This window comes from Streptomyces sp. NPDC090088, from assembly GCF_044747345.1.
Classification (GTDB): domain Bacteria; phylum Actinomycetota; class Actinomycetes; order Streptomycetales; family Streptomycetaceae; genus Streptomyces.
This window is the reverse complement of sequence record NZ_JBIVDZ010000004.1, coordinates 658,674-833,540: the sequence shown is the minus strand read 5'-3', so window position 1 is coordinate 833,540 and position 174,867 is coordinate 658,674. Positions and strand designations below refer to the sequence as shown.

Sequence of the window (174,867 nt, the reverse complement as noted above, 5' to 3'; positions counted from 1 at the left end):
AGGGGGGGGGGGGGGGGGGGGGGGGGGGGGGGGGGCCGCCCGCCCCCCCCCCCCCCCCCCCCCCCCCCCCCCCCCCCCCCCCCCCCCCCCCCCGACCCCTCGACGGGACCACCATGCTGGACCTCACCCACGACGAACTCCTCGGCCGCGCCAAGGCCCTCGACCTGCCCGCACACCACCACATCGACGGCACCGACGAACCCGGCGGCGGCGCCGCGTTCGCCGTGGTCTCGCCCCGCGACGGACAGCTCCTCACCCGGGTCGCCGACGCCGGACAGGCCGAGGTCGACCTCGCCGTGGCCGCCGCCCGCCGCGCCTTCGACTCCGGCCCCTGGCCGCACCTGGCCCCCGCCGAACGCGGCCGGATCCTGCTCCGCATGGCCGAACTCCTCGAAGAGCACCGGGAACGGCTCGCCCTCACCATCACCCTGGAGATGGGCAAGCCGATCACCGAGGCGTACGCCATCGAACTGCGCGCCGCGATCAACACCTTCCGCTGGTACGGGCAGCTCGCCGACAAACTCACCGACGAGTCCCCGCACACCGCCCCCGACACCCTCGCCCTGGTCACCCGCGAGCCGACCGGGGTCGTCGGCGCGGTGGTCCCCTGGAACTTCCCGCTCACCCTGGCGAGCTGGAAGGTCGCCCCGGCGCTCGCGGCCGGCTGCACCGTCGTACTGAAGCCGTCCGAGTCCTCCCCGCTCTCCGCCCTGCTGCTCGGCCGGATCGGCACCGAGGCCGGACTCCCGCCGGGCGTGCTGAACGTCGTCACCGGCGACGGGCCCACCGCCGGCCGGGCCCTCGGCCTCCACCCGGACGTCGACGTGCTGGCCTTCACCGGCTCCACCGCCGTCGGACGGCACTTCCTGCGCTACTCCGCCGACTCCAACCTCAAGCGGGTCTGGCTGGAGCTGGGCGGCAAGTCGCCGAACATCGTCCTTCCCGACGCCCCCGACCTGGACGCGGCCGCCGCCACCGCCGCCTGGGGGATCTTCTTCAACCAGGGCGAGATGTGCACCGCGCCCTCCCGGCTCCTGGTGCACTCCTCGATCGCCGAGCGCGTCACGGACGCGATCGTGCGCCGCGCCGAGGAACTGCGCATCGGCGACCCGCTCGACCCGGCGACCGAGATGGGCGCGCTGGTCGGGGAGGCCCACCTCGGGCGGGTACGCGACCACATCGCCGCCGGTCGCGAGGAGGGCGCCCGGCTGCGCACGGGAGGCGAGCGGGCGCTGACGGAGACCGGCGGCAGCTATCTGCGGCCGACCGTCTTCGACTGCGTCGGCCCCGGGACGCGCCTCGCCCGCGAGGAGATCTTCGGCCCGGTGCTCTCCGTCCTCGCCTTCGACGACGTCGCCGAGGCGGTCCGGCTCGCCAACGCCACCGAGTACGGGCTCGCGGCCGGACTGTGGACCTCCGACCTGTCCACCGCCCACCAGGTCTCCCGCGCGCTGAAGGCCGGCACGGTCTGGGTGAACTGCTACGAGGAGGGCGACCTCACCGTGCCCTTCGGCGGCATGAAGCAGTCCGGCAACGGACGGGACAAGTCCGCGCACGCGATCGACAAGTACACCGACCTCAAGACGACCTGGATCCAGCTGTGACCCGTCCGCCCCGCCCGCTCATCGCCGTACCCGCCCGGTTCTCCGCCACCACCTCGGCACTCCGCTTCGCCGCAGAGGTCAACGCCCGCGCGCTGATCGAGGCCGTCTGGCGGGCCGGCGGCGAACCCGCGAGCATCCACCCCGCCGACACCGACGTGGCAGGCCGGCTCGCCCGCTTCGACGGGGTGCTGCTGCCCGGCGGCGGCGACCTCGCCCCGTACCGCTACGGCGCCGGCGACACCCACGAGAGCGTCTACGACGTCGACGACCTCCAGGACGCCTTCGACCTCGAAGTCGCCCGGCACGCGCTGGAGTCGGGGCTGCCGCTGCTGGCGATCTGCCGGGGACTCCAGGCCGTGAACGTGGCGCTCGGCGGCACCCTGGAGCAGGACATGGGCGGTCCGGACCGCACCCACCGGCACCTGCGCCACCCGGTGACCGTGCGAGCCGGCTCCCGTGTCGCCCGGGTGCTGGGGGAGGAGAAGGCGGACGCCTCCTGCTACCACCACCAGCGGGTGGACCGGCTCGGCGACGGGCTCACCGTCACCGCGACCGCCGCGGACGGCACGGTCGAGGGACTGGAACTCCCCGGCGCCCGGGGCTGGTTCACCGCCGTGCAGTGGCATCCGGAGGACACCGCGCACGAGGACCCCGTCCAGCAGCGGCTGTTCGACGCGCTGGTGAGGGCCGCCGCCTGATCAGGCCTTCGGGCGGCGACCGCTGCGGCGGGGCGCGGGCTCGGCCCCGTCCAGCAGTTCCCGGCGCCGCTCCTCACCGTGCTCCTCCACCTGGAGCACGACCCGCCGAAGCCCCTGCGCGAGGCTGCGGCACTCGGCGTCGCTGAGGCCGGTGGTCACGAAGGCCTCCTCCTCGTTGAACGCCGGGAACACCCGCTGCATCAGCTCCTCGCCCTTGTCGGTGAGTCTGAGCAGCACCAGCCGGCCGTCGCTCGGATGCCCGGCCCGGGCGAGCAGCCCCCGCGACTCCAGGGTGCGCGCCACCCCGGTGAGCGTGCCCTTGGAGATCCCGGCCTCCTCCGCCACATGCCGGGTCTCCGACTCGCCCCACACCCAGACGACCCACAGCACCACGAACGCGGTCCAGGTCAGGTCGGAGCCGCGCAGCACCGAGTTCTCCAGATGCTGGCGCACCGCGGAGGCGGCCCGGTGGATGTTGGCCACGGCCGCCATCTGGTCCCGGTGGATCGGGATGCCGCCGAGCTTCGCCGAGGCGAGCTTCTCGGCTTCGGTGATGGACCGCTGACCGGGCACGGGTGGCTCCTTCGCGAATTTCGTTCGGCCTCAAATTGTACGGAACGCCGCGTGCTCTCAGCGGGCGGCCGGGTGGGGCAGGTCGTGGGCCTCCAGACTGATCAGCTGCTCCGGCGTCGGGGCGGCGAGCTCGGCGACGCGCTGGGCCTGGCGTTCGGTCGTCTCCTGGAAGATCTGCCGGGCCGAGCGGCCGTTGCCGAAGCCCTCGCCCCGGGGCATGGCCTCGAAGAGGCCGACGAGCTCGGTACGGGCCGTGGGCGTGAGCTCGTAGCGGTGCTGCCCGGCCTGGTACTCGACGATGGACACCAGCTCGGCCGGCTCGTAGTCCTCGAAGAGGAGGGTGCGGCCGAACCGGGAGGCCAGACCGGGGTTGGAGCCGATGAAGCGGTGCATGTCACCCGGGTAGCCTGCGGCGATGACCACGACGTCGTCGCGGTGGTCCTCCATCAGCTTCACCAGCGTCGCCACGGCCTCGGTGCCGAAGTCGTTGCCCGCGAAGGCCGGGGCCAGCGAGTAGGCCTCGTCGATGAAGAGCACCCCGCCGAGCGCCCGGTTGAAGGCGGCCGTGGTCTTCGGGCCGGTGTGGCCGACGTACTCGCCCACCAGCGCGGTCCGGTCGACCTCGATCAGATGGCCCCGGCGGAGCAGACCGAGGGCCTTGAGGAGACGGCCGTAGAGGCGGGCGACGGTGGTCTTGCCGGTGCCGGGGTTGCCGGCGAAGACCAGGTGGCGGCTGAGCGGCGGGGCGGGCAGCCCGGCCTCCTCGCGGCGCCGGACCGTCTGCATGAGCTTGACCAGGGAGCCGACGTCCTGCTTCACCCGGTCCAGGCCGACCAGTTCGTGCAGCTCGCCCAGGAGGTCCTCCAGGTTCTCCTCCTCCGGCTCCTCGGCGCCGTCGGCGGCCTTGGCGGCGGACGCGGAGGGCGCGCACGTACCGGGTCTGCCGTTCGCCGGGGCCGCGGCCGGGGTGCCGAAGGTGAGCGGGGTGCCGTCGGCCGTGCAGTCCTCCAGGACCGGCTCGGCGCCCTCGTCGGTGCCCAGCGCCTCCGCGCAGTCCCGGATCCGGCAGTGCCGGAAGAGCGGGTCGGCGCCCTTGGCCACATGCAGCGCGGGGAAGCCCGCACGGGTGACCTCGACCCCGGTGAACGTGCCGCCCGCGCCCTCCGCCAGGAACAGCCCGTTCTTGCCCGGGCGGTCGATGTGCAGGCCGGTCACCTCCGGGCGGGCGCCGGTCCACACGACCGCGCCGGAGCCCGCGCAGTCCTCGACCCGGCCGCCGGCCACCGTCGCCTCGGCGCCCTCGTCGACCACCAGCCCGGCCGCCCCCGCGCCGCTGATCCGGATCCCGGCGAGGGCGGCGGCGGCGCCCTTGGCGACCTGTACGCCGATCTCCCTGGTCCCGGTCACCGTGGTGTCGGCGACCGTGCTGCCGGCCGGCGAGCCGATGCCGATCCCGGCGGCGGACCCGGCGACCCGGCAGCCGGTGAGCGTGGCCACCGCCCGTTCCAGGACGCTCACCCCGGTCATGGCGACGTCGGCGATCCCGCAGTCGGTGAGTTCGACCCGGGCCTCGCCGGTGGCGTGCACCCCGTGCTCGGAGCCGCCCCGCACCCGGCAGTCGGCGAGCCGCCCGACGGCCGCACCGGCCAGATGCACGGCGCTGAAGGTGCTGCGGTCGATCCGGCAGTCGGCCAGGTCCGCCTCGGCCGAGCCGGTGACCAGCAGCCCGTTGGCCCCCGCGTCGGCGACCGAGCAGCCCGAGGCGCTCAACCGGGCCGTCTCCTGGACGACCAGACCGCTGGCGGCCGCCCCACGGATCCGGCAGTCGGTCAGCTCCGCACGCGCCGACCCGGTCAGGTGCACCCCCGCCGCGCCGGGCGTCTCGATACGCGACTCCCCGGCCGTGGCCTCGGTGGCGTCCTCCAGGAGCAGCCCCGCCCGGCCGCTGCCCGCCAGCACCGAGTCGGTCAGCCGCAGCCGCGACCGACCGCGCAGCCGCACCCCGGACCCGGTCGTCCGCTCCAGGCGCAGCCGTACGGCGTCCAGGCTCGCGGTGCCGGACAGCACCACGCCCGTACCGTCGACGCCGGTCACCGCGGTGTCCTCCAGCCGGGCCCGGACACCGCCCGCCAGATGGAGTCCGGCCAGCCGGGCCCCCTCCAGACGGCAGCGGCGCAGCACGACCGCCGTCGTACCGCCCTCCTCGTCCTCCGGGCCCTTGACCTGCACCCGGCCGCCCTCCACCGAGCACTCCTCCAGGACCAGCCCGGCGCCGGGCGACACGCTCACGGCCGGCAGACCCGCGTCGGACCCCCACACGGTGATGTTGTGCAGGGCGCAGTCCGGGCCGTCCACGGTCACCGCGGCGGCCTCACCGGGCGGCGCCGCGATCACCACACTGCCCCGGCCGTGCTCCGCCGTGAGCACGACCGCGCGGTCCAGCACCACGTTCTCGGTCCAGGTGCCGGGGGCGATCACCACCAGATCGCCGGGCGAGGCGGCCCGTACCGCCTCGCCGATGGTCCGGTACGCGCCCCGGCCGCCCTGCCCCTTGGGCGCCACGGTGTGACGGGTGGTCATCTGTGTTCCTCAGTCCTCGGTGATCGCCGCTGCGTTGATCAAGGTGCCTGGTAATAGGTGGGATTGATGCTCGCACGATAGGCACTGGTCAGGTACAGCGACTGGATCGACTTCTCGAAGATCTTGAAGGGTAGCTGGATCCAGAACTCGGCGAAGCCCTGGCGGTGGAAGAGCCGGCTGCCCGCGCTCATCACGAACACGTTCTTGACCAGTCCGGTGGTGGCGGCCGTGGTCACGGAGGCGGCGGCGTTGATCCCGCCCTCCCAGACCGCGTCCCCGCCGTGCAGCTTCACGGTCTGCCCGTCCGCGTTGGTCACACCCCACACGGCCGCGTTCATACTGCCGTTGACCCAGCCGGACAGCGCGCTGCTGAGGACGCCGAACGAGAAGTCGTAGGTGCCGCCGCGCCAGCGGGTCGGCGTCTCGTTGCCCGCCCACTCGTTGACCCAGGTCTTGTCGTGGTTGAGCGGCCGCCGCGTCCACGGCTTGCCGCCGTCGATGTTGGCGATACCGGCCTTGTACTGGCCGAGCTTCTCGAAGCCGAGGGCCCGGTTCTCGTGCACCGCCGTGCTCAGCCCGGTCTTGATGGTCGCGCCGACCGCCGCGTTGGCGAACGACTTCAGCGCGTCCTTGCCGGTGAACGGCTTGTTCTGGACGGCCGCCACGATGCCGTTCACGGCGAGGTTCGCGCCGAACTCCAGGATGAACTCCTGCCCGAACTCCAGCGCCGCCTTCTTGGCCACGCTCTGCCAGTACGGCTCGTAACGCGCCTCGCGCAGCGCCGCGCCGCCGTCCGGCACGACCGTGCCCGACCACGGCATGCGCTGCGCCTCACGGGTGGTACGGCCCCAGCCGCGGATCTCGGTCAGCGCGCCCCGGAAGTCGTACTCGTTGCCGACCAGCCGCCAGGTGTTGAACGTGTCCCGCTCGAACACCAGGCCGTTGTCGGTGCGCTGGGCGATCAGATCGCCGTTCCTGTTGTAGCGGTTCCACTGGCCGCGCCACGCGTCGGTCTCCAGGAACCCGCCGCCGTCCGCCTTGCGTTCCCGCACCACGCCGCCGTGGTCGAACTCCTTCCACACCGAGCCGGCCGGGGTGTTCTGCGTGACGGTCGTGCTGTACGCCCGCACCCGCAGCGGCCCGCCGTTGTGCAGCGGGGTCTCGCGCAGGAGGACGGGCGCGTCCTGGCCGGGCACCCGCAGCTCGTCCCGGAAGTACCGGGCGCCGTCGGTCCACCGGTCCTGCCAGGCGCGGCCGTTCCACCAGCGGCGGACCTGCTCGCCGTCGCCCATGGCCACCGGCGTGCCGTTGCGTTCGTGGGTACTGACGCGCCAGTCGCCCTGGTTGTCCCGCCAGGCGTCGACGTACCGGCCGGAGTCCAGCATCCGGCGCTCGCGGACCAGGTTGCCGTTGCGGTCGTAGTCCCGGTAGGAGTCGTCCCAGGGCAGCCGCGAGTCGTTCGAGCCACGGAAGAACTCCCGTCGGCCGCTGCCGACTTCGGCGCCCTGGGCGTCCAGCTCACGCCAGGTCCAGCGGCCCGAGTCGGCGCGGCCGGAACCCTGCACCACCCGGCCGGCGGTGCCGTCCGGACGGGCGTGACTCTGCCCGACGAGGTTGCCGTGCGGGTCCCGGTCCACCCAGGTGCGGTCACCGGTGAACTCCCGCACGACCCCGTTCGGACGGCCCTCGCGGGCGGTCCGGGTGACGCCGCCGGCGTCCTGGTAGAGGTCCTGCCAGAGCCTGCCCTGCGGGTCGTTCGCGAGCGGTTGGCGGTAGCCCCTGAGATCGCCGGCCTGCCAGGGGTGGTCGGCCGCGTCGGCCGGGGGGTGGCCCGGACGCGCCGCGTGATCGCCGACCTTCAGGGACGTTCCGTCGTGCAGCTTGCCGCTGAAGCGCGCGAAGGTGCCGTCGGCCGCCAGGTCCAGGGCGCTGCCGTCCATGCCGACGTACCGCACCCCGGAGGTGGTGGTGCCGTCGCCCGCCTCCTTCGTCCAGGTGAACAGCTGGTAGGTGTCGTCGCCCCGGACATGGGCGTACGGCGGCCGGGTGTGCTCGGCGCCGGCCAGCCAGCGGGTGCGGACCCAGGTGGGCGGGCGCTGCTCGCGCCAGCGGTCGGTGGTCAGGAAGCCGTCGCCGAACACCTCGTGCTTGCCGACCTCCTTGCCGTGCGGGGAGTGCCGTTCCCAGGTGCCGCGCGGGGAGCCGTCCGCGTTCATGGCGTGCTCCTGGTACTGGCCGGCCCGCTCGGGCCACTCGGCCATGCCCCACTGCCGCTGGGCGATGTCACCGCCCGCGGTGCGGTCGGTCCAGCCGCTGCCGACGTGCTCACGGGTCCGCGGGCCCGAGGCGATCACCCTGCCGTCGCCGTCGTAACGGTGCCAGGTCCAGGCCCCGTTGCCGTCGTGGACGCCCAGGGTGTGCCCGGCCCGGCCGTTGAACTTCTGCAGCCCGTCGCGGTACTCGCGCACCGTGCGGCCCCAGCCGTCGGTGTCGCGCCAGCCGGTGCCCGCCGTGTCGTAGTGCCGGCTGCCCCTGCCGACCGGGGTGCCGGTGTCGTCCCAGCGCACCCAGTGGGTACGGGGGTTGGTGCGGGCGAAGTCGATCGTGTCGGTCCGCCGGAAGGAGTCGACGACGTCGCCGGAGGCACCGGGCAGCACCCGGCGCTCGAAGACCGGCACCTGCTTCTTGGTCGAGCTGAGCAGCTTGATGTGGCCCTGTGCGGCGCCGGAGAGGTCGGCGGTCCCGTGCTGGAAGGACCCGGCCGCCACCGGCGCACCGGACCTGGTGGTCCGTTCCCAGGTGCCCGTGGCGTGGTCGACGACGTACCGGTACTGCGTCCGCCGCCCGCTGTCCAGCACGTTGAAGCCCTGCCGGGCCACGCTGCCGTCGGCGGCCAGGTGCACGAACTCGCCGTGCCGCGGGCTGGTCCGGTCGTCGAACACGATCCGCGTGGTGCCGTCGGGCCGCCGCACGGCGTCCCAGTGCGCGAGCCTGCCGCCCGCCGCGTCCTCCAGCCGGGCGCCGGGGTGCGCCGCGGTCGGCGGGTCCACGACGAGGAGGCGTCCGCCGTGTCCCACGGGCAGCGGGGTACCGGTGGCCGTGACGGCGCCCTGGCGGTCGTAGCGGGTGAACGTCCCGTCGGACAGGGTGGTCCGGTGACCGCCGCCGGGCAGCGGGACCGTCTCCTGGACGAACCGTCCGGTGTTCTGGTCGAAGACCTGGTTGCCGCCGCCGGGGCGGGCGATCTCGATGCGGCCGGCCGCCGGGTCGAGGGTGACCGCCCGCGCCGGATCCGGCGCGAAGGTGTCGTCCAGCCAGTGCGGAGCCCCTACGAGTGGCCGGTCGAGATGTCCGGCCGGTACGCCGTCCCGTCCGGTCAGCCGCAGCCCGTCGCCCGCGAGGTCGCCGTTGGGCGCGAAGGTGTGGTGACCGGTGCCGTGGACGGTGCGGAAACCGCTGTTGTTCGCGATCGCGGTCACGGTGTCGGGCAGCCGGTTGCCGTCGGCGTCGGTGAGACGGAGGCCGCCGGCGCCGTCGGGCTCGGCGAACCGGGCGCCGCGTGGCCCGCCCGCCGGGTCGGCCAGCGCGGTCGACGTACTCACCGGGCGGCCCTCGGGGTCGTGCAGCACGGAGGCGCCGGACACGTCGTCGATCGTGCGCAGCCGGGTGCCGCCGACCTCGACGACCCGCTGCGGCAGTGGCCGCCCGGCGATGTCGGTGAGCCGGTGGCCGCCCGTGCCGTCCGGTACGGCGACCCGGCCGTCGCGGACGTTCGTCACCGGGTCGACCAGGGCCCGGCCGGTGTCCTGGAAGGAGCCGTCGGCCGCGTACCGGGTGGTCGTGCCGGTCGCGTCGTCGGTCACCCGGAATCCGGTGGTGCCGTCCAGCGTGGTCACCGTCTCGGTCTGCCGGGCGCCGGCCGCGTCGGTCAGGAAGCGGCCCGTGCCGTCGTCGGCGAGGAACCACCGTCCGCGTGCGCCCTGCGGGTCAGTGAGCGCGACACCGGTCTCCTGGAGCCGGCCCCGGGCGTCGTAGCGGTCGGAGACACCCGTCGCGTCGTCGGTGACCCGCATCCCGTTCCCGTCGCCCAGGTCCTGGACCCGCAGGTCCAGGCGGTCGCCCGCGAGATCGGTGACATGGACCTCCGTGCCGTCGGTGACCCGCACCCGGTCGGTCCCGGTGGGCACCCCGTCCCGGCCGGTGAGCTGGAGGCCCTCGTCGCCCAGGGTGCCCTGGGCGTCGACGCGGTGGGTGACACCGGTGTCGAGATGGGTGATCCGCGTCGCGTCCCCGGGCAGGACGAAGGCGGCCAGCCGGTCCCCGCCGGGGCCGTCGACCCTCGGGGTCTGCCGGCGCCCGTGGCCGTCGATGTCCGTGTGCAGCCGCGTTCCCGTCGGCTGTCCGGCGCCGTCGTACAGCGGGATGTCGTCGGCGATCCGGTCGCCGTTCGCCGTGTACGTCGTGACGACGTCCGAGGCCGTGTGCCGGACGTCGAAGTGCCCGTCCGCCGCACCGGGCGTGACCGTGCGCCCCGGGTCCGGGTGCAGCTGTCCGTCCAGCACCCGCAGCGTCACCGTGTTGTCGGCGGCCACGGTCCGCTCGATGACCAGGCCGTTCGGCCCGGAGACGCCCGAGTTGTTCAGCCCGATCTGCTCGACGGAGGCCGGGACCGTGTCGGGCACGGTGTTGAGCCTGCCCGCGCCCAGCGTCGCGCCGCGCCGCGTGCCCGCGGACTCGATCTCCTGCATCCGGGCGTCGATGTCGGCCGGGCGGACGCCGATGTCCTCCAGGTTGCGGTAGGCGGTGTCGAACCTGTCCTGGGCGCGGAGCAGTTCGTTGTTGAGCTGGACGTCGTACGCGTTGACGCCCTGCGAGGTGCCGGCGCCGCCCGGCCTCCCCCGCAGCTCCTCCACACGGCCCAGCTCCTGCCGGGCGGACGTCAGCTCGGACCAGGCCTCGCGCAGCGGGCGGCCCTCGCCGCCGAGGAGATCGGTGACCGCCGCGGATTCCGCCGCCCACGGCGTGGTGCCCTGTTGCCGCACGGGCGCCTTGCCACGGTCCTGCCGGACGGGGACCGGCGGGGCGGTGTCCAGCAGGTCCAGGGCATCGGTCTGCCGTCGGGCCAGCCGGGTCCGGTCCAGCTCGTCGAGCATGGTCTGGAGCCTGGTGTGCGTCCCGGGGCTCGTGCCGCCGGCCGCGAGGGCGGTACGGGTGTGGTCGGCGAGGCCGTCCGGGGCACCGCCCGGCCGGTGGAAGTCGTCCAGCAGGTGGTACGCGTTCGCCTCGGCGCGCGCCTGGTCCAGCAGCCGCTCCACGCCGGCCCGGCGGACCGACCCCGGGCGGACCTGGAGGAAGTTCTCGGCGGCGCCGACCAGGTTGTCGAGCGCCGTGGCCCGCTGCCCCAGCCGGTCGGCGGGCACCCGGAGGAAGTCGTCCAGCGCCCGGTCGACGTGCTGGATCTGCGAGCGCGCCCGGATGCCGTGCGCCCGGTACGTACTCTGCCGGAAGGCGGCCCGGTCGAGGAGATCGGGCGTGGCCGGGTGACCACCGCCAGGCGCCGCCGTGTCCCGCGTGGTGTCGGGGTTCCGCCGGGGCGGCGGCCGCAGCATGTCGTCCAGCACGGAGTCACCGAGCGGCCGAGCCGAGCGGCCACCGTCGTGCTGTGCGCTGTCGAGGCGTGTGCCGTCGAGCCGTGTGCTGTCCACCGCCGGTGTCGGCGTGGTGTGCCCGGTGTCGGCGCGGTGAGGTACGGGGGCGGTGGTGTCGGTGTCCGTGGGGCGGGGCGGTGTGGTGGTGTCGGTGTCCTTGGAGAGCGGTGGGGTCGTGTCGGCGTCCAGGCGGTGGGGTGCCGGCGCGTCGGTGTCCGTGAGTCGCGGTGCGGTCGTGTCCGTGAGGCGGGTGGTGGTCGTGCCGGTGTCGAGCGGGTGCGACTGGAAGGTGTCGGTGTCCGCGGGGCGGGGCGGTGTGGTGGTGTCGGTGTCCTTCGCGAGCGGTGGGGTCTGGTCGGTGTCCAGAGAGTGTGGTGCCGGCGCGTCGGTGTCCGCGAGGTGGGGTGCGGGGGCGTCGGTGTCGAGCGGGTGGGGTGCGGGGGCGTCGGTGGTCGGGCCGTGGGGCGGGGTGCCGTCGGTCGTGAGCGTGGGCGGCTTGGTGTCGGGGGCCGGTTGGGCGTGGGGGAGGTGGGGTTCGGCGCGGACGGGGGTCGAGGGGACGTCGGTCGAGGTGCCGGCCAGGGCAGGTGCCGGTGTCTTCGTCTCGGCGCTCGGCGGCAGTTGCAGAAGTGCGCGGCCCTCGTCGGTGAGGTGGAGACCGGCCGGGGTCCCCTGGACCAGTTTCGCGTCGCGCATGTTCCGGAACGCGACATTGAACTCGCTCACGCCGAGGCCGACCGCGCCCTTGGTGTGGGCGGCCCTGCTGGAGTTCTTGAGCGCGCGGAAGCCGTCCGAGTGGCCGAGCGCCCGCGCCATCTGCTTCATGTCGGCGGTGATGCCCGGAATCGAGTCCAGTGCCCGCTCGACCTGGTGCGGGAGTTCGCTCAGGTCGGCCGTGCCCGCGCCGGGACCCGCCGTCGACGTCCCGGCGGCCGGGGTCTTGACGGCCGGGGCCTTGGCCGGCTTCGGGGTGGTCTTGAGCGCCCCGAACCGCGCGTTGATGTTGTCCAATAGCTGAACGCGTTCGTCGAGCAGCGTCTTCGCCAGGTCCTTGCGGGCGCCGTCGGCGATGTCGTGGAACTGCCGCGTCAGCTCGACCGACTGCTCGGCGAGCGGCCGTGCCTTGGTGAGGTTGTAGCGGATGCCCCTGTTGTTGTTGCTCTTGACGGCGTTGTCCGCCTGGCGCAGCCGGTCGGACGCCTCGTCGAACGCCTTGCCGGCGGCCCGCGCGGCCGGGTCGACCGTGCCGTCGGCCAGATAGCGTCCGTCGCCGTCCGCGTCGTGCACCGCGAGCGGCCTCGGCCACTCGGTGTCCACATGGCTCCCGAGCGGGTTGATGGGCAGCCCGGAGCCGAACTTCGCCTCGGGCCGGTACAGCTTGGAGATGACCGAGCCCAGCTCCTCCGGGTGGCCGCCCTCGGCGAGCAGCCTGAAGACGTCGTCCTTGAAACCGCCGCCGATGAGGTGCACCTCGCGCACCACCGACAGGGCGAGCGCCTCCCGCACGTGCGCCCCGTGGAAGACCTCCTGCTCGAAGGAGACGTGCCGGGTGCTGTGGTCGGGGTACTCGTACGTCCAGCGACCGCGCTTGCCGACCTCGTCGAAGCCCTCGTCGTACTTGGCACTGCGGACGACGTCGTCGCCGAACGTCAGCCGGCTCATCGTGTCGCGGTCCAGCGGATGCAGCTGGTCGTGGAGCGAGACCCAGCCACCCTTCTGCTCAAGGACCTTGGCGTCGAAGACGAGCGTGGTCGGGCCGTACCGGGTGGCCATCGGCTTGTCGCCGACGTCCATGCGGAAGAACACGAAGTCGTCGTTGCCCAGGTTGGAGGTGTTGTTGGCGGAACTCTTGCCGGAGGCGAGGAACTTGACGCCGCGACGGCTCAGGTCGCCCTGGGAGGACATGACGCCGCTGTTGGCGATGGCGTGATAGGCCGGGGTGGCGTGCTTGATCCGGTAGGGCAGGTTCTGGAGCGTGTCCCGCAGCTGCTCGAAGCGGGCGCGTTCCGTGGACGGCAGGCCGTCGAGCATCCTGTCGACGTCGGCCCGAAGGTCGGCGATGTTCCGCTCGGACAGCGTGCGTACGAAGTCGTGCTGCTGGGACCGCGAGAGCTTGTCGAAGTCCTGGAAGTCGTCGAACACCCTCTGCCACTGGGCCTCGGTCCCGGGCAGCAGCGCCTTCCACTGCCGCCCGGTGTGCACGTCGCCGAACGCCTGGTTCTCGCGGTAGCGGCGCAGGAGGTCCGGCAGGCCGCGCTGGATCCGTTCCACGGAGGCGTCGGTGCCGAGGAAGCCCTTGAGCACGAGCTTGTCGCCCGGCTCCGCCGCCTTGACGGCGTCGTCGACCAGCTCGGCGAGATGGTGGGCCACGGCGGCGACGGGCGTGTGCTCGTTGCGCAGGGCGTAGGTGCCCCCGAAGCGGGCGGCGTCCTTGACCTGGCCCTGGAGGGCCGCGTCCAGGTCCTTGGCGGCCTGCTCCAGCCCCTCGGCGAGGCCCTTCAGTTCGCTGTGGGGAGCCGTGCCCGCCCGCACCAGGGACTCGAGTTCGCCCGCGAGCCGCCGGACGGTGACCGACTGCGACTCGATCTCCTCGCCGGTGCGGATGAACTGGTCCCCGCGGGCGGCGCCGGGCGCGGTGCGGGCCTGGGCGTCCAGACCCAGAGCGTGTTCCTGGAACCGCAGGGCCCGCTGGATGTCACCGGCGCCGGCGAACTGGTCGACCAGCAGGTTGAGGTCGAACTGGGAGAGCCGGCCGTCGGCCAGCGCCTGCGTCATCTCCTCGTCCAGGCGGACCGTGATCTGAGAGGCCTCTTCGTTCGCCTTGGTCAGGGCCGCCTCCATGGCCGGGCGCTGATTGCCACCGGCGTTGGCGAGGTTGCTCTCGGCCTGCTGAACGCCGCGCTGGGCCTCGGTGTGCTCGCCGAAGGTCTTGGCCAGCCGTTGCGGAGGCGTCAGCGCGGCGGCCGTCTCCGTCTCGCTGTGGAGGGTCGGGGCGGTGTGCGCGGGCGGCGGAGTCGCGCCGCCGGCGGGCAGGGAGGTGCCGCCGAGCGCGCGAGGCCGTTCCTTCAGGCTGAGTCGGCGCAGGGCGTCGAGGTCGGCCTCCATCCGCACCGGGTTGACGTCGAGGTCGGTCAGACGGGTGTGGGTGGTCTCGTACTGCTGCCGGGCGGTGTCCACCCTGTCGCGAGCGCGGATCTCGGCGACGGTGGGGCCGCTGGAGCTGCCCGCCCGGCCGTTGTGCGGCAGGAGGTCTTCCTCGGCCCGGCCCAGGTCGTAGCGCGCCTGGACGTGGTCCCGCCAGGCGTCCCGGCGGGCCTGCCGCAGCGGGTCGTCCGCGTGGCCGAACAACGCGTCGACGCGCTGCCCGTCCCGGAACCAGGCCTCCTCGATCTGGGCCGGCGTGAGCCGCGTTCCCCGCCCCGGCAGCTCCTGGCCGCCACCGGCACGCGATGTGTCCGGCCGCGGTGCGGGCGCAGCGTCGGGGGTCCCGTGTGCCGTGCCCGGTACGGCCGTTTCCGTGTCGGAACCGGTGTGGGTGGTCCCCGGCAGAGCCGTCTCCGTGTCGGGCGTGCCCCGGGTCGGGCTGGGGACCGGCGTGTCCGTGTGTGCCGCGGCGGGGTGGGCCGGGCTCGGCAGCTCCTTGCCCCAGGACGTGGGCGTCGGCAGGGAGCTGAGCAGTTCGTTGTTGTGCAGGACGTGGCCGCGCAGGTCGGCGGCGAGGTCGTTGAAGCCGGTGCCGCTCCACTCCCTGCTGAAGGTGCGGTCGCCGCCGGTGATCGTGACGGAGACGGCGTTGTCGTCCACCTTGTGGGTGACGGTGATGGTCATCTCGTCGGTGTGGCCGGGCCGTCCGACGGTGAACGTCTTCACGTTCGGGCCGTCGCCGCCCTCCCGCACGACCGCGTCGCCGAGGCCCTCCCAGCGGCGCATCGAGTCCTGACCGAAGGCGCGGCCGAAGTCCTCGAAGGCCTCGCCCGAGTGCAGCCCGGACCACTTCTCGTTGATGAGACCGTCGAGCTGGGCCTGCGGGATCTGCTCGGCGCGTACCGGGATGACGGTGATGCCGTCCTCGACCCGGGCCGGTCCGGTGCGCTCCAGCCGGGTCGGCGAGAGGGTGATCTCCCACTGGTCCTGGTTGAGCGCGAGGGCGTCGTCGGCGGCCTTGGTGTACCCCGGCGGGTAGGCCATGGCGAGCTTGCCGTGGTCGGCGGGGACGTCTATCTCGAAGACGACGCGGTTGCTGTTGACGCCGTTCTTCGCCCACTCCGCCTGGAAGGCGCGGTTGTTGGAGGTCGAGGCGGGCAACCGCTCCACGAACACGTCGGCCTGGGCGGCCCGCGGGTCCATCGACACGCCCCGCCACACCGTCATGCGCTGGTTGGGACCCTCGAACATCAGGTCACCGGCGACCTTGTTGAACTGCTCGACCTTGCCGACCAGGCCCGGGTTGGCCTCCAGGGCGCTGGGCTTGACGAAACCGCCGTACCCCTTCTTCGAGGTGAAGGCGCCGCCGATGACGCCCTGCATGAACAGCTTGACCTCGTTGTCGGTCGCGGCCTTGCCCATGTGGCCGCGGGCCGCGTGGGCGGCCGCGTCCCAGCTGTCGGCGGCCTGGCCGGTGAGTCCGGCCGGGCGCGGGGGCAGGGTGACGTCCGGGGTGGCCGAGCGGACGAGCCGGCCGGTGGCCGCGCTGTAGACGTGGCTGCCGGAGGCCGAGGCGATGACGATCTCGCCGTCGGCGCCCAGCTTCGCGGGCCACCGGGCGGCGCCGTCGGCCGGCGCGGCCGACTTGTCGGTGACCTTGACGGTCACGCCGGTGAACGGGCCGTCCGCCAGGCGCACGCTCTGGTCGGCGAGCCCGATCCGCATGCCCACGCGCCGGAAGTTCCAGGTGTGGACGACGGCGGTGCCGCCGACGGCCTCCAGTTGCCGTACGACGAAGCCCGTCGGGCCGTTCTTCTCCACGGTGAACAGGCCCGACCGGGCGGCGTCGCCGTGGAGTTGGGGCTGCTCCCCGCGGGGAGCCCGGACCGCGAGTTCGTGATCGCCGGGGACCTTGACGACGTTGCGGTCCTTGAGGAGTTCGTCGAACGGGACGCCGCCGCCGTCGCCGGCGTTGTGGGGCGCGGGCGCCGGGGTGTGCTGCGCGGGCAGCGGGGTGTGGGTCTGCGGCGGAGTCGGCGCGGGGTGCGCCGACAGGCTCTCCGGGGTGTGCCCGGAGGTGCCGGACGCCGACCCGGCCAGGCCCTTGTCGGCGTCCGTGTGGGCGGGCGCCCCGGCGAGGGCGGGGGTGTCCGTCCCGCGGGCGCTGCGGCCGGTGTCGACGAGGTCGAGGGCCGAGTGGCCGTGCTGCCCGCCCGGTCCGGGGTGCCCGGAGCCGCCGGGGCCGACCGGTCCCCGGTCGTGCGGGGCGGGGGTGGCCGTGAGGCGGTCGGGGGTCGTGGTGTTGACCGTGAGCCGGTCCGGGGCGGCCGGGTTCACGGTCGGCCGGTCCGGTGCCGCCGGGTTGACGGTGAGCCGGTCCGGGGTGCCCGGCGCCGGGTTCGGCGAGCCGTGCGGCAGCTGCTCGGGCGGGGTACCGGGGCGCGGCGAACCCGGCTGGTGGACCAGTTCGTCGAGGTGGAGCCGGGTCTGGTTGGCGTGCAGGGCGCTGGTGGTGCGGTCGGCGAGGGTGCTGCCGGTGCCGGGGGCCACGGGGGAGTCCGGCGTGCGGTGGCCGCCGCCCGCGAGCAGGTCGAACGCCGACACATGGGTGTCCACACTCCCCGGCCCGCCGTGCCCGATGCCGGTCGTGGACGGGTGGGTGACGGTGGTGGGGCCGGTGAGCAGGCTGTTGGGGGCCGTCACGTCGTGCGGGGCGCCGGGCGCGGGCGTCGAGTTGAGCGCGGTGTGGGCGACGTTCGTGCCCGGGGTGCCGGTCAGCGTCGTGTGGACGGTGCCGAGGCCGGGGGTGCCGGGCGCGTGGACGGTGCCCACGCCCGGGTTGCCGGTGAGCGCGGAGTGCAGGGTGCCCGGCGTGGGCGAACCCGGCGTGGACAGGTCGCCGAGCGTGGCGGCCACCGGGGGCGGCGAGGAGTGGGTGCCGGTGAGGATCGAGGTGCCCGGCGCGTGCGTGCTGCCGTGCGCCCCGCCCGGCGCCAGGACGTCACCGGCGGCCGTGACGGTGTGCGGGGTCCCGGGCAGCCCGGTGAGCGTGGTGTGGGCGCCGCCGGAGACCGCCGTGACCGGCGTGTTGGTGATGCCGTGCGTGGCGCCGGGGACCCCGGCCGACGCGGGCACGTGCAGGCCGGACGCGGTGGTGATGGTCGGGGTGGCACCGACGCTCACTCCGAGCTGCTCCGAACGCCCGCCCAGCGAGCCGAAGTTCCCCACGTGGACGTTGCTCAGCTGCACATGGGGCATGTCGACCAGCGCGTCCACCGTGCGCCCCGCCTGGACGCCGAAGTTGCCGCGGTGGGCGATCGCGCCCACGTCACCCAGGTTCAGCGACGGCGGACGCAGCGTCGAGGTGACGTCCAGATGGGTGCTGGGGATGTTCAGGTCGAGGTTGCGGATGCTGCTCTGCCCGGAACCCGCCCCGAACCGCACCTCGTTCAGCTGGATGCGCGGCATGTCGACCAGGGCGTCGACGGTGCGCGGGTCGACCGGGACCGAGCTGATCGTACGGCCGATGCTGCTGGTGATCGGGGCGCCGAAGACGTGCTGCCCCAGCACACCGCGGTCGAAGAGGCTGATGCGCAGGGCGCGCGCGAAGCCGTACTCGCCGATCTCCGCCGCGTCCACCGGCAGGAAGATCCGCAGCCACTTGGTGCCGCCGAACTCCTTGCCCACCCACTCCTTGGTGGTCTGCCAGCCCCGGGAGAGGGTCTCGGGCAGTCCGCGGACGAAGCCGGGGATCGCCTTGAAGCCCTGCACGATCGTCAGGCTGACCGAGTCGACTCCCTTGCTGATGATGTTGGGCAGGTTGTGGATGCCGTCCAGCACCCACAGGCCGCCCTTGTAGACCCAGGTGCTGCCGAGCCGCACCAGGTCCTTGAGGCCGAGCAGCAGGGTGGTGGGCCGGAAGCCGTTGGTGAACAGGTTGCGCAGGGCCTGGAAGGTGCCCCGGGCGATGTTGGCGAAGCCCTTGGCGAAGGCGCTCGTAGCGACGCCCTTGATGATCTGGAAGATCGGCAGCGCCTTGGTGGTGGGCGCCAGGATGCCGAGCCCGGCCAGGAAGAGGTCGAGGAAGCTGGCGTCACCGTTGGCGAAGTCGACGATCGTCTTGATGAAGAGGGTCAGGTTGACGCCGAGGGCGAGCAGCGCGATCGGGCCGCCGAAGATGAGGGCGGGGACGATCAGGATGATCGCCAGCCACTGGAACGCCTCCCAGAAGAGCTGGCACTTGGAGATCGGCAGCTGGATGTCGGAGACGCCGGAGATGCTGCCCGCCGCCGCGGCGGCGCCCTCGCCGTGCTCGGTGCCGGCCTGCCGTGCCGTCGAGGCGTAGGTGTCCCGGTTCGAGTCGTCCTCGGACAGCCCCCGGCCAGAGTTGAGGGCGCCGTCGGCCCGGGACTGGAGATCGACGAGCTTGTCCGCCCAGGTGGTCAGCGCGCTCGCCGCGGTCTCGAAGGACTGCGCCACGTCCTCGATGTGCCCGCGCAGCCGGTCGTTGACCTTGTCGCGCAGCGCGTTGGCGGCCTCGCCGACGAAGACGCTGTCACCGGCGGTGTTCATGACCGCGTCGATCGCCGTACTGATCCGCCGGGCCTCGGAACCCAGGTGGTTGAGCTCGGTGGACAGCGTCCGGATCTGGTCGGGATCGCCCGGTGTGGGGTCGCCGTCGAGCCCGATCGCGTTCCAGTCGGTCGGGCGTGGCATACGAGTTCCTCCCGGAAGCTGCGGGGCTCGGGGCGGTCACTCCCCAACTGACCACGCCACAGCGGCCGATGCGGTTCACGTGATCTGAGTTACACCCTCCGTTTGCGGTGAACCGGCGGAGCGCGTGCGGCGTGGTCCAACTGACCGGAGTCCCGACGGGGAGGCCCAGGCATGGCCGATTCACTCAAAATCGAATACAACGTCCTGAACGACGCCAAGCGGGACCTGGAGACCCTGGCCGGCGACATCGGCCCGCTCCTCGACAACAGCACGTTCTCCCGGCTGGGCCAGACGGACTACGACGGCTACACCTCCAGCGACGCCCTGACGGTCCTCGGCGACCAGTCCCTGGCCGACGCGCTCTCGGGTTTCTACTCCAACGCCAGCAGCACCATGTCCCACGCGGACAAGGGACTCAAGGAACTGGCGGGCGCCTTCGGCTCGGTGGGCGAGGCGTTCCTGTCGTTCGACTCCGAACTGGCCCAGGGCATGGGCATCACGGGCAGCAACCTGGGCCTGCAGAACTACTTCCGGGACAAGGACCTGTGGGACTACAAGCAGTCCCACCTCGACCAGTGCGTGCCGGGACCGGACGGCACGATGCCGGACTTCTGCTCCGCGACCGACCCCGGCGACCCGCCGCTGGACCAGACGATCGACACCGCGCGGGGCAGCGTCCACACGCACCTCACGCTCGACGACCAGCGTCATGTGATCAAGGAGGAGTCGACCGTCACCTACGACGGCAAGACGTACACCTCGGTCACCAACTACTCCAGCGACGGCAACCACTACACCACCGACACCTCGTACCCGGACGGCAGCACCGTCCACTCGGAGACCAACCTCAACTCCGACGGCAGCGGCACGATGGTGACCACCGGCAGTGACGGCGACACCACCCAGTACACCCGTGGCCCCAAGGACGCCAACGGCAACCAGCCGGACTGGCAGCAGGTGGGCGGCAACACCGATGACGACGACGGCGGCGGCGGGAACGACGACTACAACTCCACGCCCGCCGCCTGGTGACCACCCCACAACCGCATCGCGACCGACAGGAACGGACAGGAACCCCATGGCCAGCTACAACGGCATCAACCTCGACTACCACAAGATCGAGGAGGTCGTGAGCCTGCTGCACGACGCCCACGAGAACCTGCTGCCGGTGCTCAGCAACCTGCGCAACCGGGTCAACACCCTCGTCGACGACGGCATGGTCTTCCAGCAGTCCAGCGAGGTCATCCGGACCACCTACAACAACTTCGACACCAGCCTGCTGGCCGCCGTGAAGGGCATCAACGACTTCTCGGAGATGTTCAACGGCATCAAGGAGAACGCCATCCAGTTCGACCAGGGCATCAGCAGCAGCCTTCAGAACAACTCGTAATCCCCCCGCATCCCCCGCGCCTACGGAAGGGGCCTTCCCGGACTCGCCGGGAAGGCCCCTTCCGCATGCCGCCGTGCGGGTCAGGCCCGCAGCGGGGTGAGCGGCACCTGGAGGGCCAGCAGCGTGCCGCCGGGACCGGCCGTCCACGCTCGGCTGGGATGCGTCGTCGCCCGCACCACACTGGGCATCAGCCGTACGCCCACCAGGTCGCCCTCGGTGAGGTTCTTCGGCGAGAGCAGCAGACCGCGCCGGGCCCGCCGGGCCGCGAGCGTCCAGCCGCTCATCCCGCTCTGGAAGCCCTCCGCCGAGGCCGCGTAGACCAGCCCGAGACCCTGGTCCCGGCCCGAGACGGCGATCTCCTTGAGGAGCTTGTCCGCCGCCGAGTTGGTGATCAGGTCGGCGTCGTCGATCATCACGACCCGCGGCCCCGGCAGGGCGTCCAGCGCCGCCCGCACGGTCTCCGCCGACGGGTCGTTCTCGGTGAGCACGGTGGCCGTGCCGTGCCGCTCCAGGGCGCGCAGTGGCGACTCGCGCGGGGTGAGGACCACCAGCGAGGTGCCGCCGGCCAGCAGCGACACGGCGATCGAGGCGAGCGCGTTGCTGCGGCCCGACCCGGCCGGGCCGAACACGCCGAACGCCGACGCGGAGCCCGCGAGGTCCGTGCCGACCGCACCGCCCTCGTCGCCACCGACCCCGAGCAGCCCCCACATCGGCCGCCGGTCGGTCGCGGCGACCTTCTCGTAGGCCTCCGCGAACTCCACCGAGCGCGGCAGCACCGCGACCTGGAACGGCCGCCGGGCGTCCGGGACCTGGGCGTCCCGCTTGCGGGCGCTCTCACCGATCGCCCGCAGCGCCTCGGCCTGCTCGGTGCCGCCACCGGTCGCCAGCAGCGCCACCTGGGTCTCGGTGCCGCTGAGCACGTGCCAGCCGCGGCCCGGCGGAATGTCGGCCGGGATCTTGTTCGGCATCATGCCGACGGCCTGGTAGTCACTGCGGTCGCCCTGCCGCAGCAGCAGCTTGTGGTCGTTGTGCGCGGCCATCCGCCCGCCCAGCAGCGAGCGTTCGGAGGTGGCGACGACATGGATGCCGGCGGCGGCGCCCTCGCGGATGAGCCGGGTCACCTCCTGCACCAGCTGGCCGTGGTCGTGCTCGTCGATGATGACCGAGAGCGAGTCCCAGCCGTCGATGAACAGCAGGATGTGCGCGGGCCGTTCGGCCTTCGGCAGCAGCTTGCGCAGCTCGGCGATGCCGGTCGCGCTGTGCGTCTGCGCCAGGTCCTGCCGCTCGGTCAGCTCCCGGTTCAGCCGGCGCAGCATCCGGCCGAGCCGCTCCAGGTCGTGCCGGGAGACCACACCGCCGCAGTGCGGCAGCGCCCCGAGGGCGGTCAGTCCGCCGCCGCCCGCGTCGATGCCGTAGATGTGCACGTCGGCGGTGCTCGCCGCGCGGGCCGCCGAACCGGCGATGGTCCGCAGCACCTGCGTACGGCCGGAGCGCGGGGCGCCGATCACGTACAGGTGCCCGAAGGTGGCCAGGTCGGCCACGGCGACCCGGCGCTGCTGGAGCTGCGGGACGTCCTCCAGGGCGTAGGGGATGACCAGCCGGCCCTCGCGGGTGGCGCCGAGTCCGTCCAGGTCGTCCAGGGTCAGTTCGCGCTGGAGCGGGGGCAGCCAGGGGCTGGGCTGCTGGGTGAAGTCGTCGAGCAGGTCGGCGGCGGTGCGGATCTCCTCGACCAGGACCTGGAGGTCGGTCGGGGCCGGGCCCTGGGCGGACGTGGTCGTCACCGTCCGCCGCTCGGCGGGCAGTTCGGCCGGGCGGCCGAGCGCGTCCCAGCCCACGTCCACCGCACGCACCGGCCTGCGCGGGCCCGCCGCCTCCGTCTCGGCCGTCGCGGCCGGGGTCTCCCGGGGCCGCTCCGCACCCACCCAGGCGGTCTGGAAGGGGTCCGCCTGCTTCGGCCCGCGCCGGACCAGGGCCCGGCCGGGGGTGGCGGAGGAGATGTCGACGGCGTCCTTGACGTCGATGATGTCCTGACTCTCGGTCATGTCCGTCACCCGCAGCGCGATCCGCAGGTTGGTGTTGGCGCGGATGTCACCGGTGACCACACCGGCCGGGCGCTGCGTGGCCAGGATCAGGTGGATGCCGAGCGAGCGGCCCCGCTGGGCGATGCTGATCAACCCGGGTACGAAGTCCGGGACTTCGCGGACCAGGGTGGCGAACTCGTCGATCACCAGCAGCAGCCGGGGCAGCGGGGCCAGCGACGGATCGGCGGCCCGCTTGGCCCGGTACTCGGGGTGGTCCTTGGCGTCGGCGGCGGCCAGCACCTGCTCACGGCGGCGCAGTTCGGCGCCGAGCGACTCCAGGGCCCGCTCCACGAGGTGGGCGTCGAGGTCGGTGACCATGCCGAGGGTGTGCGGCAGGTTGGCGCACTCCTTGAAGGCGCTGCCGCCCTTGTAGTCGACCAGCACGAAGGTGAGTTCGTCGGGCCGGTTGGCGGCGGCCAGCGAGGCCACGAACGTCTGCAGCAGCTCCGACTTGCCGGAACCCGTCGTACCGGCGACCAGGCCGTGCGGTCCGTCCTGCACCAGGTCCAGGGAGAGCGGCCCGTCGAATCCGGTGCCGATCAGGAAGGAGGTGGAGGCGGGCTCGGACTGCCAGCGCTCCCACAGCGCCTGCGCGTTGGGCGGCTCCTGCTCCAGCAGGTCGAGCAGGCGGACCCGCTGGGGGAGTCCGGCGTCGTGCTCGGGGCTGACGTCACGGATCGGGGCCAGGGCGCGGGAGAGCTGCTCGCACCACTCGGGGGAGACCCGGTCGGCGCGGACGGCGGGCAGGTCCGGCGCACCGGGCCGGCGCACGGTCAGCCGGCCGTCGGCCGCGAGGACGACCCCTGTGCTCTCCTCGGGCAGCAGCCGCTCCTGCTCGTCCAGACAGACACTGAAGATCCGCACCCGCGGGCCTTCCTTGAGCACCTGGACCATGCCGGGCACGTCGCGCAGCCGCCGCGCCCCGTCCGCGATCACCAGCACATCGGGGTCGGTGAAGACGACGTCCCGGTCGTTGCCGGCCTGCCGGCGGCGCGACTGCACCTGGGAGACCAGTTCGCTGATCCGGGCGGCGGTGGACTCGGGGTCGTTGCCGATCAGCACCACCGGCCCGGCGGCCGTACCGGGCTTGAGATGCGGCAGCCAGCGCGTCCACGCCCAGTTGGCCACCCGGTCCGGCTCGGTCAGGACCACGATCCTCAGGTCGCGCGGGCTGTGCAGCACGCCCGCCTGCGCCACCAGCCAGCGGGCCAGCGGCTGCACCTCGGCGGCCGGACCCGCGATGCCCACCACGCCATGGGCGGTGATGTCGACGCCGATCGGCGTGTCGGGGATGTTCCAGCGGATCGAGCGGTGGTTCTCGTCCCGTGCCGGATCCTCCAGCTCCCGTACCGACGGCTGGTCCACCGTGCCCAGGCGCAGCACCAGGTGGTCCGGGTCGCGGCGGCGCCGCTCCCAGAGCCGGCCGCCGGGCCCGGTCGCGATCAGGGCGACGGCGGCCGGGTCCGGGCCGGTCTTGTCGCGTACCCGGCGCTCGCCCACCACCGCGTCCCGGACCTGCTCCTCCAGGACGTCACGGCGCCGCTCGTAGGCCGCGTCCGACTCCAGGAACTGCTTGCGGGCCGCCCGCCGGCCGGTCGCCCAGTTCGACAGCATCATCATCGGGCTGAGGAACAGGAACACCAGGAAGTAGTACGACTTGAAGATGCTGACCATGAACAGACCGAGGACGATCGGGGAGATCATCATCACGGTCGGGAACGGCCGCTTCTGCGGCGGCGACGGCGGCTGCGGCAGCCGGACCCGCTCGGCGTCCAGGTGCGGGGCGATGCGCGGCGGCCGGTTGTAGTCCACGCCGTAGCCGTCGGCGGACGGGGTGACGGCGGCGTCCGGCTCGACGGGCGCGGTCATCCGCAGGAGCAACGGGCCGACGGTGAGATCCTCCCCGGCCGGCCACGGCACCGGGCCGGGCCCCGCCGGGCGTTCGCGCGGCGGCTGGGGGCGCGGGCGGCGCAGCTGGGTGATGGCGTCGTCCGGCGGCGGTGAGGCCAGCCGGGCCCGGACCGCGGCCTCGGGGTCGGCGTCGATGCGCTGCCAGGCCGCGGTGCCGTCCGCGCCGACCGTCACCCACAGCCCGGACTCGGGCACCCCGTCGGCGGGGTCGAGCCGCAGGGCGCACAGCGGGTCGGTGCCGATCTCGTGGCTGCCCGGCGCGAGCCGCCAGGTACGGCCGGCACCCGGCCCCGAGACGAGGTGCACCTCGGCGAGCACACCGTCCCGCTCGCCGTCGTCATGGACCCGGACCAGGTCGGCCGGGCGCGCCGGACCGCCGAGCCCGAGCAGCCCGCCGTCGTGGACCCCGCTGCCGGACACCGGTGCGGCGGGGTCGAGCCGGTGGTCCCCGGCGTAGAGGCCGCGCGTGTGCGGCGCGCCGGCCGTCGCCCAGTCCGCGCCGCCGGTGGCGGCGTCCTCGTCCTGGGAGAGGGCGGCGGCGAGATCGCCGACGGTGGCGTTCGAGGGCAGCCGGACCTGGTGGTCGCGGCGCTGTCCGTCCGTGGCGTCCACGGTGGTGATGGTGAGGTTCACGGCTCCCAGCCGGGCGGTCGTTCGTACGGGATCGGGGGACGGGTACGGCGGTCGGGGCGGCTACGGCGCCTGCGGCGAGGTCGCGGAGACGCCGGCCGTTTCGGAGGTGCTCGGTTCCGCGAAGTCGTCGTCGTCGTCGCCGTCGACGGCCGCGGCCGGAGCCGGGACCGGTGCGGCGGCGGGTGCGGGCTCGGGGGCCGGCCGGGTCGCGGAGACACCGGTCGGCTGGGCGGCGGGGGCCGCGCCGGCGTCGAGGTCCGGCTCGTCCGGCAGCAGGTCGGGGTCGGCGACGGGCGTGACGTCCGCCGGGCGCGCGGCCTCCTCGTCCGGCAGGCCGGGGCCCGGCGGCAGGACGGCCAGCGTCCGGGCGACGGCCCGGGACAGCGGCAGTACGTCGACGCGGGCGGCGGCGGGCGCGCCGTGCACGGTGAGCATCGCGTCCGGCGCGATCTCAAGGAGCCGGGTCCGGCCCCGGGCGACCCCGAGGCTCAGCAGCCGCACACCGGACGGCAGCGCCCGCTCCAACGGCTCGGCGCACACCGCGACCTCGACGCCGGGCTGCCCGACGGCCGCCGCGGCCGGCAGCCCCGGATGCCGGGGATGCACCCCGGCGCCGATGGCGACCCGGCCCTCGGGCAGCCGGGCGTCCAGCTGGGCCGCGAGCGCCTGGAGCACGGCACGGGTGGTACGGGCGGCGCGAGCGGGGCCGTACACCGAGAGTGCGGGCGGCCCGGAGCGCACGTCGAGCAGCACGGCGTGCCCCAGGTCGTGCCCCACGCAGACCAGCAGCGGTGCGACGGACTCCTCGGGCTCGTCCGTCAGGTCGGAGCGGTCGATCCACCACAGGCGCGGGTCGCTCTCGTCCGCCGCCCAGGGCTCGGGCGGCTCGCGCAGGGCCTCGCCGTCCGCCGCGACCAGCACGCCCAGCCACTCGGGTCCGGCCAGCACACCGTACGGCCGGACCCCGGGGCGGACGGCCGCGGCCAGCGCGGTGGCCCGCTCGGCGTCGGCCCACACGGCCGGGTCGCGCAGCAGCCGTACCAGCAGGCGCAGGCCGCGCCGGTAGCGCAGCTCCGTGCGCACCGGCCCGGTGAACGCCCGGACGGTGAGGGTGATCTCGCGGCCGAGGCGGCGCCACAGGGCCTTCCAGCCGCCGCCGCGCCGCACCAGCCAGTGCGTGACGGCGAGCACCAGGACCAGGACGCCGACGAGGCCGAGCAGGGTGGTGATGGTGTCGGAGGTCATCGCGTCTCTTTCCGGAGATGCTCGGCCCCGGCCGGGCGGAAGCCGTGGGATTCGAGGGTGGCGCGCAGTGCGCGGATGCCGTGGTGGGTACGGGACTTGACCGTGCCCGGGGGCAGCCCGAGCCGGCGGGCCACGTCTTCGCCCGGCTGCCCCAGCAGATGGACCCGGGCGACCGCTTCGCGGTGCGCCGGGGTGAGGGTGCGCAGCGCGGAGACCAGGACCCGGCGGTCGCCGATCTGTTCGGCGTGGTCGGGCACCGGCGCCGGCATGGCCGGGCCGAAGTCCGCCGCCGTGATGCCCACCGGAACGCTCCGGTCCCGGCGCCGTCCGTCGACCACCAGGTTGCGGGCCACCCGGAACAGCCACAGCCGGATGGGCCGGTCCCGCCAGTCCAGCCGGTCGGCCGACTGCCAGGCCCGCAACAGGGTTTCCTGGACGACGTCCTCCGCGCCGTGGGGGTCGCGCCCCATCAGGCCGGTCACGAAGCGGCGCAGACTGTCGCGCTCCGCGAGAAGGAGGCCGAGCGTCCGGTCCGCGCCGTCGGCGCGGTCATGGTCGATGAGGCTCACGGCCTCCGCCTTCCGGTGTCGGGTGGTGCTGTGGTGCTGTGTGCTGCCGTGGGGGTGTGGAGCGATGGGCAGGGGGTGTGGTGAATCGCTTCAGTGGCGAACGCTAGCGCGAAAGACGGAAGTTCCCGAAGTCGCCCTTGCCGCGCACTTCAACAAATTCGTCACAGCCAACTCCGCATAGGTGGACGGAAGGTGACGTTCGGAGGGATCTTCGTGGGCGGGCGCGCGGTACGGCGCCGTCCCTTGGTTACTGTTCCTGTGCCCCCGCTTGTCCCGGGCGCTCCGAGACCTTCACGAGACCCGCAGGAGACGACGTGCCGCCCCTTCGCAAACCCCGGCCCTCGGCGGAACGGCCCGGCACCCCGGCGGGACGATTCAGCGACACCTTCGCCCGCCGCCCCGCCACGCCCCGCCGCGGGCTCGTGCCGGGCGTGCGGGTGTGGGCGACCGTCGGCGCGGCGGCCGGACTCACCGTGGTCACCGCCCTGGCCGTACCGCTGCTGAGCCGGGTGGACCTCTTCCCGGACCCGGACTCCACGACGGCCGCCGCGGTGGCGGCGGGGGAGCCCACCACCCTGTCCGCGACCTCCGAGTCCCCCTCGGCCTCCCCGTCGTCGCCGAAGCCCTCGCACACGCCGTCCCACCGGCCCGCGAAGGACACCTCCGGCGGTTCCGGGTCGGCCGGCGGCACCGGCACCGGCTCGACCGGACAGCAGTCCGGCGGCGGGTCGGTCGGCTCGGGTTCCGGCTCGGGCTCGGGTTCGGGTTCGGGTGCGAACTCGGGCTCCACGTCCTCGGGTACGAAGTCCGGCGGTACCAAGTCCTCCTCGTCCGGGTCGTCCTCCTCCGGCTCCTCCTCGTCCAGCGGCGGCAGCAAGTCCACCACCGTCGCCGGCGTGAAGCTGATCGGCACCGGATCGGGCCGGTGCGTCGACGTGACGGGCGGGGGCGGGGACGGCACCCGGCTGCAGATCGCGGACTGCTCGGGCGCCGCCCGGCAGAAGTGGGTCTTCCAGTCGGACGGCACCATCCGCTCGCTCGGTCTGTGCATGGACCTGGCCTGGGGCAACACCGCCGACGGCACCGCGATCCAGGTCGCCAACTGCAGCGGCAACCGCGCCCAGCTGTTCTACCTCAGCTCGGCCGGCGACCTGGTCAGCGCCCTCGCCGACAAGTGCGTCGACGTCACCGACAACGCCACGGCCAGCGGCACCAAGCTCCAGCTGTGGACCTGCGCGGGCACCAGCAACCAGAAGTGGCGCAAGGGCTGACGGCGGCAGGTCACCTCGTCCAGTAGCGGAGGTTGCGGAAACGGGCCTCCGCCCGGCCGGAACCGTGGTTGTACACGCCGTTCTTGAAGTAGCGGGTCGCCGGGCCCCGGTCGTCCACCGTCAGGACGAGGGAGTCGTCGAAGTAGACCCGGACGGTGCCGGTCCCGGTGCTCGCCTCGTGCGCGATCTTCACGTTGAACCAGGTGTCGTACGCGCCGGTGCGGAGGACCGTGCCGTCGTACCGGCGGACGGTGCCGCCGCCGGTGTCGTACACGTTGAGCATGATGTCGGTGGCCGGGGTGCCCGACGGGTGGACGCTGCGCAGGATCTGCACGAAGGACGCGCCGTCGGTGCCGGACGGCAGGTACACGTCGGCGTCCCACAGGTGGCTGCCGGTGCTGTAGTCGACCTTCCAGCGCATCTCGGTGCGCGGGTCGGTGTCGCTGCCCTCCTCGAACGGCTCGTCGGTGGCGTACACCCACATGCGGTGCACCCCGTCGGCATAGCTGTGCCGGTCGGCGAGGCCGAGGTTCCAGGGCTTCTGCCAGCTGTAGGTGAACGAGGTCTGCGTCCAGCCGTCGGTCGGGTCGGCCGCCGCGACGGCGACGCCCGTGGTCAGCGGGAGGGTGAACAGCGCTCCGGCGCCGGCCCGTAAGACGGATCTCCGGTTCATCGAGGGTCCTTTCCGGTGAGGAGGTGCGGGCGGAAACGCAGGCAACCTCAATACATCGGAGGAGTCAAGAACTTGAGTGATGGTTATTGATGTGAACGCTCAGCTCAGAAGCTGATTCTGCCCCAAGTCGGCCCAATCCTCGCACTGTTGGGGTTGTTGACAGGTGTACGCCGGATCCCTAGGTTCCCCGATACACCCGATGTATCGATGATCCGTCAGGTCTGGAGGACGACGATGACCTCGCAGCCGGAAAACCGTTCACCGATGCCCCGCCGAGCCGTGCTCGGCACCGCCCTCGGCGGCGCCGCGGTCGCGGCCCTGCCCACGACCGCCCGTGCGGCACCGGCGGAACCGGCCGACGCCGTGGCCGCCGCCGGGCGCCGCCCCTGGACACTCCGCGACACCATGACCACCGACGGCGCCTGGGACCGCTTCCTGCGCGGCCAGGACCTGCTGTGGAGCAGACTTCCCACCCTCTGGTACGAGGGGCCGTTCCTCGGCGACGGGCTGCTCGGCAGCATGATCTACCAGGAACCGGGCGCCAACCAGGTCCGTTTCACCGTGCAGCACGGCCGGGTCCAGGACCACCGGCCGCAGTTCGGGAGCGGCTGGGGCACCGCCCGCCTCCCGGTCGGCCACCTCACCCTCGAACCGGTCGGCACCATCACCGCCGTCGACTGGCGCCTCAGCCTGTGGAACGCCGAACTCACCGGCACCGTCACCACCACCGCCGGCACCCTCACCCTCGCCGCCCTCATCCACGACGAGGTGCTCGCCGTCCGCGCCACGGCCGCCGGCGGCGAACAGGTCAGCTGGACCTTCCACCCGGAGGAGGCCATCAGCCCCCGGAAGATCCAGGAGTCACCGCCCGCCGGATACACCGCCAACCCGCCCTGGACGACCCGGACCACGGCCGACGGCACCGAGCAGGTGCTCCAGCCCCTCACCGGCGGCGGCCAGACGGCCACCTCCTACCGCCGCACCGGCGACGAACTGCTCCTGAGCGTCGGCCACAGCTTCCCCTCGGACACGGCCGCCGAGGCCGACTCCCGGCGGAACCTGCGAAGTGCCATGTCATACAGCACACTCAGACGGCGCCACACCCGCTGGTGGCACGCCTTCTACCGCAAGAGCTTCGTCTCCTTCCCCGACCAGCGCCTGCAGAGCTTCCACTGGATCCAGCTCTACAAGGTCGCCTCGGCCAGCCGCGCCGACGGCCCGGTCATGGCCACCCCCGGCCCCTGGCTGGAACCCACCCCCTGGCCCGCCGTCTGGTGGAACCTCAACGTCCAGCTCGAGTACTGGCTCATCCACGCCTTCAACCACCCGGAACTGGACTCCCTCGCCACCACCCTGCGCCAGAGCCAGGAACAGCTCACCGCCAACGTCCCCGCCGCCTACCGGACGGACAGCTCCGGCATCGGCCGCAGCTCCGACATGTTCGCCAACCGCGAGGTGGGGCAACCGGGAACCGGCGCCGAGACCGGCGACCTCACCTGGGCGCTGCACAACGTCTGGCTGTCGTACCGCCATTCCATGGACAAGTCGCTGCTCCGCGACACGATCTACCCGCTGCTGCGCCGCACGATCAACTACTACCGGCACTTCCTCACCCCGGGCAGCGACGGCAAGCTGCACCTGCCGAGCACGCTCTCGCCCGAGTACCCGATCGTCCCGCCGCAGGACACCAACTACGACCTCGCCCTGATCCGCTGGGGCTGCCAGACCCTCCTCGACTCCGCCGAACTGCTCGGCATCGACGACGAGTTGAAGCCACGCTGGCAGGAGGTGCTGGCCCGGCTCACCCCGTACCCGGTCGACGACAACGGCTTCATGATCGGCGCCGACACCCCGTACGCGCAGTCCCACCGGCACTACTCGCACCTGCTGATGGTGTACCCGCTGTACCTCGTCAACTGGGACCAGCCCGAGAACCGCGACCTGATCACCCGGTCCGTCGTCCACTGGCACGCGCTGACCGGCGCCCACCGCGGCTACAGCTACACCGGCGCCGCCTCGATGTACGCGATGACCGGCGACGGCGACACCGCCATCGGCTACCTGCGGAAGTTCTTCGACCCCGGCACCCGCTACCCCTGCCGGGCCAACACCCACTACACCGAGGCCGGTCCGGTCATCGAGACCCCGCTGTCCGCCTCGCAGTCCCTGCACGACATGTTCTGCCAGAGCTGGGGCGGGATCGTCCGGGTCTTCCCTGCCGTCCCCACCGCCTGGGCGGACCTCACCCTGCACAACTTCCGTACCCAGGGCGCCTTCCTGGTCAGCGCGGTACGGAAGGCGGGCAGTACCCGGTTCATCCGGATCCGCAGCCTGGCCGGTGAGCCGCTGAAGCTCCGGCACGGCCTGACCGGCCGGCTCACCGTCCTGCTCGACGACGGCACCCCGGCCCGCACCCACGACCTGGGCGACGGCACCCTCGCCATCGACCTGCCGCGCGACCGCGAGGTCCTCGTGCACTCCGGCTCCCGCCCCGACCTCGCCATCGCACCCGTCGCCGTCAGCGAACCGGGCGCGGCGTGGGGACTGCCGTAACCACCGACCGTAAGGCAGGGTTCTCATGGCTGTTCCACTCAGAAGAACCGTCGTCGCGGCGCTCTGCGCCGGGCTGGCGGCCGCCTTTCTCACCACCGCGCCCGCACGGGCCGGCCAGCCCCGGCCGCACGACTGGACCGTGTCCGAAGCCGCACACGCACCCCGCGCCCGGATCTCCCTGGACGACACGACCGGCACACTGAGCCTCTCGGTCACCCGTGACGGCGGTACGGTCATCGAGCCGTCCCCCCTCGGCATCGTCACCGAACAGGCCGATCTCTCCCAGGGGCTGCGCTTCCTGCACCGCAAGGACCGTACGGTCGACGAGCGTTACCGGGCGAAGTCCGGCAAACGCCTGGACCGCAGGGTGCACATGGACGAGACCCGGCTGTCCTTCGCCACCGCCGCCGGCGCCCGCCTCGACCTCGTCGTCCGCGCCTCGGCCGACGGCATCGCCTACCGGTACGTACTGCCCACCGGATACGGCGACGTCCTCGGCGAGACCTCCGCCTTCAACCTCCCGGCGGACGCGGGAGCATGGCTGAGCACCTACCGGGTCGACAACGAGGGCCAGTTCAACCAGTACACCGCCGCCACCGCCCCCACCGCCGCGTACTCGGACCAGGCCCTCTTCTCGACAGCGGGCGGCTACACCCTGCTCGCCGAGTCCGGCCTCGACGGCACCTACTCCGGCGCCCGGCTCGCCCACACCCAGGGCACCGGCACCTACCGCGTCCAGCTCGCCGACGCCCAGGTGCACACCGACGGCCCTCTCGCCACCCCCTGGCGGGCCATGATCACCGGCGACCTCGCCACCCTCACCCGGTCCACCTTCACCGACGACCTCGCCCCCGCCTCCAAGGTCGCCGACACCTCCTGGATCCGCCCGGGCACGGTGCTGTGGACCTGGCTGGCCGGCGGCCGCACGGCGGGCCAGAGCCTCGACGCGCAGAAGGCGTACGTCGACTACGCGGCCCAGCACCACTGGCCCTACGAGGCGGTCGACTCCGGCTGGTACTTCAAGAAGGACGAGTGGGACGTCACCGACCCCGACTGGCAGACGAACAGCTGGATGCCCGAACTCGTCGACTACGCGCGCGCCAAGGGCGTCGGGATCATCGTCTGGATCCACCAGCGCGACCTCGACACCCCCGAGGAACGAGCGCAGTGGCTGCCCACGCTGGAACGCTGGGGCGTCAAGGGCGTGAAGATCGACTTCATGAACTCCGAGGCGCAGTCCATGTTCCAGTGGTACGACACCATCCTCGCCGAGACCGCCGCACACCACCTCATGGTCGACTTCCACGGCGCCACCGTGCCCAAGGGCATCCAGCGCACCTGGCCCCAGGTGATGACCATGGAGGCCGTCGGCGGCGAGGAGAAGCGCACCAACACCGCCACCCACCTCACCACCCTGCCCTTCACCCGCAACGTCATCGGCTCCATGGACTTCACCCCCGGCGGCTTCCAGCGCGTCGGCCAGCGCCCCAACTCCGACGCGGCCGAGGTCGGGCTCACCGTCGCCTACGAGTCGGGGCTGCAGATGTTCGCGGGCACCCCCGAGTCGTACGACGCCCGGCCGCTCGCCCGGGACTTCCTCGACCAGGAACCCGCCGCCTGGGACGACACCCGGCTGCTGGCGGGCAGCCCGGGCCAGGAAGCCGTCCTCGCCCGCCGCAGCGGGGACCGCTGGTTCCTGGGCGGGGTGTACGCGGGCGCCGCCCGCACGGCCACGGTGCCGCTGACCCTCGGCCACGGCCGGTGGCTGGTGGAGACCGTCCGGGACGGCGCCGACGGCCTCGTCCAGGACCGCCAAGTCCTCAACGGCGGCGACGAGTTCACTGTCGACGTCGTCGCCAACGGCGGCTTCGCCGGGATCGCCTGCCGCTGGCACCCGGGCGTCACCACCTGCTACCGCTGAACATGGGCGCCGTTGCCGGAGACCGTCACGGTCTCCGGCAACGGGTCGGCACGGAGGAGGAGTTCATCGCCGAAGGGCGTGGTGGGCGACGCGGAATGACGGCGGCGGTCAGCGGCGTGCCGTCCGGGCGTCGCGGCGGGCGGCCAGCAGCACCTTGAGGGTGCCCGGCAGGGACGGGGACGCCGAGCCGCGCAGCACCCCGGCGCCGCGCGCGAGCACCGCCTCGGCGGTGAGCAGCTCGATCTCGATCAGGGCGCCGACCATCGGCCGGCCGGCGGCCGGGACCAGGTCGAGGAGGTCGCGGGCCGCGCGCAGGTCGGCCCGGGCGGCCTCGGTCTCGTGCTCCACGAGCGACCGGACGGCGGGGGTCGCGTGGCCCGCCGCGAGGTCGTCCTCCGTGACCGAGAAGCGCTTGAGGGTCTCCGCCGGGATGCCCGGCCGCCCCTCCCGCAGGTCCTCGGCGAGGTCGTTGACGAAGTCCAGCCGCTGGCTGCCGTCGATGAAGGTGCGGCACCCGGCGTGGAACGCGCCGTCGGGGTCGGTCTCGGGGCCGATCAGCGCCGCGACCAGGAGGAAGGCCGGAAGCGAGTAGGCGTCCAGGTAGGCCTGGTAGTCGGCCTCGGTGGCGAACCCGGTGAACTCCAGGTCGACGGTGGCGGTGGCCATGAACGACTCCACGAGCCCCCGGTGCCGGGGGTGCGCGGCGACCGTGTGCAGCAGGGTGCGGAGCAGGGGATCGTCGGTCGTCCCCGTCTCCAGGGCCGCGCGCACCCGCTGTTCCCAGGCGGTCCAGGCCGCCGCCCGCTGCGGTTTCGGACCGGTGTCCAGGAGGTCGTCGCCGTGGTGCATCAGGGCCGTGGCGCCCAGGACATGGGGCAGCACCGCCGGTGGCAGCAGCATCCGGCAGGCCAGGTAGGCGCTGCGGCGGTACTGCCGCACCACGCGTCGCTGCATGCTGAAGTCCCGGCGCAGCTCCGGCTCCCGGACACCGGCCGCGGTCAGGCTCTGGTTCCACGTACTCACGGGATGATCGTAGAGGTACGCGGAGACCACGAGCCCGACCGCGGAGGGGCCTCAGGTGAGGGAGTTGAGGAACTCGACGAGCACCGCGTTCACTTCATCGGGCCGTTCCTGCTGGGTCCAGTGTCCGCAGCCCGCCAGTTCGAGGGGCTCGCGCACCAGGTTCGGCATCAGCCGGGGCAGCTGCGCGATGAGTTCGGGGGTGCCGGGGAACGCCGGGACCACGTCGCGGTCGCCGTAGACGTACAGCGCGGGCGGGGTGACGATCGCGTCCTGCCAGGGAGCGGTCAGTTCCCAGTTGCGATCGAGATTGCGGTACCAGTTGAGCGCCCCGGTGAAGCCCTGGGAGAAGCTCTCGGTGAGGGCGTCCAGGTCCGCCTCGGTGAGCCACTCGGGCAGTTTCTCGGGCTCCGGCATGTCCGCGAGCCAGCCGCGCTCGGGGTCGACGAGCGGCTGCGCGATCTCGCCGCCGTCGCCGGCCGCCATGGTGAGGAACTTCCGCAGCGTGGTGCGGGTGTCACGGGCGAACTCGGCGTCCGCGACGCCCGGGAGGTTGAAGTAGTTCCAGTAGAAGTGGCCGCCGAACAGCTTGTTCATGGCCTGCAGCGGCGGCTCCGCCCCCCGGAACGGCGGCGGCACGCTCAGCCCGGCCACCCCGCGCACCAGGTCGGGCCGGAACAGCGCGGTGTGCCAGGCGACCGGAGCACCCCAGTCGTGCCCGACGACGAACGCCTGCTCCTCGCCCAACTCCCGGATCAGCCCGACGACATCACCGACGAGGTGGAAGATGCTGTACGCGTCGACATCCTCCGGGTGGTCGCTGCCGCCGTACCCGCGCTGGTCGGGTGCGACCACGTGGTAGCCGGCCGCGGCCAGCGGGCCGAACTGGTGCTGCCAGGAGTGCCAGGATTCGGGGAAGCCGTGCAGCAGCACGACCAGCGGGCCGGAGCCCTCCTCGGCGATGTGCAGCCGGATTCCGTTCACGTCGATCGTTCGATGCTGAACCATGTGCACGAGCGTACGCGCAATGATCTTCGGCCACCGGGTCCGGCTCCGGCAAGGGGGCGGATCAGGACACCCGCCCGGGCGCGGCGGTCCCGAGCGCCCGGCCCGGGCACACGGCCTCGCGACCGGAACGCCGTAGACCTGTCAGAACGCGGACCGTCCGCTCCGTCCTGCGTGAGGTAAGCGAGCTGGTCCGGTCCGGTCTGACGGACCGGACCGGACCGACGGCGGCCCCGGCGCGGGCTACTTCCGGAGGGAGATCGACGCCCGGGTCGGCCTCCCCAGCGCCCAGAAGACCACGCCGAGCAGCATGAACCCGACGAGCGGGACCAGCTCCGTCAGCAGGTACTTCACCCGCTCGTCGTGGTGCCAGCCGTCGGGACGGTAGTCGGCGCCGAACCAGTGGTCGCCGGCCCCCGGGGCGATCAGCTGCACGCTGGCGAAGACGATCAGCAGCGTGAGCACCGTGCTGATGGCCCACGCGAACGGGGCCCGGTAGGGGCGGGGCGTGTGCGGGAACTTCCGGCGCAGGAACGGCAGCGCCGGGAAGATGCCCAGGTAGCTGATGAGGGTGGTGGAGATGGCGAGCCCGAGGACCGCGCCGAAGAGCTTGGCCGCACTGCCGTTGGTCAGCTCGTGGGCGAGGATCAGCACGCCGGTGGAGACCAGGCCGCTCAGGATGTTCACCCGCACCGGGGTGCCGAACCGGCTGGAGATCACGCCCAGGAAGCGGGGCGCGGCACCGTCGTAGCCGGAGACGGCCAGGGCGCGGTCGGAGCCCATGATCCAGGTGACGCCGGAGGACAGCACCGTGAGGATGAACATGATCGCGGCCAGGTCCCCGAGCACCGAGCCGAACCCGCTGAGGGTGGCCGTGCCGTCGGCGGCGACATGGCCGCCGTACACCGTGAAGACCTGCCGGATCGCGTCGACGAAGCCGCCGAGGCCGGTGATCGCCTTCACCGGCAGGACGAGCAGGATGCCGAGGATCGGCAGCGCGTACAGCAGGACCGAGAGCACGGCACTGCGGAAGATGCCGTACGGCACGTCCTTCTGCGGGTCGGTCATCTCGTCGCCGGCCGTGTTGGGCAGCTCGAAACCGACGTAGTTGAACATCAGGACGGGCACCAGACTCACGAATCCGGCGTACGTCGGCGAGAAGTCGCCGATCCCGAAGCCGTGCAGGCCGTGCTGGACGCCGTAGACCACGACCGTGACCGTGAACAGGCCGAGCAGCAGGAAGCGGCTCCAGGCGCCGACGGTCGGGATCCACTTGCCGACGTCGAAGGAGAGGATCGCCGCGAGCACGCCCACCCAGACGAAGACGAGGGTGAAGACGTAGAAGGCGGGGGCGCTCAGATCCTTCCCGTCGTTGAAGAAGGTCGTGTAGGCGGTGACCGCGGAGACGGCGAGGGTGCCGCCCAGCCACACCGGGTTGGTGATCCAGTACAGGAAGTTGTTGACGGCGCCCGCCAGCCGCCCGAAGGCCCGGCTGGTCCAGATGTAGGGCCCGCCCTCGTCGGGGAACGCGGCCCCGAGCTCGGCGATCAGCAGCGCGGACGGCACGAAGAACACGACGGCCAGCACGATCAGCCAGGTGAACGCCTCGGCACCGGACGAGGCCACGGTGCCGATGGTGTCCACGCCGACGATGGTGCACAGCAGGAAGAACAGGATGTCGAAGCGGCCGAAGTGCTTGCGCAGCTTCCGCCGCTCGGTCTCGGCCGCGGCAGTCGTGTCGACCGGATCGGGAGCGATGGGGCCAGCGGTCACCGGGACCTCCAGCTGACTCGGGGTACGGGCGGGATCCGGCCATGGTCCACTCCGAAAGCACAAGCACACAAGCGCTCGGCCCAAGTCGTGACCATCGCTCCCGCACTCACAGCCGCCGGAAACCCCGGAGAAACATGGGGGGCGTGGTCCGCAGGAGGGAGACTGGTCCTGACCGGTGCTTGATGGGTTCCACGGTGAGGAGGATGCCGTGAACGCGGTCATGGAGAGTGTGCGGATACCCGCCACGGGTGTGCTGCTCGAAGCCGACGTGGCCGTGCCCGGGGCGGCGAGGGGCGTGGTGCTCTTCGCGCACGGCAGCGGCAGCAGCCGGCACAGCCCCCGCAACCGCTTCGTCGCCGCCGAGCTGCGCGCGGCCGGGATCGGCACCGTGCTCGCCGATCTGCTCACCGGGGAGGAGGAGGCCGCCGACGCGGTGACCGGGCGGCTCCGCTTCGACATCGGCCTGCTCGCCGCGCGGCTGACCGGCTTCGCCGACTGGCTGGAGGGCTACGGACCCGCCGCGGGCCTCGGGCACGGGCTGTTCGGCGCGAGCACGGGCGCCGCGGCGGCTCTCGTCACGGCCGCGGCGTGCCCGGACACGGTCCGCGCGGTCGTCAGCCGGGGCGGACGGCCGGATCTGGCCGAGGGCGCGCTGCCGTCGGTGCGGCCGCCGACGCTGCTCATCGTCGGCGGCGCGGACCAGGAGGTGCTGCGGCTCAACCGGGCGGCGATGCGGCAGCTCCCGGGCGAGGCCCGGCTCGCAGTGGTCCCCGGCGCGACCCATCTGTTCGAGGAACCCGGCGCCCTGGAGCGCGTGGCCCACCTCGCCGCCGACTGGTTCACACGCCATCTGCCGATGTGACGCCGTGCCCCGCCCGTCGTCCCCGGCCTCCCGGCCCGCACGACGGCCACCGAGCACCTCGCCCGCGCTGACCCGCCGGGGGGGCGACCGAGAGCGGAATCCTGTACGGCAGGGACATCAACCGCCTGGGCGCCTGACGGATCGTGCGGCGACGAGCATGACCAGCACGGAGGCCAGTGCGATCGCGGCGCCGGTGTACAGCGGGGCCGTGTAGCCGAGTCCCGCGCCGATGGCCAGGCCGCCGAGCCAGGCGCCGAGGGCGTTGCCGATGTTGGACGCGGACACGTTGGCGCTCGCGGCCAGCGCCGCCCCGTGGGCGGCGTCGGTCACCCGGGTGATCATGCCGGGCACGGCGGCGAAACCCGTCACCCCCATCAGGAACACCAGGATCACCGACGCCACGGCGTCGGCGGCGAGCAGACCGAACACGGCCAGGGTGACGGTCAGTCCGAGCAGGGCGAGGACCAGGGTGCGGTCCCGGTCGTGGTCGGCGGCCCGCCCGCCGGCGAGGTTCCCGACGACCAGACCGGTGCCGTACACCATCAGCAGCCAGGCGACGTCCGTCGAGGCGAACCCGCCGACCTCGGTGAAGGTGTACGCGAGGTAGCTGAACGCGCCGAACATCCCGCCGTAGCCGAGCGCGGTGGCCGTGAGGGTCAGCCAGACCTGCGCGGACCGGAACGCGCGGAACTGGTCCCGCAGGCCGGTGGGCGCCCCGTCCCCTGTCCCGGTCCCCGCCCGGCCGGGGACGAGGGCGAGGATGCCGGCCAGCGCCAGCACCCCGATCGCGGTGACGGCCCAGAACGCCGCCCGCCATCCCCAGCGCTCGCCCACGAAGGCACCGAACGGCACGCCCAGCACGTTCGCGAGCGTCAGCCCGGCGAACATGACCGCCACCGCACGGGACTTGCGCCCGGGCGCGACCAGGTCGCGGGCGACGAGCGAGCCGATCCCGAAGAACGAGCCGTGGCACAGGGCGGCGACGATCCGCCCGAGCAGCATCACCGCGTAGGTGGGCGCGATCGCGGAGAGCAGGTTGCCGACGACGAACAGCACCACCAGACCGGCCAGCACCCACTTGCGCGGCAGCCGCGCCGTCGCCGCGGTGAGCGCGATCGCGCCGACGGCGACACTCAGCGCGTACCCGGAGATCAGCCGGCCCGCCGTCGCCTCGGACACCGAGAAGCTCGACGCCACCTGCGGCAGCAGCCCGGCGATCAGGAACTCCGTCAGCCCGATGCCGAATCCGCCCAGCGCCAGCGCCACCAGACCACCCGGCACGCGCGGAGCCGCCGTCCGGCCCTCCGCCCGCTCAGCCGCCCGCCCCCGTCGGTCGTCGACCCCGAATCCAGTCATGGACCGACCCTCACCGCCGTCCGCCGCTCCGTCCATGGACAAAGATCGGCGGGGCTTGGACGAATCAACGGCAACCGCGGTGGACGGATGGGAGGACGCCGTACGCGACGAGCTGTACGGGCTCGGCCAGGTCGCGAAGCACCTCTCACCCGGTGACGTACGCCTGGAGTCCATCACCGACGCCGGGTGACGCCCCGTAGGGCCAGCCCCCCGGTGCGACCACCGGAATGCCGGATGGTGACGGCCGGCCCGATCCACAAGGCTGAGTGGTGTCGCGACCACGCGCAGACAAGGAGAACCGCCTTGCTCACCCGCCGCTCCGCCGTGCTGTCGGCCGTCGCCGCCGTCACCCTGTCCGCCGCCTCCGCCCGCACCGCGTCGGCCACCCCGCGCACGTCCGGACGGGTCCGGCTGACCCTGCCCGCGCCCGGCGGACCGCACCCCGTGGGCACGGTCTCCCTGCGCCTGGTCGACACCGCGCGGGCCGATCCCTGGGTCCCGGCACGGCCGTACCGGGAACTGATGATCAGCGTCCGCTACCCGGCGCGAGCCGTCGGCGGCCATCCGAGGGCACCGCAGATGCTCCCCGGGGAGGCCGCCGGCTTCGCCGCCGTCAACAACCTCACCCATGTGCCCGCCGACCGGGTCGACTGGTCGGCGACCCGCACCCACGCCCACGAAGGCGCCCCCGCCGACCGGGACCACGGCCCCTGCCCGGTCGTCTGCTACTCACCCGGGGCCGGCGACCCGCGCTCCCTCGGCACCACCCTCTGCGACGACCTCGCCTCCCGCGGCTACGTCGTGGTGGCCCTCGACCACACCTACGACGCCGCGGCCGTCCAGTTCCCCGGCGGCCGCGTCGAACGCACCGTCCTGCCCGCCGAGTTCGACAAGGCCTCCCCGGACCAGGACCGCATCACCGCGCTCCTGAGGAAGACCGTGGCCGTCCGGGTGGCCGACACCCGCTTCCTCCTCGACGCCCTTCCCGCCGCCCTGCCCCGGGAGCTGCGCGGCCTGCCGGACTGGGAGCGGCTCGGCATGTTCGGCCACTCGGCCGGCGGCTTCACCGCCCTCCAGGCCATGCACGACGACCCGCGCATCGCGGCCGGGGCCAACTTCGACGGCGTGCTCGCCTACGTCCAGGAGGACGGCGACCGGGGCAACCTCTCCACCGTCGCCGCCGAGGGCCTCGACCGGCCCTTCCTGCTGGTCGGCAAGGACGGCAACGACCTCTCCACGGTGCCCTCCTGGAACTCCCTGTGGCGGCACAGCAGCGGCCCGCGCGAGGGCCTGAGCCTGCGTGGCGCGGAACACGCGACCTACACCGACGTGGAGGCGATGCTCCCGCAGATCGCCCACCGGCTCCGGCTGCCGAGGAAGACGGTCGTCGAGAACATCGGCACCATCGCCCCCGCGGACGCGATCACCGCCGAACGGGCCTGCCTCGCCGCGTTCTTCGACCACCGGCTGCGCGGTCGCGAGGACGCGGGGCCGGGCCTGCCGATGGACCGTTCGCGGGCGCGGGCCTTCTCCGGCTGAGGAGCCGCGGCGAGCGGTCAGGCCGGGAGCCAGGACAGGCCGTCCGCGGCGACCGCCAGCCGCCCGGACGCCCCGGACGGCGCGTCCGGCGGGGCGCCGTACAGGGCCTGTTCCTGGAGGTCGTTGCCGGTGCGGAAGGTGTCGGTGACCACCCGGGTGGTCAGGAGCGGGTTCGTACGGTCGTCGGTGACCGCCAACCGGCCCACCGCGTCCTCCAGTTCGGCCGTCGCGGTGCTCCACCGGGCGCCGAGCCCGCCCGTGGCCGGCAACCCGGTGTCACCCGAGGCCGCGCCCCCGGCGAGCTCGGCGAAGGCGGCGGCCTCGTCGACCTCCACCCGGGTGATCTTCTTCGCCGACCAGAAGTACGAGTCCTCGTTGCGCTCCATGTCGTAGAAGGCGATGAGGAAGTCGTAGAACACCCCGTACTCCCGGCGGTAGCGCGCCTCGAACTCGGCGAAGCCGCGCTCCTCCGCGACACTGCCGTCCAGGGCCGAGTTCACCGCCCGGGCCGCCAACAGGGCGCCGTACGTGGCCAGATGGACCCCCGAGGAGAGCACCGGGTCCACGAAGCACGCGGCGTCGCCGACCAGCGCCAGGCCCGGTGTCCACAGGGTCGTCTTCCAGTACGAGTAGTCCTTGCGCACCCGGACCCGGTCGTACGGCGGCTCGGTCGCGACCGGTACGTCCGTGAGCAGCCGGTCGACCTCCGGGCAGGCCTTGATCATGTCCTGCCAGGCGGCCCGCGGGTCGTTCTGGACCGCCGGGTAGTGCTCCGGCGCGATCACCGCACCGACACTGGTCAGGTCGTCGCGCAGCGGGATGTACCAGAGCCAGCCGGCGTCGAACGCGGCGCAGAAGATGTTGCCGCTGTTCGGCGCGGGGAGGCGGCGGCCGCCCGCGTAGTAGCCGAACACGGCGAGATTGCGGAAGAAGTCGGAGTAGACGCGCGCCCCGCCCACCCGGCCGTGGATCCGGCTGGTGTTGCCGGACGCGTCGAGGACGAACCGGGCGTGTGCCGTGCGCGGATTCCCGTCCCGGCCGGTGTACTCGACACCGCGCACCCGCTCGCCCTCGGCGAGGACCCGGCGTACCGGGCTGCCCTCCCGGACCTCGACGCCGACGCGTTCGGCGTTGCGCAGAAGGATCTCGTCGAACCGGGACCGCTCCACCTGGAAGGCGGTCGCGGTCGGCTCCGGCAGCCGGGGTGTCATGGCGAAGGAGAACTGCCAGGGCTCCGGGTCACGGCCCCAGCGCAGGGTGCCGCCGCGCTTCAGGGTGAATCCGGCCCGGGCGACCTCGTCGGCGACCCCCAGCAGACGGCACACGCCGTGCACCGTGGCGGGCAGCAGCGACTCGCCGATCTGGTACCGGGGGAAGGTCTCCCGCTCCAGCAGGAGCACCCGGTGCCCGCGCAGGGCCACGGCCGTCGCGGCGGTCGAGCCGGCCGGCCCGCCGCCGACGACGATCAGGTCGTAGTCCGAGTCCGAGGTCATCCGGGTTCTCTCCTTCTGGTGGGACAGCGCGGTCGGTCGGTCAGTCGATCAGTCGGTGACCGGGTGGGTCGGTGAGCCGTTCAGCCGTTCAGCCGTTCAGCCGGGCGCGGATCGCCGCGGCCGTGCCTTCGGCGTCCTGCTGGAGCAGCGAGTAGTGGTCGCCGGGGAGGTCGGCGCCGTCGTGCGGCAGTGGCCAGTGCGGCCGCCAGTCCCCGTCGGGAGCGATCCGCAGCATGTCGGCGGTGGGCCGGCCGCGCAGCAACAGGGCGGGAACCGGGGACGGTTCGGGCCGCCAGCCCTCCATCACGCGCGCGTACCCGCCTCCGGCGAGCAGCAGGGAGTCGTCGAGGCCGTCGACCACGTCGTCGGCGAGCGCGGCGCCCGCGGCCATCAGGGCCTGTCCGCGCGCGTCGCCCCGGCGCAGCACCCCCGCGTGGGAGTCGATCAGGATCACCCCGGCCGGCGGCTGCCCTTCCCGCGCCAACTGCCGGGCCACGGCATGGGCGATCGCCCCGCCCGCGCAGTAACCGACGAGCACGGGCGGCCTCTCCACGGGCAGTGAGCGCACGGTGTCGACATGCGCCCGCACCAGCGTGGCCACGCTGTCGGGAACGGCCCGGCGGGTGCCGAACCCGGGATGCTCCAGCAGATGGAGATCGCGTTCGCCGTCGAACCGCCGGGCCAGCGCGGTGGGCAGCCGCAGGTGCGGGGTCAGGTAGTCCGGGAGGTACACCAGCGGAGTGCCGTCGCCGTGGGCGAGTTGGAGCGGCGGGACGGTGTGGCGGGCGCGCTCGCCGTCGGAGAAGACGGGGAGCGCGTACGACGCCAGGAACCGCAGCGCCATCGCCTCCGCCGGTCCCTGCTCCCGCAGCACCCGGTGGTAGAGGGGACTGAACCGGTAGGGGGCGGAGGGGAGCCGGGGTGCCGCGCCGGCCGGTGGCGCCGGCTCGGCCGGGATCTCGCGGGCGCCTTCCGCAGGTGCGGCATCCGTCTCGGTCTCCGTCTCCGCCCCTGTCCCCGCGCCCGCGTCCAGCAGCGCCGCGTGGACGTGTGCCGTCAGTTCGGGCAGCGTGGGGTACTCCAGGACGACGGTCGGGGACAGCCGTACCCGTGTGAACGCGCCGAGCCGGTTGCGGATCTGCACGGCGGACAGGGAGTCGAAACCGAGCTCCGTGAAGGAACGCTCGGCGGGCAGCGTGGCCGGGTCCGGATAGCCCAGGACCACCGCGATCTCGGCACGGATCAACTCGGCCAGGAGGGAAAGGCGTTCGGACGGTGCAACGGCAGCGAGCCGGTCGCGCCAGGCGCCGGGTCGCTGCCCGGCGGCAGCGGCCGGCGGCGCCGCTTCGACGGCGGCCGGGCTCGGGGGCAGCAGGTCGGCGAGGACGGGCGGCGCGCCCGCACCGGCCGCGGCCCGCAGATCCAGCGGCACCGGGACCAGCACCGGGTCCGGCGTGCGCAGCGCGGTGTCCAGAAGGCCGATGCCCTCCCGTTCGTCGACGGGCAGCACACCGCCCTCGCGCAGGCTCCCGGGCGCGACCCGGCCCGCCATCCCCGCCGCGTCCGCCGTCGCCCACGGCCCCCACGCCAGCGCCTGCGCGGGCAGCCCGTGGGCCACCCGGTGCCGGGCGAGGGCGTCCAGGAACCCGTTGGCGGCCGCGTAGTTCGACTGCCCGGGCCTGCCGAGCACCCCCGCCGCCGAGGAGTAGAGCACGAACGCGGACAGGCCGGTCCCCTTCGTCGCCTCGTGCAGATGCCAGGCGCCGTCCGCCTTCGGCGCCAGCACGGCCGCGAGCCGATCGGGCGTCATGGCGTCGACCACGCCGTCGTCCACCACCCCGGCCAGGTGGAAGACCCCGACGAGCCCCGGCCCGCAGGACGCCACCAGGGCGTCCACTGCGGACCGGTCGCTCACATCGCACGCCACCACCCGTACGTCGGCGGGCAGTTCGCCCGCCCACTCCGGGACCTTGCCGCTGCGGCCGGCCAGCACCAGCCGCCGCACTCCGCGTTCGACGGCCAGATAGCGGGCCAGACTCGCCCCGAGCGCGCCGCCGCCTCCGGTGACGAGCACGGTCCCGTCCAGGGCCGGTTCGGCCGTCCCGCCGACCGGTGGATCGGCGAGAGCCAGCCGGGGTGCCAGGACGGCCCCGTCGCGCAGGGCCAGTTCCGGCTCGCCGGACCGCAGCGCCGCCGCCAGGACCGCCGGTGCGACCGGCGCGTCCCGCCGGTCGACCAGCACGATCCGCCCGGGATGTTCGGAGGACGCACTGCGGACCAGTCCGGCGACGGCGGCCTCCGCGAGGTCGGGATCGTCACCGCTCGCGTTGCCGGTGAGCACCAGCAGCCGGCCCGGCCGCGCGTCGGCGGTCCAGTCGCGCACCCGCTCCAGCACCGCGGAGAGCAGCCCGCGCACCCGCTCGGGCACGGTGGCGTCCGACGGCAGCCCGGCGGCCAGCCGCGCCACGTCGAGCAGTTCGTGCTCGGTGCTCACGGCCGCGTCCGGCCCCACGGGCCGCCAGACCAGGCGGTACGTCTCCGCGGACGGCCGCGTCGAGATCGCCCGGGTGACCACCGACTCCACCACGGCCAGGGGCCGCCCGGCACCGTCGGAGAGGGCGACCCGGAACTCGTCCGGACCGAGCCGCCGTACGACCGCCCGCGCGGTGGAGGCACCGGTCGCGTACACCGTCACACCGGAACAGGTGAGCGGCGCCTTGGGCGCACCGGGCTCCTCGGCCAGCAGCGCGGCGTGCAGCGCCGCGTCGAACAGGGCGGGGTGCAGGGTGTACGACCCCGCGGTCGCCGCTTCCCCCGGCGCCAGCGCCAGTTCGGCGAAGACCTCGTCGCCCCGCCGCCACAGCGCGGTCACCGCGCGGAAGGCGGGCCCGTAGCGGTGGCCGTGGGCGGCGAGGCGCGGGTAGTCGACGGCGACCGGCCGTGCGTCCGGCGGCGGCCAGGTCCCGGACGTGTCGCCGACCGGTGCGTCGGCGGGTGCGGTCGTTGCCGGCGGTGCGTCGGCGGGTGTGGTCAGTGCCGGCGGTGCGTCGGCCGGTGTGGTCGTCGCCGTGGCGTGCCGGGTCCACCGGCCTGGCGTGTCGGCCCGCCGGGCCCAGACGGTGACCGGCCGACCGCCCGTCTCGTCCGGCTTCCCGGTCACCACCTGTACGCGCGCCCCGGCCCCCGGACGCAGCACGAGCGGTTCGTGGAGGGCCAGTTCGGCCAGCCGTACCGGGCCGGGGGAGTGGTCGGCCCGCCCGGCTCGTTCGGCCAGTTCGGCGAAGACGGTCGCGGGCACCACCACCCGGTCCCCGATCAGGTGGTCGGCCAGCCACGGCTGGCGGTCGAGGGAGAGGACGGCGGTGTGCCGGATCCCGGGCCCGTCCGCGTCGGGCACCGGCTCGCCCAGCAGAGGGTGGCCGGAGCGTTCCGTCGGCCGGCCGGCGTCGAGCCAGTACCGCTGCCGCTGGAACGGGTAGGTCGGCAGCGGAGCCCGGCGGGCACCGGTGTGCGCGTACACCGACCGCCAGTCGACCGGGACCCCGTGCACATGGAGGGCGGCCAGCGCCTCCACCGTCGTACCCGCGTCCCCGCACGACGGGAACACCGCATCCGCGTCCTGTCCCACGCACTCCTCGGCGGTCACCCCCGACGAGGGTGCGGGACCGGCCTCGACGAAGGCCGTGACGCCCTCTTCGGCCAGCGCGCCCACCGCATCGGCGAACCGGACCGTCTCCCGCGCCTGCCGCACCCAGTGACCGGCGGTGGCGAGCGCGTCCGACGCGATCCCGCCGGTCAGCGTGGACACGACCGGAACGGACGGCCGACGGTAGGTCACCGACTCGGCGACCGCGCGGAACTCGGCCAGCATCGGATCCAGCAGCGGCGAGTGGAAGGCATGGCTCACCGGCAGCCGCCGGTACGGCCGTCCGACGGCGTTCGCCAGCTCCGTCACCGCCTCCTCGGGCCCGGAGAGTACGACCGACTCCGGTCCGTTGACCGCGGCGACCGCGACCGTCCGGCCGGGAACCCCGTCGAGCAGCCGCGTCACGTCGGCCAGCGGGGCGCGGAGCGCGAGCATCGCGCCCCCAGCGGGCAGGGCCGCCATCAACCGGCTGCGCGCCGCGACCAGCCGTACGGCGTCGGCGCGGGAGAACACCCCGGCCACATGGGCGGCGGCCAGTTCGCCGATCGAGTGGCCGAGCAGGTACTGCGGACGGACCCCGAGGTCGGCGAGCAGCGTGTGCAGGGCCACCGCGTGGGCGAAGAGCGCGGGTTGCGCGTAGTCGGTGCGGTGCAGCAGTTCGGGGTCGTCGAGGACCTCCAGGAGCGGGCGGTCGAGCCACGGCGTGAACTCCTCGCACAGACCGGTGAAGGCCGCGTCGAACACCGGGAAGGCCGCCCGCAGCTCCCGGCCCATCCCGGGGCGCTGGGCTCCCTGGCCCGGGAAGAGGAACGCCACCTTCGGCCGCGGGCGCGCGATACCCCGCAGCAGCGCCGGACCGTCCACACCGGCCGCCAGGTCCCGCAACCCCGCGAGCAGCCCCTCGGCATCCGCGGCTACGACGGCCGCCCGGTGCGACAGCGGCGCCCGGGTCGTGGCGAGCGAGTACGCGGCGTCCAGGGCGCCCGTCCCGTCCGCGGTGTCGGTCAGCGCCGCCGCCAGCCCCGCGGCCTGTGCGCGCAGCCCGGCCTCGCCACTGCCGCCCACCAGCCAGGGGGTGACCGGCAGCGGCGCGGCCGGCTCCGAGGTGTGCTCCGGTGTCTGGTCCGTCGGCTCCTCGATGATCACGTGGGCGTTGGTGCCGCCGATACCGAACGACGAGACCGCCGCGCGGCGCGGGCGGTCCCGGCGCGGCCACGGGCGGGCCCGGTCGAGCAGCCGTACCGCGCCGTCCGCCCAGTCGACGTGCGGCGACGGCCGCTCCGCGTAGAGGGAGGCGGGCAGCTCCTCGTGGCGCATCGCCTCGATCAGCTTGATCAGGCCCGCGACCCCCGCCGCGGCCTGGGTGTGTCCGAGGTTGGACTTCACCGAGCCCAGCCACAGCGGGTCGGACGGGTCGCGGTGCCGTCCGTATGTCGCGAGCAGCGCGCCCGCCTCGATCGGGTCGCCGAGCGCGGTTCCGGTGCCGTGCCCCTCGACCGCGTCCACGTCGGAGGGCCCGAGCCCCGCGTCGGCCAGCGCCAGCCGGATCAGGTCCCGCTGCGCCTCGCCGTTCGGGGCGGTCAGACCGTTCGACGCACCGTCCGAGTTGACGGCGGAGCCGCGCAGCACGGCCAGTACCGGATGGCCGTGGCGGCGGGCGTCGGACAGCCGTTCCAGCAGCACCAGACCGACGCCCTCGGCCCAGGCGGTGCCGTCCGCGCCCGCGGCGAACGACCGGCAGCGGCCGTCCGGCGACAGCCCGCGCAACCGGCTGAACACGACGAACGGATGCGGGTTCGACAGCACCGTCACCCCGCCGGCCAGCGCGAGCGAACACTCCCCGGCGCGCAGCGACCGGGCGGCCAGGTCCAGCGCGACCAGCGACGACGAGCACGCGGTGTCCAGGGTCATGGCCGGACCGCGCAGCCCCAGGACGTAGGCGATCCGGCCGGACGCCACACTGGCGGACGAGCCGACACCGAGGTGGGACTCCAGCTCGTGCGGCGAGAGTCCGCGGGCGTACCCGCCGGCGTGCATCAGGCCCACGAACACGCCGGTGGCGGTGCCCCGCAGCTCCGGCGCCGGAATGCCGGCCCGTTCGAAGGTCTCCCAGGCGACCTCCAGGAGCAGCCGCTGCTGGGGATCCGTGGCCAGTGCCTCGCGGGGGGACATGCCGAAGAACAGCGGGTCGAAGTCCGCCACGCCGTCGAGGAAGCCACCGCGGCGGGTGTACGTCGTCCCGAGCCTGTCGGGGTCGGGGTGGTGCAGGGACGCCAGGTCCCAGCCCCGGTCGGTGGGGAACTCGGCGGTCGCGTCGACCCTGTCGGCCACCAGGCGCCAGAGGTCCTCGGGCGAGCTCACCCCGCCGGGGAAACGGCAGCCGACGGCCACGATCGCCACCGGATCGTCGCTCTCCGGGGCACACCGGACTGCGGTTGCGGCGGTTGCGGCGGTTGCGGCGGTTGCGGCGGTTGCGGTGGTGGCCGGTGCGGAGTCGGCCGTGCTGCCGTGCAGTCGGTGGTCCAGGTGGGCCGCGACCTCGGCGGGGGTCGGGTGGTCCCAGACCAGCGTCGCCGGGAGCCGCAGTCCGGTGCGGGTTCCCAGCCGGTGCCACAGGGTCATGGCGTCCATCGAGGTCAGACCGAGATCGGCGAACGCGGTGCCGGGGTCGGCGGCCGTCCCGCGGATCGCCGCCGTCTCCGTGCACACCAGGTCGGTCAGAGCGGCCCGTCGCTCGCCCGGGGTCCGGCCGGCCAGTGCGGCCAGGGCCGGTTCGACCGGGCGGTCGGCGAGCGACCGGCGCAGCAGGGCCCGGCGTGGTTTGCCCGCGGCGGTGCGCGGCACGGCCGGGGTGAACAGCACCTCCTCGGGCACCTTGGGCGCGGAGAGCACGGCGGCGCAGGCGCGCAGCAGCGGCACCGGATCGAGGTCCGGCCGCTCCGGCACCACGAAGGCCACCGGCACCTCACCGAGCAGCGGATGGGCCCGCCCGACCACGGCCGCGTCCCGCACCCCGGACAGGCCCAGCAACACCCGTTCGACCTCGGCCGGGTCGACGTTCTCGCCGCCGCGCACGATACGGTCGTTCACGCGGCCGATGACGGTCAGCCGGCCGTCCTCGTCGAACCGGCCCAGGTCACCCGTGCGGTACCAGCCGTCACGCAGGGCGTCGGCGGTCTCCTCGGGCCGACGGTGATAGCCCAGCATGACCCCGGGACCGCGTACCCAGATCTCACCGTCCCGGCCCGCGGCGTCCGCGCCCGTGAAGCCCAGGTCCGGGGCGTTCCGGCCGGTGGAGTCCGCGTCTGCGGAGTCACCGTCCGTGGAGGTACGGCTGCTGGAGTCCACGGTCGCGGAGCCCACGTCCGTAGCGTCCCGGCCGGTGGAGCCCATGTCCGCAGCGCCCGCGTCCGCGGAGCCGCCGTCCGTAGCGTCCCGGCCGGTGCAGTCCCCGTCCGCGGCGTCCCCGCCCGTGGCGTCCGCATCCGCGGAACCACCGCCCGCGGCGTCCCCGTCCGCGGAGTCCTCGCTCGCGGTGCCGACCTCGACGAGCCGTACCTCCATCCCCGGCAACGGCATCCCGCTGTCGCCGTGCCCGCGCGGTCCGTCGAGCCCCTCCATGGCGATCTTGCCGCAGGTCTCGGTGGAGCCGTAGCCGTCCAGCAGCGGGGCGCCGAGGCGGGCCTCGACCTCCTCCCGCAGCTCGGGGGCGCTGGGCGCGCCGGCCGTGACGCACAGCCGCAGCGAGGGCACGCGGCGCAGCCCGGTGTCGAGCAACTGCCGGTAGGTGAGCGGGACCCCGGCGAGGACGGTCGGCGCGTACGCGGCGGCCAGCCGGGCCAGCGCGGCCGGATCGGCGGTCGCGGTGATCCGGGCGCTCGCTCCGGCCATGGTGGTGCCCAGGACGCAGAGCGAGTGGGCGTAGGTGTGGGACAGCGGCAGTGGCCACAGCACGCGGTCGGCGTCCGACAGCCCGAGCCGGGGCAGGTAGCAGGCGGCCGGGGACCAGAGCGCGGACCGCTGGCTGGAGACCGCCGCCCGGCTGGAGCCGGAGGTCCCGGAGGTATAGAGGAGCCAGGCCGGCTCGTCCAGGCCCAGGTCGTCGGGCGGGGCGGACGACGGTGCCACGGCCAGCGCCTCCCAGGACGCGGCCCCGGGCGGCAGCGGGCCCTCGCCGGTGACCAGCAGCCGCACCGGCCGGTCGGCGGTCAGCCGGGCGACCCGCGCGAGATGGCGCCGGTCGGTGACGAGCACGGCCGGATCGCAGTCGGCCAGCAGCCCGGCGAGCTCGGCATCGGTGGCGCGGGAGCTCAACGGAACTCCCACCGCGCCGGCCCGTACCGTGGCGAGCAGCCCCTCGACCAGCTCCACGCCGTTGTCCAGGCAGAAGGCCACCCGGGCCGACCGGCCCGCCCCCATCCCGGCCGCCAACCGGCCGGTCCTGCGCTCCAGCTCGGCCCAGCTCAGCGCCCGCAGGTCATCGGCGAACGCGATCTTCCCGCCCCGCCGCGCGGAGTTCTCGACGAGCAGTTCCGCGACAGGCCGCACGGCCGGCGTCTCCGCCACTCCCACCGGATTCCCCCTTGGTCCAACACCCCTGAGATACAGGCCTGTTGGCGAGCGTACGTCCCGGTGTGGGCATTGCAGGGGGAGCGACTCGCGGTGCGCGGCGGACCGGCCGCCGAGCGGATCGCCCGGACGACGCCCCAGCCGCCGGCCTCGGTGCGCCACCGGGGGCGGCCCGGACGGCCCGGACCCCGCCCGGCAATCCGCCCGAGGGGGTTGCACCGTCCGCTGGACCGGCGTTTTCTGGAAGTATCCGATGGTGAAACAAGAGCGCCTAGGGTCGCGGCACGGACCGGGGGCTCTGCCTCGACGTGTTTCTCCTGGCCACCGCCTCGGTCTGCGCGGTCCGTCGTCGTCGCCCGGCGTTCGACGCGGAGGTGAGCCAGGTGAAAGCCGTCGTCTACGAGAAGCCCTTCAGCGTCGCCGTGCGAGACGTCGACGATCCGAGCATCCAGCACCCGAACGACGTGCTGGTACGGGTCACGTCGACCGCCATCTGCGGGTCCGACCTGCACATGTACGAGGGCCGCACGGCCGCCGAGTCGGGGATCGTCTTCGGACACGAGAACCTCGGCATCGTCGAGGAGATCGGCTCCGGCGTGACCTCGCTGTCCCAGGGCGACCGTGTCGTCATGCCGTTCAACGTCGCCTGCGGATTCTGCAAGAACTGCCTGGCCGGCAAGACCGGCTTCTGCCTCACGGTCAATCCGGGCTTCGCCGGCGGAGCCTACGGCTATGTGGCCATGGGCCCCTACAAGGGCGGGCAGGCGGAGCTGCTGCGGGTGCCGTTCGCCGACTTCAACTGTCTGAAACTGCCGCCGGGTGAGCAGTTCGAGACCGACTTCGTCCTGCTGGCCGACATCTTCCCGACCGGCTACCACGGCTGTGAGCTGGCCCAGGTGTCGCCCGGCGAGAGCGTCGCGGTCTTCGGGGCCGGCCCGGTCGGGCTGATGGCCGCCTACTCCGCGCTGCTGCGCGGTGCGTCCAAGGTGTTCTCGGTCGATCGGGTGCCCGAGCGGCTCGCCAAGGCCGAGCAGATCGGGGCGATCCCGATCGACTTCACCCAGGGCGACCCGGCGACCCAGATCAAGGAACACACCGGCGGCGAGGGCACGGACAAGGGCGTCGACGCCGTCGGCTACCAGGCCCAGGCGCACGACGCGAGCCACGAGGAACCCGCCGTCGTCCTGAACACCCTCGTCGAGACGGTACGGCCGACCGGCATGCTGGGCGTGCCCGGTCTGTACGTCCCGTCCGACCCCGGTGGTCCCGACGAGCACGCCAAGCACGGCCAGCTGCTGGTCTCCATCGGCAGGATGTTCGAGAAGGGGCAGCGGATGGGGACCGGTCAGTGCAATGTCAAGCAGTACAACCGCCAGCTCCGTGACCTGATCATCGCGGAGCGGGCCAAGCCCAGCTTCGTGGTCTCCCACGAACTGCCGCTGGAGGACGCCCCGAGGGCGTACGAGAAGTTCGACCAGCGGATCGAGGGCTACACCAAGGTCGTTCTGCACCCCGGCCACGCCCTGGCCGCGTAGAACCGCCGTCCACCGTCTCGGCGGGCCTGCCTTCCCGGTCGGCCCGCCGACCGCTATGCCTCCCGGTCGCCGTCCCCGCCCGGCTCGGCGTCCGAGGTGAGCGCGCCGATCCACTCGGCGGGCCAGGGCGCGCTGCCCCGCCCCTCGCGTCGCGGCACATGGACGACGGTGTAGCCGCCGGACGCCGAGAGCCCACGCGGTCGGCCGTCGGTCTCCTCGCCCCACACCTCGAACCGGAACGTCATCGAGGAGGTGCCGATGCGCTCCACGGCGAGGACGGTGGTCACCTCCTGCTGGAACCAGAGCGGAGCGCTGAAGCCGAGTCAATGCCCTCCGGGGTCGGCCGAGGCGGACCCGATCGCACCAGAGCGAAAGGGGCGACGTGAAGCTCGCATCCCTCACCGTCGACGGCGTACGGCGCGTTTCTTCCTCCGGCCGGAGTAGGTCCGCCTCGGCGGACCCCACCTCGCCGCCGGGGTCGTCCGGTCGGCGAGGTGGGGCGTGGGAGCCGAGGGAAACGGCCTAGCCGGGACGCCCGGCGGCCTGGTACTCGTCCGCGGCCGGGGACGGGCCGTCGGTGCCCGCTCCCGGTTCCGCCCGGTCGGCGTGGCCCGGCCACCAGGCCGCGTGGCCGATGAGCGCCGTGAGGCTCGGGGTGAAGAACATCGCCATCACGAAGGCGGCCACCGCGATGCCGAAGGAGACCGCGAAGCCCATCTCCGTGAGCAGCGAGTTGCCCGCCAGCATCATCGTGGCGAAGGTCGCCGCCAGGATGAAGCCCGCCGCGGCCACGGTCGGCCCCGCGTGCCGCAGCGCCATACCGGCCGCCTCGCGCGGATCCCGGCCTTCCCTGGCCTCCTCACGAAGCCGGGCGATCATGAGGATGTTGTAGTCGGTGCCGATGGCGACCACGAACAGGTACATGATCACCGGCAGCATGAACATCAGGCCGGGCTTGTTCTGCGCGTCCTGGAAGATCCAGACCGTGGCACCGAGGGTGGAGCCGAAGCCGAGACCCACCGAGGCGATCAGGTACCAGGGAGCGACCACGCTGCGCAGCAGCAGCCCCAGGATCACCATGATCAGGACGGCGGCCACGGGGAACACCGTCCGGTAGTCGTGGTTGACCGCGGAGTCGATGTCCTTGTAGATCGAGGACATACCGCCGACGAGCGCCTCGGTGCCCTGCGGGGCGTTGTCGTGGGCGACGTCCCGCACCCGGCCCACGGCGTCGATCGCCTTGTCCGTGGACGCCTCGTACTTGAGCGTGACGGTGAAGTCCGCCGTGGTACCGGCCTTGTTGACCTGGCTCATCCGGGCGCTCGCGACACCGTCCACGGAGCCCAGCTTCCGCGCGTACGCGTCGAAGCCGGCCTGGTCCAGCGGCTTGCCGTCGGTGCTGGACAGGTAGACGTCGGTGGGCGCGGCGGCACCCGCCGAGTACGCCTTCTGCATCTCGTCCTGGACGACCATGGACTCCTTGGTCTTTGGCATCGAGCCCGACGCCAGGTCGAACGTGGCCTTGTAGCCGAGCGTGCCGAGCGACAGCACGAGCAGCACGAGACCGGACGCCGCGGCGGCCAGCGCCGGGCGCCGCCGCACCCCACGGCCCAGGGCCGCGAAACGGGCGTTGGCCGGCTCCCGCTGCCAGGACTTCGAGGGCCAGAACACCTTCGGGCCGATGAGCGAGACCACGGCCGGGATCAGCGTCAGCCCCGCGATCAGGGTGACGGAGACCGCGATGGCCAGCGCCGGGCCCATCTGCTTCAGGAAGCCCAGCGTGGACAGCACCAGCGCGAGAAAGGCGATGATGACCGCGCCGGCCGCCGAGGCGATGGCCTCGCCGACCCGGCCGACCGCGTTGATCATCGCCTCCTTGGGCTCGTCGCCCGCGCGCAGCCGTTCGCGGTAACGGAACATCAGGAACAGGAAGTAGTCGGTGCCCACGCCGAAGAGCACGACGATCAGGATCGACGACACGGAGCTGTTGGCCTGCAGATCGAACAGCTTGGTGGCGTACGAGATCAGTCCGTTGGCGATCGCGGACACCAGGCCGATCGTGATCAGCGGCAGGAACGCGAGGATCGGCGCCCGGAAGATGATCAGCAGGGTCACCAGGATGATCACGAAGGTGCCGATGCCGATCAGCGCCTCACCGCGCTTCGACGAGTCCTGCTGGTCCAGGGCCTGTGCGGCCGAACCGCCCAGCCTGACCTCCAGGTCGGTGCCCTTGGCCAGTTGCTTGACGTCGTCGCGCAGCACCTTGGCCGCGTCCGCCTGCACGGGCTGGCCGGCGTTCTTGCTGTCCATCTGGACCAGGGTCAGGGTGTACTTGCCGTCCTCGGACGGCTGGCCGGGGACGACCTTCTGCACCTGGTCGATGTGTTTGGCGCCCAGTTCGGTGGTGATCCGGGCGACGTCCTTCTTGTCGTCGGCGGTGAGCCTGCCGCCGTCGGCGCGTTGGTACAGGGCGATCGCGGACGGGGTGAAGGCGCTGGGGAACGCCCTCTCCTGGAGATCCGCCGCCTTGATCGACTCGTAGCTCTTGGGCAGGAAACTGCTCTCGTCGCTGTTCGAGGGCAGGCTCGGGGCGGTGGCGACGATCGCCACCGCCGCGATCAGCCATGCCACGATCGTCCAGACGGGATGTCGGACGACGACCTTGCCAATACGTCGGAACATGCGGAAGGTCCTCCTGAGTAGGAAGATCACCGCAGCCCGGGGAGCGGACCCTGGCATCGGCGACCTCGACCGGCTCGCATCCGACGGACCGGTCGCATGGTTGTCTTGCGGTCAATATGGTAGGGATCACATACCAAGATCGGTCCACTGGGTTTTCCGTGGCGCGTACGCGGCTTCCGCCCGCGACCCCCGCGTGCCCGGCCCCGCCGTCTGTACGGCGGCGGCCCGGTCGGCGACCATCGAAGACATGATCGCCACTGGGCCAACGGTCAGTCAGTGGCAGCTGCGGGCCGCGTTCGCGGTGCGGCTGTCGGAGATGTACGGGCGGGAGGTGCCCGCGTACACGACGCTGGTGGACGTGTCGCGCGAGGTCAACGAGGACGTCCTGCGCGCGAGGGGAGCCGGCGCCGAACGGCTCGGCTCCCTCGCCCGGGTGACCGCCGAGCGGCACGGCGCCATCCGCGTCGGCACACCGCGCGAACTGGGGCAGGTCGCCAGGGTCTTCGGCGCTCTCGGCATGCACCCGGTCGGCTTCTACGACCTGCGGGAGGCCGCGGCCAGCGCCGTCCCCGTCGTCTCCACCGCCTTCCGGCCGGTCGACGGCGAGGAACTGGCCCGCAACCCCTTCCGGGTGTTCACCTCCCTGCTCACCCCGGCCGACCCCCGCTTCTTCGACGCCGACCTGCGTGCCCGCCTGGAGACCTTCCTCGCCGCCCGCGAACTCTTTCCCCCGGAACTCCTCACGCTGGCCGACCGCGCCGCCGCCGACCGCGAACTGCCGGCGGACGACGCCGAGCGCTTCCTCGAACTGGCCGTGCGGGCCTTCGAACTGTCGAAGGAACCGGTGGACCGGGCCTGGTACCGGACCCTGGAACGGGTCTCCGCCGTCGCCGCCGACATCGGCGGCGTCCGCAGCACCCACATCAACCACCTCACCCCGCGCGTCCTGGACATCGACGAGCTGTACCGCCGGATGACGGACCGCGGCATCGAGATGATCGACACCATCCAGGGCCCGCCGGCCTGGCCGGGCCCCGACGTCCTGCTGCGCCAGACCTCCTTCCGCGCGCTGGCCGAACCCCGCCCGATGCGCACCGAGGACGGCGCCGTCGTCAGCGACGCCCTGCGGGTGCGCTTCGGCGAGGTCGAGGCCCGCGGCATCGCCCTGACGCGCACCGGCCGCGCCCTGTACGACGACCTGCTGGACCGGATCGACACACAGACGTCCGAGCACCCCACCCGCGCCCGTGACGACATCGCACGCACCGTCTGGGAGCGGCACATGCCCGGCAGCGAGGAGGAACTCGCCGCCCGGGGACTCGCCTACTTCACCTACCGGCTCGCCGACGACCGGCCCCGCGACGGCGGCCGGCCGCCCGCCGGCATCGGCGAACTGGTCCGGCAGGGCTGGCTGCGCGCCGAACCCGTCGTCTACGAGGACTTCCTGCCGCGCTCCGCCGCCGGCATCTTCCAGTCCAACCTCGGCGCCGAGGGCACCCGTGACGACGACCGGCAGGGCACCGTCCACGACGCCGACTGGCTCTCCGGCGCACTCGGCCGCGAGCTCCTCGACCCCTTCGCCCTCTACGAGCAGCAGCAGAACCGCTCCCTCGCCCAGGTCGCCCGCACCCTCGGCCTCACCGACCCCCCGCACCGGCTCCGCACCCCTGGAGGACCACGATGACCAGCACCGCGCTGCCCACCACGGACGAGCTGCGCGCCCGCGCCCTGGCCTGCCTGCGGAACATCGGCGCGCGGGTCCCCGAGGGCGAGGACTTCCCGGCCCGCACCCCCGTCACCGGCGAACACCTCCTCGGACTGAAGGCGGCCACCGGCACCGACGTCGAGGAAGCCGTCGCCGCCGCCCGCGCCGCCTTCCTGACCTGGCGCACCACACCCGCCCCGAGCCGCGGCGAACTCGTGCGCCGCCTCGGCGAGTTGCTGCGCGCACACCGGAACGACCTGGCCGAGCTGGTCACCGTGGAGGCGGGCAAGATCCGCTCCGAGGCGCTCGGCGAGGTCCAGGAGATGATCGACATCTGCGAGTTCGCGGTCGGCCTGTCGCGCCAGCTCTACGGCCGTACGATCGCCTCCGAACGCCCCGGCCACCGGCTGGCCGAGACCTGGCACCCGCTCGGCGTGGTCGGTGTCGTCTCCGCCTTCAACTTCCCCGTGGCCGTGTGGTCCTGGAACACCGCCGTCGCCCTGGTCTGCGGCGACACCGTGGTCTGGAAGCCCTCGGAACTCACCCCGCTGACCGCCCTGGCCTGCCACCACCTGCTCGCCCGGGCGGCCGCGGACACCGGCGCCCCCGGAGACGTCCACCGCCTTCTCCTCGGTGGCCGCGACATCGGCGAGCGGCTCGTCGACGACCCCCGCGTGGCCCTCGTCAGCGCCACCGGATCCACCCGCATGGGCCGCGAGGTCGGGCCGCGCGTCGCCGCCCGCTTCGGCCGCAGCCTGCTGGAACTCGGCGGCAACAACGCGGCGATCGTCGCCCCCTCCGCCGATCTGGACCTCGCCGTCCAGAGCATCGTCTTCGCCGCGGCCGGCACGGCGGGCCAGCGCTGCACCACGCTGCGCCGGCTCATCGTGCACCGTGACATCGCCGACGCCCTCGTCGAACGCCTCACCGCCGTCTACGGCAGGCTTCCCGTCGGCAACCCGTTCGACGACACCACGCTGGTCGGCCCGCTCATCTCCACCACCGCCCTGGACACCATGCGGCACGCCCTCACCCGCGTGCAGGCCCAGGGCGGCAAGGTCCTGGCCGGCGGCAACCGCCGACTGGCCGAGGCGGCACCCGGGGCCGCCTACACCGAGCCCGTGCTCGTCCGCGTCGACGAACAGACCGACGTCGTACGGGAGGAGACCTTCGCACCGATCCTCTACGTCCTCACCTACGACACCCTCGACGAGGCGATCGCACTGCACAACGACGTCCCGCAGGGCCTGTCGTCCAGCATCTTCACCCGCGACCAGCGGGAGGCCGAGATCTTCCTGTCCGCCGCCGGATCCGACTGCGGCATCGCCAACGTCAACATCGGCACCTCCGGAGCCGAGATCGGCGGCGCCTTCGGCGGCGAGAAGGACACCGGCGGCGGCCGGGAGTCCGGCTCCGACGCCTGGAAGGCCTACATGCGCTCCGCCACCAACACCGTCAACTACTCCGGCGAACTCACCCTGGCCCAGGGCGTCAGCTTCCTCTGACCGGGCGTCAGCCGTCCTCTCCGCGGGGAGGCGTGAATTCGGTTGACCTGGCCAGGGGCCGGTGCGGCAAGGTGTCGTGGCACCACGAGTCGTGGTGCCCGTATCCAAGGAGGCAACCGCCACGATGGAGATCCGTCCCACGACCGACCAGGACTTCGACGTCTTCGTCGACACGCTCCATGCCGCGTTCGGGAGTTTCCGGGAAACGCCGGCCGAGGGCGGTGGCGGGGTCTGGTGGGCGGCGCTCGAAATGGACCGCAGCCTGTTCGCCGTGACGGCGGACGGACGGCCCGTCGGCACGGCCAGTGCGTACTCCTTCGAGCTCACCCTGCCCGGGGAGATCCTCGTCCCGGTGGGCGGGGTGACCGCCGTCGGCGTGCTGCCCTCGCACCGGCGCCGGGGCGTGCTCACCGCGATGATGCGGCATCAGCTCACCGAGCTGCGGGCCCGAGGGGAGTTCCTCTCCGTGCTGCTGGCCTCCGAGGCCCTGATCTACCGCAGGTTCGGTTACGGCCCGGCGACCTATACCCAGCGGCTGACGGTGCCTCGCCACAAGGGCGCACTCGCCCCCTACCGGGCGCGCGGAGCGGCCGACGCGCCGGAGTCCGGCTCGGTCGAGGTGCTGCGGCGCGCCGAATGCGGCGAGCTTCTCGAGGAGCTCTACGACCGGTACCGCCGCGCGCAGCCCGGTGCGGTGTCCCGGCCGCACCGCTGGTGGACGCTGGGCGCGGGGCAGCCGCCGGTCTCGTCCGCGCAGCGGTACGTGGCCGTGCACCGCGACACCGACGGCGTCCCGGACGGGTACGCCAGCTATGCGATCGGCGAGAACCGGACCCTGACGGTCGACGAGACGATCGCCGTCGACGACGGCGTGTTCACCGCGCTGGCCCGGTTCGTGCTCGCACACGACCTGGTCAGCGAGGTCGTTTTCAAACAAGTACCGCCCGGGCACCCGCTGCGCTGGCAGCTCGTGGACTTCAGGGCCGGCCAGGTCAGCGGCGACATGGACTGGCTCTGGGTGCGGCTGCTGGACATCCCGCGGGCACTGACCGCACGCGGCTGGTGCGCGGACGGGGAAATCGTCCTCGACGTCGACGACCCGTTCCTCGGCGAGCACGGGCGCTATCTGCTGACCGTCCGGAACGGCAAGGCCGACTGCGTCCCGACGGACCGGCAGCCCGACCTGTCCCTGGACGTGAGCGACCTGGGCTCGGTCTACCTGGGCGGCACCGCTCCGAGCACGCTGGTGCGGGCCGGGCACATCCGGGCCCACCGGCCGGGCGCGGCCGACCTCGCCGACGCCCTCTTCCGCGCCGAGCGCGCTCCGCACTGCCTGCACTGGTTCTGACCGCGGACCCGCCCGCCAGGGCCTCACCTGGTCGGCGGCGAACGCTCACAACGTGCGCGTCACGGCAGCAGGAACGCGGTGAGCGCGGCCGTGTCGTCCTGCAACTGGTCGTGGCTGTACTCCAGCAGGTCCTGGTGGAGCCGGTCCAGCAGTTCCGGGGGCGGCACCGGGCCCCAGGAACGCAGCCGCTGCAGCAGCGGGTAGAAGGAGCCGGCCGGGTCCCTGGTCTCCGTGACGCCGTCCGTGTACAGCAGCAGCTGGTCGCCGGGGCCGAAGGCGTAGGTGTCGACGCGGTAGGGGTCCCCGACGAGCATGCCGAGGTTCAGCGGCGGCCCCGGCTGTCCGCGGTCCAGCTCGCGGATCTCGCCGGGCCGGATGAGCAGCGGCGGCGGATGGCCGCAGTTGAGGATGCGGACGATCCGCTCGTCCTCGGGGATCTCGGCGAACACGGCGGTGACGAACCGCTCGCCGGTCTCGCTCCCGCCCAACTGGTCGGCCCGGCGCGTCATGCTGATGTCCACCCGCTCCACCAGGGCCCGGAGGTCGGGTTCGTCGTGCGCGGCCTCGCGGAACGCGCCCAGCATCGCGGCCGCGGTCTCCACGGCGAGCAGTCCCTTGCCGCGCACGTCGCCGATGAGCAGCCGTACCCCGTGCGAGGTGGGCACGGCCTCGAAGAGGTCGCCGCCGATGCGGGCCTCCGCGGCGGCGGACAGGTAGAAGCTCTCCAGCAGCAGGTCGCCGATCCGGTGCGGGACCGGTCGCAGCAGGACGCGCTGGGCGATCTCGGCCACGAACCGGACGTCGGCCAGGGTGCGTTCCCGGCGGATCCGGTGCGCGGCCAGGATCGTGCCCAGGGCGCCGACCAGGGCGGTGCACGCGTAGGCGGCCACGTAGTGCCGCTCCCAGACGAGGCCGACGCTGCGCCCGGCGCAGCACGGCGTTCCGGCCAGTAAGAGTTCGAGGCCGACGGCGAAGACGGTGGCGCCGGCGACGACGGCGGGCGGATGCGCGAAGGCGGTCACCAGGGGCAGGGCGATCAGTGCGAAGCTCACCGGCCACTCCACGGGGGTGACCGGCTCGACCAGCAGCACACCGACGACGTACAGGACCGGCAGCCAGCGCATCCACGCGGGGGGCGCGGGCAGGGCTGGGATGCGACCGTCGTGGCTCACCCGGGACTCCTGGCATACGAATCTCGACAAGACGCCCAGCCTCCCGGGCCCTCACCCGACCCGCCGGTGATTGCTCCAGTCAGCGGCATGTTCCCTCACCGCGGCAGCATTCGGACGGAACGTCGAAACATTCGATGATTTTGAGGCTGATTGTTTGATCTTCAATTGGCCGAATTCCGGTTCATGTGATCGTGTGTAGATAATCGGCCGGTGTGAGCTGCTACGACGGGTGGGCTGGTGCGGCGAAGGTTTCGAAATAATCACCGAAACTGTTGACAGGTGACATGCGCAGACCAACACTCCCCACCAAGCCACACCCGCACAGGCCACACGAGGAGGCACCGCATGAACCCGCTCGACCACGCACTGAGCCGACGGAGCGCCGGCGCCCTGCTGCTGGGCGCCACCGCCGGGCTCGCGCTGCCCGGCACCGCCCGCGCCGCCACGGTCGTCACCACGAACCAGACCGGCACCAACAACGGCTACTACTACTCGTTCTGGACCGACGCGCAGGGCACGGTCTCCATGACCCTCGGCTCCGGCGGGAACTACAGCACCAGCTGGAGCAACACCGGCAACTTCGTCTGCGGCAAGGGCTGGAGCACCGGCGCCCGCCGGAACGTCACCTACTCCGGCAGCTTCAGCCCCTCCGGGAACGGCTACCTGTCGCTCTACGGCTGGACGTCCAACCCGCTCGTCGAGTACTACATCGTCGACAACTGGGGCACCTACCGGCCCACCGGGACGTACAAGGGCAGCGTCACCAGCGACGGCGGCACCTACGACATCTACCTGACGACGCGGTACAACGCCCCGTCCGTCGAGGGCACCAAGACCTTCAACCAGTACTGGAGCGTCCGCCAGTCGAAGCGGACGGGCGGCACGATCACCACCGGCAACCACTTCAACGCCTGGGCCAACGCCGGAATGTCCCTCGGCAGCTTCAGCTACTACCAGATCCTCGCCACCGAGGGCTACCAGAGCAGCGGCAGCTCCAACATCACGGTGGCCTGATGCGCGCCGCAGCGGAGCACTCGTCACGCCCCCTGCTGGCAACGGCCGCCGCGCTCGCGCTGGCCGCCGCGGGCACCCTCGCCGTCGGCGCCGCCCCGGCCCACTCCGCCACCTGCGCCGGTTACGTCGGTCTCACCTTCGACGACGGGCCGTCCACCGCCCACACCCCGGGCCTGCTCGGCGCCCTCCGGGCCAACGGGCTGCGGGCCACCATGTTCAACGAGGGCCAGTACGCGGCCGCCTACCCGGCCCAGGTCCAGGCCGAGGTGAGCGCGGGCATGTGGGTCGGCAACCACAGCTACACCCACCCGCACCTGACCCAGCAGACCCAGGCGCAGATCGACTCGGAGATCTCCCGCACCCAGACGGCCGTCGCCGGTGCCGGCGGCGGGACACCCACCCTGTTCCGGCCGCCGTACGGCGAGACCGACGCGACCGTGCGCACGGTCGAGGCCAAGTACGGGCTCACCGAGATCATCTGGGACGTCGACTCGCAGGACTGGAACGGCGCGAGCACCGACGCGATCGTGCAGGCCGTCTCCCGGCTCACCGGCGGCCAGATCATCCTCATGCACGAGTGGCCGGCCAACACCCTGGCCGCGATCCCGCGCATCGCACAGACCCTCGCGGCCAAGGGCCTGTGCTCCGGGCGGATCTCCGCGCAGACCGGTCGCGCGGTCGCCCCCTGAGCGAGCGCCGGCACCCGTGGCGCGGCGGTCCGTCAACCGCCGCGCCATCCTCATGACTTCGGATGAACGGGGAACTTCCACGGAGTCCGCGTCGATAGGTTCGCCACTGTGGACTACTACGACCTGGGCCGACACACCCGGCCCGTGACCACTTCGTCCGCCGAGGCGCAGACCTGGTTCGACCGGGGCCTCAACTGGACCTACGCCTTCAACCACGAGGAGGCCGTCCGCTGTTTCGAGGCGGCCGGCGCGGCGGACCCGGACTGCGCCATGGCCGACTGGGGCGTGGCCTACGCCCTCGGCCCCAACTACAACAAACCCTGGGAGTTCTTCGACCAGGAGGACCTGGCGCGCACCACGGAGCGCACCCACGCCGCCGTGGAACGCGCCCACGCCAAGGCCGCCCACGCCAGTCCCGTCGAGCGCGCCCTCGTCGAGGCGCTGCGCGCCCGCTACCCGCAGGCCGTCGCGCCGGACGCGGCGGCCTGCTCGGTGTGGAACACGGGCTACGCCGACAGCATGCGGACCGTGTACGAACAGGCGCCCGACGACCTCGACATCGCGGCCCTCTACGCCGACGCCCTGATGAACCTCACCCCCTGGCAGCTCTGGGACATCCGCACCGGCCGGCCCGCGGCCGGCGCCCGGACACCCGAGGCCAGGACCGTACTGGAGCGGGCTCTGGCCACCGATGCGGCCACCCACCACCCAGGCCTGCTGCACCTCTACATCCACCTGATGGAGATGTCCCCGACGCCCGAGGCCGCCCTGCCCGTCGCCGACCTGCTGCGCGGCCTGGTGCCCGACGCCGGGCACCTCCAGCACATGCCCTCGCACCTGGAGGTCCTCTGCGGCGACTACCGGCGCGTGGTCTCCGACAACGCCGCGGCCTCCGCCGCCGACGAGAAGTACCACGCCCGAGCCGGCGCCATGAACTTCTACACCCTCTACCGCTGCCACAACCTCCACTTCGGGATCTACGGCGCGATGTTCCTGGGCCGCCGCCAGGACGCCCTCGCCCTCGCCGCGCGGCTCGAAGCCGCCGTACCCGAAGAGCTGCTGCGGGTGGAGAGCCCGCCGATGGCCGACTGGCTGGAGGGCTTCCCTGCGATGCGGGTGCACGTCCTGGTCCGCTTCGGCCGCTGGGACGACATCCTGCGCCTGCCGCTGCCCGCCGACCCCGTGCTGTACTGCGTGACCACCGCGATGCTGCACTACGCCCGCGGTGTCGCGTACGCGGCCACCGGCCGGATCCCCGAGGCCGAGACGGAACGCGCCCGCTTCCGGGACGCCGTCGCCGCGGTCCCCGGCACCCGCATGCTGTTCAACAACACCTGCGCCGACATCCTGGAGATCGCCGCCGCCATGCTCGACGGCGAACTCGCCTACCGCAAGGGCGACTTCGACACCGCCTTCGCCGCCCTGCGCCGCTCCGTCGACCTCGACGACCACCTCCCCTACGACGAGCCCTGGGGCTGGATGCAGCCCACCCGGCACGCCTACGGCGCGCTGCTGCTCGAACGCGGCCGGGTCGAGGAGGCCGAGGCGGTCTACCGCGCCGACCTCGGCCTGGACGACACCCTGCCCCGGCCCCTGCAGCACCCGGGCAACGTGTGGTCCCTGCACGGCTTCCACGAGTGCCTTCAGCGGCTCGGCAAGGACGGCGAGGCACGGATCGTCGCCCAGCAGCTCAAGCTGGCGGCGGCGACGGCGGACGTGCCGATCACGGCGTCCTGCTTCTGCCGTACGGACCCGGACTGCTGCGGCGGCCGCTAGAGCGTCCGCGCCACCAGCAGGGCCACGTCGTCGTGGTCGTCCGGGTGGCGCAGCCCGTGCAGCAGCAGGTCGCAGGTCTCCTCCAGCGGCCGGTGGGGCTCGTCCAGGAAGCCGAGCAGGACATTCAGCCGGTCGTCGATGGGGTGGCGACGGGTCTCCACCAGGCCGTCGGTGTACAGGACCAGCAGGTCACCGGCGGTCAGGTCGACGGCGGTGGTCTCGAAGGGGATCCCGCCGACGCCGAGCGGGGCGGCCGACGGCAGCTCCAGCAGGGTGGCGGCGGCCCCCGGCCGGGCCAGCGCGGGCGGCATGTGGCCCGCGTTCGCGATGTCGCAGCGCCTGGTGTGCGGGTCGTACACCGCGTACAGGCAGGTGACGATGTAGTGCTCCAGGTCGCAGGTGATCCGGTCCAGGTGCTGGAGCACCGCCGCCGGGGGCAGCTCCAGGTCGGCGTAGGCGCAGGTCGCGGTGCGCAGCCGGCCCATCGTGGCGGCCGCGTCGATGCCGTTGCCCATGACGTCGCCGACGACCAGCGCCGTCCTGTCCTGCGACAGCGGGATCACGTCGTACCAGTCGCCGCCCACCTCGCTCGTCGCCTGGGCCGGCTCGTAACGGGAGGCCAGTTCGAGGCCCGTGTGCTGCGGCGGGTGGTCGGGCAGCAGGCTGCGCTGCAGGGTGAGGGCCGTGTTGCGGACGCTCTGGAACCAGCGGGCGTTGTCGATGGCCACGGCGGCCCGCCCGGCCAGCTCGGTGGCGAGGACGACGTCGTCCTCGTCGAAGGGGAGCGGATTGCGGGTGCGCTTGAGGTCGAGGGCGCCGAGCACCTCGCCGTGCGCGATCAGCGGCACCGCGAGATACGAGTGCACACCGGCCCGCGCCAGCAGGGCGCCCGCCTCGGGGCTGCGGGCGATGCGCGGCAGATCGTGCGGGCCCACATGGGGGACCAGGACCGGGCGCGCGGTGTGTACGCAGAGCGTGACCAGCCGGTCGCCGTCGTAGGCGGCCAGGTTGCCGGGCTGGTCCGCGGCGCGCAGGGCGACCGTGGGATGGGCCGCCTTCAGGGCGAGGGCGCGGAACAGCTCGGGGCCGTTGCCCGGGCGCCGGGAGCGGCGCAGGGCCAGCGCCGAGTCCAGCACGTCCACGGCGACCACGTCCGCGAGGACCGGGGTGGCGATCTCGGCCAGCTCGTGCGCCGTGCGCTCCACCTCCAGCGAGGTGCCCACCCGGGTCGAGGCGTCCGCGATGAGCGCCAGCCGCCTGCGGGCCCGGTCGGCCTCGGCGGCCGCGCGGTGCCGCTCGGTGACGTCGACCACCGAGATGGCCGCCCCCAGCACCCGGCCGCCGGGATCCTCCAGCCGGTAGAACGACAGCGACCAGGCGTGCTCGTGCTCGGGATCGGACGGCGGCCGGCCCACGTGGTACTGGTCCAGCAGGGGCGTGCCGGTGGTGAGCACCTGACGCAGCGCCGACTCCACGGTGTCGATGTCCGGCAGCGGCAGGGTCTCCCGCAGATGGCGGCCGATGTGCTCCTCGGCGGGCACGCCGTCGATCCGCTCCAGCGCCGGGTTCACCAGGAGATACCGCAGGTCGGGGTCGAGCAGGGCCAGCCCGATGGGGGACTGGTTGATCAGCCGCTCGCACAGCGCCAGGTCGGTCTCCACCCGCTGCAGCAGGGTGTGGTCGGCGGCGATGCCCAGCGCGTAGACGTCGCCGAGATCGTCCAGCAGCCGCATGGTGCGGAACTCCGTCAGCCGGCTGCTGCCGTCCTTGTGCCGGACCGGGAAGGCACCGGCCCAGCTGCGCCCGGTCTCCAGCACGTCCGTGAAGAGGCCCACCACGGCCTTCAGATGCTCGGGATCGACCAGCAGCCGCGCCGCGTTCCTGCGCAGCGCCTCCTCGGCCGTGTAACCGAACAGCTCCTCGGCCTGCGGGGTCCAGAACACGATCCGCCCGTGCACGTCCAGTGCCACCGCGGCCACGCTCAGGACGTCCAGCAGACCGGTCGGACGCGCTCTGTCGGGGCCGTACTCCTCACCACCGGAGCCGGCGGCGCCACCGGACCGCAGGGAACCCACAGCCATCCCTCAACCACCTCCACCGGCCACGGGCCGATGCCGACGCAGCTGCTACGGCCCTTCCATGCTGCCCCGTACCCGCCGCTCGCCCAACTCCAGACCGGGTACCCCGTCCCGCGCCGGGCTCCCGTCCGCACCCGCAACCTCACCGTTCTCTCTCCTTGAGGGCCGTGCGTGGCGGGCGGACAAGCAGGAACATGGGGTTACGTAGAGGATGTAGCCAATGAATTCTCCGAATTCTCCGCGCGAGGGCTTCGACGTGCCCGCCCCCGCGGGCCCGAGCGAGTTCCTCGACGCCTCCAGCGACGCGGCGGCGGTGCTGTCGGCCGAGGGCGTCGTGATCGGCTGGACCCGGGGCGCCGAGGCGCTCCTCGGCCACCCGGCCGCCGAGGTGGTGGGCCGCCCCGCGGCGCGGCTGCTCGCCATGCGCGCCGACCCGGCCCGCGCCGCCGGTGTCGCCGAGCGCTGCCGCTCCGGCATGGGGTGGAGCGGTCTCATCCAGGTACGCCACCGCGACGGCCGCGGCATCGACGTCGCCCTGCGGGTCTCCGCCTCCTTCAGCATGGACGGCGGGGAGTGCTTCCTCCTCTCGGCCAGGGAGCAGCGGCCCCAGTGGGCGATGGGCCAGTCCGTCCTCGACGGGTTCCTCACGCGCTCACCCATCGGCATGGCCGTGATGGACCTGGACCTGCGCTACGTGTGGCTGAACGACACCCTGGAGCGCTTCGGCGGAGTGCCGCGCGAGCAGCGCCTGGGCCGCCGGCTGAGCGAGCTGCTGCCGGGTCTGGAGGCGACCACCATCGAGGGTCTGATGCGCAAGGTGCTGACGACCCGGGAGCCGGTCACCGACTACGAGTACCTCGGCTGGAGCTGGGCCGACCCGCACCGCCCACGCGCCTACGCCACCTCCTTCTTCCCCCTCGTCGACACCGGCGACTCGGTGACCGGCGTCTGCTACCTGGTCACCGACGTCACCGAGCGGTGGAGCGTCCGCCAGCTGCTGTCCATGGTCAACGAGGCCGGCACCCGCATCGGCACCACCCTCGACGTGCTGCGCACCGCGCAGGAACTCGCCGACTTCGCCGTCCCCCGCTTCGCCGACTTCGTCATCGTCGACCTCCTGGAGCCCGTCCTCAGCAGCGAGGGCCACGGGGCCTGGCTGACCGACGCGGGCCCGGCGCCCGTCAGACCGGTGATGCGACGCGCCGCGCTGAAGACCGTGCGGGAGGGCCACCCCGAGGCCGTGGCGCGGGTCGGCGACCGGGTGGACTTCCTCCCTCCGCCGCACGGCGTCGACCTGCTCATCCGGGGCGAGCCGATCCTCATCCCGGTCCTCGACCCGGACGACCACCTGTGGGTCACCGAACAGCCCGCCCGCGCGGTCCGCATCCGGGAGTTCGGACTGCACTCGCTCATCTCGGTCCCGATGCGGGCGCGCAACACCGTCCTGGGCCTGACCACGTTCGCCCGCTCCCTCAACCCGGTCTCCTTCCAGCCCGACGACGTCCTGCTCGCCCGGGAACTGGTGGCGCGCGCCGCCGTCTGCGTCGACAACGCCCGCCGCTACACCCGGGAGCACACGGCGGCGGTCACTCTCCAGCGCAGCCTGCTGCCGCAGGCCCTGACGGGCGGTACGGCCCTGGAGGTGGCCTCCGCCTATCTGCCGGCGGACGCCACGGACGGTGTCGGCGGCGACTGGTTCGACGTGATCCCGCTCTCCGGCGCCCGCGTCGGCCTGGTCGTCGGCGACGTGGTCGGCCACGGCCTGTCCGCGGCGGCGACCATGGGCCGGCTGCGCACCGCCGTGCGCACCCTCGCCGACATGGAGATGCCCCCCGACGAACTCCTCGCCCACCTCGACGATCTGGTGCTGCGGCTCGGGGAGGAGGAGAGCGCGGGCGCGGGCGCCGAGGGCAGCACCGACACCTTCGTCGGGGCGACCTGCCTGTACGCCGTCTACGACCCGGTGACCCGGCGGTGCGCCATGGCCCGCGCGGGGCACCCGCCGCCCGTCGTCGTGGCACCCGACGGGCAGGTCGACTTCCCCGAGATGCCGCCCGGACCGCCGCTCGGGCTCGGCGGCATGGCCTTCGAGGCCACCGAGATCGAACTCGCCGAGAACAGCCTCCTGGGCCTCTACACCGACGGTCTCATCGAGGGCGCCGACCAGGACGTCGATCGGGGCATGTCCCGGCTGCGCGCCGCCCTGAGCGGCCCGGCCACCGACCTCGACGCGCTGTGCACCTCCACGGTCCAGCGACTGGTCCCGGTTCCCCAGCCCGACGACATCGCCCTGCTCCTGACCCGTACCCACGCCCTGGCCGCCGACGACGTCGTCTCCTGGGACGTGCCCGTCGACCCGGCCGCCGTCGCCGACGTCCGTGCCCGGGCGACCCGCCAGGTCGTGGAGTGGGGCTACGACGAGCTGGCGGTGACCACCGAACTCATCGTCAGCGAACTCGTCACCAACGCCATCCGCTACGCGGAACCGCCCATCCGGCTACGGCTGTTGCGCGACTCCCGGCTGACCTGCGAGGTCGCCGACGCCAGCAGCACCGCCCCTCGGCTGCGGCACGCCCGCAGCACGGACGAGGGCGGCCGGGGACTCTTCCTGGTCGCCCAGCTCGCCCACCGCTGGGGCGCCCGCTACACCGGCGACGGCAAGATCATCTGGGCCGAGCAGGAGTTCCCGCAGTCCTAGGGCGCCGAGGGCCGGAGGACCGGGGCTCTGTCGAATTCGCACGTTTGGCCGTACGCTGTCAATTCATAAGGATTCGGCAGCAATTGGGGGAGCCGCCATGTCCGGGGACACGTACGGTCCGTACCAGGGACCGCCGGATCAGGGACCACCTCCGGGCCAGGGGGGCCCGGATCAAGGGGCGCCGCAGCAGGGTGCCCCGGGGCAGGGCGGACTTCCCGGCCAGGGGTTCGCGTACCAAGGGTTCCCGCCCCCGGGACAGGGGTACCCGCCCCCGGGATCCTTCGCCCCGCCGATGCCCGCCGCCCCGCCGCCCGCGCCGCCGGACGCCCTGCGGGCGGTCGCCGTGGCCCTCCTCAACCTGAGCGGACTCGGTCTCGGCTATCTGCTCGTCCGAAGATGGCTCCCGATGGCCGCGTGCCTGGCGGCGACCGTCGTCCTGCTGCTCGTCGCCCTGCCCGCGGACGCCGACGGCGTGCCCGGAGCCGCGCTCGTCCTCTATCTCGTGTTCCTGCTGCTGGCCGCCCTGCACGGCGCGTTCGTCGGCCTGCGCACCCGGCTGGTGTGGCCGGGGCAGCAGCCCGTCGCCCTCGTGCTGGGCCTCGTCCTGCTCGCCGTCCCGGTCGGCGGCGCCCTCTGGTACGACAGCGCGCGGCAGGAAGCCGTCGAACGCGCGCTCCTGGACCGTCTCGACAGCGCCGACCAGCAGGTCACGGCGGCGGGCAAGGAAGGCTTCGCCGCCGCCAAGTCCGAGTACCAGGACGCCCTGGCCGTCTACCGCGACCTCGCCGTCCACCACTCCGGCTCCCGCGCCGCCGCCCAGGTCCCCGACCGCCTGAAGACCTACTACACGACGGTCGGCGCGGCCTACAGCCACAACGACTACTGCACGGCCGTGGAACCGCTGAAATACCTGCGCACGGTGCCCGACTCGATGCCGAAGGACCAGCTCGGCTCGCTCGCCGACTGGCCCGACGACCGGCTGGCCACCTCGCTGTACGAGTGCGGAGCGGGCGCCCTGACCGACGGCGGGACCGACTGGGTCACCCAATTCGGCGACCTGCTGGGCACCTTCCCCGAGTCCGACCAGGCCGACAAGGTCGTACCCGCCGTCGACGCGGCCGAGAAGAAGGCCGCCAAGGCCGTCTCCGGCAGCGACCCCTGCACCGCCGTCACCCGGCTGCACACCCTCAACACCCAGATCATCCAGCTGTCGAACGACGCGAGCGGCCAGTCCGACGGCCTGACCAAGGTCGCCGCCCGGGCCGACAGCAGCGGTGACGCGGGCGCGTACGAGTGCGGCGTCAAGCAGTACAAGGACGGCGACTTCGAGCAGGCGCAGAAGACCATGCAGCAGTTCGTCACCGACAACCCGCACCACCGGAACCGCGACCGCGCCCGCAAGATCGCGATCGGCGCCGAGGTCGCCCAGACGCTCCCGGCCGCCGGCAAGAAGCTGCCCACCACCGCGGGCGGCGGCGGCATCTCCGTGACCGTCAAGAACGACAGCCCCGACGAGATCACCGTGCTCTACACCGGCCCGGTCACCGGCAGCTTCACCCTGAAGGCGTGCGGGAGTTGCAAGGCCTACTCGTTCGCCAGCTCGCTCATTTCAGGGTGGGAACCCTGCAGCGACAGCGGAAAGAACTACCCGCAGCGCACGATCAGCCTCCCGCCCGGCACCACCTACTTCGTGCACAAACCGAAGAACGACAGCACGGCCACCCCGGGATCCGACACCGCCAAGCTGCGCTACGGCTACATCTACACCGAGTGCGCCTACACGACGCAGTCACTGGGGTCCAGCTACTGAGCGCGGTGCGAGGCTGTCGGTCCCGGCAACTAAGCTCCCGCGCATGAACGACGAGGGCAGAGACAACCCCGCGAGACGGGTCGTCGACGGGCGGTTCGAGCTGCAGGCACGGCTCGGTGGCGGCGGCATGGGCATGGTCTGGCGCGCCACCGACCTGGTGCTGCACCGCAGTGTGGCCGTCAAGGAGGTACGGCCGGCCGACCCCGGGCTCGCCGAGTACGACCCGGAGGCCGCGCGGCTGCTGCGGGAGCGGGTACTGCGGGAGGCCCGGGCGCTGGCCCGGGTCGACCACCCCAACGTGGTGACGATCCATCACATCGTCGACGGCGGCCCGGGCACCTACCCGTGGATCGTCATGGAACTCGTCACCGGCGGCTCCCTGGCGGACCGTCTCGCCCGCGGTCCGATGAACCCCGTCGAGGCCGCGCGCATCGGCCGCGAGGTGCTGGCCGCCCTCCGGGCCGCCCACGAGGCCGGTATCGAGCACCGCGACGTGAAGCCGGCCAACGTCCTGATGCGCCCCGACGGCCGCCCGGTGCTCACCGACTTCGGCATCGCCGCCGTCCGTGAGGCCACCGCCCTCACCGCCACCGGTTCGGTCATCGGCACCCCCGACTACATGGCCCCCGAGCGGGTCTCCGGCAAGGACGGCGGCCCGGCCGCCGACCTGTGGTCGCTCGCGATGATGCTGTACGTGGCCGTCGAGGGCCACCATCCGCTGCGCCGGGGCACCACCCTCGCGACGCTCGCCGCCGTCCTCTCCGACGACATACCGCCGCCGGCCAACGCCGGCCCCTTGACGGACGTCCTCAACCGCGTCCTGGTCCGCGACCCGCAGGCCCGCCCGGACGTCCGACAACTGGACCGCATGCTGGTCGACGCCGCCCGCCAGACCCAGACCCCGTCCCAGACCACCCCCACGTCCTTCCCGCTCCAGCCCCCGGTGGCGCCGCCCCAGGACACCACCGGACCGCAGCACGTGGGCCCGACCTCTCCCGTGCCGGTCGCTCCCCGCCGCCGCTGGACCCTGTTCGTCCTGCCCACCGCCGGAGTGGCCCTCGCGGGCGCTCTCCTGTGGACCCAGCTGCCGGGATCCGGCACACACGACTCCCCGTCCGGGGACTCCACCGGTACGACCTCGTCCTCGACCGCTGCCACCGGCTCTCCCACGGCTTCGGGCACGGGCTCGGGGGAGACCACCACCACGACCGACCTGCTGACCCCGCAAGGCATCCGCACCGCCGTCGCCGCCATCGAGAAGAAGACCGGCCGGGACCGGTTCGGCAAGCTCACCGTCTACCCGGACTACGTCATCGCCTATGTGATGGTGAAGGGCAGCGACAGCGCGTACGACAGCTACACCTACCGCGCGGGTCAGGGCGTGGAGGAGGACTTGATCAGCAAGGGCAGCCTGATCGACAGCCTGGGAACACCCGTCCGCCTGGACGGCTTCGACTGGGACAAGGTCCCCTCGCTGCTGGCCCAGGCGAAGAAGAAGCTCAACGTGCCCAACGTGAACACCCGTTACCTGGTCGTGGACCTCCCGGGCAACGCCTTCGGCGACCCCGCCGGGATGTCCGTCTACCTCAGCAACGAGTACGACCAGAGCGGCTATCTCCAGACGGACGCGAAGGGCAAGCTAGTCCGGGTGGTGGCGAACGAGGACTGAGCCGGGGCAGCCGTGGAGGCGCAGGTCCGGATCACGCGCACCGAGCGGCCTCCCCACGCGCCGGTACGTGGCAGGTGTCCACGTCGGCGATCCGGAACTCCAGGGTGACGCCCCCACGCGCGTTGCCGATCGCCGAACCGGGCACCATCGCCTCCATTCCGCGGAGCGAGGAGAACGACAGCGCGGTCCCGGGAACCGCCACCCGCGCGAAGGGGTCACCGCCCTCGACCTCCGCGTCGAGGATCGGCTGCATGCGCGCATCCTGGGGCGGGGGTCTGACAGGTCAAGGGACGTCCGGGGCGGGCGGCGTCGGAGCCAGGGCAGCGCTTCGGTTTCGTGCTCCGGGCCCGTCGGACGGGGGCAGGCGTCAGCGGCGTTCACCTTAGGTTGCAGGTCCAAGGGCATCTCTGGGGGCGGGGCGTCGGTATACGGTCCGTAGCGCTCGTCCCGACAGAAGTGGCTCACGTCAACGGAGATTCCGGCCGAAACACGCCGCGCAGGCGCCGCGCGGCCGTGCGGCGGGATCGACACGACGGGGGCCGCGCTGTCGGCCCGGCGGCAGAGCCGCGTCCGCCGCCGATGTATGTCGCCCTGTCACTCCACTGCTTCGAGGTGCCCTGTGGCCATGCCTTCTCCTGCCTCGTCCCCGTCCGCGCCGCCCGACACGGGCACCGGCAACCGGCACATCACGGCCACCATCGTGCTGGCCTGCCTCGGGGTGTTCGTCTCCTACCTGCCGGTCGTCGGGGTCTCCGTCGCGCTTCCGGTCATGCAACAGGCCCTCGACGCCTCCACCGTCGGGCTCCAGTGGATCACCGACGCCTTCATCCTGCCGACCGCGGCGCTGCTGCTGACCTGCGGCATGGTGGGTGACCTGTACGGCCGTAAGAAGACGTACCTGGCCGGGCTGGTGCTGTTCTGCCTCGGCTGCCTGGTGTGCCTCACCGCCGGCAGCGTCGTCCAGGTCTGCGTGGGCCAGGCGCTCACCGGCGTCGGCACCGCCGCCCTGCTGCCCTCCACCCTCGCGCTGATCGGGCATGTCTGCCCGGACCCGCGCAGGCGAGCCCGGGCGATAGCCCTGTGGACGGCCGCCCTCGGCCTCGGACTGACCCTCGGCCCGGTGGTCAACGGCCTGATCGTGGAGCACGCGAGCTGGCGGTGGATCTTCCTGCCCTCGCTCGTCGTCGCCGTCGCGACCGCCGTGATCGGCGCCACCCTGCTGACCGACTCCCGGGCCGAGCGCGAACGCCACCTGGACGTTCCCGGGCAGGTGCTGGCCGTCGTCGCCATCACCGGGCTCGTCTACGGCGTCATCGAGGGCGGCAGCGACGGATGGTCGTCGGCGCAGGCCGTGATCGCCTTCGTGGCCGCCGCTCTCGGCGCGGTCGGCTTCGTCCTGGTGGAACTCCGCTCGGCCTGCCCGATGCTGGACATGCGCCTGTTCAAGTCGGCGGCGTTCTCGGGCGCGGCGATCGTCATGGCCGTCACCCTGTTCGCCCAGGTCGGCCTGGTCTTCGCGCTCAGCGAGTACTTCGGGCTCGTCCACCACGCCTCGACGCTGGACATCGGCATCCGGCTCATCGCCATCAACGGCTTCACGGTGGTGCTCGGCCCGCTCGTCGGGCGGCTGATGAACCGGGTCACGCCCGGACTGCTGCTGGTCACCGGCCTGGTGGTCGGCGGGATCGGCGCCCTCCTGGTGAACGCCTTCCAGGCCGACACCGGCACCGGCGAGGCCGCCCTGGTCATCGGCGTGCTCGGCATCGGCATCGCGCTCGCCATGGCGCCGATCACCACCATCGCCATGGACGCCCTGCCGCACCGGCTCGGCGGCACCGCCGCCGCGGCCAACAGCGCGCTCCGCCAGATCGGCAGCGCCCTCGGCCCCGCCGTCTTCGGCGTCGTCCTCACCCACCGCACCCTGGCCACCCTGCCCGGACACCTCGCCTCGTCCGGACTGACCCCCGCCGACCAGGGACAGGTGAGCGGACTGGTCTCGCACGTCGGCATCCAGGCCGGGGCGTTCCTGCAGCTGAAGACCCCGGAGACCACCGGACAGGCCCAGGGCGCCTACGGCGCGAGCTTCACCGACGCCCTGCACACCTGCGCGCTCGTCGGCGGGATCGGGATGCTGGTGGCCGCGGTGATCGCCGTGGCGCTGATCGGGATCCGCCCCGCGCGGGCCCCGCGGACCGCGACGGAAACGGCGCCGCACCCGGCCGGGGCCGCGGGCTGACGCACGGCAGGGAGCGGCCGGCCACCGAACCGTGGCCGGCCGCTCCCCCCCGTCAGCGCGCGAGCAGCTCCAGCGTGTCGATCACGCGGTTGGAGAAGCCCCACTCGTTGTCGTACCAGGCGACCACCTTCACGTGCCGGCCGTCGACACGGGTCAGCGCCGAGTCGAAGATCGACGAGGCCGGGTTGCCCGTGATGTCCGCGGACACCAGCGGGTCCTCCGAGTACTCGAGGACGCCCGCGAGCGGCCCGTCCGCCGCCGCGCGGTACGCGGCCAGCACGTCGTCGCGGGTCACGTCACGGGAGACCGTCGTGTTCAGCTCGACGATCGAGCCCACCGGCACCGGCACCCGGATCGAGTCGCCGGACAGCCTGCCGTCGAGGTTCGGCAGCACCAGGCCGATCGCCTTGGCGGCACCCGTCGTCGTCGGCACGATGTTGACCCCCGCGGCCCGGGCGCGCCGCGGGTCGCGGTGCGGGCCGTCCTGCAGGTTCTGCTCCTGGGTGTACGCGTGCACCGTCGTCATGAACCCGTGCTCGATCCCGGCGAGTTCGTCGAGGACGGCGGCGAGCGGCGCGAGCGCGTTGGTCGTGCAGGAGGCGTTGGAGACGACCGTGTGCGTCTGCGGGTCGTACGCGTCGGTGTTCACGCCGTACGCGAGCGTGACGTCGGCACCGTCCGACGGCGCGCTGACCAGCACCTTCCGCGCACCCGCGTCGAGGTGGGCGCGGGCGGCCTTCGCCGACGTGAAGCGGCCGGTCGACTCCAGCGCGATGTCCACACCGAGCTCGGCCCACGGCAGCTGCGCCGGATCGCGCTCGGCGAGCACCTTGATACGGCGGCCGTCGACGACGAGGACGTCCCCGTCGACGCTCACCGGACGTCCCAGCCGGCCCGCCGTCGAGTCGAAGGCGAGCAGCCGCGCGAGCGCGGTGGGCTCGGTGAGGTCGTTGACGGCGACGACCTCCAGGTCGCTGTCCCGCTCCAGCAGAGCGCGCAGCACATTGCGTCCGATGCGGCCGAATCCGTTGATGGCGATACGAGTCATGAATGGCGTCCCTTCGCTACACCCCCAGGTTCGCGGCCCGCGTCCGGCGGCGACAGCGGCGAGATCGCCATGGTTCAAAAGGATCCCGCCAGCCTTTGGGAGACCTCGCTGCGCGCGGAGCGCCCGGCCGCCGCTACTCGCCCTTGGTGAACGTGCGCCGGTACTCGCTCGGTGTCGTCCCGAGGATCCGCTGGAAGTGCAGCCGCAGGTTGGCGCCGGTGCCGAGGCCGACGTCGTCGGCGATCTGCTCGACGCTCCGCTCCGAGCGCTCCAGCAGCTCCCGCGCCAGGTCGATGCGGGCCCGCATCACCCATTGCATCGGCGTGTACCCGGTGTCCTCGGCGAAGCGCCGGGAGAACGTGCGCGCCGAGACCCCCGCGTGCCGGGCGAGCGCGTCGAGGGTGAGCGGTCCGTCCAGCCGGTGCAGGGCCCACTCGCGGGTCGCGGCGAACCGCTCGCCCAGCGGTTCGGGCACGCTGCGCGGCACGTACTGCGCCTGACCGCCGCTGCGATAGGGAGCCGCGACCAGCCGCCGGGCCGCGTGGTTGGACGCGGCGACCCCGAGGTCACCGCGCAGGATGTGCAGGCACAGGTCGATGCCCGAGGCGGCACCGGCCGACGTCAGCACGCTGCCCTCGTCGACGAACAGCACGTTCTCGTCGACCTTGACCAGCGGATGCCTCTCGGCGAGCGCCCGCGTGTAGTGCCAGTGCGTCGTGGCCCGCCGTCCGTCGAGCAGCCCGGTCGCGGCGAGCGCGAAGGCCCCGGTGGAGATCGCGGCCAGCCGCGCACCCCGCGCGTGCGCGGCCAGCAGCGCGTCCACGACGGCCGGCGGCGGGTCCTCCCGGTCCGGGAACCGGTACCCGGGCACGAACACGATCTCCGCCCACTCCAGCGCGTCGAGGCCATGGGCGACGTGGTACGACAGCCCGTCGCCGCCGGTGACCAGACCGGGCGCCGCCCCGCACACCCGTACCTCGTACGGCATGCTCGCCCGGGTCGTGAACACCTGCGCCGGGATCCCGACGTCCAGGGGCTTCGCCCCCTCCAGCACCAGGACGGCGACGCGATGCAGACGGGTGGCAGGCACACCGCACAGGGTACGAGCCCGTGACCGGCACCGGTGTACGACGCGGTCGCTCACTCGGTGGCGGTGCCGCCGGACTCCTGCGCGGCCATCACCTCGTCGCCGTGGGCGAAGGCCCAGGCTCCGACGGCGTCGATGGGGCCCAGCAACGACTGTCCGAGCGCGGTGAGCCGGTACTCCACGCGCGGCGGGGCCCCGGGGAACGCCCGGCGCGTCACCAGACCGTTGAACTGCAGGCGCCGCAGCGTCTCGGTGAGCACCTTGGAGCTGATGCCCCCGATCCGCTCGCGCAGTTCGAGCGGGCGCCTCGGCCCGTCCCGCAGGGCCCAGAGCACCACGGCGTTCCAGGTGTGCGAGAGCAGGTCGAAGGCGAGGCGGGCGCGGCAGTCGGCGAGGAAGGCGTCGGTCGTCACGTACCAGATGGTGCCCGACGGGCTGCGTAGCGTCGGTGCGAACGACTCAAGCAGGCCTGGAGAAGGAGCGGTTGATGCGGATCGGCGTACTGGGGACGGGCAACATGGCGGACGCCCTCGCCACCCACTGGGCGCGGGCCGGGCACCAGGTCACCGTCGGAGGACGGGACCTCGGCAGGGCGGAACGGCTCGCGGCGCGGATCGGGGCCGGCACCCGGGCCGCCGGTCCGCGCGCGGCGGCCGAGTCCGGTCCCGTGGTGCTGGCCGCACTGCCCTTCGCGGCGGGCGCGGCCGTGGTCGGGGAGCTGCGGGCGGCCCTCGACGGGCGGACGGTGATCGACTGCTCCAATCCGGTCGGCGCGGGATTCCGGCTGCTGACGGAGGGCGGTGCGTCGGCGGCGCGGCGACTGGCCGCGGCGGCGCCGGGAGCCCATGTGGTCAAGGCGTTCAACCTCTGCCACGAGGACGTGTGGCGCATGCGGCCACCGGTCTTCGACGGGCGGCCGCTGGCCGTTCCGCTCTGCGGGGACGACGAGCGGGCGCTCGCTCGGGTGGGCCGGCTGGTGCGGGACGTGGGCTGCGCACCGCTGGCCGCCGGTGGCCTCGACCGGGCGGGGCTCCTGGAGGCGGCCGCCGCGCTGTACATCGGGCTGTGGGTCGGCGAGGGAGCGGACGTCCGGGCCATGGCGCCACCGCTGGCGTACGCGGCCGGTCCTCGGACCTGACCGCCGGGGCCGCCGGGATCGTCGCGCCCGCCGGGACCCGTTCGGGTGCACCCCGATCCGCGGTGATTGCGGCCGGGCGGCGGGCCCGGATGATGGAGTCATGCCTGGAGCGGACGTCGAGGTGCCGGTGCTGATCGTCGGCGGTGGGCCGGTCGGGCTCACCGCCCGGGCGCTGCTGGACCGCTGGGGCGTGCCGACCCTGCTGGTCGAGAAGCACCGCGAGCTGTCCCCCTTCCCCCGGTCCCGGCTGGTCAACGTGCGCTCGATGGAGATCTTCCGGCAGCTCGGGATCGCCGACCGGATCGCGGCGGACGCGTTCGCGCCCGAGTACGGCCGGGTCCGGTTCCGCGACACCCTGTACGACCCCGACTTCGCCACCGCCGCGATGGTCGGGGTGCACGCGCCGGTGCCCGAGAGCCCGGTCGTCGGCACGCTCACCTCGCAGGACCGGCTGGAGCCCGTCCTGCTCGCGGCGGCCGGGGGAGACGTACGGTTCGGGGCCGAACTCGTCGGCCTGGAGCAGGAATCCGAGGGTGTCCTCGCCCTGGTCGCCGACCGGGAACGCGGCATCCGCACCCGCGTCCGCGCCCGGTACGTGCTCGCCGCCGACGGCGCGAACTCCACCGTCCGCGAGCGGCTGGGCATCGGCACCACCGGTCCCGGAGCGCTCGGCAGCTTCACCACCGTCGTCTTCGACGCCGACCTGGCCCGCTGGTGCGCGGACCAGCCCGCCGGGGTCTACTTCACCGCGTTCGGCACCTTCACCCCGCTCTACCCCGACGGCGGCTGGGCCTGGTTCGGCGCCACGCCCGGCGACGCCGAGCACGCCGACTGGTCCGGACTCGTCTCCCGGGCCCTGGGCCCCGGCGCCGAGGTACGGGCGGACGTGGTGCGGGTCCAGCACTGGTCGATGTCCGCGTCCGTGGCCGAGCGCTTCGCCCGGGGCCGGGTCCTGCTGGCCGGCGACGCCGCGCACGCGGTCCCCCCGATCGGCGGCCTGGGCATGAACGTCGGTGTCGCCGACGCCCACAACCTCTGCTGGAAACTGGCCGGCGTGCTCCAGGGCTGGGCCGAACCGGCCCTGCTGGAAACGTACGAGACGGAGCGGCTGCCCGTCGCCCGCGAGACGCTCCGCCAGGCCGTCGGGAACACCGAGCTCCTCATCCAGGTGCAGAAGCTGCGCAACGAACACCTCCGCAGCGGCGCGTCGGCGTCCACACCGGTCGAACTGCCCTGGTCGGAGCGGTACTTCGCACAGCTCGGCCTGGTGCTCGGCGTGGCCTACCGCTCCGGTGCCGTCCTGGCCGACCACGTGGGTCCGCCCGATCTCTCCGGCACCGAGTACGTCCCCACCGCGCTGCCGGGCCACCGTATGCCCCATCACTGGCTCGGCCCGGACCGCTCGACGCTCGACGCCTGCGGCGAGTGGTTCACCCTGCTCACCCCGGACCCGGCCCGCTGGGAGCAACAGGGCACCGCCTCCTGGCCGTTGCGGGTCGAGGCCCTGCCGGGCGAACACGCCGGCCCGGACCGCCCGAGCCCGCGCGGCGGCGCCCTCCTCGTCCGTCCGGACGGCCACATCGCCGCCCGCTGGGACGAACCTCCGTCGAACGGCACCACCCTCCGGCACGCCCTGACCGCCCTCACCGCGCACGCGCCGGCCGGCTGACCCGGGAGACCTGAGGCGCGATCACGCTCCGGCCGGGGCGCCGGGCGGGGCGGTGCTGGCCCGGATCACCAGGTGGGCCGGGACGAGATCGGTGCCGGGGCGGGAGTCGTCGCGGGTGCGGATCTGGCGCAGGACGCCCTGTACGCAGCGGCGGCCGACCTCGGCGAAGTCCTGGTGGACGGTGGTGAGGGGCGGGATGAAGAAGGCCGCGTCGGGGGTGTCGTCGAAGCCGACCACACTGATGTCCGCCGGTACCGACCGGCCCCGCTCGTGGAAGGCGCGCAGCAGCCCCAGGGCCATCTGGTCGTTGGACGCGAACACGGCGGTGCAGCCCGGCTCTTCGGCGAGCACGAGCCCGGCCGCGTAACCGGACTCGGCCGACCAGTCACCGCGCAGCGGCGCCGGGACCGGGCGCCCGGCCTCCTCCAGCACCGCCCGCCACGCCTGGGTGCGGCGCTCGCCCGCGTACGACGTCCCGGGACCGGACACATGCCACACGGTCCGGTGTCCCAGCTCCAGCAGATGCCGTACGGCCTTGCGGGCGCCGTCGGCCTGGTCGGTGTCGACCACGCTGTAGCGGTCCCCGGCATCCGAGTCCACCACCACGACATGGACACCGGGCGGCAGTTGGACCGTACCGCTGTCGAGCAGATGGATCTCCATGATGACGATGACGGCGTCCACGGCCAGCTCGCCCATCCGCGTGAAGGCACCGAGCACGTTGTCCTGGGTGGCCACGTCGATGGGGATGAGGGTGATCGCGTACCCCTCGGCCGCGGCATGCGTGGCGATCGCCTCCACGGTACGGCTGCTGCCCGTGGAGGCCAGGCTGAACAGGATCACGCCGATGGTGTTGAACTGGCCGTAACGCAGGGCGCGCGCCGCGCTGTTGGGCCGGTAGCCCAGCTCGCGCATCGCGGCGAGCACCTGCTCCCGGGTGGCGGCGATCACCCCCGGATGGCCGTTGGAGACCCGTGAGACGGTCTGCGAGGAGACCCCGGCGAGTTCGGCGACATCGGCCATGGAGACCCGCTGCTTGCGGCGCCCGCCGGGCACCCCGGACCCGCTGCGCCGCGCACTGCCCGCGGTCGGCGGCACCCACTGCTCCGGCTCGTTCAGCTCCATCGCCCCACCCCTCAATTCTCCTTCATGCACGGGAAGTCGGGACCGGAAACCTTGACGGCCGCAGGGGCGGATGCCACGATTCCGACGCTTTCGAGTTTACGTAAACATCGTCGGGTGACCAGCCCCGACGGAGATCCCGTCGCAGCGTCGCGCAGCGGATGTTCACGTAAACACACCGCGTCGATGTTTACGTGAACACGTGGTCCGGGGCCGTCGGGCCCCTGCGTCGAGCCGCCGTCTCCTGAAAGGGCACGTTGATGCGCAAGACCCCCGCCAGAACCCGTATCACCCCCCGTACCCGCGCCGCCCTCGCGGCGGTCGCGATCGCCGCGGTGGGCGCCACCACCCTCACCGGCAGCCCGGCCTCCGCCGCCGTCCCGGGCCACGGCACCAGCCAGTTCAAGGGCGTCAACTGGGCCGACCCGCGCGACAACTACGCCGACGACCCGGTGGTCCTCTCCGGTCTGTCGCTCTCCGACAGCTACGCCCAGACCTATGCCAAGGCGACCCGGGTGATCGCGGCGTTCCGCGCCAACCTCGGGGCCAACACCGTACGGCTGCCCATCAACCCGTACACCGTGAACGGCTCGTACTGGAAGTCGTACCGCGGGGTCATCGACGCGGCCTCCGCCCAGGGCTTCAAGGTGATCGTCTCCTACTGGGAGGGCACCGGCGCCAACAAGGACGGCTTCATCGACGACGAGGCCACCTACTGGCCCATGTGGGACACGGTCGTGAAGGCCTACCGGCACGACCCGCACGTCTACTTCGAGCCGATGAACGAGCCGCACGGCTACACCGACGCCGAATGGGCCGACCTCGCCGCCAAGTGGCTGGCGACCTACCCGTCCGTCCCGCACAACCGGGTCTTCGTCTCCGGCGCCGGCTACAACGACCACGTCACCACCGTCTGCGCCGACCCGCGTCTGAAGGGCACCTACCTCTCCCTGCACCACTACGGGTTCTGGAAGAGCTACGCCACCTACGACCAGTGGGTGGCCGACCTCAAGGAGCGCCTCGGCGACTGCGCGGGACGCACCGTCGCCGACGAGTTCGGTGCCCCGATGACCACGGGGCTCGACTACAACAAGCCCGCTCCGGACGACAACTCCGTCAACTTCATCCAGGCCGACACCGACGTGTTCCGCGAGCTCGGCATGGGCTCGGTGTACTGGCCGGGCCTGCGCACCGACGACACGTACTCGATCCAGAAGCTGATCGGCGACGCGTCCCGCCCCTGGCTGGCCACCACCAACCAGTCCGGCGCCGACCGCCTCGCCTGGGCGTGGGGCCGTGGCAGGCCGGTGAGCGGCTGACCGCTTCCCGGAGGGCCGCGGCGCACCACGGGCGCCGCGGCCCGGTGCCGGTCAGGGCACCTCATGCACCCTGGAACCGGCGCAGGTAGCTCAGAGCGGGGCGGCCCGAGAGCAGGATCTCGCCGGTGACGGCGAACCCGTTACGGTCCAGTACGGTCCGGGACGCCGCGTTCTCCTGCCGCGCGGCGGCCCGCAGGGCGGTCAGTCCGTAGCTGTCGGCGGCGAGTCGGCAGATCTCCCGCACGGCCGAGGTCGCCAGCCCGCGCCCGGCGGCGCGCTCCGCGATCCGGTACCCCAGATCGGCCGCGCCGTCCGCCACGTCCACCAGGTTGATCCGCCCCAGCACCTCGCCCGCCGCGTCGACCAGCACATGGAAATAGCAGACCCCGGCCTCCTGTTCGGCCAGCCGCGCGCGGTGGATCTCGTCGAACCGGGCGAAGTAGTCGTCGCCGCGATCGGGGATCACCGCCGCGAAATAGGCGCGGTTCTCCCGCTCGAAGGCGAGGAGTGCGGGGGCGTGGTCCGCGCGGAGCAACTGGAGCTCGGGCATGGGGAGGACGGTAGGCATGCCGGCCCGCCGCCCGCCAGTGGATTAGGACTTGCGCAGGTCCCTGACCCGGCGGAGTTTGCCGAGGGAGCGCTCCAGGGTCTCCGGGTCGACCACGTCGACCTCGACGCTGACCCCGACGCCGTCCTTGACGCCCTGGGCGATGGTCAGGGCGGCGGCCGCGCGGTCGGCGGGGCCGGCGTCGGGCCGGGCCTCCACGCGGACGGTCATGTGGTCCATCCGTCCCTTCCGGCTGACCTGGATCTGGAAGTGCGGGGCCACGCCCGGCGTGCGCAGCACGATCTCCTCCACCTGGCTGGGGAAGACGTTGACCCCCCGCAGGATGATCATGTCGTCGGAGCGGCCGGTGATCTTCTCGATACGGCGGAACCCGGGGCGTGCGGTGCCCGGCAGCAGCCGCGTCAGGTCACGGGTGCGGTAGCGGACGACGGGCAGCGCCTCCTTGGTGAGCGAGGTGAAGACCAGTTCCCCGCTCTCGCCGTCGGCCAGCACCTCGTCGCCCAGCGGGTCCACGACCTCGGGGTAGAAGTGGTCCTCCCAGACGTGCAGCCCGTCCTTGGTGTCCACGCACTCCTGCGCGACCCCGGGTCCGATCACCTCGGACAGCCCGTATATGTCGACCGCGTGGATGTCGAGCCGCTCCTCGATCTCGCGGCGCATCTCCTCGGTCCAGGGCTCGGCACCGAAGATGCCCACCTTCAGGGAGGTGGAGCGAGGGTCGATGCCCTGGCGCTCGAACTCGTCGAGCAGGGTCAGCATGTAGGAGGGCGTGACCATGATGATCTCGGGCCGGAAGTCCTGGATGATCTGCACCTGGCGCGCGGTCATCCCGCCGGACGCGGGGATCACCGTGCAGCCGGCGCGCTCGGCGCCGTAGTGGGCGCCCAGGCCGCCGGTGAACAGCCCGTAGCCGTAGGAGACATGCACCTTGTGCCCGGGGCGGCCGCCGGCCGCCCGGATCGAGCGGGCGACGACGTCCGCCCACATCGACAGGTCGTTGTCGGTGTAACCCACCACGGTGGGGCGGCCGGTGGTGCCGCTGGAGGCGTGCACCCGCCGCACCTCGGACATCGGCACCGCGAACATGCCGAAGGGGTAGGTGTCCCGCAGGTCGGCCTTGGTCGTGAAGGGGAAGCGGGCGAGGTCGGCGAGGGTGTGGCAGTCGTCGGGGTGCACGCCGGCCGCGTCGAACTTCTTGCGGTACAGCTCGACGTTGTCGTACGCGTGCCGCAGTGTCGCGCGGAGCCGGGTGAGCTGGAGCGCCTGGAGCTCCGCGCGGGACATCCGCTCGGCGTCGTCCAGCAGTGCCTCGGGGAGCGGCTCTCCCCGGCGGGTGCCCCTGGGCTCGGGCGCGATCACTTCGCTGCTCATTGCGGCTCCTCTTTCTTCGTGCGCAGGGTGCGACTGCGGCCGCGGAACTCCGCGATCACCTCGTCGCCGCGCACGACCCTCACGTCGTAGACACCGCTGCGGCCGAACCGGACGCGCTCCCGCGCGGTGGCGACCAGGACGTCTCCCTCGTACGCCGGGGCGATGAAGTCGATGTCGGCGCCGGCGGCGACGGTCACGGGGCCGTGGCTGTTGCAGGCGCAGGCGAACGCCGAGTCGGCGAGCAGGAACACATGGCCGCCGTGGGCGATCCGGTGCCCGTTGACCTGGGAGGCGGACACGGTCATCCGCAGGACGGCGGTCCCTTCGCCGTGCTCCAGCAACTCGATGCCCAGCCGCCGGGACGCCTCGTCCGCGGCGAACATCGTCTCGACGGGGCCAGGTGTCGTACCCGGTACCTGGGTCGTCATTTCCACCACCTTGTGAACCGACCGAACATTCGGTTAGCGTGCGGCGTGGTCAAGTAATCCAGCAAGACCCCCGCATGTCAAGAGGGGGAACGAGGCCGTCGAAAGGCGCGCGCGGGGCGCCGTCCACCCCTGAGCCGAGGAGGCTGTCCGATGTCCGACGACGTGTTCCTGATCGACGGGGCCCGCACCCCGCAGGGCCGCTACGGCGGCGCCCTGGCCGCGGTACGCCCCGACGACCTCGCCGCCCTCGTCGTCGGTGAGGCCGTCCGCCGTGCCGGTGTGCCCGGCGCGGCCGTGGACGAGGTCGTGCTGGGGGCCGCCAACCAGGCGGGCGAGGACAACCGGGACGTGGCGCGGATGGCGGTGCTGCTCGCCGGGCTGCCGCACACCGTGCCCGGCTACACCGTCAACCGCCTGTGCGCCTCGGGCCTGACCGCCGTGGCCTCGGCGGCCCAGTCGATCCGCGCGGGGGAGGCGGAGCTGGTGGTCGCCGGGGGAGTGGAGTCCATGACCCGGGCGCCCTGGGTGATGGAGAAGCCCGGCACCCCGTGGGCCAAGCCCGGGCAGGTGCACGACACCGCCCTGGGCTGGCGGTTCACCAACCCGCGTTTCACCGCCGCCGACCGCGCCGTGCCCGCGGACGCCGGACCGGAGGCGGTGCGGGTCACCCTGTCCATGGGCGAGACCGCGGAGGAGGTCGCGGCCCTGGACGGCATCACCCGCGCCGACTCCGACGCCTTCGCCCTGCGCAGCCACCAGCGGGCCGTGGCCGCCCAGGAGGCGGGCCGCTTCGACCGCGAGATCGTGCCGGTCCCGGTGAAGGGCGGCGAGGTGACCCGGGACGAGGGACCCCGTCCCGCCACCACCCTGGAGAAGCTGGGCTCCCTGCGGACGGTCTTCCGCGCGGACGGCATCGTCACGGCCGGCTCGTCCTCGCCGCTGTCCGACGGCGCGGCCGCCCTGGTGGTCGCGGGTGCCGAGGCGGTGGAGCGGTACGGCCTCACGCCCCGGGCCCGGATCGTCGCCTCGGCCTCCGCCGGGGTCCAGCCCCACCTCATGGGGCTCGGCCCGGTCCCCGCCACCGAGAAGGCTCTGGCCCGGGCCGGCTGGCAGACCGGCGACCTGGACGCCGTGGAACTCAACGAGGCGTTCGCCGCCCAGGCGCTCGCCGTCATCCGCCGGCTCAAGCTCGACGAGGGGCAGGTGAACGCAGACGGCGGGGCCATCGCCCTGGGGCATCCGCTCGGCTGCTCCGGCGCCCGCATCCTGCTGACCCTCCTCGGCCGCCTGGAGCGGGAGAACGGCCGCCGCGGTCTTGCCACGCTCTGTGTGGGCGTGGGCCAGGGTGTCGCCCTGCTGGTGGAGCGGGTGTGACCGCCTCCCCGGAGTACGAGACGCTGCTGGTGGAGGAGCGGGCCGACCGGGTCGTCGTCACCCTCCACCGCCCCGAGGCCCGCAACGCCATCAGCGGCCTGATGATCGCCGAACTGCACCAGGTGTGCGAGCGGCTGGAGAACGAACCCAGGCTGCTGCTCCTGACCGGCCACGGCGGGGTCTTCGCGGGCGGCGCCGACATCGCCGAACTGCGCGAGCGCGGCCGGGAGGAGGCGCTGCAGGGCATCAACAGCCGTCTGTTCGAGCGCGTCCGGCGGCTGCCCATGCCCACCCTGGCCGCCGTCGAGGGCTGGGCCCTGGGCGGCGGGGCCGAGCTGGCCTACGCCTGCGACCTGCGGATCGCCGGTCCCGGCGCCGTCTTCGGCAACCCCGAGCCGGGCCTCGGCATCCTCGCGGCGGCCGGCGCCTGCTGGCGGCTGCCCGAACTGGTCGGGGAGTCCGTCGCCAAGCAGATCCTGCTCGCCGGCCGCACCCTCGACGCCCCGGCGGCGCTCGCCGCGGGCCTGGTCATGGCGGTCGTGCCCGCCACGGAACTGCTGGAACACGCCCATGCCGTGCTCGACCGCATGGCGCGCTCCTCCGCCCTGGCCCTGCGGCTGACGAAGCTCGTCGTCGACTCGCCCGGGGCCCATCCCCTCGCCGACGACCTGGCGCAGGCCGTGCTCTTCGAGGGAGCGGACAAGAGGGAGCGCATGACCCGTTTCCTGGAGAAGAGGAGTCGCGCATGACGACGCCACCCAGGACCGTCGCTGTCGTCGGCGGGGGTCGCATGGGCGCGGGCATCGCCCAGTCCTTCGCCGCCGCCGGCTCGGCCGTGACCGTGGTGGAGAGCGGCGCGGAGGCCGCCGCCGCGGCGCTGGAGCGGATCGGCGGCAGCCTGCGGCGGGCCGGGGAACGCGGTCACCTGAGCGAGCCCGCCGAGCGGGTGGCCGGCCGGGTGAGCGTCGTACGGTCGATGGCCGCGCTGCCACCGGAGACCGAGCTGCTCGTGGAGGCCGTACCCGAGGACGCGGCGCTCAAGGCCCGCCTTCTGAAGGCGGCCGAGGAGGCCGTGGGCGACACGACCGTGCTGGCCACCAACACCAGCTCGCTGTCGGTGACCGACCTCGCCGCCGTCCTGCGGCGGCCGGACCGCTTCCCAGGGATGCACTTCTTCAACCCGGTGCCCGCCTCCGCGCTCGTCGAGATCGTCGTCGCCCCCGGCACCGCCGCGCCCACCGTGGAGGCCGCCCTGGAATGGACCAGGGCGCTGGGCAAGCAGGACGTCGTCGTCAAGGACTCGCCCGGCTTCGCCAGCAGCAGGCTCGGCCTCGCCCTGGGGCTGGAGGCGATCCGGATGGTCGAGGAGGGCGTCGCCGCGCCCGAGGCCATCGACGACGCCATGCGGCTCGGCTACAAACACCCCATGGGCCCGCTGCGCCTGACCGACCTCGTAGGACTCGACGTACGGCTCGCCATCGCCGAGTACCTGCACACGACCCTCGGCGACCGCTTCGCCCCGCCGCGACTGCTGCGCGACAAGGTGGCGCGCGGCGAACTCGGTCACAAGACGGGACAGGGCTTCTACACCTGGTGACCGCGGCGGGGCGGCCACCCTTCGGCGTGCCCTGATCGGGCGCGGCCCTTGCCAGATCGGGGAGGGAGCACCTTATGATGAACCGAACGAATGGTCGGTTGGGAGTTGGTGGAGATGACTGAAGCGGCCGGAAGGGACGCCGAGCACGCGCTGGAGTCCCACTTCGAGGCGACGATCGCGCGGGACCAGCGGATCGAGCCGCGTGACTGGATGCCGGAGGGCTACCGCAGGACGCTGGTCCGGCAGATCGCCCAGCACGCGCACTCGGAGATCATCGGCATGCAGCCGGAAGGCGAGTGGATCACCCGGGCGCCGTCGCTGCGCCGCAAGGCGATCCTGTTCGCCAAGGTCCAGGACGAGGCCGGGCACGGCCTGTACCTGTACTCGGCCGCCGAGACCCTGGGCGCCGACCGCGCGGACCTCACCGAGCGCCTGGTCGAAGGCCGCCAGAAGTACTCGTCGATCTTCAACTACCCGACGCTCAGCTTCGCGGACGTCGGCGTCATCGGCTGGTTCGTGGACGGCGCCGCCATCTGCAACCAGGTGCCGCTGTGCCGCAGCTCCTACGGCCCCTACGCGCGGGCGATGGTCCGGATCTGCAAGGAGGAGTCCTTCCACCAGCGGCAGGGCTACGAACTGCTGATGACCATGATGCGCGGCACCGACGCCCAGCGGGAGATGGTCCAGGACGCCGTGGACCGCTGGTGGTGGCCGTCCCTGATGATGTTCGGCCCGCCCGACGACGACTCGCCCAACTCGGCGCAGTCGATGGCCTGGAAGATCAAGCGGCACAGCAACGACGAACTGCGCCGGCGCTTCGTCGACATGACCGTGCCCCAGGCGGCCCGGCTCGGCGTGACCCTGCCCGACCCCGAGCTGCGCTGGAACGAGGAGCGCGGCCACCACGACTTCGGCACCCCCGACTTCGGCGAACTCAAGGAAGTCATCAGCGGCAACGGCCCCTGCAACGCGCAGCGGACGGAACGCCGGCGCACCGCCCACGAGGAGGGTGCCTGGGTGCGTGCGGCCGCCGGCGCCCACGCCGCCAAGCAGGCCGCCCGGACACGCGAGGAGGCTGTGGCATGAGCGACACCGGGAACTGGCCGCTGTACGAGATCTTCGTCCGGGGCAAGCGCGGCCTCAACCACGTCCACGTCGGCTCGCTGCACGCGGCCGACGACCAGATGGCCCTCACCCACGCCCGCGATCTGTACACCCGGCGCAACGAGGGCGTCAGCATCTGGGCCGTGCGCTCGGACCGGATCGCCGCCTCCACCCGGGACGAGAAGGACCCCTTCTTCGACCCGAGCGCCGACAAGGTCTACCGGCACCCGACCTTCTACGACATCCCCGACGATGTCCCGCACATCTAGGAGCCGGTGATGAGCGACGACGACCACGTCTACCTGAGCCTGGCCGAGGGCCACGACGACGGCGACGCCCGCTGGGCGTTCGGGACCGGCTTCGAGGACCCGCTGCACGGCGTCGACACCGCCGTGCCCGAGGGCGTCGACGCCACCGCGCTGGCCGCCCTGTGCCTGGCGCTCGGCGACGACGCCCTGGTCCTGGCCCAGCGGCTCGCCGAGTGGGTCACCCTCGCCCCCGAGCTGGAGGAGGAGGTGGCTTTGGCCAACATCGGGCTCGACCTGCTCGGCCAGGCCCGCCTGCTCTACTCCCGCTGCGGCCAGACGGACGGCACCGGCCGCACGGAGGACGCCTACGCCTACTTCCGCGACCCCGGCGACTTCCGCAACGTCACCCTCGCCGAACTCCCCAACGGCGACTTCGCCTTCTCCGTCCTGCGGCTCCTGGTGTGCGCCAGCTGGCGCCTGGCGCACTTCACCGAACTGGCCGACGCACCCGACCCGGTGCTCGCGGCGATCGCCGCCAAGGGCGTCAAGGAACTCACCTACCACCGGCAGTACGCCGCCGAGTGGGTCGTACGCCTGGGCGACGGCACCGACGAGTCCCACGCGCGCATGCTGACCGCCCTGGAGTCGCAGTCCCCCTACTGGGAGGAGCTGTTCGCCGCACAGGACGTGCGCGAGGCGGTCGAGGCGGACCTCCGGCAGGTCCTCGACGCGGCCGGACTTCCCCTGCCGCACCCCGCGTCCCGGCCCGGCAACGGCCGCGACGGCGAGCACACCGAGCACCTCGCCCCGCTCCTCGCCGAGCTGCAGAGCGTGGCCCGCGCCCACCCGGAGGCGACATGGTGACCACCGTGCTGTCCGACCTCCGGCGGGCCCGGCACCTCGCCGAACAGGTCCCCGACCCCGAACTCCCCATGCTCACCCTCGCCGACCTCGGTGTGCTGCGCGAGGTCACCGTCGCGGCCGACGGCACGGTGGTCGCGAGCCTCACCCCGACCTACTCCGGCTGCCCCGCCATGGCCGAGATGCGCGCCGGGGTCGCCGCGCGGCTGCGGCACGCCGGCTTCGCCCGGGTGGAGATCCGCACGGTCCTCGACCCGCCGTGGACCAGCGACTGGATCACCCCCGAGGGACGCCGCAAGCTCGCCGAACACGGCATCGCCCCGCCGATGACGGCGCCCCGGCACCCCGCCGGTCCCGTCCCGCTGAACCTGTCGCCCACCCGTCGCAGGGTCGCGTGCCCGCACTGCGGGTCGGCCGACACCGAGGAGACCTCCCGCTTCGCGGCCACCTCCTGCAAGGCGCTGTGGCGGTGCCTCACCTGCCGCGAGCCGTTCGAGTACGTCAAGGAGATCTGATGGCAGAGCTGACGGCACCGACCGCCGGTGCCCCCGCGACGACGGTACGGCGCCGCCGCCCGGCCTTCCATCCCCTGCGCGTCGCCGCGGTGCGGCGCCTGTGCGAGGACGCCGTGGCGGTGACCTTCGACGTCCCCGCGGCCCTCACCGAGGAGTTCGCCTTCGGCCCCGGACAGTCGCTGACCCTCCGTCGCGAGGTCGACGGGCGGGACGAACGGCGCTCGTACTCGATCTGCTCGCCGGCCGGCGCGCCGCCCCGCATCGGCGTCCGCGAGGTGCCCGGCGGCCTCTTCTCCTCCTGGCTGGTCCACGAGGTACGCCCGGGCGACACCGTCCAGGTCATGGCACCGACCGGGGCCTTCACCCCCGACCTCACGGTGCCCGGCCACCATGTGCTGATCGCGGCCGGCTCGGGCATCACCCCCATGATGTCCATCGCCGAGTCCGTCCTGGCCGCCGACGACCGCTCGCGGGTCACCCTGTTCTACGGCAACCGGCGCACCGACACCGTGATGTTCGCCGACGAACTGGCCGACCTGAAGGACGAGTACCGCACCCGCTTCCACCTCGCCCATGTGCTGTCCCGCGAACCCCGCGAGGCCGACCTGCTCTCCGGCCGCCTGGACGGCGACCGGCTCGGCGCGCTGATCGAGGGGCTGATCGACGTCCCGTCCGCCGACCACTGGTGGCTGTGCGGCCCGCACGGCATGGTCCGCGACGCCCAACAACTCCTGGCCGCGCTGGGCGTGCCCGGCGGCCGGGTCCACCAGGAACTCTTCTACGCCGACGAGCCGATCGAACCCCTCCGGCACGAGGACGCGGTGGCCACCGGCCCGGCCAGCGAGGTCACCGTCACCCTGGACGGCCGCTCCACCACCGCCCGGCTGCCGCGCGGCACCACACTCCTCGACTCCGCCGCCCGCATCCGCCCGGACCTCCCCTTCGCCTGCAAGGGCGGCGTGTGCGGCACATGCCGTGCGCGCATCACCGACGGCGAGGCCGACATGCGCCGCAACTACGCCCTCGAACCGGCCGAGGTGGACGCCGGGTACGTGCTGACCTGCCAGTCGTACCCGGTCTCCGAGAAGCTGACGGTCGACTTCGACAGCTGACCGGCCGTGCCCCGGCGGGGCGGGCGCGGGAAATGCGTCGCCTCCCGCGCGGGCGAACCGTTAACCTCCGCCTGACCACGGCGCGTTGGGCGCCACTGCGGAGGGAGCCCGCCATGGGGACCGGCCGTCTGGCGGTACTGCTCGACCAGTTCGACTGCGCCAGGGAACGGGCCCAGGTGCGGCTGACGGGGCTCGGCGACGAGGAGTACCTGTGGGAGCCGGTACCCGGCTGCTGGTCCATCCGGCGCCGGGGCGAGGCGAGAACGCCCAGGGCGTACGGACCCGGCGACTGGGTGCTCGACCAGGGCGCCCCGGACATCCCGGCGGGCGAGTACGCCGAGGTCGCCCGGCAGGCCGCCGCCGGCATGACCGTCGCCAAGATCGCCGACGACTGGAGCGTGAGCGTCGAGCGCGTCGAACAGGTCCTCGCCCACACCGGACCGCCGGAACCCGACCGGACCCCGGTCACCACCATCGCCTGGCGCCTCGGGCACCTGCACTCGGGCTTCGCCGGCGACTGGGAGTGGACCTTCGGCGAGCGGCGCCGGGAACCGAGGGAACTGGTCGACTTCACCCCCGACGCGGGCCTGGCGCTCGACCGGTTCTGGGCGGCGGTGGACCGCTGGCGCGACAGCGTCGCCACCGTGACCGACGCACAACTCGACACCGTCGGCTACTCCCAGTACCCCTACGGCTCGAACCCCGACGACGCCTTCGTGGACGTCCTGTGGGGCACCAACCTCGAACTCGTCCACCACATGGCCGAGATCGCCGTCCTGCGCGACCTGTGGCAGGCCCGGTTCAGCCCTCGCCGGGCGGAGCCTGCGCCGGTTCGGGCCGCACCGGACCCATCAGCCGCTCCACCAGCGGGTCGCTGAGGCCGGGCGTCGTCAGCGGCGGGTCGTCCGGGCGCTGCCGCAGGCCGTTCAGGAGGATCTCGATGTAGCGGCGCCAGATGTCGGGCCGCCGGCCCTGGGTGAACTGGGCGGCGGCGATCAGCATCTGCTGCATCACCGGGATGTCGGAGGGGACCACCTCGGCACGCAGCTGCCCGCTGTCCTGGGCCCGGCGGATCAGCGCCTCCAGGTGCGGGCGCATACCCCCGCGGGCCGTCTCGAACGGCTCGGAACTGTGGCTCCCCAGCAGGAGCACCTCGTGCAGACCGCGGTTCTCGGCGAGATCCGCGGTCATCGCCATGAGGAAGTCGACCAGCCCCCGCCAGGGATCGGGATGTTCGAGCGCCTGCCGCGCGGACTCCTGCCGCATCGCGAGATCCTGCTCGAACACGGCCCGCACCAGGGCCTCCTTGGTGGGGAAGCGCCGGTACACCGTACCGACGCCGACTCCCGCGTGCCGGGCCACGTCGTCGAGGGTGACGCCCAGGCCGCGCAGCCCGTAGACCTCCCGCGCCGCGCGCACGATCCGTTCCCGGTTGCGGGCGGCGTCGCGCCGCAGGGGGCGGTCCCCGTCCTTCGCACCGGTGCCCCGGGAACCCTCGGCCATGGCCACATCGTAGTCCTGTGGATCAAGCCCGCCGGGGCGTCCGGGTCAGGAACCGCCGCGCTCGCGGGGGATCTTCTGGCCCGCCTCGATCGCCACCGGCAGCCGGTTCTCGGCGGGCGGCAGCGGGCAGGTGGCCAGGTCCGTGTAGGCGCACGGCAGGTTCGCGGCCCGGTTGAAGTCCAGGACGACCGTGCCGTCGGCCGCGGGCGGGCCGACGGACAGGGACCGGTTGGCGGCATACGTGGTGACCCCGGAGGTCGCGTCGGTGAACAGCACCATCAGCGCGCCGGGCCCGCGTCCGGGGAACGCGGTCAGGGCCAGCTCCCGCCCGTCCAGTGCGAACTCGATCCGGCCGGGGGCGTCGTACACATGCTCAAGGCCCTCCACCGCGGCGCCCACGGTGGTCGGCCGCGGCACGTCGAAGGGGACGTAGCGGCCCGTCACGGCCCAGCGCGGGTCGGGCGCGTAGGCGGGCGTGCCGGTGAAGGCGGTCCGCAGCGGCGCCTCCGGGTGGCGGGGGCGCACGATGTCGTTGCCGCCGCGCTTGGCGACCTCGATGACGGCATCGCCCCACACCGCGTCCACCCCGCCGCGCTCGGGCAGCACACCGAAGGCGTGGGTGCCGCGCACCGGTACTCCGTCGACGAGAAGTTCCTCTCCGTCGTCGAGGGTGACGACGACCCCGTCGGGGCCGGTGTGCCAGGCGCCCGGGGCGTCCGGGAAGCGCTGCGGCCGGTCGTCGAGCCAGTGCAGGCCGGTGATGGCGAGGAAGCCGTGCGGGTCGGCCAGCCGGGCCTCCTGGGCGCGGTGCCACTCCCGCCAGTCCTCGGTGAAGTCCCGGACGTCCGTGGTGACCTCGGTCGTCATGCGTGCTCCTTCGTGGTCGGGGTCATGTGTCGTTCAGCCCGCCTGCCGCCGCTCGGGTGCGGACCGGTGGGTGAGGGGCGGGCGCAGGCCCAGGTGCTCGCGCAGCGTGGTCCCGGTGTACTCGGTGCGGTAGACGCCGCGTTCCTGCAGTTCCGGCACGAGCAGGTCGACGATGTCGTCGAGTCCGTCGGGGATCAGATACGGCGTGACGTTGAAACCGTCGAGCGCGCCGTGCCGAACGAAGCGGGCGAACTTGTCGGCCAGCCCGGACGGGGTGCCGACGTGCCCGCGCTGCGGGCCCAGCGCGATGACGGTCTCGCGCAGCGACCAGCCGTGCGCCTCCGCCTTCGCCCGCCATTCGGCGACCACCGCGCGGGAGTCGACGACGCGCCGGGCGCCGAAGGAACCGTCGTTATCGGCGACCACCGGATCCTCCTTGGGCAGCGGCCCGTCGGCGTCCCGCCCCGTCAGGTCGATGCCCCACAGCAGCCCCGCGATCCCCAGGGCCGTGGCCGGGGTGACCTGCTGGAGCCGGATCCAGCGCTTCTTCTCCTGCGCCTCCTCCTCGGTGGCGCCCAGGATGATCTCGGTACCGGGCAGGATCCGCAGGTCGTCGTCGGGCCGCCCGACCGCCCGCAGCCGCCGCCGGATGTCCTCGGCGAAGGTCAGCGCGTCGTCGAAGTCGGTGCCGTGCGCGGAGAAGATGACGTCGGCGTTGCGGGCCGCGAAGTCGCGTCCCTCGCCCGAGTCGCCGGCCTGGAAGATCACCGGGTGGCCCTGCTCGCTGCGCGGCAGCGTCGGGGCGAGGTCGACGTCGAACTGCGGTCCGCGGTGGCGTACCCGCCGTACGGCACCGGGCGCCGACCAGGCGGGTGCCTCGACGGAGGTGGCCACCGCCTGGTCGTCCCAGCCGTCCCACAGGGCGCGGGCCACGGTCAGGAACTCCTCGGCGCGCCGGTAGCGGTCGGCGTGGTCGAGGTAGCCGCCGCGCCGGAAGTTCGCGCCGGTCCAGGCGTTGTCCGTGGTCACCACGTTCCAGCCGGCCCGGCCCTCGGAGAGCAGGTCGAGGCCGGAGAGCCGGCGGGCGAGGTCGGCGGGTTCGTTGAAGGTGGAGTTGGAGGTGGAGACCAGGCCGATCCGGCGGGTGACCGCGGCCAGCGCGGCGAGCTGGGTGAGGGCGTCCGGCCGTCCGGCCACGTCGAGGTCGTGGATCCTGCCGTCGACCTCCCGCAGCCGGAGCCCCTCGCCGAGGAAGAACGCGTCGAACAGGCCCCGTTCGGCGGTCTGCGCGACCCGCCGGAAGGACGCGGGGTCGATCTGCGAACCGCTGTCGGGGGCCGACCAGATGGTCCAGTGGTTGACGCCCTGGAAGAACACCCCGAAGTGCAGCTGGGCGTGCGGCCGGGGCACGTCGAGGGGATCGGTGCGGGTCATCGGGCTTCCTCCGGGACGGCGGTGGTCGCGAAACGGTTGGCGGGGCGCTCCAGACCCAGGGTCGTGCGCAGGGCCGTGCCGGGCAGCGGGCGGGCGACGAGGCGCCGCGCGGACAGGTCCGGCAGGACGAGCCGGGAGAGCACGGGCAGGTCCTCGTCCAGCACCAGCGGACGCAGCCGTACACCGTCGACCTGACGGCTCAACTCGGCCAGCAGCGCGGCCAGTCCGTCGGCAGACCCGATGTGGCGCAGCCGCCCCCGGTCGGGCCACGGCGTGTACCGCGCCAGGTCGGCGACCCGCTCGGCGCCGGTCGCGTCCGGCGTGTCCAGCGCCACCTCGACCTCGGCGAAGACCCGGGGCGTACCGGCGGCAGCGGCGGCCCCGGCGACCGACGCGAGGTCGCGGCCCTCGACCAGGGCGACGTCCAGCAGGTCGGCCGGGACCCGGTCCGGGCGGCCCAGGACGACGAGCTGCCCCTGGGGCGGGCGCGGCACGATCGCCGGGCCCTTGACCGCGTAGGTCTCCCCGGTGAAGTCGATGTAGTGGAGCCGTTCGCGGTCGAGGTAACGGCTCGTGGCCACGGACCGGATGACCGCGTCGTCCTCCCAGGAGTCCCACAGCGCGCGGGCCACCTCCACCCCGTCCCCGGACTCCCGGGCGCGCTCCGCGGCCCCGGTGACCGGCGGCCGCCCCCAGGCACGGGCGGCCTCCGGCCCGGTCTCCTCCGTCACCACCCACCCCGCCCGGCCGGCGGAGATGTGGTCGAGCGACGCCAACTGGCTGGAGACGTGGAAGGGTTCGGCGTACGTGACCGGCAGCGCGGGCGCGATGCCGATGGTGCTCGTGGACGCCGCGGCGAAGGCGGCACGCTCCACCGCGCCGATCCGGCCCACGGGATCCGGCGCGGTCCCGGGCGGCAGCACCCCGTCGTCCAGGGTGATCAGGGTGAACCCGGCGTTCTCGGCCGTGGCGGCGAGCCGGGCCAGCCGGCGCGGGCCGAGCAACCGGTCGGGCGCGTGGGCGGCGCGGCGCCAGGCCGAGGGATGGGAGCCGTCACCGTCGAGCTCGACGGCGAGGTGCAGGGCGGGGCCGGGCAGAGGGCCGGACAAGGGGCCGGACATGGAGGTTCCTTCCGAGAACACGCGGGCACGCGGCGGCGGGGCCACGACGAGACGGCCGGCGGGCAGGACGCGACGGCAGGACGCGACGGCGGGACGTGGCGTCGGTCCGCCCGCGGGGTCAGCGGACTTCGGTCAGCTTCCCGGTGGCCACGTCGAAGACGAAGCCGCGGACGCGGTCCTTGTGCACGACGAAGGGGTCCGCCTTGATCCGGGCGATCGACTGCCGTACGTCCGCCTCCAGGTCGGTGAACGCCTCCGCGGCCCAGGGCGGACGGATCCCGGTCTCCTTCTGGATCGCGTCCTTGAACCCGTCGTCGGTGAAGGTCAGCATGCCGCAGTCGGTGTGGTGGACGAGGATGATCTCCTCGGTGCCGAGCAGCCGCTGGCTGATGGCGAGCGAGCGGATCTCGTCCTGGGTGACCACGCCGCCCGCGTTGCGGATGACGTGCGCCTCCCCGTCGTTCAGGCCGAGGAGCGCGTAGACGTTGAGCCGGGCGTCCATGCAGGCGACGACGGCGACCTGCCGGGAGGGCGGCAGCGGAAGCGGACCGGAGAAGGTCTCGGCGTAGCGGGCGTTGTTGGCCAGCAGCTCATCGGTCACGGACATGGCGGACCTCGGTTCTCTCTGGGACGGGCGGCGCGGGGGAGGTGGCGCGGAGCGGCCCCGGACGTGCCGGGGCGCGGAGCACGGTCACACGTCCCGGCGACAGAACCCGTCGAAGAGCAGAACGCGACGCGAGGGCCAGAAGCCCGTCAGCGTGGCGGTGAAGGTCGGCACCGCTCCAGTGAAGCCCGCCGGTACCCCGCTGTGCAAGAGAATGGGTGTTCGGCTCACCCCGCGGCCGCCAGCCGGGAGGTCCGTCCGCTCAGCGCCGCCGAGAACCGGTCGGTGACCTCGGCCAGCGCCGTCGCCGAGGCGGGCGCCACGGTCAGCCTGCCGTCGGGGTCCGTGGTGATGTCCTTGTCGAGCGTGAACCAGCCCGGCACGATGTGCGCGGCGCCCATCGAACTGAGCACGGGACGCAGGGCGTAGTCGATGGCCAGGACATGCGCCGTGCTGCCGCCGGTGGCCAGCGGCAGCACGGTCTTGCCGGCCAGCGCGTACTGCGGGAGCAGGTCGAGGAGGGACTTGAGGAGGCCCGAGTAGGCCGCCTTGTAGATCGGCGTGCCGATCACCACCCCCTCGGCCCGTTCGAACAGCGCGGCGGCCTCGACGACGGCCGGGTGCGCGAAGTCCGCGCCCAGCAGGGCCTGCGCGGGCAGGGTCCGCACATCGAGCGGGATCACCTCGTGGCCCTGTGCGGCCAGTCTGCGGTCCAGGTGACGCAGGAGCCGCGCGGTGCGCGAGGTGGCGGACGGGCTTCCGGAGACGGACAGGACAGTGGCCATGAGGGCGGGCCCTTCCAGGGTCGGGGCGGAGAGGTCGGGGTCAGCGGGCGGGGGTGCCGGCGGCGCTCACCACGCGCTCGACGCGACCGCGATCGCCGGGACGAGGTCGTTGCGCAGCGCCTCCAGGAAGGTGACGACCTCGGCCGCCACCGAACGGTGCTGGAGATCGTTCAGCACGTCGTGGTGGCCGCCCCGGACGACCGCGAGACGGGTCCGCGGCCAGGCCTTGACCGCCCGGTCCAGCAGCTCGCGGTCCGCGAACGGATCGGCGTCACCGGTCAACAGCAGTGCCGGTACGGCGACTTCACCCTCGTACGCCGCCGTCAGCAGCGCCTCCGGCACCGGCCCGTCGAGCGCTCCCCGGCGGAAGAGGGAGTCGTCGGTGAGCCGGGCGCGGTGCGTCGGGCACGAGGTGCGGACGTCGAGTTCCTCGTCCCAGGTGCCGCCGCCGGGGTGCGCCTCGGAGCGGCCGGGAAGGCCGGCGAGGACGACGGCGTCCGGCCGCGCGTCACCCGCTGCCTCCGGCCGGCCCAGCAGCGCGGCGATCGCCAGCGCACCGGTGTCCGCCCCGGCCAGGACGAGGGGGCGTACGGCCCCTGCGGCGCCGTCGGGCGCGGTGCCCCCGGCGGCTTCGGCGAGGGCGGCGCCGAAGCGGGCCAGGGCGGCGGGGAGGTCCTCGGCGTCGAGGTCCGGGGCGTCGACCACCCGGACCCGGTAGGCGTCGACCGCGAGGCGCCTGCCGAACCGCTCGTAGGTCGCCCGGGTCTCGCCCCGGCCCGGCACGAGGAGGACGGTGCCGCGGGTGGCCAGACCGGAGGGGGCGTGGTGGTCGGTGTACTCGGGTGTGCTCATGGGGTCACTCCGGAGGTCGGTGGTGGCGCCGCGTGCGCGGCGGGCGGCCACGGACGGGTGCTTGGGGCGGGGCGGGGCGGGGCGACGGCGTGCGCCGGGCGGGGCGGCGGCGTGTGCCCGGCGGGGGCGTTCACCGTGGGCCGGTCGCCCGGGCTCTCAGTCGTTCGCGAGCGCCCGCTCGCGGGTGTGACGGTTGACGGGGACCGGCAGGCCGAGGTTGCCGCGCAGGGTGTCGGCGGCGTACTCGGTGCGGAACAGGCCGCGCTTCTGGAGCAGCGGGACCACGCCGTCCACGAAGAGTTCGAGGTCCTCCTCGGTACGGAAGGCGAGGTTGATGCCGTCGAAGGTGCCGGCGGCGAACCAGCGCTCGACGGCGTCCGCGACGGTCTCCGGCGCGCCGACGAACGGCGAGCGGCGGAACTCGTTGGCGGACTCGGCGACCTGGCGGAGCGTCAGCCGCTCGGTACGGGCCCGCTCGACGACCTTCGCCGCGCTGGTGCGGCCGCCCTTCTCGGCGAGGTGCGCGATGTCCGGGAACGGCGCGTCCAGGTCATGTCCGCTGAAGTCGTAGGCGCCGAACGACCGGCCCAGCAGCGCCAGGTTGCGTTCGAGGTCGTTGTCCTCCTCGAAGATCTCCCGCTCCCGGCGCCGGGCCGCCTCGTCGGTGGCGGCGACGACCGGGCCGCCGTGGATGAAGATCTTGATGTGCTCGGGGTCGCGGCCGTAGGCGGCGGTACGGCGCTTGATGTCGGCGTAGTACTCCTGCGCCTGCTCCAGCGAACCGCCCGGCGCGTAGATGCCCTCGGCGACCCGCGCGGCGAGGTCCCGGCCCTCCTCGGAGACACCGGCCTGGAAGATCACCGGCTGCCCCTGCGGCGAGCGGGACAGGTTGAGCGGGCCCGCGATCCTGAAGTGCTCGCCCTCGTGGTTGAGTTCGTGCAGCTTGCCCGGGTCCAGGAACAGGTTGCGCGCGACGTCGGCCGGGAAGGCGTCGTCCTCGTAGGAGTCCCACAGCCCGCGCGCCACCTCCACGAACTCCAGGGCGCGGCCGTAACGGGTGGCGTAGTCGAGGTGTTCGTCGAGGCCGTAGTTCTTCGAGGTACCGGTGTCGAAGCTCGTGACCACGTTCCAGCCGGCCCGGCCGCCGCTGATGTGGTCCAGCGAGGCGAACCGGCGGGCCAGGTTGAAGGGCGAGTTGTAGGTCGAACTGGCCGTGCCCACCAGGCCGATGTGCCGGGTGTGGGTGGCGACCGCCGACAACAGGGTCAGCGGCTCCAGGCGGTTGAGGTAGTGCGCCGGGTAGGTGGCGTTGATGAACTGGCTGTCCACGATGAACAGGGCGTCGAACAGGGCGTGTTCGGCGGCCTGCGCCTGCCGGATGTAGTAGCCGATGTCGATGCTGGCGTTCTTCGCGATCCGGGCGTCCTTCCACAGGCCGTGCTGGCCGGGGCCGCCGACGCCGTACGGGTGCAGCGCGAGGTGGATCTTGCGGGACATGGACTGTCCTTTCCGAGGGTGCTGGGCGAGGGTGCTGGGCGAGGCGGGGGTGCTGGGAACGGCGTCAGGCGTGCAGCAGCGCGCGCAGTGCCTCGCGTTCGGCGCGGCCGGCGGGCGCGGTGCCCCGGAGCGTGGGCGCCGAGCCGACGAGCAGCCGGGTGTAGGGGTGCCGGGGGCGGGCGATGACGTCACGGGCGGTGCCCGTCTCGACCAGCTCGCCCCGGTAGAGCACCGCGATCCGGTCGGCGACGCCGGCGACGGATCCGAGGTCGTGGGAGATGAAGAGCTGGGCCACGCCCGTGTCGCGGAGTTCCTTGAGGATCTCCAGGACCTGGACGCGGTTGGCCGAGTCCAGGGCGCTCACCGGCTCGTCGAGGATGACCAGCCGGGGCCGGGTGACCAGTGCGCGGGCCACGGCGACCCGCTGGCGCTGGCCGCCGGAGAGCTCGGCGGGCAGCCGGTCCAGGAGTTCGGCGGCGAGACGCACCCGGTCGAGCAGGGCACCGGCCCGTTCGAGGGCCTCCTTGCGCGGGACACCGCGCACCAGCAGCGGCTCGGTGAGGGAGTCCGCCACGGTGAGGTCGGGGTCTAGGCTGCGCAGCGGGTCCTGGAAGACGTACTGCACGACGCCCCGGCGGCGCAGCTCGCGCCACTGCCGGCGGCCGTGCGCGGTGACGTCCTCGCCCGCGACGGCGATCGAGCCCCCGGACGGGCGCACCAGGCCGAGCACGGCCCGGGCGAGGGTCGACTTGCCCGACCCGGTCTCCCCGATGAGACCGACGGTCTCGCCGGGCGCGACCGTCAGCGACACACCGTCGAGGGCACGGCGGCGCGGGCCGTAGTCGACGTCGAGTCCGGTGACGGCGAGGACCGGTCCGTCCGCTTCCGTCTCCGTGGGGCCGCTCACGCTTCCTCCTCTGTATCGGCGAAGCTCTCCGCGCCGACGAAGTTCTCCTTCACGACGGCGTTCTCCGTGCCGAGGAACCTCTCCAGGCCGTACTGCTCGTGCTCGGCGATGAGCAGCCGGGTGTAGTCGTGCCGCGGCTCCCGCAACACCGTGTGGGTGGGCCCCTGTTCGACCACCTCGCCCCGGCGCATCACCAGCACCTCGTCGCACCACTGGGCGACCAGGGCGAGGTCGTGGGAGACCAGGGCGAGGGCGAGCCCGGTGCGCTCGCGCAGATCGGCGAGGAGGTCGAGGATCTCCGCCTGGACGGTGACGTCGAGGGCGGTGGTGGCCTCGTCGGCGATGAGGACCAGCGGGTCGGCGGCGACCGCCGTGGCGATCAGGACCCGCTGGAGCATGCCGCCGGAGAGCTCGTGCGGGTACTGGCCGTAGACCAGTTCGGGATCGCGCAGCCGGACCGCGTCCAGCAGGTCGAGCGCCCGCTGCCGGGCCTCGCGGCGCTTCACGCCGAGTTTGACCCGGACCACCTCGGCGATCTGGGCGCCGACCCGGATCGAGGGGTTCAGATAGGACGCCGGGTCCTGGAACACCGCGCTGACGGTGGTGCCCCGCAGCTCGGTCCAGCGGCGGGCGGACAGGGTCGCGATGTCGGTGCCGGCGATCTCGATCGTGCCCTCGGTCACCTCGAAGTGCGGGGGCAGGATGCCGAGCGCGGCCCGGCAGGTGAGGGTCTTGCCGCTGCCTGACTCGCCGACGATGCCGACGGTCCGGCCGGGAGCGAGGTCGAAGCTCACGCCGTGGACGATCTCGCGGCCCTGGGCCTGGTCGGTGATGCGCACCCCGCGCAGGGAGAGCACCGGGTCGGCCGCCGGTGCGGAGGCACGCGTCCCGGCGGGGACGAGGTCGCCGGACAGGGTCGTCATCACGCACCTCCTGAGGTGACGGGGCCGGCCGCGGCGGCCCGACGGGCCCGCGCCCGGCGGTCGTTGACGAGAGCGCGTCCCGCCTCGCCCGAGACGTCCCGGATCGCGTCGGCCAGCAGGTTGCAGGCCCAGACGGTGACCGTGATCAGCAGCGCGGGGGTGACCGGCGCCCACGGCCGGTGGCTGAGATAGCCGAGGTCGGAGGCGAGCAGCCCGCCCCAGGTGGGCGCCGGCGGCTGTACGCCGATGCCGAGGAAGGTCAGGCTGGAGACGATCACGAAGCCGACGCCGACGGTCTGGGCGAGGGCGACCGCGATGGGCGGCAGCACCTTGGCCCACACGTGCCGGCGCACGATCCAGCCGGTCGAGGCACCGGAGATCACCGCCGCCTCCACGTACGGGGAGCGGGTCACGGCCAGGGTCGCCGCCCGGGCCACCCGGTAGAACAGCGGGGACACCAGCACACCGGTGACCAGCATGGCCTGGGTGATGCCGTTGCCGAGCAGCGCGATCACCGCGACGGCGAACAGCAGGAACGGCAGCGCCACCAGGGTGTCGGCCAGCCGCAGCGTGATCCACTCGAAGACCCGGCCGAGCTGCACGGACAGGATGCCCGGCACGACCCCCACGACCAGTGCGGTGAGGGCGACTTCGAGGGACCCGAGCACACTGATCCGGGAGCCGTCCAGCAGCCGGCTGAGCACGTCCCGGCCGAGGTAGTCGGTGCCCAGCCAGTGCGCCCCGGAGACGGCGGCGAGCGTGTCGTCGCTGGTGGCCAGCGGATCCTGCGGGGCCAGCAGCGGCCCGAGCAGGGCGAGCAGGGCGACCAGGACGAGGACGGCGACGGCGATTCTGCCGGAGGCCAGGGACAGGACGCGGCGGACCATGCTCACACCCCCCGCTGGGCGGCCGGTGTCACCCGGGCCAGCACCAGGTTGACGATCAGGTTGAAGGTGACGACCAGGACGATCGACACCACGAGGACCCCCTGCACGGCCGGTACGTCACCGGCCTGCGCGGAGTCGTTGGCGAACCGGCCGAAACCCTGGAGCCCGAAGATCCACTCGGTGACCACGGAGGCGCCGACCAGCGCGGGGAACTTCAGGCCGAGCGTGGCCAGGGCGGGGCCGAGGCCGTTGCGCAGCACATGGCCGAAGAAGACCCGCCGGGGGCTCAGCCCCCGGACCACCGCGCCGGTCACGTAGTTCTCGCCGTACGCGGCGACCAGGCTGGTGCGCAGCTGGCGGGCGACGTCGGCGACCACGTCGAAGCTGAGCGCCACGGCCGGCAGGGTGATGTGGGCGAGCCACGGGCCGATGCCCTGCGCCGCCGGGATGTACCCGGCGGACGGGAACAGATGCAGTCCGACGGCGAAGACCGCGACCAGCACGATGCCGACGACGAACGCGGGCATCACCGAGATCACGGTGACGAAGCCGGTGATCGCCCGGTCGACCCAGGTGGTGCGGCGCAGCGCGGCGACCGTGCCGAGCACGAAGCCCGCGACCACGCCGATGACGAGGGCGAAGGTCGCCACCGACAGACTGACGCCGAGCCCCAGGCCGATCAGGGTGGAGATGTCGGCGCCGTTGACCCAGCTGGTGCCGAGCTGCCCGTGCAGGACACCGCCGAGCCAGTCCCCGTACTGGACCAGGAAGGGCCGGTCGAGCCCCCACTGGGCCTCGATCCGCGCGATCGCCTCGGGAGTCGCGTCCTCGCCCAGCTGGATGCGCGCCGGGCTGAGCCCGCTCAGCGACCGCAGCGCGAACGTCACGAAGGTCGCGACCAGGAAGACGGGCACGAAGATCGCGACGGACCGGGCGAGGGTGGCCAGGACCCGGGCCGACCCGCGCCGGACCCTGGCCGTGGCACCCCGGTGACGCGGTGCGCGCACGGCCGGGCCGGCCGGAGCTTCCGTTGCCGTCATGGTGTTGCCCCCTCTCTTGTCGGTGTTCTTCCGGCTGCGGACGCCGGTCAGTTGGCGCCGGAGACGGTCACGCCGGTCCAGTCGAGGTGGGCCGGGTTCTTCGGCAGGCCGGAGACCGACTTGCTCTTGGCGAAGAGGTTGGGCGAGGAGTAGGTGAAGACGAGCGCCTTGCTCTGCAGCCCGGCCCTGGTCGCCGCCTGGAGCACCTGGGCGTAGTCCGAGGCGTCCAGCGGGGTCTCCCGGACCTTGGCCACGGCGGCCTCGAAGCCGGCCGGCTCGTACGGCGAGCTGAGGTTCAGCGGGCCGTTCGGGCCGAAGTGCGCGGTGAGGGTCTGCAGCGCCGAGTCGCGGCCGGTGGTGCCGTACACGGAGAACGTGAGGTCCTTGGCGAAGAACGGGGTGGCCCAGTTCTTGTCGATCTTGATCGTGACGGTGATGCCGACCTTCGCCAGCTGCGACTGGACGATCTCCGCCTGCGGGTCCTCCGCCGGGATGACCAGGTTCAGCTTGATGTCCCCGGACTTGTACCCCGCCTCGGCGAGCAGCTTCTTCGACTTCGCCGGGTCGTAGGGGTAGGCGTCCGCCGACTTCGGGTCGTAGGCGATGTACCCCTTGGGGAAGGGCTGGTCGGTGGCCTCGCCGTAGCCGAACGTCAGCTTGTCCACGAACTCCTGACGGTTGACCGCGTACCGGACGGCGTCGACGACCTTGGTGTTGTCGAACGGCGCCTTGTTGATGTTCAGGCTGATGTTGGAGGCGTTGAAGCCCGGCTGGACGAAGACGTCGAGGCCGGCCTTCTTCGCCGCGTCGGCCTGACTGGGCGCGATGTCCGCGAAGTTGTAGACGCCGGTCTGGAGTCCGGAGACGACCGTCGACGCGTCGGGGGCCGAGGTCAGTTCGACGCGGTCGATGTGGATGTTCTTCGCGTCCCAGTAGTCCGGGTTCTTCTTCAGGACCACCTTCGTGCCGGGCACGAGCTGGGTGACGGTGAACGGGCCCGCGCCGACCGGGTGCTGGTCCAGCGTGTCGGGAGAGGCGGCGGCCTTCGGGCTGGCGATCTGCAGGACGCGCTCGCCGAGCAGTTGCGGGATCTGGTAGTCCACCTGGGTGAGGTGGACGACCGCGTCCAGGCCCTTGGCGTCCACCGACTTGATGGACGTCAGGTCGCCGAACAGGGCGGAGTTCTTCTGCTTCTTGGCGCGTTCGATCGCAGCCTTCACGGCGGCCGCGTCGACCGGCTCGCCGTCGCTGAACTTCAGCCCGGGGCGCAGATGGAAGGTGATCTCGTCGCCCTTCTTGTTGTAGTCCCAGCTCTTGGCCAGGTCCGGGACGGCGTTGCCCTTCTCGTCGGTGCGGGTCAACGACGCGTAGACCAGGGCGAGTTCACGGAACTGGGCGCCGCTGCCGGAGACCACCGGGTCCCAGTGGGCGGGGAAGTAGGAGGAGGCCCACTTGAGGGTGGCGGCGCTCCCGGACGCGGCGGCGCCGGTACCGCCGCAGGCGCTCAGCGAGGGCACGAGCACGGTGGCGAGCACGGCGCCGAGGGCGGTGGCACGCAGCCGGCCGGCGGGGCGGCGGGATCGGGTGGCCGGTCTGGGGCGTCGCGGGGTGAGGCGTGCGGACATGGCTGTCTCTCTGCTACGGCCCCGGTCCGCGCCGCGAGGGCACAGCCGGGGGAGGAGGAAGGGCGTCGGGCGGCGGCCCGCGACCGCACCGCGACGGGCGTGCCACGGCGGGGCCGTGACAGTGCGTCGCGGAGGCGGCGGGCGGCGCTCGGAAGACGTCGCGGCGCGAGAAGGGGGGCGCGCAGAGCGGTCGGGTCCGGCGGGGGAGAGAAAGGCCGGTACCGGTGGCTGCGGTCAGGCGCCTGCGGGGCGTGGGCAGGCGGTCAGTGACAGAGTGCGCTACAGGTGCGCCGCAGATCCACATAGCGGCACACCACACCGGGGTGGGTCGTGTGCATGCCCCACATCGTGCGGGTCGCGGGGAGTGGCTGTCAATGGACACCAATTGGTGTCTCATTGGGCGGGACGGTGCTCCTCTGCCGGTCAGGGTGCCGGTCAGGGTGCCGGTGAAGGCGCCGGCCGGGTGGCCGGATGGGTCGCGGCCTCCTCCGGGTGCAGCCACAACGGACCGCCTGCGGTGTCCACTTGGACCGCGTCCGCCGGCGGCCACGCGCCCCGCGTCAGCAGCGCGCGCTCCGGCTCGGTGAGGGTGCGGTACCGGGCCAGCGCCGCCGCCCCGGGGAGCGTCCTGACCTCCGTCGCCAGTCCCGGGCGGACGGCGTCGACAGCGGCGGCGTACGCCTCGTACGGCCGCCACCCGGGCACCGCACGGCAGCCGCCGGGCCCGCGCACCAGCAGCGTCGGCAACGCGTACCGGCGCCCGCCGTCCGGGGTCTCCTTGGCCGCGCCGGGATGCGGCGAATCGGCCCGCACGGACAGCACGTCGGGCACCGGCAGGCGCGCCTCCGCGTGGTCGGCGCGCACGGCGTCCAGTACGGCGGCGGAACCGGCGTCGGCCGCCAGCCGCCGTGCGTCGAGCCCGGGCACACCCCGGACGGCGTCCAGCGCCGAGGCCCCGGTGTCCGCGGGCTCCCCGAGCACGAACACGGTCTCCCGCAGCCGCCGCAGGACCCGGTCGGCCACCTCCGGCCCCTGGAGCTCGGCGGCTTTCGCGACCAGCGAGGACGGCCAGGAACTCGCCGCCACCCGGCTCAGCCGCACCGCCCGGGGTGCCCGGGTGTGACCGCCGATGTCCTCGACGTAGCGCGCGTACCAGGCGGTCTCGGCCGCCGGATCGGGGGCGGGGTCGTCGTCGTGGTCGAAGAGGATGCAGTACACCCGGCGCCAGCGCACCCGCCCGGCCAGCGCCGAGCGCAGCGCGCGGAAGACCGGCTCCGAACCCCAGGCCCAGGGACACAACGGATCGGTGTACTCGACCACTTCGACCGGCGGCCCGGCCCGGTGCCCGTCCGTCACGCGGCCCCCTGGGCGGCACCCCGGCCCGCCGTGTCCGCCAGCAGCAGCCCGGCGATGGTCACCCCCGACAGCACCGCCGTGGCCTCCTCCTCGATCCGCCGCCACACACCGGGCAGCCCCCCGGCGGGCCCCGGATAGTCCAGTTCGGCCAGCGGCTCGCCGCGCAGCGTGATCACCTCTCCGTCGACGGCCCGGGCGACATCCAGCAGCGTGATCTCGGCGGCGGGCCGGCCCAGCCAGTACCCGCCCTCGCAGCCGCGCTGACTGCGGACCAGTCCGGCCCGGCGCAACTCGCCCACCACGGACTTCAGGAACCGGAACGGAATGTCCTGGGAGGAGGCGACCGCCTCACAGGTCAGCGGCCGGTCGGGCTGCCGGGCGAGCTCCAGCAGGGCACGCGCCGCGTAGTCCGCCTTCGCAGAGATGTACATACCTTCATCATGCCGGAACCGCACCGCCCCGCAGCGGGTTCCGGCACGCCCGTCTCCTTCATTGCGGCAACATTGCCGCAGGTGAACCCCAAAGGACACCTCTTGACATCCTTTTCCGTCCGGTCCTAGCGTCCCCGCCATGAGCGAGCCGCTGACAACCCCCGGTGAAGGCTTCCACCCGCATCTCCACGACACCCAGGACCGCCCGGCGGCACCCCTGCGCACCCGGCTGCACCACGTCCGCGCCGACGCCCTCGACGGCGAGACCGCCCAGAGCGGCGGCATGCGCCGGTTCGCCGCGGTCAGCGGACGGACCGTCGGCTCCGAGAAACTCTGGATGGGCCAGACCCACGTCGCCCCCGCGACCGCCAGCTCCGACCACCACCACGGCGCCTCCGAGACCGCCATCTACGTGGTCAGCGGCCACCCCGAGTTCGTCTTCCTCGACGACACGGGCGACCGCCCGGAGGAGGTACGGCTGCGCACCGCACCGGGCGACTACATCTTCGTCCCCCCGTACGTCCCGCACCGCGAGGAGAACCCCGACCCCACCGACGAGGCCGTCGTCGTCATCGCCCGCAGCACCCAGGAGGCGATCGTGGTCAACCTGCCCGGGCTGTACGCGCTGCCGGCGGACGACACGGAGTGACGGACGCCGTCAGGGCAGATCGACGCGGTGCCGTGGCGACGACCAGCGGGCCGCCAGGGACACCGCGCGTTCGATGTCCTCGGCGAGCAGGAGACGGCGTTTCACGAGGTCCTCGGCGGCCGCTCTGATCCGGGTGGCGTAATGGGCCGCGTCCGGGTGGCGCTTCTGGATGCTCGGGCGGGGGTCGCCGGTGACGAGGCGTTCGTCCTCGGTCGCGGCGAAGGGGAAGGTCGAGCCGCTGAACTCGTGCAGGGCGCCGTGCCCTTGGCCGGGGGCACGGGTGTTCCAGCCGGTGTAGGTGGCCAGCGGGACGGCGACCATGGGGGCGCGGACGCCCGCGGTCTCGTTGCCATCGGCGTCGACGGCCGGGACCAGGACGGTGTAGGCACGGGAGCGGTCGGCGACCGGGGGGACGGTCGAACGGTCCACCGGATACAGCTCGTTGGGGCCGTGCGGACGCAGCGCGGACGGCACGGCCGGGAACTGGCGCGACCAGGTCTCCATCGTCACCAGGGTGCCGTCGGCGACGGTGGGCACGGCGCTCGGCGGTGGTTCCACGCCCTCGCTCACCCAGGCGTCGAGCGCGTCCAGGACGGCACGGAAGAGGGCGGAGGTGGCGACCACGTTCTCCGGGTGGTTGCAGACGCCCTTCGCGGGAGCGCCGGCCGCCGGGTCGGCCACGTGCTGGCTCGACGACCACAGGTAGCCCCGGACGTTCGGCGGGAATCCCAGGTCCCGGCCGTCCGTCGTGGTGTGCACGAGCGAGCCGCGGCGCTGCCAGTACTCCGTGGAGGTCTGCGTGTGCAGCACCTTGGGGTCGCTCGTCCGCTTCATGATCGCGTCCCGCGCACCGGTGAGATGGTCCACGGACTCCGCGTAGGCGAAGGGGAACGCGTCGGCCGGGCTCAGGTGGTCCTCGTACTGCTGCCCGCCGGGGACGGTCAGGTTGGTGAAGCGCTCGACGCCCAGCCGGCCGGCGCCGGAGACGTGCGGGAGCAGTCCGTCGAAGACACGGCGGCCTTCGAGGTCCTCGTTGAAGCCGTGGTGGACGAAGTCGCGGATGGCCCGGCCGGTCTGTGAACGTCCCCAGCCGTAGGCGTGCTCGACGGGGCCGATCGGCGAGGCGGGGTCGTGGCGCAGATGGCTCACGAGGTCGCGGACCGCCACCAGGCCCAGTCCCAGGACGAGCGGATCCTCCGCCTCGTAGACGAGTTCGTAGATCCAGCCCGGCCGGAATCCGCCGTCGAGGTGCAGGTCGTGACGGCTCGGCACGAGCGCCGTGGAGCGTCCCTTGAGATCGGGCCCGCCGCCCTGTGTCCGGGCGAACCGCCAGGTGCCCGGGGGGAGTTGTTCCGGTGCGCTGTGTGCGTAGCGCCGGCGGGTGAGGCGTGCGCTGTGCACGCCCCGCTCGCTGACCGGGGAGGACCGGGTGCTCGACCAGCGGGACAGCGGCAGCGAGTCGGTGGGCTCCTCCACGATGAACTCGGCCGTCGTCAGGCCCCGTACGGGCCTGCCGTTCCGTCCCGCGACCGGCGGATTCAGCAGCAGCCGTCCGTCGCCCGGCAGCAGGTCGCCCTGCCAGGCGCCGAAGACGACCGTGTGACCGCGGCGCAGCAGATAGCCGTTGCCGGCGTCGGCGAGCGTGCGGGGCCGGTTGGTGTGCGGGGCGTCGCAGAAGTACTGCAGGGCCCGCTTGTTGCCGCGGTTGCCCCAGTCGAAGAACAGCCGACGGCGGCCGCCGCCGACCGGCCGCAGGATCTCGACGTCACCACTGAACCGGACCAGGCCGGTGTCGTCGCGAGGCGCGAGATCGAGATCGGGGACGGCGCGGTGGGCGGGTACCCGCGGATCGTCCGGGTCGACGGCGTAGCGGGCGGTCGCGGTGAGCACCTCGTACGCGCCGGTGTCGCCGAAGCGGTGGCCCTCGGCGAACGGTTCGCGGGTGTGCACCTCCAGCCGCACGGCCGGTTCCGTACGGGGGCTCACCGGCTCGCCTCCCGCACCGCGGCGGGGGCACCGGCGGGACGCCAGCCGAGTTCCGGTGCGATCAGATGCCGTACGTCGTGCAGGATCTGCTCGTACTCCTCCCGCCGGAACTCGTACGGCAGCTCCAGGCGCAGCTCCGACACCTGGGCGAGGACCGGATCGGCGGTCAGCCGCTCCAGGATCTCCTCGGCGGTCCCCACGACGTCCGGGGCGAACAGGACGCGCTTGGGGCCCTGGGGTGCCAGGGTGCGTTCGTGACGGCTCGCCGCGTAGGCGTGGTAGCGGGCGCGAGTGGCCGCGTCGGCGCTGTCGACGGGCACGATCACCCGGCCCAGGGCCACCCGCGCCGGACGGTCGGCGGGCCGGGCGCGCCGGTACGCGGAGAGCAGGTTGAGCTGGGCGGTGGTGAAGTCGTCGGTCTCCTCGCCGGTGACGATGTTGCCGGACAGCAGACCGAGACCCTGCCCGGCGGCCCAGCGCACCGAACGCAGGCTTCCGCCGCCGTACCAGATCCGCCGCGCCAGACCGGGGTTGTGCGGTTGCAGCCGGGGGCGCTGGACGTTCCCCGGCGAGTGGATCACCGTGTCCGGGCCGCCGAGATAGCCGCCGCCCAGGTTCTCGACGAGCCGGGCGATCCTGCCGTACGACAGGTCGAAGCCGCGCCAGTCCCCGTCGTACACCAGATCGCCCAGCAGGTCGGCGTGCGGCATCCCGGTGCTGAAGCCGATCTGGAGCCGGCCCCGGGACAGCACGTCGGCCAGCGCCAGGTCCTCGGCCAGCCGGAACGGGCTCTCGTAGCCGATCGGGATGACCGCGGTGCCGAGTTCGATGCGTTCGGTGCGCTGCCCGGCCGCCGCGAGGAAGACGGCGGCCGAGCCGACGCCGTGTTCGAGGTGGCGCTGCCGGATCCAGGCGCCGTCGTAGCCGAGCCGCTCGCCGTACTCGAACAGCCGGAGGGTCTCCTCCAGGCCCGGGTAGGGGTCGTCGTCGGCGAAGTTGCCGGGGGTGAGAAAGGCCAAGGAGGTGATGGTGGGAGTGCTCATACGACGCTCGTCCTCAGCTTGTGGTGGTCTCGGCGGCGAGGGGGGCGGGGCCGACGGGGCCGACGGGGGAGGGGGCGCGGCCGCCGGGGATCGCCGCGAGGAGCTCGCGGGTGTACGCGTGGCGGGGGTCGGTGAAGAGTTCCCCGGGCGGGCCCGTCTCCACGATCCGCCCGGCCCGCATGACGGCGACCTGGTGCGCGATCTGCCGTACGACGGCCAGGTCGTGCGAGATGAACAGGTACGCCACGCCGGTGTCCGCCTGCAACTCGGCCAACAGGTCCAGGACTTGGGCCTGGACGGAGACATCGAGCGCGGAGACGGGTTCGTCGCACACCACGAGGTCGGGGGAGAGAGCGAGGGCACGGGCGATGGCCACGCGCTGGCGCTGCCCGCCGGACAGCTCCGCCGGGCGGCGCTCCAGCGTCGAGGCGGGCAGGGCGACCCGGTCCAGCAGTTCACGCGCGCGGGCCAGCCGGGCCGCGCGGTCGCCGACCTTGAACGCGCGCAGCGGCTCGCTGATCACCTCGGCGATGGAGAAGCGGGGGTCGAGGGAGGCGTACGGGTTCTGGTAGACGAGCTGGGCACGGCGGCGCAGCTGCCGGGCCCGCTCACCCGTGGCGGTGGTGATGTCGGTCCCGTCGAACAGGACCTGTCCGGAGGTCGGGTCGGCCAGCCGGAGCACCAGCCGGGCGGTGGTGGACTTGCCCGAGCCCGACTCCCCGACCAGGGCGAGGGTCTGCCCACGGTGGAGCGTGAGGCTGACGTCGTCGACCGCGCGCAGGGTCCGGGTCTCGCCGCCGGCCCGGGGCAGCCTGAACTCCTTGACCAGGTGGCGTACTTCGACCAGGGGCACGGCGTCCGCGGGCGCGGCCGGCACCGGGGTGCGGGGGCGGGCCGTGGTCAGGCTGGGGGCGGCGGCGAGCAGTCGCCGGGTGTACTCGTGCTGCGGGTCGGCGAGGACGGCACGCGTCTCGCCCGCCTCCACGACCCTGCCCTCGGACATGACCACCAGGCGCTGGGCCCGGTCGGCGGCGACCCCGAGGTCGTGGGTGACCAGCAGGATCGCGGTGCCCGACTCCTCGGTGAGGTGCTGGAGATGGTCGAGGATGACCCGCTGCACGGTCACGTCGAGCGCGCTGGTCGGTTCGTCGGCGATGATCAGCTCGGGCTTCGCGGCGAGCGCCACGGCGATCAGGGCCCGCTGCCGCATGCCGCCGGACAGTTCGTGCGGGTACTGGCGCGCCCGGACGGCCGCGTCGGGCAGTCCGGCCCGGTTCAGGACCTCGACCGCCTCGGCCGCCGCCGAACGCCGGGTCGCCAGTCCGTGGACGCGCAGCACCTCGGCGACCTGCTCGCCGATCCGCTTGACCGGGTTGAGCGAGACCGTCGGGTCCTGCGGGACCAGCCCGATCCGCGCGCCTCGCACGGTGCGCAGCTCCGCCTCCGACAGGGTGGCGAGGTCGTGCCGGCCGAAGCGGACCGTGCCCGCGTCGATCGTGCCGTTCGCCGCCAGCAGCCGGGTGACCGCGTGCGCGGTGGTGCTCTTCCCGGAACCGGACTCGCCGACGACGGCGGTCACCTGCCCTGGCCAGACGTCGAGGTCGACGCCCCGCACGGCCGCTACCGACCCGCTCCGGGTGCGGTATGACACGGACAGGTCGCGGATCTCCAGCAGTGGTGTGCTCACGCCTTCACCGTTCTCGGGTTCGTCGGTCATCGCTGCCGGGACCATTCGCCGTCCAGCGCCCGCGCGACGCGGTTGGTGGCCAGGACGGTCGCGGCGATCGCCAGCCCGGGCAGCGCCGTCAGCCACCAGGCGTTGGCCAGGTAGTTGCGGCCGTCGGAGATCAACGTCCCCCACTCCGGGGCCGGCGGCGGCGCGCCGTAGCCGAGGAAGCTCAGCGCGGACACGGCCAGGATCGAGGAGCCGAAGTCCAGGGTGGCCAGGACCACCACCGGGCCGGCCGCGTTGGGCAGCACATGCCGGCCCAGCACCGTGTACCAGCGGGCCCCGCAGGACCGCGAGGCCTCCACGAACAGCGCCTGCCGCACCCGCAGCACCTCGGCGCGGGCCACCCGGGCGAAGGAGGCGACGCTGGCGATACCGACCGCGACCGCCACCTTCACCGTCCCGTACCCGAGCGCGGTGACCAGGGCCAGCGACAGGAACAGCGCCGGGATGGAGAGAAGGACGTCGACGACACGCATCAGCACGTCGTCCACCCAGCGGCCCACGAACCCGGCGACGACCCCGAGCAGGCCGCCCACCACGAACGCGACCAGGACCGCGATCAGCGTGGCCTTGAGGGAGAGCTGGGCGCCGTGCACCACGCGGGAGAAGACGTCGCGGCCGAGTTCGTCCGTGCCGAACCAGTGACTGCCGCCCGGGCCGCGGAAGTTCTCCGACGGGACTCCCTTCAACGGGTCCTGCGCGGTGAACAGGTCCGGCCGGAACGAGGCCAGCACGACCAGCACCAGGACAGCCACCGAGAGCAGCAGACCGGGGCGGCGGACCAGGAACCGCAGCACTCGGCGTACATCGGCCCGGCGGTACGGCCCGGGGGTGGTCGCGGGTCCCGCCTCGACCGACCGGGCGGGACCGAGCTCGGCCCCGGACGCGTTCCCCGTGCCGCCTGTGCCGCCTGTGCCGCCCGTGTCGTCGACAAGGCTCTGGCTCATGCGAGGCCCACCCTCCGGTTCGAGGCCACCACGATCCGCGGGTCCAGCAGCGGATAGACGAGGTCGACGACCAGGTTCGTCGCCACGAAGATCAGCGCACCGAACACCACCACCCCCTGGACCAGCGGGATGTCCTGGGCGGTGACGGCCGCAGCGGTCACCCGGCCCAGGCCGTCACGGGAGAACACCGTCTCCACGACCACCGAACCGGCGATCAGCTGCCCCACCAGCAGCCCGACGACCGTCAGCGCGGGCAGTGACGCGTTGCGCAGCGCATGCCGCAGATGCACCCGCCAGCGGCCGGCGCCCTTGGCCCGGGCGGTCTCCACATAAGCCTGGTCGAGCGCGGTGAGCAGGCTCTTGGCCAGCACCTGGGCGACCAGTGCACCCGTCGGCAGGGCCAGGGTCAGCGCCGGCAGCACCAGACCGCGCAGCCCGTCGTTGCCGAACGCCGGGAACCAGTGCAGCCGGAAGGAGAAGGCCTCCACCAGCAGCAGCCCCACCCAGAACGTCGGGACCGACACCCCCAGCGGCGGCAGCGACAGCAGCAGCTGCCGCAGCCACCGCCGCGAGGTGTACGTCGCCACCACCGCGAGCCCGCCGCCGAGCACCACCGCGAGCACCAGCGCGGCCCCCGTCAGCTGGAGCGTCTGCGGCAGCGCGTCGCCGATCACGGAGGTGACCGGGCGGCCGGTGGAGACGGCGTCCCCGAAGTCCCCGCGCACCGCCCGCCCCAGATACTCGGCGTACTGCACGAGCACCGGCTTGTCGAAGCCGTACTCGTGCCGCAGCGCGGCCAGTTGGGCCGGGTCGACCTGCCCGGAGTCCATGCCGGCACCGGCCATCGCGCTCACCGGGTCACCGGGCAGGAAGTCCAGCACCAGGAACGACACCGTGTAGGCCGCCCACAGCACCCCGACCGCCTGCGCCAGGCGTTTGACGACGTAGCGGCGCATGCGTCAGCCGATCCAGGTGTCGTGCAGCTGGACGCGGCTGCCCGAGTCGAAGTCGAGGTCGTGGACCTTGTCCGACACACCCAGCTGGGTCTGCAGCTCCACCACCGGCACGTTGTACGCGTTCCGCACGAGCAGCTTCTGTGCCTCGGCGACCAGCTGCGCGCGCTTGGCGGTGTCGGTCGTCGCGGCCTGCGCGGTGAGCGCGGTGTCCAGCGAACTGGCGGGCAGGTGGTAGAAGTTGCCCAGCTGGGTGGAGAACGAGGTGCGCAGGATGTCCGGGTCGGCACGGGTCACGTTGCCCCACACCACGTCGAAGTCGCCGGACTGGACCGTCGTCGCGAACTGGGTGACCGGGAGCTGCTTGAGCACCACGTCGATCCCGACGGCCTTCAGCTGCTGCTGGACCAGTTCCAACGCGGGCTGGTTGGTGGCCGCGTTGGGGAACCAGGTGATGGTCAGGGACAGCTTCTTGCCGTCCTTGGTGCGGATGCCGTCGCCGCCCGCCTTCCAACCAGCCTGATCCAGCAGGGACTTGGCCTTGGCTGCGTCGGTGGACAGGTCGGCGGCGAGGTTCGTGTAGTCCGGCGTGGTGTGCGCCAGGACGCTGGTGGCCGGCTGGGTGCCGGTGGGGAAGACGGTGTCGGCGATCTGCTTGCGGTCGACGGCGACCTGGACGGCCTGGCGCACCTTCGCGTCCTTGAACAGGGGCCGTGCGTTGTTGAGGCCGAGCCCGAACACCACACCGGGGTTGGCCCGGCGCTGGAGGGTGACCTGGCCGCCCTTGAGCGCGGCCTCGTTGGCCTTGCCGACGCTGCTGATCACGTCCACCTGCCCGGACTGGAGGCTGCCCGCCCGGACGCCCGCCTCGGGCACCACCTTGAACACCAGCTTGTCCAGGTAGGCCGCGCCCTTCTTGGACCACAGCGAGGAGCCCCAGGCGTACCCGGACCGCCGGTCCAGCGTGACCGACTGGTTCTGGACGTACTGCTTCAGCACGAACGGCCCGGAGCCGACCACACCGTCACTGCACTTCTGCTGCGGGCTCTTCTTGACGCTCGCCGACGACTCGATGCCCAGCGAGTGCGTCGAAGTGGCTTGCAGGAACTGGGCGTTGGGCTGCTTGAAGGTGACCTTGACGGTGAGCGGGTCGACCACGGTGGTGGCCTTGACGCCGCTGAGATAGCCCTCGGCGAGGGTGCCCAGGGCGCCGAGTTTCGGGACCGCGTCGAAGTTGTCCTTCACCACCTGCGCGGTCAGCGCGGAGCCGTCGCTGAAGGTGACCCCCGAGCGCAGCCGGAACGTGAACTCCGTGGCGTCGGCGTTGATGTCCCAGCTCTTGGCCAGCCACGGGACGATCTTGCCGGTCCTGGGGTCCTGGTCGGTCAGGGAGTCCACGAGCTGGCGCACCGAGTAGATGGTGTCGTTGCTGCCGACCTGCTGCGGATCCACGCAGCCGGCGTCGGAACCCACCGCGAAGGTGAGGGTGCCACCGGACTTCGGCCGGCTGCTTCCGCTGCCGGTGCCGCCGTCGCCCGAGCCGCAGGCGGTCAGCAGGACACCGGTGGTCAGCAGGGCGGCCAGGGGCGCCCAGCGGGACGTTCTGGGAAAGGGAAGTGCTGTCACGGAGGGGGTTCTCCTACTCGTGTCACCCGGCAACGGGGTGCCGGGCTTCGGTGCGCGAGGCACGGCCGTGCAGGGGCGTGCGGCCCGGGCCGGAGGGCACCGGCACGGGGAGGCGCTGTACGGAAACGGGTCAGGGAAGGGGCACCCGGAGCGGCGGCGGAGCCGTGCGCATGGGAGCGGTGAGCAATGACCGGCAGAGGCCGGTGCGGTGGTCGGCCGGCAGAGGGCGGCGGCCGGCGGGGGATGCGCTGGTCAGGCCTGACAGAGGCAGCTGGTCGAGCGCTTCAGATCGATGTGACGGCGGCGCGAGAGCCGGGAGAAGGCCATGGCGTCGGTGAAGGGAGCCGGGAGGTCATCGCGCTGCCGCATACCGGTCCTCCTCTTCTCCGGCCCCGCTCACGGGGCCACGCGCTTGCGGGGATCGTCGGTGATCCCGCCGGGCTTTCACCTGGAGCACCCCGCCGCGCGGGAGGGTTGCCGGTCAGCGAGCCAGGGCTTGACGCTGACACTCAATGCCGGTCGCGATGCTACGGAGCGGTTTTGTCGTACGTCAATCCCGGAACCGGGCGTCCTGTTCGAAAGACGGCGCCGTCTCACGGGGCGGGACGCGTGGTGGACGCACCTTCCGCCGTGTGTTTTGATCCGGTCATGGAGACCGCAGGTCAGGCACGCACCGTGCTGCTCGACCCGTTCTGGGTGGGCCGTCGCGCCGATCAGTTCGACGAGACCTGTCGCTGACCCCCGGCCCGTCCCACCGGGCTTCTCTCCCACTCTTGCCTCGTAGCGCCGTCGTCGCGTAGGGCCGTCGCCTGCGAAGCCCCCACGCGGCTACCAATCGCCGTCACCCCAGGCCGACTTCGCGACGAGATCGTCGTACGGCCCTCGCCACCGTGGATCGACCCCTCGGAAAGAGACGCATGGCCGTCAACCGAACCGTCCCGTCAGGGGCGTTCGCCGCGCTGCGGGTCCGTGACTACCGGATCTACTGGAGCACGGGTCTGGTGTCCAACATCGGCAGCGCCATGCAGGGCGTCGCGCTGGACTGGTACGTCCTGACCCTCACCCACAGCGGGACCGCGCTCGGGTGGGTCGCCGGTCTGCAGTTCGCCCCGGTGCTGCTGTTCGGTCTGTGGGGCGGCGTCCTGGCCGACCGCCACGACCGGCGGACCCTGCTGCTGTGGACCCAGACGCTGTACGCGGTGCAGGCACTGCTGCTGGCGGCGCTGGTGTTCTCCGGTCATGCTCCGCTGTGGGCGCTGTACGTGCTGTCCTTCGCCCTGGGCAGTGTGTTCACGGTGGAGAACCCCGCACGGCTGTCCTTCGTCACCGAACTGGTCGGGCGGACGCTGATCCCGAAGGCCGCGGGGCTGAACATCCTCTCCCTGAACGCCGCGCGCCTGATCGGCCCGGCGATCGCCGGGGTGCTGATCGGGGCGATCGGCACCGGGTGGGTGTTCGCCCTCAACGCGGTGTCGTTCACCGTGGTCCTCGCGGGTGTGCTCGCGATCCGGCCGCGCACGGGCGGCGGGCCGGCCACGCCCCGGCCGCCGTGGACGGGGGCGGGGGCGGAGGGCTTGCGCTATGTGGCCGCCCGGCCCGAACTCGTCGGCGTGTTCACGGTCTTCGGGCTGACCGCGACCTTCGCGGTGAACTTCCCGACCACCCTGACCCTGTTCGCCGGGCGTGTCTTCGACGTCGGCTCCCGGGGCCTCGGTTTCATGAACACGGCCCTGGCCGTCGGGACCGTCGCCGGGACGATCGCCGCCACGCGCGGGGTCTCGCCCCGGGTGCGGACGGTCGTCGTCGGCGCGCTGCTGTTCGGCGGGTTCGAGGCGGTGGCGGCGCTGATGCCGTCGTATCCCGCCTTCCTCGTCCTGCTGCTGCCCGCCGGTTTCACGTTGATGACGCTGAACACGGCCGTCAGCGCCTTCGTCCAGTCCGAGGTCAGCGATGCCATGCGCGGGCGGGTGATGGCGGTCTACACGGTGATCTCCATGGGCGGCAGCCCGGTCGGTGCGCCCGTCGTCGGCTGGATCTCCCAACACGCCGGGGTGCGCTGGGGGTTGGCCTCCGGCGCCGCGACCGCGGTGCTGGCGGCGGCCGGCGTGGCGCTCTGGCTGGCCCGCACCGCACCCACGGCAGCCGCCCGGGCGGCCCCGCCCGTCTCCGGGTCCGCCGCCACCGGCCGCCCGGCCCTCCCCGTCCCCGCACCGCAGTGTGAACCGTCCACCGGAGGAACTCCCCATGACTGACCGTCACACCGGGCTGCCCGGGCTGCACCTCGCCCTGGAGGCCGACGGCGGTGGCGCCCACCCGGCCGCCCGGGTCGCCGTCACCCCGAGGGCGCTGCGGCGGACCGCCGTCGCCGCCGAGCAGGCCGGCTTCGCCCTCGTCACGTTCGCCGACGAGCCGCTGCCGCCTGGTGCCGGGCCCGGGTCCGTCGGCCGGATCGAGGCAGGGACGCGCGCGGCGTACGTGTCCCTGCTCACCGACCGGATCGGGCTCGCGCCCACCCTGCACATCACCACCACCGAGCCCTTCCACCTCGCCACCCAGCTGGCGAGCCTGGACCACGCGTCGCACGGCCGGGCCGCCTGGCTGGTGGGAGCGGCGGCCGACGCGGCCGCACTCGCCACCGTGGGCCGGGAACCGGTCCCGGCCGGGGCACTGCGCCGGGAGACCGAGGACGTCGTCGACACCGCCCGCGCCCTGTGGGACTCGTGGGAGGACGACGCGGTCGTCAAGGACGCCGCCACCGGCCGCTACCTGGACGCGGACCGGGTGCACCACATCGACTTCGAGGGCGCCTCCTTCACGGTCAAGGGCCCGCTCATCACCCCGCGTCCGCCACAGGGACAGGTCGTGGTCCTCGCACCGGACGCGCTGGAGATCGACGAGCGCGCCGACGTGGTCCTGGTCGGCCGGCCCACGCCCGCCGCTGTCGCCGCCCGCGCGGACGCCGCCCGGGAGGCCGGCGCACCCCTGGTCTTCGCCGAGGTGGAGATCGTCCTCGACACCGCCGTGCCCGCCGCCGACCGGCTGGCCGCACTGGACCGCACCGCCCCCCGGCCCGCGACCGGCCGACTGCGCCACACCGGATCCCCGGAGCAACTGACCGAACTCCTCGCCGAACTCGCCCAGTTCGTCGACGGCATACGGCTGCACCCGGCCGTCCTCGCCGACGACCTCCCGGTGCTGGCCGAGCAGGTACTGCCCGCCCTGGCCGCCGCCGGACTCCACCACCCGCCCCGGCCCGGCGACACCCTGCGCACCACGCTCGGCCTGCCCCGCCCCGCCAACCGATTCGCCGCCGCGCCCGCCGCCCACGCCTGAGGTGACCGCCATGACCGAACCGTCCACCCGACCCCAGCTCCATCTCGGCCTGTTCTACGCCGGTGTCGGGCCCCAACTGGTCTGGACCGACCCCGACGCCCCCTCGCACACCGCGATCGAGACCTTCGCCGACGTGGTGCGGGCCCTGGAGCGAGGACTCTTCGACGCCTTCTTCCTCGGCGAGGGGCTGCGGGTGCGGGAGAACCGGGGCCGGATCTTCGACCTCGACGTGGCCGGCCGCCCGGACGCCATCACCCAGCTGTCCGCGCTGGCCGCCGTGACCGACCGGATCGGCCTGGTGGCCACCCAGAACACCACCTACAACTACCCGGCCGACCTCGCCCGCCGCCTGGCCTCCCTCGACCTGCTGTCCGAGGGCCGGGCCGGATGGAACATCGTCACCACCGACAACGCCTGGACCGGAGCCAACTTCCGCCGCGGTGGCTGGCTGGAGCACGAGCGCCGCTACGACCGCGCCGGACAGTTCGTCGACGCTGCCAAGGAACTGTGGGCCTCCCGGGACGGCGACGGTTCGGCCCGCCCGGTCGAGCGGGAGACGGACCTGGTACGGCTGCGGGCCCTCGCCACCGTTGCGGCCAGTCCGCAGGGCAGGCCCGTGCTCTTCCAGGCCGGCGACTCCGACGGCGGCCGCGAACTCGCCGCCCGCCACGCCGACGTGGTGTTCTCCAACAACACCGAGTACGGCAAGGCCGTCGCCTACGCGGCCGACCTGCGCGAGCGGCTGGCCCGGTACGGCCGCTCACCGGACTCGCTGCGCATCCTGCCGGGCGCCAGCGTCATCCTCGCGGACACCGCGCGGGAGGCGGCGGACAAGGCCCGCTGGATGCGCACCGAACAGGTCAACGGGCCCCGGGCGATCGCCTTCTTCGAGCAGTACTGGGGCACCGATCTGTCCGGCTACGACCCGGACGGCCCGCTGCCCGACATCGAGCCGAGCGAGGCCGAACTCGACCCGTCCCGGGGCACGATCGCGATCGCGCAGCGCACCGGCAAGCTCGCCCAGATCCGCAAATGGCGCGAACTGGCCGCCGAACGCGGCCTGTCGCTGCGGGAGCTGGCCACCGAGGTCGCTCCCGGCCACCCGTCCTTCGTCGGCACCCCGTCCTCCGTCGCCGACGAATGGACCCGGTACGTCACCACCGGCGCCGCCGACGGCTTCAACATCGTGCCGGACCTGCTGCCGTCCTCGGTCACCGACATCGTCGACAAACTCGTCCCGGAACTCCAGAGCCGAGGCGTCTACCCCACCGAGTACCGCGGCACCACCCTGCGCGAGCACCTCCAGCTGCCACCGCTGCCCACCGCACGGCCGAACTGAACCGGCACCGGCCGCCGACCGGCTGACGGGGGCATCATCCGGCCGGTCGGCATCGGTCCGTCACCGCGGCGGGCGGGCGGCCACAAGCGAACTGTCGGTCACGCGCTGGTCCTTCCCTTCTCCAGAGGCAGCCGGCCGCGCCTCGCCTGCCGGACCGGGTCCGGCACGGGCAGGGCGGCGACGAGCCGGCGGGTGTAGTCGTCCTGCGGGTCGCCCAGCACCCGGCCGGTGGCGCCCTCCTCGACGATCCTGCCCCGGTGCAGCACGAGCACCCGGTCCGCGACCTGTTCGACCACGGCCAGGTCATGGCTGACGAACAGCGCCGCGAAGCCGAGTTCCCGCTGCAGTCCGGTGAACAGGTCGAGAACCTTGGCCTGTACGGACACGTCCAGCGCCGAGGTCGGCTCGTCGGCGACGAGCAGCTGCGGCCGCAGCGCCAGCGCCCGGGCCAGACTCGCGCGCTGGCGTTCCCCGCCGCTCAGTTCGTGCGGGTAGCGGTCCGCGTGGCCGCGGGGGAGACGCACCGCTTCGAGCAGCGACTCGACCCGGGCGCGGATCTCCTCGGCGTCCAGCTCGCGCCGGTGCACGACGAGGGGTTCCGCGACGCTCTCGGCGACCGTGAGGAGGGGGTTGAAGCTGGTGGCGGGATCCTGGAACACATAACCGATCCGGCCCGCCGTGCTCTGCCCTGCCGTCGCCTGCCGGGCCGTCCTCCGCCCGCGTGCCGACGGCGCACCGAACACCTCCAGTCGGCCGCCCGTCACCGTGGTCAGCCCGGCGACGGCCCGCCCGATCGTGGTCTTGCCGCTGCCGCTCTCGCCGACCAGCCCGAGCACCTCACCCGGCCGGATCGTGAAACTCACCCCGTCCACGGCCCGGAACCCCTTGCGGCCGAGCCGTCCGGGGTAGTCGACGACCAAGTCCGAGGCTTGTACGACCGGCGGCCCGTCGTCGGCCGCGACCGGTCGTTCCGGCTCGCGCCCGCTACCGAAGTCCGGTACGGCGGCGAGGAGTTCCCGGGTGTACGGATGCCCGGGTGCCGCGAAGAGCTCGCGTACCGGGGCCTGTTCGGCCACCCGTCCCGCGCGCATGACCGCCACCCGGTCGGCGAGGTCCGCGACCACGCCCATGTTGTGGGTGATGAGCAGGACGGCGGTGCCGAAGTCGGTGCGGCAGCGGTGCAGCAGTTCCAGGATCTCCGCCTGGACCGTCACGTCGAGGGCGGTGGTGGGTTCGTCGGCGACGAGGAGCCGGGTCCCCAGGGCGAGGGCCATGGCGATGACCGCACGCTGCTTCTGGCCGCCGGACAGCTGGTGCGGGTAGTGGCCGACACGGAGTTCCGGGTCCGGGATGCCGACCTTGTCGAGCCATTCGACGGCGAGCGCGCGCCGCTCGGCCCTGCCGCCGCCGCGCCCGTGGGCGCGCAGTCCCTCGGCCAGCTGCCAGCCGATGGTGAAGACCGGGTTCAGCGCGGTGGAGGGCTCCTGGAACACCATCGCGGCGTGCGTGCCGCGCAGGGCGCGCAGCCGGGCCGCGGACGCGGTGAGCACGTCCTCGCCGGGCTCGGCGGTGCCGTCGCCGAGCAGTACCCGGCCACGGGCGGTCGCCGTGGCGGGCAGCAGGCCGAGGACCGAGCGGGCGGTCACGGTCTTGCCGCTGCCGCTCTCGCCGACGAGGGCCAGCACCTCCCCGGGGGCGACCGACAGGCTGACCCCGCGCACGGCGGGCGCCGGGCCCGCATCGGTGGCGAAGCCGACGTGCAGGTCCTCGATGCGCAGCAGGTCAGTCATCGTCCCCGCCTCCGTCCGTGGCGAGAGCGGATCCGGGGACGGCGGCGGAAGCGGCGGCGCCCGGACGGCGCCGCAGCCGTGGGTCGGCCAGGTCGGTGAGGCCCTCGCCGAGCAGGGTGGTGCCCAGCACCGTGAGCACGATGCCCAGGCCGGGCGGGATCGCCGTCCACCAGATGCCCGAAGTGACGTCCGCGACCGCGCGGTTGAGGTCGTAGCCCCACTCGGCGGCGGAGTTGGGCTCGATGCCGAAGCCCAGGAAGCCGAGGCCGGCCAGGGTGAGAATGGCCTCCGAGGCGTTGATGGTGAAGATCAGCGGCAGGGTGCGCACCGAATTGCGCAGCACATGCCGGGTCATGATGCGCCACGGCCCGGTGCCGATCACGCGCGCCGCGTCCACGAAGGGTTCCGCCTTGACCCGGATCACCTCGGCGCGCACGACCCGGAAGTACTGCGGTACGAAGGAGACCGCGACCGAGCAGGCGGCCGCCCCGAGACCGCCGACGAGGCTGGACCGGCCGCCGCTGATCACGAGCGACATGACGATGGCCAGCAGCAGCGGCGGGAAGGCGTACAGGGCGTCGGCGAGCCCGACCAGCAGCCGGTCCGGCCGGCCCCCGAGGTAGCCGGAGACCAGGCCGAGCACGGTACCCGGCACCACGGACAGCAGCAGCGCGGCGAGGATGATCAGCAGCGCGGTCCGCGCACCCCAGACCGTCCGGGACAGCACGTCGTAGCCCGCGATGGTGGTGCCCAGCGGGTGGGCGCCGTCCGGATGCTGCTGGGAGCCGAACAGGCCGCCTTCGTCCCGGAGTTGGGCGTAGCCGTGGGGTGCGAGCAGCGGGCCCAGCACGGCGGTCAGGAGGAACAGCGCGGTCAGGACCGCGCCGGTGAGCAGCATGGCCCGCTGCACCCCCGCGCCCGTGCGTAGCCGCCGGGGCAGTCGTCGTACGAGAACCAGGGCCATGGGTCAGTACCTCACTCGTGGGTCGATCAGCGCGGCGACGACGTCGACGAGGAAGTTCGTCACCGCCACGACCACGGCGAACAGGGCCACGATCCCCTGCACGGCCGGGAAGTCACGCACCGTCAGATAGTGGGCGAGCTCGTAGCCGAGGCCCTTCCACTCGAAGGTGGTCTCGGTCAGCACGGCTCCGCCGAGGAGCCCCGCGATCTGCAGGCCCAGCACCGTGACCACTGGGATCAGCGCAGGTCGGGTCGCGTGTCGCGTCACGAGACGGAGCGGGGCGACACCCCGGGAGCGGGCGGCGTCCACATAGTCGGCGGAGAGTGTGCCGATCAGGTTGGTGCGGACCAGGCGGAGCAGGATGCCGGACACGAGCAGGCCCAGGGCCACCGCCGGCAGCACGGCGTGCCGGAGCACGTCCGCGATCGCGGTGCCGTCGCCGCTGCGCAGCGCGTCGATCAGGTACACGCCGGTCGTGGACGTCTGGTTCTGGAGGAAGAGCTGCACGCCCGTGCTCGCCCGGCCCGAGGAGGGCAGCCAGCCGAGCCAGATCGCGAAGACCAGTTTGAGCAGCAGGCCCACGAAGAACACGGGGGTGGCGTAGGTCAGGATCGCGAACAGGCGCAGCGCGGCGTCGGGGGCCCGGTCCCGGTAGGAGGCGGCCACCATGCCCAGCGGGACGCCGGTCAGCAGGGCCACCAGGAGCGCGTAGCAGGCGAGTTCGACGGTCGCGGCGCCGTAGGTGCCGAGCAGGTGGGTGACCGGCTGGTTGTCGGTGACCGTGCGGCCGAAGTCGCCGGTGGCCAGCGAGCGCAGGTAGTCCAGGTACTGGGTGAGCAACGGCCGGTCGTAGCCCGCCTGGTGGAGCTTGGCCTGCAACTGGTCAGGGGTGAGACGGTCGCCGAAGGCGGCGGTGATCGGGTCACCGGTCAGCCGCATCAGGAAGAAGACCAGGCTGACCAGGACCAGCACGGTGGGGACGATGAGGAGGAAGCGGACCAGCAGATAGCGGGCGAACCCGTACCCGGCGGCGCCGTCGGCCGGGGAGGCGACGGCGCCGGAGGTCTCCTGTGTCAGGGCGCTCACTTCTTCGCGAGTCCCGCCCAGCGGAACTGGTACGTCGCGTCCAGTTCGTCGGGCACCCCGCTCAGGTCGCTGCGGGTGACGATGGCGGTGGAGCCCTGGAGCAGCGGCAGCAGCGGTACCTGAGTGGCCGCCCTGTCCTGCGCCTGCTTCAGCAGCGCGGTCCGCTTCGCGGCGTCCGTCTCGGTCTCCTCCTTCTGGATCAGCGTGCGCACGGCGGGGTCGTCGTAGGCGTTGGCGACCCAGCTGTTGGCCGAGTAGAAGGGCGAGAGGTAGTTGTCGGCGTCGAGGTAGTCCGCGTACCAGCCGAGCTGGTAGAGCGGGTAGAGGTGCTTGACGCGGTCCTTGCCGTACTGGGTCCACTCGGTGGACTGGAGGTTCACCTTGAACAGCCCGGTCGCCTCCAGCTGGGACTTGACCAGCGCGTACTCGTCGGCCGAGGACGAGCCGTAGTGGTCGCTGTTGTACTGGAGGTTGAGGGTGACCGGGGTGCTGACCTTCGCCGCCTTCAGCCGGGCCGTCGCCGCGGCCGGGTCGGGGCCGCCCTTCTTGTCGCCGTACAGCGACTTGAAGGAGGGGGTGGCGCCGGTCAGGCCGTCCGGGACGGAGCTGTACAGCGGCTGGTAGGTGTTCTTGTAGACCTGCTGGGCGAGTTGGGCCCGGTCGACGGAGTCCGCGACGGCCTGCCGGACCGCGAGCGCCTTCTTCGGGTCGGCGTTCTTCGTCTTCGTGCCGTAGGGCTGGGTGGCGAAGTCGAAGACGATGTAGCGGATGCCGTTGCCGGAGCCGGTGTGGACCCTGACGTCCCGCTGCTTGGCGAGGTCGTCCAGATCGGCCGTGGTGAGCGTGCGGTAGACGGCGTCGATGGTGCCCTGCTGCACGTCCAGCTTCAGATTGCCGGCGTCCGTGTAGTACTTCAGCCGCACGTTCTTGGTCTTCGGCGTGCCGAGCCGGCCCTTGTACGCCGCGTTGGCGGTGAAGGACACCAGCGAGTTCTTGTCGTAACTCGCGATCCCGTACGGCCCGTTCCACGGCTTGGCCGCCACGATCGAGGTGTCGTCGAGGATCTTGTCCGCGGGGAACACCTGCTCGTCCACGATCTCGCCGGCGGCCGTGGAGAGCACCTGCGGGAACAGCGTGTCATTGGCCGACTTGAGGGTGAAGACGACCGTCGTCGGATCCGGGGCCGCGACCGACGCGAGGTTGTACAGCAGGGAGGACGGGCCGTTCTCGTCGGCGATCCGCAGATTCCGGTCGAAGCTGAACTTGACGTCGGAGGAGGTGAGTTCGTGGCCGTTGGCGAACTTCAGGCCCTTCTGGAGCGTGACGGTGTACTGCTTGGGCCCCGTCAGCCTGATCCCGGTGGCCAGGTCGGGAGTGACGTCCGCCGAGCCGTTGCGCTGGCTGAGCAGGGTCGCGTAGACCTCGCTCTCCACGGTGCCGGAACCCGCGTCCCAGGCACCGGCCGGGTCCAGGCTCGCCACCTGGTCCGTCGTACCCACGGTGATCGACGAGCCGGAGTCCGCCCCACTGCCGTCCTTGCTGCTGGTGCAGCCGGTCAGCGCCACCAGGAACGCCGTGCCCAGCGACACGGCGCCCAGGCCGCCGGGGCGGAGCGGTCTGTTCGGCCTGGAGCCGTAGGGGAGTGTCATCAGAAGTTCTCCGCTTCCGCGTCGGGGGTGCGCGAGGCAGCCGGGGCACGGGAGCGTGCCTCGGCCTGCGAGATCGCGACAAAAGAGCGAGAAATGAGCGAGAAATCAGCGAGAAAGGAAAGGGGTGGAGCGGTCTATGCGAGGGGGCGGCCCGGTGCGGGCGGGATCAGCCGCGACACAGGGCGCTGGACACCAGCAGCAGGTCGACATGGCGCCGCGAGCACAGCATGAGTGCCGTCACCACGCCGTCCTCCCGGGTCCCGGCCGATCCGGCGGCCGATGCGAGCGCACTTGCAGAAACAAAGAGATCCGCCGAGCCGTCACCTGGGGCACCCCACTGCGTCGAGGGTTGCCGTCCGGCCAGCCAGGGCTTGAATCACCGGAACTCGTAGCTCGCGCACACCGTAGATCGACGTTTCTTCCGGCGTCAAGACCGGTCGGGGGAGGCCGGGACGTGGACGAACTGCCCCACGGAAGCCGGGCGTTCGAGGCGCACAAGTGCGTCCGAAGGGTGTCTCGCCCGCCCGGACGCGTGGTGGACGCGTCCTTGCCGGGTGTGCTTTGATCCGGCCATGGAGACCACTGGCCCGGCACACACGGTGCTGCTCGACCCGTTCTGGGCGAGCCGCCGCGCCGACCAGTTCGACCAGGTCTGTTGCTGATCGCCGTCCCACGGCTCGTCGCGACCTCGTTCCCCTCTCTCCGCCTGCTCCTCCTTCCGTCCGCCCTCGGTCAGAGCCCGTCCCTCCGGGCGGCCGTGCGGGGCGGTCGGCTGCCGTTGCCGCGAAGGAACCCTCATGGCCCAGCCCCCAGCCCTGCCCGTCATCGACATCTCCCGGTTCCGGGACCGGAACGCCGAGGAAGCCGACCGCACCGCCTTTCTCGCCCAACTCCGGGCCGCGGCCCACGAGGTGGGCTTCTTCTACGTCACCGGCCATGGCGTGTCGGCCGCCCTGCGGGACGAGGTGCTGGCCGCGGGACGCGCCTTCTTCGCCCTGCCCGAGGAGCAGCGGCTGGAGATCGAGAACGTCAACTCGCCCCAGTTCCGCGGCTATACGCGCACCGGGACCGAGTACACGGCGGGCAGTGCCGACTGGCGGGAGCAGATCGACATCGGCCCGGAGCGCGCGGCGGTGGAGACCGGCCCGGACGATCCCGACCACCTGCGCCTGATCGGCCCCAACCAGTGGCCGTCCGCGCTCCCGGAGCTCAAGGACATCGTGCTGCGCTGGCAGGCGGAGGCGCTGCGGGTCAGCCGGGAGGTGCTGCGGGCCCTGGCGGCCGCGCTCGGACAGGACGAGGGCTACTTCGACGAGTGGTTCGACGACGAGGCGGCCGTCCATGTGAAGATCGTGCACTACCCGCCGCGCGCCGCCCGGGACGCCGACCAGGGGGTGGGCGCGCACAAGGACTACGGCTACCTCGCCCTGCTCCAGCAGGACGACGTCGGCGGACTCCAGGTACAGGGCGAGGACGGCGGCTGGATCGACGCGGTGCCGGTGCCCGACGCCTTCGTGTTCAACATCGGCGAGATGCTGGAGATCGCCACCCAGGGCTATCTGAAAGCCACTCGGCACCGGGTCGTCAGCCCGCAGCCGGGTGTCGACCGCTACTCGATCCCGTTCTTCCTCGGTCCCCGCCTCGACGCCGTCGTCAAGCCGCTGAGCCTGCCCGCCGAACTGGCCGTGCTGAGCCGGGGCGTCACCGACGACCCGGACAACCCGCTGCTCGCGGCCTTCGGCGAGAACGCGGTCGTCGGCTGGCTCCGCTCGCATCCGCGGGTCGCCGAACGCTGGTGGTCCGACGTCCTGGCCCGGCGGGAGGGCGGCCGATGACCACCGCCGACTGGGCGTTCGAGACCCGGCAGGTGCACGCCGGCGCGGCCCCCGACCCGGCCACCGGCGCGCGGGCGGTCCCGATCCACGCGACCGCCGGCTATGTCTTCCGGGACACCGGGCACGCCGCCGCGGCCTTCGAACTGGCCGACCTCGCCACCCATGCCTACACCCGGCTGTCGAACCCGACCACCGCGGTGGTGGAGGAGCGGATCGCCGCCCTGGAGGGCGGTTCGGCGGCGGTCGCCGTGGCCAGCGGCCAGGCCGCGACCAGCCTCGCCCTGCTCAACCTGGCCCGCGCGGGCGACCACATCGTGGCCTCGTCGGCCCTGTACGGCGGTACCCGGACCCTGCTGGAGCACACGTTCGCCGATTTCGGCATCGCCGTCACCTTCGTCGACGACCCGGACGACCTAGCCGCCTGGTACACGGCCGTACGGCCCACCACCAAGGCGTTCTTCGGCGAGACCCTCGGCAACCCGCGCGGCAACGTCCTCGACACCGAGGCGGTCGCCCGAATCGCCCACGAGGCCGGTGTCCCGCTCGTCGTCGACAACACCGTGCTCACGCCCTACCTGCTGCGGCCCCTGGACCACGGCGCCGACATCGTCGTGCACTCCACCACCAAGTTCCTCTCCGGCCACGGCACCGGCATCGGCGGGGTCGTCGTGGACAGCGGGCGTTTCGACTTCGGCGCGGACCCCGGCCGCTGGCCCGGACTGACCGGCCCGGACCCGACGTACGGCGGACTCTCCTTCTGGGACTCCTTCGGGGACCTCGGCCTCGCCTACGCGCTGCGCCTGCGCACCCGCCTGGTGCGGGACCTCGGCCCGGCCGTCTCCCCGTTCAACAGCTTCCTGCTCCTGCAGGGCCTGGAGACGCTGAGCCTGCGCGTCGAACGGCACGTCGCCAACGCCCACGCGCTCGCCACCTGGCTGGAGGAACAGCCCCAGGTCACGCGGGTGCACTACGCGGCTCTTCCCTCCAGTCCGTGGCAGACCCAGGCCAAGCGCTATCTGCCGCGCGGCGCCGGAGCGGTGCTCTCCTTCGAACTCGCCGGCGGTCTGGAGGCGGGCCGGCGCTTCGTCGAAGGGGTCCGGCTGTTCAGCCACCTCGCGAACATCGGCGACGTCCGCAGCCTCGTCATCCACCCCGCCTCCACCACCCACGCCCAGCTGGACCCCGCCCAGCAGGCCGCGGCCGGGGTCACCCCCGGTCTGGTGCGGCTGTCGGTCGGCATCGAGGGCGTCCACGACCTGATCGCCGACCTCGCCGACGGACTGAGGGCAGCCACCCTGTGAACCCCACCGCACTCGCCTGAGGAGCCCGAAGCAAGACCCGGGGCCGGCAGAGCGTCGTAGGCCCCCTGCCGGCCTGATCCGTGCACGAAGCCTCCATGGACGAGAACGACGTCGCGCGCTCGCGTACTCATGACGTCTCCTTCGGCGTGTCCGACCGGCGCGATCACGTGAAGAAACCTGGGCGGGGGCCGCCGCGAGCGAATCCGTGAAGTGACGTGGTTCGGCGCCCTTGCGGCTTCCGGTGGAAGTTGTCACGCTGGTGGTTCACACCTTTTGCTCCTCCAGCTCTCCGCGGCGTTCGAGAGATCGCCGGTTCCGACCCGTCCCGGCTCGATACGTTCGTGCGCGCTGCTCTCCCTCGCCGGCGCTGATCGCGACCGGGCCGGACGGCCGCCGCCTCACCTGTGGAGCACACCATGGACACGAGCGAGGAGGCCGCCCGCGGCCTGAGCGACCTCCAGGACTACCTGCACCAGCAGGCCCACCTGCGCGCCGCACGCCGGCGCGTGACGGACTTCACCGCCCGGGAGCCGGGACTGACTCCGGAGCAGCGCACCGACATCGAGCGCTGGTACCTGGAGGAACAGACCTACGTGGCCCGCATGGTGACCGAGCACATCGCCACCAGCATCAACGTGGTGGAACAGCGGCACCGCGCCCGCTTCGGGCAGTGGCTGCGGGGAACGCTGACCGCGATGATCCTGATCACCGTGGCGATGGGGCTGTGCGTCACCATGATCCTCGTCGGCGCCTCGTAGCAGCGGCTCCGCCGGCCCCGGTCGGCCCCGTGTCACAGATCCGGCTCCCGCTCCGTCTCATAGCAGAAGCACGACGTGAGGCGATCGGCGAATGGGGTGCTGGGCATCATGGGGGAGCAGAGCCAGGACGACGATGAGCGACGCGGAGGCACGGGCGAGAAGGTCGCCGACTGGGTTGACGGACGTCTCGGTGTCCAGCGCCTTGTCGGGGCGAAGGCGCGCAGAGCCGCCTTCCCGGACCACTGGTCCTTCCTGCTGGGCGAGATCTGCCTCTACAGCTTCGTCGTGCTCGTCGTCACGGGCGTGTATCTGACGCTGTACTTCCATCCGTCCATGAGCCAGGTCCGGTACGACGGCGGTTATGCCCCGCTGAAGGGCCGGATGGTGTCGGAGGCGTACGACTCGACGCTGCACATCTCCTTCGACGTACGCGGCGGACTGCTGATCCGGCAGGCCCACCACTGGGCGGCACTGGTCTTCGTCGGTGCCGCGCTCGTCCATATGATGCGGGTGTTCTTCACCGGTGCCTTCCGCAAGCCCCGTGAACTGAACTGGCTGTTCGGGTTCCTGCTGCTGGTCCTCGGGATGTTCGGAGGGCTGACGGGATACGACCTGCCGGACGACCTTCTCTCCGGGACCGGACTCGCGGTCGTCAACGGAACGATCCTCTCCGTACCGGTCGTCGGAACCTGTCTCTCGATGTTCCTGTTCGGAGGCGAGTACCCGGGCCCCGACCTGGTGGCCCGCTTCCACACGATCCACGTCCTGATCATCCCGGCCCTCATGGTGGCGCTGCTGACCGCCCATCTGATCCTGATGCTCCGTCACCGGCACACGCAGTACCCCGGTCCCGGACGCATCAACGCGAACGTCGTCGGCCTGCCCGTCCGCGTCCGCGCGGTGAAATCCGCCGGGTTGTTCTTCCTCGTCTCGGGTGTCGTCTTCGCCGTGGCGGCGATCGCGCAGATCAACCCCGTCTGGCAGTACGGCCCCTACCGCACCGACCAGGTCTCGGCCGGGTCCCAGCCCGACTGGTACATGGGCGTGGCGGACGGGCTGCTGCGGGTCATGCCCGGCTGGGAACTCACCTTCCACGGCCACACCCTGGCCCTGGACAACCTGGTTCCGCTGACGGCCGGTGTCGGGCTCTTCCTCGCCCTGGGGGCGTACCCGTTCATCGAGTCCTGGGTGACCGGCGACGACCGCGACCAGCACCTGCTCGACAGACCGCGCAACCGGCCGGTGCGCACGGCGCTCGGCGTCGCCTGGATCGGTTTCTACGCGGTGGCCGTGATCGGTGCCGGGAACGACATCATCGCCACCCGCTTCCATGTCTCCGTCGAATCCGTGACCTGGACGGTCCGCGTCGGCCTCCTCGCCGTTCCCGCCCTCGCCTACGCCGTGACGAAGCGCATCGCCCTCGGCCTGCAGCGCGCGGACCGCGACAAGGTGCTGCACGGCCGTGAGACCGGCGTGGTCAGACGACTGCCGCACGGCGAGTTCGCCGAGGTGCACGAGCCGCTCGGCCGGGAGGAACTCCACCTGCTGACCCAGCACGAGCAGTACCGGCCGATCGGCCCCGGCCCGGACGCCGTCCGCGCACACGGTGCCCGGCGCCTGCGCCGCAGGCTCAGCCGTGGCCTCTACGGCGAGGACACCCAGATCACCAAGGCGACCGTGCGGGAGTACCGGGAGTACCGGGAGTGCGAGGAAATCGCCGGCGAGCACACCCGCTGAAAGCCGCCAGGCCGCCAGGCCGTGGGCGGCTCGGCGGCTCGGCGGCTCGGCGGTGCGGGAGAGCGGCCCCCGCCATCACGGCGGGGGCCGCTCTCCTCGCGGATCACCGCTGCCGTGCGAGCCAGTCGGCGAACCTGACCTCGGCGATGTGCGCGTCCGGGCCGGGCAGGAGCGTGTCGTCCTGGAGTTCGGCGCCCCAGTAGGTGGCCGCCGGGTCCGTGACGATCTTGCGCGGGTCGCCCTGGGCGCTGAGGCCCATCCGGATGAACTCCTCCAGCGAGAACGCCTCGGGGCCGGCGACCTCCACCACGCCGTCGACCGGGGCGCCGACCGCGGCGCGGGCGACGGCGGCGGCCACGTCGTCGGAGACGACGGGCTGGATCCTGGCGTCGGGCAGGCGCACGGTGTCGCCCTCGGTGACCCCGTCGGCGAGCCCCTTCGCGAACTCGAAGAACTGCGTCGCGTGGACGATGGAGTACGGCAGGCCGGACGCCTCGATCAGCTCCTCCTGAGCCTGCTTGGCCCGGAAGTACCCGCTCCCCTGGAGCCGGTCCGTGCCCACCACGGACAGCGCCACATGGTGGGCCACGCCGGCCTCGGCCTCCGCCTTGAGCAGGTTGGCCGTGGAGGCGCGGAAGAAGGCCATGACGGCCTGGTCCTCGAACGACGGGGAATTGGACACGTCGACCACGGCCGAGACGCCCTCCAGGACCTCGGCCAGACCCTCGCCGGTGAGGGTGTTCACGCCGGTACTGGGCGCGGCCGCGACCGCCTCGTGCCCGTGCTCGCGGAGCCCGGCGACCACCTTCGAGCCGATCAGCCCGGTGCCACCGATCACGACGATCTTCATGATGCGTTCCTCTCGGAAGTTTCTGTCTGCACCAGTGGTGACCGGACAGCCGCTTCCGCTGTGACACCGTCGCTGGAGGGCTGACCCCGGCAGGCCGGGGCAGCCGGGGCTCAGCCCTCCAGCGACGCCACGTAGGGCGCCAGCTTGGCCGGGTTCAGCACCCACATGAGGCGTTCGATGCCGCGCTCCGACACATCGGCGGTGAGCAGGGCGACCGCGGTGCCGCCGGCCGAGACCAGCACGGCCGGCCTGCCGTTCGCCTCGACCCAGCGGACCTCCGTCGGCGGCCAGAACCGCGGCGCGAAGGCGACCAGGTACTTGGAGACGTGCGGCAGCCCGACGACCGGGATCCTGGACGCCCCGCGCACCCCGCCGCCGTCGGAGTAGCTGACCACGTCCTCGGTGAGGACCTCCTCCAGCACCGACAGGTCACCGTTCTGCGCCGCGGCGAGGAACACCTCCAGGAACCGCCGGTGCTCGGCGGAACCGACCGGCTCCTTGCGCTCCGCCGCCAGCCGCTTCCGGGCCCGGCTCACCAGCTGGCGCGCGTTGGCCTCGCTGGTCTCCACGATGTCGGCGATCCGCCGGTACGTGTAGTCGAACGCCTCCCGCAGCACGTAGGCGGCCCGTTCCACCGGGTTGAGCTTCTCCAGCAGGAAGAGCACCGCCATGTCGAGCGCCTCCGCGCGCTCCGCGCCCAGCTGCGGATCCGGACTCGTGTCGACGGGCTCCGGAAGCCAGGGACCGACGTAGGACTCCCGGCGCACCCGGGCGGACTGGATGAAGTTGATCGCCAGCCGGGTGGTGACCGTGGTCAGGAACGCGGCCGGTTCCTGGACGACCGCGCGGTCGGCGCCCTGCCAGCGCACCCACGTCTCCTGCACGATGTCCTCGGCCTCGACCGCGCTGCCGATCACGCGGTACGCGATGCCGAAGAGCCGGGGACGCGCCGCCACGAAGTCCTTCGTCGCCTGGTCGAGGGAGTCCGCGTGGTCGTCGGAGCGCATGGATGTCCTCCAGAGTTGGATCATCATCCTACAAGCCGGCCCCTGTGCCGCCCGGCGTACCTCCGGCCGCGCCCGCCCTGCCAGGGATCCCCCGCGTGTCCGGTCGGCGGAGAGAAACGCCGCAGGGGATCCGAAGGGTGAATGCGCCTCCGACCGAGGATGTAGTGGTCCCATGGGGCGGTCGACCTACGGAGGTGGAACACCATGGCGGACAAGGACACGGTGCACGGCACCGGCGGGCAGCCCCGTTCGGAGGGGTGGAAGACGGCCGTGACGTTGCTGCAGGACGCGGCACCGATCACGATTCCCGAGGGCGCCTCGGCGATGACCATTCGGGTGGAGTGGGAGCCCGGCGACCCGGGCACCCCGCCGCACCGCCACTCGGGACCCGCGTTCGGATACGTCCTAGAAGGAGCGGTCCGCTTCGAGCTGGAGGGCGAGCCCGAGCGGGTCGTCGCGGCCGGCGGAACGTTCTGGGAGCCGGGCGGCGACGTCATCCACTACCAGGACGGCAACGCGCTCACCGACGCCAGGACCCGGTTCGTCGTGACCATGATGTGCGCGCCCGGCAAGCCCATGCTGGAGCTGGTCGACGAGCAGGAACTGGCCGAGCGCGCCCATCTGCGCGCCCCACGGCCCACCGGCTGACGAAGCGTCAGGTGGATCCGGGGCGCGAGGGTCAAGGAAGGGGCGGCTGCCGGTAAAGGGACGGGCACGTGTCGGTCTGCGCGGTCTTTTGCCTGACGCGTGAGGGCCGTGTGGTCATGTGGTGTTCATGTGGGAGCAGTTGGGCTGGGCCAGGGTGCGGTCGTTGTCGGCTCAGCTGCACGTCGGGAGGGCGTCATGACCACACAGGCAGACTCGTCAGAGGGCAGATCGCCGGGGGGTTCGGAAGGGTTCAGCCGTCGGCACGCGCTGGGCCTGCTGGGGACCGCGGGGGCGGGCGCCGCCGCCACCGGGCTGCTGGGGGCGGGTACGGCACAGGCCGCGCCGCTCGCGGCCCCGGCCTTCCACCTCACCGCGGACTCCTCCGGTGCGCCCCCCGTCCAGGGCCTGCACCTCACCTTCGGCGCCGACCCGCGCACCCAGATGGCGGTCTCGTGGATCACCGACCGGCCGGTGACCAAGCCCGTCGTCCGCTACGGCACCCTGGAGCACGGCTTCGGATCCACCGCCGCCGCCCGCACCGTCACCTATGTCGACGGCACCTCCAACCGCACCGTCTACGTCCACCACGCCGCCCTGAACCGGCTCTCCCCGGACACGGACTACCTCTACCTCGCCACGCACGAGGGGGCGACCCCCGACAGCGGCACGTTCCGCACCGCTCCGCGCGGACGCAGGCCCGTCACCTTCACCAGCTTCGGCGACCAGTCCGCCCCGCAGGTGACCTGGGCGGCCGACGGCACGGTCGGCCTGGACGCGAACTCCACGCCCGCGACCAAGGACATCGTCACCGGCATCGAGCAGGTCGCCCCGCTGTTCCACCTCCTCAACGGCGACCTCTGCTACGCCAACCTGGACGTGGACCGGGTGCGGACCTGGAACAACTTCTTCACCAACAACACCCGTTCGGCGCGCTTCCGCCCCTGGATGCCCGCGGCCGGAAACCACGAGATCGAGAAGGCCAACGGCCCGCTCGGCCTCGGCGCCTACCAGGCCTACTTCTCCCTCCCCTCCACCGAGACCGACGCCGAACTCGCGGGCCTGTGGTACGCGTTCACGGCCGGTTCGGTCCGGGTGATCGTGCTGCAGAACGACGACAACTGCCTCCAGGACGGCGGCGACGTCTACATCAGCGGCTACTCCGGCGGCCGTCAGCTCGCCTTCCTGGAGAAGGAACTGAAGGCGGCGCGCTCCTCCAGCGACATCGACTGGGTGGTCGTGGCCATGCACCAGGTCATCATCAGCTCCTCGGACGCCAACGGCGCGGACCTCGGCCTGCGCGAGAAGTACGGCCCGCTGTTCGACCGGTACGGCGTCGACCTGGTGCTCTGCGGCCACGAGCACAACTACGAGCGGTCCCTGTCCGTGCGGGGCGTGGTGACGGGCAGCGAGACGCTGACCCCCAACCCGGTGTCCCAGGCCACCGACGACATCGACGCCGGTCTGGGCACCGTGCACATGATCCTCGGCGGCGGAGGCGTCTCGGGCACCACGAACCAGAAGTTCTTCACCGACGGCACCGCCAAGGTGATCACCGCCGTCTCGGCGACGGCCGGCTCCAACGGCAAGCGCACCTCCACCTATGTGAAGGAAGAGGCGGTGTGGGTCGGCGTCCGGGACGTCGAACACCCCTACGGCTTCGCCGCGTTCACCGTCGACCCCGGCCGGCACCCCGGTGACACCACCCGGATGCACATCACGTACTACAACGTGAACAAGCCGAACGGCGAACTCTCCGTCTTCGAGAAGTTCACCCTGCACCGCAAGCGCTCCGACGGCCACGCGGGCTGATCCGTCATCGGCACGGGGGGGGGGGGGGGGGGGGGGGGGGGGGGGCCCGCGCCCCCCCCCCCCCCCCCCTCTCCCGCTGTTCGGACGCGAGGCAGGGAGGTTCAGGCGCGGGGTACGGACGTGGAGGTCCGCAGGACCAGTTCCGTCGCCAGTTCGATGCGCGGGGAGGCCGGCGGGCGGCCCTCGGCGAGCTGCAGCAGGACCCGGGTCGCCTCGTGGCCCAGCTCCTCGAACGGCTGGCGCACCGCGCTCAGCGGCGGGCAGGCCATGGCCGCCACCAGGGTGTCGTCGAACGACATGACCGCGAGGTCGTCGGGGACCCGCAGCCCCTGCTGCCGGGCGGCCTCCAGCACACCGAGCGCCTGCGCGTCGCTGGCCGCGAACACGGCCGTCGGCCGCCGCTCGGCGCGCAGCAGCTGCACGGTGGCGGTGAGCGCCTCGTCGTAGTCGAAGTCGGTGGAGCGCACGATCGCCGGGTCGTAGCCGATGCCCGCCTCCTCCAGCGCCGCCCGGTAGCCGTGCAGCCGGGCCGCGCCGGCCAGCGAGTGCGAGCGGCCCGCGACCATGCCGATCCGGGTGTGGCCGAGACCGAGGAGATGGTTGACCGCGTCCCGGGCACCGCTCCAGTTGGTGACGCCGATGCTCGGGATGTCCGAGGAGGGCGCGCTGAGCGGGTCCACCAGCACCACCGGCAGCTGCCGCTCGACGATCCGGCGCTGGTCGTCCTCGGACAGCATCGAGATCACGATGATCAGTCCTACGGCGTCGAGCGCCACGCACTCCTGGAGCCACTGGGAGATGGACCGCCGGCCGGTGGTCCCGGTGACCACGTCGACGCCGAGTTCGCCGGCCGCGTCCACGATCCCGCGGACCACCTCCAGCGTGTACGGGCCGGACAGGTCCCGGAACACCGTGATGATCTGGCGCGGCGGCGGCACCTCGCGTTCCCACGGGCGCACGTACCCGTGCCGTGCCAGCAGCTCCTCGACCCGGTCGCGCGTCCTCGCACCCACGTCACGGCGCCGGTGCACCACTTTGGACACGGTGCTGAGTGACAGGCCCGCCTCCTGGGCGATGCTCGTCAGCAGACCGTACTGCGCGTCCAGCTGTCCCTTGTCCTGAACGGTCACTCCACGTCCGTTTTCCCGCTCGAATTCCCGCCGCAAGCCAACAGCACCGGGCGCCGGCAGACAAGACCGCGGCGCCCGGTGCTGTGCGACTATGCCCTGCTCCAGACCTGGTTCGTGTTGCCCAGGCCGGTCCACAGCTGGACCTTCGAGCCGTTCGCGGTGCCCGCGTTCGTGACGTCGAGCACCAGACCGTCGGAACGGTTCACCACGGTCCCGTCGACCCGGAACGCCCACTGCTGGCTGGTCTTGCCGTTGCAGGCCCACAGGATGACCTGGGTCCCGGCCGTGGTGCCGTCGCCGTTCGCGGCCAGGCACTTGCCGGAGACCCGCAGCTCGCCCGCGGTGGTCCGGGTGATCGTCTGGTTGGCGTTCCCGGAGCAGGTGTAGATCTGCACCTGGACGCCCGTCGCGCCGTTCGGCACGTCCAGGCACTTGCCGGAGCCGCTGCCCTTCAGCGTGAATGTGGCGTCGGTCGGCAGCGGGTCCTGGACGAGCTGCCACTCCTGGGAACCGTCGCCGGTGGCCGCCTGCACGGTGACGGCGCCGCCCGCGGTGGCACCCGTCATGTACAGGCTGGTGTTCTTCACGGACTGGAGCTTGTAGTAGCCGTTCGTCGTGGAGACGAGCGTCCACTGCTTGTCGGTGCCGCCGTCGTCCACCCACTGGGCCAGCTGCTGCCCGGCCGTGGCCGTGCCGGTCCAGATGCCGGCCGCGCGCCCGCCGGTCTTGTTGAGCAGCGTGACGTTGCCGCCCTTGGTGGTGACGTGCCAGCGCTGGGAGGCGTCGGTGGAGCTGACGGCGCCGGTCACGATGTCGGCGACGTTGCCCGTGAGGTTCGCGTCCTGCGTCTTGCCGCTGGCGGGGCTCAGCGCCTGCCCGGTCAGCCGGTTGACGAGGCTGTAGTAGGCGCCGTCGGACTGCCCGAGGTCGACCTCGGCGTACTTCACCGGACCGACGCTCGTGCCGCTCCAGGACGCCTGGAGGATCAGGACGCGTCCGGTGCCGTCGACGTACTGGAGGCCGCGGCTGTACCCGGCGGCGATCGATGTCTGGTACTGCTTCCAGGTGCCGGTGCTGCTGCCGGACTCGTCGACCCAGACGCTGCCGCTGCCGGCCGCGTCGTAGACGATCCGCCCGTCGGGCAGCGAGGTCAGCACCGGGCTGCCGCCGGTCGCGAGCGCGGCCCCGCCGGACGGCACGGGCAGTGCGGTGACCGCCCCGTCGGTGCCCGCGTAGAACTTCGTCGGGTCGTCCGCGATCCGGTACCGGGTGTTGGTGCCACCGCCCCAGTACTCGTACGTCATCAGCCATTTGCCGTCGGTCGTCGGGACGACCGTCGTCATGCCCGGCCGGCCGCCGCCGATCTCCGTCTTCCCGCTGCCCATGCTCACGGTGGAGCCGGGGACGTCGACGACCGGGCTGCTCCAGGACGTGCTGGTGCCGTCCCAGGTGCGGTGCACCAGGACCTGGCCGCCGGAGTCCGTCGCCGTGGCGTTGTCCGGGTCGAGGGTCGGGGCACCGGTGGCGGTGTCGTAGCCGGTGTAGTCGTTCTCGTCGGAGTAGTAGGCGATCAACTGTCCGTTGTGGGCGAGCAGATGGGGTTCCCAGACCGGGTCGACCTGCTTGTTCGTGTTGGCGGTCGAGGTGCGGCCGATGCTGCCCGCGCTGCCGCCCTGCCAGCTGCCGGCGGCGATGATGTTCTTGAAGCTCCAGGTCGCGCCGTCATCGGTGCTCGCGTACAGGGCCAGCGCCACGTCCTTGCGGTCGCCGTCGCTGGTCGGCGTCCAGCCGGAGTTCGCCGCCTTCTGCTCCTCGTAGTAGTAGTCGTCGCCGGAGACGATGCTCGCGAGCAGCAGCGTGCCGGCACTGAGACCGCCGACGGCCTGCGGGAGCACGTAGAGATACGGGTTCGTCCAGTTGCTCGTGTACTTCGCGTACTGGGAGTCGCCGGACAGATAGGCCGGCGCCTTCACGTCGGCGAGTTTCGCCCAGGTCGTGCCGTCGTCGTCGCTCTTGTACACGGGCATCGTCTGCCCGACCGGAGCGGACTCGCTGTCCTCGAAGGTGGCCACGATGCGCCCGCTCGGCAGCTGCGCCGACTTCGGGTAGAGCACGCACGGGCTCTTGTTGCAGGCGGCGGTGTTCGTCGCCGTGTACAGGTTGGCCGGGCTCGGCTGGTAGGCCGAGGCGTCCGACGCGGAGGCGATGGCCAGTGCCACGCCCATGGCTGCGGCTGTCGCCGCAGCGAGAGCCTTTCTCGCCCATGTCTTCATGAATACCGAAACCCTTTCGCGCCCCGCCGGCTCAGGGAATACGAATGCGGCTCACCGGGCCCTGAGTGGATGGGAGCCAGTATTGGGACGCGGTACCGCCGTGTCACCGGCACGTTTCCGAAACTCTTTCGTATTCGGCCGTCGCCGGGTGTTGACGCCGAGGGCGGGGGTGAGGTGGCGGGCCGGCTGTCGACGGGCCACCCCAGCGCCCCTTCTAACCGGCAAAGTCGAATTGACAGGTTAGCTGTGGTGTGCTCGACTGGATGCGTAACCACTGAAGCGCGACAGAAGGGTTAGGGGCATGACTCCCGTAGTCCATCACCGCACTGCCACCATCGACGGCCTGGACGTCTTCTACCGGGAGGCCGGCGGCCCGGGGGCGCCCGTCGTGGTGCTTCTGCACGGTTTCCCGACCAGCTCGCACATGTTCCGCAACCTGATCCCGGCGCTCGCCGACCGCTACCGCGTGATCGCCCCCGACCACATCGGGTTCGGTCAGTCCGCGATGCCGAGCCCCGAGGACTTCCCGTACACCTTCGACGCCCTCACCGACATCACCGCCGGCCTGCTCGACCGGCTGGGCGTCGACCGGTTCGCGATGTACGTGCAGGACTACGGCGCCCCCATCGGCTGGCGCCTCGCGCTGCGCACCCCGGACCGCGTCACGGCGATCATCACCCAGAACGGCAACGCCTACGAGGAGGGCTTCGTCAAACCCTTCTGGGACGGCGTCTTCGCCTACACCGACAACCCCGGGCCGGACACCGAGGCGGCCATGCGCGGCGCCCTCACCCTGGAGGCGACCCGCTGGCAGTACGTGAACGGCGTCGCCGACCCCAGCCTGGTCAGCCCGGACAACTGGGTGCACGACCAGGCGCTGCTGGACCGCCCCGGCAACGCCGAGATCCAGCTCGGGCTCTTCCGCGACTACCCGACCAACGTCGAGCTCTACCCGCGGGTCCACCAGTACTTCAAGGACTCCCAGGTGCCGCTGCTGGCGGTCTGGGGCGCGAACGACGAGATCTTCGGCCCCGACGGCGCCCGGGCGTTCGCCCGGGACCTGCCCGACGCGGAGATCCACCTCGTCGACTCGGGGCACTTCGCCCTGGAGAGCCACCTGGAGATCATCGCCGCGCACATCCGCGACTTCCTCGCCGAAACTGAAATTCTTTGACGTCGGCCACAGCAAGGCATAGGTGAGTCCGAGTACCGCTCGATGGCATCCATAGCGGTGGGTGGTGGGATTTATCTCGTCCACACAACGGGCGGGATAATTCGGGAACCGGTGCGTTCCCGGAATTCCCGCACTTCTCTCTCGGAGGGACCGTCAAGGTGCCTGAGAACAACACTCACCGCAGGTTAAAGAGCAAGTGGAAGCGCGCCGGCGCGGCCTTCGCCGCGGGCACGGCCCTGCTTTTCGGAGCGGTCTACGTCAACGCGAACGCGGCGACCGGCGATGCCACAGCCACAGCCACGGCTTCCGCCACGGCCACGTCCGGGGCCTCGTCCGGCGTCTCGGACGTGGTCGACGCGGCGAACGCCTTCCTGGACACCCTCGACAGTGACCAACAGGCCGATGTGCTCCTCGACTTCACCCAGGCGAACGCCACCGCCTGGTCGAACCTCCCGTGCGGTGCGACCTGCCGGGTCGGTATCGAGTTCAGCTCCCTCAGCGACACCCAGCTGACCGCGGCCAAGGCGGTGGTCGAGGCCGCGACCGGCACCGGCAGCGACACCGGGTACGACCAGGTCTCCCAGATCCTGGCCGCCGACGACTACCTCGGTGAGACCGCCAGCGGCTACGGCAGCGGCAACTACTACCTGGCCTTCCTCGGCACCCCGAGCACCAGCGGCACCTGGCAGCTGCACTTCGGCGGCCACCACCTCGCGCTCAACCTGACCTACAAGGACGGCGCGGTCGAGGGCTCCACCCCGTACTTCGTCGGCGTGGAGCCGACCACCTGGACCGACGACGACGGCACCTCGTACGCACCCCTGTCCGGGATGTACGACGGGATGAAGGCCATGGTCGACAGCCTGACCACCGACGAGCTGACGGAGGCGAAGCTCTCCGAGTCCTTCAGCGACGTGCTGCTCGGCCCGGACGACGACGGCGGCTTCCCGTCGACCAAGGAAGGGATCTCGGTCGGCGACCTCACCGACGACCAGCAGGCACTGGTCCTCGCCGCGATGAAGCCCTGGGTCGACGTGGCGGACGACGACACCGCCGCGTCCGTGCTGAGCACCTACAAGTCGGAGCTCGACGACACCTACATCGCGTACTCCGGCAGCACCGACCTGAGCGCCCAGGGCGACTACGTGCGCATCGACGGGCCGGGCGTGTGGATCGAGTTCGTCTGCCAGGACGGCGTGGTCTATACGAGCCAGATCCACTACCACACCGTCTACCGCGACCACAGCACCGACTACGGGGGAGAGTTCTCGTTCTGATGAGCCGCCTGCCGATCTCACTGTCGCATGCGCTGCGCATGCTGGCCGGGATCGCGACGGCGGTGACGGCGGCGCTGCTCCTGGCAGCGCCGCCCGCGGTCGCGCATCCCATGCCGCACTCCGTGCTCCTGCTCGACGTGCACGAGACGTCGGTGGCCGCCGAACTGGAGCTGCCGCTCAGCGACTTCTCCCGGGCGAGCGGTATCGACCTGGACGACGACACCACGGCCCGGCAGCTGTCGGCGCGCAGGGCCGAGGTCCGCCGCTACCTGGCCGCCCATGTGCACCCCGCCACCCGCGGGGGCAGGGCCTGGACCGTCACGTTCGGTGCCATGGCGCTGGGCCGGACCGAGCAGACCTCCACCGGTCGCTACCGCGAACTGACCGTCCGGGCCACGCTCACCCCGCCCGCCGGCGGGGACCCGCGCCGGTTCGTCCTCGACTACGACGCCGTCGTCCACCAGGTCGTCACCCACACCGTCCTGGTCTCCGTCCGCCAGGACTGGGCCACCGGAAAGGTGGCGGGCTCGAACGACGCGACCCAGGTCGGGGTCATCCGCACCGACACCCGCACCATGACCGTCGCCCCGCTCGACGTCGACCTGGAGAGCGGAAGCGTCTGGAGCGGGACCTACGCCATGTTCCGGCTCGGCGCCCACCACATTCTCGAAGGCACCGACCATCTGCTGTTCCTGCTCGTCCTGCTGCTGCCCGCGCCCCTGCGGGCGGCCGGAAAACGCTGGAGCGGGCTGGCGGACACCCGGACCGCCGTCGGGCGGATCGGCCGTACCACGCTCGCTTTCACCGTCGGGCATTCCGTCGCGCTCGCCGTGAGCGCCTTCGGCCGTCTCGACATTCCGGCGCAACCGGTCGAGGTGTTCATCGCCTTCAGTATTCTCGTCGGAGCCGTCCACGCGATACGTCCGCTCTTTCCCGGGCGGGAGGCAGTGGTCGCCGGTTTCTTCGGTCTCGGACACGGGCTCGCCTTTTCCCTCACTCTCGCCGAGATGCACCTTTCCACCGGACAATTGGCGCTCAGTCTCGCGGGATTCAATCTCGGCATCGAATGCGTGCAACTGCTGCTGGTGCTGCTCGCCCTCCCGGGCCTGATCTGCCTCACCCGGCTGCCCGGGCAGTCCGCCCTGCGCACGGCCTGCGCGGCACTGACCGCCGTCGCCGCCCTCGGCTGGCTGCTGGACCGCGTCGGCCTGCCCAACCCCGTGGCCCGCGCGGCGGACAGCGCGGGGAGCCACACGTCGGGGCTCCTCCTGGTGCTCGTCACCATCGCCCTCCTGGCCGGCGCCAGGCTGGCCACCACCGGCCGGCCGTGGCGATCTTGGCGGTTCGCTCACCGTTCATAACCCCCTCACCTGGGCGAAGGCGGGAGTTCGGGCCACGCCGGAAAGGTCCTCGCGGCCTGTCAGAACGCATCCCCAGGGACGGATTTCGTGACCGATTCACGCGCTCGCCGGTGGCGCCGCAGCCTCCGTCTGTTCCTCGTCGCCGTCGCCGGACCGACACTCGCCGTCGGTGCCCTGACGGCGTCCCCCGCCCACGCGGCGGCGGCCGACGACATCCGGATCAACGAGGTGGTGACCACCGGCAGCGTCAACGACTCGGTGGAGCTCTACAACAAGGGCACCGCCACGGTGGACCTCTCCGGCTGGATCCTCAAGGACGACAACAACAGCTCGAAGTACGCGATAGCCTCCGGGACCACGCTCGCCCCCGGCGGCTTCGTGGCCTTCGACGTGCACAACGCCTTCGGTCTTGGCTCCTCCGACCAGGCGCGGCTCTACCTCGCGGACGGCACCACCCTGGTCGACAGCTTCAGCTGGACCTCGCACTCCGACCCGTCGTGGTCGCGCTGCCCCGACGGCACCGGTTCCTTCGGCTCGGCCGCCCTGACCCTGGGCGCCGCCAACGACTGCGACAGCAGCGGTCTGTCGGCGACCGCGTGGCCGGGCGGCAGCTCGGTCGCCACCGCCGACACCAAGAACGCCTTCGGCTCCGACATGAGCGGCCTCTACCAGGAGGGGAGCGTCCTGTGGGCGGCGCAGAACAGCGGCAAGCTGTGGCGGCTGGTGCCGGACGGCACGACCGCCTGGAAGGCCGACACCGGCAACGGCTGGACCTCCGGCAAGACCCTGAAGTTCCCGGGCGGTTCCGGCACCCCTGACGACGAGGGCGTCACCCTGACGGGCTCCGGCTCCAGCGGGGGCGTGTACGTGGCGAGCGAGCGCAACGCGGACTCCTCCGGCACCAGTCGGCTGTCCGTCCTCAAGTACGACGTGAGCGGCACCGCCACCACGATCAGCGCCTCCACCGAGTGGAACCTGACCTCCGACCTGCCGTCGGTGGGCTCCAACCTCGGCCTGGAGGCCATCACCTGGGTCCCGGACGCCACCCTGACCGCCGCCGGCTTCAAGGACGCCGCCACCGGCGCGGCCTACAACCCCGGCGGCTACGCCTCGCACACCGGCGGGGTCTTCTTCGTCGGCGTCGAGGGCACCGGCATGATCTACGGCTACGTCCTCAAGGACGACGGCACGTACACCCGCGTCGCGTCCGTCAGCAGCGGCATGGACGGCGTCATGGAACTCCAGTGGGAGCCGCAGGCCTCCCGCCTCTGGGTGGTCTGCGACGACACCTGCTCCGGCCAGCACCGCACCATGGCGATCAACTCGTCCGGCGTCCTCGCCGCCACGGCGATCCACAACCGTCCGGCCGGCATGAGCAACTACAACAACGAGGGCTTCGCCGTCTCCGGTTCCGACGCGTGCAGCAGCGGCACCAAGCCCGTGTGGTGGTCCGACGACAGCAACGACAGCGGACACGCGCTGCGCCGGGGCACGATCACCTGCTGAGCCCCTGCCGCCGCGCCGACAGCGCGCTGTATCGTACCCGCGGCACCACCCGCACCACCGGCACATAGCGTCAACTCCCTTACCGGCACGTCGAGTTCACCGACGTGCCGGTTCCTTATCGCGCTTCCGGAGGAACCGTGGCAACCAGCCGCCCCCACCGTTCTCGTGTGCCTCTGACCCGACGCAGATCCCTCGCCCTGACGGCCGCCCTCGCCGCCCTGTGCGGTCTCGCCCTCACCCGGCCCACCCCGGCCCGCGCGGACGCCGCCGCCGACCGCGCCGCCCTCGCCCAGTGGTGGGCCCCCGTGAACTTCCAGGACGTCGACTCCACCGGCGAGACCGCGCTCGGCGGCAAGTCCGACTACCTCACCTCGTACGACTACGACGGCGACCTCAACGGCCGGAACAACTGGGAGGACACCAGCCAGTCCCCGCTCGCCGCCCACGTCTACTACTCGGTCGTGCAGACCCCGTCCTTCTCCTACCTGCTGTACACCTACTTCCACCCCCGTGACTGGTCGGACGGAGTCCTCGACAACTACCAGGAGGACCTGACCGAGCACGAGAACGACGCCGAGGGCGTCCTCGTGGTGGTGGCGAACGACGGTTCGGCGCACGGCCGGTTGAAGGCCGCCGTCACCGTCGCGCACAGCAACTTCTACTCCTGGGTGCCCTCCGGCAGCGACTTCACCAGCGGCCAGGAGAGCGTCGACGGCACCCTGAAGCTCCAGGGCGACCCGCACGACGACGGCCACGGCCGCCCGTTCACCACCCAGCAGCCCAACACCCATGCCACGTGGGCCGAGGGATACCTCTCCAAGGAACGCGACCAGTACGCGAACGGCGACGGCATCGTCTACTACCCCGGCGCCACCGCCGAGGTGCCCTCCGGCTCCGACGACCGGGACGTGCAGTACACGCTGACCGACGTCTTCGCCTCCGGCGGCATGTGGGACAAGCGCACGCTGACAACGTTGTTCGCGACCACCAGCAACTTCGCCGGGGACGACAGCTCCAACCCCTACGGCACCGAGTGCGGCGAGGGCGGTGTCCTCGGCCCGGCCAACGGCGCCTGCGACACCGACGCGGCCAACCCGCCCTGGGCCTGGGACGACGCCGACGACCTGCCCGGCCGGGGCTACCTCGCCACCAACCCCGCCGAACTCGTCTGGGACTACTTCGACTGGCCCGGCAAGCCCTCCGCGCCCGACCTCGCCTACACCTGGGACCAGTACAACGGCATCACCTCCTGACCGGGAGGCCCCGCGCTACCGCGCCCCGGCCAGGTTCGTCATCACCCGGTTCAGCTGCTCCTCGGACAGCGGGGGCGCGGGCAGCGGGTGGGCCGCCTCGGTACGCAGGCCGTCGAGCACGAAGGCGATCCCCCGGCGCCAGGCGTCGGGGGCGCTGTCCTTGGCGGCCCGGGACAGCAGGGCGTTGGTGCCGAAGACGAACAGCAGGTCCGCGTGGGTGAAGTCGGGCCGCAGGGCGCCGGCCCGCTGCGCGCGCTCGATGACGCGCGACGCCGCGGCGTGCGAGCGCTCACACACGGACATCAGGCGGGTGGCGTCCGGATAGCGGCCGGTGACCACGTCGCTGATCGCGGGGTCGGTGACCTGGAGTTCGCAGATCGTCTCGATGTAGTAGGCGAAGCCCTCCCAGGCGTCCTCGTGGTCCAGGGCCTGCCGGCCCGCCCGGTCGAGCCGCTCCGCGGCCAGGTCGGCGACCACCTCGTCGATCAGCGCCTCCCGGGTGCCGAAGAGGTTGTAGAGGGTGCCGTGGCTGACGCCGGCCCGGCGGGCGATCTCCTTCAGCGGAGCCTGGAGGCCGCGCTCCCGGAAGAGCTCGGCCGCCGCGGCTCGCAGCTTCTCCGCGTTGCGTTGGGCGTCGGCCCGCATCCGCCGTTCCTCCTCGTGTGGTCGGGGGTCCATGGTCCCATCCTCGCCACCGACTAACTTGACCCGCTGGTCAGGTTATGTGTTACGGTCGCCGTCATAAATTGACCCTCAGGTCAAGATAGCTTCGGAGGCAAGGAGAAACCATGTCCAAAGTGATCGCCGTCTTCGGCGCCGGATCCGGCCTGGGCGCGTCCGTCGCCCGCCGTTTCGGCAAGGAGGGCTTCCGGGTCGCCCTGGTGGCCCGCCGCAAGGAGCGGCTCGACGCCCTCGTGGCGGGGCTCGCGGACGAGGGCGTCGAGGCCGCCGCCTTCCCCGCCGACCTGTCCGACCCCACCGGCGTGCCCGCCCTGGTGGACGCGATCCGGGACCGCTTCGGCCGGATCGACGTCGTCGAGTACGGCCCGATCGGCGCCGACGCGGCCTTCACCCCTGCCGCCCGGCTGGACGCGGCCACCGTGGAGTCGTACACCCGGCTGCTCCTGCTGACCCCGGTCGAGCTGTTCCGCGCGGTGCTCCCCGAGCTCACCGAACGCGGCGCCGGCGCCCTCCTGATGACCACCGGCTTCACGGCCGTACAGCCGATGGCGCAGCTCAGCGGCCCGGGCCCGGCGATGGCCGCCGCCCGCAACTACGTGTACTCCCTCAACGCCGAACTCGCCGGCACCGGCGTCCACGCCGGCACCCTCTCCATCGCCGCCCTGATCACCGGCAGCGAGCAGGCCGAGGCAGCCGTCAAGGCCCAGGAGGACGTCCGGGCCACCGGTATGGAGGTGCCCGTCGTCCACCCCGACGAACTCGCCGAGCACTACTGGGACATGTACACCCGCCGCGACCGCGTCGAGCAGGTCCACCCCGCGGCGGCCGCCGTATGAGCGCCGCCCAGGTGACGCAGCGGGACCACCCGGTGGCCGACGCCCCGCGGCACGACGCCACCGCCCCCGGCGGCCTCCCGGAAAGCGGTGTTCCGGACGCCGCGGAGGCCCCCGCCCTCACGGTCCTCGGCTCCGACGCCGCCGCCGTCTGCACGGACGGGGTGTGCACGCTGTGACGACGCTCCGCATCGACGTGTGGTCCGACGTCGTCTGCCCCTGGTGCTACATCGGCAAGCGGCGCCTGGAGACCGCCCTCGGCCGGTTCGAGCACGCCGACGAGGTCGAGGTGCACTGGCACAGCTTCCAGCTCGACCCCGCCCACCCCAGGGGCGACCGCCGGCCCGTCCTGGACACGCTCGCCCGCAAGACCGGGGCGCCGCCCGCCCAGCTGCGGGCCATGATCCGCCAGGTCACCGAGCTCGCCGCCGCCGAGGGGCTGCGCTACGACCTCGAACGCGCCGTCGCCGTCAACACCGTCGACGCCCACCGGCTGAGCCACCTCGCCGGGGCACACGGGCTGGGGGCCGAGATGCACGAGCGGCTGCTCCGCGCCCACCTGGGCGAGGGCGAGGCCGTCGACGACCCCGACACCCTGGTGCGGCTCGGCGGCGAGGTCGGCGTCCCCGAGGACGAGATCCGGCGGACGCTCGCAGGCGACGCCTACGAGGCGGCGGTCGCGGCCGACGTCCGCGAGGCCCGCCGGTACGGCGCCACCGGCGTGCCGTTCTTCGTTCTCGACCGCACCTACGGCCTCTCCGGCGCCCAGCCGGCCGACACGTTTCTCGCCGCCCTGCGCACCGCCCGCGCGGGCACCGCGGGGGCGGCGCGGCACTGACCGGGGCTCGACGCGCGCGAACGGTCCGGAGCTGGTGTGCTGGGTGAGGGGGTTTTCGGACCGTTCCCGTCGACCCGTTCCGGGAGAGCCGTATGAGTACCTACCGAGTCGCGCAGGTGGCCGCCGAGAGCGGGCCGTTCGAGATCGTCGAGCGGGAGGTGCCGAAGCCGGGTCCCGGGCAGGTGCGGATCGCCGTGGAGGCCTGCGGGATCTGCCACAGCGACGCCTTCTTCGTCTCCGCCGCGCTGCCGGGCATCACGTTCCCGGTGGTCCCGGGCCATGAGATCGCCGGCCGGATCGAGGAACTCGGCGAGGGCATCGAGCACTGGGGCTGGCAGGTCGGCGACCGGGTGGGGGTCGGCTGGTTCGGCGGCAGCTGCGGCCACTGCAAGCCCTGCAGGCAGGGCGACTTCATCGTCTGCGAGAACCTGAAGGTGCCCGGCTGGACCTACCACGGCGGCTTCGGCGAGCAGGTGATCGCCCCGGTCGACGCCCTGGCCCGCATCCCCGACGGGCTGACCTCGGCCGACGCCGCACCCCTGGGCTGCGCGGGCGTGACGACCTTCAACGGGCTGCGGCGCAGCCCCGCCGAACCCGGTGACCTGGTCGCCGTCGTGGGCCTCGGCGGGCTCGGCCACCTCGGCGTGAAGTACGCCGTGGCGATGGGCTTCGAGACGGTGGCCGTCGCCCGCGGCGCCGAGAAGGCCGACTTCGCCAAGCAGCTCGGCGCGCACCACTACGTCGACTCCACGGCCCCGACCCCCGTCGCGGAGGCCCTCCAGTCGCTCGGCGGCGCCAAGGTCGTGCTCGCCACCGCGGGCAACTCCCAGGCGATCACGGCGGCCGTGGACGGACTGGCCCCCCGGGGCGAACTCGTGGTGATCGGCGCCGACCCCGAACCCCTCGGGATCAGCCCGCTCCAGCTGCTCTTGACCGGCCGGGTGGTCCGCGGCCACCCCTCCGGCACCGCGCAGGACGTGCAGGACACCATGGAGTTCAGCGCCCTGCACGGAATCCGCCCGACGATCGAGACCGTACCGCTGGAACAGGCCGGCGAGGCCTTCCAGAAGATGATGACCGGGGGCGCGCGGTTCCGGATGGTGATCACCTACGAGTGACCGGTCCCGGATTCCGGTGATGACTTCCGTACAAGAGTGGTCACTCCCGGATCGCCCGGGCCGCCAGCAGCGCGATGTCGTCCTCGGAGCCGGCGGCCAGATGGGCGAGGACCGTGTCGAGGATGGTGTCCAGCGGGTCGGTGGGGCTCAGGGCCAGTCCCGTCAGCCGTTCCAGACCGCGGTCGATGTCCTCGCCGCGCCGCTCCACCAGCCCGTCGGTGTACAGGAGCAGCACACCGCCGCGTTCCGGGGTGACCCGCTGCTCGTACCGGCCGAGCCCGCTGCCCAGCGGCGGCCCGACCGGCACCGGGACCAGCTCCATCTCGCCCTGCGGGGTCAGCCAGACCGGTGGCAGATGACCGGCGCTGGCATAGGTGAGGGTGGCGACCTCCGAGTCGCCGAGGGCCAGGAAGCAGGTGGCGACCCGTTCGAAGCCGGAGTCGGCGACCATGCGGTCGGCGTGCTGCAGGATCTGGCGCGGCGAGAGCCCGGCGAGGGCCAGCGCGCGCAGCGTCGAACGGTAGTGGCTCATGGCCACCGCCGCGTCCACGCCGTGGCCCATCACATCGCCGATGACCAGCATCGTGCGGCCGTCGGGCAGGGCCAGGACGTCGTACCAGTCACCGCCGATCAGCGAGCCGTCGTCGGCGGGCCGGTAGCGGGCGGTGGTCTCGACACCGGCGTGCCGCTGCAGCTGGCCCGGCTCGGTCAGCAGGGCCCGCTGCAGCTCCAGGGCCATGGTGTGCTCGCGCTCGAAGCGGACCGCGCGGTCCAGGGCGCGCGCGGCACGGGCGGCGAGTTCCCGGGCCACCGTGGCGTCCTCGTTCGAGAACGGCGCCGACTCCCCGGCCCGGGCCAGCATCAGGATGCCCAGCACCCGGCCGTCCGCGACCAGCGGCGCGAGGAGCACCGCGTGGACACCGGCGGTGATGCACGCGCGGGCCGGCGCCCAGCGCGGGATCAGCGCCCGCCACTGCGTCTCGGTGATCGCGTTGCGCCGCCAGATCCGGCCCGCCGACAGGTTCCGCCGGGTCCCGGTGCCACGCGGCCAGCCGACCAGCTCACCGCGCGCGTCAAGGGCCGCGAGCCCGGTGACCAGGCCGGGACGCGTGGCGTACGCCACCAGCCGGGTCGGGGCCCGGCGCGCCGACGCCGTGTCGGAGGGACCGAGTTCCACCCCGGCCGCGTCCGCCAACTCCGGTACGACGAACTCCGCGAGTTCCCGGCAGGTCCCGGCGACGTCGGTGCCGGTGCCGATCCGGGACGCGGCCTTGTCCAGCAGCGCCAGCCGCCGGTGGGCGCGCTCCAGCTCGTACACGTACTGCTGCGGCTCGCTGATCTCCAGGCCCACCCCGGCGACGCCCACGACCCTGCCGCTGCTGTCGACCATCCGGTGGTACACGCACCGCCACTCGCGCACCTGGTACGGCGAGTCCACCCAGGTCCGCCCGGTCACGATGATCTCGCGCGGCCGTCCGTCGTGCAGGATGTCCCGCAGCACCTGCTCGGGCCGCTGGATGTGCGGCAGCACCTCGTGCAGCTTGTGCCCGAGGTAGGCGGCGGCGGGCAGGCCCGTCATCCGGGCCATGTGCGGGTTGACGTACAGATAGCGCAGGTCTGTGTCGAGGACCGCGAAACCCACGGCCGCGTCCTCGACGATGCCGCGCAGCAGATCGACGTAGCCCATGTCGGCGGGTGGTGCGCCCGGGGTGACGACCGGCCGTGGTGAGGAGGTGTCCCTGTCCACCCGGTCCTCCTCGCCTGCCCCCGCCCTCGGCCGCCCTCATCGTGCACCGGGTCCCCCGGCGGCGCATCTCGGACGGTCCCGCTCACACCGCCCGGGGCGGGTCTGTGCGGCGGCCTTAACCCCCGTTGATCAGGAGCGGTGACGCCGACGTAATCACTGGTACATACGGTCGAGGTCGAATGGAAGAGGCTGACCAGCAGGAACAGGGGGCGCCCGTGGCCGCGTCGGACTCGCGCAGCACCGCCACCGGCAAGGTGCGGACGGTCTGCTCGTACTGCGGGGTCGGCTGCGGCATGGTCCTGGACATCGGCAGCGGCCCCGACGGCCGCCGTACCGTCCTCAAGGCCTCCGGAGACAAGGAGCACCCCGCGAACTTCGGGCGGCTGTGCACCAAGGGCGCCACCACCGCCGACATGCTCGCCGCCCCCGGCCGGCTGACCACCGCGCTGCTGCGGCCCGAGCGGGGCGAGGAGGCCGTCCCCACCGGCGTGGACACCGCGGTCGCCGAGACCGCGCGGCGGCTGCGCGCGATCGTCGACGAACACGGCCCGGACGCGGTCGCCCTCTATGTCTCCGGGCAGATGAGCCTGGAGGCCCAGTACCTCGCCAACAAGCTCACCAAGGGCTACCTGCGCACCAACAACATCGAGTCGAACTCCCGGCTGTGCATGGCCAGCGCCGGCACCGGCTACAAGCTCTCGCTCGGCGCCGACGGCCCGCCCGGCTCCTACGAGGACCTCGACCGGGCCGATGTCTTCCTGGTCATCGGCGCCAACATGGCCGACTGCCACCCCATCCTCTTCCTGCGCCTGATGGACCGGGTCAAGGCGGGCGCCAAGCTGATCGTCGTCGACCCGCGGCGCACCGCCACCGCCGCCAAGGCCGACCTCTTCCTCCAGGTCAAGCCGGGGACCGACCTCGCCCTGCTCAACGGCCTGCTGCACCTCCTGCACGAGAACGGGCACACCGATCCCGCGTTCATCGAGGCGTACACCGAGGGCTGGGAGGCGCTGCCGGAGTTCCTCGCCGACTACCCGCCGGACGCCGTCGCCGCGACCACCGGCATCCCGGAGGCCGACCTGCGCACGGCGGCCCGGCTGATCGGCGAGGCGGGGGAGTGGACCAGCTGCTGGACCATGGGCCTCAACCAGTCCACGCACGGCACCTGGAACACCAACGCGCTGATCAACCTGCACCTGGCGACCGGAAAGATCTGCCGCCCGGGCAGCGGCCCGTTCTCGCTCACCGGCCAGCCCAACGCCATGGGCGGCCGCGAGATGGGCTACATGGGGCCGGGTCTGCCCGGCCAGCGGTCGGTCCTCGTCGACGCCGACCGGGCCTTCGTCGAGGACGTGTGGGGGCTGGCACCCGGCACGATCCGCGCCGACGGCGTCGGCAAGGGCACCGTCGAGATGTACCGGAAGATGGCCGACGGCGAGATCAAGGCCTGCTGGATCATCTGCACCAACCCGGTCGCCTCCGTCGGCAACCGCAGGACCGTCATCGAGGGCCTGGAGGCCGCCGAGTTCGTCGTCACCCAGGACGTCTTCGCCGACACCGAGACCAACGCCTACGCCGATGTCGTCCTGCCCGCCGCCCTGTGGACCGAGTCCGAGGGCGTCCTCATCAACAGCGAACGCAACCTCACCCTCGCCCGCCCCGCCGCCGACCCGCCCGGCGAGGCCACCGCCGACTGGCGCCTGATCGCCGCCGTCGCCCGCGCGATGGGCTTCGAGGACGGCTTCTCCTACGACAGCGCGGAGGAGATCTTCGAGGAGATCAAGGGCTTCCACAATCCGCAGACCGGCTACGACCTGCGCGGGGTGAGCTACGACCGGCTGCGCGCCGCTCCCGTCCAGTGGCCCGCCGCCACCGCCGAAGGACCCGACCGCAACCCCCTGCGGTACGTCGACCCCGACGGCACCCTCACCTTCGCCACCGCCTCCGGCCGCGCCGTCTTCCACGCCCGGCCGCATCTGGACCCCGCCGAGATGCCGGACGACGACTACCCGTTCGTCCTCAACACCGGCCGCCTCCAGCACCAGTGGCACACCCTGACGAAGACCGCCAAGGTCGCCAAGCTCAACAAGCTCAACCCGGGCCCGTTCGTCGAGGTCCACCCCGAGGACGCGGCTGCCCTCGGTCTCCTCGACGGCGACTCGGTCGAGGTGGCCTCGCGGCGCGGCCGGGCCGTCCTGCCGGCGGTCGTCACGGACCGGGTGCTGCCCGGGGCCTGCTTCGCGCCCTTCCACTGGAACGACCTCTTCGGCGAGTACCTCAGCGTCAACGCGGTGACCAGCGACGCGGTCGACCCGCTCTCCTTCCAGCCCGAGCTGAAGGTGTGCGCGGTGTCGCTGACCAAGGTGTCCACACCGGTGACCGTGCAGACGCCGGGGACCGAGGAGACCCCGGCCGCGATCGCCGTACCCTCCGCCACCGCCGTCGTCGCCCCCACGGCCGTGCTGCCCTCCGCCGCCTCGGTGTTCGGCCTCGACCCCGTTCCGCCGCCGGTCCTCACCGATCGCGAGCGGCAGTACCTGGTGGGCTTCCTCGCCGGTATCCCGGTCGGCGCTCCCGGTGTGCCCGTGCTGCCGCCGGACGCGCCCTTCAGCCCCGAGCACGCCCTGTGGGTCAACGGCACCCTCGCCGGCATGTACTCCCGTTCCGCCACGGCCCCCACGGCCCCGGCCACCGCGCCCGCCCCCGGCCGTCAGGTGGTGATCCTCTGGGCCTCGCAGACCGGCAACGCCGAGGACTTCGCCGCCGCCACCGCCGAGCGCCTCACCGCGGGCGGCCACGCGGCCTCCCTCGTCGCCATGGACGAGGCCGACCCGGCCGCCCTGCCCACCGGCGCCGACCTGCTGCTGATCACCAGCACCTTCGGCGACGGCGACGCACCGGACAACGGCAGCGGCTTCTGGGACGGCCTCGCCGCCCTCGACACCGGGCGCCTCACCGGCCGCCGGTTCGCCGTGCTGGCCTTCGGCGACTCCAGCTACGACGACTTCTGCGGGCACGGACGGCGCCTGGACAGCCGGATGGACGAGCTCGGCGCGGTCCGGCTCGCGCCGCGCACCGACTGCGAACCGGACTACGAGACACAGGCGGAGGCCTGGCTGGACCAGGTCCTGATCGCCCTCAAGGAGGAGACCGCGCCCGCTCCCGCCGCGGCCCCCACCCGGTCCCGGCGCCCCGCCCCCGTCACGGCCCGCCTCACCGGCAACCGGCTGCTCAGCCTGCCCGGCGCCGGCAAGGAGGTCCGCCGCTTCACCTTCGACACCCGCGACAGCGAGACCCCGCTGGCCTACGAGGCCGGCGACGCGCTCGGGGTCCGCCCGCTCAACTCCCGTGCCCTGGTGGAGGAATGGCTCGCCGTCACCGGACTCGACGGCACCACCGGCGTCGAGGTCAACGGCGTCGGCGAAGTCCCCTTCGCCGAGGCGCTGTCACGGCATCTGGACATCACCCGGATCACCCCGGACCTGCTCCGCTTCGTCGCCGAACGCGCCCGAGACCCGCGCGAGTTGCGCAAGCTGCTGCGCCCCGACAACAAGGACGAGCTGGCCAAGTGGTCCTGGGGACGGCAGGCGGTCGACCTCGCCGCCGAGTTCGGCACCCGGGCCGGCGCGGCGGAGTGGGCGGGCGTGCTCGGCAGGCTGCAGCCGCGGCTGTACTCCATCTCGTCCAGCCCGCTCACCGACCCCCACCAGGTCTCCCTGACCGTCTCGGTCGTCCGCTACGAGAACCTGCGCGGCAGGCCCCGGCAGGGCGTCTGCTCACCCTTCCTCGCCGACGCCGAACCCGGCACCGAGGTCCCGGTGCACGTCCAGGGCTCCCCGCACTTCCGCCCGCCCGCCGACCCGGCGACCCCGATGGTGATGGTCGGCCCCGGCACCGGGGTGGCGCCGTTCGTCGGGTTCCTGGAAGAGCGGCGCGCCCGCGGCCACCGCGCCCCCAACTGGCTGTTCTTCGGCGAACAGCACCGGGCCAGCGACTTCTACTACGAGGAGGAGCTCACCGCCCTGCTCGCCGAGGGCACCCTGAGCCGCCTCGACACCGCCTTCTCCCGCGACCAGCGCGCCAAGGTCTACGTCCAGGACCGGATGCGCGAACACGGACCGCTGCTGTGGTCCTGGCTCCAGGACGGCGCCCACTTCTACGTGTGCGGCGACGCCTCCCGGATGGCCAAGGACGTCGACCGGGCGCTCAAGGACATCGCCACCGTGCACGGCGGGCTGACCCAGGACGAGGCGACGGCGTACGTCAAGCAGCTGGCCACGGAGAAGCGTTACGTCCGGGACGTCTACTGATTCCTCTACCGGTCCCTCTATTGATTCCTCGTCAGATGGCGCATGGTGAGGGCGAGGTGGAGCCGGAACCGGCCCTGCGGGGTGCGTACCGACCAGCCCAGCAGATGCTCCGCGTGCGTCAACCGGTCCTGGAGCGTGGAGTGGTGGACGTTGATCTCCCCGGCCGCCGCCCGCAGGCTCGCCGTCGACGCCACCGCGTGCAGGGTGCGCAGCATCCAGGGCGCGTCCGCCGCCGCGGCCTCCACCGCGCGGACGTCCGGCGCCGGTTCGGCACCGGGGACGACCAGGGCGGCGAGCAGCGCGACATCGCCCAGCTCGTCGGCGTGCACCACGGGCCGCTCCGGTTCCTGTCCGCCGCCGTCGGCGGTGAACCGCAGCGCGGTACGGGCCGCGTCCCAGGAGCGGGGGAGATCCTCGACGGCCACGGCCGGTCCCACGCCCATCCGCCCGGCCGCGGGCAGCGCCCGGCCGTCGGCGACGATCCGGGCCGGGCCGTCGGCGACCGCCACCGCCCGCACCCGCGCGTCCGGTCCTGCGCCGTCCAGCCCGAGCGAGCGGGCCGCGTGCAGCCGGGCGGGCAGCGGGGCACCGGCGTCCAGAACCGTCTCGACCAGCGCGGGATCGTCCACCGGCGGTGCCGGGGCCCGGCCCCGGGTGCGGTCGAGCACCGACCGTACGGCCGCCGAGGCCCGCTCCAGGATCACCGCGTCGACCACGCTCGTTCCCGGGGCACCGGTCCGCTCCAGCCAGAGCGCGGGCGGCCCGCCCGGCACCAGCGGCGCACAGGGCCAGCCGGGGTCGGGGGCGTCCTCGCTGTCGGCGCGCCGGCCGTCCGGCTCCACCCGCAGCCTGACCAGCCGCTCGGGGTCGGCCAGCCGCGCCGGGCAGCCGGCGAGCACGGCGGCCCCGCGCACCAGCGCCTCCAGACCGGCCCGGGACTCGGCCAGCCGGTCGAAGTAGGTGATGACCGTGACGGCGGCCCCGGCGTCCGGGTCCACCGCGGCCAGCCGCCCCGCCAGCTCTTTCATACCGCCATCATGCGCCATCCGGCCGCAGGGGGAAGGGGCAGGCAACCGATGCGGACGTCCGCCCCTCATAGCTGTCGAGACAGCCGTCGACGACAGGAGCCTCTCCCTTGGACCGCAACGCGCCCGCCCGGGCCGCCGGCCCGTCCCGCCGGAGATTCATGGTCTACACGGTGGCCGCGGCCACCCTCACGGTCGCCGCCCCGCTCGGCTGCGACACCTCGGAGGCCGACGGCGCCACCGCGGCCCCCGGGGTCCTGGTCACCGGCACCGACGAGGAGATGCTCGTCCTGGAGGTCACCGCGGACAACGAGGTCGTCGTACGGCTGCCGCGCGTCGAGGTCGGCCAGGGCATCACCACCGCCGTCGCGATGATGATCGCCGAAGAGCTGGACGCCCGCCTGACCGACGTGCGGATCCCCCTCGCCGACGCCCGCAGCAAGGGAAACCAGTACACCGGCGGCTCCAGTTCGGTCAGCTCGCTGTACGGCCCGGCCCGGCAGCTGGCCGCCACCGCGCGGGCCCGGCTGGTGACCGCGGCCGCCCGCCGCTGGCACCTTCCCGCGCACTCGCTGCGGACCTGGCACGGCCGGGTCCTCGCCCCCGACGGCCGGACCGCCACCTTCGGCTCGCTCACCGCGAGCGCCGCCCGGATCCGCACCCCGGACGTGTCGAGCAAGCCCAAGCCGGCCTCCCGGCACCAGGTGATCGGGAAGCCCACGACCAGGATCGACGCCCGGGACATCGTCACCGGCGCCGCGAAGTACGCGGGCGACCTGGCGGTGGCCGGGGCGAAGCCGACCGTGGTGGCCCGGCCGCCGACGCTGCGCGGCAAGCTGGTCTCCCTCGACGACACGGCGGCCCGCGCCCTGCCCGGCGTGCACGCGGTCGTGAGGATCTCCGGCGGGGTCGCCGTCGTCGCGGACACCTTCCACCACGCCTTCCAGGCCCGGGACGCCCTGAGGATCACCTGGGCGCCGGGCCCGCTGGCCGCCCTCTCCGACAAGGAGATCCGCTCCCGGCTGCGCGCCGCCGTACCCCGCCTGGGCAGCCCGCCGCGCGGATCGACGCAGATCGAGGGCGAGTTCGCGTTCGCGTTCGTCAGCCACGCCCCGATGGAGGTGCTCACCGCGATCGCCGACGTCCGCTCCGACCGGGCCGAGCTGTGGTTCTCCACGCAGACGCCGATGGACGCCCGCGAGACGATCGCCGCACTGCTCGGGCTGCCGAAGACGGCCGTGCGGGTCCATGTGATGCGCGGCGGCGGCTCGTTCGGGCGGCGGCTCAACTTCGACGCGGCCATCGAGGCGGCCCTGATCTCCAAGGCGGCCCGCAAGCCGGTGAAGCTGATGTGGAGCCGCAACGACGACACCCGGCACGGCAGGATGCGGCCCGCGAGCCACCACCGGATCCGGGCCAGCGTGGCCGGCGGCCGGGTGGTGGCCTTCCAGCACATGACGGCCTCGGTGGGGGAGTCGTCCGACGAGACCGCCCTGACCGCCCAGTCGGCCGGGGTGCGGCCGCTGCCCAGCGACAGCGGCCTGTACAACTTCGGCCGTGTGGGCGGTGATTCGGGCGGCATCGAGCTGGCAATCCCGCTGGGCGCCTGGCGGTCGGTGGACTCCGGCACGTCGCGCACCGTGGAGGAGATCGTCGTCGACGAGATCGCGCGCGCCCTGCACCGGGACCCGGTCGCCTTCCGCCGCGGCACCCTGCGGAGCAAGGAGGTGCGGGCGGTCCTCGCCAAGGCGGCCGCCGCCGGGCACTGGGGCCGGGCCATGCCCGCCGGGACCGCCCAGGGCGTGGCCGTCCACGAGGAGTACGGGTCCGCCGTCGCCTGCCTCGCCGAGATCGACGCCACCGACCCGAAGAACCCCCGGGTCACCAAGGTCGTGATGGCCGCGGACGTGGGTACGGCCGTCAACCCGCGCGGCCTGGAGGCCCAGCTCATGGGCACCGCGGTCGACGGCATCTCCACCGTGCTGCGGGCCGGGCTGCACATCGACCGGGGCGCGGTGCGCGAGGGCAGCTTCGCCGACTTCCACTACGCCCGCCAGCGGCACGCCCCGCTGGAGTTCGAGGCCCATATCCTCCCCTCCGGCCGGGAACCCGGCGGCGCCGGCGAACTCGGTGTCCCCGCCGCGTCGGGCGCGGTCGCCAACGCCTACGCCCGTGCCACCGGAACCAGACCCCGCAGCTTCCCGCTCGACTTCTGACCCACCGCCTCCCGACTCCCAGAAGGCACCGATGCGTTCGTACTCCTTCGTCCTCAACGGCAAACCGGTCACCGTCGAGGCCCCCGACGACATGCCCCTGCTCTGGGTCCTGCGCGACCTGCTCGGCGTCACCGGCCCCAAGTACGGCTGCGGGGTGGGCGTCTGCCGCGCCTGCACCAGCCACCTCGACGGCGAGGAGGTCCAGCCCTGCACGGTCCCGGTCGCCGACTGCGCGGGCCGCACGGTCACCACCATCGAGGGCCTGGCCGACGGCGACACCCTGCACCCCGTCCAACAGGCCTGGCTGGACTGCGACGTGGCCCAGTGCGGGTTCTGCCAGCCCGGCCAGATCATGGCGGCCGCCGCACTCCTCAAGCGCACCCCGCACCCGACGGACGCCGACATCGACGCGATCGAGAACGTCTGCCGCTGCGGCACCTACTCCAGGATCAGGGAGGCGATCAAGAAGGCGTCGGCGAACGGGGGTTGAGTCCACCGAAGACGCCGAGGCGTAGCCGAAGGACACCCCGGCAGAGACGATCGGCCGACGACCGCGCACCTCCTCCCGCCCGACCATGGGGCCATCCGACGAGCGGGAGGCATCACATGAGGACAGCACGGGGGAGCGCGGCCGCCGCCCTGGCGATGGCGGCCGTACTGGCATCGACGGCCGCCGCACCGGCCCCGCACCACCCCGCCACCACCCGGCTCTACGTGGCCCCCTGGGGCGACGACCACGGGCCCGGCACCCTCGACCACCCCTTCGCCACCCCGGCCCGCGCCCAGCGCGCGGTACGGGCCCTCGCCCCGCGCACGGCCTCGGACGTCACGGTGAACCTGCGCGGCGGCACCTACCGCCTCACCGCCCCGCTCCGCCTGACCACCGCCGACTCCGGCCGCCACGGCCACCGGGTGGTCTACCAGGCGTACGGCTACGGCACCGCGCACCAGGAACCGGTCACCCTCAGCGGCGGCCGCCCGGTCACCGGCTGGCGTCCCGCCCCCGGCCGGCCCGGCGTCCGGCGCGCCGACGTCGGCGCCCTGGAGACCCGCCAGCTCTACGTCGACGGCCGCCGGGCCCCGCGCGCCGCCCTGGGCGCCCCGCTGCCCGGGAAGGTGAAGCTCACGGCGACCGGCTACACCACGACCAGCAGGACCCCGCTCTCCTGGCACCACCCGGCCGACCTCGAAGTCGTGTACCGCTACGACTACGTGGAGGGCCGCTGCGGGGTCGCGGCCGTCTCCGCGCGGGCCGCCGGCCGCACCGCGGTCACCATGGACCAGCCGTGCTGGAGGATGGCCCGGGCCCTCTACGGCGCGGACGCCCTGGCCCGCACCCACGACGTCGAGAACGCCCCCGAGTTCCTCACCCGGGCCGGAAGCTGGTACCTGGACCGCTCCCGCCCCGCCCACCACACCCTCCTCTACCGCCCCCGCCCAGGCGAGGACATGACCCGCACGCAGGTCGTCGCGCCCGTCCTCCAGACCCTCCTGAGCGGCACCGGCGGCTCCGCCTCCCACCCGCTCCACGACCTCACCCTGCGCGGTCTGACCTTCGCCCACGCCACCTGGCTGGCGCCGAACGAGCCGGCCGGGTTCGCCGCCGCCTGGAGCATGTACATGCGCCCGGGCAAGGGCGGCGACATCATCGCCCGCACCGTCCCCGGCAACGTCGCCTTCCGGTACACCGACCGCGTCACCCTCACCGGCAACCGCTTCACCCACCTCGGCGCCCAGGGCCTCTCCCTGACCGCCGACAGCTCGCGCACCACGGTCACCGGCAATGTCTTCACGGACATCTCGGACGGCGGCATCGCCCTCGGCGTCCTGCCGCCCGCCACCCGGGGCACCAGCCGCGGCAACCGGGTCACGGACAACTGGATCCACCACATCGGCGCCGAGTACCGGGCCGCCTCCGGCATCTGGAACAGTGCCACCCAGGACACCCTCCTCGCCCACAACCAGGTCGACCACGTCCCCTACACCGGCATCCTCTCCGGCCCCAGCGAGGACCTGCGCGGCCTGACCCGCCGCAACCGGATCCTCGGCAACCGGGTCTTCGCCACCAACCGGCTGCTGGCCGACGGCGGCGGCATCTACCTGCGCGGCGACCAGGGCCCCTCCTACGCCGACGGCGCCCTGGTCGCCCGCAACGCCGTCACCGACAGCCCGCAGGGCGTGTGGAACGTCGGCATCTACACCGACGACTCCAGCAACCGCGTCACCGTCCGCGACAACGTCGTCCACGACTACGTCGCCTCGATCGGCGGCTGCAGCGAGAACTGGGGCGGCCGCCCGGTCCGCAACATCCGCTACACCGGCAACCACTGGGACGACAAGGTGCCCACCTGGCTCGCCCGCCGCCCCTACCCGGGAGCCTGGCCCCCCGCCCCCGACTGCGGCGACCCCCAGCACCTCCACTTCGCCCACAACACCCTCCTGACCCCGGCCACCCCCTGCGCCGCCCTCCCGTCCTGCACGGCCATCGCGACCACCGCGGGCCCGAGGCCGCCGTACCGCAGGGCGCTCGGCCTGCGCTGACCAGGAGTTCCCCACCCGCCCGGTCAAGATCATAAAAAGTCGGTCGATTCCGGACCGAAGGCACCGCCGAGCTCGGTGCGCACTACAGTTAGCCGGGCTCGATGGTGGGGATCCTGGGGGGATTCATGCAGGAGATGGTGAAGGGGTCCAACGTCACGTTGTCGGCCCTGAGCGAGAACGTCGGCTCGGTGATCGTCAGCCTGGGCTGGGTCAGCCCCAGCGGCGAGGGCGACGCGGACGTGTCCGTTCTGCTGGTCGGCGCCGACGGCAGGGTGCGCGGGGACACCGACTTCTACTTCTACAACAACCCGGTGGCGGCCGACGGCAGTGTGCAACTGCTCGGCAAGACGCCCACGGAGGCCGGCGACGAGGACCGGATCGGCTTCGACCTGACCGCCGTACCGCAGGACGTCGACCGGATGATCGTGGCGGCCAGCCGGTACCGGGACGCCCGCTTCGGTGAACTGGAGAACCTCACCGTCACCCTGGCCGACGCGGCCGGGGACGGGCTGCTCCGGTTCACCGTCGCGGACGCCGACGCGGTGAGCGCCGTCATCTTCGGCGAGCTGTACCGCAGGGCGGGGGAGTGGAAGTTCCGCGCCGTCGGCCAGGGGTACGCCGACGGACTGGCCGGTCTGGCGACCGACTTCGGCGTCGACATCGACGACGACGCCGCACCCGAGGACGCGCTGGACGGCCCCGCCGACGGCGAACAGGCCGGTCCCGAACCGGTGGTCGAACAGGAGGCGAAGGACAACCTGGACGGCGTCCCCGCGCCCCGCCCGCCCGCCGACGACACCGCGGCGAGGCCGTCGGCCGCCCGGCCGCGCACGGCGAAGAAGAAGGTCACCCTGCCGAAGGCCGCCAGGAAGTCCCTCGCGGAGAACGAGTCCTGGCGTCAGGCCCGGCTCTTCCCCGTCTCGGCCCTGAAGAGCGACCGCGACCGCGAGACGCGCGCCACCTCCGTCCTGCTCTCGGTGATGGCCCAGGTACCCGAGTTCGGCCGCCGGCTCACCGCGGGCTTCGGCGCCCCGGCCGGACGCATGGAGACGTTCACCGAGGTGTCCCTGCCGCACGGCGACACCCCGCGGCGCCCCGACGGGGTCGTGCGCGTCGAGCGGGCCGGCAAACTGTGGACCGCCCTGGTCGAGACGAAGACCAACGGCAACGCCCTGAAGTCCGAGCAGGTACAGGCCTACATGGACATCGCGGCCCGCCGTGGCTACGAGGCCGTGATCACGCTCTCCAACGACGTGGCGCTGGAAGGCAGTCCGCTGGTCGACGTCAAGATCGACGGGCGGCGCAAGCACAAGGTGGCGCTGCGCCACCTGTCCTGGGCCGAGGTCGCCCACCAGGCCCAGATGCTGATCCGGCACGAGGGCGTCGGCAACAAGGCGCACGCCTGGCTGCTCCAGGAACTGCTGCACTACCTCCAGCACGAGAACTCCGGCTGCCACGGCTTCCAGAACATGGGCCCCGCCTGGGTCCCGGTGCGCAACGGCATCGACGACGAGACCCTCTGCCAGGGCGACCCGCGCGCCCTCGACGTGGTGGAGAGCTGGGAGCGGCTGATCCGGCAGGTCTGCCTGGGCCTGGGCGGCGAACTCGGGCAGAAGGTGCTCCCGGTGCGTGGCTCCAAGGCCGGCCGGGACCCCAAGGAGCGCCGGGACCTGCTCGCCGACCAGCTGTGCCTGCAGGGCCGGCTCCAGGCCGAACTGCGCATCGAGGGCACGCCGGGAGTGCTGGAGATCGAGGCCGATCTGCGCACCGGCCGGCTCCGCACGGCCATGCAGATCCCGGCCCCTGAACAGGGCTACCCGCTGAGCTGGGCCAAGCGGCTGGTGCGGTCGCTGGCCGAGGCGCCGGCCGATCTGCACATCGAGACCCTGGTGGAGGGCGACACCGCCGGGCCGCGCGGCACCCTCGAACGGCTCCGCCCCGAACCGGCCGACCTGCTGCCGAAGGCGGACGGCGCCCGGATCACCGGCTTCCGGCTCTCCCTCCTCAAGGGCATGGGCAGCGGCCGGGGCAACGCCGAGACCGGGTTCATCCGCAGTGTCGACGACGCCGTGCAGCGGTTCTACGGCACGGTCGCGGTCCACCTGGACCGGGCGACGGCCCGACGGGCGCCGACGAAGCAGCCGGAGCCCGTCGGCTGACGGCCGCTCAGCCCGCCAGCAGCCGTCGCAGCCAGGTCACATGGGCTGCCCGTGCCGCCTGGGAGAGGGCGGCCTGCGGGGCGAAGCCGTCGAAGCCGTGGAAGCCGCCCGGCCAGACGTGGAGTTCGGCGACGCCGCCGGACTGCCAGATGCGGGACGCGTAGGCGACGGTCTCGTCCCGGAAGGTCTCGGCGGAGCCCACGTCGAGGAAGGCCGGCGGGAGGTTCGTGAGGTCGGCGGCGCGGGCGGGGGCCGCGTAGGGGGAGACGTCGGGGCCGCCGCGGGCCGCGCCGAGCAGGGCGGTCCAGCCGGTCTCGTTGGCCGTGTGGTCCCAGACGCCGAGACCCTTCATCTGGTGGCTGGAGGGCGTGTCGTTGCGGTCGTCGAGCATGGGGCACATGAGTATCTGGCCGATGACCGACGGGCCTTGACGGTCCCTCAGAAGCAAGGCAAGGGCGGCGGTGAGGCCGCCGCCCGCGCTGGCGCCGGCGATCACGATCCGGTCCGGGTCACCGCCGATCTCCTTCGCGTGCTCCGCCGTCCACAGCAGCCCGGCGTACACGTCCTCGACCGGCGCCGGATGCGGATGCTCGGGCGCCAGTCGGTACTCCACCGACACCACCACCGCGCCCAGTTCCCTCGCCCAGGTCAGTGGGACGTCCACGCCCACCCGGTTGTTGCCGATCACCATCCCGCCGCCGTGCACGTGGTAGATCACCGGCAGCGGACCGGGAGTCGCGGGGGCGACCGGGCGGCAGATCAGGAGGGAGATCTCCGGCGCGTCCGACGGACCGGGCACCGTGCGGTCCTCCACCGCGAACGCCCCGTCCATCGTGAGGTCCAGCTCGGCCAGCAGCTGTATCCCCGCGCCCTCCCGGATCGTGGCGATGTCGTCCATCGTGAACGCCGGGGAGATCACGTCCTTGATCAGCTCCAGGGCGGCGGAGAGTTCGGGGTCGAACGGGGGCGGTACGGAGGTCATGGCTGCTCCTCGCGGCGGTGTACTGCGGCTCGTAGGGCCATGATCCGCTCCGCCGTATGCGCACCGGAGGCCGCCGGACGGCGGAAGCTCCCCGCCATCCGGCGGGTGCCCGGTCCGGACCCCGCGCCGCGGCTTGACTTCGAGCGCGCTCGAAGATCTAGCGTCGATGGAGCATACGACCATCCGGGCGGAACGGAGAACGGCCATGCGCGTGGGCGTGCACATCAACCGGTTCGACCACCCCGGCGGCGGGCCCGCCCTCGGCGCCGAACTGGCCGCCGCCGGTGCCGCGGCCGAGGCGGCGGGCGTCAGCTGGGTCTCGGTGATGGACCACTACTTCCAGATGGAGTTCAACGGCGGCGCCGAGGACCCCATGCTGGAGGCCTACACGACCCTGGGCTACCTGGCCGGCCGCACCTCCACCGTGCGGCTGGGCGCCCTGGTCACCGGAGTGACGTACCGTCATCCCGGTCTGCTCGCCAAGATCGCGACCACTCTCGACCTGGTCTCCGGCGGCCGGGCCACCCTGGGCATCGGGGCCGCCTGGTACGACCGTGAGCACCACGGCCTCGGTGTGCCCTACCCGCCGCTCGCGGAGCGCTTCGAGCGGCTGGAGGAGACGCTGCGGATCTGTCTCCAGATGTGGGACCCGGAGAACGACGGCCCCTTCGAGGGCACGTACTACCGGCTCGCCGAGACGCTCTGCGTACCGGCGCCGGTCAGCCGGCCGCACCCGGAGATCATGATCGGCGGCGGGGGAGAGAAGAAGACCCTGCGGCTGGTCGCCCAGTACGCCGACGCCTGCAACCTGATCCCCGGCTCCCCCGAGGGGCTCCGGCACAAGCTGGACGTGCTGCGCGGCCACTGCGACACCGTCGGACGGGACTACGACACCATCCGCAAGACCATCGCGTACGGCGCCGAGTCGGCCACCACGGGTGACCTGGACGCCTTCACCCGGGACATCGAGGGGTACGCCGAGCTCGGCCTCGACACCGTCATCCTGTCGCCGCGCCTGGGCGAGACCTCGGGATGGATCGAGAGCTTCGCCGCCCCGGCCGTCGAGCGGCTCGCCGGGATCGAGTGAGCCACGGGACGTGGAAGAAGGGGGCCGGAGCTCGTCGGCTCCGGCCCCCTTCTTCTGGGGCGGGGGTGCCTCAGGCGGCCACGCCCACGTTGCCGTGCAGGCGCGCGACGACCTCGGTCAGCTGGGCGGCGACCTCGGCGTCGTCGGCCGGGTGGGTCTCGGCGAAGCGGACCACGGAACCGGGGATGGAGAGCTTGATGTCCTCGATCACCTTGCCGCCGGCGATGCCGACGGCCTTGCGGGTCTCGTCCTGCGCCCACACGCCGCCGTACTGGCCGTAGGCGGTGCCGATGACGGCGACCGGCTTGCCACCGAAGGTGCTGGCGCCGTACGGGCGGGACAGCCAGTCGATGGCGTTCTTCAGGACGGCCGGGATCGTGCCGTTGTACTCGGGGGAGAAGAGCAGGAAGGCGTCGGCGGCCTGGGCGGCGGCGCGCAGCTTCGCGGCGGCAGCCGGGACGTTGCCCTCGACGTCGATGTCCTCGTTGTAGAACGGGATGTCGGCGAGGCCCTCGAAGACCTCGACCTCGGCACCCTCGGGAGCGAGCTTCACGGCCGCCTCGGCGAGCTGGCGGTTGTGCGAACCGGCACGGAGGCTGCCGACGAGCGCAAGGATGCGGACAGACATGGGGGAACTCCAAGGGGGGATGAAACACTGCCGTTACGAATCCGGACCGGGGTCCGGTTAATTTCTAACATCCCAAACGGACCGCGGTCCAGTTCTGTTCCCGATGCTTTACGCTGTCTTCATGTCCAGCGTCCTGCCGCCCTTCCCGCAGCCTCAGGAGCCCTTCGACACACCGCAGTTGCTCGAAGTGGGACCCTCCGCTCCCGAAGAGCCCTGCCTGCGTGCCGACGCGGCCCGCAACCGTGCCCGGCTGCTGGAGGCCGCCGCCCGGCTGATCGCCGAGCACGGGGTGGCCGGCGTCACCATGGAGGCGGTGGCCGCGGCGGCCGAGGTGGGCAAGGGCACCGTCTTCCGCCGCTTCGGCGACCGCACGGGGCTGCTGATGGCCCTCCTCGACCACTCGGCGCGGCAGCTGCAGGCCGACTTCCTCGGCGGGCCGCCCCCGCTGGGCCCCGGTGCCCCGCCGGTCGAGCGGCTGCGCGCCTTCGGCATCGCGGTGCTCTACCGCGCGGTCGAGCAGCTCGACCTGCAGCTGGCCGCCCAGCCCGAACCGACCCGCCGCCACGCCCATCCCTCGGGCCGCGCCCTGCGCACCCATGTCACGGTGCTGCTGCGGCAGATCGAGCCGGACGCCGACTGCGAACTGCTCGCCCAGACGCTGCTGGCCTCTCTCGACCCCGCCCTCATCCACCATCTGACCAGGCAGTGCGGGATGCCGATGGAGCGCCTGGAGGCCGGCTGGGTCGACCTGGTCGCCCGCGTCACGCGGACGGAGCCGCCCCGCTGACGTCCGGCCGCCCGGCCGTGAACAGGTCGACCAGGCCGCGCGGCGCGTCGGCGTCGAACAGCAAGGCGCCGCCCGCCGTCGACTCCGCCGCGGCCGCCGCGGCGCGCGGGAACATCCCCGCCTCGTAGGCGGCCAGGGCGGCCTCGGTGTCGCCCGGGTGCGCGAGGAGGGCCAGGCCCAGGTCGGCGCCGTCGATCAGGGCCAGGTTGGCGCCCTCCCCGGCGAACGGCGACATCAGGTGCGCCGCGTCACCGATCAGGGTCACGCCGGGCACGCGGTCCCAGCGGTGGCCGGCCGGCAGGGCGTGGATCCGCCGGGGCACCAGCTCTCCCTCGGCGTCCGCGACCAGCGCCCGCAGGCTCTTGTCCCAGCCGTCGAAGGACCGCAGGACGGCCTCCTTGGCCGCCTCGGTGTCGGTGAAGTCGATCCCGTCCAGCCACTCCTCGGGAGCCTCGACCGCCGCGTACACATGCAGACCGCCGTCGCTCTCGCGGTGGGCCATGAAGCCCCGGCCCGCGCCCAGCGCGAACAGCATGCCGCCGCCGACGACCTCGGCGCTCACCGGATGCCGTACGTCCGCCTCCGGCAGGTCCGCCTCCGCGAACGACACCCCGGAGTAGGCGGGCCGGGCGTCCGAGACCAGCGGGCGCACCCGGGACCAGGCGCCGTCGGCGCCGACCAGCAGATCGGTGGTGAAGGAGCCGCCGTCCGCCAGGAGCACCTCGTGCCGGCCGTCGCCGAGCGGGCGGGCGTCGACGGCCTTCGCGCCCCAGCGGATCACGCCCTCGGGGAGCGAGTCGAGCAGCAGCCCGCGCAGATCGCCCCGGTCGATCTCCGGACGCCCGCCGGTACCGTCGTCCACCGCTTCGTGACGGACCCGGGCGTCCTGGTCCAGCACCCGCACCGCCTGGCCGCCGGCATGGACGTGCGTCAGGAACTCCTCGTACAACCCGGCCGCGCGGAGCGCCGCCTGGCCGGACTCCTCGTGGATGTCGAGCATGCCGCCCTGGGTGCGGGCGGCGGGGGAGGCGTCGAGGTCGAAGAGGGCGGTCTCGACGCCGTGCGCGTGCAGCACCCGGGCGAGCGTGAGCCCGCCGAGTCCGGCGCCGATGATCGCTATGGGGTGGTGGGGTGTCGGCACGGTGGTCTCCTAGTCGTGGGGTTCGGGTACGGCGGTGTGCTCGATGCCGCTGATCAGGGCCTGGAACGCCCAGGACGCGCGGGCACCGGGTGACCCGGTCATGAGCAGTCCGGAGGCGGCGGCGATGTGCGGGTGGGTCCGCTCCGACACCTCGGTCAGTGCGTGACCGAGCGCGTCCCAGTCCTCCTGGGAACCCCCGCCCGCGTGCTCGGCGGCGGTCGCGGTGGCGCGCTGGAGCAGCAGGTCGACGCCCCAGGCGGCCCGCTCGCGCGGCACCCCGCCCTCGGCGAGCAGGCCCAGCAGGGTCTCGATGAGATTCAGGTAGTTCGGGCCGCTCGGCCAGGCGGTCAGCGCGGAGCGGGCCAGACTCGGGTACTCCAGGAGCATCCGGGTGTACGCGAGGAGCAGCTGCTCCAGCCGCTTGCGCCAGTCGCCCTCCGCCGGGGCCGGTGCCACGCCGCCGAGCAGCTCGTCCAGGACCGCCGCGTGCAGTTCGGCGGTGTTGCGGACGTAGACGTACAGCGAGGCCGGTCCGGTGTCGAGCTCCTGGGCCAGGCGCCGCATGGTGACCTTCTGCAGACCCTCGGCGCGCAGGATCTCCACGGCGGCGGTGACGATGCCCTCCCTGGTCAGGGCGGGCTTGGCGGGACGCTCGCGGCGGGAGCGGGGGGTGGCTGGCATGCCCCGACTCTAACGAACATGTTCGCTCCGAACAAGTTCGTGACGAACATGTTCGTCGGACGGTGCTTCCGGCGGCGTGCCGGGCCCAATTCGTCCAACCGTGAACCACCTTGCCCCGCCGCCATGCTCACTCGGGGCTTCTGCCAAGATGCCGTACGTCATGGTGCAGATCCCGAAACCGCCCTCGGCAGCGTCGCCGACTCCGCGCTCGGTCCCCACGAGCGCCGATGTGGCCCGCCTGGCCGGCGTCTCCCGCGCGACCGTCTCCTACGTCCTCAACAACACCAGCGCCGTACGGATCAGCGAGCCCACGCGGCGCCGCGTCCACCAGGCCGCGAAGGAACTCGGGTACGTCCCGCACGCGGCCGCCCGCAGCCTGCGCGCCGGGCACAGCCGGATGGTCCTGATGCCCGCCCCGGCCATCCCGATGGGCCCGCTCTACGGCCAGTTCATCAACGACCTCCAGTGGGCCCTCAGCCGCCTGGACTACACGGTCGTGCAGTACGGCACCGCGGGCCTGCGCGGTGACGAAGCCGCCCGTGCCTGGGCCGAGTTGCGGCCGGTCGCGGTGCTGGTCCCCGACGCCGAGCTCGGGCCCGAGGGGGTCGCCGTCCTCAAGCGGGCCGGTGCCCGCGCCGTGGTCACCTTCGGCCCCGAACGGGTCGACGGCGCCCATGCCCTGCTGATGGACCACGACGCCGTCGGCCGCTGCGCCGGCGCCCACCTGTACGCCCGCGGCCGGCGCCGGATCGGCGTGGTCGTCCCCACGGAGACCGGTCTGGAGACCTACTCCCGGCCCCGGGTCGAAGGCCTCCGCCAGGCCCTGCGCGGCACCGACGCCACGCTCACCGAGCTGCCGCTCGCCTACACCGAGGAGTCGGCGGCCGAACTCGCCTCCGGCTGGCGGGAGTCGGGGATCGACGCGGTGTTCGCGTACAACGACGAGTACGCCATGCTGTTCATGCGCGCCCTCCAGGACGAGGGCGTCCGCATCCCCGAGGAGACGGCCGTGGTCGGTGCCGACGACCTGATGCTCGGCCGGCTGCTGCGCCCCCGGCTCTCCACGATCCACATCGACCTGCCGTCCGGCCGCGACCTCGCCGAACTGGTCGACCGCGCGGTGCGCGACTTCGGCGGCGAACCCGAGACGCACCAGGTGCTCGGCGCCGCCGTGGTGCGGCGCGAGTCCAGCTGATGGGTCACCCTGGTCGGGGGCGGTGCTTTTCCGCGCCCCCTGGCTAGGATGTTGCGCGCTCAACCAAACGGCTCATGGGCGCGCCGTGAGCCGCGCAACCCGGTGATCGATCGGAGAGCCGTCATGCCGCTGCTCGACCCGAAGACCTGGCAGGCCAGCGCCCTGTCCGGCCCGCAGTACACCGTCACCGAGCCCGCCACCGGCGACACGCTCGACACGGTCACCCTCGCCGCCCCCGCCGATGTCTCCCCGGCCGCCGCGGCGGCCCGGGCCGCCAAGCGCGAATGGGCCAGGGTACCGCACTTCGTCCGGGCCCAAGTCCTGCGCAGGGCAGGGGACTTGTTCACGGAGCACGCCGACGAACTGCGCGAGTGGATCGTCCGCGAGTCCGGCTCCATACCCGGCAAGGCGGACTTCGAACTGCACGTCGCCGCCCAGGAGTGCTACGAGGCCGCCGCCCTCGCCTCCCGCCCGGCCGGCCAGGTCCTGCCCAGCGAGGCGCCCCGGCTGTCGTACACCCGCCGGATCCCGGTCGGTGTCGTCGGGGTGATCGCGCCGTTCAACGCGCCGCTGATCCTGTCCATCCGCTCGGTGGCCCCCGCACTCGCGCTGGGCAACGGGGTGGTCCTGAAGCCCGATCCGCGCACCGCCGTCTGCGGCGGGCTCTCGCTGGCCGCCGTGTTCGCCGCGGCCGGGCTGCCGGAGGGGCTGCTGCAGGTGCTGCCCGGCGCCGCCGACGTCGGCGCGGCGCTGGTCGACGACCCGCAGGTGCCGGTCATCTCCTTCACCGGCTCGACGGCGGCCGGCCGCGCCGTCGGCGAGGCCGCGGGCCGCCGGCTGAAGCGCGCCCACCTCGAACTCGGCGGCAACTCCGCCCTGATCGTGCTGGAGGACGCCGACCTCGACGCGGTGATCTCCACCGCCGCCTGGGGATCCTTCTTCCACCAGGGCCAGATCTGCATGACCACCGGACGGCACCTGGTGCACGCCTCACTCGTCGACGAGTACGTCGAACGCCTCGCCGCCAAGGCCGACTCGCTCGCCGTCGGCGACCCGCACCGCGAGCAGGTCCACCTCGGCCCGATCATCGACGCCGGCCAACTCGCCAAGATCCACGGCCTGGTGGAGTCCAGCACCGCCCACGGCGCCCGGCTCGCGGCCGGCGGCACCCACGAGAACCTCTTCTACCGACCCACGGTCCTCGCCGGCGTGGACGACCGCACCCCCGCGTACGCCGAGGAGGTCTTCGGACCGGTCGCGCCGGTGCGTGCCTTCGCCGACGCCGACGAGGCCGCCGCCCTCGCCGCGGACAGTTCCTACGGCCTCTCCCTCGGCATCGTCACCCGGGACGCGGCCCGCGGACTGGACCTCGCCGAACGCATCCCGACCGGCATCGTCCACATCAACGACCAGACCGTGAACGACGAGGCCGTGGCCCCCTTCGGCGGAGTCGCCGCCTCCGGCACCGGTGCCCGGTTCGGCGGCGAGTCCAACCTGGAGGCGTTCACGGACGTGCGGTGGACGACCGTACGGGCGGACGTGGCGCCGTACCCCTTTTAACTCTCATTAGGGGGTCTCACTCCCACTAGGGGGTGTCACTCGCCCTGGGTGCCGCCCTGCTGCGCGGCGATGCTCTTGCGGACCTCGTCCATGTCCAGCTTGCGGGCCTGGCCGATGACGTCCGTCAGGGCGGCCTCCGGCAGGGCGCCCGGCTGGGCGAAGACGGCGACCTGGTCGCGGACGATCATCAGGGTCGGGATCGACTGGATGTTGAAGGCCGCGGCCAGCTCCGGCTGCGCCTCGGTGTCGACCTTGGCGAAGACCAGGTCGGGGTTGGCCTCGGCCGCCTTCTCGTAGACGGGGGCGAACATCCGGCACGGGCCGCACCAGGCCGCCCAGAAGTCGATGAGAACGAACTCGTTCTCGGTGACCGTCTGGTCGAAGTTCTCCTTGGTGAGCTCCACGGTGCTGCTCATGCGTGCTTCCCTCTTCCTGATGTGGGGGCGTCCCGGGCTGGGGCGAAACCGCTCGCGACAACATGTCCGACCGGGCAGGTATTCCGCCTGCCTACCCGTGTGGCCCCCGCGCACACCACCCGCGAGACTGGCCCCATGACGGAAACGGAATCCATCGCTTACGACGTAGTGGTGCTCGGAGCCGGGCCCGTGGGGGAGAACGTGGCCGACCGCACCCGTGCGGCCGGTCTCTCCACCGCGGTCGTGGAGAGCGAACTCGTCGGCGGCGAGTGCTCGTACTGGGCGTGCATGCCCAGCAAGGCCCTGCTGCGCCCGGTCATCGCCCAGGCCGACGCCCGCAGGCTGCCAGGGCTCGCCCAGGCGGTCCAGGGCCCCCTCGACGCCCCCGCGGTCCTCGCCCGCCGCAACTACTTCACCTCGGACTGGAAGGACGACGGCCAGGTCGCCTGGCTGGACGGCATCGGCGCCGACCTCTACCGGGGCCAGGGCCGCCTCGCCGGCCCCCGCACGGTCACCGTGACCGGCCCCGACGGCACCCTCACCACGCTCACCGCGCGGCACGCGGTCGCGGTCGCCACCGGCACCCGCGCCCAGTTGCCTCCGCTGCCCGGACTCGCCGAGGTGAAGCCCTGGACCAGCCGCGAGGCCACCAGCGCCCAGGAGACGCCCGGCCGGCTGATCGTGGTCGGCGGCGGTGTGGTCGCCACCGAGATGGCCACCGCCTGGCAGGCCCTCGGTTCCCGGGTCACCCTTCTGGTCCGCGGCAAGGGGCTGCTGAACCGCATGGAGCCGTTCGCCGGCGAACTCGTCGCCGACGCGCTCAAGGAGGCCGGCGTCGACGTCCGCACCGGCACGTCCGTCCGGTCGGTGACCCGCGAGAACGGCACGGTCGTGGCCGTGACCGACGCGGGTGACCGGATCGAGGCCGACGAGATCCTCTTCGCCACGGGGCGCGTCCCGCACACCGACGACATCGGCCTCGACACCGTCGGGCTGGAGCCGGGCTCCTGGCTGTCGGTCGACGACACCCTGCTGGTCGAGGGCACCGACTGGCTGTACGCCGTCGGGGACGTCAACCACCGGGCGCTCCTCACCCACCAGGGCAAGTACCAGGCCCGGATCGCGGGTGCCGTGATCGCGGCGCGTGCCTCGGACACGGCGGTGCCGGACGCGCCGTGGAGCGCGTACGCGGCCACCGCCGACCACGACGCCGTCCCGCAGGTCGTCTTCACCGACCCGGAGGCGGCGGCCGTCGGGCTCTCCCTCGCGGAGGCCGAGCAGGCCGGGCACCGGGTGCGGGCCGTGGACGTCGAGTTCTCGTCGGTCGCGGGGGCGGGGCTGTACGCCGAGGGGTACAAGGGGCGGGCCCGGATGGTCGTGGACCTGGACTCGGAGACCCTGCGCGGAGTCACGTTCGTGGGGCCGGGGGTGGGTGAGCTGATCCACTCGGCGACCGTGGCGGTCGTCGGGGAGGTGCCGATCAGCCGGCTGTGGCATGCGGTGCCGTCGTATCCGACGTTGAGCGAGGTGTGGCTGCGGCTGCTGGAGGCGTATCGGGGGTAGGGCCGAAGGAGGATGGGGCGTGGGTCGCCTGCGGGCCGGTGGGGGCTGGTTGCGCAGTTCCCCGCGCCCCTGACGGGGCGCTGCAGTTCAGGGCATTTTGAAGGCCAGCTCTTCTGCTGCCGTCGTGGGCGTCGGCTGAGACCAGCGCCTTGCCATCTCCTCGTTCGACGACAGCGACCGCAGTTCCGCGCGGTCCAGGTAGAGCAGGCCGTCGAGGTGGTCGGTCTCGTGCTGGACGATGCGGGCCGGCCAGCCCGTGAACAACTCGTCCAGCGCGCGGCCGTGTTCGTCCTCGGCGCGCAACCGCACCTCGGCGTGCCGGGCCACTACCGCCTGCCAGCCCGGCACGCTCAGGCAGCCCTCGAAGAAGGCGGCGCGGGTGGGGGCGGTGGGCGCGTAGGCGGGGTTGACGAGCACGCGGAAGGGCTGGGGGACCCGGCCCCGGGCCGAGGCCACCTCCTCGGGTACGGGTGCCGGGTCCTCGATGACCGCGATGCGGAGGGGGACGCCGACCTGGGGTGCGGCGAGGCCCACGCCGGGGGCCGCGTGCATGGTGATGCGCAGTGCCTCGATGAACCGGGCCAGCAGGGCCGGGGCCAACTGGCCGTCGTAGGGGTCGGTTCCGCGCCGGAGGACCGGGTCGCCGGCGGTGACGATGGTCAACGGGCCGCCGGGGGCGAGGAGTTCCTCGACCTGTTCGGCAAGGGGTGCGCGATCACTGGGGGATGCCATCGCGCCAGGATGCCATGAGCGAGAGTGTGACACGGGTCACTTTGCCTGCGGGGAACTCGGGGCGCGCACCGCCCGACTACTGGACCGTCACCGCTCAGCCCCGAGTCCCCCGGAGAACCCGCCGATGTCCACCGTTCCTCCGACCTCCCCCAATCTCGGCTCCGCTCGATCGGGGGGACCCCCATCGGACGAAGCCCCGCAACCCACCGCCCCGGCCGCCCCGCCGAGCCGCTGGGCCCCGCTGCGCCCCCTCGTCCTGCGGCTGCACTTCTACGCCGGTGTCCTGGTCGCCCCCTTCCTGCTCGTGGCCGCCACCACCGGCCTGCTGTACGCCTTCTCCTTCCAGGCCGAGAAGCTGGTGTACGCCCATGAACTGACCGTCCCGGTGGGCAAGTCCGAGCTGCCGGTCTCCGAGCAGGTCGCCGCGGCCCGCAAGGCGCACCCCGAGGGCACGGTCTCCGCGATACGGCCGTCGCCCGAGGCGGGCGCGACCACCAGGGTGCTGCTGTCGGGCGTCGAGGGCGTGAACCCGGACCACACCCTCGCGGTGTTCGTCGACCCGTACACCGGCAAGGTGCGCGGCGCGCTCGAACAGTACGGCTCCACCGGCGCGTTGCCGCTGCGCACCTGGATCGACGAACTCCACCGCGATCTGCACCTCGGCGACACCGGCCGGCTCTACAGCGAGTTCGCGGCGAGCTGGCTGTGGGTGATCGCGGGCGGCGGCCTGGTGCTGTGGTTCTCCCGGCGGCGGGCGCTGCGCAAGGTGCGCGGCACCAGCGGACGGCGGCGCACCCTCGGCCTGCACGGCACCGTCGGCGTCTGGGC

The 174,867-nt window shown here is 72.8% G+C and carries 125 protein-coding genes, 1 pseudogene and 2 riboswitches (1 of these 128 cut by a window edge); of the genes and pseudogenes, 62 read left to right on the top strand and 64 right to left on the bottom strand.

The window, feature by feature from the left end; all coding sequences use genetic code 11:
* Nucleotides 1-113 precede the first annotated feature (113 nt).
* Both ACIPSJ_RS23600 and ACIPSJ_RS23595 read left to right on the top strand, forming a co-directional pair.
* On the top strand, nucleotides 114-1,604 hold the full coding sequence (locus tag ACIPSJ_RS23600) for an aldehyde dehydrogenase (RefSeq protein WP_401348500.1): 1,491 nt from the start codon (nucleotides 114-116) through the stop codon (nucleotides 1,602-1,604).
* Nucleotides 1,601-2,302, top strand: a complete 702-nt coding sequence (locus tag ACIPSJ_RS23595) for a gamma-glutamyl-gamma-aminobutyrate hydrolase family protein (protein WP_401348498.1) — start codon at nucleotides 1,601-1,603, stop codon at nucleotides 2,300-2,302. The genes ACIPSJ_RS23600 and ACIPSJ_RS23595 overlap by 4 nt, the downstream gene beginning before the upstream one ends.
* Here the strand turns inward: ACIPSJ_RS23595 and ACIPSJ_RS23590 are convergent, their stop codons facing one another.
* From ACIPSJ_RS23590 to ACIPSJ_RS23580, 3 genes are read right to left on the bottom strand one after another with little or no spacing between them, the layout of a single operon-like run.
* Nucleotides 2,303-2,875: a MarR family winged helix-turn-helix transcriptional regulator gene (locus ACIPSJ_RS23590; protein WP_401348496.1), complete on the bottom strand. Its 573-nt coding sequence runs from the start codon at nucleotides 2,873-2,875 to the stop codon at nucleotides 2,303-2,305.
* Nucleotides 2,876-2,932: 57 nt separating this feature from the next.
* The gene (locus tag ACIPSJ_RS23585) at nucleotides 2,933-5,455 is read right to left on the bottom strand and encodes a right-handed parallel beta-helix repeat-containing protein (protein ID WP_401348494.1); all 2,523 of its coding nucleotides are present in this window, start codon (nucleotides 5,453-5,455) and stop codon (nucleotides 2,933-2,935) included.
* A 38-nt stretch (nucleotides 5,456-5,493) separates the two neighbouring features.
* Nucleotides 5,494-18,963, bottom strand: a complete 13,470-nt coding sequence (locus ACIPSJ_RS23580; RefSeq protein ID WP_401348491.1) for a hypothetical protein — start codon at nucleotides 18,961-18,963, stop codon at nucleotides 5,494-5,496.
* A 171-nt stretch (nucleotides 18,964-19,134) separates the two neighbouring features.
* Here ACIPSJ_RS23580 and ACIPSJ_RS23575 point away from each other — a divergent pair, with 171 nt between their 5' ends.
* Both ACIPSJ_RS23575 and ACIPSJ_RS23570 read left to right on the top strand, forming a co-directional pair.
* A complete protein-coding gene (locus ACIPSJ_RS23575; protein ID WP_401348488.1) occupies nucleotides 19,135-19,995 on the top strand; it encodes a hypothetical protein in 861 nt (286 codons plus the stop codon).
* Nucleotides 19,996-20,041: 46 nt separating this feature from the next.
* A complete protein-coding gene (locus tag ACIPSJ_RS23570) occupies nucleotides 20,042-20,353 on the top strand; it encodes a hypothetical protein (protein ID WP_046730425.1) in 312 nt (103 codons plus the stop codon).
* Nucleotides 20,354-20,433: 80 nt separating this feature from the next.
* Here ACIPSJ_RS23570 and ACIPSJ_RS23565 read toward each other — a convergent pair whose 3' ends face one another.
* From ACIPSJ_RS23565 to ACIPSJ_RS23555, 3 genes are read right to left on the bottom strand one after another with little or no spacing between them, the layout of a single operon-like run.
* Nucleotides 20,434-24,978, bottom strand: coding sequence for an FtsK/SpoIIIE domain-containing protein (locus ACIPSJ_RS23565; protein ID WP_401348486.1), 4,545 nt, complete (start codon nucleotides 24,976-24,978; stop codon nucleotides 20,434-20,436).
* 60 nt (nucleotides 24,979-25,038) lie between these two features.
* Nucleotides 25,039-26,223, bottom strand: a complete 1,185-nt coding sequence (locus ACIPSJ_RS23560; protein WP_401348484.1) for a hypothetical protein — start codon at nucleotides 26,221-26,223, stop codon at nucleotides 25,039-25,041.
* Nucleotides 26,220-26,792, bottom strand: coding sequence for a sigma-70 family RNA polymerase sigma factor (locus tag ACIPSJ_RS23555; protein WP_359226008.1), 573 nt, complete (start codon nucleotides 26,790-26,792; stop codon nucleotides 26,220-26,222). Before ACIPSJ_RS23555 ends, ACIPSJ_RS23560 begins: the two co-directional genes overlap by 4 nt.
* A 314-nt stretch (nucleotides 26,793-27,106) precedes the next feature.
* Here ACIPSJ_RS23555 and ACIPSJ_RS23550 point away from each other — a divergent pair, with 314 nt between their 5' ends.
* Complete coding sequence (locus ACIPSJ_RS23550) at nucleotides 27,107-28,063, top strand: ricin-type beta-trefoil lectin domain protein (RefSeq protein ID WP_401348482.1); 957 nt, start codon at nucleotides 27,107-27,109, stop codon at nucleotides 28,061-28,063.
* Between the two features lie 10 nt (nucleotides 28,064-28,073).
* On the opposite strand, the gene ACIPSJ_RS23545 is transcribed toward ACIPSJ_RS23550, so the two are convergent.
* Nucleotides 28,074-28,736 carry a polysaccharide lyase family 7 protein gene (locus ACIPSJ_RS23545; protein WP_401348480.1) on the bottom strand — a complete coding sequence of 221 codons (663 nt, stop codon included), beginning with the start codon at nucleotides 28,734-28,736 and terminating at the stop codon, nucleotides 28,074-28,076.
* A gap of 234 nt (nucleotides 28,737-28,970) precedes the next feature.
* Here ACIPSJ_RS23545 and ACIPSJ_RS23540 point away from each other — a divergent pair, with 234 nt between their 5' ends.
* Together ACIPSJ_RS23540 and ACIPSJ_RS23535 are read left to right on the top strand one after the other, a co-directional pair.
* A complete protein-coding gene (locus tag ACIPSJ_RS23540; protein WP_401348479.1) occupies nucleotides 28,971-31,289 on the top strand; it encodes a glycosyl hydrolase family 95 catalytic domain-containing protein in 2,319 nt (772 codons plus the stop codon).
* 25 nt (nucleotides 31,290-31,314) lie between these two features.
* Nucleotides 31,315-33,210, top strand: coding sequence for a glycoside hydrolase family 97 catalytic domain-containing protein (locus tag ACIPSJ_RS23535; protein ID WP_359226001.1), 1,896 nt, complete (start codon nucleotides 31,315-31,317; stop codon nucleotides 33,208-33,210).
* Nucleotides 33,211-33,318: 108 nt separating this feature from the next.
* Here ACIPSJ_RS23535 and ACIPSJ_RS23530 read toward each other — a convergent pair whose 3' ends face one another.
* From ACIPSJ_RS23530 to ACIPSJ_RS23520, 3 genes are all read right to left on the bottom strand, one after another.
* Nucleotides 33,319-34,233: a squalene/phytoene synthase family protein gene (locus tag ACIPSJ_RS23530; protein WP_359225998.1), complete on the bottom strand. Its 915-nt coding sequence runs from the start codon at nucleotides 34,231-34,233 to the stop codon at nucleotides 33,319-33,321.
* 51 nt (nucleotides 34,234-34,284) lie between these two features.
* Nucleotides 34,285-35,238, bottom strand: coding sequence for an alpha/beta fold hydrolase (locus ACIPSJ_RS23525; protein WP_401348476.1), 954 nt, complete (start codon nucleotides 35,236-35,238; stop codon nucleotides 34,285-34,287).
* A gap of 240 nt (nucleotides 35,239-35,478) precedes the next feature.
* Nucleotides 35,479-37,008: an APC family permease gene (locus ACIPSJ_RS23520; RefSeq protein ID WP_401348474.1), complete on the bottom strand. Its 1,530-nt coding sequence runs from the start codon at nucleotides 37,006-37,008 to the stop codon at nucleotides 35,479-35,481.
* Between the two features lie 220 nt (nucleotides 37,009-37,228).
* Between ACIPSJ_RS23520 and ACIPSJ_RS23515 the strand changes: the two genes are divergently transcribed.
* A complete protein-coding gene (locus tag ACIPSJ_RS23515; RefSeq protein ID WP_401348681.1) occupies nucleotides 37,229-37,870 on the top strand; it encodes a dienelactone hydrolase family protein in 642 nt (213 codons plus the stop codon).
* 117 nt (nucleotides 37,871-37,987) lie between these two features.
* Here ACIPSJ_RS23515 and ACIPSJ_RS23510 read toward each other — a convergent pair whose 3' ends face one another.
* Nucleotides 37,988-39,151 carry an MFS transporter gene (locus ACIPSJ_RS23510; protein ID WP_401348680.1) on the bottom strand — a complete coding sequence of 388 codons (1,164 nt, stop codon included), beginning with the start codon at nucleotides 39,149-39,151 and terminating at the stop codon, nucleotides 37,988-37,990.
* Between the two features lie 378 nt (nucleotides 39,152-39,529).
* On the opposite strand from ACIPSJ_RS23510, the gene ACIPSJ_RS23505 reads away from it, so the two are divergent.
* A complete protein-coding gene (locus ACIPSJ_RS23505) occupies nucleotides 39,530-40,765 on the top strand; it encodes an alpha/beta hydrolase family protein (RefSeq protein WP_401348472.1) in 1,236 nt (411 codons plus the stop codon).
* Nucleotides 40,766-40,782: 17 nt separating this feature from the next.
* Here the strand turns inward: ACIPSJ_RS23505 and ACIPSJ_RS23500 are convergent, their stop codons facing one another.
* The gene (locus tag ACIPSJ_RS23500) at nucleotides 40,783-42,258 is read right to left on the bottom strand and encodes a tryptophan 7-halogenase (protein WP_401348470.1); all 1,476 of its coding nucleotides are present in this window, start codon (nucleotides 42,256-42,258) and stop codon (nucleotides 40,783-40,785) included.
* 88 nt (nucleotides 42,259-42,346) lie between these two features.
* Nucleotides 42,347-50,452 carry an SDR family NAD(P)-dependent oxidoreductase gene (locus ACIPSJ_RS23495; protein ID WP_401348467.1) on the bottom strand — a complete coding sequence of 2,702 codons (8,106 nt, stop codon included), beginning with the start codon at nucleotides 50,450-50,452 and terminating at the stop codon, nucleotides 42,347-42,349.
* 404 nt (nucleotides 50,453-50,856) lie between these two features.
* Between ACIPSJ_RS23495 and ACIPSJ_RS23490 the strand changes: the two genes are divergently transcribed.
* Entirely contained in the window at nucleotides 50,857-52,008 is a 1,152-nt protein-coding gene (locus ACIPSJ_RS23490) for a glutathione-independent formaldehyde dehydrogenase (protein WP_359226665.1), read from the top strand.
* 53 nt (nucleotides 52,009-52,061) lie between these two features.
* Here the strand turns inward: ACIPSJ_RS23490 and ACIPSJ_RS23485 are convergent, their stop codons facing one another.
* Together ACIPSJ_RS23485 and ACIPSJ_RS23480 are read right to left on the bottom strand one after the other, a co-directional pair.
* Nucleotides 52,062-52,295: a hypothetical protein gene (locus ACIPSJ_RS23485; RefSeq protein ID WP_401348464.1), complete on the bottom strand. Its 234-nt coding sequence runs from the start codon at nucleotides 52,293-52,295 to the stop codon at nucleotides 52,062-52,064.
* Between the two features lie 235 nt (nucleotides 52,296-52,530).
* Nucleotides 52,531-54,690 (bottom strand): MMPL family transporter, encoded by a 2,160-nt coding sequence (locus ACIPSJ_RS23480; RefSeq protein WP_401348461.1) that lies wholly within the window; start codon nucleotides 54,688-54,690, stop codon nucleotides 52,531-52,533.
* A gap of 247 nt (nucleotides 54,691-54,937) precedes the next feature.
* On the opposite strand from ACIPSJ_RS23480, the gene ACIPSJ_RS23475 reads away from it, so the two are divergent.
* The 3 genes from ACIPSJ_RS23475 (at nucleotide 54,938) to ACIPSJ_RS23465 (ending at nucleotide 59,248) form a co-directional block, all read left to right on the top strand.
* A complete protein-coding gene (locus ACIPSJ_RS23475) occupies nucleotides 54,938-56,374 on the top strand; it encodes a 2-oxoadipate dioxygenase/decarboxylase family protein (RefSeq protein WP_401348459.1) in 1,437 nt (478 codons plus the stop codon).
* Nucleotides 56,371-57,900, top strand: a complete 1,530-nt coding sequence (locus ACIPSJ_RS23470) for an aldehyde dehydrogenase family protein (protein ID WP_401348456.1) — start codon at nucleotides 56,371-56,373, stop codon at nucleotides 57,898-57,900. Before ACIPSJ_RS23475 ends, ACIPSJ_RS23470 begins: the two co-directional genes overlap by 4 nt.
* Before the next feature lie 124 nt (nucleotides 57,901-58,024).
* Nucleotides 58,025-59,248, top strand: coding sequence for a GNAT family N-acetyltransferase (locus tag ACIPSJ_RS23465; RefSeq protein ID WP_401348454.1), 1,224 nt, complete (start codon nucleotides 58,025-58,027; stop codon nucleotides 59,246-59,248).
* 59 nt (nucleotides 59,249-59,307) lie between these two features.
* Here ACIPSJ_RS23465 and ACIPSJ_RS23460 read toward each other — a convergent pair whose 3' ends face one another.
* Nucleotides 59,308-60,372: a PP2C family protein-serine/threonine phosphatase gene (locus ACIPSJ_RS23460; RefSeq protein WP_401348678.1), complete on the bottom strand. Its 1,065-nt coding sequence runs from the start codon at nucleotides 60,370-60,372 to the stop codon at nucleotides 59,308-59,310.
* Between the two features lie 393 nt (nucleotides 60,373-60,765).
* Here ACIPSJ_RS23460 and ACIPSJ_RS23455 point away from each other — a divergent pair, with 393 nt between their 5' ends.
* From ACIPSJ_RS23455 to ACIPSJ_RS23445, 3 genes and pseudogenes are all read left to right on the top strand, one after another.
* Nucleotides 60,766-61,434, top strand: coding sequence for a glycoside hydrolase family 11 protein (locus ACIPSJ_RS23455; protein ID WP_401348452.1), 669 nt, complete (start codon nucleotides 60,766-60,768; stop codon nucleotides 61,432-61,434).
* Nucleotides 61,434-62,120 (top strand): annotated as a pseudogene (locus ACIPSJ_RS23450) (polysaccharide deacetylase family protein); the annotation flags it as partial. The gene ACIPSJ_RS23455 and the pseudogene ACIPSJ_RS23450, both read left to right, overlap by 1 nt.
* Nucleotides 62,121-62,231: 111 nt before the next feature.
* Nucleotides 62,232-63,899: a tetratricopeptide repeat protein gene (locus tag ACIPSJ_RS23445; RefSeq protein WP_401348449.1), complete on the top strand. Its 1,668-nt coding sequence runs from the start codon at nucleotides 62,232-62,234 to the stop codon at nucleotides 63,897-63,899.
* Here ACIPSJ_RS23445 and ACIPSJ_RS23440 read toward each other — a convergent pair.
* Nucleotides 63,896-65,980: a SpoIIE family protein phosphatase gene (locus tag ACIPSJ_RS23440; protein WP_401348446.1), complete on the bottom strand. Its 2,085-nt coding sequence runs from the start codon at nucleotides 65,978-65,980 to the stop codon at nucleotides 63,896-63,898. The two genes, ACIPSJ_RS23445 and ACIPSJ_RS23440, sit on opposite strands and share 4 nt — an antisense overlap.
* Before the next feature lie 217 nt (nucleotides 65,981-66,197).
* Here ACIPSJ_RS23440 and ACIPSJ_RS23435 point away from each other — a divergent pair, with 217 nt between their 5' ends.
* The 3 genes from ACIPSJ_RS23435 to ACIPSJ_RS23425 all read left to right on the top strand — a co-directional run bounded on the left by ACIPSJ_RS23435 (nucleotide 66,198) and on the right by ACIPSJ_RS23425 (nucleotide 72,154).
* Entirely contained in the window at nucleotides 66,198-68,675 is a 2,478-nt protein-coding gene (locus ACIPSJ_RS23435; RefSeq protein WP_401348444.1) for a SpoIIE family protein phosphatase, read from the top strand.
* Between the two features lie 292 nt (nucleotides 68,676-68,967).
* A complete protein-coding gene (locus ACIPSJ_RS23430; RefSeq protein WP_401348442.1) occupies nucleotides 68,968-70,485 on the top strand; it encodes a hypothetical protein in 1,518 nt (505 codons plus the stop codon).
* A gap of 43 nt (nucleotides 70,486-70,528) precedes the next feature.
* Nucleotides 70,529-72,154: a serine/threonine-protein kinase gene (locus tag ACIPSJ_RS23425; RefSeq protein ID WP_401348439.1), complete on the top strand. Its 1,626-nt coding sequence runs from the start codon at nucleotides 70,529-70,531 to the stop codon at nucleotides 72,152-72,154.
* 31 nt (nucleotides 72,155-72,185) lie between these two features.
* On the opposite strand, the gene ACIPSJ_RS23420 is transcribed toward ACIPSJ_RS23425, so the two are convergent.
* Nucleotides 72,186-72,407, bottom strand: a complete 222-nt coding sequence (locus tag ACIPSJ_RS23420; RefSeq protein WP_359226687.1) for a hypothetical protein — start codon at nucleotides 72,405-72,407, stop codon at nucleotides 72,186-72,188.
* Between the two features lie 372 nt (nucleotides 72,408-72,779).
* Here ACIPSJ_RS23420 and ACIPSJ_RS23415 point away from each other — a divergent pair, with 372 nt between their 5' ends.
* The gene (locus tag ACIPSJ_RS23415) at nucleotides 72,780-74,390 is read left to right on the top strand and encodes an MFS transporter (protein ID WP_401348435.1); all 1,611 of its coding nucleotides are present in this window, start codon (nucleotides 72,780-72,782) and stop codon (nucleotides 74,388-74,390) included.
* A gap of 52 nt (nucleotides 74,391-74,442) precedes the next feature.
* Here ACIPSJ_RS23415 and gap read toward each other — a convergent pair whose 3' ends face one another.
* The 3 genes from gap to ACIPSJ_RS23400 all read right to left on the bottom strand — a co-directional run bounded on the left by gap (nucleotide 74,443) and on the right by ACIPSJ_RS23400 (nucleotide 76,938).
* Entirely contained in the window at nucleotides 74,443-75,438 is a 996-nt protein-coding gene (gap, locus tag ACIPSJ_RS23410) for a type I glyceraldehyde-3-phosphate dehydrogenase (RefSeq protein ID WP_401348432.1), read from the bottom strand.
* A 133-nt stretch (nucleotides 75,439-75,571) separates the two neighbouring features.
* On the bottom strand, nucleotides 75,572-76,528 hold the full coding sequence (locus ACIPSJ_RS23405) for a helix-turn-helix domain-containing protein (RefSeq protein ID WP_359223531.1): 957 nt from the start codon (nucleotides 76,526-76,528) through the stop codon (nucleotides 75,572-75,574).
* 50 nt (nucleotides 76,529-76,578) lie between these two features.
* Nucleotides 76,579-76,938 carry a winged helix-turn-helix transcriptional regulator gene (locus ACIPSJ_RS23400; protein ID WP_401348428.1) on the bottom strand — a complete coding sequence of 120 codons (360 nt, stop codon included), beginning with the start codon at nucleotides 76,936-76,938 and terminating at the stop codon, nucleotides 76,579-76,581.
* 74 nt (nucleotides 76,939-77,012) lie between these two features.
* Here ACIPSJ_RS23400 and ACIPSJ_RS23395 point away from each other — a divergent pair, with 74 nt between their 5' ends.
* Entirely contained in the window at nucleotides 77,013-77,663 is a 651-nt protein-coding gene (locus ACIPSJ_RS23395; protein WP_401348425.1) for an NADPH-dependent F420 reductase, read from the top strand.
* A 100-nt stretch (nucleotides 77,664-77,763) separates the two neighbouring features.
* Nucleotides 77,764-79,332 carry an FAD-dependent monooxygenase gene (locus ACIPSJ_RS23390; protein WP_401348422.1) on the top strand — a complete coding sequence of 523 codons (1,569 nt, stop codon included), beginning with the start codon at nucleotides 77,764-77,766 and terminating at the stop codon, nucleotides 79,330-79,332.
* A gap of 21 nt (nucleotides 79,333-79,353) precedes the next feature.
* Here ACIPSJ_RS23390 and ACIPSJ_RS23385 read toward each other — a convergent pair whose 3' ends face one another.
* Nucleotides 79,354-80,457: a LacI family DNA-binding transcriptional regulator gene (locus ACIPSJ_RS23385; RefSeq protein ID WP_401348419.1), complete on the bottom strand. Its 1,104-nt coding sequence runs from the start codon at nucleotides 80,455-80,457 to the stop codon at nucleotides 79,354-79,356.
* Nucleotides 80,458-80,714: 257 nt separating this feature from the next.
* On the opposite strand from ACIPSJ_RS23385, the gene ACIPSJ_RS23380 reads away from it, so the two are divergent.
* Nucleotides 80,715-81,773 (top strand): cellulase family glycosylhydrolase, encoded by a 1,059-nt coding sequence (locus ACIPSJ_RS23380; RefSeq protein ID WP_355727646.1) that lies wholly within the window; start codon nucleotides 80,715-80,717, stop codon nucleotides 81,771-81,773.
* A 61-nt stretch (nucleotides 81,774-81,834) separates the two neighbouring features.
* Here the strand turns inward: ACIPSJ_RS23380 and ACIPSJ_RS23375 are convergent, their stop codons facing one another.
* From ACIPSJ_RS23375 to paaI, 3 genes are read right to left on the bottom strand one after another with little or no spacing between them, the layout of a single operon-like run.
* Nucleotides 81,835-82,323, bottom strand: a complete 489-nt coding sequence (locus tag ACIPSJ_RS23375) for a GNAT family N-acetyltransferase (protein ID WP_401348416.1) — start codon at nucleotides 82,321-82,323, stop codon at nucleotides 81,835-81,837.
* A gap of 42 nt (nucleotides 82,324-82,365) precedes the next feature.
* On the bottom strand, nucleotides 82,366-83,712 hold the full coding sequence (gene paaK, locus ACIPSJ_RS23370) for a phenylacetate--CoA ligase PaaK (RefSeq protein WP_401348413.1): 1,347 nt from the start codon (nucleotides 83,710-83,712) through the stop codon (nucleotides 82,366-82,368).
* A complete protein-coding gene (gene paaI / locus ACIPSJ_RS23365) occupies nucleotides 83,709-84,140 on the bottom strand; it encodes a hydroxyphenylacetyl-CoA thioesterase PaaI (protein ID WP_359223542.1) in 432 nt (143 codons plus the stop codon). The genes paaK and paaI overlap by 4 nt, the downstream gene beginning before the upstream one ends.
* A 150-nt stretch (nucleotides 84,141-84,290) precedes the next feature.
* Here paaI and ACIPSJ_RS23360 point away from each other — a divergent pair, with 150 nt between their 5' ends.
* The 9 genes from ACIPSJ_RS23360 to ACIPSJ_RS23320 all read left to right on the top strand — a co-directional run bounded on the left by ACIPSJ_RS23360 (nucleotide 84,291) and on the right by ACIPSJ_RS23320 (nucleotide 91,829).
* Nucleotides 84,291-85,514 carry a thiolase family protein gene (locus ACIPSJ_RS23360; protein ID WP_401348409.1) on the top strand — a complete coding sequence of 408 codons (1,224 nt, stop codon included), beginning with the start codon at nucleotides 84,291-84,293 and terminating at the stop codon, nucleotides 85,512-85,514.
* Nucleotides 85,511-86,263, top strand: a complete 753-nt coding sequence (locus ACIPSJ_RS23355; protein ID WP_401348406.1) for an enoyl-CoA hydratase/isomerase family protein — start codon at nucleotides 85,511-85,513, stop codon at nucleotides 86,261-86,263. The genes ACIPSJ_RS23360 and ACIPSJ_RS23355 overlap by 4 nt, the downstream gene beginning before the upstream one ends.
* On the top strand, nucleotides 86,260-87,111 hold the full coding sequence (locus ACIPSJ_RS23350; protein WP_401348403.1) for a 3-hydroxyacyl-CoA dehydrogenase family protein: 852 nt from the start codon (nucleotides 86,260-86,262) through the stop codon (nucleotides 87,109-87,111). The genes ACIPSJ_RS23355 and ACIPSJ_RS23350 overlap by 4 nt, the downstream gene beginning before the upstream one ends.
* A gap of 114 nt (nucleotides 87,112-87,225) precedes the next feature.
* Nucleotides 87,226-88,197 (top strand): 1,2-phenylacetyl-CoA epoxidase subunit PaaA, encoded by a 972-nt coding sequence (paaA, locus tag ACIPSJ_RS23345; RefSeq protein ID WP_401348400.1) that lies wholly within the window; start codon nucleotides 87,226-87,228, stop codon nucleotides 88,195-88,197.
* Nucleotides 88,194-88,484, top strand: a complete 291-nt coding sequence (gene paaB, locus ACIPSJ_RS23340) for a 1,2-phenylacetyl-CoA epoxidase subunit PaaB (protein WP_355727655.1) — start codon at nucleotides 88,194-88,196, stop codon at nucleotides 88,482-88,484. The genes paaA and paaB overlap by 4 nt, the downstream gene beginning before the upstream one ends.
* A gap of 9 nt (nucleotides 88,485-88,493) precedes the next feature.
* Nucleotides 88,494-89,327, top strand: a complete 834-nt coding sequence (gene paaC / locus ACIPSJ_RS23335) for a 1,2-phenylacetyl-CoA epoxidase subunit PaaC (RefSeq protein WP_401348398.1) — start codon at nucleotides 88,494-88,496, stop codon at nucleotides 89,325-89,327.
* The gene (gene paaD / locus ACIPSJ_RS23330; RefSeq protein WP_401348396.1) at nucleotides 89,321-89,839 is read left to right on the top strand and encodes a 1,2-phenylacetyl-CoA epoxidase subunit PaaD; all 519 of its coding nucleotides are present in this window, start codon (nucleotides 89,321-89,323) and stop codon (nucleotides 89,837-89,839) included. The genes paaC and paaD overlap by 7 nt, the downstream gene beginning before the upstream one ends.
* Nucleotides 89,839-90,951: a 1,2-phenylacetyl-CoA epoxidase subunit PaaE gene (paaE, locus tag ACIPSJ_RS23325; RefSeq protein WP_401348394.1), complete on the top strand. Its 1,113-nt coding sequence runs from the start codon at nucleotides 89,839-89,841 to the stop codon at nucleotides 90,949-90,951. Before paaD ends, paaE begins: the two co-directional genes overlap by 1 nt.
* Nucleotides 90,952-91,064: 113 nt before the next feature.
* Entirely contained in the window at nucleotides 91,065-91,829 is a 765-nt protein-coding gene (locus ACIPSJ_RS23320; protein WP_401348392.1) for a DinB family protein, read from the top strand.
* Here the strand turns inward: ACIPSJ_RS23320 and ACIPSJ_RS23315 are convergent.
* From ACIPSJ_RS23315 to ACIPSJ_RS23245, 15 genes are all read right to left on the bottom strand, one after another.
* The gene (locus ACIPSJ_RS23315; protein ID WP_401348390.1) at nucleotides 91,753-92,454 is read right to left on the bottom strand and encodes a TetR/AcrR family transcriptional regulator; all 702 of its coding nucleotides are present in this window, start codon (nucleotides 92,452-92,454) and stop codon (nucleotides 91,753-91,755) included. The two genes, ACIPSJ_RS23320 and ACIPSJ_RS23315, sit on opposite strands and share 77 nt — an antisense overlap.
* Before the next feature lie 45 nt (nucleotides 92,455-92,499).
* The gene (locus ACIPSJ_RS23310) at nucleotides 92,500-93,321 is read right to left on the bottom strand and encodes a DUF1684 domain-containing protein (RefSeq protein ID WP_359223563.1); all 822 of its coding nucleotides are present in this window, start codon (nucleotides 93,319-93,321) and stop codon (nucleotides 92,500-92,502) included.
* A gap of 33 nt (nucleotides 93,322-93,354) precedes the next feature.
* Entirely contained in the window at nucleotides 93,355-94,755 is a 1,401-nt protein-coding gene (locus tag ACIPSJ_RS23305; protein WP_401348387.1) for an NtaA/DmoA family FMN-dependent monooxygenase, read from the bottom strand.
* Nucleotides 94,752-95,852 carry an LLM class flavin-dependent oxidoreductase gene (locus tag ACIPSJ_RS23300; protein WP_401348675.1) on the bottom strand — a complete coding sequence of 367 codons (1,101 nt, stop codon included), beginning with the start codon at nucleotides 95,850-95,852 and terminating at the stop codon, nucleotides 94,752-94,754. Before ACIPSJ_RS23300 ends, ACIPSJ_RS23305 begins: the two co-directional genes overlap by 4 nt.
* A 142-nt stretch (nucleotides 95,853-95,994) precedes the next feature.
* Complete coding sequence (locus ACIPSJ_RS23295; RefSeq protein ID WP_359223567.1) at nucleotides 95,995-96,483, bottom strand: carbonic anhydrase; 489 nt, start codon at nucleotides 96,481-96,483, stop codon at nucleotides 95,995-95,997.
* 224 nt (nucleotides 96,484-96,707) lie between these two features.
* On the bottom strand, nucleotides 96,708-97,265 hold the full coding sequence (gene ssuE, locus ACIPSJ_RS23290; protein WP_398947688.1) for an NADPH-dependent FMN reductase: 558 nt from the start codon (nucleotides 97,263-97,265) through the stop codon (nucleotides 96,708-96,710).
* 66 nt (nucleotides 97,266-97,331) lie between these two features.
* Nucleotides 97,332-98,117 (bottom strand): alpha/beta hydrolase, encoded by a 786-nt coding sequence (locus tag ACIPSJ_RS23285; protein WP_401348385.1) that lies wholly within the window; start codon nucleotides 98,115-98,117, stop codon nucleotides 97,332-97,334.
* A gap of 156 nt (nucleotides 98,118-98,273) precedes the next feature.
* Nucleotides 98,274-99,614, bottom strand: a complete 1,341-nt coding sequence (locus tag ACIPSJ_RS23280) for an NtaA/DmoA family FMN-dependent monooxygenase (protein ID WP_359223572.1) — start codon at nucleotides 99,612-99,614, stop codon at nucleotides 98,274-98,276.
* A gap of 64 nt (nucleotides 99,615-99,678) precedes the next feature.
* Nucleotides 99,679-100,521 (bottom strand): ABC transporter ATP-binding protein, encoded by an 843-nt coding sequence (locus ACIPSJ_RS23275; RefSeq protein WP_401348382.1) that lies wholly within the window; start codon nucleotides 100,519-100,521, stop codon nucleotides 99,679-99,681.
* The gene (locus tag ACIPSJ_RS23270) at nucleotides 100,518-101,444 is read right to left on the bottom strand and encodes an ABC transporter ATP-binding protein (protein WP_401348379.1); all 927 of its coding nucleotides are present in this window, start codon (nucleotides 101,442-101,444) and stop codon (nucleotides 100,518-100,520) included. Before ACIPSJ_RS23270 ends, ACIPSJ_RS23275 begins: the two co-directional genes overlap by 4 nt.
* A complete protein-coding gene (locus tag ACIPSJ_RS23265) occupies nucleotides 101,444-102,331 on the bottom strand; it encodes an ABC transporter permease (protein WP_359223578.1) in 888 nt (295 codons plus the stop codon). The genes ACIPSJ_RS23270 and ACIPSJ_RS23265 overlap by 1 nt, the downstream gene beginning before the upstream one ends.
* 2 nt (nucleotides 102,332-102,333) lie before the next feature.
* On the bottom strand, nucleotides 102,334-103,371 hold the full coding sequence (locus ACIPSJ_RS23260; RefSeq protein ID WP_401348376.1) for an ABC transporter permease: 1,038 nt from the start codon (nucleotides 103,369-103,371) through the stop codon (nucleotides 102,334-102,336).
* A 47-nt stretch (nucleotides 103,372-103,418) separates the two neighbouring features.
* Nucleotides 103,419-104,996 carry an ABC transporter substrate-binding protein gene (locus ACIPSJ_RS23255; protein WP_401348373.1) on the bottom strand — a complete coding sequence of 526 codons (1,578 nt, stop codon included), beginning with the start codon at nucleotides 104,994-104,996 and terminating at the stop codon, nucleotides 103,419-103,421.
* 435 nt (nucleotides 104,997-105,431) lie between these two features.
* The gene (locus tag ACIPSJ_RS23250) at nucleotides 105,432-106,352 is read right to left on the bottom strand and encodes a DsbA family protein (RefSeq protein ID WP_401348370.1); all 921 of its coding nucleotides are present in this window, start codon (nucleotides 106,350-106,352) and stop codon (nucleotides 105,432-105,434) included.
* On the bottom strand, nucleotides 106,349-106,783 hold the full coding sequence (locus ACIPSJ_RS23245) for an Rrf2 family transcriptional regulator (RefSeq protein WP_359223586.1): 435 nt from the start codon (nucleotides 106,781-106,783) through the stop codon (nucleotides 106,349-106,351). Before ACIPSJ_RS23245 ends, ACIPSJ_RS23250 begins: the two co-directional genes overlap by 4 nt.
* 139 nt (nucleotides 106,784-106,922) lie before the next feature.
* Between ACIPSJ_RS23245 and ACIPSJ_RS23240 the strand changes: the two genes are divergently transcribed.
* The gene (locus tag ACIPSJ_RS23240; protein ID WP_401348366.1) at nucleotides 106,923-107,432 is read left to right on the top strand and encodes a cupin domain-containing protein; all 510 of its coding nucleotides are present in this window, start codon (nucleotides 106,923-106,925) and stop codon (nucleotides 107,430-107,432) included.
* Nucleotides 107,433-107,441: 9 nt separating this feature from the next.
* On the opposite strand, the gene ACIPSJ_RS23235 is transcribed toward ACIPSJ_RS23240, so the two are convergent.
* The 7 genes from ACIPSJ_RS23235 to ACIPSJ_RS23205 all read right to left on the bottom strand — a co-directional run bounded on the left by ACIPSJ_RS23235 (nucleotide 107,442) and on the right by ACIPSJ_RS23205 (nucleotide 116,088).
* Entirely contained in the window at nucleotides 107,442-109,418 is a 1,977-nt protein-coding gene (locus ACIPSJ_RS23235; protein ID WP_401348363.1) for an alpha/beta hydrolase domain-containing protein, read from the bottom strand.
* On the bottom strand, nucleotides 109,415-110,461 hold the full coding sequence (locus ACIPSJ_RS23230) for an LLM class flavin-dependent oxidoreductase (protein ID WP_401348360.1): 1,047 nt from the start codon (nucleotides 110,459-110,461) through the stop codon (nucleotides 109,415-109,417). Before ACIPSJ_RS23230 ends, ACIPSJ_RS23235 begins: the two co-directional genes overlap by 4 nt.
* A gap of 13 nt (nucleotides 110,462-110,474) precedes the next feature.
* Entirely contained in the window at nucleotides 110,475-112,193 is a 1,719-nt protein-coding gene (locus ACIPSJ_RS23225) for a dipeptide ABC transporter ATP-binding protein (RefSeq protein WP_401348357.1), read from the bottom strand.
* The gene (locus ACIPSJ_RS23220; RefSeq protein WP_401348354.1) at nucleotides 112,175-113,140 is read right to left on the bottom strand and encodes an ABC transporter permease; all 966 of its coding nucleotides are present in this window, start codon (nucleotides 113,138-113,140) and stop codon (nucleotides 112,175-112,177) included. Before ACIPSJ_RS23220 ends, ACIPSJ_RS23225 begins: the two co-directional genes overlap by 19 nt.
* The gene (locus tag ACIPSJ_RS23215; protein ID WP_401348351.1) at nucleotides 113,137-114,096 is read right to left on the bottom strand and encodes an ABC transporter permease; all 960 of its coding nucleotides are present in this window, start codon (nucleotides 114,094-114,096) and stop codon (nucleotides 113,137-113,139) included. Before ACIPSJ_RS23215 ends, ACIPSJ_RS23220 begins: the two co-directional genes overlap by 4 nt.
* 3 nt (nucleotides 114,097-114,099) lie before the next feature.
* Nucleotides 114,100-115,719: an ABC transporter substrate-binding protein gene (locus ACIPSJ_RS23210; protein ID WP_401348348.1), complete on the bottom strand. Its 1,620-nt coding sequence runs from the start codon at nucleotides 115,717-115,719 to the stop codon at nucleotides 114,100-114,102.
* 252 nt (nucleotides 115,720-115,971) lie between these two features.
* Nucleotides 115,972-116,088: a putative leader peptide gene (locus ACIPSJ_RS23205; protein ID WP_401348346.1), complete on the bottom strand. Its 117-nt coding sequence runs from the start codon at nucleotides 116,086-116,088 to the stop codon at nucleotides 115,972-115,974.
* A gap of 34 nt (nucleotides 116,089-116,122) precedes the next feature.
* A riboswitch (SAM riboswitch) is annotated at nucleotides 116,123-116,236 on the bottom strand.
* Between the two features lie 400 nt (nucleotides 116,237-116,636).
* Between ACIPSJ_RS23205 and ACIPSJ_RS23200 the strand changes: the two genes are divergently transcribed.
* The 3 genes from ACIPSJ_RS23200 to ACIPSJ_RS23190 are packed head-to-tail and all read left to right on the top strand — an operon-like array spanning nucleotide 116,637 to nucleotide 120,391.
* Nucleotides 116,637-117,971: an MFS transporter gene (locus ACIPSJ_RS23200; RefSeq protein ID WP_401348343.1), complete on the top strand. Its 1,335-nt coding sequence runs from the start codon at nucleotides 116,637-116,639 to the stop codon at nucleotides 117,969-117,971.
* Complete coding sequence (locus ACIPSJ_RS23195) at nucleotides 117,964-119,052, top strand: LLM class flavin-dependent oxidoreductase (RefSeq protein WP_401348341.1); 1,089 nt, start codon at nucleotides 117,964-117,966, stop codon at nucleotides 119,050-119,052. Before ACIPSJ_RS23200 ends, ACIPSJ_RS23195 begins: the two co-directional genes overlap by 8 nt.
* 10 nt (nucleotides 119,053-119,062) lie before the next feature.
* Nucleotides 119,063-120,391 carry an NtaA/DmoA family FMN-dependent monooxygenase gene (locus ACIPSJ_RS23190; protein ID WP_401348339.1) on the top strand — a complete coding sequence of 443 codons (1,329 nt, stop codon included), beginning with the start codon at nucleotides 119,063-119,065 and terminating at the stop codon, nucleotides 120,389-120,391.
* Between the two features lie 98 nt (nucleotides 120,392-120,489).
* Here the strand turns inward: ACIPSJ_RS23190 and ACIPSJ_RS23185 are convergent, their stop codons facing one another.
* Genes ACIPSJ_RS23185 through ACIPSJ_RS23170 form a run of 4 tightly spaced genes read right to left on the bottom strand, consistent with a single transcriptional unit; the run spans nucleotide 120,490 to nucleotide 125,880 of the window.
* Nucleotides 120,490-122,181, bottom strand: a complete 1,692-nt coding sequence (locus ACIPSJ_RS23185; protein ID WP_401348337.1) for a dipeptide ABC transporter ATP-binding protein — start codon at nucleotides 122,179-122,181, stop codon at nucleotides 120,490-120,492.
* Nucleotides 122,174-123,145, bottom strand: coding sequence for an ABC transporter permease (locus ACIPSJ_RS23180; protein WP_401348334.1), 972 nt, complete (start codon nucleotides 123,143-123,145; stop codon nucleotides 122,174-122,176). Before ACIPSJ_RS23180 ends, ACIPSJ_RS23185 begins: the two co-directional genes overlap by 8 nt.
* A 3-nt stretch (nucleotides 123,146-123,148) precedes the next feature.
* Nucleotides 123,149-124,231 carry an ABC transporter permease gene (locus ACIPSJ_RS23175; RefSeq protein ID WP_401348333.1) on the bottom strand — a complete coding sequence of 361 codons (1,083 nt, stop codon included), beginning with the start codon at nucleotides 124,229-124,231 and terminating at the stop codon, nucleotides 123,149-123,151.
* Entirely contained in the window at nucleotides 124,228-125,880 is a 1,653-nt protein-coding gene (locus ACIPSJ_RS23170) for an ABC transporter substrate-binding protein (RefSeq protein ID WP_401348331.1), read from the bottom strand. The genes ACIPSJ_RS23175 and ACIPSJ_RS23170 overlap by 4 nt, the downstream gene beginning before the upstream one ends.
* A 282-nt stretch (nucleotides 125,881-126,162) precedes the next feature.
* A riboswitch (SAM riboswitch) is annotated at nucleotides 126,163-126,274 on the bottom strand.
* Between the two features lie 403 nt (nucleotides 126,275-126,677).
* On the opposite strand from ACIPSJ_RS23170, the gene ACIPSJ_RS23165 reads away from it, so the two are divergent.
* The 4 genes from ACIPSJ_RS23165 to ACIPSJ_RS23150 all read left to right on the top strand — a co-directional run bounded on the left by ACIPSJ_RS23165 (nucleotide 126,678) and on the right by ACIPSJ_RS23150 (nucleotide 131,511).
* The gene (locus ACIPSJ_RS23165) at nucleotides 126,678-127,715 is read left to right on the top strand and encodes an isopenicillin N synthase family dioxygenase (RefSeq protein ID WP_401348328.1); all 1,038 of its coding nucleotides are present in this window, start codon (nucleotides 126,678-126,680) and stop codon (nucleotides 127,713-127,715) included.
* Entirely contained in the window at nucleotides 127,712-129,016 is a 1,305-nt protein-coding gene (locus tag ACIPSJ_RS23160) for an O-acetylhomoserine aminocarboxypropyltransferase/cysteine synthase family protein (protein ID WP_401348326.1), read from the top strand. Before ACIPSJ_RS23165 ends, ACIPSJ_RS23160 begins: the two co-directional genes overlap by 4 nt.
* A gap of 416 nt (nucleotides 129,017-129,432) precedes the next feature.
* On the top strand, nucleotides 129,433-129,774 hold the full coding sequence (locus ACIPSJ_RS23155; protein ID WP_359223622.1) for a hypothetical protein: 342 nt from the start codon (nucleotides 129,433-129,435) through the stop codon (nucleotides 129,772-129,774).
* A gap of 108 nt (nucleotides 129,775-129,882) precedes the next feature.
* On the top strand, nucleotides 129,883-131,511 hold the full coding sequence (locus ACIPSJ_RS23150) for a cytochrome bc complex cytochrome b subunit (protein WP_401348323.1): 1,629 nt from the start codon (nucleotides 129,883-129,885) through the stop codon (nucleotides 131,509-131,511).
* Nucleotides 131,512-131,614: 103 nt separating this feature from the next.
* On the opposite strand, the gene ACIPSJ_RS23145 is transcribed toward ACIPSJ_RS23150, so the two are convergent.
* Entirely contained in the window at nucleotides 131,615-132,361 is a 747-nt protein-coding gene (locus ACIPSJ_RS23145) for an SDR family oxidoreductase (RefSeq protein ID WP_401348321.1), read from the bottom strand.
* 110 nt (nucleotides 132,362-132,471) lie between these two features.
* Entirely contained in the window at nucleotides 132,472-133,368 is an 897-nt protein-coding gene (locus ACIPSJ_RS23140; protein WP_359223628.1) for an RNA polymerase sigma-70 factor, read from the bottom strand.
* A gap of 204 nt (nucleotides 133,369-133,572) precedes the next feature.
* On the opposite strand from ACIPSJ_RS23140, the gene ACIPSJ_RS23135 reads away from it, so the two are divergent.
* Nucleotides 133,573-134,016: a cupin domain-containing protein gene (locus ACIPSJ_RS23135; RefSeq protein ID WP_401348319.1), complete on the top strand. Its 444-nt coding sequence runs from the start codon at nucleotides 133,573-133,575 to the stop codon at nucleotides 134,014-134,016.
* A 195-nt stretch (nucleotides 134,017-134,211) separates the two neighbouring features.
* Nucleotides 134,212-135,825 carry a purple acid phosphatase family protein gene (locus tag ACIPSJ_RS23130; RefSeq protein ID WP_401348317.1) on the top strand — a complete coding sequence of 538 codons (1,614 nt, stop codon included), beginning with the start codon at nucleotides 134,212-134,214 and terminating at the stop codon, nucleotides 135,823-135,825.
* Between the two features lie 101 nt (nucleotides 135,826-135,926).
* Here ACIPSJ_RS23130 and ACIPSJ_RS23125 read toward each other — a convergent pair whose 3' ends face one another.
* Entirely contained in the window at nucleotides 135,927-136,955 is a 1,029-nt protein-coding gene (locus ACIPSJ_RS23125; RefSeq protein WP_401348314.1) for a LacI family DNA-binding transcriptional regulator, read from the bottom strand.
* A gap of 89 nt (nucleotides 136,956-137,044) precedes the next feature.
* The gene (locus ACIPSJ_RS23120; protein ID WP_401348312.1) at nucleotides 137,045-139,180 is read right to left on the bottom strand and encodes an RICIN domain-containing protein; all 2,136 of its coding nucleotides are present in this window, start codon (nucleotides 139,178-139,180) and stop codon (nucleotides 137,045-137,047) included.
* Nucleotides 139,181-139,529: 349 nt separating this feature from the next.
* On the opposite strand from ACIPSJ_RS23120, the gene ACIPSJ_RS23115 reads away from it, so the two are divergent.
* The 5 genes from ACIPSJ_RS23115 (at nucleotide 139,530) to ACIPSJ_RS23095 (ending at nucleotide 145,799) form a co-directional block, all read left to right on the top strand.
* Nucleotides 139,530-140,402, top strand: a complete 873-nt coding sequence (locus ACIPSJ_RS23115; protein ID WP_401348311.1) for an alpha/beta fold hydrolase — start codon at nucleotides 139,530-139,532, stop codon at nucleotides 140,400-140,402.
* A 158-nt stretch (nucleotides 140,403-140,560) separates the two neighbouring features.
* Entirely contained in the window at nucleotides 140,561-141,679 is a 1,119-nt protein-coding gene (locus ACIPSJ_RS23110) for a DUF3500 domain-containing protein (RefSeq protein ID WP_401348309.1), read from the top strand.
* A complete protein-coding gene (locus ACIPSJ_RS23105) occupies nucleotides 141,679-143,040 on the top strand; it encodes a HupE/UreJ family protein (RefSeq protein WP_401348307.1) in 1,362 nt (453 codons plus the stop codon). Before ACIPSJ_RS23110 ends, ACIPSJ_RS23105 begins: the two co-directional genes overlap by 1 nt.
* Before the next feature lie 87 nt (nucleotides 143,041-143,127).
* Nucleotides 143,128-144,546, top strand: a complete 1,419-nt coding sequence (locus ACIPSJ_RS23100; protein WP_401348305.1) for a lamin tail domain-containing protein — start codon at nucleotides 143,128-143,130, stop codon at nucleotides 144,544-144,546.
* 167 nt (nucleotides 144,547-144,713) lie between these two features.
* Complete coding sequence (locus ACIPSJ_RS23095) at nucleotides 144,714-145,799, top strand: hypothetical protein (protein WP_401348303.1); 1,086 nt, start codon at nucleotides 144,714-144,716, stop codon at nucleotides 145,797-145,799.
* A gap of 15 nt (nucleotides 145,800-145,814) precedes the next feature.
* On the opposite strand, the gene ACIPSJ_RS23090 is transcribed toward ACIPSJ_RS23095, so the two are convergent.
* Complete coding sequence (locus ACIPSJ_RS23090; protein WP_401348300.1) at nucleotides 145,815-146,477, bottom strand: TetR/AcrR family transcriptional regulator; 663 nt, start codon at nucleotides 146,475-146,477, stop codon at nucleotides 145,815-145,817.
* Nucleotides 146,478-146,587: 110 nt separating this feature from the next.
* Between ACIPSJ_RS23090 and ACIPSJ_RS23085 the strand changes: the two genes are divergently transcribed.
* The 4 genes from ACIPSJ_RS23085 (at nucleotide 146,588) to ACIPSJ_RS23070 (ending at nucleotide 149,269) form a co-directional block, all read left to right on the top strand.
* Nucleotides 146,588-147,316, top strand: coding sequence for an SDR family NAD(P)-dependent oxidoreductase (locus tag ACIPSJ_RS23085; protein ID WP_401348298.1), 729 nt, complete (start codon nucleotides 146,588-146,590; stop codon nucleotides 147,314-147,316).
* Complete coding sequence (locus tag ACIPSJ_RS23080; protein ID WP_401348297.1) at nucleotides 147,313-147,492, top strand: hypothetical protein; 180 nt, start codon at nucleotides 147,313-147,315, stop codon at nucleotides 147,490-147,492. The genes ACIPSJ_RS23085 and ACIPSJ_RS23080 overlap by 4 nt, the downstream gene beginning before the upstream one ends.
* Entirely contained in the window at nucleotides 147,489-148,151 is a 663-nt protein-coding gene (locus ACIPSJ_RS23075) for a DsbA family oxidoreductase (protein WP_359212346.1), read from the top strand. The genes ACIPSJ_RS23080 and ACIPSJ_RS23075 overlap by 4 nt, the downstream gene beginning before the upstream one ends.
* 92 nt (nucleotides 148,152-148,243) lie before the next feature.
* The gene (locus ACIPSJ_RS23070) at nucleotides 148,244-149,269 is read left to right on the top strand and encodes an alcohol dehydrogenase (protein WP_401348295.1); all 1,026 of its coding nucleotides are present in this window, start codon (nucleotides 148,244-148,246) and stop codon (nucleotides 149,267-149,269) included.
* 40 nt (nucleotides 149,270-149,309) lie between these two features.
* Here the strand turns inward: ACIPSJ_RS23070 and ACIPSJ_RS23065 are convergent, their stop codons facing one another.
* Nucleotides 149,310-151,016, bottom strand: a complete 1,707-nt coding sequence (locus ACIPSJ_RS23065) for a SpoIIE family protein phosphatase (RefSeq protein ID WP_401348293.1) — start codon at nucleotides 151,014-151,016, stop codon at nucleotides 149,310-149,312.
* A 293-nt stretch (nucleotides 151,017-151,309) separates the two neighbouring features.
* Between ACIPSJ_RS23065 and ACIPSJ_RS23060 the strand changes: the two genes are divergently transcribed.
* Nucleotides 151,310-155,326, top strand: a complete 4,017-nt coding sequence (locus ACIPSJ_RS23060; RefSeq protein ID WP_401348672.1) for a molybdopterin-dependent oxidoreductase — start codon at nucleotides 151,310-151,312, stop codon at nucleotides 155,324-155,326.
* A 17-nt stretch (nucleotides 155,327-155,343) separates the two neighbouring features.
* On the opposite strand, the gene ACIPSJ_RS23055 is transcribed toward ACIPSJ_RS23060, so the two are convergent.
* Complete coding sequence (locus ACIPSJ_RS23055) at nucleotides 155,344-156,354, bottom strand: helix-turn-helix domain-containing protein (protein ID WP_401348291.1); 1,011 nt, start codon at nucleotides 156,352-156,354, stop codon at nucleotides 155,344-155,346.
* A gap of 158 nt (nucleotides 156,355-156,512) precedes the next feature.
* On the opposite strand from ACIPSJ_RS23055, the gene ACIPSJ_RS23050 reads away from it, so the two are divergent.
* From ACIPSJ_RS23050 to ACIPSJ_RS23035, 4 genes are all read left to right on the top strand, one after another.
* Nucleotides 156,513-158,567, top strand: coding sequence for a molybdopterin cofactor-binding domain-containing protein (locus ACIPSJ_RS23050; protein ID WP_401348669.1), 2,055 nt, complete (start codon nucleotides 156,513-156,515; stop codon nucleotides 158,565-158,567).
* A 31-nt stretch (nucleotides 158,568-158,598) separates the two neighbouring features.
* Nucleotides 158,599-159,057 (top strand): (2Fe-2S)-binding protein, encoded by a 459-nt coding sequence (locus tag ACIPSJ_RS23045; RefSeq protein ID WP_401348289.1) that lies wholly within the window; start codon nucleotides 158,599-158,601, stop codon nucleotides 159,055-159,057.
* A gap of 116 nt (nucleotides 159,058-159,173) precedes the next feature.
* Nucleotides 159,174-161,108, top strand: a complete 1,935-nt coding sequence (locus ACIPSJ_RS23040; RefSeq protein ID WP_401348286.1) for a right-handed parallel beta-helix repeat-containing protein — start codon at nucleotides 159,174-159,176, stop codon at nucleotides 161,106-161,108.
* 125 nt (nucleotides 161,109-161,233) lie between these two features.
* On the top strand, nucleotides 161,234-163,267 hold the full coding sequence (locus ACIPSJ_RS23035) for a TerD family protein (RefSeq protein ID WP_401348283.1): 2,034 nt from the start codon (nucleotides 161,234-161,236) through the stop codon (nucleotides 163,265-163,267).
* 7 nt (nucleotides 163,268-163,274) lie between these two features.
* Here the strand turns inward: ACIPSJ_RS23035 and ACIPSJ_RS23030 are convergent, their stop codons facing one another.
* A complete protein-coding gene (locus tag ACIPSJ_RS23030) occupies nucleotides 163,275-164,249 on the bottom strand; it encodes an alpha/beta hydrolase (protein ID WP_401348282.1) in 975 nt (324 codons plus the stop codon).
* Nucleotides 164,250-164,454: 205 nt separating this feature from the next.
* On the opposite strand from ACIPSJ_RS23030, the gene ACIPSJ_RS23025 reads away from it, so the two are divergent.
* The gene (locus ACIPSJ_RS23025; RefSeq protein WP_401348279.1) at nucleotides 164,455-165,336 is read left to right on the top strand and encodes an LLM class F420-dependent oxidoreductase; all 882 of its coding nucleotides are present in this window, start codon (nucleotides 164,455-164,457) and stop codon (nucleotides 165,334-165,336) included.
* A 70-nt stretch (nucleotides 165,337-165,406) separates the two neighbouring features.
* Here ACIPSJ_RS23025 and ACIPSJ_RS23020 read toward each other — a convergent pair whose 3' ends face one another.
* Nucleotides 165,407-165,964, bottom strand: a complete 558-nt coding sequence (locus tag ACIPSJ_RS23020) for an NADPH-dependent FMN reductase (RefSeq protein WP_355718655.1) — start codon at nucleotides 165,962-165,964, stop codon at nucleotides 165,407-165,409.
* Between the two features lie 103 nt (nucleotides 165,965-166,067).
* Here ACIPSJ_RS23020 and ACIPSJ_RS23015 point away from each other — a divergent pair, with 103 nt between their 5' ends.
* Complete coding sequence (locus tag ACIPSJ_RS23015; protein ID WP_365683420.1) at nucleotides 166,068-166,751, top strand: helix-turn-helix domain-containing protein; 684 nt, start codon at nucleotides 166,068-166,070, stop codon at nucleotides 166,749-166,751.
* Here ACIPSJ_RS23015 and ACIPSJ_RS23010 read toward each other — a convergent pair.
* Both ACIPSJ_RS23010 and ACIPSJ_RS23005 read right to left on the bottom strand, forming a co-directional pair.
* Nucleotides 166,726-167,892 (bottom strand): FAD-dependent oxidoreductase, encoded by a 1,167-nt coding sequence (locus ACIPSJ_RS23010; RefSeq protein WP_401348277.1) that lies wholly within the window; start codon nucleotides 167,890-167,892, stop codon nucleotides 166,726-166,728. The genes ACIPSJ_RS23015 and ACIPSJ_RS23010 overlap by 26 nt on opposite strands.
* Nucleotides 167,893-167,901: 9 nt before the next feature.
* Nucleotides 167,902-168,573: a TetR/AcrR family transcriptional regulator gene (locus ACIPSJ_RS23005; RefSeq protein ID WP_359212379.1), complete on the bottom strand. Its 672-nt coding sequence runs from the start codon at nucleotides 168,571-168,573 to the stop codon at nucleotides 167,902-167,904.
* A gap of 148 nt (nucleotides 168,574-168,721) precedes the next feature.
* On the opposite strand from ACIPSJ_RS23005, the gene ACIPSJ_RS23000 reads away from it, so the two are divergent.
* A complete protein-coding gene (locus ACIPSJ_RS23000) occupies nucleotides 168,722-169,768 on the top strand; it encodes a LacI family DNA-binding transcriptional regulator (protein WP_401348274.1) in 1,047 nt (348 codons plus the stop codon).
* A gap of 123 nt (nucleotides 169,769-169,891) precedes the next feature.
* Nucleotides 169,892-171,328 (top strand): aldehyde dehydrogenase family protein, encoded by a 1,437-nt coding sequence (locus tag ACIPSJ_RS22995; RefSeq protein WP_401348273.1) that lies wholly within the window; start codon nucleotides 169,892-169,894, stop codon nucleotides 171,326-171,328.
* A gap of 35 nt (nucleotides 171,329-171,363) precedes the next feature.
* Here the strand turns inward: ACIPSJ_RS22995 and trxA are convergent, their stop codons facing one another.
* Nucleotides 171,364-171,744, bottom strand: coding sequence for a thioredoxin (trxA, locus tag ACIPSJ_RS22990; protein ID WP_355718672.1), 381 nt, complete (start codon nucleotides 171,742-171,744; stop codon nucleotides 171,364-171,366).
* A 135-nt stretch (nucleotides 171,745-171,879) separates the two neighbouring features.
* On the opposite strand from trxA, the gene ACIPSJ_RS22985 reads away from it, so the two are divergent.
* Nucleotides 171,880-173,307, top strand: coding sequence for an NAD(P)/FAD-dependent oxidoreductase (locus ACIPSJ_RS22985; protein WP_359212387.1), 1,428 nt, complete (start codon nucleotides 171,880-171,882; stop codon nucleotides 173,305-173,307).
* Between the two features lie 87 nt (nucleotides 173,308-173,394).
* On the opposite strand, the gene ACIPSJ_RS22980 is transcribed toward ACIPSJ_RS22985, so the two are convergent.
* Entirely contained in the window at nucleotides 173,395-174,039 is a 645-nt protein-coding gene (locus ACIPSJ_RS22980; RefSeq protein ID WP_401348269.1) for a peptide deformylase, read from the bottom strand.
* A 124-nt stretch (nucleotides 174,040-174,163) separates the two neighbouring features.
* On the opposite strand from ACIPSJ_RS22980, the gene ACIPSJ_RS22975 reads away from it, so the two are divergent.
* Nucleotides 174,164-174,867, top strand: partial view of a PepSY-associated TM helix domain-containing protein gene (locus ACIPSJ_RS22975; RefSeq protein WP_401348267.1) — the 5' end (the start) only. Its footprint extends 745 nt past the window's final position; only the first 704 of its 1,449 coding nucleotides appear in the window; its start codon is at nucleotides 174,164-174,166; its stop codon lies off the right edge, out of view.

Bases quoted from the DNA above. Each gene is read 5' to 3' on its own strand.
- ACIPSJ_RS23600 (WP_401348500.1), top strand. From the start codon at position 114: ATGCTGGACCTCACCCACGACGAACTCCTCGGCCGCGCCAAGGCCCTC.
- ACIPSJ_RS23585 (WP_401348494.1), bottom strand. From the start codon at position 5,455: ATGACCACCCGTCACACCGTGGCGCCCAAGGGGCAGGGCGGCCGGGGC.
- ACIPSJ_RS23580 (WP_401348491.1), bottom strand. From the start codon at position 18,963: ATGCCACGCCCGACCGACTGGAACGCGATCGGGCTCGACGGCGACCCC.
- ACIPSJ_RS23575 (WP_401348488.1), top strand. From the start codon at position 19,135: ATGGCCGATTCACTCAAAATCGAATACAACGTCCTGAACGACGCCAAG.
- ACIPSJ_RS23570 (WP_046730425.1), top strand. From the start codon at position 20,042: ATGGCCAGCTACAACGGCATCAACCTCGACTACCACAAGATCGAGGAG.
- ACIPSJ_RS23560 (WP_401348484.1), bottom strand. From the start codon at position 26,223: ATGACCTCCGACACCATCACCACCCTGCTCGGCCTCGTCGGCGTCCTG.
- ACIPSJ_RS23545 (WP_401348480.1), bottom strand. From the start codon at position 28,736: ATGAACCGGAGATCCGTCTTACGGGCCGGCGCCGGAGCGCTGTTCACC.
- ACIPSJ_RS23540 (WP_401348479.1), top strand. From the start codon at position 28,971: ATGACCTCGCAGCCGGAAAACCGTTCACCGATGCCCCGCCGAGCCGTG.
- ACIPSJ_RS23535 (WP_359226001.1), top strand. From the start codon at position 31,315: ATGGCTGTTCCACTCAGAAGAACCGTCGTCGCGGCGCTCTGCGCCGGG.
- ACIPSJ_RS23525 (WP_401348476.1), bottom strand. From the start codon at position 35,238: ATGGTTCAGCATCGAACGATCGACGTGAACGGAATCCGGCTGCACATC.
- ACIPSJ_RS23515 (WP_401348681.1), top strand. From the start codon at position 37,229: ATGGAGAGTGTGCGGATACCCGCCACGGGTGTGCTGCTCGAAGCCGAC.
- ACIPSJ_RS23500 (WP_401348470.1), bottom strand. From the start codon at position 42,258: ATGACCTCGGACTCGGACTACGACCTGATCGTCGTCGGCGGCGGGCCG.
- ACIPSJ_RS23480 (WP_401348461.1), bottom strand. From the start codon at position 54,690: ATGTTCCGACGTATTGGCAAGGTCGTCGTCCGACATCCCGTCTGGACG.
- ACIPSJ_RS23475 (WP_401348459.1), top strand. From the start codon at position 54,938: ATGATCGCCACTGGGCCAACGGTCAGTCAGTGGCAGCTGCGGGCCGCG.
- ACIPSJ_RS23470 (WP_401348456.1), top strand. From the start codon at position 56,371: ATGACCAGCACCGCGCTGCCCACCACGGACGAGCTGCGCGCCCGCGCC.
- ACIPSJ_RS23465 (WP_401348454.1), top strand. From the start codon at position 58,025: ATGGAGATCCGTCCCACGACCGACCAGGACTTCGACGTCTTCGTCGAC.
- ACIPSJ_RS23460 (WP_401348678.1), bottom strand. From the start codon at position 60,372: ATGCGCTGGCTGCCGGTCCTGTACGTCGTCGGTGTGCTGCTGGTCGAG.
- ACIPSJ_RS23455 (WP_401348452.1), top strand. From the start codon at position 60,766: ATGAACCCGCTCGACCACGCACTGAGCCGACGGAGCGCCGGCGCCCTG.
- ACIPSJ_RS23440 (WP_401348446.1), bottom strand. From the start codon at position 65,980: ATGGCTGTGGGTTCCCTGCGGTCCGGTGGCGCCGCCGGCTCCGGTGGT.
- ACIPSJ_RS23435 (WP_401348444.1), top strand. From the start codon at position 66,198: ATGAATTCTCCGAATTCTCCGCGCGAGGGCTTCGACGTGCCCGCCCCC.
- ACIPSJ_RS23430 (WP_401348442.1), top strand. From the start codon at position 68,968: ATGCCCGCCGCCCCGCCGCCCGCGCCGCCGGACGCCCTGCGGGCGGTC.
- ACIPSJ_RS23425 (WP_401348439.1), top strand. From the start codon at position 70,529: ATGAACGACGAGGGCAGAGACAACCCCGCGAGACGGGTCGTCGACGGG.
- ACIPSJ_RS23420 (WP_359226687.1), bottom strand. From the start codon at position 72,407: ATGCAGCCGATCCTCGACGCGGAGGTCGAGGGCGGTGACCCCTTCGCG.
- ACIPSJ_RS23415 (WP_401348435.1), top strand. From the start codon at position 72,780: ATGCCTTCTCCTGCCTCGTCCCCGTCCGCGCCGCCCGACACGGGCACC.
- gap (WP_401348432.1), bottom strand. From the start codon at position 75,438: ATGACTCGTATCGCCATCAACGGATTCGGCCGCATCGGACGCAATGTG.
- ACIPSJ_RS23395 (WP_401348425.1), top strand. From the start codon at position 77,013: ATGCGGATCGGCGTACTGGGGACGGGCAACATGGCGGACGCCCTCGCC.
- ACIPSJ_RS23390 (WP_401348422.1), top strand. From the start codon at position 77,764: ATGCCTGGAGCGGACGTCGAGGTGCCGGTGCTGATCGTCGGCGGTGGG.
- ACIPSJ_RS23385 (WP_401348419.1), bottom strand. From the start codon at position 80,457: ATGGAGCTGAACGAGCCGGAGCAGTGGGTGCCGCCGACCGCGGGCAGT.
- ACIPSJ_RS23380 (WP_355727646.1), top strand. From the start codon at position 80,715: ATGCGCAAGACCCCCGCCAGAACCCGTATCACCCCCCGTACCCGCGCC.
- ACIPSJ_RS23375 (WP_401348416.1), bottom strand. From the start codon at position 82,323: ATGCCCGAGCTCCAGTTGCTCCGCGCGGACCACGCCCCCGCACTCCTC.
- paaK (WP_401348413.1), bottom strand. From the start codon at position 83,712: ATGAGCAGCGAAGTGATCGCGCCCGAGCCCAGGGGCACCCGCCGGGGA.
- paaI (WP_359223542.1), bottom strand. From the start codon at position 84,140: ATGACGACCCAGGTACCGGGTACGACACCTGGCCCCGTCGAGACGATG.
- ACIPSJ_RS23360 (WP_401348409.1), top strand. From the start codon at position 84,291: ATGTCCGACGACGTGTTCCTGATCGACGGGGCCCGCACCCCGCAGGGC.
- ACIPSJ_RS23350 (WP_401348403.1), top strand. From the start codon at position 86,260: ATGACGACGCCACCCAGGACCGTCGCTGTCGTCGGCGGGGGTCGCATG.
- paaA (WP_401348400.1), top strand. From the start codon at position 87,226: ATGACTGAAGCGGCCGGAAGGGACGCCGAGCACGCGCTGGAGTCCCAC.
- paaB (WP_355727655.1), top strand. From the start codon at position 88,194: ATGAGCGACACCGGGAACTGGCCGCTGTACGAGATCTTCGTCCGGGGC.
- paaC (WP_401348398.1), top strand. From the start codon at position 88,494: ATGAGCGACGACGACCACGTCTACCTGAGCCTGGCCGAGGGCCACGAC.
- paaD (WP_401348396.1), top strand. From the start codon at position 89,321: ATGGTGACCACCGTGCTGTCCGACCTCCGGCGGGCCCGGCACCTCGCC.
- paaE (WP_401348394.1), top strand. From the start codon at position 89,839: ATGGCAGAGCTGACGGCACCGACCGCCGGTGCCCCCGCGACGACGGTA.
- ACIPSJ_RS23320 (WP_401348392.1), top strand. From the start codon at position 91,065: ATGGGGACCGGCCGTCTGGCGGTACTGCTCGACCAGTTCGACTGCGCC.
- ACIPSJ_RS23315 (WP_401348390.1), bottom strand. From the start codon at position 92,454: ATGGCCGAGGGTTCCCGGGGCACCGGTGCGAAGGACGGGGACCGCCCC.
- ACIPSJ_RS23310 (WP_359223563.1), bottom strand. From the start codon at position 93,321: ATGACGACCGAGGTCACCACGGACGTCCGGGACTTCACCGAGGACTGG.
- ACIPSJ_RS23305 (WP_401348387.1), bottom strand. From the start codon at position 94,755: ATGACCCGCACCGATCCCCTCGACGTGCCCCGGCCGCACGCCCAGCTG.
- ACIPSJ_RS23295 (WP_359223567.1), bottom strand. From the start codon at position 96,483: ATGTCCGTGACCGATGAGCTGCTGGCCAACAACGCCCGCTACGCCGAG.
- ssuE (WP_398947688.1), bottom strand. From the start codon at position 97,265: ATGGCCACTGTCCTGTCCGTCTCCGGAAGCCCGTCCGCCACCTCGCGC.
- ACIPSJ_RS23285 (WP_401348385.1), bottom strand. From the start codon at position 98,117: ATGAGCACACCCGAGTACACCGACCACCACGCCCCCTCCGGTCTGGCC.
- ACIPSJ_RS23280 (WP_359223572.1), bottom strand. From the start codon at position 99,614: ATGTCCCGCAAGATCCACCTCGCGCTGCACCCGTACGGCGTCGGCGGC.
- ACIPSJ_RS23270 (WP_401348379.1), bottom strand. From the start codon at position 101,444: ATGACGACCCTGTCCGGCGACCTCGTCCCCGCCGGGACGCGTGCCTCC.
- ACIPSJ_RS23265 (WP_359223578.1), bottom strand. From the start codon at position 102,331: ATGGTCCGCCGCGTCCTGTCCCTGGCCTCCGGCAGAATCGCCGTCGCC.
- ACIPSJ_RS23260 (WP_401348376.1), bottom strand. From the start codon at position 103,371: ATGACGGCAACGGAAGCTCCGGCCGGCCCGGCCGTGCGCGCACCGCGT.
- ACIPSJ_RS23255 (WP_401348373.1), bottom strand. From the start codon at position 104,996: ATGTCCGCACGCCTCACCCCGCGACGCCCCAGACCGGCCACCCGATCC.
- ACIPSJ_RS23245 (WP_359223586.1), bottom strand. From the start codon at position 106,783: ATGTACATCTCTGCGAAGGCGGACTACGCGGCGCGTGCCCTGCTGGAG.
- ACIPSJ_RS23240 (WP_401348366.1), top strand. From the start codon at position 106,923: ATGAGCGAGCCGCTGACAACCCCCGGTGAAGGCTTCCACCCGCATCTC.
- ACIPSJ_RS23230 (WP_401348360.1), bottom strand. From the start codon at position 110,461: ATGAGCACTCCCACCATCACCTCCTTGGCCTTTCTCACCCCCGGCAAC.
- ACIPSJ_RS23225 (WP_401348357.1), bottom strand. From the start codon at position 112,193: ATGGTCCCGGCAGCGATGACCGACGAACCCGAGAACGGTGAAGGCGTG.
- ACIPSJ_RS23220 (WP_401348354.1), bottom strand. From the start codon at position 113,140: ATGAGCCAGAGCCTTGTCGACGACACGGGCGGCACAGGCGGCACAGGC.
- ACIPSJ_RS23215 (WP_401348351.1), bottom strand. From the start codon at position 114,096: ATGCGCCGCTACGTCGTCAAACGCCTGGCGCAGGCGGTCGGGGTGCTG.
- ACIPSJ_RS23205 (WP_401348346.1), bottom strand. From the start codon at position 116,088: ATGCGGCAGCGCGATGACCTCCCGGCTCCCTTCACCGACGCCATGGCC.
- ACIPSJ_RS23200 (WP_401348343.1), top strand. From the start codon at position 116,637: ATGGCCGTCAACCGAACCGTCCCGTCAGGGGCGTTCGCCGCGCTGCGG.
- ACIPSJ_RS23195 (WP_401348341.1), top strand. From the start codon at position 117,964: ATGACTGACCGTCACACCGGGCTGCCCGGGCTGCACCTCGCCCTGGAG.
- ACIPSJ_RS23190 (WP_401348339.1), top strand. From the start codon at position 119,063: ATGACCGAACCGTCCACCCGACCCCAGCTCCATCTCGGCCTGTTCTAC.
- ACIPSJ_RS23185 (WP_401348337.1), bottom strand. From the start codon at position 122,181: ATGACTGACCTGCTGCGCATCGAGGACCTGCACGTCGGCTTCGCCACC.
- ACIPSJ_RS23180 (WP_401348334.1), bottom strand. From the start codon at position 123,145: ATGGCCCTGGTTCTCGTACGACGACTGCCCCGGCGGCTACGCACGGGC.
- ACIPSJ_RS23170 (WP_401348331.1), bottom strand. From the start codon at position 125,880: ATGACACTCCCCTACGGCTCCAGGCCGAACAGACCGCTCCGCCCCGGC.
- ACIPSJ_RS23165 (WP_401348328.1), top strand. From the start codon at position 126,678: ATGGCCCAGCCCCCAGCCCTGCCCGTCATCGACATCTCCCGGTTCCGG.
- ACIPSJ_RS23160 (WP_401348326.1), top strand. From the start codon at position 127,712: ATGACCACCGCCGACTGGGCGTTCGAGACCCGGCAGGTGCACGCCGGC.
- ACIPSJ_RS23155 (WP_359223622.1), top strand. From the start codon at position 129,433: ATGGACACGAGCGAGGAGGCCGCCCGCGGCCTGAGCGACCTCCAGGAC.
- ACIPSJ_RS23150 (WP_401348323.1), top strand. From the start codon at position 129,883: ATGGGGGAGCAGAGCCAGGACGACGATGAGCGACGCGGAGGCACGGGC.
- ACIPSJ_RS23145 (WP_401348321.1), bottom strand. From the start codon at position 132,361: ATGAAGATCGTCGTGATCGGTGGCACCGGGCTGATCGGCTCGAAGGTG.
- ACIPSJ_RS23140 (WP_359223628.1), bottom strand. From the start codon at position 133,368: ATGCGCTCCGACGACCACGCGGACTCCCTCGACCAGGCGACGAAGGAC.
- ACIPSJ_RS23135 (WP_401348319.1), top strand. From the start codon at position 133,573: ATGGCGGACAAGGACACGGTGCACGGCACCGGCGGGCAGCCCCGTTCG.
- ACIPSJ_RS23130 (WP_401348317.1), top strand. From the start codon at position 134,212: ATGACCACACAGGCAGACTCGTCAGAGGGCAGATCGCCGGGGGGTTCG.
- ACIPSJ_RS23120 (WP_401348312.1), bottom strand. From the start codon at position 139,180: ATGGGCGTGGCACTGGCCATCGCCTCCGCGTCGGACGCCTCGGCCTAC.
- ACIPSJ_RS23115 (WP_401348311.1), top strand. From the start codon at position 139,530: ATGACTCCCGTAGTCCATCACCGCACTGCCACCATCGACGGCCTGGAC.
- ACIPSJ_RS23105 (WP_401348307.1), top strand. From the start codon at position 141,679: ATGAGCCGCCTGCCGATCTCACTGTCGCATGCGCTGCGCATGCTGGCC.
- ACIPSJ_RS23090 (WP_401348300.1), bottom strand. From the start codon at position 146,477: ATGGACCCCCGACCACACGAGGAGGAACGGCGGATGCGGGCCGACGCC.
- ACIPSJ_RS23085 (WP_401348298.1), top strand. From the start codon at position 146,588: ATGTCCAAAGTGATCGCCGTCTTCGGCGCCGGATCCGGCCTGGGCGCG.
- ACIPSJ_RS23080 (WP_401348297.1), top strand. From the start codon at position 147,313: ATGAGCGCCGCCCAGGTGACGCAGCGGGACCACCCGGTGGCCGACGCC.
- ACIPSJ_RS23070 (WP_401348295.1), top strand. From the start codon at position 148,244: ATGAGTACCTACCGAGTCGCGCAGGTGGCCGCCGAGAGCGGGCCGTTC.
- ACIPSJ_RS23060 (WP_401348672.1), top strand. From the start codon at position 151,310: ATGGTCCTGGACATCGGCAGCGGCCCCGACGGCCGCCGTACCGTCCTC.
- ACIPSJ_RS23055 (WP_401348291.1), bottom strand. From the start codon at position 156,354: ATGAAAGAGCTGGCGGGGCGGCTGGCCGCGGTGGACCCGGACGCCGGG.
- ACIPSJ_RS23050 (WP_401348669.1), top strand. From the start codon at position 156,513: ATGGTCTACACGGTGGCCGCGGCCACCCTCACGGTCGCCGCCCCGCTC.
- ACIPSJ_RS23045 (WP_401348289.1), top strand. From the start codon at position 158,599: ATGCGTTCGTACTCCTTCGTCCTCAACGGCAAACCGGTCACCGTCGAG.
- ACIPSJ_RS23040 (WP_401348286.1), top strand. From the start codon at position 159,174: ATGAGGACAGCACGGGGGAGCGCGGCCGCCGCCCTGGCGATGGCGGCC.
- ACIPSJ_RS23035 (WP_401348283.1), top strand. From the start codon at position 161,234: ATGCAGGAGATGGTGAAGGGGTCCAACGTCACGTTGTCGGCCCTGAGC.
- ACIPSJ_RS23030 (WP_401348282.1), bottom strand. From the start codon at position 164,249: ATGACCTCCGTACCGCCCCCGTTCGACCCCGAACTCTCCGCCGCCCTG.
- ACIPSJ_RS23025 (WP_401348279.1), top strand. From the start codon at position 164,455: ATGCGCGTGGGCGTGCACATCAACCGGTTCGACCACCCCGGCGGCGGG.
- ACIPSJ_RS23020 (WP_355718655.1), bottom strand. From the start codon at position 165,964: ATGTCTGTCCGCATCCTTGCGCTCGTCGGCAGCCTCCGTGCCGGTTCG.
- ACIPSJ_RS23015 (WP_365683420.1), top strand. From the start codon at position 166,068: ATGCTTTACGCTGTCTTCATGTCCAGCGTCCTGCCGCCCTTCCCGCAG.
- ACIPSJ_RS23005 (WP_359212379.1), bottom strand. From the start codon at position 168,573: ATGCCAGCCACCCCCCGCTCCCGCCGCGAGCGTCCCGCCAAGCCCGCC.
- ACIPSJ_RS23000 (WP_401348274.1), top strand. From the start codon at position 168,722: ATGCCGTACGTCATGGTGCAGATCCCGAAACCGCCCTCGGCAGCGTCG.
- ACIPSJ_RS22995 (WP_401348273.1), top strand. From the start codon at position 169,892: ATGCCGCTGCTCGACCCGAAGACCTGGCAGGCCAGCGCCCTGTCCGGC.
- trxA (WP_355718672.1), bottom strand. From the start codon at position 171,744: ATGAGCAGCACCGTGGAGCTCACCAAGGAGAACTTCGACCAGACGGTC.
- ACIPSJ_RS22985 (WP_359212387.1), top strand. From the start codon at position 171,880: ATGACGGAAACGGAATCCATCGCTTACGACGTAGTGGTGCTCGGAGCC.
- ACIPSJ_RS22980 (WP_401348269.1), bottom strand. From the start codon at position 174,039: ATGGCATCCCCCAGTGATCGCGCACCCCTTGCCGAACAGGTCGAGGAA.